The organism is Virgibacillus sp. 6R (assembly GCF_001895305.1).
GTDB classification, from domain to species: Bacteria; Bacillota; Bacilli; order Bacillales; family Amphibacillaceae; genus Virgibacillus; species Virgibacillus pantothenticus.
The window spans coordinates 1,614,801-1,845,486 of the sequence record NZ_CP017762.1 but is presented as its reverse complement, the minus strand read 5'-3'; the positions used below and the strand labels follow the sequence as shown (position 1 = coordinate 1,845,486).

General features: G+C 36.3%; 205 protein-coding genes, 6 pseudogenes and 1 riboswitch (2 of these 212 only partly in view). Of the genes and pseudogenes, 142 read left to right on the top strand and 69 right to left on the bottom strand.

The window, feature by feature from the left end:
- From atpD to spoIID, 13 genes are all read left to right on the top strand, one after another.
- Window positions 1–1,314: the 3' portion of a F0F1 ATP synthase subunit beta gene (gene atpD / locus BKP57_RS08415; RefSeq protein ID WP_072741346.1), read on the top strand. The gene continues 96 nt to the left of window position 1, outside the view; 1,314 of the gene's 1,410 nt are visible here — the last part of the coding sequence; its start codon lies off the left edge, out of view; its stop codon occupies window positions 1,312–1,314.
- A 102-nt stretch (window positions 1,315–1,416) separates the two neighbouring features.
- On the top strand, window positions 1,417–1,812 hold the full coding sequence (locus tag BKP57_RS08410; RefSeq protein WP_050350976.1) for a F0F1 ATP synthase subunit epsilon: 396 nt from the start codon (window positions 1,417–1,419) through the stop codon (window positions 1,810–1,812).
- A 2,095-nt stretch (window positions 1,813–3,907) separates the two neighbouring features.
- A complete protein-coding gene (locus BKP57_RS08400) occupies window positions 3,908–4,138 on the top strand; it encodes a DUF1146 family protein (RefSeq protein WP_050350978.1) in 231 nt (76 codons plus the stop codon).
- A gap of 122 nt (window positions 4,139–4,260) precedes the next feature.
- Window positions 4,261–4,980 (top strand): YwmB family TATA-box binding protein, encoded by a 720-nt coding sequence (locus BKP57_RS08395; protein ID WP_050350979.1) that lies wholly within the window; start codon window positions 4,261–4,263, stop codon window positions 4,978–4,980.
- Between the two features lie 34 nt (window positions 4,981–5,014).
- A complete protein-coding gene (gene murA, locus BKP57_RS08390) occupies window positions 5,015–6,343 on the top strand; it encodes a UDP-N-acetylglucosamine 1-carboxyvinyltransferase (protein ID WP_050350980.1) in 1,329 nt (442 codons plus the stop codon).
- Window positions 6,344–6,546: 203 nt separating this feature from the next.
- Entirely contained in the window at window positions 6,547–7,371 is an 825-nt protein-coding gene (locus BKP57_RS08385) for a M55 family metallopeptidase (protein WP_050350981.1), read from the top strand.
- Window positions 7,372–7,381: 10 nt separating this feature from the next.
- Window positions 7,382–8,314 (top strand): ABC transporter permease, encoded by a 933-nt coding sequence (locus BKP57_RS08380; RefSeq protein ID WP_072741345.1) that lies wholly within the window; start codon window positions 7,382–7,384, stop codon window positions 8,312–8,314.
- The gene (locus BKP57_RS08375; protein WP_072741344.1) at window positions 8,314–9,279 is read left to right on the top strand and encodes an ABC transporter permease; all 966 of its coding nucleotides are present in this window, start codon (window positions 8,314–8,316) and stop codon (window positions 9,277–9,279) included. Before BKP57_RS08380 ends, BKP57_RS08375 begins: the two co-directional genes overlap by 1 nt.
- An 8-nt stretch (window positions 9,280–9,287) precedes the next feature.
- Window positions 9,288–10,292 carry an ABC transporter ATP-binding protein gene (locus BKP57_RS08370; RefSeq protein ID WP_050350984.1) on the top strand — a complete coding sequence of 335 codons (1,005 nt, stop codon included), beginning with the start codon at window positions 9,288–9,290 and terminating at the stop codon, window positions 10,290–10,292.
- 14 nt (window positions 10,293–10,306) lie between these two features.
- Window positions 10,307–11,938, top strand: coding sequence for a peptide ABC transporter substrate-binding protein (locus tag BKP57_RS08365; protein ID WP_072741343.1), 1,632 nt, complete (start codon window positions 10,307–10,309; stop codon window positions 11,936–11,938).
- Between the two features lie 69 nt (window positions 11,939–12,007).
- Complete coding sequence (locus BKP57_RS08360; RefSeq protein ID WP_232231365.1) at window positions 12,008–13,006, top strand: C40 family peptidase; 999 nt, start codon at window positions 12,008–12,010, stop codon at window positions 13,004–13,006.
- Window positions 12,960–13,919 carry an ABC transporter ATP-binding protein gene (locus tag BKP57_RS08355; RefSeq protein WP_050350987.1) on the top strand — a complete coding sequence of 320 codons (960 nt, stop codon included), beginning with the start codon at window positions 12,960–12,962 and terminating at the stop codon, window positions 13,917–13,919. Before BKP57_RS08360 ends, BKP57_RS08355 begins: the two co-directional genes overlap by 47 nt.
- Window positions 13,920–14,663: 744 nt before the next feature.
- Window positions 14,664–15,881, top strand: a complete 1,218-nt coding sequence (spoIID, locus tag BKP57_RS08350) for a stage II sporulation protein D (protein WP_128743324.1) — start codon at window positions 14,664–14,666, stop codon at window positions 15,879–15,881.
- Window positions 15,882–16,318: 437 nt separating this feature from the next.
- Here the strand turns inward: spoIID and BKP57_RS08345 are convergent.
- Window positions 16,319–17,415 (bottom strand): annotated as a pseudogene (locus tag BKP57_RS08345) (IS4 family transposase).
- Window positions 17,416–17,834: 419 nt separating this feature from the next.
- Here BKP57_RS08345 and BKP57_RS08340 point away from each other — a divergent pair.
- The 12 genes from BKP57_RS08340 to BKP57_RS08280 all read left to right on the top strand — a co-directional run bounded on the left by BKP57_RS08340 (window position 17,835) and on the right by BKP57_RS08280 (window position 31,878).
- Window positions 17,835–18,713: a stage II sporulation protein SpoIIQ gene (locus BKP57_RS08340; protein WP_072741342.1), complete on the top strand. Its 879-nt coding sequence runs from the start codon at window positions 17,835–17,837 to the stop codon at window positions 18,711–18,713.
- A gap of 605 nt (window positions 18,714–19,318) precedes the next feature.
- Window positions 19,319–19,606 (top strand): sporulation transcriptional regulator SpoIIID, encoded by a 288-nt coding sequence (spoIIID, locus tag BKP57_RS08335; RefSeq protein WP_050350989.1) that lies wholly within the window; start codon window positions 19,319–19,321, stop codon window positions 19,604–19,606.
- Window positions 19,607–20,184: 578 nt separating this feature from the next.
- Window positions 20,185–21,186 (top strand): rod shape-determining protein, encoded by a 1,002-nt coding sequence (locus BKP57_RS08330; RefSeq protein WP_050350990.1) that lies wholly within the window; start codon window positions 20,185–20,187, stop codon window positions 21,184–21,186.
- Window positions 21,187–21,219: 33 nt separating this feature from the next.
- Window positions 21,220–22,023, top strand: coding sequence for a flagellar hook-basal body protein (locus BKP57_RS08325; protein WP_072741341.1), 804 nt, complete (start codon window positions 21,220–21,222; stop codon window positions 22,021–22,023).
- Between the two features lie 15 nt (window positions 22,024–22,038).
- Complete coding sequence (locus BKP57_RS08320; protein ID WP_050350992.1) at window positions 22,039–22,866, top strand: flagellar hook-basal body protein; 828 nt, start codon at window positions 22,039–22,041, stop codon at window positions 22,864–22,866.
- Window positions 22,867–23,066: 200 nt separating this feature from the next.
- Window positions 23,067–23,420 carry a DNA-directed RNA polymerase subunit beta gene (locus BKP57_RS08315; RefSeq protein WP_232231364.1) on the top strand — a complete coding sequence of 118 codons (354 nt, stop codon included), beginning with the start codon at window positions 23,067–23,069 and terminating at the stop codon, window positions 23,418–23,420.
- Window positions 23,421–23,975: 555 nt separating this feature from the next.
- Window positions 23,976–24,395: a 3-hydroxyacyl-ACP dehydratase FabZ gene (fabZ, locus tag BKP57_RS08310; RefSeq protein WP_050350993.1), complete on the top strand. Its 420-nt coding sequence runs from the start codon at window positions 23,976–23,978 to the stop codon at window positions 24,393–24,395.
- A gap of 411 nt (window positions 24,396–24,806) precedes the next feature.
- Window positions 24,807–25,073, top strand: coding sequence for a hypothetical protein (locus BKP57_RS08300; protein WP_050350995.1), 267 nt, complete (start codon window positions 24,807–24,809; stop codon window positions 25,071–25,073).
- Window positions 25,074–25,570: 497 nt separating this feature from the next.
- The gene (locus tag BKP57_RS08295; protein ID WP_050350996.1) at window positions 25,571–26,086 is read left to right on the top strand and encodes a competence protein ComK; all 516 of its coding nucleotides are present in this window, start codon (window positions 25,571–25,573) and stop codon (window positions 26,084–26,086) included.
- Window positions 26,087–27,044: 958 nt separating this feature from the next.
- A complete protein-coding gene (locus tag BKP57_RS08290; RefSeq protein WP_050350997.1) occupies window positions 27,045–27,911 on the top strand; it encodes a TetR/AcrR family transcriptional regulator in 867 nt (288 codons plus the stop codon).
- Between the two features lie 31 nt (window positions 27,912–27,942).
- Window positions 27,943–28,800, top strand: a complete 858-nt coding sequence (locus BKP57_RS08285; RefSeq protein ID WP_050350998.1) for an efflux RND transporter periplasmic adaptor subunit — start codon at window positions 27,943–27,945, stop codon at window positions 28,798–28,800.
- Window positions 28,801–28,803: 3 nt separating this feature from the next.
- Window positions 28,804–31,878: an efflux RND transporter permease subunit gene (locus tag BKP57_RS08280; protein ID WP_072741339.1), complete on the top strand. Its 3,075-nt coding sequence runs from the start codon at window positions 28,804–28,806 to the stop codon at window positions 31,876–31,878.
- Window positions 31,879–32,195: 317 nt separating this feature from the next.
- Here BKP57_RS08280 and zwf read toward each other — a convergent pair whose 3' ends face one another.
- From zwf to BKP57_RS08255, 5 genes are all read right to left on the bottom strand, one after another.
- Window positions 32,196–33,683 (bottom strand): glucose-6-phosphate dehydrogenase, encoded by a 1,488-nt coding sequence (gene zwf / locus BKP57_RS08275; RefSeq protein ID WP_050351000.1) that lies wholly within the window; start codon window positions 33,681–33,683, stop codon window positions 32,196–32,198.
- A 50-nt stretch (window positions 33,684–33,733) separates the two neighbouring features.
- The gene (locus BKP57_RS08270) at window positions 33,734–34,177 is read right to left on the bottom strand and encodes a threonine/serine exporter family protein (protein WP_050351001.1); all 444 of its coding nucleotides are present in this window, start codon (window positions 34,175–34,177) and stop codon (window positions 33,734–33,736) included.
- Window positions 34,178–34,294: 117 nt separating this feature from the next.
- The gene (locus BKP57_RS08265; RefSeq protein ID WP_050351002.1) at window positions 34,295–35,044 is read right to left on the bottom strand and encodes a threonine/serine exporter family protein; all 750 of its coding nucleotides are present in this window, start codon (window positions 35,042–35,044) and stop codon (window positions 34,295–34,297) included.
- A 104-nt stretch (window positions 35,045–35,148) separates the two neighbouring features.
- Complete coding sequence (gene chbG, locus BKP57_RS08260; protein ID WP_072741338.1) at window positions 35,149–35,847, bottom strand: chitin disaccharide deacetylase; 699 nt, start codon at window positions 35,845–35,847, stop codon at window positions 35,149–35,151.
- A gap of 142 nt (window positions 35,848–35,989) precedes the next feature.
- Complete coding sequence (locus BKP57_RS08255) at window positions 35,990–36,727, bottom strand: GntR family transcriptional regulator (protein WP_050351004.1); 738 nt, start codon at window positions 36,725–36,727, stop codon at window positions 35,990–35,992.
- Between the two features lie 922 nt (window positions 36,728–37,649).
- Between BKP57_RS08255 and BKP57_RS08250 the strand changes: the two genes are divergently transcribed.
- From BKP57_RS08250 to BKP57_RS08225, 6 genes are all read left to right on the top strand, one after another.
- Window positions 37,650–38,951 (top strand): 6-phospho-beta-glucosidase, encoded by a 1,302-nt coding sequence (locus tag BKP57_RS08250; protein ID WP_072741337.1) that lies wholly within the window; start codon window positions 37,650–37,652, stop codon window positions 38,949–38,951.
- A 16-nt stretch (window positions 38,952–38,967) separates the two neighbouring features.
- Complete coding sequence (locus tag BKP57_RS08245; RefSeq protein WP_156875301.1) at window positions 38,968–40,260, top strand: PTS sugar transporter subunit IIC; 1,293 nt, start codon at window positions 38,968–38,970, stop codon at window positions 40,258–40,260.
- Window positions 40,260–40,595: a PTS lactose/cellobiose transporter subunit IIA gene (locus BKP57_RS08240; RefSeq protein ID WP_050351172.1), complete on the top strand. Its 336-nt coding sequence runs from the start codon at window positions 40,260–40,262 to the stop codon at window positions 40,593–40,595. Before BKP57_RS08245 ends, BKP57_RS08240 begins: the two co-directional genes overlap by 1 nt.
- Entirely contained in the window at window positions 40,592–40,897 is a 306-nt protein-coding gene (locus tag BKP57_RS08235) for a PTS sugar transporter subunit IIB (protein WP_050351006.1), read from the top strand. Before BKP57_RS08240 ends, BKP57_RS08235 begins: the two co-directional genes overlap by 4 nt.
- A 713-nt stretch (window positions 40,898–41,610) precedes the next feature.
- Window positions 41,611–43,149 carry a PTS transporter subunit EIIC gene (locus BKP57_RS08230; RefSeq protein ID WP_050351007.1) on the top strand — a complete coding sequence of 513 codons (1,539 nt, stop codon included), beginning with the start codon at window positions 41,611–41,613 and terminating at the stop codon, window positions 43,147–43,149.
- A 1-nt stretch (window position 43,150) separates the two neighbouring features.
- Window positions 43,151–43,846 carry an N-acetylmannosamine-6-phosphate 2-epimerase gene (locus BKP57_RS08225; protein ID WP_050351008.1) on the top strand — a complete coding sequence of 232 codons (696 nt, stop codon included), beginning with the start codon at window positions 43,151–43,153 and terminating at the stop codon, window positions 43,844–43,846.
- An 8-nt stretch (window positions 43,847–43,854) separates the two neighbouring features.
- Here BKP57_RS08225 and BKP57_RS08220 read toward each other — a convergent pair whose 3' ends face one another.
- The gene (locus BKP57_RS08220) at window positions 43,855–44,661 is read right to left on the bottom strand and encodes a MurR/RpiR family transcriptional regulator (protein WP_072741336.1); all 807 of its coding nucleotides are present in this window, start codon (window positions 44,659–44,661) and stop codon (window positions 43,855–43,857) included.
- A gap of 933 nt (window positions 44,662–45,594) precedes the next feature.
- Window positions 45,595–45,702, top strand: a riboswitch (TPP riboswitch).
- Window positions 45,703–46,199: 497 nt separating this feature from the next.
- Here BKP57_RS08220 and BKP57_RS08215 point away from each other — a divergent pair.
- The 3 genes from BKP57_RS08215 (at window position 46,200) to hprK (ending at window position 49,145) form a co-directional block, all read left to right on the top strand.
- On the top strand, window positions 46,200–47,018 hold the full coding sequence (locus BKP57_RS08215; RefSeq protein ID WP_050351010.1) for a lipoate--protein ligase family protein: 819 nt from the start codon (window positions 46,200–46,202) through the stop codon (window positions 47,016–47,018).
- Window positions 47,011–47,955: a lipoyl synthase gene (gene lipA, locus BKP57_RS08210; protein WP_050351011.1), complete on the top strand. Its 945-nt coding sequence runs from the start codon at window positions 47,011–47,013 to the stop codon at window positions 47,953–47,955. The genes BKP57_RS08215 and lipA overlap by 8 nt, the downstream gene beginning before the upstream one ends.
- Before the next feature lie 257 nt (window positions 47,956–48,212).
- Window positions 48,213–49,145 (top strand): HPr(Ser) kinase/phosphatase, encoded by a 933-nt coding sequence (gene hprK, locus BKP57_RS08205; RefSeq protein ID WP_050351173.1) that lies wholly within the window; start codon window positions 48,213–48,215, stop codon window positions 49,143–49,145.
- Between the two features lie 361 nt (window positions 49,146–49,506).
- Here the strand turns inward: hprK and BKP57_RS08200 are convergent, their stop codons facing one another.
- A complete protein-coding gene (locus tag BKP57_RS08200) occupies window positions 49,507–49,911 on the bottom strand; it encodes a hypothetical protein (RefSeq protein ID WP_072741335.1) in 405 nt (134 codons plus the stop codon).
- Between the two features lie 763 nt (window positions 49,912–50,674).
- Between BKP57_RS08200 and BKP57_RS08195 the strand changes: the two genes are divergently transcribed.
- From BKP57_RS08195 to BKP57_RS08140, 12 genes are all read left to right on the top strand, one after another.
- Complete coding sequence (locus tag BKP57_RS08195) at window positions 50,675–51,751, top strand: glycosyltransferase family 4 protein (RefSeq protein ID WP_050351013.1); 1,077 nt, start codon at window positions 50,675–50,677, stop codon at window positions 51,749–51,751.
- 104 nt (window positions 51,752–51,855) lie between these two features.
- Complete coding sequence (gndA, locus tag BKP57_RS08190; RefSeq protein WP_072741334.1) at window positions 51,856–53,265, top strand: NADP-dependent phosphogluconate dehydrogenase; 1,410 nt, start codon at window positions 51,856–51,858, stop codon at window positions 53,263–53,265.
- A gap of 908 nt (window positions 53,266–54,173) precedes the next feature.
- Window positions 54,174–57,959, top strand: a complete 3,786-nt coding sequence (locus tag BKP57_RS23225) for a S8 family serine peptidase (protein ID WP_072741333.1) — start codon at window positions 54,174–54,176, stop codon at window positions 57,957–57,959.
- Between the two features lie 189 nt (window positions 57,960–58,148).
- Window positions 58,149–58,928 (top strand): DUF1572 family protein, encoded by a 780-nt coding sequence (locus BKP57_RS08180; protein WP_311998092.1) that lies wholly within the window; start codon window positions 58,149–58,151, stop codon window positions 58,926–58,928.
- A 452-nt stretch (window positions 58,929–59,380) separates the two neighbouring features.
- On the top strand, window positions 59,381–60,844 hold the full coding sequence (locus tag BKP57_RS08175) for an APC family permease (RefSeq protein ID WP_072741332.1): 1,464 nt from the start codon (window positions 59,381–59,383) through the stop codon (window positions 60,842–60,844).
- A 392-nt stretch (window positions 60,845–61,236) separates the two neighbouring features.
- Window positions 61,237–61,968, top strand: coding sequence for a glycerophosphodiester phosphodiesterase (locus BKP57_RS08170; RefSeq protein ID WP_050351017.1), 732 nt, complete (start codon window positions 61,237–61,239; stop codon window positions 61,966–61,968).
- A 160-nt stretch (window positions 61,969–62,128) separates the two neighbouring features.
- Window positions 62,129–63,181, top strand: a complete 1,053-nt coding sequence (locus BKP57_RS08165; RefSeq protein ID WP_050351018.1) for a glycosyltransferase family 4 protein — start codon at window positions 62,129–62,131, stop codon at window positions 63,179–63,181.
- Between the two features lie 46 nt (window positions 63,182–63,227).
- Window positions 63,228–64,436: an acyltransferase gene (locus BKP57_RS08160; protein ID WP_082240889.1), complete on the top strand. Its 1,209-nt coding sequence runs from the start codon at window positions 63,228–63,230 to the stop codon at window positions 64,434–64,436.
- Window positions 64,414–65,133, top strand: coding sequence for a glycosyltransferase family 2 protein (locus BKP57_RS08155; RefSeq protein ID WP_280528725.1), 720 nt, complete (start codon window positions 64,414–64,416; stop codon window positions 65,131–65,133). The genes BKP57_RS08160 and BKP57_RS08155 overlap by 23 nt, the downstream gene beginning before the upstream one ends.
- A 7-nt stretch (window positions 65,134–65,140) precedes the next feature.
- A complete protein-coding gene (locus BKP57_RS08150) occupies window positions 65,141–65,512 on the top strand; it encodes a DUF2304 domain-containing protein (RefSeq protein ID WP_050351021.1) in 372 nt (123 codons plus the stop codon).
- Complete coding sequence (locus BKP57_RS08145; RefSeq protein WP_050351022.1) at window positions 65,509–65,850, top strand: EamA family transporter; 342 nt, start codon at window positions 65,509–65,511, stop codon at window positions 65,848–65,850. The genes BKP57_RS08150 and BKP57_RS08145 overlap by 4 nt, the downstream gene beginning before the upstream one ends.
- A gap of 3 nt (window positions 65,851–65,853) precedes the next feature.
- Window positions 65,854–67,221 (top strand): ArnT family glycosyltransferase, encoded by a 1,368-nt coding sequence (locus BKP57_RS08140; RefSeq protein ID WP_072741331.1) that lies wholly within the window; start codon window positions 65,854–65,856, stop codon window positions 67,219–67,221.
- On the opposite strand, the gene csaB is transcribed toward BKP57_RS08140, so the two are convergent.
- From csaB to tagD, 8 genes are all read right to left on the bottom strand, one after another.
- Window positions 67,218–68,318 (bottom strand): polysaccharide pyruvyl transferase CsaB, encoded by a 1,101-nt coding sequence (gene csaB / locus BKP57_RS08135; protein ID WP_072741330.1) that lies wholly within the window; start codon window positions 68,316–68,318, stop codon window positions 67,218–67,220. The genes BKP57_RS08140 and csaB overlap by 4 nt on opposite strands.
- Entirely contained in the window at window positions 68,318–70,180 is a 1,863-nt protein-coding gene (locus BKP57_RS08130; RefSeq protein WP_072741329.1) for a DUF5693 family protein, read from the bottom strand. Before BKP57_RS08130 ends, csaB begins: the two co-directional genes overlap by 1 nt.
- Complete coding sequence (locus BKP57_RS08125) at window positions 70,177–71,745, bottom strand: putative polysaccharide biosynthesis protein (RefSeq protein ID WP_050351026.1); 1,569 nt, start codon at window positions 71,743–71,745, stop codon at window positions 70,177–70,179. The genes BKP57_RS08130 and BKP57_RS08125 overlap by 4 nt, the downstream gene beginning before the upstream one ends.
- Window positions 71,738–72,475: a WecB/TagA/CpsF family glycosyltransferase gene (locus tag BKP57_RS08120; protein ID WP_072741328.1), complete on the bottom strand. Its 738-nt coding sequence runs from the start codon at window positions 72,473–72,475 to the stop codon at window positions 71,738–71,740. Before BKP57_RS08120 ends, BKP57_RS08125 begins: the two co-directional genes overlap by 8 nt.
- A 139-nt stretch (window positions 72,476–72,614) precedes the next feature.
- Entirely contained in the window at window positions 72,615–72,725 is a 111-nt protein-coding gene (locus tag BKP57_RS22510) for an SH3 domain-containing protein (protein ID WP_198035033.1), read from the bottom strand.
- A 9-nt stretch (window positions 72,726–72,734) separates the two neighbouring features.
- Window positions 72,735–74,621: an S-layer homology domain-containing protein gene (locus BKP57_RS08115; protein WP_072741327.1), complete on the bottom strand. Its 1,887-nt coding sequence runs from the start codon at window positions 74,619–74,621 to the stop codon at window positions 72,735–72,737.
- A 223-nt stretch (window positions 74,622–74,844) separates the two neighbouring features.
- Window positions 74,845–76,026, bottom strand: coding sequence for a CDP-glycerol glycerophosphotransferase family protein (locus tag BKP57_RS08110; protein WP_072741326.1), 1,182 nt, complete (start codon window positions 76,024–76,026; stop codon window positions 74,845–74,847).
- On the bottom strand, window positions 76,019–76,417 hold the full coding sequence (tagD, locus tag BKP57_RS08105; protein WP_050351031.1) for a glycerol-3-phosphate cytidylyltransferase: 399 nt from the start codon (window positions 76,415–76,417) through the stop codon (window positions 76,019–76,021). Before tagD ends, BKP57_RS08110 begins: the two co-directional genes overlap by 8 nt.
- A 1,139-nt stretch (window positions 76,418–77,556) precedes the next feature.
- Between tagD and galU the strand changes: the two genes are divergently transcribed.
- Together galU and BKP57_RS08095 are read left to right on the top strand one after the other, a co-directional pair.
- Window positions 77,557–78,456 (top strand): UTP--glucose-1-phosphate uridylyltransferase GalU, encoded by a 900-nt coding sequence (gene galU / locus BKP57_RS08100; RefSeq protein ID WP_050351032.1) that lies wholly within the window; start codon window positions 77,557–77,559, stop codon window positions 78,454–78,456.
- A gap of 904 nt (window positions 78,457–79,360) precedes the next feature.
- Window positions 79,361–82,492 (top strand): N-acetylglucosaminidase, encoded by a 3,132-nt coding sequence (locus tag BKP57_RS08095; RefSeq protein WP_156875300.1) that lies wholly within the window; start codon window positions 79,361–79,363, stop codon window positions 82,490–82,492.
- Between the two features lie 676 nt (window positions 82,493–83,168).
- Here BKP57_RS08095 and BKP57_RS08090 read toward each other — a convergent pair.
- Window positions 83,169–83,520 (bottom strand): annotated as a pseudogene (locus BKP57_RS08090) (transposase); the annotation flags it as partial.
- Window positions 83,521–83,707: 187 nt separating this feature from the next.
- On the opposite strand from BKP57_RS08090, the gene BKP57_RS23220 reads away from it, so the two are divergent.
- The 8 genes and pseudogenes from BKP57_RS23220 (at window position 83,708) to BKP57_RS22760 (ending at window position 97,549) form a co-directional block, all read left to right on the top strand.
- Window positions 83,708–84,997 carry an N-acetylmuramoyl-L-alanine amidase gene (locus BKP57_RS23220; protein ID WP_072741325.1) on the top strand — a complete coding sequence of 430 codons (1,290 nt, stop codon included), beginning with the start codon at window positions 83,708–83,710 and terminating at the stop codon, window positions 84,995–84,997.
- Between the two features lie 734 nt (window positions 84,998–85,731).
- Window positions 85,732–87,837 carry a CDP-glycerol glycerophosphotransferase family protein gene (locus BKP57_RS23215; protein WP_072741324.1) on the top strand — a complete coding sequence of 702 codons (2,106 nt, stop codon included), beginning with the start codon at window positions 85,732–85,734 and terminating at the stop codon, window positions 87,835–87,837.
- 73 nt (window positions 87,838–87,910) lie between these two features.
- Window positions 87,911–89,434, top strand: coding sequence for a glycosyltransferase (locus BKP57_RS08075; protein WP_050351038.1), 1,524 nt, complete (start codon window positions 87,911–87,913; stop codon window positions 89,432–89,434).
- Window positions 89,435–89,714: 280 nt separating this feature from the next.
- A complete protein-coding gene (locus tag BKP57_RS08070; RefSeq protein ID WP_050351039.1) occupies window positions 89,715–92,192 on the top strand; it encodes a CDP-glycerol glycerophosphotransferase family protein in 2,478 nt (825 codons plus the stop codon).
- Between the two features lie 3 nt (window positions 92,193–92,195).
- Window positions 92,196–95,069, top strand: a complete 2,874-nt coding sequence (locus tag BKP57_RS08065) for a CDP-glycerol glycerophosphotransferase family protein (protein WP_050351040.1) — start codon at window positions 92,196–92,198, stop codon at window positions 95,067–95,069.
- 309 nt (window positions 95,070–95,378) lie between these two features.
- Window positions 95,379–96,212, top strand: coding sequence for an ABC transporter permease (locus BKP57_RS08060; protein WP_306423687.1), 834 nt, complete (start codon window positions 95,379–95,381; stop codon window positions 96,210–96,212).
- Window positions 96,213–96,226: 14 nt separating this feature from the next.
- Window positions 96,227–96,985: pseudogene (gene tagH / locus BKP57_RS22765) on the top strand (teichoic acids export ABC transporter ATP-binding subunit TagH); the annotation flags it as partial.
- A 102-nt stretch (window positions 96,986–97,087) separates the two neighbouring features.
- Window positions 97,088–97,549: an SH3-like domain-containing protein gene (locus BKP57_RS22760; RefSeq protein ID WP_232231405.1), complete on the top strand. Its 462-nt coding sequence runs from the start codon at window positions 97,088–97,090 to the stop codon at window positions 97,547–97,549.
- A 356-nt stretch (window positions 97,550–97,905) separates the two neighbouring features.
- On the opposite strand, the gene BKP57_RS08050 is transcribed toward BKP57_RS22760, so the two are convergent.
- The 5 genes from BKP57_RS08050 to BKP57_RS08030 all read right to left on the bottom strand — a co-directional run bounded on the left by BKP57_RS08050 (window position 97,906) and on the right by BKP57_RS08030 (window position 103,477).
- Window positions 97,906–98,625, bottom strand: coding sequence for a glycerophosphodiester phosphodiesterase (locus BKP57_RS08050; protein ID WP_072741322.1), 720 nt, complete (start codon window positions 98,623–98,625; stop codon window positions 97,906–97,908).
- A 39-nt stretch (window positions 98,626–98,664) separates the two neighbouring features.
- Window positions 98,665–100,080, bottom strand: coding sequence for a lipopolysaccharide biosynthesis protein (locus BKP57_RS08045; RefSeq protein WP_072741321.1), 1,416 nt, complete (start codon window positions 100,078–100,080; stop codon window positions 98,665–98,667).
- Between the two features lie 14 nt (window positions 100,081–100,094).
- On the bottom strand, window positions 100,095–101,186 hold the full coding sequence (locus tag BKP57_RS08040) for a polysaccharide pyruvyl transferase family protein (protein ID WP_072741320.1): 1,092 nt from the start codon (window positions 101,184–101,186) through the stop codon (window positions 100,095–100,097).
- Window positions 101,187–101,250: 64 nt separating this feature from the next.
- Complete coding sequence (locus BKP57_RS08035; RefSeq protein WP_072741319.1) at window positions 101,251–102,285, bottom strand: glycosyltransferase family 2 protein; 1,035 nt, start codon at window positions 102,283–102,285, stop codon at window positions 101,251–101,253.
- A complete protein-coding gene (locus tag BKP57_RS08030; protein ID WP_232231404.1) occupies window positions 102,263–103,477 on the bottom strand; it encodes an O-antigen ligase family protein in 1,215 nt (404 codons plus the stop codon). The genes BKP57_RS08035 and BKP57_RS08030 overlap by 23 nt, the downstream gene beginning before the upstream one ends.
- A gap of 195 nt (window positions 103,478–103,672) precedes the next feature.
- Between BKP57_RS08030 and BKP57_RS08025 the strand changes: the two genes are divergently transcribed.
- Both BKP57_RS08025 and BKP57_RS08020 read left to right on the top strand, forming a co-directional pair.
- Window positions 103,673–104,773: a glycosyltransferase family 4 protein gene (locus tag BKP57_RS08025; protein WP_072741317.1), complete on the top strand. Its 1,101-nt coding sequence runs from the start codon at window positions 103,673–103,675 to the stop codon at window positions 104,771–104,773.
- 199 nt (window positions 104,774–104,972) lie between these two features.
- The gene (locus tag BKP57_RS08020) at window positions 104,973–106,028 is read left to right on the top strand and encodes a glycosyltransferase family 4 protein (protein ID WP_072741316.1); all 1,056 of its coding nucleotides are present in this window, start codon (window positions 104,973–104,975) and stop codon (window positions 106,026–106,028) included.
- A 189-nt stretch (window positions 106,029–106,217) separates the two neighbouring features.
- On the opposite strand, the gene BKP57_RS08015 is transcribed toward BKP57_RS08020, so the two are convergent.
- Both BKP57_RS08015 and BKP57_RS08005 read right to left on the bottom strand, forming a co-directional pair.
- On the bottom strand, window positions 106,218–107,207 hold the full coding sequence (locus BKP57_RS08015; RefSeq protein ID WP_050351049.1) for an LCP family protein: 990 nt from the start codon (window positions 107,205–107,207) through the stop codon (window positions 106,218–106,220).
- A gap of 580 nt (window positions 107,208–107,787) precedes the next feature.
- Window positions 107,788–108,795, bottom strand: coding sequence for an LCP family protein (locus tag BKP57_RS08005; RefSeq protein WP_072741315.1), 1,008 nt, complete (start codon window positions 108,793–108,795; stop codon window positions 107,788–107,790).
- Window positions 108,796–109,235: 440 nt separating this feature from the next.
- Here BKP57_RS08005 and BKP57_RS08000 point away from each other — a divergent pair, with 440 nt between their 5' ends.
- The 5 genes from BKP57_RS08000 (at window position 109,236) to BKP57_RS07980 (ending at window position 111,818) form a co-directional block, all read left to right on the top strand.
- Complete coding sequence (locus BKP57_RS08000) at window positions 109,236–109,460, top strand: DUF1659 domain-containing protein (protein WP_072741314.1); 225 nt, start codon at window positions 109,236–109,238, stop codon at window positions 109,458–109,460.
- A 34-nt stretch (window positions 109,461–109,494) separates the two neighbouring features.
- Window positions 109,495–109,710, top strand: coding sequence for a DUF2922 domain-containing protein (locus tag BKP57_RS07995; RefSeq protein ID WP_050351053.1), 216 nt, complete (start codon window positions 109,495–109,497; stop codon window positions 109,708–109,710).
- A gap of 365 nt (window positions 109,711–110,075) precedes the next feature.
- Entirely contained in the window at window positions 110,076–110,213 is a 138-nt protein-coding gene (locus tag BKP57_RS07990) for a YvrJ family protein (protein ID WP_072741313.1), read from the top strand.
- Window positions 110,214–110,502: 289 nt separating this feature from the next.
- Window positions 110,503–111,132: an NUDIX hydrolase gene (locus tag BKP57_RS07985; RefSeq protein WP_050351054.1), complete on the top strand. Its 630-nt coding sequence runs from the start codon at window positions 110,503–110,505 to the stop codon at window positions 111,130–111,132.
- A gap of 215 nt (window positions 111,133–111,347) precedes the next feature.
- Window positions 111,348–111,818: a UPF0158 family protein gene (locus tag BKP57_RS07980; RefSeq protein WP_072741312.1), complete on the top strand. Its 471-nt coding sequence runs from the start codon at window positions 111,348–111,350 to the stop codon at window positions 111,816–111,818.
- A gap of 236 nt (window positions 111,819–112,054) precedes the next feature.
- Here the strand turns inward: BKP57_RS07980 and BKP57_RS07975 are convergent, their stop codons facing one another.
- The 3 genes from BKP57_RS07975 to BKP57_RS07965 form a co-directional block, all read right to left on the bottom strand.
- Complete coding sequence (locus tag BKP57_RS07975) at window positions 112,055–113,092, bottom strand: aldose epimerase family protein (protein ID WP_050351056.1); 1,038 nt, start codon at window positions 113,090–113,092, stop codon at window positions 112,055–112,057.
- 15 nt (window positions 113,093–113,107) lie between these two features.
- Complete coding sequence (gene galT, locus BKP57_RS07970) at window positions 113,108–114,616, bottom strand: UDP-glucose--hexose-1-phosphate uridylyltransferase (RefSeq protein ID WP_156875299.1); 1,509 nt, start codon at window positions 114,614–114,616, stop codon at window positions 113,108–113,110.
- Window positions 114,617–114,693: 77 nt separating this feature from the next.
- Window positions 114,694–115,875 (bottom strand): galactokinase, encoded by a 1,182-nt coding sequence (locus BKP57_RS07965; protein WP_072741311.1) that lies wholly within the window; start codon window positions 115,873–115,875, stop codon window positions 114,694–114,696.
- Between the two features lie 282 nt (window positions 115,876–116,157).
- Between BKP57_RS07965 and BKP57_RS07960 the strand changes: the two genes are divergently transcribed.
- Together BKP57_RS07960 and BKP57_RS07955 are read left to right on the top strand one after the other, a co-directional pair.
- On the top strand, window positions 116,158–117,096 hold the full coding sequence (locus BKP57_RS07960; RefSeq protein WP_072741310.1) for a DMT family transporter: 939 nt from the start codon (window positions 116,158–116,160) through the stop codon (window positions 117,094–117,096).
- An 857-nt stretch (window positions 117,097–117,953) separates the two neighbouring features.
- Entirely contained in the window at window positions 117,954–119,138 is a 1,185-nt protein-coding gene (locus tag BKP57_RS07955; RefSeq protein ID WP_050351059.1) for an ROK family transcriptional regulator, read from the top strand.
- 614 nt (window positions 119,139–119,752) lie between these two features.
- Here BKP57_RS07955 and BKP57_RS07950 read toward each other — a convergent pair.
- From BKP57_RS07950 to BKP57_RS23115, 3 genes are all read right to left on the bottom strand, one after another.
- Window positions 119,753–120,184 carry a hypothetical protein gene (locus BKP57_RS07950; RefSeq protein WP_072741309.1) on the bottom strand — a complete coding sequence of 144 codons (432 nt, stop codon included), beginning with the start codon at window positions 120,182–120,184 and terminating at the stop codon, window positions 119,753–119,755.
- A 318-nt stretch (window positions 120,185–120,502) separates the two neighbouring features.
- Window positions 120,503–120,682 carry a cupredoxin domain-containing protein gene (locus tag BKP57_RS22755; protein WP_050351061.1) on the bottom strand — a complete coding sequence of 60 codons (180 nt, stop codon included), beginning with the start codon at window positions 120,680–120,682 and terminating at the stop codon, window positions 120,503–120,505.
- Between the two features lie 62 nt (window positions 120,683–120,744).
- On the bottom strand, window positions 120,745–120,873 hold the full coding sequence (locus BKP57_RS23115) for a hypothetical protein (RefSeq protein ID WP_257786703.1): 129 nt from the start codon (window positions 120,871–120,873) through the stop codon (window positions 120,745–120,747).
- Between the two features lie 791 nt (window positions 120,874–121,664).
- Between BKP57_RS23115 and BKP57_RS07935 the strand changes: the two genes are divergently transcribed.
- The 9 genes from BKP57_RS07935 to BKP57_RS07895 all read left to right on the top strand — a co-directional run bounded on the left by BKP57_RS07935 (window position 121,665) and on the right by BKP57_RS07895 (window position 129,725).
- Window positions 121,665–122,381, top strand: coding sequence for a GntR family transcriptional regulator (locus BKP57_RS07935; protein WP_232231363.1), 717 nt, complete (start codon window positions 121,665–121,667; stop codon window positions 122,379–122,381).
- A gap of 91 nt (window positions 122,382–122,472) precedes the next feature.
- The gene (locus BKP57_RS07930) at window positions 122,473–123,642 is read left to right on the top strand and encodes an SIS domain-containing protein (protein ID WP_050351062.1); all 1,170 of its coding nucleotides are present in this window, start codon (window positions 122,473–122,475) and stop codon (window positions 123,640–123,642) included.
- A gap of 236 nt (window positions 123,643–123,878) precedes the next feature.
- The gene (agaV, locus tag BKP57_RS07925) at window positions 123,879–124,385 is read left to right on the top strand and encodes a PTS N-acetylgalactosamine transporter subunit IIB (RefSeq protein WP_050351063.1); all 507 of its coding nucleotides are present in this window, start codon (window positions 123,879–123,881) and stop codon (window positions 124,383–124,385) included.
- Between the two features lie 19 nt (window positions 124,386–124,404).
- The gene (gene agaW / locus BKP57_RS07920) at window positions 124,405–125,172 is read left to right on the top strand and encodes a PTS N-acetylgalactosamine transporter subunit IIC (protein WP_050351064.1); all 768 of its coding nucleotides are present in this window, start codon (window positions 124,405–124,407) and stop codon (window positions 125,170–125,172) included.
- A complete protein-coding gene (locus tag BKP57_RS07915) occupies window positions 125,162–125,983 on the top strand; it encodes a PTS system mannose/fructose/sorbose family transporter subunit IID (protein WP_050351065.1) in 822 nt (273 codons plus the stop codon). The genes agaW and BKP57_RS07915 overlap by 11 nt, the downstream gene beginning before the upstream one ends.
- Before the next feature lie 46 nt (window positions 125,984–126,029).
- Window positions 126,030–126,446 carry a PTS sugar transporter subunit IIA gene (locus BKP57_RS07910; RefSeq protein WP_050351066.1) on the top strand — a complete coding sequence of 139 codons (417 nt, stop codon included), beginning with the start codon at window positions 126,030–126,032 and terminating at the stop codon, window positions 126,444–126,446.
- 53 nt (window positions 126,447–126,499) lie between these two features.
- Window positions 126,500–127,654: an N-acetylglucosamine-6-phosphate deacetylase gene (nagA, locus tag BKP57_RS07905; RefSeq protein WP_072741308.1), complete on the top strand. Its 1,155-nt coding sequence runs from the start codon at window positions 126,500–126,502 to the stop codon at window positions 127,652–127,654.
- Between the two features lie 10 nt (window positions 127,655–127,664).
- A complete protein-coding gene (locus tag BKP57_RS07900) occupies window positions 127,665–128,522 on the top strand; it encodes a tagatose-bisphosphate aldolase subunit GatY (protein ID WP_072741307.1) in 858 nt (285 codons plus the stop codon).
- A gap of 273 nt (window positions 128,523–128,795) precedes the next feature.
- Window positions 128,796–129,725 carry a hexose kinase gene (locus BKP57_RS07895; RefSeq protein ID WP_072741306.1) on the top strand — a complete coding sequence of 310 codons (930 nt, stop codon included), beginning with the start codon at window positions 128,796–128,798 and terminating at the stop codon, window positions 129,723–129,725.
- Between the two features lie 583 nt (window positions 129,726–130,308).
- Here BKP57_RS07895 and BKP57_RS07890 read toward each other — a convergent pair.
- Entirely contained in the window at window positions 130,309–130,620 is a 312-nt protein-coding gene (locus tag BKP57_RS07890; protein ID WP_072741305.1) for a helix-turn-helix domain-containing protein, read from the bottom strand.
- 12 nt (window positions 130,621–130,632) lie between these two features.
- Between BKP57_RS07890 and BKP57_RS07885 the strand changes: the two genes are divergently transcribed.
- The 8 genes from BKP57_RS07885 (at window position 130,633) to BKP57_RS07850 (ending at window position 139,058) form a co-directional block, all read left to right on the top strand.
- Window positions 130,633–130,851: a 6-phosphogluconolactonase gene (locus BKP57_RS07885; protein WP_072741304.1), complete on the top strand. Its 219-nt coding sequence runs from the start codon at window positions 130,633–130,635 to the stop codon at window positions 130,849–130,851.
- A 702-nt stretch (window positions 130,852–131,553) separates the two neighbouring features.
- Window positions 131,554–132,942, top strand: coding sequence for a group II intron reverse transcriptase/maturase (ltrA, locus tag BKP57_RS07880; protein WP_072740903.1), 1,389 nt, complete (start codon window positions 131,554–131,556; stop codon window positions 132,940–132,942).
- Window positions 132,943–133,194: 252 nt separating this feature from the next.
- Window positions 133,195–133,512, top strand: a complete 318-nt coding sequence (locus BKP57_RS07875; RefSeq protein ID WP_050351072.1) for a PTS sugar transporter subunit IIB — start codon at window positions 133,195–133,197, stop codon at window positions 133,510–133,512.
- A gap of 2 nt (window positions 133,513–133,514) precedes the next feature.
- Window positions 133,515–133,841: a PTS lactose/cellobiose transporter subunit IIA gene (locus tag BKP57_RS07870; protein WP_050351073.1), complete on the top strand. Its 327-nt coding sequence runs from the start codon at window positions 133,515–133,517 to the stop codon at window positions 133,839–133,841.
- A gap of 5 nt (window positions 133,842–133,846) precedes the next feature.
- Window positions 133,847–135,094 (top strand): PTS sugar transporter subunit IIC, encoded by a 1,248-nt coding sequence (locus BKP57_RS07865; RefSeq protein ID WP_072741303.1) that lies wholly within the window; start codon window positions 133,847–133,849, stop codon window positions 135,092–135,094.
- A complete protein-coding gene (locus tag BKP57_RS07860; RefSeq protein ID WP_072741302.1) occupies window positions 135,091–136,551 on the top strand; it encodes a glycoside hydrolase family 1 protein in 1,461 nt (486 codons plus the stop codon). The genes BKP57_RS07865 and BKP57_RS07860 overlap by 4 nt, the downstream gene beginning before the upstream one ends.
- Before the next feature lie 63 nt (window positions 136,552–136,614).
- Window positions 136,615–138,549, top strand: coding sequence for a BglG family transcription antiterminator (locus BKP57_RS07855; protein WP_072741301.1), 1,935 nt, complete (start codon window positions 136,615–136,617; stop codon window positions 138,547–138,549).
- A 347-nt stretch (window positions 138,550–138,896) separates the two neighbouring features.
- Window positions 138,897–139,058: a hypothetical protein gene (locus BKP57_RS07850; protein WP_156875298.1), complete on the top strand. Its 162-nt coding sequence runs from the start codon at window positions 138,897–138,899 to the stop codon at window positions 139,056–139,058.
- A gap of 165 nt (window positions 139,059–139,223) precedes the next feature.
- Here the strand turns inward: BKP57_RS07850 and BKP57_RS07845 are convergent.
- The 6 genes and pseudogenes from BKP57_RS07845 to BKP57_RS07825 form a co-directional block, all read right to left on the bottom strand.
- A pseudogene (locus BKP57_RS07845) lies at window positions 139,224–140,674 on the bottom strand (IS1182 family transposase).
- Window positions 140,622–140,903: a hypothetical protein gene (locus BKP57_RS21680; protein ID WP_083547222.1), complete on the bottom strand. Its 282-nt coding sequence runs from the start codon at window positions 140,901–140,903 to the stop codon at window positions 140,622–140,624. Before BKP57_RS21680 ends, BKP57_RS07845 begins: the two are co-directional and overlap by 53 nt.
- 634 nt (window positions 140,904–141,537) lie before the next feature.
- Window positions 141,538–141,990, bottom strand: a complete 453-nt coding sequence (locus BKP57_RS07840) for a hypothetical protein (RefSeq protein WP_050351078.1) — start codon at window positions 141,988–141,990, stop codon at window positions 141,538–141,540.
- Window positions 141,990–142,751 (bottom strand): MurR/RpiR family transcriptional regulator, encoded by a 762-nt coding sequence (locus BKP57_RS07835; protein WP_050351079.1) that lies wholly within the window; start codon window positions 142,749–142,751, stop codon window positions 141,990–141,992. The genes BKP57_RS07840 and BKP57_RS07835 overlap by 1 nt, the downstream gene beginning before the upstream one ends.
- Window positions 142,752–142,875: 124 nt before the next feature.
- Window positions 142,876–144,195, bottom strand: coding sequence for a 6-phospho-alpha-glucosidase (locus BKP57_RS07830; protein ID WP_213406736.1), 1,320 nt, complete (start codon window positions 144,193–144,195; stop codon window positions 142,876–142,878).
- The gene (locus BKP57_RS07825) at window positions 144,191–145,804 is read right to left on the bottom strand and encodes an alpha-glucoside-specific PTS transporter subunit IIBC (RefSeq protein WP_072741297.1); all 1,614 of its coding nucleotides are present in this window, start codon (window positions 145,802–145,804) and stop codon (window positions 144,191–144,193) included. Before BKP57_RS07825 ends, BKP57_RS07830 begins: the two co-directional genes overlap by 5 nt.
- A 307-nt stretch (window positions 145,805–146,111) precedes the next feature.
- Here BKP57_RS07825 and BKP57_RS07820 point away from each other — a divergent pair, with 307 nt between their 5' ends.
- The 4 genes from BKP57_RS07820 (at window position 146,112) to BKP57_RS07810 (ending at window position 148,254) form a co-directional block, all read left to right on the top strand.
- Window positions 146,112–146,501 (top strand): UPF0236 family transposase-like protein, encoded by a 390-nt coding sequence (locus BKP57_RS07820; protein ID WP_072741296.1) that lies wholly within the window; start codon window positions 146,112–146,114, stop codon window positions 146,499–146,501.
- A gap of 70 nt (window positions 146,502–146,571) precedes the next feature.
- Entirely contained in the window at window positions 146,572–147,276 is a 705-nt protein-coding gene (locus BKP57_RS07815) for a hypothetical protein (protein WP_050351083.1), read from the top strand.
- The gene (locus BKP57_RS22015; protein ID WP_156875297.1) at window positions 147,273–147,422 is read left to right on the top strand and encodes a hypothetical protein; all 150 of its coding nucleotides are present in this window, start codon (window positions 147,273–147,275) and stop codon (window positions 147,420–147,422) included. The genes BKP57_RS07815 and BKP57_RS22015 overlap by 4 nt, the downstream gene beginning before the upstream one ends.
- A 589-nt stretch (window positions 147,423–148,011) precedes the next feature.
- The gene (locus tag BKP57_RS07810; protein ID WP_083547221.1) at window positions 148,012–148,254 is read left to right on the top strand and encodes a hypothetical protein; all 243 of its coding nucleotides are present in this window, start codon (window positions 148,012–148,014) and stop codon (window positions 148,252–148,254) included.
- An 18-nt stretch (window positions 148,255–148,272) separates the two neighbouring features.
- Here BKP57_RS07810 and BKP57_RS07805 read toward each other — a convergent pair whose 3' ends face one another.
- Window positions 148,273–149,196: an AEC family transporter gene (locus BKP57_RS07805; protein WP_072741294.1), complete on the bottom strand. Its 924-nt coding sequence runs from the start codon at window positions 149,194–149,196 to the stop codon at window positions 148,273–148,275.
- A gap of 661 nt (window positions 149,197–149,857) precedes the next feature.
- Here BKP57_RS07805 and BKP57_RS07800 point away from each other — a divergent pair.
- Together BKP57_RS07800 and BKP57_RS07795 are read left to right on the top strand one after the other, a co-directional pair.
- A complete protein-coding gene (locus BKP57_RS07800; protein WP_373314185.1) occupies window positions 149,858–150,535 on the top strand; it encodes a class I SAM-dependent methyltransferase in 678 nt (225 codons plus the stop codon).
- Window positions 150,536–150,540: 5 nt separating this feature from the next.
- Complete coding sequence (locus BKP57_RS07795) at window positions 150,541–150,846, top strand: hypothetical protein (protein WP_050351085.1); 306 nt, start codon at window positions 150,541–150,543, stop codon at window positions 150,844–150,846.
- Between the two features lie 241 nt (window positions 150,847–151,087).
- Here the strand turns inward: BKP57_RS07795 and BKP57_RS07790 are convergent, their stop codons facing one another.
- Entirely contained in the window at window positions 151,088–151,537 is a 450-nt protein-coding gene (locus BKP57_RS07790) for an AraC family transcriptional regulator (RefSeq protein ID WP_072741293.1), read from the bottom strand.
- Between the two features lie 170 nt (window positions 151,538–151,707).
- Complete coding sequence (locus BKP57_RS07785) at window positions 151,708–152,589, bottom strand: NAD(P)-dependent oxidoreductase (protein WP_232231362.1); 882 nt, start codon at window positions 152,587–152,589, stop codon at window positions 151,708–151,710.
- Window positions 152,590–152,691: 102 nt separating this feature from the next.
- On the opposite strand from BKP57_RS07785, the gene BKP57_RS07780 reads away from it, so the two are divergent.
- On the top strand, window positions 152,692–153,147 hold the full coding sequence (locus BKP57_RS07780) for a GNAT family N-acetyltransferase (protein WP_072741292.1): 456 nt from the start codon (window positions 152,692–152,694) through the stop codon (window positions 153,145–153,147).
- A gap of 684 nt (window positions 153,148–153,831) precedes the next feature.
- On the opposite strand, the gene BKP57_RS22505 is transcribed toward BKP57_RS07780, so the two are convergent.
- The 4 genes from BKP57_RS22505 to BKP57_RS07760 all read right to left on the bottom strand — a co-directional run bounded on the left by BKP57_RS22505 (window position 153,832) and on the right by BKP57_RS07760 (window position 155,948).
- On the bottom strand, window positions 153,832–154,524 hold the full coding sequence (locus tag BKP57_RS22505) for an excalibur calcium-binding domain-containing protein (RefSeq protein ID WP_083547219.1): 693 nt from the start codon (window positions 154,522–154,524) through the stop codon (window positions 153,832–153,834).
- 101 nt (window positions 154,525–154,625) lie between these two features.
- Window positions 154,626–155,153, bottom strand: coding sequence for a DUF4352 domain-containing protein (locus BKP57_RS07770; RefSeq protein ID WP_072741291.1), 528 nt, complete (start codon window positions 155,151–155,153; stop codon window positions 154,626–154,628).
- Between the two features lie 20 nt (window positions 155,154–155,173).
- The gene (locus BKP57_RS07765) at window positions 155,174–155,518 is read right to left on the bottom strand and encodes a DUF4064 domain-containing protein (RefSeq protein WP_072741290.1); all 345 of its coding nucleotides are present in this window, start codon (window positions 155,516–155,518) and stop codon (window positions 155,174–155,176) included.
- A 58-nt stretch (window positions 155,519–155,576) separates the two neighbouring features.
- Entirely contained in the window at window positions 155,577–155,948 is a 372-nt protein-coding gene (locus tag BKP57_RS07760; RefSeq protein ID WP_072741289.1) for a helix-turn-helix domain-containing protein, read from the bottom strand.
- A gap of 367 nt (window positions 155,949–156,315) precedes the next feature.
- Between BKP57_RS07760 and BKP57_RS07755 the strand changes: the two genes are divergently transcribed.
- The 8 genes from BKP57_RS07755 (at window position 156,316) to BKP57_RS07725 (ending at window position 161,244) form a co-directional block, all read left to right on the top strand.
- Window positions 156,316–156,627 carry a hypothetical protein gene (locus tag BKP57_RS07755; protein WP_156875295.1) on the top strand — a complete coding sequence of 104 codons (312 nt, stop codon included), beginning with the start codon at window positions 156,316–156,318 and terminating at the stop codon, window positions 156,625–156,627.
- A gap of 226 nt (window positions 156,628–156,853) precedes the next feature.
- Window positions 156,854–157,054, top strand: a complete 201-nt coding sequence (locus BKP57_RS07750; RefSeq protein WP_072741287.1) for a terminase small subunit — start codon at window positions 156,854–156,856, stop codon at window positions 157,052–157,054.
- Between the two features lie 567 nt (window positions 157,055–157,621).
- Window positions 157,622–158,209, top strand: coding sequence for a pectinesterase family protein (locus BKP57_RS07745; protein ID WP_072741286.1), 588 nt, complete (start codon window positions 157,622–157,624; stop codon window positions 158,207–158,209).
- Window positions 158,210–158,299: 90 nt separating this feature from the next.
- On the top strand, window positions 158,300–158,467 hold the full coding sequence (locus BKP57_RS22000; protein WP_156875294.1) for a hypothetical protein: 168 nt from the start codon (window positions 158,300–158,302) through the stop codon (window positions 158,465–158,467).
- Window positions 158,468–158,570: 103 nt separating this feature from the next.
- On the top strand, window positions 158,571–159,797 hold the full coding sequence (locus BKP57_RS07740) for a phosphodiester glycosidase family protein (protein WP_072741285.1): 1,227 nt from the start codon (window positions 158,571–158,573) through the stop codon (window positions 159,795–159,797).
- A gap of 147 nt (window positions 159,798–159,944) precedes the next feature.
- Complete coding sequence (locus BKP57_RS07735) at window positions 159,945–160,091, top strand: phage holin (RefSeq protein WP_232231361.1); 147 nt, start codon at window positions 159,945–159,947, stop codon at window positions 160,089–160,091.
- Between the two features lie 258 nt (window positions 160,092–160,349).
- The gene (locus BKP57_RS22750; RefSeq protein WP_072741284.1) at window positions 160,350–160,715 is read left to right on the top strand and encodes a peptidoglycan recognition protein family protein; all 366 of its coding nucleotides are present in this window, start codon (window positions 160,350–160,352) and stop codon (window positions 160,713–160,715) included.
- A gap of 52 nt (window positions 160,716–160,767) precedes the next feature.
- The gene (locus BKP57_RS07725) at window positions 160,768–161,244 is read left to right on the top strand and encodes a hypothetical protein (RefSeq protein ID WP_072741283.1); all 477 of its coding nucleotides are present in this window, start codon (window positions 160,768–160,770) and stop codon (window positions 161,242–161,244) included.
- A 68-nt stretch (window positions 161,245–161,312) separates the two neighbouring features.
- Here BKP57_RS07725 and BKP57_RS07720 read toward each other — a convergent pair whose 3' ends face one another.
- From BKP57_RS07720 to BKP57_RS07710, 3 genes are all read right to left on the bottom strand, one after another.
- Entirely contained in the window at window positions 161,313–161,918 is a 606-nt protein-coding gene (locus BKP57_RS07720) for a right-handed parallel beta-helix repeat-containing protein (protein WP_072741282.1), read from the bottom strand.
- Window positions 161,896–162,249, bottom strand: a complete 354-nt coding sequence (locus tag BKP57_RS22500) for a hypothetical protein (RefSeq protein WP_072741281.1) — start codon at window positions 162,247–162,249, stop codon at window positions 161,896–161,898. The genes BKP57_RS07720 and BKP57_RS22500 overlap by 23 nt, the downstream gene beginning before the upstream one ends.
- Before the next feature lie 214 nt (window positions 162,250–162,463).
- The gene (locus tag BKP57_RS07710; protein WP_072741280.1) at window positions 162,464–162,877 is read right to left on the bottom strand and encodes a glycosyl hydrolase family 28-related protein; all 414 of its coding nucleotides are present in this window, start codon (window positions 162,875–162,877) and stop codon (window positions 162,464–162,466) included.
- Window positions 162,878–163,237: 360 nt separating this feature from the next.
- Here BKP57_RS07710 and BKP57_RS07705 point away from each other — a divergent pair.
- The 4 genes and pseudogenes from BKP57_RS07705 to BKP57_RS07690 form a co-directional block, all read left to right on the top strand.
- A pseudogene (locus BKP57_RS07705) lies at window positions 163,238–163,675 on the top strand (polymorphic toxin type 50 domain-containing protein); the annotation flags it as partial.
- Between the two features lie 14 nt (window positions 163,676–163,689).
- Window positions 163,690–164,019, top strand: coding sequence for a hypothetical protein (locus tag BKP57_RS07700; protein WP_072741279.1), 330 nt, complete (start codon window positions 163,690–163,692; stop codon window positions 164,017–164,019).
- 450 nt (window positions 164,020–164,469) lie between these two features.
- On the top strand, window positions 164,470–165,135 hold the full coding sequence (locus BKP57_RS07695; RefSeq protein WP_050351088.1) for a TraR/DksA C4-type zinc finger protein: 666 nt from the start codon (window positions 164,470–164,472) through the stop codon (window positions 165,133–165,135).
- Between the two features lie 360 nt (window positions 165,136–165,495).
- Window positions 165,496–165,699 carry a zinc ribbon domain-containing protein gene (locus BKP57_RS07690; RefSeq protein WP_050351089.1) on the top strand — a complete coding sequence of 68 codons (204 nt, stop codon included), beginning with the start codon at window positions 165,496–165,498 and terminating at the stop codon, window positions 165,697–165,699.
- Between the two features lie 44 nt (window positions 165,700–165,743).
- Here the strand turns inward: BKP57_RS07690 and BKP57_RS07685 are convergent, their stop codons facing one another.
- Both BKP57_RS07685 and BKP57_RS07680 read right to left on the bottom strand, forming a co-directional pair.
- Window positions 165,744–166,535 carry a zinc ribbon domain-containing protein gene (locus BKP57_RS07685; protein WP_257786702.1) on the bottom strand — a complete coding sequence of 264 codons (792 nt, stop codon included), beginning with the start codon at window positions 166,533–166,535 and terminating at the stop codon, window positions 165,744–165,746.
- A 399-nt stretch (window positions 166,536–166,934) separates the two neighbouring features.
- Window positions 166,935–168,287: a S1C family serine protease gene (locus BKP57_RS07680; protein WP_072741278.1), complete on the bottom strand. Its 1,353-nt coding sequence runs from the start codon at window positions 168,285–168,287 to the stop codon at window positions 166,935–166,937.
- A gap of 627 nt (window positions 168,288–168,914) precedes the next feature.
- Between BKP57_RS07680 and BKP57_RS07675 the strand changes: the two genes are divergently transcribed.
- The 5 genes from BKP57_RS07675 (at window position 168,915) to BKP57_RS07650 (ending at window position 176,578) form a co-directional block, all read left to right on the top strand.
- On the top strand, window positions 168,915–169,607 hold the full coding sequence (locus tag BKP57_RS07675; RefSeq protein ID WP_050351091.1) for a response regulator transcription factor: 693 nt from the start codon (window positions 168,915–168,917) through the stop codon (window positions 169,605–169,607).
- The gene (locus BKP57_RS07670) at window positions 169,604–170,935 is read left to right on the top strand and encodes a sensor histidine kinase (RefSeq protein ID WP_050351092.1); all 1,332 of its coding nucleotides are present in this window, start codon (window positions 169,604–169,606) and stop codon (window positions 170,933–170,935) included. Before BKP57_RS07675 ends, BKP57_RS07670 begins: the two co-directional genes overlap by 4 nt.
- 854 nt (window positions 170,936–171,789) lie before the next feature.
- Window positions 171,790–173,217: an SLC13 family permease gene (locus BKP57_RS07665; RefSeq protein WP_072741277.1), complete on the top strand. Its 1,428-nt coding sequence runs from the start codon at window positions 171,790–171,792 to the stop codon at window positions 173,215–173,217.
- Window positions 173,218–174,027: 810 nt separating this feature from the next.
- Window positions 174,028–175,851 carry a translational GTPase TypA gene (typA, locus tag BKP57_RS07655; protein WP_050351095.1) on the top strand — a complete coding sequence of 608 codons (1,824 nt, stop codon included), beginning with the start codon at window positions 174,028–174,030 and terminating at the stop codon, window positions 175,849–175,851.
- A 454-nt stretch (window positions 175,852–176,305) separates the two neighbouring features.
- Window positions 176,306–176,578, top strand: coding sequence for a YkvA family protein (locus tag BKP57_RS07650; RefSeq protein WP_050351096.1), 273 nt, complete (start codon window positions 176,306–176,308; stop codon window positions 176,576–176,578).
- Window positions 176,579–176,950: 372 nt separating this feature from the next.
- Here BKP57_RS07650 and BKP57_RS07645 read toward each other — a convergent pair whose 3' ends face one another.
- From BKP57_RS07645 to BKP57_RS21995, 4 genes are all read right to left on the bottom strand, one after another.
- Window positions 176,951–177,130: a hypothetical protein gene (locus BKP57_RS07645; RefSeq protein WP_072741276.1), complete on the bottom strand. Its 180-nt coding sequence runs from the start codon at window positions 177,128–177,130 to the stop codon at window positions 176,951–176,953.
- Between the two features lie 665 nt (window positions 177,131–177,795).
- Window positions 177,796–178,740 (bottom strand): ABC transporter permease, encoded by a 945-nt coding sequence (locus BKP57_RS07640; protein ID WP_306423712.1) that lies wholly within the window; start codon window positions 178,738–178,740, stop codon window positions 177,796–177,798.
- A gap of 1 nt (window position 178,741) precedes the next feature.
- Window positions 178,742–179,659: an ABC transporter ATP-binding protein gene (locus BKP57_RS07635; protein ID WP_050351099.1), complete on the bottom strand. Its 918-nt coding sequence runs from the start codon at window positions 179,657–179,659 to the stop codon at window positions 178,742–178,744.
- Window positions 179,660–179,777: 118 nt separating this feature from the next.
- Complete coding sequence (locus BKP57_RS21995; RefSeq protein ID WP_072741275.1) at window positions 179,778–179,936, bottom strand: YfhE family protein; 159 nt, start codon at window positions 179,934–179,936, stop codon at window positions 179,778–179,780.
- A gap of 269 nt (window positions 179,937–180,205) precedes the next feature.
- On the opposite strand from BKP57_RS21995, the gene BKP57_RS07625 reads away from it, so the two are divergent.
- Complete coding sequence (locus tag BKP57_RS07625) at window positions 180,206–181,345, top strand: CapA family protein (RefSeq protein WP_050351100.1); 1,140 nt, start codon at window positions 180,206–180,208, stop codon at window positions 181,343–181,345.
- Between the two features lie 243 nt (window positions 181,346–181,588).
- On the opposite strand, the gene BKP57_RS07620 is transcribed toward BKP57_RS07625, so the two are convergent.
- Both BKP57_RS07620 and BKP57_RS07615 read right to left on the bottom strand, forming a co-directional pair.
- Window positions 181,589–182,278, bottom strand: a complete 690-nt coding sequence (locus BKP57_RS07620; protein WP_050351101.1) for a DUF1129 family protein — start codon at window positions 182,276–182,278, stop codon at window positions 181,589–181,591.
- The gene (locus BKP57_RS07615) at window positions 182,275–182,610 is read right to left on the bottom strand and encodes a PadR family transcriptional regulator (RefSeq protein WP_050351102.1); all 336 of its coding nucleotides are present in this window, start codon (window positions 182,608–182,610) and stop codon (window positions 182,275–182,277) included. The genes BKP57_RS07620 and BKP57_RS07615 overlap by 4 nt, the downstream gene beginning before the upstream one ends.
- A gap of 315 nt (window positions 182,611–182,925) precedes the next feature.
- Here BKP57_RS07615 and BKP57_RS07610 point away from each other — a divergent pair, with 315 nt between their 5' ends.
- From BKP57_RS07610 to BKP57_RS07605, 3 genes are all read left to right on the top strand, one after another.
- Complete coding sequence (locus BKP57_RS07610) at window positions 182,926–183,738, top strand: DUF368 domain-containing protein (protein ID WP_050351103.1); 813 nt, start codon at window positions 182,926–182,928, stop codon at window positions 183,736–183,738.
- 70 nt (window positions 183,739–183,808) lie between these two features.
- Complete coding sequence (locus BKP57_RS22495) at window positions 183,809–183,964, top strand: hypothetical protein (protein ID WP_157858451.1); 156 nt, start codon at window positions 183,809–183,811, stop codon at window positions 183,962–183,964.
- Window positions 183,952–184,272 carry a thioredoxin family protein gene (locus tag BKP57_RS07605; RefSeq protein WP_050351104.1) on the top strand — a complete coding sequence of 107 codons (321 nt, stop codon included), beginning with the start codon at window positions 183,952–183,954 and terminating at the stop codon, window positions 184,270–184,272. Before BKP57_RS22495 ends, BKP57_RS07605 begins: the two co-directional genes overlap by 13 nt.
- Before the next feature lie 128 nt (window positions 184,273–184,400).
- On the opposite strand, the gene BKP57_RS07600 is transcribed toward BKP57_RS07605, so the two are convergent.
- The gene (locus BKP57_RS07600) at window positions 184,401–185,024 is read right to left on the bottom strand and encodes a VOC family protein (protein ID WP_050351105.1); all 624 of its coding nucleotides are present in this window, start codon (window positions 185,022–185,024) and stop codon (window positions 184,401–184,403) included.
- Window positions 185,025–185,152: 128 nt separating this feature from the next.
- Here BKP57_RS07600 and BKP57_RS07595 point away from each other — a divergent pair.
- From BKP57_RS07595 to BKP57_RS07575, 6 genes and pseudogenes are all read left to right on the top strand, one after another.
- Window positions 185,153–185,711: pseudogene (locus BKP57_RS07595) on the top strand (GNAT family N-acetyltransferase).
- Between the two features lie 153 nt (window positions 185,712–185,864).
- Entirely contained in the window at window positions 185,865–186,557 is a 693-nt protein-coding gene (locus tag BKP57_RS07590; RefSeq protein WP_050351106.1) for a response regulator transcription factor, read from the top strand.
- On the top strand, window positions 186,554–187,903 hold the full coding sequence (locus BKP57_RS07585) for a HAMP domain-containing histidine kinase (RefSeq protein WP_072741274.1): 1,350 nt from the start codon (window positions 186,554–186,556) through the stop codon (window positions 187,901–187,903). Before BKP57_RS07590 ends, BKP57_RS07585 begins: the two co-directional genes overlap by 4 nt.
- A gap of 1,034 nt (window positions 187,904–188,937) precedes the next feature.
- Window positions 188,938–189,540, top strand: coding sequence for a PepSY domain-containing protein (locus BKP57_RS07580; protein WP_050351108.1), 603 nt, complete (start codon window positions 188,938–188,940; stop codon window positions 189,538–189,540).
- Between the two features lie 136 nt (window positions 189,541–189,676).
- A complete protein-coding gene (locus BKP57_RS21990) occupies window positions 189,677–189,820 on the top strand; it encodes a hypothetical protein (RefSeq protein ID WP_156875292.1) in 144 nt (47 codons plus the stop codon).
- A 167-nt stretch (window positions 189,821–189,987) separates the two neighbouring features.
- Window positions 189,988–190,536, top strand: a complete 549-nt coding sequence (locus BKP57_RS07575) for a PepSY domain-containing protein (RefSeq protein ID WP_050351109.1) — start codon at window positions 189,988–189,990, stop codon at window positions 190,534–190,536.
- Window positions 190,537–191,049: 513 nt separating this feature from the next.
- On the opposite strand, the gene BKP57_RS07570 is transcribed toward BKP57_RS07575, so the two are convergent.
- The 5 genes from BKP57_RS07570 to BKP57_RS07550 all read right to left on the bottom strand — a co-directional run bounded on the left by BKP57_RS07570 (window position 191,050) and on the right by BKP57_RS07550 (window position 196,188).
- Entirely contained in the window at window positions 191,050–192,639 is a 1,590-nt protein-coding gene (locus BKP57_RS07570; RefSeq protein WP_072741273.1) for a bifunctional metallophosphatase/5'-nucleotidase, read from the bottom strand.
- Between the two features lie 61 nt (window positions 192,640–192,700).
- Window positions 192,701–193,501 (bottom strand): phosphonate ABC transporter, permease protein PhnE, encoded by an 801-nt coding sequence (phnE, locus tag BKP57_RS07565; protein ID WP_050351111.1) that lies wholly within the window; start codon window positions 193,499–193,501, stop codon window positions 192,701–192,703.
- Complete coding sequence (phnE, locus tag BKP57_RS07560; protein ID WP_373314186.1) at window positions 193,501–194,319, bottom strand: phosphonate ABC transporter, permease protein PhnE; 819 nt, start codon at window positions 194,317–194,319, stop codon at window positions 193,501–193,503. Before phnE (BKP57_RS07560) ends, phnE (BKP57_RS07565) begins: the two co-directional genes overlap by 1 nt.
- A complete protein-coding gene (gene phnC / locus BKP57_RS07555; RefSeq protein WP_050351113.1) occupies window positions 194,313–195,089 on the bottom strand; it encodes a phosphonate ABC transporter ATP-binding protein in 777 nt (258 codons plus the stop codon). The genes phnE (BKP57_RS07560) and phnC overlap by 7 nt, the downstream gene beginning before the upstream one ends.
- Window positions 195,090–195,249: 160 nt before the next feature.
- Window positions 195,250–196,188: a phosphate/phosphite/phosphonate ABC transporter substrate-binding protein gene (locus tag BKP57_RS07550; protein ID WP_050351114.1), complete on the bottom strand. Its 939-nt coding sequence runs from the start codon at window positions 196,186–196,188 to the stop codon at window positions 195,250–195,252.
- Window positions 196,189–196,735: 547 nt separating this feature from the next.
- Between BKP57_RS07550 and BKP57_RS07545 the strand changes: the two genes are divergently transcribed.
- From BKP57_RS07545 to BKP57_RS07515, 7 genes are all read left to right on the top strand, one after another.
- The gene (locus tag BKP57_RS07545) at window positions 196,736–197,629 is read left to right on the top strand and encodes a diacylglycerol/lipid kinase family protein (RefSeq protein WP_072741272.1); all 894 of its coding nucleotides are present in this window, start codon (window positions 196,736–196,738) and stop codon (window positions 197,627–197,629) included.
- A 169-nt stretch (window positions 197,630–197,798) separates the two neighbouring features.
- Complete coding sequence (locus BKP57_RS07540; RefSeq protein WP_050351116.1) at window positions 197,799–198,491, top strand: ABC transporter ATP-binding protein; 693 nt, start codon at window positions 197,799–197,801, stop codon at window positions 198,489–198,491.
- Complete coding sequence (locus BKP57_RS07535) at window positions 198,491–199,903, top strand: hypothetical protein (RefSeq protein ID WP_050351117.1); 1,413 nt, start codon at window positions 198,491–198,493, stop codon at window positions 199,901–199,903. The genes BKP57_RS07540 and BKP57_RS07535 overlap by 1 nt, the downstream gene beginning before the upstream one ends.
- A complete protein-coding gene (locus BKP57_RS07530; protein WP_050351118.1) occupies window positions 199,900–200,358 on the top strand; it encodes a MarR family winged helix-turn-helix transcriptional regulator in 459 nt (152 codons plus the stop codon). The genes BKP57_RS07535 and BKP57_RS07530 overlap by 4 nt, the downstream gene beginning before the upstream one ends.
- A 272-nt stretch (window positions 200,359–200,630) precedes the next feature.
- Window positions 200,631–200,948, top strand: coding sequence for a glutaredoxin family protein (locus BKP57_RS07525; RefSeq protein WP_072742393.1), 318 nt, complete (start codon window positions 200,631–200,633; stop codon window positions 200,946–200,948).
- 47 nt (window positions 200,949–200,995) lie between these two features.
- Window positions 200,996–201,466: a hypothetical protein gene (locus tag BKP57_RS07520; protein ID WP_072741271.1), complete on the top strand. Its 471-nt coding sequence runs from the start codon at window positions 200,996–200,998 to the stop codon at window positions 201,464–201,466.
- A 475-nt stretch (window positions 201,467–201,941) separates the two neighbouring features.
- Window positions 201,942–202,655 (top strand): alpha/beta hydrolase, encoded by a 714-nt coding sequence (locus tag BKP57_RS07515; protein ID WP_050351120.1) that lies wholly within the window; start codon window positions 201,942–201,944, stop codon window positions 202,653–202,655.
- Window positions 202,656–202,761: 106 nt separating this feature from the next.
- Here BKP57_RS07515 and BKP57_RS07510 read toward each other — a convergent pair whose 3' ends face one another.
- Together BKP57_RS07510 and BKP57_RS07505 are read right to left on the bottom strand one after the other, a co-directional pair.
- Window positions 202,762–203,622, bottom strand: coding sequence for a DegV family protein (locus BKP57_RS07510; RefSeq protein WP_050351121.1), 861 nt, complete (start codon window positions 203,620–203,622; stop codon window positions 202,762–202,764).
- 30 nt (window positions 203,623–203,652) lie between these two features.
- Window positions 203,653–204,567 (bottom strand): DMT family transporter, encoded by a 915-nt coding sequence (locus tag BKP57_RS07505; RefSeq protein ID WP_072741270.1) that lies wholly within the window; start codon window positions 204,565–204,567, stop codon window positions 203,653–203,655.
- A gap of 603 nt (window positions 204,568–205,170) precedes the next feature.
- Between BKP57_RS07505 and BKP57_RS07500 the strand changes: the two genes are divergently transcribed.
- The 3 genes from BKP57_RS07500 to BKP57_RS07490 all read left to right on the top strand — a co-directional run bounded on the left by BKP57_RS07500 (window position 205,171) and on the right by BKP57_RS07490 (window position 209,613).
- The gene (locus BKP57_RS07500) at window positions 205,171–206,634 is read left to right on the top strand and encodes a degradosome RNA helicase CshA (protein WP_050351123.1); all 1,464 of its coding nucleotides are present in this window, start codon (window positions 205,171–205,173) and stop codon (window positions 206,632–206,634) included.
- 1,070 nt (window positions 206,635–207,704) lie between these two features.
- Entirely contained in the window at window positions 207,705–208,184 is a 480-nt protein-coding gene (locus BKP57_RS07495) for a PH domain-containing protein (RefSeq protein ID WP_072741269.1), read from the top strand.
- Entirely contained in the window at window positions 208,177–209,613 is a 1,437-nt protein-coding gene (locus BKP57_RS07490) for a PH domain-containing protein (RefSeq protein ID WP_072741268.1), read from the top strand. Before BKP57_RS07495 ends, BKP57_RS07490 begins: the two co-directional genes overlap by 8 nt.
- Before the next feature lie 573 nt (window positions 209,614–210,186).
- Here the strand turns inward: BKP57_RS07490 and BKP57_RS07485 are convergent.
- Together BKP57_RS07485 and bla are read right to left on the bottom strand one after the other, a co-directional pair.
- Window positions 210,187–210,807, bottom strand: a complete 621-nt coding sequence (locus tag BKP57_RS07485) for an HAD family hydrolase (protein WP_232231359.1) — start codon at window positions 210,805–210,807, stop codon at window positions 210,187–210,189.
- A gap of 297 nt (window positions 210,808–211,104) precedes the next feature.
- Entirely contained in the window at window positions 211,105–212,043 is a 939-nt protein-coding gene (bla, locus tag BKP57_RS07480) for a class A beta-lactamase (RefSeq protein ID WP_232231357.1), read from the bottom strand.
- 375 nt (window positions 212,044–212,418) lie between these two features.
- On the opposite strand from bla, the gene BKP57_RS21985 reads away from it, so the two are divergent.
- Window positions 212,419–212,748: a hypothetical protein gene (locus BKP57_RS21985; protein WP_198035032.1), complete on the top strand. Its 330-nt coding sequence runs from the start codon at window positions 212,419–212,421 to the stop codon at window positions 212,746–212,748.
- A gap of 34 nt (window positions 212,749–212,782) precedes the next feature.
- Here BKP57_RS21985 and BKP57_RS07475 read toward each other — a convergent pair whose 3' ends face one another.
- Complete coding sequence (locus BKP57_RS07475) at window positions 212,783–213,733, bottom strand: LacI family DNA-binding transcriptional regulator (RefSeq protein ID WP_072741266.1); 951 nt, start codon at window positions 213,731–213,733, stop codon at window positions 212,783–212,785.
- A gap of 16 nt (window positions 213,734–213,749) precedes the next feature.
- Window positions 213,750–214,520, bottom strand: a complete 771-nt coding sequence (locus BKP57_RS07470; RefSeq protein WP_072741265.1) for a rhomboid family intramembrane serine protease — start codon at window positions 214,518–214,520, stop codon at window positions 213,750–213,752.
- A gap of 684 nt (window positions 214,521–215,204) precedes the next feature.
- Between BKP57_RS07470 and acpS the strand changes: the two genes are divergently transcribed.
- The 6 genes from acpS (at window position 215,205) to BKP57_RS07440 (ending at window position 221,222) form a co-directional block, all read left to right on the top strand.
- Window positions 215,205–215,567 carry a holo-ACP synthase gene (acpS, locus tag BKP57_RS07465; protein ID WP_050351130.1) on the top strand — a complete coding sequence of 121 codons (363 nt, stop codon included), beginning with the start codon at window positions 215,205–215,207 and terminating at the stop codon, window positions 215,565–215,567.
- Between the two features lie 188 nt (window positions 215,568–215,755).
- Window positions 215,756–217,276, top strand: coding sequence for a bifunctional ADP-dependent NAD(P)H-hydrate dehydratase/NAD(P)H-hydrate epimerase (locus BKP57_RS07460; protein WP_072741264.1), 1,521 nt, complete (start codon window positions 215,756–215,758; stop codon window positions 217,274–217,276).
- Between the two features lie 165 nt (window positions 217,277–217,441).
- Window positions 217,442–218,464, top strand: a complete 1,023-nt coding sequence (locus BKP57_RS07455; protein WP_072741263.1) for a LolA family protein — start codon at window positions 217,442–217,444, stop codon at window positions 218,462–218,464.
- A gap of 592 nt (window positions 218,465–219,056) precedes the next feature.
- A complete protein-coding gene (gene alr / locus BKP57_RS07450) occupies window positions 219,057–220,175 on the top strand; it encodes an alanine racemase (RefSeq protein WP_232231356.1) in 1,119 nt (372 codons plus the stop codon).
- A 398-nt stretch (window positions 220,176–220,573) separates the two neighbouring features.
- Complete coding sequence (locus BKP57_RS07445; protein WP_077298901.1) at window positions 220,574–220,858, top strand: CopG family ribbon-helix-helix protein; 285 nt, start codon at window positions 220,574–220,576, stop codon at window positions 220,856–220,858.
- A gap of 4 nt (window positions 220,859–220,862) precedes the next feature.
- Window positions 220,863–221,222 (top strand): type II toxin-antitoxin system PemK/MazF family toxin, encoded by a 360-nt coding sequence (locus BKP57_RS07440; protein WP_050351134.1) that lies wholly within the window; start codon window positions 220,863–220,865, stop codon window positions 221,220–221,222.
- A gap of 146 nt (window positions 221,223–221,368) precedes the next feature.
- Here the strand turns inward: BKP57_RS07440 and BKP57_RS22745 are convergent, their stop codons facing one another.
- Entirely contained in the window at window positions 221,369–221,551 is a 183-nt protein-coding gene (locus tag BKP57_RS22745; RefSeq protein ID WP_072741262.1) for a hypothetical protein, read from the bottom strand.
- Between the two features lie 915 nt (window positions 221,552–222,466).
- On the opposite strand from BKP57_RS22745, the gene BKP57_RS07430 reads away from it, so the two are divergent.
- The 8 genes from BKP57_RS07430 to BKP57_RS07395 all read left to right on the top strand — a co-directional run bounded on the left by BKP57_RS07430 (window position 222,467) and on the right by BKP57_RS07395 (window position 227,826).
- Window positions 222,467–223,336 carry an RsbT co-antagonist protein RsbRA gene (locus tag BKP57_RS07430; RefSeq protein WP_072741261.1) on the top strand — a complete coding sequence of 290 codons (870 nt, stop codon included), beginning with the start codon at window positions 222,467–222,469 and terminating at the stop codon, window positions 223,334–223,336.
- A 5-nt stretch (window positions 223,337–223,341) separates the two neighbouring features.
- Window positions 223,342–223,698, top strand: a complete 357-nt coding sequence (locus tag BKP57_RS07425; protein WP_050351137.1) for an STAS domain-containing protein — start codon at window positions 223,342–223,344, stop codon at window positions 223,696–223,698.
- Window positions 223,699–223,701: 3 nt separating this feature from the next.
- A complete protein-coding gene (locus BKP57_RS07420) occupies window positions 223,702–224,103 on the top strand; it encodes an anti-sigma regulatory factor (RefSeq protein ID WP_050351138.1) in 402 nt (133 codons plus the stop codon).
- A 181-nt stretch (window positions 224,104–224,284) separates the two neighbouring features.
- Complete coding sequence (locus BKP57_RS07415; protein WP_050351139.1) at window positions 224,285–225,298, top strand: PP2C family protein-serine/threonine phosphatase; 1,014 nt, start codon at window positions 224,285–224,287, stop codon at window positions 225,296–225,298.
- A gap of 351 nt (window positions 225,299–225,649) precedes the next feature.
- Window positions 225,650–225,985 (top strand): STAS domain-containing protein, encoded by a 336-nt coding sequence (locus BKP57_RS07410; RefSeq protein WP_050351140.1) that lies wholly within the window; start codon window positions 225,650–225,652, stop codon window positions 225,983–225,985.
- On the top strand, window positions 225,985–226,467 hold the full coding sequence (gene rsbW, locus BKP57_RS07405; RefSeq protein ID WP_050351141.1) for an anti-sigma B factor RsbW: 483 nt from the start codon (window positions 225,985–225,987) through the stop codon (window positions 226,465–226,467). Before BKP57_RS07410 ends, rsbW begins: the two co-directional genes overlap by 1 nt.
- Entirely contained in the window at window positions 226,439–227,230 is a 792-nt protein-coding gene (sigB, locus tag BKP57_RS07400) for an RNA polymerase sigma factor SigB (RefSeq protein ID WP_050351142.1), read from the top strand. The genes rsbW and sigB overlap by 29 nt, the downstream gene beginning before the upstream one ends.
- Window positions 227,231–227,232: 2 nt before the next feature.
- A complete protein-coding gene (locus tag BKP57_RS07395; RefSeq protein ID WP_050351143.1) occupies window positions 227,233–227,826 on the top strand; it encodes a SpoIIE family protein phosphatase in 594 nt (197 codons plus the stop codon).
- Between the two features lie 221 nt (window positions 227,827–228,047).
- Here BKP57_RS07395 and BKP57_RS22740 read toward each other — a convergent pair whose 3' ends face one another.
- A complete protein-coding gene (locus BKP57_RS22740) occupies window positions 228,048–228,263 on the bottom strand; it encodes a GNAT family N-acetyltransferase (protein WP_232231355.1) in 216 nt (71 codons plus the stop codon).
- Between the two features lie 487 nt (window positions 228,264–228,750).
- On the opposite strand from BKP57_RS22740, the gene BKP57_RS07385 reads away from it, so the two are divergent.
- A protein-coding gene (locus BKP57_RS07385; protein ID WP_399479090.1) for a Tex family protein crosses the window boundary here: on the top strand, window positions 228,751–230,686 show its 5' portion. 233 nt of this gene lie beyond the right edge of the window; the window shows 1,936 of its 2,169 coding nt (coding positions 1–1,936); the start codon lies at window positions 228,751–228,753; its stop codon lies beyond the right edge, outside the window.

The window sequence follows — 230,686 nt, the reverse complement described above, 5'->3', positions numbered from 1 at the left end:
AAAATAGCTGATGACTCAGCTGATACAGCCAAAGAGCTTACCTTAGAAGTTGCGCTTCATTTAGGTGATAATAGCGTTCGTACCATTGCCATGTCATCAACAGATGGTTTAAGACGTGGATTAGAAGTTGAGGATAAAGGAAGTCCGATTTCGGTTCCAGTTGGCGATGTAACATTGGGTAGAGTATTTAATGTACTTGGAGACAATATTGATTTGGATGAACCTTTGGGAGCAGATGTACGTCGCGACCCAATTCATCGACAGTCACCAGATTTTGAAGATCTAACAACGGAAACAGAAATTTTGGAAACAGGGATTAAAGTAGTAGACTTATTAGCGCCTTATGTAAAAGGTGGTAAAATTGGTCTGTTTGGTGGAGCCGGTGTTGGAAAAACAGTACTTATTCAAGAACTGATCAATAATATAGCCCAAGAACATGGAGGTATTTCTGTGTTTGCGGGTGTTGGTGAACGTACACGTGAAGGAAACGACCTTTATTATGAAATGAAAGATTCTGGAGTTATTGCAAAAACAGCTATGGTATTTGGGCAAATGAACGAACCGCCTGGGGCTCGTATGCGTGTTGCGCTAACTGGATTAACCATGGCAGAATACTTCCGTGATGAACAGGGGCAAGACGTATTGTTATTTATCGACAATATCTTCCGTTTTACCCAAGCAGGATCTGAGGTATCTGCTTTGTTAGGACGTATGCCTTCTGCCGTTGGTTACCAACCGACGTTGGCAACAGAAATGGGACAATTGCAGGAACGTATTACATCTACGAAAAAAGGTTCTGTTACATCGATACAGGCCATTTATGTACCAGCAGATGACTATACAGACCCTGCACCAGCAACAACATTTGCCCACTTAGATGCTACAACTAACCTTGACCGTGGTTTATCGGAACAAGGGATATATCCTGCGGTAGACCCGCTTGCATCAACTTCACGTGCATTAGACCCTGAGGTTGTTGGACAAGAGCATTATGAAGTAGCTGTCGAAGTACAAAAAACATTGCAACGTTACCGTGAATTACAAGATATTATTGCGATTTTAGGAATGGATGAATTAAGCGATGAAGATAAGCTCGTTGTAGCGCGAGCACGTCGGATTCAGTTCTTCCTATCACAAAACTTCCACGTTGCGGAACAATTTACAGGCCAAAAAGGTTCTTATGTACCTGTAGAAGAGACTGTAAAAGGATTTAAGGAAATTCTTGATGGGAAGCATGATGATCTACCAGAAGACGCCTTCCGTTTAGTAGGTCGCATTGAGGAAGTAGTAGAAAAAGCAAAAGGCATGGAATAAGAGACATGAAAGGAATCAGATAATCAAACTTGATCATTTGGAACGGTTAATGAATTCAATGATTCATTGACCGCCTTCATGTCAAGTTAAGGAGGGGTTGCTTTGAAAACACTAACTGTGAGTGTTGTTACTCCTGACGGTCCAGTATTAGAAGATGATTATGAGATGGTTAGTTGTAAAGCCGAAAGTGGAGAGTTAGGTATTTTACCTGGGCATATACCTTTAGTTGCGCCATTGTCGATTAATGCGGTACGTTTGAAACGTGAAAACCATGTAGACAAATTAGCGGTTAATGGCGGCTTTATGGAAGTTCGTCCAGATAAAGTGACCATTTTAGCGCAATCAGCGGAAAAACCATCAGACATTGATATTGATCGAGCTCAACGAGCAAAAGAGCGAGCTGAACGCCGTCTCCAATCAAAACAAGATGATATTGATACGTTAAGAGCGGAATTAGCTCTTCGTAGAGCTATAAATCGACTAAGTGTCAGCAGTTAATCGAAAAATCTCTTATAACAAATAGTTATAGGAGATTTTTTGTCGTTAGGTAAATGATCATATTCTCTAGCCGTGCATACATGATTGTAAAAGTGATACATGTCCACTAGTTTTAGCGTTCAAGTAGATGTAAGCCTCCAAGTTCTTCCTGTGGCAAGATATCGGCTCAAATTTAAAGGCAGGGCGCAGAGTGTCCGATGAAATCCAATATAAACCTTAGTTTATTCGTTTTGAAAAATAGGAGGAATGCTAATTTATGGTTCAATTTATATTTTAAACTTTTCGGCTATGTTTGGTATTAAATGGAAATTAGCCGAAGTTCACAACTTTTTCGCCGAAGTTCACAATTTACCAACATATTAACAGCGTAGTTCAGCAAGAAGTTTTTCAAATACAATAAATTATCTAGTTAGAAGAAAAGTCTATCGGAGAAATAATCAAGGAATAATACCCGTATAGGACTATCAAAATTTGCAAAGCATTTTTCTCGGTTGTAATATGACGTAAAACTCTACTTCAAGATTAAAATAGGAGAGATACAGCATGACATTCCATCCTTATGGTGAGTGACTCCTGATGCTAAGCAGTCAAGTACCCTTTAGTTGATGAGCGAATTTGTGGCTGGAGTGGCAGAGTATGTCCGATTGAAGAGCGACTTTTTGATTGAAGCGGACGAATACTTGGATTGATTGGCGACTTCTGATGCTAAGCGGATAAAACCCCCGATTGATCAACAACTTTATCAGTAATATGGGCTCTACATTTCCATTTCGTTAAATTTAGGGCAGGATGTTTAAATCGTAGTGGCGCTGTAACAGGACAAGGAAAGCTATGTCAGCGACGCATCGAACGCCGAACTAGGGTGCTTCTCTTTCAAGCCACCTGATGACCTCTAGCTTTGAACTGTTTGCTCCATACAGGAAGACCTATGTAATGTTTCACTTTAATTTTTCTTCAAATCTTCCGTTTTTATGTTGCGAATAGAACAAATTCCCTTTTGTTCGTATATAAAGAACAATTTTCCCAAGGAGATTTTAAAAAGATTTTGTATTACTTTTAGTGTTTAATGATGAGATTTAATAAAGCTTGATAGAGGATAAAACGATCATCTTAATATAATGCAAACAACATTAGCAACTTTGATATTGGAAATTTATTCCTAAATAATAACCATCTATCCCGTATGTAAGGTGGTCTAAGCCTCCCGCTTTAGGAGTTGGATAATCTGTACTGCAACAAGTCTAAGTGGGAGATACCAGCACCTAATTGCCCTATTTCGTAAGTGGCTTTTAGGTCATACCATTCTGATACTAACATTCATGAGGAATAAATGAAGCCCCCGCTGATTGAAGATTTACTTTATACTTTTGGAAGTCTTATAAAAGTAAACTAAATCACATTATATGTCTTAGAAAATGTCGATATTTCCCGGGAAATGCAATAGATTTGTCTAATTTGGATATGAAGAAAAAATTAACCAACAGATAAATTTATTTCACGAGCAGAGTAAATAAACCTTATCTTCTACTTCAGCTAGTGTATATTAAGGTGAGTTGATCCATTTGTAAGTAACATGTCAGCTTCTATTCAGAGACCTTTTGATGACATACTCTTGTGTAAAAATCAGTCGAATATGGGAAAGATACAGACCGAAGTTTTACTTTAATTGTCCAAGGCATGTGCCACTCTGTTTTTTTGTCTGAAGTACTGCACTTTGTAGTTAAGAATGGACAATTTTTTGTTATTTAGGATCGGATAGTTTTGCCACACCCCTTCTTTTGAATTGACTTTTTTTCTTATCCATGGCAAAGTATCTATTAGTGCTATTGAAAAAATTATTGAATCAGATGGATATCTGCTTGAATAACAGTAAAGAAATATTGCTGCTGTTAAAGGAGATGGACATGTATGGAAGTAAAACGATTGCTCAGCAAGTAAGGAAACGCTGTGTCACTGTTAAAGTACTTTTTGAATGTCTTTTTTACACAAAGTATAAGATTTTTTTGGTTTATAGTATAAGAAAAACAAAGGCTTCCGCCATAAGACTTGGCGACAAGCCAAGTTTTTCTAATAGCAATTTATAAAGGTGGTTCGTATGTTTTCACTAGGCCAACAGGCGATAATTAGTCTTATCTCACATCTTTTATTTATATACTTGACTTGGAGATTGATGATGACCATTAACTTTGAGCCAATAATCAAAAAAGGAAGAGCGAAAGAAGCGCAAATATTAATTTTGTTTTTAACCATTGTGATTGGAACAGGTGTCAGTCGCTTCTTTTTGGAAGTGCTACAGTGGTCCAGAGATTTAAATCATTTATTTTAATTTCCTGATCTGAATACTTGTATATTGGGGAATAAAAAGACTGTCAGCATTTGTATGGTATGCTTTTGTATCTCCCAGTTCATACTATTATTAAGAAATAGTTGGATATGGGGGATTTTATTGTGAAAAAGTCTATTATTCTAGCAATTTTATGTATGTTTGTAGCAAATAATATTGGAATGGATCCAAGTGAAGAAAGCAGAAATGAACTGATGGATCTAGCTCAATTTATGATGACTGAAAATGCACCAATACAAGAATGGCAAACAACATGGAAAGAATCCATTTCTCCTGAAAGAAAAGATGCATTAGTGAAAATGTTGAGTCGTAAATACGAAAAAAGTGTGACAAAAGACGAAAAGAAGGTTAAAATTTCTTTTAAAAACCGCCATATATCTAAGGGAATAAACGTATTATTTAATGTAGTCATTCCGCGTCACGGAAACGCTTCTGCAGAATTTATTGCCGTAATAAGCGGGAATGGTTGGAATTCCAATACGGAAGAAAATTATACTCTCATAAACCAAAGCTTTATGAACAAGTATTTCACAAATTCTGTAAGGAGATTTGCTTGTCTGACGACTAGAGGAAATGATATAATTAATGGTGATTATTTTTTAACCAAATTGACAAATTATTTTCAAGTAGAACAAATACAGACACAATTCGATACAGTAGAACAATCTACACATAAAAAAATTATTTACGGGTATACACCATTATGGAAACAACGTATTTCCATCGAAGATGCACCTATGAATATACAAATTGCAGTCGAAGAAAACGGATCGGACAATCCTACATACATGATAGGAACACCTATCCTAATAAATGAATATTAATATAATGAAATTGGATCTGAAGGAGATTTGAAATATGGAAAAAATCATCGTAAGAGGCGGACACCAATTGAAAGGCACTGTGAAAGTGGAAGGTGCTAAAAATGCTGTGCTCCCTGTCATTGCCGCTAGTCTTATTGCAAGTGAAGGAAAAAGTGTCATTAAAGATGTTCCTGAACTGGCTGATGTATATACAATAAATCAAGTACTAAAAAATATGAATGCAGATGTACATTTTGAAAACAACACAGTAACGGTAGATGCTTCAAATCACTTAACGACAGAGGCACCGTTTGAATATGTAAGAAAAATGCGTGCTTCTGTTCTCGTAATCGGACCTTTGTTAGCACGTTACGGGCATGCAAAAGTTGCCATGCCAGGTGGCTGTGCAATTGGTTCCAGACCAATTGATTTGCATTTAAAAGGTTTTGAAGCAATGGGTGCTGAAACTCATGTTGGGAATGGCTTTGTTGAACTTAATGTCAACAAGCGTCTTAAAGGTGCAAAAATTTATTTAGATATGCCAAGTGTTGGGGCGACTGAAAATATTATGATGGCAGCAGCACTAGCAGAAGGAAAAACAATTATAGAAAATTGTGCCAAAGAACCAGAAATTGTTGATTTGGCAAATTACCTCAATAAGATGGGTGCCAAAATAGTTGGTGCGGGAACGGAAACGATCCGTATTGAAGGCGTTGAAAAATTGCGCGGCGTGGAACATTCAATTATACCTGATCGTGTAGAAGCTGGTACGTTTATGGTGGCTGCGGCAATTACACAAGGAAATGTATTGATTGAAAATGCAGTTTCAGAACACTTGCGCTCCGTAATTTCCAAACTGGAAGAAATGAATGTTATTGTGAAGGAAGAAGCTAATGGAATACGAGTTATTGGTCCTAAACAGTTAAAAGCAACCGACATAAAAACATTACCTCACCCTGGGTTTCCTACAGATATGCAATCACAAATGATGGCGTTAATGCTAGTTGCTCAAGGTACAAGTGTCATTACGGAAACCGTGTTTGAAAACCGCTTTATGCATGTGGAAGAGTTTCGTCGTATGAATGCTAAGATGAAAATTGAAGGCCATAGTGTGATTATGGAAGGACCTAGCGATCTTCAAGGAGCAGAAGTAGCAGCGACAGATTTGCGTGCAGCAGCAGCACTTGTATTAGCTGGATTGGCAGCGGAAGGTGTAACCCGAGTAACGGAGTTAAAGCACCTTGATCGTGGGTATGTGAACTTTGCCGGAAAATTGGCAGCTCTAGGTGCAGATGTGGAAAGGGTAGATGAAAAGGGGAATGCTGTATCGCCTCTTATCCAAGTGGAGCCAATCCATCATTCAATAGCAGCAGAGCTTTCATAATCTGCTAGTAATAAGTATGTAGGATGCATTCATTCATATTTCGAATAGAAGTCGTGTGAAAAACAGATGAAGGCTTTTTTCAAATCATCTGTTTTTTTGTATGTCATAATTGCTGTGAAGTTTATTCTTTAAATTCCGACTTTTCATTTTAGTATATTTATGGTAAAATTTAAGAAAATTTTAACCCTAAGGAGAAAGAAAAAATGAAATTATATTTATCCGTAGATATGGAAGGAATCACTGGCTTACCAGATGAAACATTTGTCAAAGCAAATATGCATAATTATGAACGATCAAGAAAAATCATGACTGAAGAGACAAATGTAGTCATTCGTAATGCATTGGATAATGGCTGCACAGGGATTTTAGTTAATGACAGCCATTCGAAGATGAATAACATACTTATTGAAGACCTACATCCAGATGCACAGCTTATTACTGGTGAGGTAAAACCATTTTCAATGATGCATGGACTAGATAATACGTTTGATGGAGCCATGTTTATTGGGTACCACGCACGCGCTGGCAAATTTGGCGTGATGTCTCATACAATGATTCAAGCAGTAAGAACGATGTATATAAACGATCAAGAAATTGGTGAAATGGGATTGAATGCCTATCTCGCAGGGTATTATGGTGTCCCGGTAATAGCCGTTACTGGCGATGACCAGGCAGCAAAAGAAGCGGAAGCACTTATCCCAAACGTGAAAACGGCAGCTGTAAAAGAGACGATATCAAGATCGTCTGTCAAAAGTTTAACACCTAAAAAAGCGGCGAAACTTTTAACAGAAAAGATAACGGAAGCAATACAGCAGCGTGATAGTATCTCACCACTAATTCCACCAAGTAACCCGATTTTGCGAGTGGAGTTTGCCAATTATGGGCAAGCAGAATGGGCTAATCTAATGCCTGGTACAGAGATAGAAACAGGAACTACAATTGTGAGGTTTCAGGCGCAAGATATGCTAGAAGCATATCAGGCAATGCTTGTGATGACAGAACTGGCAATGATAACTAAATTTTCGTAGGAGGAGGCATATGCTACGTTATGTAGGAAAGCGCTTACTTATGATGCTGCTGACACTATGGGTGATTGTTTCACTAACTTTTGTTTTAATGGTTACGATACCAGGATCTCCATTTAATAGTGAACGTGGAACGAATGAAGCCGTTCAGGCAAATTTGGAAGCGCATTACAATTTGGATGAGCCTTATATTGTGCAATATGTTCTATACTTGAAATCTATTGCTACTTTCGATTTTGGTCCATCCATCAAACAACCATCGCAAACGGTAAATGATATGCTCGGACGGGGCTTTCCCATCTCTTTTGAACTTGGAATAATTACGATAATTGTCGCTGTTATATCTGGTGTGACTTTAGGTATCTTTGCGGCATTAAAGCATAATCAAATAATTGACTACTTAGCAATGGGCTTTGCTGTATTAGGTATTTCGATTCCAAACTTTGTGTTAGCTACCCTGCTTATTCAGCAATTGGCGGTAAATCTAGAATGGTTTCCAGTGGCAAGGTGGTTAAGTCCAACACATATGATTTTACCAGTTACCGCACTTGCTACTGGGCCTATGGCTATTATTGCTAGATTGACGAGATCGACAATGCTGGAAGTTTTAACGCAAGACTATATAAAAATGGCACGTGCTAAAGGGTTAGTACCATGGAAAATTATTTGTAAACATGCTTTAAAAAACGCGTTAATGCCTGTAGTTACGATTATGGGCACACTGCTAGCAGGAATTTTAACTGGTACGTTTGTAATCGAGAAAATATTCGCTGTACCGGGGATGGGAAAATATTTTGTAGAAAGTATTAATCAACGTGACTATCCTGTCATTATGGGAACAACGGTATTTTACAGTGCATTTTTAATTATCATGTTATTCCTTGTTGATATTGCATACGGCATACTAGACCCGCGTATAAAGTTCCATAAGAAAGGCGGGAAGTAATGAAAACAAAATGGGTGGATCAAGCAAGGCAAGAACCTGTTCAAGCTTCCGAGGTACCAGATGCATGGTTTGCGTGGAAAGAGCAGGATAAATCTGCATTAGAAGCTGTATCAAGACCATCTTTATCGTATTGGAAGGATGCTTGGAGAAGGTTAATTCAAAATAAACTGGCAATGACGGGATTCGTGTTTTTAGTGTTACTTGCTATTTTTGCAATATTTGCACCGATTCTTTCTCCTTATGAAGTTAATAAACAAGATTTACCAAACCAGTATCAGCCACCTTCTCAAGAACATTGGTTTGGAACAGATAATGGTGGTAGAGATGTTTTTACTCGTACCTGGTATGGAGCGCGAATTTCCTTGTTTGTTGGATTAATGGCAGCTTTAATTGATTTTACGATTGGCATTATATATGGCGGTTTATCAGGGTATAAAGGTGGACGAACTGATCATATTATGATGCGCATTATTGAAGTATTATATGGGCTTCCATATTTGCTAGTCGTTATTTTATTACTAGTCGTGCTTGGTCCGAGCTTAAGTACCATTATTCTTGCTCTAACCGTTACAGGATGGGTCGGAATGGCGCGAATTGTGCGCGGGCAAGTTCTACAAATTAAAAATTATGAATTTGTACTTGCCTCCAAATCATTCGGCGCAAAAACATCACGCATCATCCGGAAAAACTTATTGCCAAATACGATGGGTCCGATTATTGTGCAAATGACGTTAACCGTTCCTAGTGCTATCTTTGCGGAAGCATTTTTAAGCTTTCTTGGACTTGGCATTCAGGCTCCATTTGCTAGCTGGGGTGTGATGGCAAATGATTCCTTAGGCTCAATCCTGTCTGGGCATTGGTGGACATTGTTTTTTCCAGCATTCTTCATTTCTTTTACGATGTTTGCATTTAATGTATTAGGGGATGGGCTTCAGGATGCACTTGATCCGAAGCTGCGAAAGTAGGTGGACAGATGGAGACATTACTTGAAGTTAAAGACTTACACGTAACTTTTTCAACCTATGGTGGAACTGTCAAAGCTGTTCGAGGTGTTTATTTTCACTTGAATAAAGGAGAAACGCTAGCAATTGTAGGTGAATCAGGCTGTGGAAAGAGTGTGACCTCGCAAGCAATTATGCGGCTGATTCCAGAGCCGCCAGGAAAAATTATCAAGGGCGAGGTGATTTTTAAAGGTAAGGATTTAGCAAGCTATACCGAAAAGCAGATGCGCTCTATACGTGGTGTGGACATATCGATGATCTTTCAGGATCCAATGACAGCTCTAAATCCGACACTCACCATCGGCACACAACTTATGGAAGGCTTGCGAGAGCATCAGGCTGTTAGCGCAGAAGAGGCAAAAATAAAAGCTTTAGAAATGATGCATTTAGTCGGTATACCGAATCCTAAGGAACGCTTAAAGCAATACCCGCACCAATTCAGCGGTGGTATGCGGCAACGGATTGTTATCGCAATGGCATTAATTTGCGAGCCTGAATTACTGATTGCTGATGAGCCTACAACAGCATTAGATGTGACCATACAAGCGCAAATCCTTGAATTATTTGGTCATATTCAAGCAACGACAGGGGTGTCGATTATCCTTATCACACATGACTTAGGTGTCGTAGCTAAAATAGCAGATCGGATCGCTGTCATGTACGCTGGAAAAATCATCGAAACGGGAACGAAATATGACATATTTTATGATGCGCAGCACCCCTATACGAAAGGTCTGTTAAAATCGGTTCCCCGGCTTGATTTAAAGGAGGAAAGATTAACACCAATTGACGGTACGCCACCAGATTTATTCTCACCACCACGAGGATGTCCGTTTACACCGAGATGTCCATTGGCGATGGAGGTGTGTGATAAAGTTTACCCCGTGACGACTGAGCGCAGCAGATCACATCAAGTAGATTGCTGGTTACAGGACGAACGGGCGCAACAACTTTTGGCTCGTACAGCCAACCAATAAAAGGGGGAGAGTCGATGAAGAAGGGCTTGCTTTACTTAATGGGAGTCTTGGTATTTCTTGTTTTAGCTGCTTGTACAGCGAAAGAAAGTGCTGGTACAGAAGAGGAAAATGGAGCAGCAAATGAGAAGAAAGCGGAAGGGGAGAAGATCCTTCAGCTGAATAATGGGGAAGAGCCAACGTCTTTTGATCCAGCAATAGGGTTTGATAATGTTTCTTGGAACGCATTAAATAATTTGATGGAAGGGCTGACTCGACTAGGAGAAGACCATACACCGCAGCCAGCAGTTGCCGAGGAATGGGAAGTTTCCGAGGATGGAACAACATATACGTTTCAGTTACGTGAAGATGCTAATTGGTCCAATGGCGATCCGGTCGTAGCAGAAGATTTTATTTATGCTTGGGAGCGATTGTTAAATCCTGAAACAGGTTCATCAGCTGGATTTCTCGGTTACTTTATTAAAGGCGGAGAAGCTTTTAATAGTGGGGAAGGATCTGCAGACGATTTAGGAATAACAGCAGTGGATGAAAAGACACTTAAAGTAGAATTGGAAAACCCAACAGGATTCTTCTTACATGTATTAACAAATCCAGCTTTTTTTCCAGTAAATCATAAAGTAGCAGAAGAAAACCCAGAGTGGCATGCTGAAGCAGAGTCATTTGTTGCAAATGGACCGTTTAAGCTGGAATCCTGGGAACATGATAATGAGATGATGTTTACGAAAAATGAAGAATACTGGGATGTGGATAATGTACGCTTAGACGGCGTCCATTGGGTGATGGTCAATGATATTAATACGGAATATCAAATGTTTGAACGAGGAGAGTTAGATTCAGCCGAAATCCCTGCAGAATTATCCGATCAGGTAATAGATGGTGATAATGTGCAGATTGTTGATCAAGGTGGGTTAGAGTTTTATCGATTTAATGTTACCGAGGAGCCATTTCAAAATGCAAAGATAAGAAAGGCGTTCGCTTTAGCTGTTGATCAGGAAAATATCGCTGAATATGTCGTGAAAAATAAGGTGAAGCCTGCTCATGGGTTTGTCTCTCCAGGGTTTACCAATCCTAGTGGAGAAGACTTCCGTGATGTTAATGGAGAGATCGTTTCATTTGACCCAGAGGAAGCAAAGAAGCTATTGGAGGAAGGGATGCAGGAAGAAGGGTATGAGGAGCTTCCGAAAGTAACATTGTCCTATAATACGGAAAATGTTAATAAAGATGTAGCTGAAACAATTCAAGGGATGCTCAGTGAAAATATTGAGGTAGATGTGGAACTTGAAAACACGGAATGGAATGTTTTTTTAGAAGACCAAAAGGCTTTGAAGCACCAATTGTCCAGAAGTTCTTTTTTATATGATTATGCGGATCCAGTTAATTTCTTAGAGAGTTTTATTACAGGCTCTTATATGAATCGCACTGGCTGGTCAAATGAAACCTATGATGAATTAATAGTTAATGCAAAATCAGAAGCAGATGAAGCAAAGCGTTGGGAGTATATGTACGAAGCTGAAAAAATGCTTGCTGAGGAAATGCCGCTATTTCCAATTCGATATTATAATCAGGTAGAAGTATTACAAGAAGGAGTTACGAACATACTGCGTCATCCAGTAGGGTACCTTGATTTAAAGCATGCGGATAAACAATAACAGCATGAAGGGGACTTCGATAATATCATTTGATAGAGTCCCCTTTTGAAAAAAATGGGAGGGTAAATGGTGACTGAACAAACGTTTGATCAAACAGAGCGAGAGATTTATGTTGCCAGTGTTTCCGTAGCTACTGTATGGACAGATCCATCATCTGCTAGAGCGATAGATGAGCTTGCAATTAGCAACCCAGCTAACGTGGATGAATGGGTGAACCAACTAGATGATACACAAAAACTTGCGTTATGTGACGAAAATCGAATTCAAACGCAATTACTTTATGGAGAACGGGTCATGGTAACGAAGCGAACCGGAGATTGGGCTCACATTGTTATACCTTCCCAACCATCCCGTAAAGATAACAGAGGTTATCCGGGTTGGGTACCTGCTTGTCAAATAAAGAAAATGAATATCGCAGACTGGCAACAGCCAGTAAAAGCAGTAATTCGATCCTCATTCGCTTGGTTAACCTTTGACCATCAAGCCGCAATAAGTTTAAGTTATTTAACTATTTTACCAGTGAAAGCACATCATGAAGATGCGGTTACTGTCATTACACCACATGGTATTGGATATGTAGATACAAATGATGTCGAGCTATTTTCTAACATAGATGGTGTTCGATATGGGAATGGAGAAGCAATTGTAGCGGTTGCCAAAAAATATGTAGGTCTGGAATATTTCTGGGGCGGGATGAGTACTTTAGGCTTTGATTGCTCTGGTCTAGCCTATGCTGCCCATAAAGCAAATGGGTACCAGATTGCTAGAGATGCAGGGGATCAAGCGACTGCCGGAATAGAAGTTCCATTAGAGAAGCTTCGACCTGGTGATTTACTTTTCTTCGCCTATGAAGAGGGAAAGGGGCGAATACACCATGTTGGAATTTATAGTGGAGACGGAACAATGTTACATGCCCCACAAACCGGAAAAGGAATTGAAAAAATAAGCATTGCAAATACAATCTATGAAACAGAGTTATGTACTGCTAGGCGCTATTGGCGGGAAGGGGGCACGGTACAAAATGGCGAAAGTAATCCTCGAAGTGAATCGTCTGCAGAAGTTTTTTGAGATTAGCAGAAATCAAACGCTACAGGCAGTCAACGATGTATCATTTCAGATAAGTCAAGGTGAGACCTTCGGGTTAGTTGGAGAGTCTGGCTGTGGTAAATCCACTATCGGACGAACAATTCTTGGATTATATGATAAAACCGCTGGTGAAGTTCTTTATGATGGCAAGGACATCCATGCTTTAAAAGAAAATGAAAAATTCCAGCTACACCGGAAGATGCAGATGATTTTTCAAGACCCTTATGCGTCATTAAATCCGCGCTCTACAGTGCAAGAGATTATTTCTGAACCAATGGAAGTGCATCACATTTATCGCCACAAACAGGAGATAAAAGAACGTGTGTATCAATTATTAGAAGAAGTTGGGCTGCAGCGAGAGCATGCTAATCGATATCCGCATGAATTCAGTGGCGGTCAACGCCAACGGATTGGCATTGCTAGGGCACTCGCTTTAGAACCTGATTTTATTATTGCAGATGAGCCTATATCGGCATTGGATGTTTCCGTACAGGCTCAAGTCGTGAATTTGTTGAAAGAAATTCAAAGTGAAAAAGGGTTAACGTTTTTATTTATTGCCCACGATTTATCCATGGTGAAACAGATTTCTGATCGGATTGGAGTGATGTATTTAGGAAATTTAGTTGAACTTACTCAAGCAGACGTGTTGTATGAAAGTCCGCTCCATCCTTATACGAAGGCACTACTATCTGCGATTCCGATTCCGGATCCAGTAGTGGAAGAAAAGAGGGAACGGATTATATTGCAAGGAGAATTACCAAGTCCCATTAGCCCACCGAGCGGGTGTGTGTTTCGGACGAGGTGTCCAAGGGCAATGAATATTTGTGAACAACAAAAACCATCATTCCGAGAAATAGAGCCGGAACATTATGTTGCTTGTCATCTTTATCAATGATGAAGATAGCAAGCAACTTCGGCAAAACCGTGTATACTTAACATGATAAGGGGTTGAAGTATGTTTATTTAGGTAAAAACAGAATTACCCAATAATTACAGATGATGCATATCCCCGTTCTGGATATATACTTCGCGCACTTAGGGTAGCTAGTGAGCTTCATCACGCTAACGCACTGCACTTGCGGGGTCTAACCGTTGCCCTTCCTTTCGTAGGAGTCTTTCCGCAGCAATTTAGTATATCATTCGCCTTTGGAGTTAATAGCATCATTATGTCCCAACCTCATTGCATCTTTCTCTTCCTGTGAGGTGATTGCCCTCGCTTGGCATCCTTGTTGTGTTACGCTTTCTTTTATCCCGCATATAAAGGCTGTAGACTCCCGTTTTAGGAGTTGGATAATCTGTACAGCAACAAGCCTAAGTAAGATAACAGCTACCTAAATGCCCTATTTTGTAAGAGGCCTTTAGGTCATACCTATGGAACTAACAAGCTTGTGGGAGATGAACGAAAACCTCCACGGCTTGAAGATTCTCTTTATAAAAGACGATTGCCTACCCCCTCTTTTTCCCCTCTGGTCAAATTCAAAAGTTTGCTTCCTCCAATCATTACATTACCTAACACTATTATATTGTAAATTTTAACAATACATTGTCCTCGCCTAATTTTTGGTTCTATTTTAAAAAACTCATGTATATATATCTTAATAGGACTGCTAGATTAAAATCATGTTGAAGGGGGTAGGCAATGAAACCTAGCAAATATTCAAAGAAAAGCGGATCTAAAGAGTGGAAGAAACGAAACGCACTATTGATGAAAAAAGTAAAAGCCAAGCAGCAAAATTCTATGCAGCAAAAACAATTAGTAAGACAGCCGCTAGCAAATAAAAAACAATGGCTTGCGCCCAAAAAACCTTATTATTTACAAAAAAAGTCAAGGCAGCTGCTGTGGAAAGTTCCTTCTGCCATTTTGTTAGTTTGCTTAATCACGATTATCCTTGTGGTCCCAACATTAATTGTTGTTCCCTATAGTAAGGGTGACGAAAAGGCGGCGAAAGCTCCACCAACAGCACATCGTGACAAAGCTCCTAAGCAAGATATCGAGTTAGGTAATTCCCCTTTCTCTGTGTCTGTTATGCGCTCCGGAGTAAACAAAGTGGAAGGTATCCCCTTAGAAGAGTATGTAGTTGGTGTTGTAGCTTCTGAAATGCCGGCAGATTTTGAACCAGAAGCATTAAAAGCACAGTCACTTGCTGCAAGAACATATATCGTTAACCAAAAGCTGCATGGCGGATCTGCCAAGAAAGATTCCGATGTCACGGATACGGTCCAGCATCAAGTATATAAGGACGAAGGACAATTACAAAAGCAGTGGGGAAGTGATTTCGATTGGAAAATGAAAAAGGTGAAAGAAGCGGTTTCGGAAACAAAAGGAGAAGTATTAACATATAAAGACGCACCAATTACCCCTGCTTTTTTCTCTACTAGTAATGGATATACGGAGAATTCTGAGGACTACTGGGAAAATAAGCTGCCATATTTACGTAGTGTGAAAAGTCCCTGGGATGAAGAATCACCTAAGTTTTTAGATCAAAAGACGTTTTCATTACAGCAATTGGAGGAAACATTAGAGGTGGACTTACCGAATCAATTTCCGCTTCCTGTTAATATAACCCGAACAGACAGCAATCGTGTGGAAGAACTTCAATTAGCAAAGCATGCTTTCTCTGGCAGAAAAATTAGAGAAAAGCTAGAATTGCGCTCCAGTGATTTTACTATCGAACAAAAAAACAACCACTTTATCTTTACAACGAAAGGGTTTGGTCATGGGATAGGAATGAGTCAATACGGGGCAAATGGTATGGCGAAAGAAGGAAAAACCTATCAAGATATTGTTCAATATTATTATCAGGATGTAAAAATAAGCACGATCAATGATACAGCCCCAACTCTCGTCGCAAAATAGGCGAGGTTTTTTTATTCCGAACGTAAGGCGCCGCAAAACTCTAACTGTCCACTTATGTTAAATTAGGGGGATATTGAGAAACAATGGTTTTTAATAGGTTACTTCGCATGATTAGTAGTAAAATCTACCTTCTATCCTACGAAGTAAACTTTAGGAAGATAAGTTTAAGACCCAACTGCAAATCAAATGTTCAATTTAGTTAGAGTCGTTTTAGATTACTGTACTTAACCATCAGGGAAGGTACAGAACATGCAATTGGTGGAAAATTGACTTTATTTTTATAGTACAAATCACTAGCGTCGCATAAATGTTAAATGAATATTCGGATTATATTCTTAGATATAAAATGAAAAAAGTTAAAATACCAAAGTGAAGGTAGTAAACATCCATTTTTTTTACTATAGCTAGTGGCTAGTGCAACAGTTTCTTTAAAAGCTTTACGGAACGCTCTTTCCTTTGATTTTTCGAATCCAAATATAGGATGGTTTCCATAACGCTGCCTTTAAATAACGACTAATTTGTAAATAACTTCGCTCACTATTTGTGTTCAGTTGAGCCAGTACATTCAGACAATATACGATCATCGCAAGATACACTTGATTTTGGACTGTTTGTTCACTAAAACCGTAAAATTTTTTGATACTCAAATGTTGCTTCATCCATTTGAAAAAAAGCTCAATTGCCCATCTTGATTTATAAATCTCAGCAATTTCATCAGCGTCTAAGTCAAATCGGTTCGTCAACAAGCTAAGTTCATTTCCTTTTGTATCCAATAATTTCAATCTGCGAAATACATTTTCTGAACGATTTTGTGTGGTTCCAATGACAACCATTTCATCTGACACTACGTTTGAATTTACTTGTAGTGGAAAGGTTTCAAATACTCGTACTACAGCGTTCTTTCGCAGACGAGAAACAAAGAAATAACCCTCATCTGTCATACGATCGAAACGTTCATAATCTAAGTAACCACGATCAAAAACGTACATGCATGCTTTGTCATCAACCAAAACTTAATCGCATTTGTGATGACCGCTTGATCCGGATAAGAAAGGCCTTTTTCCATAAATACGAGTCGTAAATGATGTTTGACACCTGACTTTGTTTTGCGAACCCATTTATGGTTCGTTAAATTAAGTGGTAATGTACTAGAATCAATGATTTTTAATGGTGTTGTTATTCTTCTACGATTTTGGAAATCTGTTTTCTTATGGATATCAGAGACTAAATCCAGAAAAATCGTTTGAAAAAAAGCAGTCGGAACGTGATTCAATCTTCTTCCTAATTGTGAGAAACTGATGGAATCTAACTCTGTAGCCTGTTGTAGTTCATCCGAGAAAACAGCATCGCTAAGCGCTCGTAAGCTTTCCGTTTCATGAAGTTGAGCATACAGAAGCAATGACATAAATGAATCCATATGTAGCTTTTTAGTATAGTGATTTAGTTGATACTTTTTCACCTGTTCATTAAATAATGTTTGATTTATAGGTGATAACCATTGTTTAAATGATGTTTTTCGTGTAGACTTATCCATGGTGTTTGTCCTTTATATTGGATTTGGATAGGTTACTACCGCCAACCATTATAAAGGATTTTTTTATGGAAACAAAGTGTTTAAGAAAATTCTGTATTTTATATCGCATATGAATATTTTAATGCGACACTAGTGAGTACAAATGACAAACAAACACGTAAACAAGCTTCTATCATCAAGCTTTTCTTCACATAAAGTAGTTGGGTAATGTCTTTCGATTCTATTAAAGCGATATGTTGGATGCTCCCTAATATTTGCAGGGCTAAGCTGTGTATCTTCCATTTTAGACAAGTATTGAAAACGAATCTTCTTAATTTCCCCTTATTTTGCGAAAAAATACGGTAAAATCCAAAATATTTTTTGATAGATGTATATAAATTCCTTTTTCTGATCAGAATGATTGTTGAGGTGATGATCTTATGAAAGAGGAAAACAAAGGAACTTCAAAAAATAAGTGGAGTCGGATTTTTCGTAAAAAATGGTTCTTCCCAGCTGTCTATTTAACGATTGCCGCTGTATTGTTATCTGTTGTTGTTTGGTATCAAAACATAGACAATCAAGTACCTGATGCTCAAGAAGAAACAGATGAATTTATTCCAGCAGAGCATGGAGAAAGAGCTGAACCTGTGTTAGAACAACAGGAAACGATACAAATGCCTGTTACAAACCCAGAAGAAGCAGAAATCGTAACTAAATTTTATGATTACAATGCTGAACAAGAAGAGCAAGAACAAGCATTGGTTTTGTACAACAATAAATATTATGAAAGTGATGGAGTGAATATTGCTTCTGCGAGTGGCGAATCATTTGATGTTGTCGCAGCTTTAAGTGGTGAGGTTACAGAAGTGAAAGAAGATCCATTACTTGGAAATGTTGTTGTATTGGCCCATGAAGACGATGTAACCACCTATTATGCAAGCCTTGAAGAAGTAAATGTCAAACCAGGATCTGAAGTAAAGCAAGGTGACACATTAGGGATAGCAGGAAAGAGTGTATTCGCTAAAGACAGTGGAACCCATGTTTACTTTGAGTTACGCAAGAACGATAACGAGGTTAATCCAGAAGCGTACTTCAATCAACCAGTAAGTAGTTTGAGCAAAGTAACAGAGGAAAAATCTGAAGATGTAGATGCACAAAAAGAAGCGGAACAGTCTGAAAATGATGAAGCTGAAGGAGAGCAAGGAGACGAGCCTTCTTCTGAGGAAGCTGAAGATGCGAACGAAAAATCAGATAAAGAATCAGATGAAGTAGATAATCCAGATGCAACAGAAGAAATGGACCCAGAATTAAACAGTTAATGGATACGTCTGCTTATTGCTTCAGCAAGCAGGAGCGCCTTTGATGATCCAATCAAAGGCGTTTTCTATGTTTCTAGGTAAGCTTTAGTTGCTCCATTTTTATCCCGCTGTAAGACTCCAACTTCAGGAGTTGGATAATCTGTACACAAACAAGTCTAAGTAGGAGATAGCAGCACCTAAATGTCCGGTTCAAAAGCCTTAGTTCATACCATTACGGTACTAACAATCCGTAATGGATGAATGAAAAACCCCACGGATTGAAGTTTCAGTTTATCTTAGTTTTTTAGAATTGGCTTGTCTAGTGTGCACAAGGTGGTTTTTTAAGCATAATCCTTCTCCCATCATAATAAACTTATACAAACCAATAAAACAGAAGTGTCTGAGGTGAAGAGCATATGGGGATGTTAATCAGTCTGACAAACGTAGCTATTTTACTTTTTACAGGTTTAAAATACAGAATTTTTAATCTTTTTATTGATGGCAAGATTATACGTCTACATAAAATTTCAACAGGATAGGAGCCCTAACTTTCATTCAAACCAAATTATAAAACACCTGTCTCAAACGATCACCTCAGAAATATACAACTCAGGGAGGCGAACGGTGTGCATGATTACATCAAAGAACGAACAATCAGGATAGGAAATTATCTGGTGGAGACAAAAAAAACAGTTCGCGTTATAGCGAAGGAATTTGGTGTTTCTAAAAGTACAGTTCATAAAGATCTAACGGAAAGATTACCAGAAATAAATCCGGAATTAGCAAGCGAGGTAAAAAAAATCCTTGAACATCATAAGGCAATTAGACATTTGCGAGGGGGCGAAGCAACAAGGAAGAAATATAAAGTGGATGCAGAATCAGCAAAAAAAAGAGAAGTGAAGCCAGTAGGATAAGCATATCATTCCTCTTCTAGGAAAAGTATATACAGGATCGAAACGATATATGTAAGTAGCTGTTGTTCAGTGGAGGGGAAAAAATCACTTCCACTGAATTTGTTTTTTTATAAAGAGTATGCAGCATTTAGGTGGGTTCAAAGATAATCTTAATATAAGATTAAAGGAATTTTAGGTGAATGTTTTCCTTTCTTATAAAAATGGTGAATTTGCTAAAGCTTTCATTACATGAATAGTTCCTGCTCTGGCACTTTTTTCTTAGGGAAGTAAGGTATCAACTGATTACTGGATTTATATGGAAATTAGCCGAAGTTCACATTTCAAGCTAGCTGCCTTATTTTTTACAATGTCGGTATAGAGGGTGAATCCGATTTTTTCGATTTTAATGTGGGACGTCTCGTTAAAAGGCAATGACGCATGTAATTTTGCAAGTAATGCCTATTCTGATATAGTATCCGACGTTTTTTTACAAAATTTAAATAAACTGCAGTTAAAAGTAGATAATTGTGTTAAAATAGTATATTAGAAGCAGTATGGACAAAATAAGATATAGTATGTAATTAGGAGGATATTAGCCCATGTTTTCAAGGGATATAGGAATCGATCTTGGGACAGCCAATGTCTTAATTCATCTTAAGGGAAAAGGGATTGTGTTGAATGAGCCGTCAGTGGTTGCTATGGATCGGAATACAGGAAAAGTGTTGGAAGTTGGCGAGGAAGCAAGGAAAATGGTAGGTCGGACACCTGGAAATATTGAAGCTATTCGACCATTAAAGAATGGCGTAATTGCCGATTTTGATGTTACGGAAGCGATGCTCAAACATTTCATTAATAAGATTAATGTAAAGGGCTTGCTATCAAAACCAAGAATTTTGATATGCTGTCCGACAAATATTACCAAAGTGGAGCAAAAAGCCATTAAAGAAGCTGCCGAAAAATCAGGTGGGAAAAAGATTTATTTAGAAGAAGAACCTAAAGTAGCTGCTATCGGTGCAGGAATGGAAATATTCCAGCCGAGTGGGAATATGGTCGTTGATATCGGTGGTGGTACAACAGATGTTGCTGTACTATCCATGGGGGATATTGTAACGTCTGAGTCCATCAAAATGGCCGGTGACAATTTTGATAGTGAAATTCTTCAATACATAAAGAAGAAATATAAACTGTTGATCGGTGAGCGAACGGCAGAGGAAATAAAAATTAATGTCGCTACCGTATTTCAAGGCGCGCGTAATGAAGAAATGGAAATTAGAGGGCGTGATATGGTCTCTGGTTTGCCGCGAACTATTAAAGTAAACTCCAAAGAAATTGAAGAAGCATTGCGTGAGTCTGTCTATCTTATTGTACAAGCAGCAAAATCCGTCTTAGAACGTACACCTCCAGAGCTTTCTGCAGACATTATTGATCGAGGTGTTATATTAACTGGAGGCGGCGCATTAATTCATGGCGTTGATGAGTTATTGGCAGAAGAATTAAAGGTTCCTGTATTTATTGCGGAAGAGCCAATGAATTGTGTAGCTAAGGGAACCGGTATCATGTTGGAAAATATCGACAAAGTAGATCGGAAAAAAGTTATTTAAGTTTTCTAGATACGAGAAAGGGAGGTAACGCCAGTGTTAAGGGGCTTTTACACAGCTGCTAACGGTATGATTGCGCAACAACGGCAGCAGGAGGCTTTTGCTAATAATATTTCCAATGCTAATACCCCCGGTTATAAAGCAGATCAAACAACTTTGCGCGCTTTTCCTGAAATGTTGATGAATCAAATGGCAGGAAAAGAGCTTCCTATACAAAATAAAACAAATGTACCTATTCAACAGCCGATCGGTTCTTTAAATACGGGAGTGTACGTACAGGAAATGATTCCGAATTTTAACCAGGGAGACATCCAAGAAACAGGGATTCCCACTGACTTTGCACTAGTGCAACGCAATTTGCCTGATGAAACTGGAGCATTGTTTTTTACGGTGCAAAATGAAGCTGGAGATGTCCGATATACACGAAATGGAAACTTTACAGTAGACGGTGCGGGCTTTTTAGTGACGAATGAAGGATATTATGTTTTAGATGTGAATGGAGAACCTATTGCAACGAATGATAAGGATTTTACGGTGACCAATGATGGTCTATTGCAGACTGCTAATGGGGCGATTCCATTAGGGTTTGCCTATGCAGCTGATGCAAATACAATGGTAAAAGAAGGAAATGATTTGTACACTGGAGATGTGGAAGCTGTGCCAGCGGATGCAACGTTTTCTGTAAAACAGGGTTTTTTGGAGAGATCTAACGTAGATACTTTACAAGCAATGACACAAATGATGGAATCTTACCGACTATTTGAAACAAATCAACGAGTGTTAAAGGCGTATGATCAAAGTATGGAAAAAGCAGTTAGTGAAATAGGACGTTTAGTCTAAAGGGGAGAGAATAGCATGTCACGAGCAATGATTCAGGCTGCAGTAACAATGAATCAACTGCAACAAAAATTGGATGTCATAGGTAATAACATGGCTAATAGCCAAACAACCGGCTATAAAAGCAGACAGGCTAATTTTTCCTCGCTGCTTTTTCAACAGATGGATAATTTGTCGCATCCTGCGAATACAGCCGGAAGACAGACTCCAGATGGTATACGAATCGGATCTGGAGCAAGATTAGGATCGATCAATGCGAATTTGCAATTAGGTTCGTTACGTGAGACAGATCGCAGCTTGGATACAGCTTTGTTAGAAATGAACCATTTTTTCCAAATTGAAGCAACAGACAACGGAGTAACAGAAACACGTTATACTCGAGATGGAGCATTTTATTTGAGTCCTGTTAATAATAATCAACAAGTGATGCTCGTTGATCGAGATGGAAATCCAGTACTAGGCGTAGATGGCCCCATTCGTATAGCTTCTGGTTTTGATGACATTTCTGTGCAGCCAAATGGACAAATACTTGTCAAGCGAGGCGACGAAACGGAAACCGTCGGTACACTTGCTATTGTTGAGGCTTTACGTCCAGATTTGCTTGAAGCTGTCGGAGAAAATGCATTCCGTTTACCTAATATAGCAAATACAGAGGCAGCATTTGCTGATGTAATCCAGCCAGCAGCTGGAAATCAGATACTCCAAAGTGGTACCTTGGAAGCGTCTAATGTGAATATGTCCAAGGAAATGTCTGACTTAATTATGAGTCAACGTGCTTACCAGTTTAATGCAAGAACCATTTCTATGAGCGATCAAATGTCTGGCCTGATTAACCAGATGCGCTAGGTTTTAATCCTTGATGTAAGGTGTTGTAAGCTCCTCACTTAAGAACTAAAGACAAATACAAAAAGTCTAAGTGGGAGGATACAACACCTACATCTTCGTTCGTTTAAGGGTTATACCCTTGCATTACTAACAGTCAGTATGGGAAAAAGAACTCTGCAGATTCACTTTATATTTAAGGTAAACAGTAAGGAGAAACAAATATGTCCATTCAACCACAAGATCCAACTTTCAAAGGCAAATATAATTCATTTATGAAAGCATGGAAACAACGATGGCAAGAAAAGCATCAAGAAGCTAAACATCATAATGAGCCAAATGGGCAGAATAGGGTCAAGCAACGAAGTAAGCAAACGGAAAATAAAAAAAATAGACGCCCAAGAGTGCGCATTTTTCCAATTTGGCTGCGTATTATTGTTACTTTACTACTTTGTATCATTGCCTTAGTTGTTGGATTAATGATTGGCTATGGAGTCATTGGAGATGGAGTGCCAACAGATGTCTTAAAGACAGAAACGTGGCAGCATATTATTGATATTGTTACGAAACCAAATTAAGCAAGCACCTAGTCTTATAGCGGCTCAGGTGTTTTTTTACCAGATAAGCAAGTATAAAATGATGTGCTTGGGGATAACGAAATAACCGAATAGCCACGTCCGGCGCATGAGCCCAGCAACTAGGCGACTTTAGAAATGCGCCCTACGATAAGGCCTCATCGGTTCGTCGCTAAGGGGAAGGTCGACTAAAAACGGGCTTGCCGCTCAGGCGTCGGCATACCCCTGTTTTTAGTGGCATGATTCCTTTATCTTTAGTTGATTCGTTCCATTGTTATGTTGCTAAACGGGCGCTTGCGCCTTTGTTCCACTATAGGAAAGTATAAGATTTTTTTGGTTTATAGTATAAGAAAAACAAAGGCTTCCGCCATAAGAATTGGCGACAAGCCAAGTTTTTCTAACCTACTGAAGGAGCTTAATTCTATTGGATGTGGACAAATTATCGTCAAGCCTGTATTCCAGGGGTTAAGGCAACTTTTCAAAACTGAAATTTCTGGTTGAGCTTTTAGATAAATGTTGCAATAGAATTAAAATTAAACAAGAAAAGAGGTTTTTCATATGAATATTGAACAAATTAAAGAGATTATTCCACACCGCTATCCATTTTTACTAGTAGATCGAGTAACAGAAGTAGAAGAAGGAAAGCGTGTTGCTGGTTTGAAAAATGTAACAGCGAATGAACCTTTTTTTCAAGGGCATTTCCCTGAGTATGCTGTGATGCCGGGTGTGCTTATTGTTGAGGCTTTGGCACAGCTGGGGGCAATTGCCATGCTGGGAAAAGAAGAAAATCGTGGAAAGATCGGTTTTTTAGCAGGAATAGACAATTGTCGATTCAAACGCCAAGTCCGCCCGGGAGACCAATTGCAAATGGAAGTGGAAATTCTTCGATTAAAAGGACCAATCGGAAAAGGGAAAGCAGTTGCTACTGTAGATGGAGAGTTGGCTTGTGAAGCTGAAATTATGTTTGCCATAAAATAACGGCTCATTTAATCTGAATGTAAGCGGGAGATAACCGCAGCTCCATTCCTGATTCGTTAGCATTGGGTGGGATATTGATTGCAGTAGGTATAACAACAGGACAAGGAAAACTCGGAAGCGACGCATCGCACGCAGAAAAAGCATTCTTCTTTTTTAAGGATGGATAAGCTATGTCAGCAAAACAAGGCATCCATAAAAAGCTGTTTTTCTTTTTCCATGACGTCTGGGCACTAGCCTTCACTCCGCTAATTCGTGTATGCAAACTCCTATTGGATGAAATTTCACTATATAGGTCCATTTTTTAAAAATATTATGTGAGGAATAATTAGCTGAAAATGGATAAAAAAGAGTATGACTTCTTCTAAGTTGGTTAAGCTAAAAAACGAACCAATTAAAAAGGAGGAAATACACATGAAATCAAAGCTTCTCGTGAAACTTGGCGCTTCCGCCATTGCTTTATCACTCATTGCGGCTTGTGGCACAGATGATAATCAAGACCCTGCAGAAGATGACGCTCCGATGCAGGAACAGGAAAATAATAACGATCAGCCTGCTGATGATAATGGTGGAGCGAACGAAAACGACCAAGAACTACAGGATGAAGACAACGGTAATACAAATGGTAATGGCGATATGATGGAAGATCAAGACAAGAAAAACGAAGAAGGAAATCAATAATATTGCTTGAGTTTGTGTTTAATACAGAGGGGAATAGCACAGATATCGACGCCACCTAAGTCAACGTGCTCTTGCTGTCTAGTTGTCGATACTAGCATGCTCTGAGTACCGACTTGATTGTGGTTGCAAAGAAAAGATAGCATCTGGATTCTGAAGTCGCTAAGGTAAGGGTTGAACGATGATGAATCCGGTGTTTCCCCTTAACAGATTTGAGCAATATTATAGTGCAAATAGTTTTTTTACTTATAAGAGCAGAACACAGTTCCTAAAGGGTGTGTTCTGCTTTTTATATGCTTGCTTGTATTATGTTTAAAAACTTAGCCTATGATTTAAGCTTCTTTCAATTGTAAATTGGTTGTACCTAATTCAAGCTGTCAAACCAGAGACAAAATGGATGTGAGATAGTAAGATATAGAATATAAAGAAATTTCTTTTTTTGTATTGAAAATGAATCAGGTTGAAAAGAGAAATGTATTTTTAAAAAGAGGAGGATTATTTTGAAACATCGAATTACGTCATTATATATCATATCACCACATACTAAAGCGATACGCTGGAGTGAGCATAACTATTATCGTTCTCATATTTTGGAAGCAGATATGACGGAGACAATGTCTTTGCACAAACCAGAGCAAATCATTGATAATAGTTGTTTAATATATGGATCTACACTAGAGGGGAGAAGAATAGCTGTAAAGGACGTATTAGGCTCATCCAGTAAGCTTCCAATTCCTGTGATCCCAGAAAAAGGCGTTTTTATGATGCCAACTGCATCTATAAAAAATAAAAATAATGTATGGCTTGCTTATCACCATATATATGGTTTTGAAAGGAATGATAAGGGCACTTATGTTGTTTTTTACGACGGTTCTGAACTTCAGTTAGATATATCTTTAAACACTTTTGATTTGCAGTATAAGCGGACAAGTCAGTTAATTGTACATATGAACCGTGCTTTTCTGTTTGGACAATCTAAATTGCCTATACCTAAATCACTTCTAAAGCGATATTAATGAGCCAATATGGAAAAAGATGAAGCTGTAGCATGTTCACAAACAATAAAGGGATATACCACATGATGGAGAATGACACCTCGAATTTCCTCTTAGCTTCTATTTACTTTTATGTAGATAAACAATACGCGCCTTGCCCAATCACCTTCTAGCAAAGTGTATATGGCGATCGAAAATTGTGAATTGTGTTTTCCACAAAACCCAATTGGATTTATCCCGTACTATAAGGTGCTGTAAGACTCCCACTTCAGGAGTTGAATGTCTATACTCTAACAAGTCTAAGTGTGGGAGATAACAGCACCTAAATACCCTATCTCGTAAGCGGACTTTAGGTTATACCATTACGGTACGAACAACCCGTGGGGGATGAAGGCCCCTCATTGATTGAGAATTCACCTTATATGGAGAGGCGGTTATAGTACCCCTAGTAGGGATGAGAAATCCTTTCCTTCCGCCGCTCCGCACTCTTTCGCAAAGAAATCATGCCCGCAGAAGCCTTATGCTAATCCTACGCGGTAATTTTGTGAGTTCCCATAGCTCAAAATTTGTTGCGAAATGTCTGAAATTTCAATCGCGAAATATAGCTAAGTTCCCCTTTTCTATGAATTGTATATTTAACACAACGTTTTAGGTGCAAAAGAGAGGGGAACTGATAAGAAGCCGACCAAGCTATTCTTTTATACCGTTTTCTGTATTTTTATTAGTATTTGTGGGTTAGCAGAAATTTTTTCTGTCTAAAAGGTGAAGAAAAGACAATTTTTTAAGTTGATATTTAGCCTATATGCTGTTATTATATGAACATTCCTTTTTGACTGACCGGTAAGTCAATTAAGATTTAGTTTCAATCAATTGTACCATGTTATATCTTTTGAGAAAAAAGCTTTTTTTGTGACAAATCAGCCTAAATAAATGAAACATTTACATGGGGCAGTACGTAATTAGGAAATAGGTGAAGCTTATGCTTGAAAAGAAAAGGAAATTAGTAGAAATCGGTATAAAATTAATTGCTCAAAAGGGTTATCACAATACTTCTATTCAGGAAATTGCCAATAAAGCAGGTGTTTCTAAAGGGTCTTTTTACAGCTATTTTCCGTCGAAAAAAGCATTTATGAAAACGACGATGAAAGAGTTTCATAGGTTTATGATGGAAGAGCTGGCGCAAGTCAAAACAGATGATGATGCGAGTGCTCGTTTTGCAAAGCAAATAACAATATTAATGAACTACATGGAACAACATAAAGAGTTTATTACGATTTATCTTAGAAGTAATATGCTGATTGAAGAGGAGTTTGATAAACAAATACGTGAATTTAGGCTAGACTATATCCATTGGTTAAGAGAGAACTTGGAGAGTATCTATGGTGAACAACTACAGGAATTTGTGATGGATGCTATTATTCAATCAGCAGGTTTAATACATAGTTACTTTCATTGGCTTATCATGGAAGATGTTGAATTTGACCTAGAGCAAGCTGGGCAAATTATGGTTAGACGTTTGCATGATTTAATAGCAGGAATGGTAAAAGCAGAGACACCCCCACTTGTCGATGCTATGCAGCTCCAAGAAATATACAGTAGGAATAATGCTAGCAAACAAAGCAAGCAAGAGGCAATTAAAAGCCTAAAAGAAAAAATATCAGCGCTAAAAGTGCCGCAGATGAGGAAAGAACGATTATATGAAGTGTTACAATTATTGCAAAATGAAATAGCTGAAAATAATAATATACTTGTCATACAAGGGTTACTTGCGCATTTTACTGCCCATGATATGTTAATAGAAGATGTAAACAGAATCGCGGAAGTACTAGATATTGAATTATTATGACATCTTGACAGTAAAGAGAGGAGTAACACAGGTGAAGAAAATTTTACTTTTTGCAGCAGTTATAGTTATGATTTTTTTGTTAGCTGCGTGCAATCAGGAAGAAGAGAATAAAGAAGAAAATAAAGAGCGGGTAACTCCTGTAGAAACGGAAGAAGTAAAAGAAGGTTCTATTGAGATTGAAAAGAGTCTTTATGGTAGAACAAAGCCGTCTGCTGCCAGTCCAGTTGTATTACAGGGTCCAAGTAAAATCGATCAGTTAGAGGTTAGTAATGGGGAACAAGTCAAGGAAGGGGATGTGATTGCAACAATCTCTTCACAAGCGGGTAAGCAAAGTATCCGAGCGCCTAAGGGTGGAAAGCTTGTTCAGTTAACAGCAAATGAGGGCGAGATGGTATCTGCCGAAGAGCCATTGGCTGTCGTTGCCGATTTAAATCCTTTAGCCATTGAATTCACCGTAACAGCAAATGATCGTAACCTAATGAATAAAGAAGATGAGTTCCCTGTTAACATAGATGAAATGGAATTTACAGCAACGGTTACTTCTATTGGAACCGTACCAAATGATACTGGACTTTATCCGATTCAGGCTGAGGTTAGTAATAAAGAAACGGAATTATTACCAGGCATGATAGCACAGTTATTGGTGCCAGAAACAAGAATTAAAGATACTATTATCGTTCCAACCGCTGCTGTAGAAGAGCAAGGCGGTGAATCGTTTATCTATGTAGTAAAAGATAATAAGGCAAAACGCGTTGACGTTACAGTGCAGGAATCTCAATCAGAGGAAACAGCCATTGAGGGAGAGGTCAAAGCTGGCGATAAAGTGATTGTAAAAGGACAACTGTCTTTAAAGGATGGTAGTCAGGTTAAAGTTGCGAAAGGGGAGTAAATCTTGAAGTTAATCAAAACATCAGTCAAACGTCCAGTAGGCGTTATTATGATTGTTCTAGCTATACTAGCTCTCGGTGCCGTTTCATTACGAAGCCTAACAGTTGATCTCTTTCCAAAGATTGATCTCCCAGTAGCAGTTGTAGCAACATCATATCAAGATGCAGCGCCACAAGAAGTAGAAAATTTAATTAGTCGTCCAATTGAATCAGCTGTTAGTACTGTAGAAGGGATAGAAACGGTTCAATCGCAATCACAATCAGGATCTTCCCTTGTTGTACTTATGTTTAATAACGGAACGGATTTAGACCAAGCTTTATTGGATGTAAGAGAAAGTGTTGACCAGGTGAAGGATCTTTTACCTAGTCAAGCGGGTGATCCGAATATTATGCGTTTTAACCCGGACCAACTGCCGGTTATGTGGGTTGGTTTAACCGGAGAAAACGCAGCATCTTTAACAAAGACAGCCGACGAACAAGTTGTCCCATTTTTAGAACGACAAGGTGGAGTAGGGTCTGTTAATGTAGAAGGTGGAAAAGAAAGAGAAATTCAATTAATTTTAGATGAAGCTAAGTTACAGCAATATGGTGCCACAGCGCAAACGATCATGCAATCGTTAACGAGTACAAATCAGTCCGCTTCGGTAGGAACGGTTGAGAAAGGTGACAAGGACCTTCAGCTTCGCGTAACTGGTGAATTTGAATCAATCGACGATATTAAACAAACGATTGTTCAAACCGAATCGGGGGCAACGGTACATGTTGATGACTTAGCTGAAGTGAAAGATGATTTTAAGGAACAATCTGGAATGACACTCGTCAATGGAAAGCCTTCTGTCGTCTTATCCATTTTAAAAAAGACCGATAGTAATACTGTAGAAGTAGCAACAAATATAGAAGATAGTTTACAAGAAATAAAACAAGATTTACCTTCAGATGTTAATTTGGATATCATTATTGACACATCTGATTTTATTCAGATGTCTATTGATTCAGTTGTGCAGAATATTCTTATCGGTGGGGCTATTTCGATATTTATCCTGCTCCTATTTCTGAAAAGTATCCGAGCAACCATTGTTATTGGATTGTCCATACCAATTGCGATTATAACAACGTTTATTTTAATGTATTTCACAGGTGAAACATTAAATATTTTAACATTAGGCGGTTTAGCACTTGGTTTAGGAATGATGGTCGATAGTTCGATTGTCATACTCGAACATATTTATTCCTACAGGCAACGTGGGTATAGTCTAAAGGATGCGGCTATAAAAGGGGCTAGTGAGTTAGCACCTGCAGTAATTGCTTCTACAACAACGACATTAGTCGTATTTTTACCGATTATTTATGTAGAAGGAATTGCTTCGGATATGTTTACCCCTTTAGCATTAGCAGTTTCTTTTTCGCTTATTACTTCATTAGTAGTAGCCATCACTTTAGTGCCGATGCTTTCTTCCAAGTTATTGCAAAAAGCGATGCAAGATGGAGGAAAACGTTATTGGTTTGATCGCTTTTTGGGTTGGTTAAATACAAAGTATCAAAAAGCTTTGAAATGGGTGCTCGGTCATCGGAAAACAACAGTATTTGTAACGATTGTAGCGATTGTGGGGAGCTTAGCTTTAACCCCGTTTATTGGAGCGGAATTTATTCCATCTGCCGATCAAGGACAGTTGGAAATCCGAGTAGAAACAGACCCTGGAAGTTCTCTGAAGCATACGGAAGAAATTGTAGAACAGGTGAATAAGGAGTTAGAGCCTTTTGAATCTTTGATCGAAACGAATTATGTAAGTGTTGGTGGCGGTGATATGGTTGCTGGCAGCAGCGGCAGTGGAAATCAAGCTGTTTATACAATGCAGCTCATCCCCTCTACTGAACGAGAAAAAACAACGATTCAAGTCGTTCAAGAAATAGATGACAAATTACAGGGGATCGCAGGTGCTGAAATCACGGTAAATTCCATGGACTCCGGTATGAATATGGGGGACCCGATACAAGTCCAATTAAATGGACCAGAACATGAAGTATTGAGAGATATCTCTGAACAGGTTGTACGAGAAATCGAGCAGATAGACGGTATTTATAATCCAGAGACATCAGCTTCTGAAGGTGTCCCACAAATGAATATTGAAGTGAATCAGGAGCAAGCTGCGATGTATGGGTTAAATCAGGAACAAGTACTGGGACAGATTCAAATGCAATTTACGGGTCAAGTAGCTACGCAGTTTAGAGAAAATGGACAGGAAATGGATGTTACATTGATGTACCCAGAAGAGCAGCGTAGCAAGATAGAGGATTTGCATGACATGAAAATCCAAACCCCTCAAGGAGCGACGATCTCATTAGATGAGTTAGCTGAATTTAAACAAATGAGCGGACCTGTGAGCTTGCAAAGAGAAAATCAGCAACCGCAAATGAATGTGTCCAGTCAAATTGTCGATCGCGACTTAGGGACCATCACGCAAGATGTAGAGAAAACGTTGGCTGGCATGGAACTCCCTGAAGGCTACAACTATGAAATCGGCGGTCAAGCACAGGATATGACGGAATCATTTACAGAGTTAGCGATTGCATTAGTGTTTTCGATTTTCCTTGTATATGCAGTCATGGCTGTCCAATTTGAAAACTTTTTATTTCCGCTTATCGTTATGTTTGCTATGCCGACAACAGTTATTGGAGTAATGCTCGGGCTATTTATCGTCGGGATACCACTAAGCATTCCAGCCTTTATCGGAATCATTATGCTGGCAGGGATCGTTGTAAATAACTCGATTGTACTAGTGGATTATATTAACCTCCTGCGGCGAAAAGGAATGGAACGTTATGCGGCAATATTGGAAGCTGGACCAAGCAGACTGCGTCCAATATTAATGACGACACTAACGACTATATTAGCCATGATACCTTTAGCAATGGCGCTCGGGGAAGGAGCTGAAATGCAGCAACCACTCGCTGTAACGATCATTTTTGGTCTAGGTATATCCAGTATCTTTACACTTTTGTTAATCCCAGTTATTTACACATTATTTGATGATCTAACTGCTAAAATGGCTAAACGTAATAACAAGAAAAAAGATGCATAAAAATAGAGACGAAAAAGGTTCCTTGCCACTGATAGCAGGGAACCTTTTTAAAAGAATAAGAAAGTATAAACTTAGGTGCTTATGGATAACGAAATAACCGAATAGCAACGTCTGGCGCATGAGTCCAGCATCGATGCGACTTTAGAAATGCGCCCTACGATAAGGCCTCATCGGTTCGTCTCTAAGAGGAAGGCCGACTAAAAACGGGCTTGCCGCCCGATGTCGACATACCCCTGTTTTTAGTGGCATGATTCCTTTATCTTTAGTTGATTCGTTCCATTCGCTACGTTGCTAAACGGGCGCCCCGCGCCTTTGTTTTAGTCTGTTACTGGCCACCAGTGAAATCCGTCTTTTTCTAATAAGCGATCTGCTGCCTCTGGTCCCATGGAGCCGGCAGTGTAATTGGGAAATAGTGGTTCTGTTTCTGACCACGCATCTAAAACGGCGTCAACAAACTTCCAAGAATAAGCTACCTCATCCCAATGGGTGAAGTTAGTTGTATCACCGATAATACAATCGTAAATGAGCTTTTCATACGCTTCGGGTGTATTTATTCCATCTACACCGTTGTTTGTATAAGATAATTCAATTGGTTGAGCGATAGAGCCTACACCAGCTTTTTTAGCGTTTAAATGAAGCGTGATTCCTTCGTCCGGCTGGATATTAATTACCAGCAAGTTAGGATGTCTTTCTGATTCATCCTTATAATATAGGTTCATTGGTATATCTCTAAACTCAACCACAATTTTAATTGATTTTTCTTTCATCTTTTTACCTGTTCGGATGTAAAAAGGGACCCCTGCCCAGCGATAGTTATCAATCATTACTTTTCCAGCAACGTATGTTTCCGTAGTAGAATCTTTCAATTCTGGAGCTTCTTCCCGGTACCCTTTCCCTAAACGACCAGGACCGTATTGTCCGCGTACAAAATAATTCTCGACTTCTGTTGGTTCAACAAGACGAAGAGCTCGCAATACTTTCACTTTTTCTGAACGTATTTCATCAGGTGTAAGTTTAATTGGTGGCTCCATTGCTAACAGTGCGACCATTTGCAGCATATGGTTTTGCACCATATCTCTTGTTGCTCCCGATCGGTCATAATAGCGAGCACGTTCCTCGACACCTAACTTTTCACTGGAAGTAACCTGGATATTTGAAATAAATCGGTTATTCCACAAATGCTCAAATATACCATTTGCAAACCGGATCACTTCAATATTTTGGACCATCTCTTTCCCTAAATAATGGTCAATTCGATATATTTGATCCTCATTGAAGGCTAACCGAATTTGATTATTTAACTCTTTTGCAGAGGCGAGGTCGTGTCCAAATGGTTTTTCAATGACTAATCTGGTCCAACCAGCACTCTCTTTTAAACCATTTTGTTCGAGTTGGTTAGCGATGGTTCCAAAATATTCTGGAGCCATAGCCAAGTAAAAAACGCGGTTTCCGTTAGTTTGGTATTGACCTTCTAACTGATCTAGCAATCCATCTAAATGCGTATAGGAAGAATTATCTGTCACATCAAAAGACTGATAATAAAAATGAGCAGCAAATGATTCTAAGTCGTCCTCATTGTGTGCTTGCGATTCGTTTATTGATTCACAAACTTTTTCTCGAAATATATCATTCGTCCAGGGGCGACGAGCAAGACCAACAACTGCGAAATCCTCACCAATTTTTCCATTTTGATAAAGGCGATAAATGGAAGGGAATAACTTTCTTTTTGATAAATCCCCTGTTGCTCCAAAGATGACAATAACGACGTTTGGTTTATCTACAGTTTTCAATAGAACCCTCTCCATTTTCTGTTTAGTAACACAACTATCATATAAGGTTAAAAAGTGAAAAGCAACTATTCAAGACGCAGCCATGCGAAAGTTTTTTTCAGCAATTGATTAACAACTTCCGAAAACATTAAACCTATAGCTATTGCTCCAGCAAGCAGCATCACCTTTGCTGAAAGTTGTACAGCTAGAAAATAGTCATCTTCGACAAATTTTCTCATCGCATCGTATGCTAATCCACCAGGTACGAGCGGAATAATGCCAGAGACATTAAAAATAATAATGGGCGTTTTAAATATTTTGGCACAAATCTGACTAAGAATGGCAACAAGCATGGAACCAAAAATGGTTGCCGGAACAACATCCAATCCTTGCTCAACCAAGATATAATAAACAACCCATCCGAACATCCCAACCATGCCGCATTGAATAAGTGCATGTCGTGGGGCATTGAAAATAATGCCAAAACCAGCAGCCGCGATATAGCTTGTAATAAGTTGAGCAAGTAACATGATGATCAACTCCCTATGCTTAGATAATCGAAAACAAGAAATCATAGGTGGAATTCTCATGACCTATTGATTGAGCCATTCTTTCTTCTACACGCTACTAATTATTTCGTATAGAGATCAATGTGGTAAAAAAGCGAAAAGTACAGCAACGCCAGCTCCAATTGCAATTGCTGTTAATGTAGCTTCTACACCCTTTGATATGCCAGCTATTAAATGACCTGCCATTAAATCCCGAACGGCATTTGTTATATGCAGGCCTGGAACAAGCGGCATTACAGCGCCAATGATGATTTTATCCATATGTTGCCCAAATTCAGCGTTAATACTAATCACGGCGATAACAGCAATCAAAAATGAGGCTACAAATTCGGCAATGAAACGTATTTCTAGTAATTTATCAAATCCAATCATTGCTGCGTATCCTCCTGCTCCAGCAATGCAGGAAGGAGCAAAGTCTGCCCAAGAACCACCAAACATGATAGCGAAACTACCACTAGCCAGCGCTGAGGCAATAAGCTGTAGCCAAAATGGAAATGTTTCACTGTTATGCTGTATACCTTTTAAAAGTAGAAGAGCTTCTTTAGCATCTAATGATTGTGCTGTAATTTGTCTGGAAATGCTATTTACATCAGCGATTTTTTGTAAATCATTAGAACGATTGGAAATTCTCCTAAAATAAGAAGCTTCTCCTTCCGTAGAAAATTGAATACCTGTAGGCGTAGCATAGCTTTCCGCATTTTCAAGCCCAAGTGAAGCAGCAATTCGGTTCATTGTATCTTCTACTCGGTATGTTTCTGCGCCACTCTCCAGCATAATTTTACCTGCAAGCAAACAAACTTTGGCCACGGATCCAGGTTGAGCACTCATCCTTTATTCCTCCATTTTAATATTTTTTGATCCGAAGTAAAAGATAATCTAGTTTCTCTTTCGTATAATTGTTCGACCACAAGCCTAGTGAAAGGGAGATTACCTCAAAGCTTTTCTGCCCATTCAGGCAATACGAAAGAGCAAAGCAGCTCTAATTCCTTTTCTCGCTTAGCTGTATACGAACTAACTTGATGTAAATCGCGATCGACGAAACCGGGATGTGTCATCACCTCAACACTTGTTGCTGACAGTTTCTCCAGTTGTGAAAAGAGATTATCATCTACCCCTGAATCATAAAAATCGAGCCAGATTTGCTCGGTTAATAGCAGGTCGCGCTCATTTTGTAAAGTCTCGGTATAGCGAACAGGAACGTGATACCTATTAGCTAATTCTATAATAACTGGTTTCAATGGTTCCCAACCATGGACATGATGGTGGCTATCAATATGATGAAGCGGTAGTCCTGTAGCTAAAAAAGCTTCTATTTGCGCCTGCCACTCGTTTTTAATTGCTTGTAAGTCTTCTGCTTTAAGTTCCTTTTCTTCTTTTGTGTACTTAAAAAACCCGTTTGAGTCAGTTAATATCGCTGCTTCGTTCGTTAGTGGTTTGCCCCATGTTAAAACGAGATGGATTCCTATTTGTAAAGACGAATGTTTTTTTGCTTCAGATATCGCATATTCTACAGCATTTCCGTTCATCATTAAGGTAGTAGATTGAACAACACCGTCTGTATGGGCTTTAAGAATCCCATCCGTGATACCTTTTGTTAAGCCAAAATCGTCTGCATTAATTAAAATTTTCATGTTAAGCGCCTCCATAAATTTAATAATAGATAGAATGTGGTATGATGTATTATCCATATTCAGCTACAATGCTCATTTCCTCTGTCGAAGTAGTCTTAGACTTCGCCACTAGTTGCTAGTAAAAGACGCTAGCGATTTTTGATTATGTGGACGTGTTTTCCTTTGGATAATTTCGCTCAATCACAAAATTGGTTTTATCTCCTCTAAAGTAAGCTCGTGAATATTCCACTTTTTCTTGATTTTCATTTTCTGCAATGGTTTCGATATGAAAACAAGGAGCATTTAACTCGCAATCCAAGTGCTTTGAACAGATTTCATCTGCAAGTGTTATTTCGATATGCTCCATTGTTTTAGCAATATGCACGTCAAAATCAGTTTTTAACGAGGCGTAAAGTGATGAAGCCGCTTGTTCCTTTGTGATCCCTGGTGCAACATCCCAAGGGATAAAAGCGATCTCATATTGGGTTGGTTCATTGTTTGCTTTGCGAATTCTTTCAATACGTTGAATGGGATCTTTGGACGAGACTTCTAATTGTTGACTTAAAAATTCGTTTGCTGGAATAACCGTGATGGAAAGAACAAAAATCTCTGCTTCTTTACCTTGAACAGCTACTTGATCGCTATACCGTTTCACTGTTTGAGTCAAGGTTTGTTTTAGCTTCTGGTCTGCTACAAAGGTGCCCCTTCCTTGATGACGTTCCAAATATCCTTCAAGTGTTAATTGATTTAATGCAGTTCTAACGGTGGTACGGCTTACATTGAAATCTTTACATAGCTCTAATTCTGTTGGGATTTTGTCCCCCGGTTTATATTTCTTCGCTTTGATTTGGTTTAGTAATTCTTCCTTAATAAAAGCATGCAAGGATCGGTTTTTCTCCATTTTGCTCTCCTCTCTACTTCATAATTAGTTCTCCGTTATAGGTTTTCTTCACTAACTTATGACAAGGAAATTATATATCATCAGGTCGTCGTAAAAATACAATAATTGGATTAGTTTGTTAAACACCACTTTAATCATTGACTCCATACGTTAGTCGTTTAAAAAAGGATTTTAGGTCACTTTTGACGATTCCGTAGTATAGTTTGTTATAACCATTTGTAGCATTTGTTTTATTCCGTATATATAAGGTGTGTAAGACTCCCACTTCAGGAGTTGGATAATCGTACAGCAACAAGTCTAAGGGGGGAGATAACAGCACCTAAATATCCGATTCGTTCCTTTAACAATCCGTGGGGGATGAATAAAAACCCCCACGGATTGAAAATTCACTTTATCCAGCATGTAACTAGCAGTTAGACTTACCACCATCCTATGAGGTGTGACCTTGGTGGATAATCGGCTGGTAGCTTTGCAAGCCAATGTCCAATTCTGTTCAGAGGTCTTCATGTCATATTCATGCGATACTAACGTTCCATATGGATAAAGAAAATCACCACTAATAGACTTTTCACTCTTTTGAATCGAAATAGTTGCGCTTTTATAAGTTGTCAGTTGCAGATTGCCACTGCAATTAAAATGAACAGAAGACAGCTCCAGATTTTGTACTGCTGCGATATGGAATTATGCGTTCTCATATGTACGACGCGTTGCATAAATGCGCTAATTACAAATAAGAGTGATGTTAGTCAAAGTTTACAAGATTATCTATTTAAATACAACTTATTCGTATAAATGTTATTACAAATAACAAATAAAATAAAATGTATTTACATTTATTTATTTGTATGATACATTTTAATTGATTTAATAGAATTTTATACATCTATGAGCAGTGAACACTACAGCAAAGGAGATAAACCAAATGACAATCAAATTAGTCGTAATTGGTGGTGGTTCCAGCTATACACCAGAGATTATTGAGGGGATTATTTTGCGCCATCGTTCATTTCCTGTTACAGAAATTGTCTTAGTTGATATTGAAGAAGGTAATCAAAAGCTTGAAATCGTTGGTCAGTTAGCAAAACGGATGATTGAAAAATCTAACAAACCAATAAAATTATCATGGACATTGGATAGAAAGGAGGCATTAAAACAGGCTGATTTTGTCTCAACGCAAATAAGAGTAGGTGGATTAACAGCAAGATCAAAAGACGAGCGTATTCCTCTGCAACATGGGTATATTGGTCAAGAGACAAATGGTGCTGGGGGAATATTTAAAGCATTACGCACGATACCGGTTTTATTAGAGTTGGCTCGAGATGTTCACGAAATCTGTCCACAGGCATGGGTGATAAATTTTACAAATCCTGCCGGTATTGTAACAGAAGCATTGTTAAAGCATTCACCGCATAAAAAAGTAATTGGAGTGTGTAATATTCCTTATAATATGCGTTATTCGACTGCAGAAATTTTAAATACGAAACCTAAGAACGTGATGATTGAATTTATTGGCTTAAATCATTACGTATTCGGTCGAAAAGTATTCGTTAATGGTGTCGACTATACAAGTGAAGTACTAACAAAAGTGAGTCAGGGATTAGATTATTCACCAGCCAATATTGTAAACCTTGGTTGGTCGAAAACGTTTATTGAAGCAACCTCATTGCTGCCAAATCCATATCACCAATATTATTTTCAAACCGCAGCGGTGCTAAAGAAGGATAAGCAGGCACTAGAAGAAAATGGGACACGTGCAGAAGTCGTACGAAGACTGGAAAAATCTTTATTCGAACTATATAAAAATCCGGATCTTTGTGATAAACCAAAAGAGTTAGAAGAAAGAGGCGGGGCTTTTTATAGTGATGTAGCATGCAGCTTGATGGATTCAATTTATAATAATAAAGCAGATATCCAGACGGTTAACACATTAAATAAAGGCGCTATCCCTGAATTGCCGGAAGATTCGGTGATTGAGGTGAACAGTGTTATTACGAAAAATGGACCACAGCCAATTACAGTTGGGGCTTTACCAAACAGTGTGAAAGGTCATATTTATCAAATGAAGGCATTTGAGGAATTAGTGATCCGTGCAAGTATAACCGGTCATTATAAAGATGCCTACCTGGCAATGGTTATGAATCCATTGATAGGTGATGAAGTTGGCAGCAAGACATTACTAGATGCGTTATTAGAAGCACATAAAGATTACTTACCACAATTTTAATTATGGGGGTATAGAAATGAATAGTAAAGCAATGCAAAAATTCATTGAAATTGCTGGGCGGATTGGGTCACAACGTCATCTTGTTGCTGTACGTGATGGATTTGTAGCTATCATGCCACTGATTATTGTCGGGTCGCTAGCGATTCTAATTAATAACTTTCCTCCGTTTGGGGCGTTTAATTTTGTTGAATGGATGAATGGGATTTTTGGTGAAGGAAACTGGCAGGCAGTGGGGGGAAGTATTTGGAATGGAACATTTGCCATTTTAGGTCTTTTAGTTACCTTTTCCATTGCGTATAATTTAGCTAAGTCCTATGAGGTTGATGGCCTTGCCGCTGGTTTAATAGCAGGTGCTGGATTTATTATGCTGGTGCCTGTCACTAGTGATGGCGGGTTAGACATGGGATGGCTTGGAACACAAGGATTGTTTGTGGGAATCATATTAGCTTTAGTGGTCACGGAGTTGTTTCGAACATTAATTACATCCAAGATGACGATTAAGATGCCAGAGGGCGTGCCTGACGGTGTAACTAGATCTTTTGAAGCACTAATCCCCGCTGTACTCATTTTAATTTTAGTTGGATTTTTCCAAGCCATGATGACTGTATTTGCTGAGAAGAGTATTTTTGAAGTAATCTTTAACATGATTCAAGAGCCATTGCAAGGCTTAGGAAATACATTGCCTGCTGCTATGCTTGTTTCCTTTTTAAATCATTTGCTTTGGTTCTTCGGATTACATGGTACGAATATTATCGGCTCTGTAATTGAACCCGTTTATTTGCCATTAATTGAAGAAAACCTTAATCTGTTTAAGAGTGGTATGTCGGCATTTGAAGTACCTAACATTGTTACAAAACCATTTTTAGATTCATTCGTTTTTATAGGAGGTTCTGGAACTACGATTGCTTTGTTAATTGCTGTCTTTGTCGTTATTCGCAGAGAGAAGAACCATCCTTATCGACAAGTAGCTAAGTTATCTGCTCCAGCAGGATTATTTAATATTAACGAGCCAGTGATTTTTGGTTTACCAATCGTGTTAAATCCAGTGATGTTAATTCCATTTATTTTAGTCCCTGTAACGCTTACCATTACGTCTTATATAGCTATTGCAACAGGGTTAGTACCTAGGACAGTTGCAATCTTGCCATGGACAACACCACCTATCCTAAGTGGCTATCTCGTAACGGGAGGAAGCTTTAGAGGAGTTGTGTTACAATTATTTAATTTAGCGCTTGCTATTGTTATGTATATACCGTTTGTTATGGCGGGAGCAAGAATGTTAAAAAGAAATGAGGGAAAAGCAAAATGATGGTAAAGGAAGAATTACAACAGCTTTCGTTTTCTATTATTCTTCACGCAGGTAATGCTCGATCGCTTTCTATGGAAGCGATATCAAAAGCAAAGGCGTACCAATTTGAGCAAGCACGTACGATGATCGAAGAAGCGGAAGAGGCATTTAGAGAAGCGCATCATATACAAACGAAACTGCTGCAGCAAGAGGCAGAAGGAAAACATACGGACGTATCCGTCATTCTGATTCATGCTCAAGATCATTTGATGACAGCGCTAACAGTGAAAGACTTGGCTGTTGAAATAATTGAACTATATGAAAAAATGGAAACAATAGAGGGGGAGAAGCAGTGAAAATTATCCTTGTTTGTTCAGCTGGCATGTCCACGTCTATGCTCGTTAAAAAAATGAAAGAAACAGCGGATAGCCGTAATCTAGAAGTAGATATTCGTGCTATTGCAGAAACACAACTGAAAAATGAAATGGAAGACCTTCAAGTCGTGCTAATTGGTCCTCAAGTTCGTTATTTAGAAAAGAAAATAAAAGCTCAGCTTGAACCAAAAGGCGTAGCCGTAGACGTTATTGATCAAATGGCATATGGCATGATCCAAGGTGATAAAGTATTAGATCAGGCACTTTCCTTAGCGAAGAAATAGCATATAGAAATGAATAGAAGCATGTATATCTATCTCATGAGTTTGTCCCAAGTCTGTCATAGATTTGGGTTTTTTTATTGTATAGGAACCTATAAAATGAGGTGCTTGTGGATAACGAAATAACCGAAGCCACGTCCGGCGCATGAGCCCAGCAACGATGCGACTTTAGAAATCGCCCTACGATAAGGCCTCATCGGTTCGTCTCTAAGAGGAAGGCCGACTAAACAGGGGCTTGCCGCTCAGGCGCCGGCATACCCCTGTTTTTAGTGGCATGATTCCTTTATCTTTAGTTGATTCGTTCCATTCGCTACGTTGCTACGGGCGCCCCGAGCTTTTGTTCCACTATAGTAAAGTATAAGATTTTTTTGGTTTATAGTATAAGAAAAACAAAGGCTTGGCGACAAGCCAAGTTTTTCTAAAGGAACCTTCTACAATCGCTTTGAAGGCTATAATATTGCGCATTACTCACTTCGCTATGGGAGCTTGTCGGGAGGTTGACTGAAACAAGAAACTCAGAATTTCATCACTATTTAGCACTTGATTAAAATAGTTATCTATTTTATAATGTTTTTGTAAATGATTTTCATTTTGATTTAATCAGTGTAAATAATTCATGTTTGTTAGATGAATTTTTAAATTCCTCTTTTGTGTAGGCGCTTACGGATGAGGGCGGTAATGAAAATCGTACACTGTTGAAGAGATGGGGTGTTGAAATGAAAAAAGTGTTATTTGAGCAAGCGCAAAGGTTTGGAAAGTCGTTTATGCTGCCAATTGCAGTGTTGCCTGCGGCAGGTCTGCTACTAGGAATAGGTGGAGCCTTTAGTAACCCTGCAACGATCGAAGCATACACTTTCCTGGATCAGAAATGGTTACAGGCGATCTTTACCATAATGAGTTCAGCAGGCAATATTGTTTTTGCAAATTTGGCTTTAATTTTTGCTGTAGGGGTTGCAATCGGATTAGCAAGAAATGATAAAGGTACAGCAGGTTTGGCGGCAGTGTTAGGATATTTAGTAATGAATGCCACGATTAATGCGATGTTGACTATTACTGGTGAGTTGGCCGAAAGTAATTTAGCCGAAGTTGGTCAAGGAACAATATTAGGTATTCAAACTTTAGAGACAGGTGTTTTTGGTGGTGTTATTTTAGGTTTACTTACTTATTTCCTCCATCAACGTTATAACAATGTGGAACTTCCAAAGTTTTTAGGGTTTTTTGGAGGTTCACGATTTATTCCGATTGTTACAGCATTTATGTCCATTATATTAGGAGTTATTTTATATTATGTTTGGCCCATTATTCAAACAGGCATTTTCTCTCTTGGCGGGTTAGTAGAAGCAACTGGTTATTTGGGGACTTTCTTGTATGGTTTTATTTTAAGACTACTTGGTCCATTTGGCTTACATCATATTTTTTATATCCCTTTTTGGACGACAAGTCTTGGCGGCTCTATGATTGTTGATGGCACTTTAATTGAAGGAACACAAAGGATCTTTTTTGCTCAATTAGCGCAACCTGATGTAGAACAATTTTATATCGGAACTGCTCGGTTTATGGCTGGCAGACATATTACGATGATGTTTGGACTACTTGGCGCTTGTTTGGCTATTTATCAAATGGCTATACCAAAAAACAAAAAGATAGTATTGGGATTAATGTTATCAGCAGGTTTAACGTCTTTTTTAACAGGTATTACAGAACCAATTGAATTTTCCTTTTTATTTGTTGCGCCAATCCTTTACGTTATCCATGCTCTATTTGATGGTTTAGCGTTCATGTTAGCGCATATGTTTGAGGTTACGATAGGACAAACTTTCTCAGGCGGATTTATTGATTTTATGCTCTTTGGTGTCTTGCAAGGCGTAGAAAAGACAAATTGGATATGGGTGCCAGTCATTGGTGTATTCTGGTTTTTCTTATACTACTTCACGTTCCGATTTGCAATAGCTAAGTTCCATTTAAAAACACCTGGTCGTCAGGATGAAGATATGGAAATACAAATGTTTACCCCAGAAGAACAAGCTCTCGCTATTATAAATGGCCTTGGTGGTAAAGCTAATATTAAAGATGTTGATAACTGTGCTACGCGTTTAAGAGTAAGTGTATTTGACCAAGAACGCGTTCAAAAGGATGCACTTATGAAAACAGGTGCAAAAGGAGTAGTGGCCAAGGGAAACGGGATTCAAGTGATATACGGACCAGAGGTAACGACGATTAAAAATAATGTTGAGAAGACAATGGGAGAGTTGTAATATGTATTTAAAACAACTAGAAAAACAACTGATTGTATCTTGCCAAGCGTTGGAGCATGAACCGTTACATTCCTCAGAAATGATGGCAAAAATGGCTCTAGCAGCGGTTCAGGGTGGTGCAAAAGGAATTAGAGCTAATTCTGTAGCCGATATAAAAGCAATTAAAAACCAAGTAAATGTTCCGATAATCGGATTAATGAAGCAAGATTACGAGGATAGTGATGTTTACATTACGCCTACAAAAAAAGAAGTGAAAGCTTTGTTAGAGGTAGGTACAGATATTATTGCCATGGATGCAACCATGCGAAAGCGCCCAGGGGATGAAACGTTAGAAGGCATTATTACATTTATCAAGTCACAATCAAATACGGAAATAATGGCAGATATTTCTACTGTAGAGGAAGCAAAACATGCAGAAGAGTTAGGCTTTGATTGTGTATCGACAACTTTAGTAGGTTACACACAGGAAACAGAAGGACAGCACATTGCAACGAACAATTTTAAACTGTTACATGAGATACGATCAGCAGTATCCATCCCAGTCATTGCAGAAGGGAAAATTAGTACGCCACAAACTGCTTTTAAAGCTCTTGAGAATGGTGCGTATTTTGTGGTAGTAGGCAGCGCAATTACTAGACCGCAATTAATTACCAAAACATTTGTAGATGAGGTTCAAAAATATAGCGCCAACAATTAAGTTGGTTGCTATATTTTTTTATATTCTTCTAATTTAGACAGTGTCTGGTTATAATTCGTACTCGCCTCTTCATTGGTTAATAGCATCATACTAATTATGTCTAAACAAATTAAAATAGATAACTGACTGTTCATAAAACCTTTTGTTTGATAGTGCTGTACACTTGCGGTATACAGGATAATATCTGACTGTTTTGCTAAACTGGTTTCAGAAAAATTGGTAACGGTGACGACCCTCGCTCCCTTTGATTTGGCTAGTTGTACGCTATCAATCACTTCTTTTGTCTGTCCAGAAGATGATATGGCAATAACGACATCGTTTTTTGTAAGAATAGAGGCATTAATAACCATAGCATGTGAATCTGTATGCGTATCTACACTATACCCCATTCTGCTTAATCTTATTTTAAGTTCTTCAGCGGACAAACCAGAGCTACCAATACCATAGATATGAATTCGATTAGCGTTTTGTATCCAGTTGGAAACAAGTTCATAATCATTAACAGTTGCTACAGAGTGTGTTGATTTAATCACAGAGTTATAAACTTGCGCAACCTTTTCTATTGCTTCATTAGACTCAATAGTTTCCTCGACTGCATCACGTAATAATATTTTAAATTCTACAAAGTTACTTACCCCAATTTTTTTACAAAAACGCGTAATTGTAGCTACAGAAACACTTATTTTACTAGCTAATTCTTTTATATGTATATTTAATAAATGTTGTCTATTATTTATTACATAATCAGCAACTTTTTTTTCGGTTTTACTTAATGTTTGGTATTTTAATAGCACCTCATCAAGGATAGAATTCATTCTTGGTCACCTCCATAAGTAGTATATAATCTAAAAGAACAATGAATTCGAGTTGCTCGCTTCTCGAATGGAATATATGTAGAAGAGACAGTGAGTTATCTGTAATTAAAGAATGGGCGAAGCAACACAATTTTCATCTCACCTTTGAACACCCTATAAACGATATTATATAAGAGAGAGTTAATAATTGCTAATTCAGCACGACAAACGCTTCGACTTGATGGTGAAAATAGGATGTAAGTACGTATACATTCTAAACTATAGCTAATAAAAACAATTGTCCTCTGATATTTTAGAAGGGTTTTTATTTCACTATAGGAAAGCATAAGATTTTTTTGGTTTATAGTTTGAAAGAACTTAAAAATTGATTTTAAATAAAAAAGTGCATAACAAAATAAGCCTATATATAAGGCGTAAAATTAAAAATATTATAAAAATAGTAGTAATCTAAAGTTTCTTAAATTATTAATTCCTCAGCAGTTAGGATAAATATTCCTTATATCAACACATCCCCACCGAATTTTATAGTGGATAAAGCAGACATTGACTGTTTGCCACGTAATAAACTGGAATTGTTTATACAAGGATTAGTTTCCGTGCTCATTGGCACACTTATTTGTACTTAAAAATGACAAACGGCACATCTTAGTATGCGGGCAGCAAAGTAAAGAACTGCACCACTCAACTCCCCGTGCTCTGTAGTGTATCTGCCTACTCAATTATATTTTATCAACTTTTTCGGGGGTGGAAGAATTACTTTTATTCATTTTTGTGCCCTGAGCATAGCGAAAGGCATGATACTTAGTATAAGAAAAACAAAGGCTTCCGCCATAAGACTTGGCGACAAGCCAAGTTTTTCTAACAATAAATTTTTCTTTACAATTTCCACCATTATTGCTAATCTAGACTTAGTTCATCAATAAATTAGAATCTTTTTAACACTAGGGGAGCTAGATGGTTAGCTGAGAGAAACGTGTGTCGTTTTGACCCTTTGTACCCGAACAGGATAATGCCTGCGTGGGAAAGTGTAGTCATAGCTGACTGCATTTCACGTGAATGGAATGCAGTTTTTTTATCTTTCTATCCATTATGTCCGTTACCCATGATGGGAGTTGCTTTGTTTAGCTTTGGCACTCATGCTACGTAGTTAGATCTTCTTTATAAGATCGGTCTTCATATTGCCATGTGTCCTTTTCGCATTATAAAGTTTGGTATCTCGTTAGACGGGCGCTTACGTTTTGAATGTAGATAATTTCACTGTGACTGCTACATAACACACACCAATTTCTTCGCAAAGGTTGTCCAACTATTTTAGAAATAGTTGTATAAAGCTCAACTCTTCTAAACCATTCCAAATATCCCTTTTAGCCATTCTAATTCTTGTTAGATTCCTTTATTCTGTATAATTTGTAATTAATTTCTTTTTTTAATTATTTTTTGTACAATGAATAGGAGGGAAAAATTCCCAATTACGATGATTGGGGAGATATAGTATACCTACCACAGACTGAATTTTCACTAACTGGAGGCGGTTGTAAATGAAAGAACAATGGGGATTTTTAGAAAACGTACCTCATGACGCTGCAATTAATATGGCCTTAGATGAAGCACTGTTACAGTGGCATTATGAAGAAAAAATACCTCCAACATTACGTTTTTATCAATGGAGGAAACCTACTCTTTCCATTGGACATTTTCAAAAATTGGAGGGGAGAATTGATTTAGAAGGCGTTCAGAAGCACCAATGCCAATTGGTTCGGAGAATGACTGGAGGAAGTGCTGTGCTGCATGACGATGAATTAACTTATAGCATTGTTATTTCCGAATCGCACCCGTCTGTAGCTTCGTCAATTCGCCAAGCCTATTATGATTTATCCAAAGGAATTCTGGAAGGATATAACCATTTAGGAATAAAAGCAAGTTATGCTGAATCGGTATCTAAGGAGCGAAGCAATATTTGTTTTGAGCGCCCAGCATTTTATGAAATGGTCGTGGATGGTAAAAAACTTTCAGGAAATGCACAGACGAGGAAAAAAGGAGTACTCCTTCAGCACGGATCGATCCCTATATCGATGAATGTAGATATGCTGTTCGATATGTTTATTTTTCCAAATGAAAAAATAAAAATGAGAAAGAAGCAAGCTTTTTGGAACAAAGCTACAACCATAAACCGGATTTTACAGAAAAATATTTCGTATGACACCGTGAAAGCAGCTTTTAAAAAAGGTTTTTCAGAAGGTCTCGAAATTGAACTGAAAGAATTTTCATTAACAAAAAGCCAGTGGAATGAAGTGTATCGGTTAGCTGAAAAAAAATATGCTAATTTACCATTAGAAGGAGCGGTTTCTCATGTCTAAAAATACAACACCCCTAAGAAAACCTGCATGGTTAAAAACGAAAATCAATACGAATCAGTCGTATCGTGGTTTAAAGAAGTTAATGCGGGAGAATCGTCTCAATACAGTGTGCGAGGAAGCTCGTTGTCCTAATATCCACGAATGTTGGAGCGAGAGAAAGACAGCAACCTTTATGATTTTAGGTGATACATGTACAAGGGGATGCCGCTTTTGTGCTGTAAAGACAGGATTACCAAATGAATTGGATTGGGGAGAACCAGAACGCGTAGCTGATTCAGTTGCAATCATGGGACTAAAGCATGTTGTCGTGACAGCTGTTGCTCGTGACGATTTAAATGATGGAGGGGCAGCTGTTTTTGCAGAAACTGTTCGGGCGATTAGACGTAAAAATCCAGGCTGTACGATTGAGATTCTGCCTTCTGATATGAAAGGGGATTATGAAAGCTTACATACGTTAATGGATAGCGAGCCAGATATTTTTAATCATAATATTGAAACAGTAAGGCGGCTAACAAAACGGGTTCGGGCTAGGGCAATGTATGATCGTTCTCTCCAGCTTTTGCAGCGGGTAAAAGAAATCAAGCCAAATACGCCGACGAAATCAAGTATAATGGTTGGTTTGGGAGAAGAAAAAGAGGAAATTATTCAAGCAATGGATGACTTGTTAGCTCACCAAGTAGATATAATGACAATTGGTCAATATTTGCAACCGACGAAAAAGCATTTACAAGTTGAACGCTATTATCATCCCGATGAATTTGAAGAATTAAAGAAAATAGCTCTGGAAAAAGGGTTTAAGCATTGTGAAGCAGGGCCTTTAGTCCGTTCTTCTTACCATGCTGATGAGCAGGTGAGCAAGACTTCTGCACAACGGAGAATTGATTATATGAAAGGATATGAGAGTCAAGAAAAAAAGCAAGTTGATTTCCAATTCTAAGAAGCGATATGAGTTAGGATCATGGGAAAATATGGTTTTGTTCGAAAAAGTCCTCTTTAAAGCAAGAGGGCTTTTCGTCTTTTTGTCATGTCTAATGATGCTGCAGGCTTTGATTTAAAATAATAAAACAACTAACGGTATTAGTACAATTTAACAATAAGTGTTCTTCATGTACATTAGTAATCCGTGTGGAACCCTTTCATGTTTCTGTTCGTATATAATGATATACTGGGATATAGAAATGGAGCGTATTCATGATGAAATCCATCACCGTAAAGCAATTAGCAAAACAATTCAATTTAGAAATTTTGGCAGGAAATGATGAATTAGAGCGTTTAATAACGAAGCCACGAACACATCGCCCTGGGCTGGAATTTATCGGTTTTTTTGATTTTTTCCCAATGGAGCATGTTCAGGTGTTAGGGAAAAAGGAGATCGCCTATTTACATCAATTAACCCATGATGAAAGAAGGTCGCGAATTGGCAATATCGTGAAATACCATCCGCCTTGTTTTATTGTAACCTCCGAACAAGAAGGATTGATGTATTTAACTCAATTTTGTAATGAAGAGGGTATTCCACTACTTCGTACAAAAGAGCCTACATCCACTTTTATTGAAAAATATGATGCTTATATGATCAAGTCATTAGCACCGGAAACAGCAATTCATGCTGTTTGTGTTAACATTTTTGGGCTTGGAATACTCATTCGTGGAAAATCAGGGATTGGAAAAAGTGAAATTGCCCACACGTTGATAGGTAGAGGGCATCGATTAGTGGCGGACGATATCGTTGTTTTAAAAAAACTCGGTCCGGATACTTTATTAGGAACACATAATGAAACGAATAAAGAGTTTCTCGCTTTACGAAGTGTCGGTTTACTAAATGTCGTTCGTTTGTATGGAAGGAAGGCGTTTCAAGAAGAAACACGTATCGCATTGGATATTCATTTAACAGAATGGGAAAAAGATGCTTTAAACAATGAATTGGAACTTGAAACAAAGACGAATGATTATATGGGGGTTACTATACCTACAATAGAAATTCAATTGCAACCAGGACGCGATGTCGTCGGCTTAATTGAAGCTGCGGCAAATAACTGGTATTTAAAACAACAAGGCTATAGTGCAGCAGAAGAATTTATTCAACGTCTAGAATCAGATATGGAAAATAAGGGGAAAACTAATTAAATGATAGTTCTAAATGGGGTTGGGACAAAAGCAAATACGATATAGCAATAGCCGAACGATCCATTTATCCCGCTTATAAGGTTAGACTCCGACTTCAAGTACGACAAGTGAAGCAGTAGATATTAGCGCCTAAATACTCGATTCGTTTAGTGGTCTTTAGGTCATACCATTATGGTACTAACAATAAGTAGGGGATAAAAGAACCCCCTACTTATTGGGTCTACTTTATTGTTCGTTTTTTGAATCAGCAGCGCTGGTTTGGTTATATCCCAGTCTTTACATAAGTTATAGTTATGTATGGTAAGCCCACATTTGGAGCTAAAAGCAGCTGTTTACACTTTATCCGTGTAGGTCTAGGTAATTAAGGCAGCATCATAAATAATGCTACGATGGAAATAATAGGGATCGCGAGTACTAGGAATGTACTAATTAAAGAAAATTGTGTGACCATAGCTTTAGCTTCCTCCGGCACATCTACTTTTTTCTGTAAAAAAATAAAGAACACCGCAAAGATAACAAGAAATAATAGAATGATTGCCGGTGTGTATAGCTCTGAAACTTCAGTTACGCTTTCCATCTGAGAAAAGCCGTAAACAATCAATAGTATTGGAAGACCTTCGCTTATTGCTACACCAATCATCATATTGTTTTGAACTCTTGCTTGTAGACTAGGGTCTTGTTTTAACTTTTCCACATTTATTTTAAAGAGTGCTAAAATGGGGATCATTGCTAGAGCAGCTGCTGCAACAAATACATACGGGCTCATGGAAACAACCTCCTTCCTTAAAATTGGTGAAAATGGCTATGTCTATTGTCGCTTGTCCGGTTAAAGCTGGATTGATTTTAAAAGATAAGAAACCAGCATGGCTCGCCAAGAGCGCAAGCCACCATCTATGATGAAAAACTTTGCTTTATAATGTTTAGATTCTTGAAAGACTACCTAAAATAAATAAGTTATATAATGGTAAATAGCGTTTTTTTCATACAAAAGTATAAACTTAAGTGCTTGGGGATAACGAAATAACCGACTAGCCACGTCCGGCTCCATCGCTCAGCAACTAGGCGACTTTAGAAATGCGCCCTACGATAAGGCCTCATCGGTTCGTGGTAAAGAGGAAGGCCGACTAAAAACGGGCTTGCCGCTCAGGCGTCGGCATACCCCTGTTTTTAGGGGCATGATTCCTAAATCTTTAGTTGATTCGTTCCATTCGCTACGTTGCTAAACGGGCGCCCCTCGTCTTTGTTCATTTTATTTGCTACATTGTATGAAATGATAATCTCCAACAGGTTTATTCTGTTTTTCTTAATGCCTATTGGACAAAGCCTTGAGCTACTTACCTTGCAATAAGTTAAATCGTAACATCCAGATAAGTTTCACTATCCTAATGCTAACTTTTAAAATTAGCCTATCATGTTTGACGATTCTGTACAATAAAATTTGCTAAAAACTGCTAGGATTCGATATAATTTAAGTCGATTATTATAATTCAAACTAAGAGGAACACAGCTAAGAATATTAGGAGAATAATATGATAAATTATGTGGATTTAATTATAGCCTTTGGGATTGCAGTTATTACTTCTTTTTTGCTGACATATCCCGTAAAGAGATTAGCTATCTTTATCGGTGCCGTTGACTTCCCCAATTATCGCAAAATACATACGAAAGTAACGCCTCGGCTTGGAGGCTTAGCCATTTTTTTTGGTATGGTTGCAGGGTTAGTATATTTACAACCAAGCCACCCGCATTTAGCTGAAATTGCTGCTGGAGCAGTTGTTATTATTATAACCGGTGCTCTAGATGATCGTTTCAGCATTCAGCCAGTTGTTAAATTAACAGGACAATTGATCGCAGCTTCGTTTTTGGTTTCTTCTGGGCTGATTATTGAAAAATTGACGCTTCCGCTCTTTGGCACCGTTGAATTGGGATTTGCAAGTGTACTAATTACGGTTCTCTGGGTGGTCGGGATTACCAATGCAATTAATTTAATTGATGGACTAGATGGTTTAGCAACTGGGGTAACAACGATTGCTTTAATCAGTATTTGTGTCATGGCTTTTATTGATATGCAAATCATAGTCGCTTATTTATGTATCGTGTTAATTGGCAGCAATCTCGGTTTTTTATATCACAATTTTTACCCTGCCAAAATTTATATGGGTGATACAGGCTCCAATTTTTTAGGCTATATGATTGCGGTAGTTTCCATGCTTGGTTTATTTAAAAATGTTGCTTTGTTTAGCTTTGTTATTCCAATTATTGTCTTGGCTGTGCCAATATTTGACACACTGTTTGCCATTGCAAGAAGAGCATATAATAAAGAGAATATTATGATGCCTGATAATAAGCATATTCATTATCAACTTTTACAAGCAGGGTATAGTCATCGTAAAACAGTATTAATCATATACGGGTTTAGTGGATTGTTTGGCATCATGGCGGTGCTGTTTTCCAATGCAAGTATAACAGTCGCCTTTATCATTACGATCATTGTGCTTATTCTGCTCCATTTGTTTGCCGAAATGGCTGGAATAGTGATGGGAGGGAAGCGACCGGTTTTACGTATGCTTCGCCTGCTCATTACCAAGCGAAAAAGAGATCAATAAACATAATCAATCGTCAAAATGTGAAAAGTTTATTATAATAAAAGAAGTTGTACCATTATCATTGAACATGATGTAAGAACCTGGAAGGGAATGACCTACAAAACATGGAAAAACAACAAATTGGTGTTATCGGTTTAGCAGTAATGGGGAAAAACTTAGCATTAAATATTGAAAGCCGTGGCTATTCGGTTACCGTTTATAACCGTTCTGGCGATAAAACAGATGCTTTTTTGGACAATGAAGCAAAAGGAAAACAATTTAAAGGTACTAAAACAATCGAGGAATTTGTGGAATCACTGGAAAAACCACGAAAAATATTATTAATGGTAAAAGCTGGTGCTCCAACAGATGCGACCATTGAATCGCTTCTTCCATATTTGGAGAAAGGCGATATTTTAATTGATGGTGGTAATACGCTTTATGAAGATACGATACGTCGTAATAAGGCCCTTGAAAAATCAGGCATACATTTTATCGGCACAGGTGTATCAGGTGGAGAAGAGGGAGCGTTAAAGGGACCTTCCATTATGCCAGGAGGTCAAAAAGAAGCGCATGAGCTAGTAGCGCCAATTTTTGAAGCTATTGCAGCCAAAGTAGATGGAGCTGCTTGTACAACATATATTGGACCAGATGGCGCAGGGCATTATGTAAAAATGGTGCACAACGGTATTGAATATGGAGATATGCAGCTTATAGCAGAAGCGTACTTTATTTTAAAGCATGTGCTTGGAATGGAAGCAGACGAGTTGCATGAAGTATTTGCAGATTGGAATAAAGGCGAATTAGACAGTTATCTTATCGAGATCACAGCAGATATTTTCACCAAAAAAGATGAAGAAACTGGAAAACCATTAGTTGACGTTATTCTAGATACGGCAGGACAAAAAGGAACTGGAAAGTGGACAAGTAAAAACGCTCTTGATTTAGGTGTACCTCTTCCATTAATTACCGAGTCCGTATTTGCACGTTTTATTTCTGCCATGAAGGATGAGCGCGTACGCGCAAGTGAAGAGCTGCATGGTCCAGAGAAAAAGGAATTTACTGGCGATAAAAAAGAGCTTATTGAAGCGGTAAGAAAAGCACTATATATGAGTAAAATTTGTTCCTATGCTCAAGGGTTCGCACAAATGCGTGCGCAATCAGAAGAGAATGATTGGAATTTGAATTACGGTGAGATTGCGATGATCTGGCGCGGGGGATGTATTATTCGTGCACAATTCCTGCAAAAGATTAAAGATGCATACGAAAGAACACCGGATTTAGCTAATTTACTGCTTGATCCATATTTTAAAGAAATCGTAGAAAACTACCAAGACGCCCTGCGTGAAGTCGTCGCTATTGCAATTAAGCATGGAATTGCTGTACCAGCTTTTTCAAGTGCCATTGCTTATTATGACAGTTATCGTTCCGCTGATTTACCAGCAAACCTGGTACAAGCACAGCGTGATTACTTCGGTGCGCACACGTACCAACGAAAAGACAAAGAAGGCGTCTTTCACACAAACTGGTTTTAATGATTATTTTGATTAAAAAACCCCTCTACCACTTTGTTTGAGGGGTTTTTAGTGTGTTGTGTTAACAATTAAATTAGACCGCAACTATCCTTGCACTTAAATTATCATTTTGCCATGAAAAATAGTTTGAAAGTAGGTTAGCGAAATTTGACGAAAACTACTGCAAATGTCCTATTTTAACGGAGGGTTGCTTTTTATCCCGTATATAAGGTGCTGTACGACTCCCACTTCAGGAGTTGGATAAATCTGTACTGCAACAAGTCTAAGTGGGAGATAACAGCACCTAAATGCCCTGTTTCGTAAGCGGCCTTTAGGTCATACCATTACGGTACTAACAATCAGTAGAGGATGAATGAAAACCCCCACTGATTGAAGATTCACTTTATAGATTAGATGTCGTTTGTCATTTTATTTCCTAGGTTTTATTTTCTAATACTAGTAGGGAAAAAGGACTAACTGTGCGAACTACAGCGCATTTTTATTTTAAAAAACATATCATGCTTCTCCATCTTAATTGTGTCTATCCTTGAAATATCGCAGGAAAATCAAATATTTCTAAAAAAACATCAATTATATCACGAAAAATCTATCTTATGATTTTGTTCAGCACGTTGATATCTAGTCCATAAGTCTGGTGAAAAACTGTAGTTATTTGTCGAAAAGGACAAATCTTCTCTATTTGAATACAGGACTATTTACACTTCCTATATATTACCAACTTTAATATGATTTAATATATCAGAATATTTAGATTGAAATAGAAAGGGTGATTTTTCTGATGATACGGATCTAAAAAACAGTCATTATGACATATTATGTAGCCTTTTTGAACCTATGTTCCCTTCCTAATATTCTATCGTTCATAATGTTGTTCAAAAATTAACATTTTAATCCAAGGGGGAAATTGTATGAAGCTAAGATTGACCATTAAACGCTCTTTTATTATGTTATTTGTATTTTTACTTATGTTTAGCAGTTTTTCCACGGTGCATGCAGTGAAGCAATTACCTCAGATGAAAAATCAGCCAGACCTTACATCAGAAAAATTAAAAGAAACGAGTAATCCTAATAAAAAGGTCCGAGTCATTGTAGAAGTGGAAGATAAACCAGCAATAGAAATAGCAATAAAAAAAGGCATAATGTTTAAGCAAATGCCGAAAAATGAAAAGAAAAAATTGGAAAACGGCGCCAAGAAAAAACAAAAGTCGGTAAAAGAAGAAATGAAGCAGAAAAAAGTCGATGCAACCTATTACGAGGAATTTACAACGGTTGTCAATGGCTTTAGTGCAGAAGTGAAGCAAGGTGATCTGGAAAAAATTAAAGAAATGAATAACGTAAAAAAGGTTCATACCGTAAATGAGTACAAACGCCCAATTGCTATACCGGATATGAAATATAGTAAAGAATTAGTAGAAGCACAGCAGGCTTGGAGAGAATATGACTTTAAGGGGGAAGGGATGGTTGTTGGTATTATTGATACCGGGATTGACCCAACTCACCAGGATATGATGTTATCTGATGAACAAACTGCTGAACTAACAGAAGATGAAGTGGAACAGATCGTCGATAACGAATCGCTTCCGGGAAAATTTTATACAGAAAAAATCCCATATGGCTACAATTATATGGATAACAATGGTGAAATACGAGAAATACATGCTGGAGCAAACTATCACGGTATGCATGTTGCAGGTACTGTTGCAGCAAATGGAAATGAAGAGAGTAGCGGTGTTGTTGGGGTTGCTCCAGAAGCACAGCTGCTTGCATTGAAAGTGTTTGGAAATGACCCAGAAATGCAGTCTACTTTTGGCGATATTTATGTGAAAGCAATTGATGATGCGATTAAGCTAGGCGCAGACGCTTTAAATATGAGCTTAGGTTCGCCAGCTGGCTATGTCAATGATGATGCACCTGAGCAACAAGCTGTTTCTCGTGCTGTCGAAAATGGGGTACTTATGTCCATTTCTGCCGGTAATAATGCTTTATTTGGTGATGGATTTGCTTATCCTGATGCGGCTAATCCGGATTATGGTGTAGCAGGATCACCAGGTGTCTCTTCTGATTCACTCCAGGTTGCTTCATTTGAAAATACATTTATGGAAGTAGATAAGTTAACCTATACCATTGACGATCAAAAAGAGTCAGCAGCCTTTTTATCAGCAGGCAATACAAGTCCTGATGCCGATGGCACTTCCTTCCCTGTATTCGATGCTGGGCTTGGGTATCCTGAAGACTTTGAAGGAAAAGATCCAGAAGGAAAATATGCATTAATCCAACGTGGCGAATTGGCTTTTACGGATAAAGCGTTAAATGCACAAGCTGCCGGTGCTGCTGGCGTTATTATTTATAATAATACGGATGGGATTATCAGCATGGCTACCTCCGCTGAGATCACCATTCCGCAGTTATTTATGTTAAAAAGTGATGGCGATAAACTTGCAGCAGCATTAGCAGAAGAGAAGCCAGTGAATATCGTATTTTCCGGTGAAACGACCACGATTGACAACCCGGACGCTGGGAAAATGAGTGCATTCACTTCTTGGGGGCTTACGCCAAATCTTGACTTCAAGCCAGAAATAACCGCCCCGGGAGGGCAAATCTATTCTACATTAAACGATAATCAATACGGTTTAATGAGCGGAACATCGATGGCTGCACCGCATGTAGCTGGAGGTGGGGCGCTAGTTTTACAGCGTGTCGATGAGGAGTTTGGTTATGAGCAGGCAGACCGGATTCAGTTTGCCAAAAACGTCATAATGAATACGGCAGACCAAATACAGTTTGAAGAGGAACCAGTTTCTCCACGGCGTCAAGGCTCCGGTATCATGCAGCTTCATGCAGCACTAACTACGCCAGTTGTAGTTACAGAATCGAAAACAAAGGAAGCAAAAGTTGCACTAAAAGAGATTTCTGAGAACCGGGTTTCTTTTGAATTAACTGCAGAAAATTTCCAAGATACGGCTGTGAGTTATGATGTAACAGCAACTGCTCAAACGGATACAGCTGCAAATAGCAATGAAAATTTCGTTACGGCACCAAATCTTTTACCGTCTAACGATCTAGGAGACATTGTAACAATTAATGGGAAAGAACAGGCAACGATAGAAGTGCCTGCAAATGGGAAGACTACCTTTACCGTAACCGTTGATGTAAGCTCTGTTGATAACCAATTATCGGAAGTATTTACAAGTGGGTACTGGTTAGAAGGGTTTGTTAGGTTAACAGATCGAACAGACTCACATCCACAGTTAACTGTTCCTTATGTAGGCTTTAAAGGGAAATGGGACAAAGCATCGATTTTTGATCAACCAGTATGGGAAGAGGATTCATTTTATGGTATGACAGGGGTGGTCACTTCTACCGGTAAAGATGAAAATGGAGACATGCAGTATAACTATTTAGGAGAAGATTTAGCCACTGGAGAGATCGATCCTGAAAAAATTGCCTTTTCTCCGAATGATGATGGCATAAAAGATGATGCTCTGCCAATATTGTCATTTTTAAGAAATGCAAAAGAAGCGCGGTTTACCGTACTAGATGAACAAGGGAAAAAAATTCGTACCATCCGTTTAGAGTCAGGAATTAGAAAAGATTATTATGATTCCGGAAATGGAACCTATTATTCTATTTCTTCCGACAGAGTTTGGGATGGCAAGATTAAAGGAAAACCTGCTCCAGAAGGAAACTATTATTTACAGGCAGAAGCAAAAATCGATTATAAAGGCGCAGAATGGCAAACGTTGCAACTCCCAATAATTTTGGATACAACAGCTCCCAAAGTAGAAGCAACGTATAGCTTTGATGATGAAAAGCTTACGGTTTCAGCACAAGATGCTAAAAAAGGAAGTGGTGTTGCTTCTTGGGAGGTTTTTGTAAATAAGGAGCCTGTGCTGGAAGAGCCTTATGTGAATGGCGAAAAAGAGCATCCTTTATCGGATATAGATCCTGACGCAACGATAACGGTACGAGTACAGGATTATGCAGGAAATGAAACAGAGGTCAAAGCAGAGATGCAGGAGCCAGATAAAACTGCACCTGATTTACGCTTAATTACTCCAGAGAATCTAGGAGTGGATAATCAGCGAGAAGTTGTTTTCTCTGGTTATGTAACGGATAAATCTGGTGTGAAAGAAGTAACTATAGATGGCAAAAAAGCAACACTGGAGTTTAATAAAGAAAACAAACGCTATGAATTTTCCTTATCTGTTAAGCACAAAAAGGACGGATACTATTTCAAACATATGAAAGCAGTGGACAATCTTGGGAATGAAACGGAAATAGGACGCCGTTATTTTGTCGATACGAAGGAAGCAAAATTAAATATTAAAGGGAAAAAGAAAACAAAAGAAGATACGCTTACAGTAAAAGCGAAAGTGCGTGATAATTTTGATGATATAAACGTATTTGTTGATGGGGACCATGTTTATAAACACGAGCTTTCTGAACCTTACGGAAAAAATAGCTTCAACGAGCAAATAGAAGTAGAACTTGAATTAGAAGACGGAAAAAATGAATTTGAGTTTAAAGTCGTTGATTTAGCAGGGCATGAAACAGTTAAAACATATACTGTCACGAAACATGAGGATAGCAAAGAAGATGAAGGTGAAGAAGGGAATGAATTTGAGAATTTCTTCTCCTATCTGTTTTCAAAACTATGGATCATGTTCGGTAAGCTGTGGACGGTGTTTGGTTAAATGATATGGTGAGGACTCGGTGCTCTTTGGAGAGCCGGGTCTTTTTGATTTTATAGGAACCTATAAAATTAGGTGCTTGCGGCGTCATGGTTTGTATAAGAAAACATTCTCGGTCAAATAAACTGCCTTCGTTATGTGAAAAAATGATAGATGAAATTTATAAAACGATTTTTCTATTTGGAGATTGCAATGGATGATGCTTTTATTTGTATATTAATTGCGAAAAGTAGTAATTTATCGCAGTTAACTGGCTATAAGATCCCGAATTCAAGAATTCGAGGAAAAGACGAGAATTATAAGTGGGTGATCAACAGCAGTAAAAGTCCGATTCATTCAACTAACAATCCATGGGGGGTGAAGAAAACCCCACGGGAAGTCTCATTGTATAAAGTTTTAGCTAATCTTATATATGAAAAGGGAGAGAATGCATTTATGGAATTGGGGAATATATATTTGCAGGTAATTAAACGAAGGTTTGCGCAAATAAAGGAACAGGGAGATGGCACTTTTGAGCAGCTGGATGAAACAGATATACATTGGACATTTAATGAGGCTTCCAATAGTATTGCAGTAATTGTTAAGCATATGAGAGGCAATATGCTGTCAAGGTGGACAAACTTTTTAACGACGGATGGAGAAAAAAGTAATCGCCATCGTGATCAGGAATTTATAAATACGATTCAATCGAAACAAGAATTGCTTACTGTATGGAACGAGGGTTGGTCCGTGTTATTTGACGCATTGGAGCAAATATCAGCAGAAGATTTGCGAAAACATGTAAAGATACGAGAGCAGCCAATTCTGGTGCTAGAAGCTGTTGAAAGACAGCTTGCTCATTATGCTTCGCATGTTGGACAAATTGTATATATTGGGAAACAGCTGAAAGGTAACGAGTGGAAAAGCTTAAGCATTCCTAAAGGGAATTCAGCAGAATATTTACAGCAAATGAAGCAAAGATACGGTAAATAGTTGCTTTTAGTCTCTTTGAGAGGAAAAATTTACAGAATCAATCCGCTATTATTTTACCTGTAACTGGCAGTAACCCTTCCCTTCCACCTACGATGCGAAATCAGCAAAAAAGTAGAGAAAATCCAATCGCAAGTCAAATGCCTCATTTTGTCAGTGGTCTTTGAGTAAACCCATGTGGAAACTAATAATCAGTGGGAACAAAATATTCCACTGATTGAAGCTTCATTGGATAAATCGACCCCAAACAGGTTTAACCTATGCATAAAACAGGAATAGCAAAGAATACCGTTTATTTCATATAGCTGTGCATTTTGTATGATGAGGATGATAGAAAACGAGACTAAGCTATTTTAACACAATGGTAGCTTGTACAATAATCGTACAATGTACCAGCATTTTACAAGTAAGCATAATGGTAGGTTAATTTGATTTGAAAAGGGAGATCCGGTTTCATGGAGGAAAGAACGACACTAAAAAAATCTTTAAAGGCGCATTGGGTTTGGGCAATTGCTTTAGGTTCATCGATTGGTTGGGGGGCTTTTGTTCAACCTACAACATGGATGGCAACAGCAGGGCCTATGGGAGTTATTATTGGCTTAGCAATTGGTGCATTATTAATGATGGTAATTGCTGTGAGCTACGGGTTTTTAATTAAGAGTTTTCCAGTAACAGGTGGAGAATTTGCTTATGCATTTATTAGCTTGGGGCGCAAGCATGCATTTATTAGTGGTTGGTTTTTAACATTAGGATATATATGTATTGTCGCGTTAAATGCATCTGCTTTTGCTTTAATGCTTAAATTTGTTTTTCCTACACTTATTGAAAACTTCCCGCTCTATCAAATTGCTGGCTGGGATGTGTATGGAATGGAAATAATTATCGCATCCATCGCTTTAGGAGCATTTGGTTACTTTAATATCCGAGGAACAGGAATATCCGGACGTATGCAATTTATTTTTTGTAGCGTAATGATTGGAAGTATATTAATTATTACATGGATGGTCGGTGCTCAACCAGGGTCTGGCCTTGCAAATGTACAACCATATTTTCCATCCGACACGACTGCTTGGGCAGCGATTATCTCGATTGTAGCAATTGCTCCTTGGGCTTATGTCGGTTTTGATAATGTACCGCAAGCAGCTGAAGAATTTCATTTTTCTTCCAAAAAAGCATTTTCCTTAATTATTCTAGCAATCTTTTTTGCAGCAGTTTTATACAGCCTTATGATTTTAGCCACTGCTATGACACAGCCGTGGGAAGGTTTAGTAGCTGAAAGCAACGTATGGGGAGCAGGTGCCGCGATACAAGAATTACTCGGTACAATCGGTTTAGCACTTTTAGTAACTGCATTGACCATGGGTGTATTTACAGGGTTAAACGGTTTTATTATTTCTTCCAGTCGCTTATTATTTGCGATGTCACGAGCAAAGATATTGCCAGTATCATTTTCAAAACTTCATCCTAAATATAAAACCCCTTATATTGGGATCATTTTTACGGTCGTTATATCTGCGTTTGCACCATGGTTCGGCAGAGAAGCATTATTATGGGTAGTAGACATGTCTTCTGTTGGTGTAACCATTGCTTATTTTTATACATGTTATACAGCATTTACGTTGTTTAAAACAAAAAAAACAGCTTCATTTGATCGGAAAAAGCATATCGTATCGCCATTTAAAAAAATTATTTCAGGGGTCGGAATGTTTGCTAGTTTAATTTTCTTAGCATTACTGTTAATTCCTGGTTCACCAGCTTTTCTAGGACTCCAATCACAAATTGCTTTGGCAGTCTGGATTATGTTGGGGGTTGGCTTTTATTTTGTTAAACGCGAAGAATTTAATAAAATTCCGAAAGAAGAGTTAAATTATTTGATCTTGGGATCGAAAAAAATTGAAGCGAAAAACTGGAATTTATAAAATGCTAGAGAACTATTAAAATGTATCTTTTATTAAAAACTTAATAAAATTATGCTGTATCTAAAAGATGATTTCTGTATTGAACAGGAGTCATCTTTTTTAGATCTGATTGAGACATATATCACATATTTGTTTAATTTCGTTCATGAAAGTGAAGAAATATTACTTCGATAAGGAAAGATATGTTTAGAAATAAACAATGAACTTTGTCTTATATTCTAAGTGTATTTTCATAATGTTATGATTGAATATCTATTTCTAATTAAAAGTATTAATGAAAAATCTTAAAAATTTACAAATTCTTTACTTTTATCTAATATGCACTCAATATTCAATATCTATAATAGAACTAATCTAAAAATACATTCTTTAAATGAAAAGGAGAGTTATTTATGTCTATTAGAGGGATAGGACACAGGGGATATCCGGCTAAGTATCCAGAAAATACAATGTCTTCCTTTCATGCCGCTATTGAACTAGGTTTTACTCATATAGAGTTGGACGTTCACTTAAGCAAAGATGGTATTCCCGTTGTCATGCATGATTATAAAATAGACCGAATGACAAATGGAAGCGGAGAAATTAAAAACTATAATTTGGATGAACTGAAACAGTTCAAAATACATGAAAAAGAAACTATTCCAACATTAGAAGAGGTACTTTACCTAGCAAAAAATAAAGTTACTGTTTCCATTGAAATGAAGAATACTAAACTATACGATTCATTAGAAGAGAATGTATTTCAAGTAATACAACAAATGGAGATGCTTGATCAAGTTTACGTTATTTCATTTAATCATCATTCCCTTATGAAACTAAGAAGTCTATCTAAAGATATTAAAATAGGCCCCCTCGTAAATAAAATGAAACGCTCTCATTTCAGGCTTATTAATAAGCTAAATGCCGAGTATCTAGCGGTAAAACATGATGGAATAAGAGATAAATATGTTAAAAGGTTTGATGAGCTAGGTGTTCAGGTAGTTGCTTGGACAGTAAATAGTATTGAGCAAATGCAACGTTTTAACAAATATCCATCTATACTTATTACAACTGATGAATTGGAAAGGTACAAAAACTTTAAAAGCAGTAATGATATAACCGAATTTAACAAAGCTATCGTTTAAAAATAGAAAGTAATCATCTTTATCTTTCACACAGTTGCAAGTTATTAAGACGCGGTCATTTATTAAAGAAATAACAAGATGACAGCGTTGTTCTTCTGCAACTAAATATTTTTTCTGAACAGACAAGAGAGATAGAGTTAGTGTATGCAGGAGGATTCCTATGATTTATAGCGCGATTATTATATGTTTTGTTGCAGCAGTAATTTTAACACCCCTGGTTAAAAGTATAGCAATTAAAATTGGAGCAACAGATAAACCGAATTACAGAAAAGTGCATGAAAAAATAATGCCGAGATTAGGTGGACTCGCTATCTATGTCAGTTTTTTAATTGGATTTTTAGTGTTTTTACCAAACACGATTCATTACTTGCCTATTATGATAGGTGCAACAATAATTGTGTTTGTTGGAATTTTAGATGATTTATTTCAAAAATCGGCTAAATTCAAATTTATTATGCAATTAGTAGCTGCTACCATACCAGTTATTGGAGGATTCAAGATAGACTTTATAACGATACCATTTGCTGATCGAATTGAATTTGGTTTTCTTGCCATACCAATAACAATTCTTTGGATTGTTGCTATTACAAATGCAATTAATTTAATTGATGGATTAGATGGACTAGCAGCCGGGATTGCAGCTATTGCTTTCTTAACAATATCCGGCTTAGCAGTTTCTATGGGGAATATACCAATTGCATTAATTTCTTTTATGATGCTTGGTAGTACACTTGGATTTCTTATATTTAATTTCTACCCAGCAAAAATATTTATGGGTGACACCGGGTCCTTATTTTTGGGGTATATGATTAGTGTCATTGCAGTTACTGGTTTATTTAAAAATGTAGCTTTATTTTCGCTTTTAGTGCCTATCATTATTTTAGCAATTCCAATTTTAGATACTTTATTTGCGATTATTCGTCGTATTATACACAAAAAACCAATATCTGCACCAGATAAATCACATTTACATCATTGTATTCTCAAATTGGGATATACGCATAAGCAAACCGTCATATTAATTTATGGAATGAGCTCGCTATTTAGCTTAGCCGGCATCATGCTAAATCGTTCAGAAATGTGGAGTTCAATTATTATTCTCTTTTTAATACTGATAATAGTAGAGTTATTAGTTGAATTGACAGGAATAATCAGTGAGAGCTATCGCCCTTTATTAAAATGGTTAAAGCTAGAAAGAGTTAAATCAAGATAGGAAATTAAACAAGTTAGTAATTATTACTAAGCTTAATGACATAGATATGGTGATAGTAATGAATAATTTAAAGAAAAAATCATTAGATGAGATACAAATAGCAAGGGCTTTTGCTATTTTTGCTGTTTTAATTGTCCACTCTTCTTCAAGCGGAGTAACAAATATAGAACCAGATTCCATACTTTTTCCAATATACAATTTTTTTAATATTGCTGGGAAGTTAGGTACTCCTACGTTTATCATGCTCAGTAGTTTTGTATTGTTTTACAATTATTTTCCGAGAGAGGTAAATAGGGGATTAATAAAACGCTTCTATGTAAAACGACTGAAGTTTATTATAATTCCTTATGTTATATTCTCACTACTTTACTTTGTTATTAAAATGTATGTTTATTATGATTATCCAAACATATCATATGCAATTAACCGATTTTTGCTTTTACTAGCTTTAGGAAAAGCACATACACATTTGTATTTTGTGTTTATCAGTGTGCAATTTTATTTGTTATTTCCGCTATTGCTAGTGGTTTTTAAGAAGTCCCTTTTTTTAAGGAAATACGCTATTATTATTGGTTTAATTGTCCAGTGGATATGGGTTTTGCTAAATGATGCTTATTTCCATATTCCATGGAAAGGCTCAGTATCTTTATCTTATCTGTCCTTCTACTTTATTGGTGCATATCTTGGAATTTATTATACAGACTTAAAAAATAAATTTAAACAGCCATTTTTTAAAGATCGAATCATTATTCCTTTAAGCATTGGGTACGGTGTCATATTAATACTTTATACAGGATATATGTACTTGGTAAGAACTAATGTATTTCCAGCTATATCAGAGAATCTACCTTATCTTGTGGCAAGTTATTTAGGGGAATTCACTTGGGCAACTTATGCGCTATTTGCAGGTTTATTATTATTTTATTTAGCGCATATTACAAATAAAACCTTTAGTCCAAAAACAAAACTGTTTTTTATGGAAATTGGTGCAACTTCCTTTGGGATTTATTTAATCCACCCATTATTTTTAATGATTTTTAGACAATTTGTAAGTAGTGGATCACCAATCGTATATCATAGCTGGCAAGTAATTACATTTTTCCTTGTTACTTTTTTAAGCTGGTTTGTAGTACGACTTATTTTCCGAATAACTTCTTACTATTGGTTCATTTTTGGGAAGATGGAACAACCTCATCTGCTCTTTAAAAAAATTAAGAAGGAGGATGATGATCGTGTGCTTAGAAAGTATTCCTAAAACACTCATTATAGTACCTGCCTATAATGAACAAGATACTATTGGAAAGACTTTATCTAGCTTAGTGGAGCTAAAAGAGGAAATACGAAATTTAGAGATATGTGTTGTGAATGATGGCTCAACAGACCGGACAAAGGATATTGTGAGTACATTTGATGTAGTTCAACTAGATCTTTCACAGAATTTAGGAATTGGTGGGGCAGTCCAGACTGGTTACAAATATGCCTATAACCAAGGATTTGACATAGCAGTACAGTTTGATGCAGATGGACAGCATAAAACGAGTGATTTATTTGATTTAATCACACCAATTATAAATGATGAGGAAGATATGGTTATTGGTTCAAGATTTTTGCACAGAACAGATTATAAAGGAAGTAAACTAAGAAGAATAGGGATTTATTACTTTTATGTAATTTTAAAGTTATTAACTAAAAAAAGCTATACTGACCCAACTTCGGGATATCGCGCTATAAACCGTCATGTTATTGAATTGTTTGCTAATGATTATCCGAAAGATTATCCAGAGCCTGAGGTGCTGATGCATTTAAGCAGAAAAAAGATGCGAATAAAAGAAGTTACAGCCAATATGCAGGGACGACAAGGTGGTGAGTCTTCAATTACACCTTGGAAAAGCATTTATTATATGGGAAAAGTAACGTTGTCCATATTAATGCAATCAATTGTTAAGGAGTAATGAATTGATGGATATTACCATATTTAGCTTCATTATCGTATGTATTTTTTTTGTAATAGTGATTGAAGCGGTGAGGAGAGGTATTTTTGAAACGAAAGACTCCCTTATTTGGATTTTTACATGTATTGTTTTAGGGGTATTAAGTCTGTCTCCGGGTTTATTAAACTTTCTAGCAAAGTTCTTAGGCATTGTCTATGCACCTAGTTTACTTTTCTTATTTGGCTTACTATGTACGATAATTATGATTTTTGATCTAACGAAACGAATATCCAAATTAAATAACAAAGTCATTCTATTAACCCAGGAGCTTTCTTTATTAAAGCAGGACTACCAAAAACATTTAAATAAAACAAGTAAACAGAGGAAAGAAAACGCATGAATTACATATTGTTAGTTATCAATATATTATTATTAGTAAGCGGGCAGATGCTTTGGAAAGCGGGCATGGTTCAAATAGGGGCAATTAATCTGGATAGTATTTTACAAGTTGTGAAGTCTCCTTATATTATTGGAGGTGGCATTATCTATGTGTTTGCAACAGGCTTATGGCTCTATATTCTTTCAAGGATGCCATTTAGTATTGCATATCCTTTTCAGAGCTTAGCGTATGTGATCGGAGTAGTAATTGGGTATTTTATTTTTAAAGAAATCGTTACCCCTACGCAATGGACGGGAGCGGTAATTATTGTGATTGGAGTATATTTAATTGCGAGGTAATCTATGGAGCATTTAACTATTTTACAAAAATTATTTAAACGGGCACCTATATACTTACTTGGGATTATTTTGATATTTAGCCTAATTTTACATATTGTTTTTTTTATTAAACATCCTGGTGAAAATTTCATTAAACCAAGCGATCAGAAAATTCAAGCACAACTAGATGATGGAGAAATTAGCGAACGTATTGCAATGCTAAAAGAACATACTTGGAAGTATGGAAGTAGAGATGCTTATTTGTATACACAAATGGCTAATCAGATTATTGAAGATGGTATTTATGGTTACAATACAGATAAAGAAAGTAATGCATTTGTTACACCTGGTCACCCTATGATATTAGTGTTACTTTTTCAGTTAGCCAATTTATTTAACATAGAGCAAATGACAATGGTAAAAATCTTCAACATGTTGTTAAACATAGCAACCATTGCACTTATTTATTTAATTGGAACAAAAATTTTTAAAAACAAGTGGATAGGTCTTGTTGCTTCTGGATTTTATGCGACTTACTTCACTCCACTTCATTATTTTAGAACTGCATTAACCGAGATACCTGGTATATTCTTTTTTTGCTTAGCGATTTATTTATTTTTACTAGCATTGGAGTCTAACAAGAAACTCATTCATTTTTTCTTTGCTGTTGTCTTTTGTTATGGAGTGATGATTCGGCCTGTAATTGCCCCATTGGTTTTAATTGCATTTGTTGTTTTGTTCATAAAATATCGCCAGCATTTAAAAATGTGGCTTTTAATAACTAGTATTTGGGCAATTGGGGCTGCTATCGTCATTGCTCCATGGGTAATTAGAAACTTTATTATGTTTAATGAATTCATTCTATTATCTACGCATTCAGGTAATAGTTGGTTTGCTGGAAGTAATCCATTTAATATATATGATTTTTCCGACTATTGGAAAGAACAGCGGGAATTGGGAATGGAGAGTAAGGAGTATGCCATTATGAAAATAAAAGAGGGATTTGAAAATAATTTTGGTCTTTGGTTTTCTTGGTTTACAATTGGTAAAACCTATGAACTATTTAAAATCCCAGATGCCATTTATTATTATAACTCGTATAGCTTTGCTGGACCTATAAAGACAATGCATCATTATTTAGTAAATCTTGCGTTTATTACAGCGATTATATCACTGTTTTCACGTAAAAAAGAGGCGATTGCAGTAACAGCAGTCTTAATCATGTATATCGGATTATCCAATTTGTTTTTAACTATTCCTCGTTACGGTTTTTTTATTATACCCATTATGTGTGTATTAAATGGGTATGCTATTATAACAATAGTGACAAAGGTAGTACATATAATCAGAAATCAAAAAAACAAGTTATATACAAATGCGAACAAAGCTTAACAGCTTTGTTCGCATTTTATTTGTTTATGAAATGTGCTAAGAGCTAGTTCTGGTGTTTGTTGGGCTAAGTGCTGATATATTGTCATTTTTTCTTTTAATTCTTCCCTAATAAACTCCTCGTTTACAAGGGATGTACAAACTAATTGATATAAACGCTCATGATCCCAATCACTTTTTTCGACATGACCAGCTAGCGGTTGATTAACAAGTGAAGCAAAAGCATCTATTTTGGGGTCATATGAGATAGCTATGAATGGTGTATAATTGATTGCTGAAAATATGAGCGAATGGAGACGCATACCAATAAGCAGTTTAGATTCTCCTATAAGAGCTATCTTCGATTGTAGGGAATCATCAACTGGTGAAATATAGCTTTGCTCATTCATTAGGCTTGCTGTTTCTTTTGATTTACGTTCATCCTGTTCACCATGCATGGGAACAAAAACAACTGCATATCCATTTTGAACAACTCGATCTAAACATAATGCGATTTCTTTAGTAAATGGATGATCCGTAGACCAGTCTCTTACACTTATTGTTACGAACTTTTGGTTGAAAGTCTGAGTTATAGTCCATTGATGGGTATAGGAACTGGCATCTAATCCTACTACTGGATCTGGAACAATGGAAATTTCTTGTTTGATGCCAATTTCACTCAGCAGTTGCCGGGAAGCTTTATCTCGTACCGTAATTTGTTCAACTTGATTTAAAGCGTGCTTAACAATCCATTTATTTAAAGCCGATTTGATCGGCCCCATTCCCTGGGCGTAAACAAAAACGGGTTTACGAAAGAATTTAGCCATCTTTATAATCCCTGCGTAATAAGGAATAGTAAGCATACCAGTTTTGTCTTGTAACAAGCTTCCACCACCACTTATTAAACCATCCGTATTCTTTAGTGCTTCAATAACTTGCCAAAATTTTCTCCGATGTACGGCATTAACATGATACGTTTTTTTTGTCTTCTCAGGGTTATTGGATAATACATTAATTTCGACCTGAGGATCAATCATTCGTAGTTGCTCAATAATAGCAAATAGTATGGCTTCATCACCTACATTGTCAAAACCATAATAGCCAGACAGTACAATACGCATTATCGCCACCCCTTTATCATGTATTTAGTGACAATCGGTGCGCATTTTTTATATAAGAAAATAAGCAAAAGACCAATAAGATATCCAAAGGCTATACTATAAACCGTTCGTAATAATGATATGTGTAACGGAATATGAAGATGGGTAAATGTATTCATCACGGATAAAAATCCAATGGTTCCAGGAATAAGCAATAGTTTTCCTATTAATCGATTACTACCAATGACATAAATTGCTAATAGGAAAAATGGAAAGCCAATTAGAAACTCTTTTGTTCTAGGCCGTACATATAGCAAATCTTCTAGTGCGCTGCGTAAAATTAACTCTATACCACTTACAGTTGCATTATTACCAGTACGTGTAATATAGTAAATACCAATTGCACCAATGATAAGGAAAATAATTAGATGCCAGTATTTTACCGGAACATTTAATAATTTTAAAGCTTCTCTCCAGAGTAAAAAAACGGCGACGAATATGATTGGAATTACATAAACGAGCTTGACTCCTCTAAATACTTCAAACCCAGTGATAAATGGATTTCCATTTAACAAGCCAATAACAATCATTATTCCAATAAAAGTTATTCCGAGCGCTTTAAAATATTGGACTGTGATATCCCTAATGTTATTATTTGTGCTTCGCATTGTAGATAACATCGCACAGATTGGCGCTAAAATAGCTATCATTAATGCAAAACCTTGTAATAAAAAGAGTTTTTGGGTTAATAAGTAAGCCAGCGCTAAAATTGACATAAAGATAGTTGAAATAAAGATCCATTTGTTATTCTTCAACAAAGTAGAGCCTAATCCAGTAAATAGAATGCCTGCAGCAAATAAAAGTATCTGCAACCAAGTAGGAGTTTTTATTTCAGAGAACGGTGTCGGTGTTCCTTGCGTATAATCACTTGCTAATTTATCATGGACGCTTTCCACAAATGCAGTTGCATTTTTTAAACTATCTTCAGGTTTACCCGTTTGTAAGTGAAAGAAGATTGACCGTATATTACGTTCTTTCACAGCTCTTACTGCTTGATCAACATTTTCGGGCAAACTCTTATTGTCTAAATGTAGACTGTGCAATCTGATGATATTGTAATCTGTATTACGAGCAACTGTCTGTAAACCTTTTTGGAGGTTAAATTCTATAAAATAAAACTGGAAGCCATTTTTTGTAAGTGAATTTGTCCAATTCTCTACCTTTGTCATGTTAGGGTAGCCAATAAGTTCCTGACCTGAAAATAGTATTTTATTTGACCCTGACTTCTTCATTTCAATGAGCTGACTAACTGTACTTTGATTGAATGGTTGATCTTCGTTGCCGATTCGAAAGATATAGTCCAAGCCATTTGCTTTTACTTGTTCAATGGTTTCTTTATTAAAAGCAAAGTTTGTTGATAATAAACCTGGCTTTTTTTTAATGAAGTAAAATGTCTGATCGCCAATTGTAGTGGTTGATGGTTGCAGGTTTTGCTCAATTAGCTGTTTGTAATTTGCTTCTTCTGGTTGAGTAATGTAATACCCTTCTTCAGCTGTGTTAATTTTCGAAGCGTTTTTGCTGAATAGTAGAGCCTTCCTTAGCTCTTGTTCACTATAGATAGAAATAAGTTTATGTTCTTCCATCCATTTTAATGATATTTGGTTTATACTAACAGTATTCAATCCGGCTTTTTTTAAAGTGGCCAGTATATCGTCTGTATTTAAATTTTCCGTTTCGGTAGCAAGTTGTTCAATTTCATGATAAGGAACAACAATTTCGTATGTATTGTTATTTGTTTCCTTTTCCCATCGGTCCATAATCCCAGGAATGGTAATTGCTATTAAAATTAGCAAGGCAACCCAAAACCATCTCAGTTTAATCATTTATTGGCTCTTCCTTTCTGTTGTCTATATGGAGTATATTGTAATATTTCAAACACATTAATTACTTTCATTAAAAGTAATAGTGCAATATATATCCCTACTCCAACTACAATAGCTATAGTTAGATAAACTAATGCTTGGATTCTTGTCCAGTCAGCAACGGATATAAATAACGTTGGTGCTCCAATAACCACTGCCATAAATAGAGAAGCAAGATTAATTTTTACAATCATTTTTTTCATGAGCCTAAATGGTTGGTGTTTATAAATATACCAAGTGTTAATGATAAATAAAATGATATATACCACTAATGTTGATACGGCTGCCCCAGCTAAACCAAGAAGTTGGATTAAATAAATATTTGTTGCAGCTTTAATAAAAACACCAATAACTACAATCATTGCAGCTTGTTTGGCTAAGTTCAATCCTTGTAGAATTCCAGTGCTTAAAATAGTTAATGAGGTAAATACAGAACTACATCCAATAATAGCCAGTATCCAATTTCCTTCTAAGTCAGTAAATAAAGCTAAGTTCATAGGTAAAGTTAGTGCCAGTAAGCCTGCAGCTGCTGGCCAAGAAAGAATATGTGTAACTCGATATGTTTTTTCTGTTATTGCTCGGACTTGGGTTGTATCTCCTTCTGATAGCTTGGATGTAATCAGAGGTATTAATGGTAAAACAACCGATGTTGAAAAAACAGTTGCCATTTGTACAACAGAAAGTCCACGTCCATAAATTCCGTAGAGATAATTAATATTTGTTTCTGAAGTTCCAATATTTCTTAAACCATATGGTATCGTAATGGAGTCGATAAAATTAATTAAAGCCATAGTAATTGTTCCTATAGCTATTGGTATAGATAGTTTTAAAATATGTTTACTCCGTGAAGTAAAGCTATGGAACGTGTATTTTCTAGATAGTGTTTGCTTGAATGAAGAACGAATATATTTTGCTTTTAAGTAGACAAGTGATATAAATGCGCCTACTACAGAGCCAATCATGACACCACCTGCCACAACTTCATCTGAAAATTTTTGCTGCACAAGGTAGTACGCAATAAGTAAGATTAACCCAACACGGACAAACTGTTCCATCACCTGAGAGATAGCTGTCGGTTTCATATCTTCAAATCCTTGGAAGTAACCTCTATAAACAGCCATATACGGTGCGATTAATAGAGTCGCAGCTACGATAATTAAAGCAAGTCTTGTGGACTGTCCCCCTAAAATTTCTGCAATAGTTGAGGAAAAACCGTAAATAACCAGAAAACTGCTAAGTCCAAAAAGAAAGGCAAGAATGCTTGCAGTTACGTATATTTCCTTTATTTGACTAAATTGGTTTTGGGCACGAGCATCTGCAATAAGCTTTGAAATGGCAATAGGAATACCTGCTACTGATAGCGTTAGCGCCACCATATATACAGGATATACCAGACTGAAGATTCCTAATACATGATCACCTGCTATATTTTGTAGTGGGATACGAAATATACTTCCTAATATCTTAGATAATAACGTAGCAGTGGTTAATAATAATGTACTTTTGACAAAGCTGGAGCTACTCATGGGTTTTTCCCTTTAGCTTCTGTTTCATTATAAGGATAGCAAATTCTGGTAACGCAAGCATTCTTTTCCATCTACTCGGCTGCTTTAATAATCGATAAAACCATTCTAAATTTAATTTTTGAAAAATAACTGGAGCCCGCTTAACTGTTCCAGCTATACCGTCAAACGAACCACCGACACCTATAAATACACCTTGGTTGAATTTAGACAGGTTGTTAGCTATCCAATTTTCTTGTCTCGGACACCCTAGTGCAACAAACGTAATATCAGGCTGTAGTTTTGCAATCGAATCTGCTACTTCGTTCGATTTCCAGTTGAAATATCCATCTTGTGCCCCGACGATTTTTATGTTGGGGTATTGTTGTTCAATTTTTTTCACAGTTTTTTGCAACGTATCATTTTGCGCACCGAGTAAGAATATACGATAATGTTTTTTATTTGCTATTTCTAATAAATGGATCATCGTGTCAAAACCAGTAACGCGTTCTGGCAAAGGTTGTTTTAACAATGAAGCTGCTTTTACAACCCCAATCCCATCAGCTACCACATATGTAGCACGTTGTACATGTTGCATAAATTGAGTGTCTTTTCTTGCTTTCATAACAACCTCGGGATTTGCTGTAATAACAAAAGTTTTCTCACCTCGCTGAATTCGCTGGTCTAATAAATCAACAAAAGATTGTTGGTTAGTATGAAGAAAGGGAATTCCCATTATTGTAACGTGCTTCATGTTTTTCTCAAAACTCCTTTAAATGGGGTAAAGCATTATTTGCCCTATTCGATGAGACTATCTTGCTTTTGAATGTATGCAAGGTTAATCCAACCATACCCATTTTTAAAATAAATTTTAATCCAGTTTCCTTTTATGATCAATTCTCCTGATTATTGATAGCTGCTCTTATATAATTATGTGCTTGTAGTTTACCAATAATTTCTCCATCTAAATTAGGCTCTGTTCTTACGTTTAAATTCGATTCCATACTTGTTACTTAAAAAAGGTTGTTAAAAGCAACGTAATCCTTGGAAATCCAACCTTTATCTTGTTTATCTGAAACAAAGTACCAGTTTGGATTTTCATCTAATATGTAAACATAGATGTCGCTTGCTAATTGTTTAATGATGTTATCAGAATTTTCAGTTGATGGTTCTTTTCTTAAACGAACCCCATCGCTAGTGGTTATCGCGAGTAGATCTTGCATATCATCTGATTTGTTTGGGATATATTGGTCATCAGAAGGTGGAGCAGTGAACTTATCCGAAACACGGATTCGGGCATTTTCTTTTTGTAAGTAATTTCCTGAAACCCAACCTATTATCCCATTCACTTTGATTTTATACCACCCGCCATTGTCACCAATAATAGTAACGGTTATATTTTTTCCTAAAGTCCTAATAATATTAAATGAGGTTGTTGGACCAGTTCTAAGATTTACACTTGCTGTTGTTTTGGCTGTTTTACCTTTATATTTAGGATCAACATGATAAGCTTTGTCACCAGTAGGTAAAGGTGAAGCGTTTGGTTGTTGTTTAAAGGTAGGAACATCAAATTTTAAGATATAGTAGTCTAATAAGCTGTAAATCTCATGAATTCTCTTTGTTTGCAAGACGGCCCATTGTACATGTGTAGCGTACTGGGGGTATCCTGGGCTATTAGGATTCCACCTCATTTTATATAGTGTATCTTGTCCGCTATTTATGTAATTATTAGCGATATCTCTAGCTCCACCTATAATCGCTGCAGCTGGAGTAAACCACCGTCGATTAAAAGCATATTTTGCTCCACCTTGAAGTGGGTTATTATCTACTGCTCCATATCCATACATGTTGTATACGATATGGCTAGCTTTATTTTTATGGACGATATCTCCATACTTATCTACTGGTACACCAGTTGCAAGTTTTGATGTTCCGTTTCCGGTTTCATGAAGTGCGTGAGCCATTAAATACACTTCGTTTACACCATATTTATTCCCTGCTTGAATAAAAGAATTTGCCTGACCAGATAAATTTCCTTTGTTATGAAGTACTTTTCTATTAATTTCATTTGAATTCAAACTTGCATTTTCTGATAGCTTAAGAAACTGTAAATAATCACTAGATTCTTTGGAAAAATTATTAGGATTTGCATAATACTCTACAAGTGATCGACTAGCAATATATTTACCAGCACCATCCACTTTTGGAGTTTTTGTTACTTGTATGTCTATCATATCTTTAAATGAGTAGTTATAGTTAGTGTGGCTAACGTTTATTTTAGGTTCATCGATTAGCTTTAACATTCTATTTAACATAGCAGACATTTCTCCGCGTGTCGTTCTATCTAATGGGGCAAAATATAATCCCTGACTATTTTTTTTACCGCCAATTATTTTTAAGTCGACCATTTCTTGTACAGCACCATAAAACATCGGGTTTATTTTGTTCTTATCATAGAATGGAAGAGGAGCTTTTTCCGCTTGTACGCCTTTTAAATCTAATGCCCGTTTCATCATAGCAGCTATTTCTTGGCGAGAAATATGCTTGTTCGGTCTAAAAACATTATTTGGGTAACCGCCAATAATTTTATTGCTAGTAGCGGTGGTAATTGCAGAATAATACCAAGCGTTTTCTTTCACATCAGAAAACGACTGATTGGTTGAACTAGGAGATAAATTTAACGCTCGCACTAAAAATACAGTAAATTCAACTCGAGTAATGGGACGATCTGGTCGATATGTTCCATCTGTATATCCATTCATTATTCCTCTTTCAATAAGTGATAGCATACTTTTTTCAAAATAGTGTCCGTGAATATCTGATTGAGCATAAGCAGATTGAGGTAGTACAAGTACGAATACAATAAATACTAAGAATAAATGACGAAATATTTTTTTCATGTGTTGTTAAAGCTCCTTTATAAATGAGCAATCAGTTAGTTAAACTAGAAGTCTAAATGCTGTAACAACACAATACTAGTATATTTTAACTTGAATTTCAGTAGTATTTACAGATAATTAATATTTTTTACGTAAACTTAACAGTACCTGGTGTAAAAGTATGATATTCTAATTATAAGATCAACGAGCAATAAAAAAACATCCCTTATAACTGTCCGGGATGCTAAATAATAGCTTTTTCTCTTTCCTTTAATTCTGTATCTGTTAAATACTTTGCCAAATTCATACTAGATTTACCGTTTGAATATTCGTTCCATTGTTTTGCAAACTCTTTGATTTTACCGTAGTTAAATTTATTTTCTTTAATTGTAAGAATAATAGCTTCTGTTGAAGCTACTACTGGCCCCGGCATTTGCTGTTCATAATCATCAATTAAGCCACTTGTGAGACGGTATTCTTCCATATCGTATGCATAAAAGATCATCGGCTTTTCGAGCAGTGCGTATTCAAATGGAATGGAAGAGTAATCTGTAATCAATATGTCTGTAATCAATAATAGTTGATTTGTATCATAGAACTCCGATACATCGTATACAAAATCTTGATAAGCCTCACTAATATCATACGTAACTGCAGGGTGTGGTTTGATTAGTAGTACATAATCCTCTGACAGTTCTTGATATAGCTTTCCGATATCTAATTGCAATTGATAATGAGATAGTTGATCGTTTCGAAATGTTGGAGCATATAATATAATCTGTTTATTATTTATTATAGGGTGTTTCTTGACCATTTGATTATAGATACTTTCCTTCATTGAATGGTCAAACAATACATCTGATCGTGGAATTCCTTTACGAAGAATACGATCATCTGTCAGTCCAAAGCTTTCTTTAAATGTTTCCGCCATTCGTTCTGAACCAACAACGGTATAATGAAAAGTGTTATAAACTTGTTGAAAACGTTCATTCGCTTTCTTTGATCTAAATTTATTGGTTGGATCTTTTAACCCAAACTGTTTGATAGCTCCGCCAGCATGCCAAAGTTGAATACAAGTTACGCCTTGCTTGAATGATGTAGCTGCCAAAAAACCATAATAATTGTCTATTAAAATAGTTTTTGCAGTGGCAAGATGGTAGATTGATTTAATATAAGCAATTGGGTGCTTTAAAGTAAACGGAATAATGGTTGCTTTTAAATTATGAAATAGATATTTACACGAGCTACTTTTTAGAATAACCACTTCTTCATCAGATAACTTGGATAATGCTTTAGTGGTATAAAATATATTATCGCCGAACGTTGCAACACAGACTGTTTTCGTTTTTAATGTAAACAGTTTAAAGAAATTAAAGAGTATACGAAATACAAAAAGATATATACTTATTGCAATTTCTTTAACCATTATTCGCCATGTTTAGGTCTGTTTTGATTTTTGTTGTGGAAATACCTACTGTTCTTGGTAAGTAAATGACCTTGCAGTAATCTTTTAAAAAGTCAAATTTACCTTCCCAGTCATCTCCCATCACAAAAACATCAATATCGTGTTTTTTAACATCTTCTATCTTTTGCTCCCATGTATACTCAGGTATAACTTCATCTACGTATCTAATAGCCTCAAGAATTGCTTTTCTTTGTTCAAATGTATAATAAGCTTTTTTCCCCTTTAGAGCATTGAACTCATCTGCAGAAATTGCCACTATTAAATAATCCCCATACTCCTTTGCACGACGCAGTAAATTTATATGCCCCATGTGTAGTAAATCAAATGTACCGTAAGTGATTACTTTTTTCATGTTAAAACCTCCGAATAGTGTTGATTATATTATACTATATTTCATTTACTTTGCGTTTACAATTTCTTAACAATAAACTTAAACTTTATTATATAATAGATATCAAGCATTGGAAACCTATGTATTTCCCCATGAATCATCTTACTACTGAATTAATCGGAGCACTAGCACAAAAGCTAGACATTAAAGAAGGGTTTTCGCGGCACTTTAAAAAAGCTGCCAATTAGTGTTTAACTATGTGAACGAAAAGAAGTCCATTCTGCAAATTCTCACAAATTCTTTTATGGTCGCGCCTTTAAAAGATTACGGTAAACTAAAACCTTCGTATTCCTAGATCGAAATGGCAAGTTTCACCACCAAACATTATATCATATAGACGTTCGAATAGCACCATGGTAACAATTGCTATCCGTCTATATAAAAATGTTAGGAAGGATGAGATAGCTCATCTGATTAAACTAATGTAAGGTACATACTATTCTAAACAAACCGAATCCATTAAATTAATTTTAGATGTGTAAACGTTCCGTCAATAAAAGCTGGAAAAACATCTGTTTTTTTACTGCGACCCATCCGAACTGCTATACGCCGGCAAGTGGCTTAGATTTCATTGCGCCAGCAGAATCCTCTAAAGCATTTAACATAAAATAAACTATGTCAAACGAAAAGAGAAAATTCCAATGTGAAAAGTTTCTTCGTAACGCTGTTTTATAAGGCTGAATTAATAGTCCTGTTTGAACACTAGGGGATAATGCTAAAAATCCGCCATCCTTGGCCTTAGTTTCGAAATATGTAGGCGCATTCTCTTCACGGGTTAGAAAATAAAAACCTTCATAGGTTTTACTTTCACACCCTGTGGATCAAGACGACGCTCTTGCCCTCGCTCTTAGGATTTTCTATGCCTAACGCAACGGATCATGAAGTAGAGGTATATGTTAAGGGACAAACGACTACTTTGTTCTAAGGGGGCTTTATTAAGGAATTTTGTGACCATTCCTGCATTTACTCAAAACGTATTTTTGGACATTCAGGATTGTAATTTATAATGATCTTAATGTAAAATAATTTATTGGATTTTGTAGAAAACACTATATGTTAAAATAAAATCAAATACATTTTAAAATGGAGGAGAGTTTAGTATGAAAATAAAAAAGGCTATTATACCTGCTGCAGGATTGGGGACAAGGTTTTTACCTGCCACCAAAGCTATGCCTAAGGAAATGTTACCTATTGTCGATAAACCAACAATTCAATATATAATTGAAGAGGCTGTTGCTTCAGGTATAGAGGATATTATTATAGTAACTGGAAAAGGAAAGAGGGCAATTGAGGATCATTTTGATAGAGCCCCTGAATTAGAACAAAACTTAATAAATAAGGAAAAATTCGATTTACTTGAAAAAGTTCAATATTCCTCAAAATTAGCGAATATACACTACATTCGACAAAGGGATCCGAAAGGGCTAGGACATGCTGTATGGTGTGCTAGACACTTTGTTGGAAACGAGCCTTTTGCAGTATTACTAGGAGATGACATAGTACAAAGTAAGGAGCCCTGTTTAAAACAATTAATTAACCAATTTGAGCAAAAAAACTCCTCCATATTAGGAGTTCAACAAGTTCCTAAAAATGAAACAAATCGTTATGGGATTGTAGATTATACATCTTCTGAAGGCATGTTATACCAGGTAAAAGAGTTAATTGAGAAGCCAGATAACGATAAAGCACCTTCAAATTTAGCAATTATGGGTAGGTATATATTGACACCTGAAATTTTTGAGTACTTAGAAAGCCAAGAAGTAGGAGCTGGGGGAGAAGTTCAGCTGACTGATGCTATTCAAAAATTAAATAAAACACAACCGGTTTATGCTTTGGATTTTGAAGGCAAAAGATATGATGTAGGGGAGAAATTAGGTTTTGTAAAAACTACAATAGAATTTGCTTTGCAGCATGAAGAATTAAAATTAGACATTTTGAAATTTCTTCATGAAATATTAGAAACAAAGTTGATATCTCATACTACTACAATTAGCAAATAGGAAAAATCGAGCCGAATTACGAATGTATAAATTATAGTTTATTATTCTTACTATATTAACGGGTCATATATTTTTTAAGTTAGATAATATATATGTACATGGATTTCAATAATATGCACAAATTATTTTATGGTTCTATATTGAATGTGGTGGCCCTTATTGGAAAAAGGGTAAGATAGTTAGATAAAAAAATACACTCTTCCCTCTCTTTTAATAAATTTGAGTTGCTGGACAAAAGGTAATAGAGAGGGAAAAGAGCGCAAGATCATTTTATTGTAGTTAATGGGATTAAAGATAAAATGGATTTATCGAAATCTTTTAAGCAGGCTGTATAAAAACGTGTAGGAAATCCATTTATAAGTTAGGTGAGGATGAGAAGGAAAAGGTGCAACTGCTCCTTCCAACAGATCCTCGCTTAGAAGAGGCATATGAATTAAAGAATAAGCTAGATACATGATTTAAAGAGAGTAGCTCAACTATAGTACAAAGTAGGCTGGGAAACCTGTATAGAAGCTATGAATAATTCGAATTTAGAAATATTTCAGCGTGTGAAGGGGACATAGCAAAGGAATCTTACATTTGTGTTTATGTATCCATTCAAGAAATGGTTACATGGAGAGAGAGTTGATAACACATAAAACGTAATTCAATTGGGATTAAAAGCTTTGAGCGAATGAAAAAATTATGGCAGCAAGAGGTTAAAAATATCATGTGGGGTTTAAAAGAGATGGTGGAGATTTTCAACCTGAATTTGACAGAGAACCTTATTTATTTATCATCCTTTCTAAAATGAAAACCTTTAAAATTCCTTCAATAAGTGTTTTTAAATAAACTACCTTTTATTTTTCCTAATTGCGACCGATATTAATTATGATAGAGTTTTCATATTAATTAGGAGGTTAAAATGAGAAAGAGTGCTATTTTAGTAGTTTTTATGCTGATTGTTCAGCTGTTTTCTACGTTAACTGTATTGGCAGATTCAAATAAAAAGGGAGGCGATTATAACCAACTTTCAGAAGAAGAGGTTTTTCCTAATGAAGCTGATGAAGCTATAAATAAAGATGAAAGCCCTAAACCAAAGATTGAAAACAAATCAAATTTGGATACAGAAGGACACTCAAATTACGGTACAGAGAATAATTTAGAGGTTGAGGATAAAGAAGCAGAGAATGAAAGTGTACCAAATTCTAGTATCAAAGATAAAGCTACAGAGAAGAATACTGAGCAAGGTGTTCAGGAAAATCAAGATAATGGCAATGAAATAAAGAAGGAAGAAGTACTCGAATCGAGAACACTTACTTCTCAAACGATAAATGAATCGAATACAAGCCTTTTAGGTCATATAAAAAAAGGAACCAAGATCTATAAAACAATAGGAGATACTGCAACGAGTTTTAGTTCAGATAAGTACTTAAATAAAGTCTATTACATTAAGAAACAGGCGAAAATGGGAGATCAACTCTATTATCTAGTAAGTACGGAGCCAAGTAGTACTAGAGGTATAATAGGTTGGCTAAAAGCTAAAGATTTAAGGACGCATATCCATAAAGGTATTGATAAAAAAAATAAACTTCTTTATGTAAAAGGAACCGGCAGTGCCTATAGCAAGGCTTGGGGAGGTCCTAAAGATTTAGTGTATGCCGATTTGGCAGGACAAAAAGGAAAAATATTTAAAGTGAATAAGACAGAAAAGGTAGGAAACAACACGTGGTATCGAGGCAACCTAAATGGAAAAGAAGTTTTCATTCATTCAAGTTATCTAGCAGGAGTTGAAGAATCGAATACAGGCCTTTTAGGTCATATAAAAAAAGGAACCAAGATCTATAAAACAATAGGAGATACTGCAACGAGTTTTAGTTCAGATAAGTACTTAAATAAAGTCTATTACATTAAGAAACAGGCGAAAATGGGAGATCAACTCTATTATCTAATAAGTACGGAGCCAAGTAGTACTAGAGGTATAATAGGTTGGCTAAAAGCTAAAGATTTAAGGACGCATATCCATAAAGGTATTGATAAAAAAAATAAATTTCTTTATGTAAAAGGAACTGGCAGTGCCTATAGCAAGGCTTGGGGAGGTCCTAAAGATTTAGTGTATGCCGATTTGGCAGGACAAAAAGGAAAAATATTTAAAGTGAATAAGACAGAAAAGGTAGGAAACAACACGTGGTATCGAGGCAACCTAAATGGGAAAGAAGTTTTCATTCATTCAAGTTATCTAGCAGGAGTTGAAGAATCGAATACAAGCCTTTTAGGTCATATAAAAAAAGGAACCAAGATCTATAAAACAATAGGAGATACTGCAACGAGTTTTAGTTCAGATAAGTACTTAAATAAAGTCTATTACATTAAGAAACAGGCTAAAATGGGAGAACAACTCTATTATCTAATAAGTACGGAGCCAAGTAGTACTAGAGGTATAATAGGTTGGCTAAAAGCTAAAGATTTAAGGACGCATATCCATAAAGGTATTGATAAAAAAAATAAATTTCTTTATGTAAAAGGAACCGGCAGTGCCTATAGCAAGGCATGGGGAGGACCTAAAGATTTAGTGTATGCCGATTTGGCAGGACAAAAGGGAAAAATATTTAAAGTGAATAAGACAGAAAAGGTAGGAAACAACACGTGGTATCGAGGCGACCTAAATGGGAAAGAAGTTTTCATTCATTCAAGTTATCTAGCAGGAGTTGAAGAATCGAATACAAGCCTTTTAGGTCATATAAAAAAAGGAACCAAGATCTATAAAACAATAGGAGATACTGCAACGAGTTTTAGTTCAGATAAGTACTTAAATAAAGTCTATTACATTAAGAAACAGGCGAAAATGGGAGATCAACTCTATTATCTAATAAGTACGGAGCCAAGTAGTACTAGAGGTATAATAGGTTGGCTAAAAGCTAAAGATTTAAGGACGCATATCCATAAAGGTATTGATAAAAAAAATAAACTTCTTTATTTAAAAGGAACCGGCAGTGCCTATAGCAAGGCATGGGGAGGTCCTAAAGATTTAGTGTATGCCGATTTGGCAGGACAAAAGGGAAAAATATTTAAAGTGAATAAGACAGAAAAGGTAGGAAACAACACGTGGTATCGAGGCGACCTAAATGGGAAAGAAGTTTTCATTCACCAAGCATATTTAAATGAATCGAAAAAGACAGTTTATAACCTATCTCTTTTAGAAGCATTGAAAATCCAAATGAGCTCTGGCCCCAAAACTGATAAAAGATACGACACCTATGTTTCTAAACAGTATATAGATAAAGCCAATAGAGTTAGTGCAAATCTCCTAAATGTACGAGGAGGCCCCTCGACAAGTTTTTGGGTAGTTGGTCAATTAAAAAAGGGAGATAAGGTTACTATCTTAGGCGAAAAAAATGGATGGTATAAAATAGATTATACCGTAATGTGGGTAAACCCTAGTGCGCAGGATGTTTTATATTATCTTGATCCAAGCAATTTTTTAAATGATGAAAAGCAGAAATTTCAATTTGTTGATTTAACTAAGACGACGGGTTCATCTGCTGCTCAGTTATATAGAGTAATTAATAACCATTTAAAAGGCAAAGGGATCCTTGAAAATCAAGCACAAGCATTTATTGATGCTGGGGCAAAGCACGGAATAAATGAGTTATACTTAGTAGCCCATACAATACTAGAAACTGGAAATGGGAAGTCCACTTTAGCCAAAGGAGTCCAATATAAAGGTGTAAAAGTTTACAATATGTACGGTATTGGAGCGATTGACTCTTGTCCTATCACCTGTGGTGCGAAAAGAGCTTATGAAGAGGGGTGGACAACACCATATAAAGCAATTGTTGGGGGAGCAAAGTTTGCAGCAGATAAATATATTTTCGCTGGTCAAAACACTTTATATACAATTAGATGGAACCCTTTAGCAATGGATAGCTTAGGTAAAGCTTACCACCAATACGCATCAGATATTGGATGGGCTTCTAAACAGGTAAACACTATGTATAATCTTTATCAACAATTAGATTCTTACACTTTGAAGTATGACATACCAGTATATAGATAATTATTTGCTGTCTGAAGTAAAAATTAAGTTTTAGTCTCAAAGATTAATTAAATTGGCAAGAACTTAAAAGTAGCTATATACTAGGTTAAATTTCTTCAAGCGGTTGCCCTTTTTATTTTCTATCATAATAGAAAGCACCTTTACTAGTAGGTAGTGTAATTTTAATTAATTCCACTACCCGTCAAGGTGCCCTTCTCTTATCCCGCATGTAAAGTGCCGTAAAACTACCAATTTAAAAGCCCTAAGTGGAGAAAACGACACCTAAATACCCGATTCAAGGTCTTAGGGTTATACCCTTGTGGTACTAACATTAAGTAGGGGGATGGAAGAAAACACCTACTTAATGAAGTTTCACTTTAGACCTCTTAATAAGATAAAGAGACTATAATTTTTACTAAGAAGTATTTTTTGATCCTGTGAAAGCTAAATATCTGAGGTATATATTTTTTTAGTAGATATATCCAATTTCCAAAGTTAAATGTTCCATAGAGCTTTTAGTTTACCATTATTCTCTCTTAAAAATCATTTAAGCACAGTGGTAAATAGTCAAGAGTAAAATCATCACAAATTGGAAATTATTTTAGCTTTGTATCGTAAAAGGGTATACCAAAGAAGTCTCATAACATTTCCAAAAAAATGGGTGTGAGAATATCAACGAATGAAAGGTGAATGATGCTTAATGCTCTCTCCTTTCAGGTGCAGTATATAATTGATTGGTTTTGAGTAGCGAAAAACCAATCGTACTAGTTTTCTTGCGGTTAAGACGAGTGCTCTTTTATGTTGGTGCTTGTTTGCTTCATTGTATTCCTTTTGATAGAACTTTATATTCACTGTCACATCGGTGAATGGAGTCTGCAGCTTGAACCAAATAATAACGTAAATATTTGGTCCCTGGTTTCATCTGCTACATATTCCCCTGATTGATATTGATTCCATACGAGCCCTGCATATTTGGCTAAGGCATGGTGGTCCTTGAAACGCTTGATATCGCCTATTTCGGCAATTAAGCCAGCTGCATAGAGTCCTCCGGGCAGGTCTGAAAGTCTATTAAAAAATGACAGTAGTGAAATGGAGCTTCCCCTATCCTCCGCTATTCACCTATTTTGTTTTTTTGAGTATCTTTAATAAATTACAAGTAAACTCACTGCGTAATAATCAAGGATTAAACTTATAAGCTAAGATTGTCGCGCAATATATTATACAAGGAGGGGTATTTTGAAAAAGGGATTTACAATTTTCTTCATTTTTTTGCTGATTTTTTCTCCTTCGGTACTACAGGCAGAAGAAAAAATTGAAGAATACAACGAATTAGGAATTAAAAAAGGTACAAAAGTTTATGGGGAAGATATAAGCGAACTATCAGAAAAAGAACTTCAGTATGTGCCAAAGGGTTGGAGAGATGGAAATGTGGAAGAGTCTGAGCACCCACATCCAGAGAAAATAGATAGAAACCATTCTTTTTTAATGAGGTCCATTTTTCCTGATGTTAATACATATATCAAAAATATGAAGTCTCCAAGTGTACAATCTGCACATAAGAGTATGTTTGAAAAGTTTAATTACAGGAATGGTTACGGTGCTGTTGAAGGTGTAGTTGCTCATGAAACAGCTAACGATAATTCTACAATTTTTGGAGAAATTTCCTATATGACACGAAATCATGAAAATGCCTTTGTCCATGCTTTTGTAGATCATGAAAGAGTAATTCAAATTCATCCTTTAGATTATGGTGCTTGGGGTGGAGGTAGATATGCTAATGAACGGTTTGTTCATGTAGAGTTAGTCAGGACTGGTAATTTCGATCAATTTGCAAGGTCAATTAACAATTACGCTAGTTATATTGCTAATATCCTATATGATTATAATTTAGGAGTAACAAGTGCTGAAGAAACTGGTAAAGGGTCATTATGGTCACATAAAGCTGTGAGCAATCATTTAGGGGGTACTACACACGTAGATCCTCATGGTTACTTTGCGAGATATGGATATAATTGGAACCAATTTGTGAGTTTGATAAGACAAAAACATGATGCTATAGTAAATAGTAAAAAAGCAAATACTAGTAAGCTTGCTCATATTAAGTCTGCCCAAGTTAAAATCTATAGGACTCCAACAAATCTTAATAAATATTCAAAAGCAGGTTCAAAAAATTTAAATAAAGCTTTTTATGTGAAGGCTGAAGCCAAAGTTGGCGGTACCAATTATTATTTACTTAGTAATAATCCAAGTAGTAAGACTGGTACAATTGGGTGGGTTGAATCTAATAGTGTAAACGCCCATAATCACAAAGGAGTAGATAAGAAACATAAAACCCTCTACGTGAAAGGGACTGGAAAAGCTTATAGTAAAGCCTGGGGAGGACCAAGGGATTTAGTGTATGATCTTTCCACGAAGAAGATGAAGGAATTTAAAGTAGATAAGACAGAGACTGTAGGTAAAAACACATGGTATAGAGGGGTACTTGATGGAAAGACAGTGTTTATTCACTCAAGTTATGTTAAGTAAAAGTAAGAGAGAGCCGATATTCGGCTCTCTTTCATTATCAAGGCTATCTCTAGTCTGCTTGATTAAGATTTAACTAAAAAGGAAAAGTCGAAGTTTTTTCTGCATAGCGTAAAGGTATTTTCTCTTTAATATTGAATAACAGACTGTTGTACACTACATACTTGTTAATCTTTAACCCTTAATATCTCTATGATAGAATTGAATAGGCTACACTTAACTGGACAGAAAGATCAGGATCAAGTAAGCTGAAACAAAACTGTAGTATTTAACAAACTAATAGAGAACTTTACGCGGAGAGGCAGATATGCTAACCTCATTGACAAGCTAAGTTTCTTTTGTCCGCTTGATCTTTGGCGTCAAGTTGTTAAATATATACTACATTTGTTTAATTACTTAAAGACTCAAAGCGAGGTGCCATTTATATTCTGTTTTAATAATTTTGAAAGTTGCTTCTGCTGGCTTTATAAGGGCATCTTTTCCTACATAATGACCATTGGATCAGAAATATGTCTAATGCTTCATTAATCGTCCTAAACTTAGCCCCTGTATACGTTGATACTAAGTCATTCTCTTTCATAATTTTTTAATACGTCGTCTTGGCAATCATTCCTTGTTCTTTAGCTCGTGCTTAATTTTACGGGTACCATAGTTTTGGCATTTTTATAAAAAAATAGCCATGATTTTAGCTGTTCATTTATATTGTTCCATGCAAGAAAGGAGAAATATATTTTAATATGAAGTCAAATTTTGTTTCAAATAAAATTAAAAATATTAAACTTGAAAATAATGACTATACAATTCAGATACCAATAAAAGAACAGTATACGAAGTCATTAGAGAAAAGTTCTGTAGTTTTAAAATCACGTGATAAACAAGAGGCGATAGATTTAAACTTTAACTACCTAAATTCTACAGAATGTTATCGTATATATAAGGTCACTATTCCCTTTAACACTTTAAAAAATAAATTATTTAAAAAGAACATTTGGGATATGTATATAGTTCAGGAAAATAGTGAAATAGAAGCCAAACATATTAGAATTAAAAGTGATTGTTACAATATTCATTTTCTTTCTACTACAGTACCTACTCAAGAGAAAATGTTCTATCCTTATGTTACAAATCAAGGAGGTTTATCTTTCAAAGTAAATGATTACGCAATGATATCAGAGGTTGAATCAGTTAAGATATCGAAAAAAAATATAATTTTTTATGGCTATTTTAATTTTCCTCCTTTTTATAGAAATAACCAATATAAAGTTAACAAGGTTACGCTTTGGGTGGTTGACAGTTTGACGAATAAAGAGACAGAAGTTCCTATAGAATTGTTTCAGCGAGGGGACTTACTACCGGATCAACATTTGGATGAGAATATAATGTTTGGGTTTAAAGGTAAACTAAATTTAAAAAGTTATTTAACCGATAATAAGAGACTAAGATTTTTTTTAAAAGTTTGTTTTAAAAAAGCTGATGGTTTGCTTGAAGAATATGAATCCAGAATAAAATTAACATGTTTTAGCTATGAAAAATTAAGTTCAATTATTTTTAATAAGTATAAAAAGTATAAAATTTATGTAAGACAGAGTAAAAAGTCTAAAGCTTTCACAGTTCAAATTCTCCACTTCAATTTAAAAAAAGTGATTATAGAAAAAGTCAGATATAAATGGTTGAAAGTTCGAAGGGGAAATAAATTGAAAAGACTATATAAAGTAGCCTTTAAAATACTAGGAAAACTACCAGTAAGGAAAAATTTAATTGTATTTGAGAGTTTTTTAGGGAAACAGTATAGTGATAGTCCAAGAGCTATATATGAATATATGCTAGAAAATAATTTGAATGATCGAATGTATTGGAGTTTTGACAGAAGGCATATTAATTATTTTAAAGATAGGGAAATAAGAGCTGTTAGAAGGTTTTCAATAAAGTGGTTATTTCTTATGGCTAGAGCAAATTATTGGATCAGTAATAGTAGACTACCATTATGGTTACCAAAACCATCTCATACAATTTATGTCCAAACCTGGCATGGAACTCCTTTAAAAAAGTTGGCCGCAGATATGGAACAAGTACAAATGCCAGGTACTAACACCAAGAAATATAAGAAAAATTTTTTAAAAGAGGCTAGTAAATGGGACTATTTAGTATCACCTAATAACTATTCTACTCAAATCTTTAAGAGAGCATTTGGCTTTAAAGGGACTATGATTGAATCGGGTTATCCTAGGAATGATGTTTTGGTTAAATCAAATAATAAAGAGAATATAACAGAAATAAAGAAAAAAATAAAGATTCCAACACACAAAAAAGTGATTTTATACGCGCCAACATGGAGAGATAATCAGTTTTACGAAAAAGGTAAATATAAATTTAATCTGAAAATGGATATAGATAAATTAAGAAAAGAATTGCAGAATGACTATATTATTATTTTAAGATTACATTATCTCGTTGCAGAAAACTTGGATTTAAGAGGATATGAAGGCTTTATATACGACTTATCTAAATATGAAGATATTAGAGAATTGTATTTAGTATCGGATATATTAATTACTGATTATTCTTCAGTGTTTTTTGATTATGCAAATTTAAAAAGACCAATGATCTTTTATGTATACGATATTGAGGACTACAGGGATAATCTAAGAGGTTTTTATTTCGATTTTGAAAAAAAAGCCCCAGGCCCTTTAGTGAAGTCTACTGATGGAATATTGGAAGAGATAAACAAAATAAACAAGGTTGGTTTTGTTCCATCTGCTAACTTTCGAGAATTTTATAAGAAGTTTTGCTATTTAGAAGACGGAAAAGCTACTGAACGAGTAGTAAAAAATTTTTTTTACTAATGTCTTAACTCCTAAATAAAACTGTTTTGTTAGTAAGAATACAAAAATAAATAAAGAAAGAAAGGATAATTTTATGTTTAAATCCAAAAAAGGACTGTATATAATGACAACCTCTTTACCCCTAACTTATGGTGGAAGAACTAGATCTTTACTCCAAAGAAGTAGGATCTTGACAGAAAATGGCTGTGGTATAGATGATATTACTTTAATAACTACTAATTATAACCCTGATTATGAATACGTATATAAACAATATCGTAACAAGGCAGTTGTTAATGAGAATACTGACTTCTTAAATATGTACAATGATTTAAGATGGGATGACAGTGTGAATATTAGAAATAATTACCGAGAATACCTTCACAAAGAGCTTGGAGATCAATATTTTGCTGTACCTAAAAAAGGAAATGAGCATAAAACGGTATTTTATAAGAATGGTGTACCGATACTTCATACTTCATACAATACTAAAACAAATCGAATGGGTCACATTGAAGTATATTCAAATCAACATTCCCATCCGGCTAAGAGGATATATATAGATAAAAATGGTAATCTCCATAGGATTAGATATTTTAAAGATAAAACTAAAGATAATGTTATTAGAGATGTTTTTGTTGATAGGAAATTTAATGCTTATTTAACTAAGGAATATATATATACTAATGAAACTTTGAAATTAGATCGAATTATACTATTTAAGAAAGATAATAGCTCTGAAGTATTTTTAAACGAAAAAGAACTTATAAAATATTGGTTCGAGGGCTTTTTAGTAGATGGAGATACAGTTATCAACGATGTAAGACATTTAGATAGACCATTATTAAATGTAAACAAGAATATAAAAAGAATTTTTCAAATGCATGGACCGCATTTGTCTAAACCTAATAATTTAGATTCTGAAACGAAAAACAGCTTTAGATACCTTTTTGAAAACATATCGGAAGATCAAGATGTTATTATTTCATTAACAAATGGTCAAAGGGAAAATATTATTAAAAAATATCCCCATCTTGCAAATAGAATATATGTAATCCCTCATTGTATTAGTGGTAAAGTTAATATTAATGAAAAGATGATTGATCGCAATAAAATTTGCGTTGTTTCAAGATTAGTGGAATTAAAACGAATTGATCATGCGATTAAAGCATTCAATAGTGTATTAAAAGATAGACCTAATATAAAACTTGAAATATATGGAGAAGGTGAAGAGGAAGAATCCTTGAAGAGATTAGTAGCTGAGTTAGGAATTCAGGATTCCGTAAAATTTAAAGGTTTTACAAAAAATCCACAAAAGATATATGAATCATCCTCATTATTTCTAATGACTAGTAAACTAGAAGGGTTTGGTCTGACTGTTTTAGAGAGCATTTTTCATGGATGTCCGGTAGTTAGTTATGATATTACCTGGGGCCCATCCGAAATTATTAATGATAATAATGGAATTTTAGTTGAGAATGGAGATATAAACGGTTTAAAAAATGCTATGGTTACTTTACTTGATTCTCCCCCAAAAAGAAAGAAAGTGGCGAAATTAGATGAGAAATTTACACAAAAGCATTTTGTAAAAAGTTGGAAAGAAATATTAAGGAAGTGAGTAAAAAATCAGATATTTGGAGTGAGTAGAAAGTATGCTCAGATAAGTTTAGATTTGCTGTCAAAAGTTTGCGCATTAAGCTGTAATCTTGATAATGCTGGTATTAAGTAAATCAATCTCAATATTAAAGCTATTACTAGGAATAGACTTTATGCTTACATTAAACTAATTAATATAATATGATATAATCAATGTTATACGTAATTTTTCATATTATATTAATTTAGTAGAATTACGTTAGAACTTTTAACCAAAAAATGTTTAAATAGGGGAATTTTTTATGACTAAGATAGATGAACATAAAAAGAGAAAAAGTTATTCAGAGCATGGAGTGCTGTTGGGGAAAATAGAAGTGAAAAAAGTTTCCTATGAAGGAAACGAATTAATAATTGATACAAGATCAAACATGAATAAAGAATTCGAATTATATTTATACAATGAAGAAAGTAAAGTTTATAGTAAAGTTAAATATAACTTTCATGGTGGTCAAATTATAATAGATATAAATTATTCTTTTAAGATTAATAAACAGTTAGAAGGTAAATGGTCTTTTTGTGTTAAAAGTAAATTTGAATCTTATACCTTATTAGAGTCATTTAAAATAAATAATTTTGAAAAACAAAATATCCCCATTGCAGATTTAGGGATTAACCATAACCTTTATTGTGGAATCTACATTGATAGTAAAGGTGTTCTTTACTATTGTCAATTTCCTGAATTGCTATATAAGGAATCTACTAGAAATGAAATTTTAGAGAAAATAGATATTAATAATATTAATATAAAAAATAAGTCCTTTAGCTTTCATTTAGTTGAAGATAAATTTAATAACTATGATCTAATTAATGTAGTTTTGGTGGCTAGAAAACAAAAAAAAGCTAGAATGGTTCTAGGTACTATAAAAAAAGGGAATGAAATTAAATGTACTTTACCTGAAATGGAATTTCAAAATGGACGGTATAATTTTTTCCTTGAAGTAGTATGTGGATCATATTATGTTAAAGCAAGGCTGCATACGAACCAAAATAAATGTGATTTGGGCTATTTTGATCTAGAAAATGATAACTCAGTATTAGTCTATAAAACTGCCAAAAATAACTTATCATTGGTAAAAGGTAAAATTTACAATGTCTTTAGAGAAAAATCAAATGCAAAAATAACTTTAACTAAAATAAAAAGAACTTGGAGAAAACGCTATAAACTAAGTCTTCATGTTGATTCAGATAACAAACTAAAGATCAACAAAATACTTATTAAGTTAAGAAGTAGCGATAACTTCAAAGTTATGGAGGCTTCAAACCTTACTATAAAAATTCAAAATGGAAACAATCGAAAAGTTGAAGGCCAATTTATTCCAGATTGGGAAAAATACCGCCCTCTTTATTGGGATGTTATGTTAGAAGTAACAGACGAGCAAGGGTACACAGGTTGTATGAGGGTTAATAAAGCGTCATATATTGTTAAAAAAGTTTTGAAAGAAGATTATTTTAGGCAATCAATAGTTAATAAAGATAAAATAATATATCCATATCTTACTCTAAATAAAAGCGTATCCTTTATGATGAGAGAAAAAGATTCGTATGAGAATGTTAGAAACAAAATTAAGGAAAAGGTTGCTTATTATATTTTTAAGTTGCTCAAAGGGTACCCTTACAAGAATAAAGAAGTGTGGTTAGGTTTTGAAAAGTTCTCAAGAACAGCTCAAGATAATGGTTATGCTTTCTTCGATTTTGTTGAAAAAAATAATCTTCATAAAGACTTTTATTATATAATTGATAGTAGGTCACCTGACTATGAGCGAATTAAGGCTATAAATAAAAACATTGTTGAATTTATGTCCTTTAAATATTTTTACCTTATTTATGTTGCGAAGTTACTTATTTCATCTGAGACAAAAAGGCATGCTTATAATATAAGAGTGAGAACTGGGAGGGTGGCTAATTGTTTACAAACAAAGCGTAGTATTTTTTTACAGCATGGAGTCACAGGTCTAAAGAAATCAGATGTATTTAAAAAAAGTAAGGGGAGAGGTAACTTCGATTTAGTAGTTGCTACTTCAGATAAAGAGAAGGAAATAATAATAGAGAACTGGAAATATTCGGAGCAAGAAGTGATTGTTACTGGTTTTTCTCGATGGGATTTATTAGAAGATAGATCACATAAGCTGGAACAAAAAAAGATATTTGTTATGCCTACATGGAGATCATGGATGGAGGGAATGACTAAAGAGGAATTTGTACGATCAGACTATTATCATAACTACCTTTCATTTTTAACATCAATTAGATTAAGGGAAATTTTGCAAGAATACAATTTAAATTTAGTATTCTTTTTACATCCCAAATTTAAAGAGTATATACATGAATTTTCAGTCTCTGACCATAATATTTATCTTAAAAGTTTCTTAGATATTAAAGTTAATGAAGAATTAATGGAGTCTTCTATCTTAATAAGTGATTATTCATCAATTACATGGGATATGTTTTATATGAATAAACCAGTGATATTTTTTCAGTTTGATCATGAGAAATATAATGACTTAGAAGGTAGTTATTTGGATATGGATAGAGAGTTATTTGGGGAACGTGCAGAAAATCCTGATGAATTAATCCAAATATTATATAATTATATTACAAATGATTTCAAAGTAACACCGGCTTATCAAAGTAAAAGAAGAAAGTATTTTAAATATATTGATCATGATAATTCAAAAAGAATCTTTAACGAAATAAATAAACGATTAAATATGGGTGATTAATAAATGCATTACTTTAGGATAGTTAACAAGAAGAATAGCACAAATTTTTTAATCTCTAAGACATTATCTGTTCAAGTAGCTAAAATCAAACTAGATAACAGGGATATAAGATATCATTTTAAAAATGAAAATTCACACTTAACAGAAATTGTATTTGAAGACAATTTGAATATCTTTCCTGCTAATACATTTTTGGCTCTTGAGTTTTTTGATAAAACGGGTAGTAAAATATGCGTGAAATTAGATCAATACGGGAACTTTCCTGTTAATCTAAACCAAGAACGGTTTGCAATATTTTCACAAGTAGAAAATGAGTTGCATATTGCAATTAAATTTATTGATTTTAGAGCACTTATATTACAAATGCAAAGCTATTCACCTATTGTAAATAAAGTGTATTTGGAAAATAGTGATGATCACATTAAGATTTCCTTAAGTAATGTGGAAAAATATGATTATAAGAATATTATATTAACAATTAATAGAGATAGCAGTTTAAACGCCCATATAATTCCTGTCTTAGTTAAAGATGACCATGTACTTATATCAAAGAAAGATTTATCGACAAAATACAATATCCACTTACTATTGGCAATCAATTCCAATGTATTTAAACTCTCATTAAATAATTTAATCCAAATTACTGCAATGGAATTAGAGGAAATAAAATCCTATGATCATTTTATTGAAGTAAAAGAAAATGATTTAATGGGACTAAACATAAATAATTTTTTTCAACCACAAATTGAAGATTCTTATGCATATATTGAAGGTCTAGATATTAAGAATAATATTCTTGTTTTAAACGTCGAAGATAAAGAATGGTTTTTGGACTTAGAGAATCCTATTTTAATTTTGCAAGAGGCAGAATCTAAAACTTACTTTGCAATTAGAGGAGAAACTAGATCTTCTTTTCTATATTTTAATTTCAAAAATTTTCTAGATTATATTCCTACAAGTAAAGAGGTTTGGAATATATACTTAATGGCTAAAGGCAATAAAATATTTTTAAAACTAAATAATAAAAAAGAGAAAGTTAGAAACGATTTATTTTACATTTTAAACCAAGATAACTTTCCTTCACTTTCAACATATAATTTATATAGTGCCTTTTTATTTAATCAAAGTAAGGATTTAGTTGTAAAAAAGGATAAGGTTTCAAATCTAATAAAAAGTAATTATAAAATCAAAACATCGGTTAAACAATTTATTATGCATGGAAGTAGAATCCGAATGAAGATTCAATTATATTCACCAAATGTAAATTTCGCAGAGCCCACAGGTGTATATTTAGTACACAGAAACAAAGATAATTTTAATAAAATTGCTGTTGGGATAAAAGATTTACAAAGTAACAGGAATTTTATAACCATTGAATGTAAAGTAGATTTAAAGAAAGAGAATCTCTTCCCTTTATACTGGGACATTTATGTAGGAATTGACGTTAATAATAAGGAAGAATTAATTAAAGTAACAAATGTCGCGTCTAACGTCTTAAATAAAATAGATTCTAGAGTCTCTAAATATCAATTGAAATTAAATAAAGATTATATTGTTTATCCTTATATTACTATAAATAAGGATCTGGCTTTCACCTTTAGGGAAAAAGAATACTTTGAAAATAGGTATTACATTTTAAAGGAAAATTTAGCGTTTATAATATTTAATCTTTTTAAAAATTATTTTTCAAAAAGAGAAATTTGGATTGGATATGAAAAGTTAGCAATGTCTGCACATGATAGTGGGTATTACTTTTTTGATTATGTATATAAGAATAAAAAGCATAAAGACTTTTATTACGTTATTAGAAAAGACTCTCCTGAACTCAATAATTTAAAAGACAAAAAGGATAAACTATTGTATTTTATGTCTTTTAAATATTTCATTTATATGTTTGCTGCAGACTTGCTAATATCTTCGGATACTAAAAGAAATAGCTATAATCTTAAACAAAAAAAGAGCAAACTTGGTAAAGCACTTACTAATAAACAACTAATTTATTTACAACATGGTGTTAATGGATTAAAAGCAGTTCCAGACTTTTATAAAAAGAGAGGAGTTTTTGATTTAGTTATAGCTCCTTCTGAATACGAAAGGAAAATGATAATTGAACACTGGGGCTATGATGAATCTGAGGTTGTTACAACTGGATTAGCAAGATGGGATGTTCTAAAGGATAGAACAAAAGAAATAAATTATAAGCAGATTTTTGTTATGCCTACGTGGAGAACTTGGATGGAGGGTATGAGTAAACAGGATTTTATGGAAAGTCAATACTACAAGTACTATAATGCTTTTCTTTCTTCCGATAGATTAAATGAGGTTCTTAGAGATAATAATGTTAAAATTAAATTTTTTCTTCATCCAAAGTTCAAGGACTATATTGATTCATTTGAAATTAACTCTCCTAACATTGAAAAATTTGGTTTTTTAGAAGTTCCATTAGACGAAATGATTATGAAAAGTTCTATGATGATTTCAGACTATTCAAGTGTAATCTGGGAAATGTTTTATTTGAAAAAACCATGTCTTTTTTATCATTTTGATGTCGATAAATATCTTCAATATGAGGGCAGTTATATGGATTTTGACAATGATTTATTTGGCGATGTAGCTTATGATCCAAATGAGTTAATAAGCTTAATAGAATACTATATTTCTCATGATTTTAAAGAAAAGGAAAATTACGGAAAAATGAGGAATGAGTATTTTACTTATATGGATAATCAGAACTCTAAAAGAATATTTGAAGCTATTGAAAATAAGAAAAAAGAGCTGTATAAGCGTAGAAAAATTAACGAGATAAAAATAACTCATATTATACCGTTTGATATAAGAAGAAAAATATTAAATGCTATAGCTAGAATTCTTTATTAAGGTTAGTAATTAGTTTGATCCACTAAAATAAAATTGACAGCTATTGCAGTAATAGAGTGGTATGAATTTTCTTAATAGGTGAGGTAAGAAGGGAAATGTTTAATTTCAGAGCTGTTTACTATTCTTAAAAGATTTCATATCATATTCTGAAAAAGTATAGGAAGCCCCGATCTTTTATAGGTAGGGGCTGTTTGACGCTTGCATACCTGCAAATGGCATTATATAGTAATCAAGTAAATCCGTTGAGATTTAAAAGTAATACTTGTATAATTTAATATCAGAGTAAGTGAGTATTCTAGGCGAAAGGATATGAAGATGAAATCTGCGTTAAATGTTATTAAAGAGCAAATAGAAAACTTTTACCTTATTAGAAGGCTTTCTATATATGAATTAAAAAACAAAAATAAAAACAACTATTTAGGGATATTTTGGGAAATTTTAAATCCTTCAATTCAGATCCTTATATATTGGTTCGTTTTCTCAGCTTTGAGGAGTAAAAAGCCCATAGAAATGATAGATGGACAAAAAATTGAATTTTTTAGTTGGCTTTTAGCAGCTTTCTTTCTATGGATTTTCTTCTACCAAGGAATTATACAAGGCTCTAAGTCGATTTATACTAGACTTAGAATGCTTTCAAAAATGAACTTTCCAATTAGTATTATCCCAGGATACGTTATTTTTTCACAGTTTTATGTTCATATTATGATGTTAGTTATTGCAATTGTAATATTAAATATGAACGGGTACTATATCTCAGCTTATTACTTACAATTAATTTACTACTTAATAGCAACTTTAGCTCTAATTTTTTCTATATCGCTTATAACGTCGACATTATCAACAATTATTCGCGATATCCATATGCTATTGAATTCAACATTAAGAATGCTATTGTATTTATCAGGTGTTTTATGGCCATTAGCTATTCTTGGAAAACAATTTCCAGGGATAAAGGTGTTATTACAACTTAATCCGTTGTATTATTTAGTTGAAGGTTATCGTGCTGCATTATTTAGTACAGAATGGCATTTTATTGCGGAGTGGCAGTACAGTATAATATTTTGGATAATAGTAATACTGTTATTCCTGTTAGGTTCAACTTTACACGTTAAATTCCGTAGACATTTTATAGATTATTTATAAAGGTTTGTGATGATATGGAAAAAGCGATAGTTGCAAAAAATATTAAGAAGAAATATAAATTATATAGTAGTTCTAAAGAACGTTTGTTAGACTTGCTGACGCCTAAAAGTTATGGGGAAGACTTTTATGCTCTTAATGGAGTTGATTTTGAAGCAGAAAAAGGAGATATTATTGGATTTGTTGGAGTAAATGGTTCTGGTAAATCCACCTTATCGAATATCTTAGCTGGCATTGTCCCAGAAACTTCTGGTTATATAGAGATTGCAGGAGAAGTTGCATTAATAGCAGTTTCTGCAGGTTTGAAAAATGATTTGACAGGAAGAGATAATATTGAACTAAAGTTACTAATGCTTGGTTTTAATAAAAATGAAATAAAAAAACTTGAACCAGAGATCATTGAGTTCGCTGAAATAGAAGATTTTATAGATCAGCCAGTAAAGTCATATTCAAGTGGGATGAAATCAAGACTTGGTTTTGCAATTTCAGTTAAAGTTGATCCTGATATTTTAATTATTGACGAGGCTCTATCTGTTGGCGATAAAGCCTTTGCTGAAAAAAGCTTAAATAAAATGAAGGAGTTTAAAAAACAAGGCAAAACAATGATTTTTGTAAGTCACTCTATTGGCCAAATGAAGCAATTTTGCGAAAAAATATTATGGCTCGAATATGGAAAAGTAAAAGCTTTCGGTTCGGTAAAGGAAGTAATTCCAAAGTATCAAGCTTTTTTGGATAAATGGAAAAAAATGTCCAAAACGGAGAAAGAAGAGTATAAACTATATAGAATAGATCCTTTAGAAAGAGATATTAATGACATAAATTTAAATCAAGCTATTATTGACGAACATCACCCCTTTGAGAATAGAGATAATTTTATTGTGCAACCAACGTCTAAAATAGGACATATTAATGATAACAAATCTTTTATTTATTCGAGTTTGTTTCCAGAAAGTAATGCAAAATCATCTGAGACTTATAAAAATTCAGTATACTATATAAAAAGAGAAGCAAAATTTAATAATAGAATTTTTTATTTACTTAGTAATAAACCAAGTGGTAAAAGTGGGGTCATAGGGTGGATGAATGCGAATGATGTTAATAGTAAATGTGAAATATTAATTGATGCTGATGAAAAACAATTTTATATTAAAGGTACAGGTAAAGCTTTTAATCGTCCTTGGGGGGGTAAGAAAAATATAATATATGACAACCTTAAGAATTTCAAAGGTGACCAATTTCTAGTGAGTAAAACTGTCAAAATAGGGAAAAACTTATGGTATAAAGGATTGTTAGGTGAAAATAAAGTATGGATACACCAGAGTTATTTGGGAGAAGTATAATAATTTTGGATAAGTGGCAAATGCAAGAGTTAATTTATAATTGTACTATATGAATTTAGGGTGATTAATCATCCATTATATTTGTTTTGCTTTAAGGTTTATAAAAACGACTTGTTGTATTTGCTAGAAGAAAATTTAAAATATAATATTTTTTGTTGTTGTATAAAATGTTAGAAACTTGAGCTGGAATGTGAGTACGATAAATTAGCCAAGAACCAGTAATAAAAACTCTTGGCTAATTTAAACAGTCGCTGACGATAGATTACACTATATAAAAGCAAAACGTATTATTTATTATTGTGCAGTAATCCACAGAATACGAATAGTCCTTTAAAAGAATTTTAAAATTTGTTTTTCTATTCGTGTGAAAATATTTCAGGATTGTTCGAAAACACACCGTCTACTCCATAAGCGACTAATTCATTAAACCGCTCTTTTTTGTTTACCGTAAACGGGTATACTTGATACCCCTTGTTATGGCAATGTTCGATTAATTGCCTGTCTGTATAGACGTTATTTGGGTGAATACTAGCGATGTTTAACCCGCTTTTTGTTGCATAGTCCCAAGGATTGAGTATTCGATAGTAAAAGAGCATACCTAAAGGTAAGGTTGGCGCTATTTCCTGCACGTTTTTTAAAGCAACATGATCAAAAGAAGAAATAAGTATATTTTCAAAGCGATTATATTTAGACAGGCAATGAATGAGTTGCTCTTCAATTCCTTTATAAATAACTGGAATATTCTTAATTTCAATATTTAAGAGAATATTTTTTGGGCAAAGCTCTAAAACTTCATCTAGGGTTGGAACGGTGATCCCAGTATAATTTTCATTAAAAGAAGATCCGATGTCGATTTGTTTTAATTCACTTAATGTAAGGTCAGTAATACGTTTATTTGTCCATGGATTAAACCGATTTAATTTGTGGTCATGACAAACTACGAGATAATTATCTTTGGTCAGTTGAATATCAAATTCAATAGCTTTTGCACCATGAGCAATTGCTTTTTGAAAAGCAGGTAATGTATTTTCAGGTGCTTCTGTTAGTGAACCTCTATGTGCAAAATTTAATGTCATTAATGCTGATGCTCCTTTCAAATTTAATGGTATATTGCATTAGTTTCTTAACCTACGCCGCAATTTAAAAAGTACGGTTTTTTGTATCCATTTAAATATCTGTCTATTATACATAAAAAAAAGGAATATTGCTAATCCGCTAGGTACCCATAATTCTTTTTGACTGAAAAAATAAGGTGCAAGTAAAGCAACTAATGTTAATGGAAATAAAATAACCATATCTACTCGATTTAGTTTGATGTTGAAATAAGGCTTGCTAGCACGAATTCGAACAATCCAGGTGATTATGAAGGCGATTAATGTAGACCAAGCGGCAGCATACAAGCCGATAAACGGAATCAATAAAATATGTACGCCGATATTTACAACTGCACCGAGGATGGACGTAACTAGAATTATCTTTGTTCTTTTGGCTCCATGAAAGCCGGCACTCCAGAACAACGAGAAAGCACTGAACATCGTACCTACTAATAGTAGCCCAGTGTATTGCCAAGCTATAAAAAATTTTTCAGAGATAAAAATAGAAAAAATAGGTTTTGTTAAGAGCGCAATACAAATTACAGATGTAACAAGCAAACGAAAAAAATGCTGGAAGACAACAGTATAATACTCATCCTTAGCAGCTTTGTTAAATTGGAGAATAGCACTGTCTTTCCATGCTAAGTTAAACACAGAATGGATCATTACGAGAATAGCAGGTATTTGATTTGCTACCGCATATAAACCATTATATTCTATTCCCAGATAGCCTACAATAATATAGCGATCTGAAGCATTCATGATCCACCAGCTAATTGCACCAGGAATAATAGGTAATGCATATTTTAAAAGGGACTTAATCAGCGGTTTCGAGTAATGTCGGGTTGACAAAAATCGGTGGAATCGCATAATCATCCAAGCTGTTATAATTGATACTAAATTAGCAAGAATAGAAGCATAGAAAAATGCTTCTATTCGCAGTTGTAAACTGTATAAAAATAATAAGATGATTGATATATGTATGATCGTTTGTAGCAGTCCCAGTGAAGCGAATAAGAAATTGAATCCTAAACCTCTAGCACATTGCTGTAAATAGCTATTTACGATAATTACTTGAATGAGTACTAATGTTAAATATCCATACGGAATAGGGGAAAAAGCTAACCATAACAATGCAAGAATAGTGAATAAGATTAGATTTCGCGCTAAAGCTAATGTGCCGCTAGTAATAATCGTTATTTGTTGTTGAGTGTCTTTTTCAACAATTAACCAACGATAAACGGCTGATGTTAATTCAAGGCTGATAAATGGCGCTAATAGACTAGAAGTAGTAAGGATTAAATCCCAAGTTCCATATTCCTCTGTTGTGAAATAATGTGTATAAACAGGTAGCATTAAAAAAACGAGAGCTTTTGATCCAAAGGTAGTAATGCTATACAACAGGGTGTCTTTCACTAGTTTTTTTTCTTTGGTCATGAATTAATCATCCTTCAATTCTCTGTTTCTAAATAAGTATCTAACTTAATAAATTGTTCCTTTGCCTTCATGATTTTCTCCGTTACATCTATCCTATTACTGCTCATGCTTTGATAAACAGTCTCAGCTTCTAATGTTTCTAACTCATGAAATTGAGTGTAATTACCTTGGAAATTAACATCCTTTATCATATTTGTCATTTTACTGCTGTACACGATTGGAAAAACGGATTTTTGATATAACCACCCTAAAATCATAGCATGAAATCTGGTAGCAACAACAAAAGTGCAAGAGGAAATTAACTTTAGGGCCTTTTCTAAGTTGTTTTTGTAGTAAAATGTATGAATGTGATTTATATAGTGTTTAGAGACAGGAGCGAGAATATGCTTAATTGCTTCATGATCTTGCTCGTATTCACAAAAAGACATTAGCGTAACATCATATCCTTCTTTTAAAAAATGGAGAGTTATTTCTCGTATTTTATTGTAATAAATTTCATCATAACCCTGTAACGACTTTCTAATAGAAGGTTTAATTACAGAAATAATCACGGATTGGTTAGCTTTGTTTAAACAAATAGGTTCCAATTGGAAAATCATATCTGTAGCCAGTCTAACGTTAGGCAACTCTTTAAATAACGAATAGGAGTAATGGTCCCGAAAGCAAATATCGGTTAAATGGAAAAATATTTTATAGTATGCGTGTAGAAAGCTTTGTTCGTAGAAAGGACCAAAATTAGCTCCTAAAATAAAAAAAGGTATCTTCATTTTGGACATAGCTTGGACATTTTTATACTCTTCTTTCCAATAATCGTGTTGAATAAATAATGATCCTCCAGCATAAATTTGCAAATGACATTTTCGTGCCAGGTAGGAATAGAAAAGCTTCTTTTTGTTAAACGTTGTTGCAATTAATTTACTACCACGGAAAAGAAGAGAATCGGAGTTAATAATTTTTAAGTTATTTAAGTTGGAAAAAGTCTTACGATATCCTTTTGGGGCTAATAATAGAAAATTCGTATTTGGATAACGTTCACAGATAGTTTTAATAAATAAATCATCCCCTAAATTATAGTGAGTGTATGCGTAGAGCATGACATTCTTCATATTTTATCACCTTTTCCGTTAATAATGGCTTGCTCTATATATTAGCTGAAGTAACACCTTTCGACTAAGTGAAAAATTTGTGTGAATGACGCTTCAAAAAAGATTTGACGTAAAAAAATATATACAGACTATATGTTGATTTAAGCTTAATGAGTAATTTAACTAACTGTTTTTGTAATGAGCCTGTAAAATGTATTAGCTCTTCATTTGTGTTAATTAAATGAAGTATGGTTTTCATTTCGTTCACTTTTTCAATTCGTGGCATACGATTTTCTTTGTGAAAAAGATTTGTATATGCATTGATCACACTACTAGCATAAATTTCTCCAAGATCGCGTTTGTTTTTATAGGTTAATCCTCCCATTTCTTCTAAAAAAGACTGTACTTTATTTAATAAGAATTGTTGCTCTTTAAAGTAGTTTTTACGGTAAGCGCGAGATAAAGAATGAACATTTGCGTTAACATATTTGTATAGTGAGTCATGAAGTATATAAATTCGTTTACAATATTGAAGGTAATGTAAATTAAATAATAGATCTTCTCCAAAAGATATGTTTTTTTTAAACTTGATGTTGTGCTGATTGATTATGTCTAATCGATATAGCTTATTGCAGGGAGAAGGAATGATAATTTGTTTATATAAATCACCAAAATAATGAAGAAATGAAGTTTTGGTATACATCCCCTTAATAGAAGGAGTATATAATTTTTTTTTATGTGTAGCTATTGACTCATATCCACATATGACAAGGTCATTAATTGGCGAAGAATTAACAGCCTCCACTAGTTTTTTAGTCATATCGCTATCAATATAATCATCAGCATCAACAAACTGAAGAAACGCTCCTTTTGCTTTCTTTATTCCTATATTTCTTGCGCAGGATACACCTGCATTTTTTTGGTGAATTACATGAATATTATTATATAATGCAGCCAGACTATTACATATTTCCGTGCTTTTATCTGTTGATCCATCATTAACCAAAATGATTTCAGTTGAATGATACGATTGGCTTAATATGCTCTTGATACAGCGCTTCAAGGAATGCTCTGCATTATAGACGGGAATGACAAAACTAACTAGTTTGTGTTTGTTCATTTTTATGACCCCCTATAAGCATTAATGGAATGGAGAGATAGGTCATGGCAGAAGGTGCGAACAGTACATGACCTGCCAAAAAAGCTATTCCGACAGAAAGACCTACTATGGTAAATAACAGCAAATATTTAATTTCAAAGTAAGGTTTCTTAAAGATCAAATGCTTTACTAAGAAGATTAGAGGAAGCATTGCAAATAGACTTCCTATAATTCCCAAACTGAAAAAAAGATCAAAGAAATCCATCTCAATTAACTTTGGTTCGTTTTGATAATCCCCAGCATACCCTAGACCAAAAATTTTTCTTAATATATGTGCATGTAAATAATCTTTTTTTATCTCTGCAAAGTAAATATCTCTAGAACTGAGAATTTTTTGTGAGAGGAGCTCATATGTAGATAAAGCTTCTAACTCTGAGTTTGCTTTTAATTCATTTTGAGTTGGAGAGACGTGATTCTCTGGCGGTGAGTTATTTCCAATAGAAGTATAGGGAATAAAGCATGCAAATAAAAAGATGATCATAATAAAAGCTATTGCATGCCAATCTCTCCATATCTTTAATCGTAGCTTCCACAAAATATAGGCGATAGTAATGCTAATGAGCACTAAGCCGCCTATAAAAGCTGTCTTTGTACCAATCATAGGTAGCATGCTTAAAATGATAATATAAGCAAACCAATGGGCAAGCTGTTTTTTTTGAATAAGCTGAATGCTCATTACTCCAAATAGAATTAGGGTTATGGCACTTAATTCGTTTGCAGAGAAAAACCAACCCGAATAACCAGAAGTATCGTATCTATAACTGTTTATACTTGTATTAGTAAGAACTGCCATCCAGTAAGTGCACCCAACGATGTAGCTAGTAATAGTTGTAGCGGTATATAAAGTACGGGTGTTTACGCAGTTTCTTTCATTTACATAGAGAACGGCAAAAATAATGACTAAAAAATAACTAACCTTTAAATAAAAATTCAACTCCCAGATCCAATTAAAGTGAGACTTTAAAAGTAAGTTTATAATAAAACTAACTAATACTCCTGAAAATGCCATTATCATAAGGGTGAAATTTTTCTTCTTGTTTTTATGGGAAAAACAAATGAAGAGAGTAATAAATAAAACAGACATAAATAATGTTCGAAGTAGAGATCCTACTGATATTGGAAATGATAAAGTGAATGTTGTTAGTATGTCCATGATTGGCTGAATAACAATGAATACGAGTATAAATTTATTCACTGTATTAGTTGATTTATCCATAATAGTTCCCCTATGTTGTAATCTTTACCTTAAATTATTGACACCTTTTAATTTTCTATTCACGAAGAATAATAAAATCCTATGCTCATGGTTATATTAATTTACTAATAATAACGGAGAGTAGGTAAGCGAATGAAAGTACTACATTTAAACGCAGGTAGTGAAACTGGTGGGGGGATGTATCATATTTTGGGGTTAATGAAAGAATTTAAAGATAAACAATTTATACTCGGTGTTATGGAACAGGGAGAACTTTTGCAACGTGCAAAACAATTAGGAATTAAAACGGTTCATTTTTCAAGTAGTTCTAAACTTAGTATTCCATTAATTAAAAAAATGATTTCATTTATAAAACAGGAAAAAATTACTTGTATCCACTCACATGGTCCTCGAGCAAATGTGTATACAAGTATATTGAAGAAAATGTTGCCTTTTCAGTGGGTCGTAACTATCCATAGTGATCCATTTCTAGATTTCATGGAAAAAGGTACCTACGGAAAATTATTAAGTAGGATAAATATGAATGCTGTTAAGAATGCAAATAAATTAATAGCTATTTCACAACCTTTTAAAGACTGTCTTATTGATGCGGGAATTGATGAAAATAAAATAATAACCACTTTAAATGGTATTGATTTTAAACAAAGAGTGAAAAACATTTATAAAAAACGCGACTTTGGAATTAATGCGGATGAGTTTATTTTTTTAATGGTAGCCAGGTTGGAAAAAGTTAAAGGTCATCAATTTGCTATAAAAGCTTTTTCGGAAATTTTAAAGAGAAATAGTAAATGTCATCTTATGCTTGCTGGAGATGGTAGATTATATAATCAATTGAAAAAAATGGTATTTGAATTAGGAATAGAAAAAAATGTACACTTTTTAGGTTATAGAAAAGATGTACAGCACTTATATAAAATAGCAGATGTGACTTTACTAACTTCCTTAAGCGAAAGTTTCCCCCTTGTCCTATTAGAATCTGCTAAAGCAAAAACCCCAGTCATTTCGTCAGACGTTGGGGAAGTAAATAAACTTATTGTAAATAATGGAGTCGGTTGGATTGTAAAACCGGCTAACACAATGGAAATAATTGCTGCAATGAAAGATGCATTATTTTTTCACAAACAAGGAAAATTATCGTTAATTGGTGAAAAGCTGTATCAGCATGCTTCAAAAAAATTTACATTGGAGATTTTTGCCGAAAACATTTATAATGTATATCGAGGTCTAAATTGAATGTATGTTTAAGTTTTGCTATATGATTTGTCATTGATATGAGGTTCTTTCACTTAGCTTTAAAGTTAAAAGGGGGATATGATAACTCTTATTGAAAAGCGACACTAGTGGAAGCGTATTCAATTTGATCGGACTAGCTTTTGCCAATCTAGTGTCTTCAATGGCATAGATGTTTCTTAGGGAAAATGAGGTGAACGAAATGCTTAAAATAGCTCTGTTAGCCTTATCAACTTTGCTATTTTCTTTGTTAGTAACTCCAATCGTAATTAAGTTCTCCAAGTTATTAAATGTCACTGATAAACCAAATAACCGAAAAGTTCATAAAGCACCAATCCCTACTTTAGGAGGAGTGGCTATCTTTATTAGCTTTTTGCTTGGTTTAATGATTTTACAACCAGATAGTAATTACCATGCAGTTATTCTTATTGGAGCTGTGTTGATAGTTATGTTAGGAGTTTTCGATGACATTAAATCTCTTTCACCGAAAATTAAATTTTTAGTTCAAGTAGGAATAGCCTTCCTCGTCGTTTTTAAAGGAGGGTTACAAGTTGAATATATTAACTTTCCGTTTGGGGGGCAAATTGAGTTTGGTGTCATGAGTTCAGTAATAACCGTATTTTGGATTGTAGGTATTACCAACGCAATCAATCTTATCGATGGTCTAGATGGCCTTGCTGCGGGTGTTTCGGCAATCGCTTTGTTTACAATGGCAGGAATGGCTATCATTATGGGTGATGTATATGTTACAACGATGGCTCTATTGCTTTTCTTTAGTACAATTGGGTTTCTGAAATACAATTTTTTTCCTGCGAAAATTTTCATGGGTGATACAGGCGCTTTGTTTTTGGGGTATATGATTTCTGTATTGGCACTTTTAGGATTTAAAAATGTAACGTTTATTTCTTTTGTTATTCCTATATTTATTTTGGCAGTGCCCATTTCAGATACACTTATCGCAATTATTCGCAGGTATGTTAATAATCAGCCACTCGCAAGTCCAGATAGTTCCCATTTACATCATAAGTTGCTGAAGATGGGTTTTTCACATAAACATACGGTATTAGTTATTTATACGCTAAGTATAATGTTTAGTTTGGCTGCTATTTTTTTCTCTATGACAACTGTATGGGGTTCTATAGTTATTTTTACTATCTCAATTCTCGCATTGCAAATACTCATTGAAAACCTGGAATTAATTAATAGTAGCTATAAACCACTAACTAACCTTTTAAAGGCGATTAGACATAAGTTATAAATATTAACTGACTAAATAGGTACTAATCCGGCTATTTCGTCCTTCATAGAAATTATTGGAGATTAAGTCTAACTAAACAGCATAGCACTATTTACTATTATTGGTATAATCGCTCCATTTTTACAACAAACACCCCAAAGGAAGTTTTCATACTAACTTCTTTTGGGGTGTGAAATTTGTCGCTTTAGTTCAGTTTGTAGTAGTTATATCCAAGTGCCGTTTTAGTTTGTTTTGTGTTTCTAAAAGAGCTTCCTGATCGAGCTGCCAATAATAGGAACCATTTGGCTGATAATCATGCCCTTCTAGGGTTAGTGTCTCAAAATCTAAATTTTTACCTTTAGTACCATAGGCAATGAAACTTTTCATTTCACTAAAAGTCATATTTGTAGTCATGTTACTGCCAACAGCTTCTAACACATCGTCGTATTTTAAAATGGAATCTAAGGATATAGCTTTGCTAATTACTGCTTTAATTATTTCCTGTTGTCTTTTTCCGCGTTCTATATCGTTATCTAATTTTCTTGTTCTGGCTAAAGCAAGAGCTTCTTCACCATTTAATTCTTGTTCACCAGGAAGCAAGTGTATTGCATTAGCCTGATCTTTGGAATTTTGTTCTTTCAACTCATAAGGTACATCAACAGTGATACCATCAACAGCATTAACGACATCAATAAATGCTTCAAAATTGACCTTTACATAATAATCAATGGGAATATCTAGGAGGTTTTCAACTGTATCCCTTGTAGCTTGGGTACCACCAAAAGCATGTGCATGATTGATTTTAGTTTCATATCCAACCTCAGGAATATAAACATAAGTATCACGTGGAATACTTACTAATTTCACACTCTTGTCATCCTTATTCAGGGTAGCAACCATCAAAGTATCTGTTCTTGCGTTGTCTGCGTTGTTGCGAATATCACTGGAATCTATTCCCATAATTAGTACTGATACATTATCTACAGCAGGATCAACTTTAGCTTCTCTCAGATCTGATTTTTCCATGCCATCATCTTCATATGATTCAGAAAGAACACTACCCGCTTTTGTATATAAGTATGAAGCATAAACTGCAATAGCAACAAAAGCAAGGATCAACGGAACAAGTATCAAATATGCTCTTTTCTTCAGTTTTCTTTTCCTTCGTACTACTACTCTTCTATGATTTTTATTATCCATTACAGGACCATCCTTAAAATAAAGTGAATTTATATTAATTCTAGTTATAATCAATGTATATATTTGTCGAAAAACTTAAAGATATCTACAAGACTAAGTATAATTTTACTATGAATATGTATATTCGTAAATGAAAATCTTATTACAGCCTTGAGAATGCCTAGTGGAGATGGGAAAAGGTTGCTGTTGACGAAGAAATATAACAAATGCTATTCATGTTATAGATGTTCCATTTTATATACAACATTGATTTTTCAGCAAAATCACTTATATTCTTGGTTAAATAATCTACAAAATGTTTTTAATCCAATGGTTATTGTGATAAAAGATGACATTAAAATACGACAAGTGATTGAGGCAGATGAGGTAAAGGTAATTGAAAGCTTATATTTATGAAAACCTCTTTAGTTTTTCTATTAGCGCAAGTTATACAGAGGGCGCACTCTGCATTATTTACGAGGTCCAATAGAATTAAAAGAGGTTAAAAAGCATTTCATTGTTAAACAAATCAAATTTTAAAATAATAATTGTCATACTCTTATTAAATCGAGTATAGACCCTATTCATCCATACTGTCGAATTAATTTTGCCATGCACTTGATACAGGAAGATCCAAATGCTCTCGCAACGTATTTTCAATCTCACTTCTGCTCTGTTCATCTACCTGATAGTACCAAATTCCATCTTGCATCTTACTGCCTTGCCCATCGATATTAATTGTGTTTATGGCTAAGTCCGTATTTAGTCCGTAGCTCATAAAGCTCTTCATTTCATTGAAGGTCAGGTCTGTACTCATGTTATCTCCCACTGCATTAATGAGTTCATCAAGTTTTAGGATGGAAGAGGCAGAAGCAGTTTCTTTAAAAATGGTTTTAATAATTTCTTGTTGCCGTTTCCCTCTTTCAAAATCACTATCGTATTTTCTGGTCCGTGCTAAAGCTAAAGCTTCTTCACCGTTTAAATTTTGATAGCCTGGCATTAATTGAATGGCATTTTGATTATCATTTGAATCAAGCTCATTTATTTCAAAAGGTACATCATATTGAATTCCACCAATTGTGTCTACAATTTCAATAAAGGCTTCAAAATTTAACCGAACATAGTAATCAACTGGAACATTTAAAAAATTTTCTACAGTATCGATGGTTTTTCTGGGGCCTCCATAGGCGTGCGCATGATTAATTTTTGTATACCCGTAATCCGGAACGTTGACATAAGAATCTCTCGGGATGCTTAATATGTTTACATCTTTTTTCTGTTTATTAAAGGTTGCAAGCATTAATGCATCGGATCTGCTGTTGCCTTCATTACGTGCCTCACTATCATCTACCCCAATAACAAGTACAGAGACATTGTCATCTACGGGGGTGACTGATTCATCTCTTAAAGCGGATTTCCCCCCATCTCTTTCAAATTTTTCATAAGATTTATTGGCGGCTTCTTGGGCTGTTTTATAGACATGGGCACCGTAGGAAACGGTTGCTACTAATAAAAGACTTAAGGGAATAATTAAAAAAAACAAAAGTTTCTTCTTATTTCTTTTTTTTCGTGTTTTTACTCGAAATATATTTTCACGGTTTTTCGACATAATTACACCTCATTATACATACTACTTTTCATTTTACTACTATATGTAGCTGACGTAAATTACATTTAGATTACATTATTGTAAGATAAATAACTCTTAACCAATAATGATGAAATTATTTATCCCGTATATAAGGTGCTGTAAGACTCCCACTTCAGTAGGTGGATAATATAATCTGTATAGCAACAAGTCTAGGTAGGAGATAACAGCACCTAAATACCCTATTTCGTAAGAGACTTTTAGGTCATACCATTACAGTACTAACAACGGGAGGATGAATGAAAAACCTCACTGATTGAAGATTCACTTTATAATAATCTCCTGCTTTTTACATTATTTTATTAAATAGTATTTAAAATATCCGTCTTGTTAGAAATTTAAGTTCATTTTGCCACCTATCTGTTCTCTACATCGAATTTAGATGTGAAGGAGGTGATCCCATGGCAAATTCAACGCTAACCGATTCGTCGTTACGATTAGAGTTTGGTAAAGGCACGGAGCAAGGCTCAGAAAAACAACTTATAACATCGAAAAGCTTCCATAATGTGAAAACAACTGCAACATCTGACCAGTTATATGCAATTGCTCAAGCGGTTGCCAGTTTACAGAAACTTCCACTGTTGACAATCCAACGTAAAGATAGCTCGAAAATTGTCGAGGCATAGTGGGAAATTAAATGGAAGGGAGGGGGGTAAAGACATGAAAAAACTAGAATTAAAATTTACGAACCAAGAAGGGAAAATAGTCACTTATTCCATGGATCAGCCAGTGGAGCCAGCTGATGCTGCAGCTATTAATGCAGCAATGGACGAAATTATCGTGCAGAATGCTTTCACCTCTAATGGTGGAGAGTTAGTCGCAAAATCGAGCGCAAGAATCGTAGAAAGAATGGTCGAAGAGATTGAAATGCAGTAATACTAGTATAGAGATGACCAGTAGCGTTGCTACTGGTCAATTGTATGATGACTTCAGTGCGTTGGGCTTGTGGAAGCTGCTAAATAATTGCAAAGAAAGTGTATAAGCAGAAAGGTATGAGGGACTCATTCATTCAAATTGGTTATACGAGCAAAGCTTCCCGGTGATAAGGGCTTTTTCATTTTAAGGCTGATGCATCCCCTATAAATAAAAGGGTAAGCGGACTAAGAAACGCCTTATTTAAAGCATGCGATGCTTTCAAATGTTTGTTTAACATGAGCATCAGTTACTTTAGGCAATTTAAATGTAACATTTGCTCGATCGACTATAAGTGACAATTTAAATGATAAAAGGAGGCGTAGCATATGGATACGTGGATTTCGTTTATAACAGAGGTAGGATTCCCTGTTGCGGTAACATTTTATCTGCTTCACCGTATTGAAGGAAAGTTGAATGTTTTAATTGCATCCATTTATGAATTGCCTGATAAAATGAAACAATAAGGGGAGAGAATCTGCATCGCTTATTTTATAGAGTAATAAAGTATCCCATGAACTTCTATATATTTACTCATTTCCCGGGAAATATCGACATATCCATTAAAGTCTGTATTTAAAAAGTTGATAAAAAGAAACAATAAATTTAAACGGGCCTATATCTTAAGAAGGGGGTTGGTGTTGAATTATAAAAATATCTTTATATCATAATATTACAAAAATCCGTGTTTATTTCATCTTCATGATAGAGTGATATATAATGAAGATAGGTGGGTAGCATGTTGGGGGTGAAAGAATGAAAACATCAGAAATTATTAGTCGGTTACAAAATCGACGACCGACTATTTTAGGACGGGAGAATTTTCGCGAATTTGGTATTCTCATTCCGATGATAGAGATAGAAGATGAAACCCATTTGCTTTTTGAAGTTCGTTCAAAGCATATGCGCAGTCAACCGGGAGATATTTGTTTTCCAGGTGGAAGAGTGGATGAAAGCGACAAAAGTGAATTGCATTGTGCATTGCGTGAAACCTCGGAAGAACTGGGCGTAAACCAAGAAAACATTCGTAACATTATCCCTTTGGACTATATTGTATCTGATTTCGGAAGAATTATCTTTCCGTTTACGGGTACCCTTCATAACCCTGAGAAAATTGTCCCTAATCCTGCAGAAGTCGAAGAAGTATTCCAGGTCCCATTGCGTTTTTTTCTGGAGACAAAACCAAAAGTGTATCAGGTGAATTTTAAAGTTATACCAGAACAGGATTTTCCTTATGAGGATATACAAGGTGGAAGAGCTTATGATTGGAATGCTCGGGAAATGAGTGAACTGTTCTATTATTATCAAGATAAAGTAATTTGGGGATTAACCGCAAAAATTATAGCCCATTTTGTAGCTTTGTTGCAAGAAAAGAAAAAAAATTAACGTCGTTATTTATCCCATATATAAGGTACTGTAAGACTCCCACTTTAGGAGTTGGGTATCTTTGTATTGCAACAAGTTTAAGTGGGAGATAGCAACTCCCAAATACCTATTTCGTAAGTGGCTTTTAGGTCATCCACTTGGTTACTAACAATCATTGGGGGATGAATGAAAGCCCCACTGATTGAAGATTCACTTTAAAAAAGGAGGAGAATAAAATGTCAAAAATTGTAAAGTTATCGGTCTTAATTGATGCGTTGGATTTTCATTTAGATGAATCGTTAGTATTTTTGAACAAGGAAACGGGAGAAATTGTTCATGTTTTGAAACACTACTTACCTATGGTTGAGGATGGAGAAGATGGTCGTAATTTATTGCCTTGGGAAAAAGAAGTATTCAAGATTGCGGAAGATATCGTAGATCATGAGGAAAATTATGTAGAGATTAATACTCAATTTGAAGTAGATGATTATGACATCATGGAAGATTTTTGTCTTGCCGTAAAAAATTCTCAAGTTCAAGAGCAATTATTGAGTGCAATTCGTGGTAAAGGAGCATTTCGCAGGTTTAAAGATAAAATAGAATTTTTTGATATAGAAGAGGAATGGTATGATTACCGTTATCATCGCTTAAAGGAAATTGCAATAAATTTTTGTGAAAAAAACGAAATAGATTATGTTAATCAATAATTAAATGTTTCCACAATACTTCCAGAAGAAAACGGTGATGCTAAGCAGGTATAGAATACAGAAAACAGCTTAGATGTTTCCGTAGTAAATCAGTTTCTTTTATTTTATAGCAAAAAGCAACTATTTATAACAAGTATTCAGGCCAATTACGCATGGGCACTCCCAAGCATAATTGGTCTGTTTTGCGTAAAATTAGTAGTTTTAGTAATTGGAATTGCGGCAGTTCATTTACAAATTCATCCTCCAAGCCCAAAGCAAAAAGCTGTTCTTTGCTGATATGCTTCTCCGGGTGCTAAAATAATGCTTGGCAAATGTTTATGTTCAAGTGAAGCTGGTGTACCCTGTGTTTCTATACATACTCCTTGATATCGTAGAAAGGTTGTTGGCGTGTGCTCGTTTTTTTCATGTAGATAATTGCCTGTGTATAATACCATTCCTGGTTGAGTGGTTTTTACAGTGAGCGTTCTCCCCGTTTCTTTATCATATAAACATACTTGCTCATCTTTTCCTTTGTCGAAACAAAAATAGTGATCATATCCTTTGCCAACAATGATATTCTGTTCAAGCTTTGCGTAAATACCGTCATTGAATTGCCGACCTAATTGAAAATCAAAAGGAGTATGTGTGGTTGCAAATTGTTTACCTGTTGGAATCAGTGCTTTGTTTACCTCCAAGCAAGTACTACTGGCGATTTTAGCGTAATGTTGTTTAATCGTCTGTTTCTTGCTTCCTCGTAAGTTAAAATAGCTATGATTCGTCAAGGTGATTGGAGTCGTTTTATCTGTAATCGCAGCATAGTCTATGATAAACTCATTATCATTTGTTAGAATATAGGTGACCGTTACAGCTACATTTCCTGGGTAGCCATTATCCCCATCAGGACTTGTATGGGTAAGAATAGCACGGATATCATTTTCTGTTTGTTCTGTAGAAACATGCCACCGCACATGACTGAAACCATTTATTCCACCATGTAAGTGATGATGCCCTTCATTTGCAGTGACCTGATAGGGCGTTCCATTTATTGAAAAAGAAGCGTTAGCTATTCTGCCAGCGACTCTCCCTATTAAAGCTCCCATATAGAATGGATTGGATTCGTATTCTTCATAGCTATTGTAATGTAATACGACATTATCCATATAGCCATGTTTATCAGGTACGATAATTTCAGTAATCGCTCCACCATAGTCGAGAAAACTAACTCGCATATTTTGGTCATTAATTAGTGTTCGTAATTTCCATTTGTCAAGAACGGTCTGTTCTATTATCTCCATCTGCTATTCACTCCGTTACTTATTAAGTTTTTCAATAAACAGTTGGAATGCTAACATTCCAGTCTCTGTTTGTTTGAAAACACCAGCATCTTCTAAAGCGCTAATAAATTTTTTCCCCACTTCATCCCGAATGATCGTATCAACATGCTCCTGTATTTGAGAATAATGATAAGAATTTTTTATTTCATTTGCCCAGTCATGGTGATAGTCAGCTAGATGATCTACACCCTTTAATAAGAACTGTTTTACTTCATGTAGCTCTGTTTCTAATCTTGCTGGCAAAACCGCAAGACCCATCACTTCAATTAGCCCAATATTTTCCTTTTTAATATGTTGTACATCCATATGGGGATGGAAAATCCCTGTTGGGTAGTCGGTTGTTGTGCGATTATTTCTCAATACGAGATCTAATTCAAACATATCTTTTCGCATCCGCGCTATCGGCGTAATCGTGTTATGGGGCACATTATCTGTAAAGGAAATAATTCCTACAGCATCATCCGTATAGTTCTTCCAAACGTTTAAAATATGTGTTGCAGTTTGAATAAGCTCATTTTTTTGTTCACTGCGTAAACGGATTACAGATAATGGCCATTTTAAAATCGACGCTTCGACACTAGGGAATCCATTGATTGCAAATGAAAAGGCTGGATGTGCATTGGTCATGGGAAAAGGATGTCTGCCAGCTTGATAATGGTCATGGCTTAAAATCGAACCACCAACAATGGGCAAATCAGCATTAGAACCAATGAAATAATGCGGGAATTTTTCTACAAATGCTAGCAATCTAGCGAATGTATCGCTTTCAATTTTCATTTCTCGATGTTCTTTAGATAATAATATACTATGCTCATTGTAATAAACATACGGTGAGTACTGCAGATACCAGCTTTCGTCTAATAAAGGAACATGAATGACGCGATGATTCGCTCTCGCTGGGTATCCTGTGCGTCCTACGTAGCCTTCATTTTCTCTACATAAGACACACTTTGGGTAATTTGTCGTTTGCTTCAATTCCAGCTCTCGTTTTATTTGTTCAGGGTCTTTTTCTGGTTTTGATAAATTAATCGTTATTTCTATATCTCCGTACGCTGACTTCGCTGTAAAATAGATATTCTTCTGACTGCGTTTTACTTGAATATAATTGGAATGATTACTTAATTGATAAAAATAGTCTGTGGCTGCTTTAGGTGACTCTGCATATTTTTCATAAAATTTATCATGTATCGTTGAAGGCTTATCCATAAAGCAATTCATGATTTTAGCTGCAAATATTTCTTTGTCATCGAAGACATCTTCAATAATTTGTCGCTCCATTGCCCACGCAATGATTTGTTCTAACAGATTAGGAATCGTATCATCCGCTGAAAGGTAATCACCGCTATCGATCTGATCCGGGATATATTCAAGTTTTAATAACGACATAATTTGATTTTGTACATAGACGGTGTCCAGCTGTTCCATTAACTTTTTGTTTGTAGCCTGTTGGATAAGCTTTTCCAACAGCACATAAATGTTCGGCATGTTAGTTCTTCCTTTCCAAAGAGTGAACAAGCTCAAAATATAATGACTTTTTTCAGATAAACATCAAAAGGTTGTTATTATTTATGAGCTTCGACCAGTGATCTGGCTCCATCAACAATGGCTGCTGTATAGAAAGAAGCGTCATAACCAATGGATCGCTTGTAGATATCATTCACATTTTCTTTAAATGCTGCTACCTTTTCTTTAGCAACAATGGCGATAGCACAGCCTCCAAACCCTGCTCCCGTCATCCGAGCACCAAGTACGCCTTGCTGTTTCCAAGCAGCGTGTACGATCGTGTCCAATTCTTTTCCAGTTACTTCATAATCCTGTTGCAATGATTGGTGGGATTCATTCATAAGCTTGCCAAATGCCGATAAGTTTCCGTTCTTTAGCTCATTACTGGCTTGCAACGTTCGCTCATTTTCTGAAATAACATGTTTTGCTCGTTTTCGTATAGTGGAATTTTTTATGACATGTTGATAAGCGTTAAATTGCTCTAATGATACATCGCTTAGACTTTTAATTGGCAACACAGTTTGTAATGTTTCTAAAGCTGTTTTACATTCATTGAATCGTTCATTGTATTTTGATTCAGCTAATGTGCGCTGCTTATTGGAGTGGATGATAACGATTTCAAAACCATGCAGATGAATAGGGACATATTCGTAATCATTTGTTTTGCAGTTTAAAAGGATGGCGTGCTCTTGTCTTCCTAAACCAATGGCAAATTGATCCATAATCCCGCTGTTCACACCAATGTACTGATTTTCCACTTGTTGCCCCAGTTTTATTAAGGAGAGACGTGGTAGGGTGAATGAAAACAGCTCTTCCATTAAAATTCCTGTTACTAATTCAATGGAAGCAGAGGATGATAAGCCTGCTTGATTAGGGATATTTCCATAAAAGAGAATGTCAGCCCCTGTTTGGATCGGATAAGTCCTATTTTTAATCGCCTCAATCATACCTTTTGGATAGTTTGCCCAGCTATCCTCTTCCTGAAATGATAAGTCGCTTAGGTCGCATTCGATGATTCCTGTTTCAGGAAAGTTCAGAGAAAAAAGGCGCAATGTATGATCTGTCCTTTTTACACCAAACGCATAGGTTCCATAGGAGATCGTCGCTGGTAAAACATAGCCGCCATTGTAATCCGTATGTTCTCCAATTAAGTTAATTCTCCCTGGTGCAAAGCAGATAGAAGGTTCAGCTAAATTATTAAACATAGTTTTAAATTTCGATTGTAAATCTTTCATGTTCATTTTGTATCCTCCTTGAATGTGGCTTTTGGTCATATTGATTATCTTTTAACTTAATTAAATTAATTAATTAAGTTAACTGTACAATAAAACAATAAATTTGACAAGAGCTTACTTACATTTCATTATAAGATACTGTATCTATGTTATTCTTTATCTATAATACTAAAGACGGAAAATAGTTTTTGTATCGCTAATTTTAAAAAATAAAGTTATGAAAACTGCTAGAATAGATTGGGAAAAATTATCATATTGTAAATAGCGATTTATTAGGAGCTGAATTTTGTGAATCAAGTTTTTGAGAAAAAGTGGGTTGTTGTGAGTATCGCTATTTTTTGTTCGATTTTATGGGGAAGTGCATTCCCTGTCTTGAAAGTAAGCTATGCCGAGCTGCAAATGGCAGCAGATGATACCATTGCGAAAATTGTGTTTGCGGGGATGCGTTTTTTACTGGCAGGTTTAATGATCTTAATTGGTCTTTTATTTGTAGATCGAAAACGATTAGTTGTTACCAAACGGCAAATGTTATTTTTAACAATATTTGGTATCATTCAAACAGGATTGCAATATTTCTTTTTTTATAATGGTTTAGCGAATGTTTCAGGTATGCAGGGAGCTATATTGGTTTCTAGTGGTACGTTTTTTACGGTTGTATTAGCACATTTTTTCTATAGTAATGATCGGATGAACGGGAAAAAAAGAGTTGGATTAGGAGCTGGTTTTGCAGGAATTATTGTAGCCAATTGGGGGCAAGAGTTACAGCTTAGCTTCCAATTTACTGGGGAAGGATATATGATTTTAGCAGCATTAACGGGTGCGATCGGAACGATAATGGCAAAGGAATTAGCTGTTGGCATCCATCCATTTGCTATAACAGGCTGGCAATTAACGATTGGAGCTAGTCTCATGTTAATCTTTGGTGTCCCACAATTGGAAAGTAATGCGATGATTTTTACACCTTTAGGGTTTGGTTTATTCGTTTACTCTGCAGTATTATCTGCAGCTGCATTTGCTTTGTGGTATTCCATATTAAAATATAATAAAGCAGGTGAGATCAGCATGTATAAATTTATCACTCCTGTTTCTGGGGCCATTTTATCAGCAATCTTTATACCAGCCGAGAAGCTGAATCTGTACATTATTGGTGCTTTGGGGTTAGTTGCTGTTGGCATCATTGCTGTGAATTATAAAGGAAAAGGTACTGCTAAAGAAAAGCTGACATAATAGTAGAAATTGTGTTTAAACAGTAAAACGGCAAACGTAGAGCACCTATTTCTGCAATAAAAATATTCTGTTATTTGTTTAGTTTTTATATGAATTAATGGAAATGGCTGTTGACGACTTGGTATTTGCCAAGTCTTCTCTTTTTAAATTTTTATCCCGCATATAAGGTACTGTAAGACTCCTACTTCAAGAATTGGCGAATCCATACTACAACAAGTCTAAGTGGGAGATGACAGCACCTAAATGCCCGATTCGTTTATCTAACAATCAGTGGGGGATGAAAGAAAACCACCACTGATTGAAGATTCACTTTATCGAATGGTATAATAATGTACAATAACGTATAAAAAGTCTGATAAAATATGACAACGTTATTCTGTAACTTTAGCTTCCCTATTTTCTTTGTCCTGCATGTAACTGTAGTAAGACCTTTTCTTCTATCTTGAGAGATGCCGATCAGGAGGATAAGGTAAAAGATTCAACTGCAAGTCAAATGTCTAATCCTGTTAGAGACCTTTAGATTATTCCGATGCAGTACTAACAAATAGTGTGGATAAAAAACCTCATAAATTGAAGTTTCACTTTATCCCGTTTATAAGGCGCTGTAAGACCATCACTTCAAGAGGTGATAATCTGTACTGCTACAAGTCTAAGTGAGAGATAACAGCACCTAAATACCCTATTTCGTAAGAGACCATTAGGGTCATACCATTACGGTAGCAACAATCAGTGGGGGATGAAAGAAAACACCCACTGATTGAAGATTCACTTTATTTAAATAAAGGATCATTCATACTAAGCATCACGCTTACTTACCATTTTTTTAATTGATATTTAATAAGTTTTTGGAGGTTGCTATGCAACGGGGAACATTTCAGCTGATGAAATCAGTGAATAAATCAATCATTTTAAATAAAATTAGAACGTGCGAGCCTATTTCGCGAGCGCAAATTGCCAAGGAGACGGAACTGACTCCGCCGACAGTCAGTAGCATTGTTAAAGAATTATTAAAGCAGAATATGGTTTATGAAAGCGATAGTGGACAATCAATGGGCGGACGGAGACCAACTATGCTGCAGATTAATAAAACAGCTTTCTATCTTGTTGGGGTAGATGCGGGTCCTGAAAAGGTAGAAACCATTGTTGCTGATTTAGGGGGTAAAATTACAGAACGGGTTTCATTTACATTGGAATCGCCAATCTCTAACGTCTCCTTTTTGGACGCTATTAAGCAAAGTATCTATCAGGTTTTACAAAACGCTTCGATTCAAATTGACGATACAATGGGGATTGGTGTAGCTATGCATGGGGTTGTAGAGGTGACAACAGGTACATCTTTGTATGCTCCAAATTTGCAGTTAACTAATGTACCGATTAAAGAAGAATTAGAAAAGGAGTTTCATGTTACGACGAAAGTGGAGAATGACGCTCGAGCGATGGCCTTAGGCGAGGCGTGGTTTGGTGGTCATGGAGAATTGGGTAGTATGGTAGCTGTTAATTTAGGGCGTGGTGTGGGTGCTGGAATTGTAACGGATGGAAAACTGTTTCATGGGGCAGAAGATATTGCTGGTGAGATAGGTCATATGACGATTGATATCAATGGAGATGTCTGCGAATGCGGGAATCGTGGTTGCTTACAAACGTTTGCTACAGGTTCAGCAATCGCAAAACGAGCACACCAAAAATTAGCTGAACAAGGAGATGAAAATGCTTTTAAACTGACAGGGGAAAGCGTTTTCGAACTAGCAAAAGCAGGAAATTCGCTATACATAGATGTTTTGAAAGAAACAGGTTTTATAATCGGTGTTGGTTTAACCAATGTCATTCATATCGTAAACCCTGAGAAAATCGTATTAGGTGGAGGAGTTATGAATAGTGAGGAGTTCCTTTTGCCTGTCATTCGGAAGACGATAAAAAATAATGCTCTAACAGAGAGAGCAAAAAAAACGGAAGTAACGGTAACCAAGCTTGGTAAGGATGCAACGGTATTAGGCGCTGTGGCCTTATTATTCGTGGAAATATTTGATTCGGTATTGGGATAGATTTATCCTGTATATAAGGTGCTGTAAAATTCAAGCTTCAAGAACTGGAGAATCCATTCTACAAGTCTAAGTAGAAATATAGCACCTAGATGCTCTGTTTCGTAAGAGGCCTTTAGGTCATACCGTTACGGTACCAATATTAGTGGGGTATGAATGAAAACTTCATTTTATTTGCGGAAGTTTTTTAGAGAAATAGTGACATAGCTGCAAATGAAGGTAAAAATTGTCTGAGCTCCTTGCTGCTTCTTCATATAGTTGTGGACTAAAGTGAGAAAGTTGTCCACCGCAAAGTCGTGCATCAAAGTGAGAAAGCTGTGTATCAAAGCGGAAAAGCCGTGCGAGAGTTGCATGCTCGATTACATCCTTGGTAGTCATAGTTTAAATTCACACTTACACGATTTGTGTAAAAAAGAGATCGATATCCTTAAATGGTGATAGAACAGAAGATATAAAAAACCCCATTGATAAAAACTATTACATCAAAAGGGGAATAAAGTTTGAATTTAAAACTAATTAACGAGGCATTAAGCGAAGAAAGGAATGGGGATTATTAAAAGTTTTTTTGCAGAGATCTAAGTGGAATTTTTCGAAAAAAATATAGAAGAGTGTGGTGCTTATTCCATGCCAGCTTTTTTTAGTTGATATATTTCTTTTTTATTTGTCCACACATCGTCTCGCAGTACAGAAAAGTTCAAATGCATGTTACTTAATTCTTTCTTTACATAGCCAAATTCCTTCGCATTTTCTACGCGCATTCCGTCTATTTCTGCTTTTAAATATTCTTGCCCAGAACGAAGTGCAGTAAGAATGTCTTTATGCTCATCAAGTCTCTGCTCAATAGTTGTGATTCTCTGCCCCTGTTCATCAAGTTTTTGCTCTTGCTGATTAAATCTTGTTTCCAGAGAATCAAATCTTTGCTCTAGAGTATTAAATCTTTGCTCTAGAGAATCAAATCTTTTTTCTAGCGAGCCTATTTTATCTCCTTGCTCTTTCACGTCTTTAGAGATTTGCTCTAGCATGCTAATAATTTTTTCTTCCATTTGCATTTGTCTAAATTCCTCCTTTCCGCAATATAATATGATTATACCATAATCAAATAAAATTTGTAGAATCAAAAAGGACAAGAAATTGGAGTAAATACAGCCTATTTTTTATTTGCTCACATGTAAGGGAACGAGCAACTTTTTTATTAAAGAGTAGAAAAATAGAGTGTGGTTCAAAAACTAGCTGGTGGATTATTACTTATGAGCGGTATTTTGGATACACACTCATTTATTGGGGAATAGATGATGAAAAACGCGTTTAAAGACAATAAAACGCTTGTATCGTAATTGAACAAGCGTTTTTGTTTTGCATGATATAGATTACTGTACAATAAGAGTTGATTTCATACTAGCGTGTCCTTCACCACATGGTATATTGCAGTAGATTGTATATTCTCCCGGTTCACTAGGTGTGAATGTTACTTCTCCATCACCTTGTATGGACACATCAAGTTCATCAATTCTAATTCCGTGCTGTCCTTCTTCTTTTGATAGCTTCATCGTAACTTTTTCTCCTGCTGTTACATTATATTCCTCTTGCTCAAATTTTGTTACAGATATGTCTAATTGTGTAGCGTTGCTTGGTACAGAGTTGGACCATTTCCCTTTGCTTCTTCTGCTCCATCGCTTCCACATGCAGCTAGGACTGCAAGCAATAAAATGGTCAAGGAAAGTAACCATCGTTTTTTCAAAACAAAATCCCCAGTGGATGACGACAGGAAATCTCCACTTATTGGAAATTCACTTTAGGTAAGCACAGAAGATCTCATTTTAAAGCAAAGAGGGGTAACATGAGTGACAATAAGTTGTTAAAAACGTAAGGTATTATGTAACTGAATTAGTCCAAGAAAAGGGTTAGATAAGTCCATTGGATTTATTTTTAAAAATGCAAAAGATTACTCTTAAGCAAGTTAATGATTGGAGGAGAAGACGTATTCCATATTTGGAAAAAGCCATTACCGGAAAATCTATCTAAACTTCAATTCACCTTGCAATCGCTTAGACAGTTCGCTCAAGAATAAGATGTAAAACCTTCTAAAACGATATATAAATCTTGGGAAAAAGGAATGAGAAAGAATTTACGCTTTTCTAAATCAGGGAGCGAATATGTTGAGCAATTGTATGCAACGCGCTATGTGAAAAGATAGCGATTTCACCATTGTAAGGTGTGCCTTCATTCCCACCACGTAAGCTTTAACCAGAAAGCGGTGAATCCGGACAAGGGAAACTGCGCACAGATACATGTACGTAGCAAAAACGTTCTCTTTTTAAGGATAAGGAAAACACGTCAAAGGCATTGCGCATGCTGAAAAGATCTTCTTTTTCAAGGGGCACCTGTGTTCTTTGTCATTGAGATCTTATTTTACTTGAGAAAAAACTTCACTTTATATTTTTTATAAAACCCTTTACATAAAATAAAATATATTTTATACTTAAATCGATAACTGGTTATAACCACGTGCAAAGGAGGCATGACATAAACTTGGACAAAAACAGTAAAGTGCCTTTGTATTTACAGCTTATGGAGGAAATAATTCATAAAATCGAAAATAAAACCTATGAAGAACATGACAAACTTCCATCTGAACGTGAACTTTGTGATATGTACAAGCTAAGTAGAATCACTGTTAGACAAGCGCTTCAAGAATTAGAAAGAGAAGGGTATATTTACAAACTGCATGGAAAAGGAACTTTTGTCGCAGCAGCCTCGATTGAACAAAACTTAGTCAAACTTTATAGTTTTACAGAAGAAATGAAAAAAATGGGAAAAACACCGATGACGAAGGTTTTATCCTTTAAAGAAATTGTTATTGAAGCTAGACTTGCTAACAAAATGGATTTAGAACCACTGGACGAAGTGTATGAGGTGGTTCGTTTACGACTTGCAGATGACCAGCCACTTATGTATGAAACATCTTATTTACCAAAAAAGTTGTTTCCACATTTAACGAAAGAAAAATTAATAGAAAAGCCTATGTATGATGTGTTTTTACAGGATTACCAGGTTCACGTTACAAAGGCAGTGGAAAGATTCTCTGCAACGCAATTGCGTGAAACGGAAGCTAGCTATTTAAATTCCCCAATACAGCAACCAGCAATGTTAATTAAGCGATTTGCTTATCATCATGATCAGTTAATTGAGTATACCGTTAGTATAGCGCGCGGTGATAAATTTGACTATACAGTAGAACTGACATAAAAATAACTCTATTGAGAATAGAACTTAATAGAGTTTTTCATAACATAACTGGTAATGACAACATAACCAGATTGATTGAGGAGGAGAAACAATGTTTCATTTATCTAAGCAAGAATTACAAAAAGGATTGGCAGGTCACACGGCACAAGAAATTTATCAGCAACCGGAAGTATGGAAGGAATCATTGTCTATTTTTGAGGAAAGAAAGGAGGAAATCTATAACTTTTTAAACTCCATATATATCAAGCACGAGAAGGTGCGGGTGATTTTAACTGGTGCTGGAACGTCAGCTTTTGCTGGTGACATATTAGTTCCCGAATTGCAGAAGCAAGATCAAGGAAATATTCAATTTGAAGCGATTGCAACTACAGATATTGTTTCTAATCCGACCAATTATCTCTTTAAGGATACTCCAACGATTCTTGTGTCATTTGCAAGGTCAGGAAATAGTCCAGAAAGTTTAGCTGCGGTTAAACTTGCAACAGATATCATCGATCATTTTTATCAAGTAAATATTACATGTAACCCACAAGGTAAGTTGGTAATAAATACAAAAAATAATGAGAACAGCCTAACGATTCTTACTCCTGAGAAGGCGCATGATCAAGGATTTGCGATGACAAGCAGCTTTACGAGCATGATGGTCATTTGTTATTTAGTTTTTTCAAAAGATGCAACTGCAAATGAGAAGCTACAAACTGTGATTGCGAATGGGGAACGCTTGGTTGAAGATCTTGTGAGCGCAATCGAAGAGGTGTTAAGTCATGATATGGAACGGATTGTTTATTTAGGGTCTGGTTCATTAGGGCAGTTTGCACATGAAGCCGCTTTAAAAATGCTCGAGCTATCTGCTGGTAAAGTAGTTGCTGTTCATGAGTCATCATTAGGATTTCGACATGGTCCTAAATCCATATTAAATGACAAATCGATTGTTGTACTGTTTATGTCTCAGGATGCCTATACAAGAAAATATGACATGGATATGTTAAAAGAGTTGTCTGGGGAACCAAAGGATATCAAAACAGTAGTACTTACAGAAACTGCTGATGAAGAAATAAAAAAATATGCAAACTGGGCAGTTGTTGTTAACAGCAGTAAGCAATTACTAGGTAACGATTTCTATTTATCTTTACTATACGCGTTATTTGTACAAACCTTAGCACTTAAAAAGTCAATTCAGTTAGGCATTACGCCAGATAATCCAAGTCCAGACGGTTCAGTAAATCGCGTGGTTCAAGGTGTAACGATTTATCCTATATAACTAGAGTAAAACCTTTTGACATCAAGGTGGAAGTTGGGAAGGAATAAATAGAGATTTTAATTGCATGTAATAGCTCATTCTATTTAGGGGTCACTTTTAGATCACCCCCTTTTGTTACTAACAATCAGTAGAGATAAAGGAAAAAATTTATTGATTAAAAGATTAATTTTATGCTGTGGACTGTGGAATAGGGCTAATGGCAAGGCTATTAATCCTATTCCAGACAAATAGAAAGGATGAAAAAAATGACAACCAAACCAAATATTTTACTAACAAGAATTGATAACCGTTTAATACATGGACAAGTAGGAGTCACTTGGGTCAATCATTTAGGAGCAAATTTAGTAGTAGTAGCCAATGATAAGGTTTCCCAAGATGAAGTACAGCAGAGCTTAATGGATATGGTACTACCTGACGTTATTCAAGCGAGATATTTTTCTATCCAAAAAACAATTGATATTATTCATAAAGCTTCTCCAAAACAAAAGATATTTTTAGTTGTTAAAGATGTTCATGACGCACTTGCTTTAAAGCAAGGAGGGGTACCAATAGATCATATAAACGTAGGCAATATGCATTATGAGGAAGGTAAGAAACAAATTTCTTCTACAGTATCTGTTGATGATAAAGATATTGAGGCTTTTAAAAAGTTAGCTGACATGGGAGTAACTCTTGATGTAAGAGGAGTTCCAAATGAAAAAGGACAGGATATAAGGGCTCTTATTAAAGAATTCCCAATTTAGGTTAAAGGAGGAGCTAAATATGGTAATGGAAGCAATTTTAATTGCTATTTGGGCTGGTATTATTGGAATTGATTTATATGTAGGTTTAACTCATATGCACCGTCCTGTTGTTACTGGTCTAGTAGTTGGTTTGATTTTAGGTGATGTAACAACTGGATTAATCGTCGGAGGTACTTTGGAACTAATTTGGATGGGAATGGTTCCGCTTGCAGGGGCTCAACCTCCAAACGTAGTTATTGGTGGTGTTATTGGAACAGCATTTGGAGTTATAGCAGGTCAAGATCCACAAGTTGCAGTAGGTGTAGCAATACCTTTTGCAGTTGCGGTCCAAGGTTTAATCACATTATTCTTTACAATATTTGCACCAGTCATGCATAAAGCTGATCAGTATGCTTTAGATGCAAATACGAAAGGGATAGAAAGGATAAATTATTTAGGAATTGCAATTTTATTCTCATTTAATGCCCTTATCGCATTCTTACCAATATACTTTGGTGCTGAGCAAGCTGCAGCCTTTGTTGAAACCGTACCCCAATGGATTATTGATGGTCTATCTATAGCTGGTGGGATTATGCCTGCTATAGGTTTTGCAATGCTACTCCGGATTATGATGAAAGTGGAGTATATTATGTTCTTTATCGTAGGGTTTATACTTGCGGCATATTTAGAATTACCGATTTTAGCGATCGCATTAATTGGTTTAGCGATAGCCTTATATGATTTTTATCAAAATAAAAACAAACAAGGTCCTACGCCTAAAGAGGAGGAGATTGCTGATGGCATCTAGTAGTTATCATTATGAAGATACAGCTTCTGCTCAAGACTTGCAACCAAAGGAAATGAGAAAGTTAGCATGGAGATCCTTATTATTACAAGCATCTTTTAATTATGAACGTATGCAAGCTGCTGGTTGGCTTTATTCTATCTTACCAGGGTTAAAAGCCATTCACAAAAATAAAAAAGATTTAAGTAAATCGATGAAAGACCATATGGAATTTTTTAATACGCATCCTTTTCTGGTTACATTTATTATGGGTATCATTTTAGCGATGGAACAAAAAAAGGAAGATAGAGAAGCCATCCGTGGAATTAAAGTTGCAACGATGGGGCCTTTGGGCGGTATTGGGGATGCGTTATTTTATCTTACATTACTACCAATTACAGCAAGTATTGGTGCTTCTTTAGCTGTAAATGGTAATATTTTTGGTCCGTTTGTATTTCTAATCTTGTTCAATATCATTCATTTTGGTGTCAGGTTTGGTTTAATGAACTATGGCTACAAAACAGGGGTTAAAGCTATTGCAAAATTAAAAGAAGGCACACAGCATGTTTCCCGTGCAGCATCTATTGTTGGATTAACAGTAGTTGGAGGATTAATAGCAACATATGTTTCTTTTAAAATTAATTATACTTGGACACAAGGTGAATCTGAATTAAATGTTCAAACAGATATATTAGACCAAATCATGCCGGCCCTTCTCCCGTTAGCTTATACGCTATTAGTTTATTGGTTGCTTAAAAAAGGACGTTCCCCCCTCACTTTAATTGGATTAACAGTTGTTGTTGGACTTTTAGGTTCGTATTTTGGAGTAATGTAATTATTTAAAAATAGATTAATTTCAAAAGTTGGGAAGGGTGTAAATAATGATTGGTATTGTAATAACTGGACATGGATCTTACCCATTTGGAATGTATGAGTCTATTCGTTTGATTGCTGGAGATGTAGAAGGATTAAAAACTATCCCCTTTCAAGAAGACCAAGAACAATTAGAGAGGGCATTAATAGAAGCAATAGAACAGGTAGATACTGGAAGTGGTGTCGTTTGCTTTGCAGATTTAGCTGGCGGGACACCTTTTAATATAAGTTCTAAAATTGCGGTGAAAAAAGATAATGTAAGGGTGATTGGTGGAACAAACTCACCAATGTTACTAAGTAGTTTATTTCAAAGAGAACAGAGTTTAGACGAGTTTGTAAATCATGCACTGAATGAAGGGAAAATGAATATTAAGCCATTTGAAATAGTAAAAAAGGAAAAAGAAGAAAATTCAGATGGTATTTAAATATAAAAAGTCAAACTATCCAATTCGTATCCAATTTAAAGGAAGTGTACGGGATGCAATATTATATAAAAGCAGATCAATTTTTATTAGAAGATAGGCTGGAAGGTCCTGGTTATCTTGCAATTGACAATGGACGTTTTGGGGAATGGAAAGCTTCCATTTCTACTCAGGGAAAAATAGTTGACTGGAGTGGTTATACAATTGCTCCGGGTTTATTTGACACACATATTCATGGAGTCAATGGCTACGACATCATGGATGGAACGACAGAAGCAGTTCAGGAAATTTCGGCCGCATTAGTAGCTTTGGGCGTTACGCGTTTTTTGCCAACGACGTTAACCTCTTCTGCGAAAAGCTTGGAGCAATCGATTGCTGCTATTGTGGAAGCAACGGAAGAAGGTCTTTCTGGAGCTCAATCGGAAGGGATTTATTTAGAAGGACCGTTTTTCACAGAAAAATATAAAGGAGCACAAAACCCTAAATACTTCTGTGATCCCGACCTGAAATTATTTGAAAGATGGCAACAGCTTGCCAATGGTACCATTGTAAAAATTGCTCTTGCACCAGAAAGAGTGGGGGCGATGGAATTTATTTCTGCATTAAAGAACGCTAATGTCAACATAAGCATTGGTCATAGCAATGCTGATTATGATTGCTGTGAAAAGGCTATTCATGAAGGGGCAAATATATTTGTTCATTTATTCAATGGAATGTCTGGATTTCATCATCGGAATCCGGGAGTGGCTGGAGCAGCTTTAATGTCGAATGCTTTTGTTGAGTTAATTTGCGATGGTCACCATGTGCATCCTGATGTCGCTGCTTTTACATGGAGAACTAAAGGAGATCGTGTTGTTTTAATAACAGATTGTATGCGGGCGGGGCTCATGCCAGATGGAAATTATCAGCTAGGTGAGTTCCCTGTTGTGATGCAAGATGGCATTGCAAGGATGGAAACAGGCTCCTTAGCTGGAAGCACATTAGTACTGAAGGAAGCGATTAAAAATGTAAGTCAGTGGACGCATCGTTCTTGGGAGGAAGCATGGCATCTGGCGAGTTTAAGCCCAGCTCGAAGCTTAGGGCGTGATCAAGTCATTGGGAGTATACGTCCAGGAAAATGCGCAGATTATGTTGTCATGAACAAACAACTCACCATTCAAGCTACTGCGGTAAATGGTGAAGTGAAATATCAATTAAACAACAGGAAATGAGGGACGTATCATGGGATATGTACAAAACACAAAAGAAATGCTTATAAAAGCTAGAAAAGAAGGCTATGCCGTACCAGCTTTTAATATTCATAATCTAGAAACCATCCAGGCGGTTGTAGACACAGCAGCAGAGATGAGGTCACCTGTTATACTGGCAGCGACGCCTGGCACCATGAAGTATGCAGGTAGAGCGTATGTGCAAGCTATCGCTGAAGTAGCAGCAAAGCATTACGATATCTCGATCGCTTTGCATTTGGATCATCATGAAACATATGAATCAATCGTTGAATCACTTGAACTCGGAACAAAGTCTGTCATGATTGATGGCTCGCACCATACGTTCGAAGAAAATATTGCGATTACAAAGAAAGTAGCGGATAAAGCACATGCCTATGGAGCAACGGTTGAGGGTGAACTAGGCAAATTGGTCGGGCAAGAAGATGATTTAGTAGTTGAAGCAAAAGATGCAGCTTATACTGATCCAGATACCGTCGTAGAGTTTGTGGAAAGAACGGGAGTTGACTCATTGGCTGTCGCGATTGGAACAGGACATGGTTTATATGAAGCAGAGCCTGCTCTTGATTTTGATCGACTTGAAAAAATAAAAAACTTAACGGATATCCCAATTGTGCTTCACGGAGCCTCTGGAATATCAAAAGCCGATGTTCAGAAATGTATTGTGTTAGGTTGTGCTAAAGTAAATATTTCTACGGAACTTAAGATTCCATTTTCTGAAGGACTTCGTCAACACTTAATCGAGCACCCGAATGAAACAGATCCGAGAAAATATATGGCTCCAGCTAAGGAAAAGATGAAAGCTGCAGTGAAAGAGAAAATAGAAATTTGTATGAGCGCTGGAAAAGCATAGAGGTATATATGAATTAGGTAAGAGAATCATGCTCTTGTCTCATTCATGTAAATGGATAGGTTAGTCGCGCGGGCATACCCCTGTTTTTAGTGGCATGATTCCTTTATCTCCATTGATTCGTTCCATTCGCTACGTTGCTAAACGGGCTTGCGCCTTTGTTCTACTTCAATCACAGTGGAGGATGAAATAACCCCCACTGATTGAAGTAGCATTTTCAGGGGGAGTAAGAATACATCAGATTAGAGCACATTGCAGACAAGGAGGAGCAGACCTTTGATTTTTACGATTACGTTAAATCCTTCAGTAGATATTCAATATCGAGTGGCAGATTTTAAAGAAAATACCGTGAATCGAGTGGCTGATGTGAGTAAAACTGCTGGTGGAAAAGGACTCAATGTTGCAAGGGTTATCCGTCAGCTTGATGAACCGGTTGCTGCTTCTGGCTTACTAGGCGGAAGTTTAGGTGATTTTATTAGCAAAGAACTGAAGCGGTTAGATATTCAAAATGATTTTATGGCTATCGAGGGAGATACCCGAAATTGTATCGCTATCATTCATGACGGAAAACAGACGGAGATTTTAGAAAGTGGACCGGTGATTCAGGAAAAGGAAGCAAACGGATTTTTAACAACGTTTCGGGAGCTAGCCGAACAAGCGAATTGGATCACTGTTTCCGGAAGTTTACCAAAAGGTTTACCTGATGATTACTATCAGGAGATGCTAGCCATTGCAAAAGAAGTTGGTACACCAGTTTTATTAGATACAAAGGGTGACTTACTCGCACGAGCATTGCAAAGTGAGACACCACCTTATCTTATGAAACCAAATCAAGATGAGTTAGCTGATTTACTCGGAAAAGAACCCATTTGTATAGAAGATATTAAAGCAGCTGTTCAGTCTCCATTGTTCGCTGGCGTTGAATGGGTAGTTGTGACATTAGGAGAGCTAGGTGCAGTTGTAAAACATAAGGACAAGGCATACCGCGTACAATCTCCGAAAATAAACGCTGTTAACCCAGTTGGTTCTGGTGATTCTGTTATTGCCGGCTTTGCAACGGGGCTAGCTCGCCAGCTTGGTGGGGAGAAACTAATGAAATTCGGTTTGACGATGGGGGTATTAAACGCTATGGAAGAACAAACTGGCTATATTGATACCTCTAAAATAGTTTGGTGTATGGAACAGATGGAAGTAATGGAAATTTGATAATTTACTTCTTTTTAAAAATGATAGTATGTGATCCATTTTATCGTAGTCAAAATATGTAGACCTGCGGGAGCAATGCAAGCTGAAGAAACCCAGGAAAAATTGACCTTTTCTATCCGTGGAAGCTGATGATACCTACGGAAAGTGAAGTATTTTGCCATAGCGATGATAAGATTTTTTTTTAAAAAAAATACAAACAAGCGAACTATTATACATTGCCCCTGTCAAGTAGATGGTTAAAATAGTGAAAAATGATTTAAATGGCTTTAGCTCTCCATTTCATGGGGCTAAAGCCATTTAATCTATCTTGGATTTCTATCATTATTGTATGGAAGAGCGTTAAAATAAAGCTAACAATTAACCTTACTGTTCCAGAATACCACTTAATTTAACTTCGTAGAATTTTTATCCCGTATATGAGGTGCTGTAAGACTCCCTCTTCAGGAGTTGGATCATCTGTACTGCAACAAGTCTAAGTGAGAGTGCCCTATTTCGATACGCCTTTAAGTCATACCATTACGGTACTAACAAGCCGCGGGGGATGAATGAAAGCCCTCATTGAAGACCTTCACTTTATGACAAATTAAAGAGCGGTGTTGATTTGTTTTTTTCGAAATTGGCTCGGCGTAATGCCAATTTCTTTCTTGAATTTTCTAGTGAAATTAGCAACATCATAATAGCCTACTCGCTTAACGATTTCTTTGATAGATATGGAGGTATCTAATAAGAGGCGTTGGCATTCTTTCATTCTCATCCCCAAAATAATTTGCGTAAATGTGTATCCTGTTTGTTCTTTAATGAAGCGGCTAGTATAGGGTACAGATAAATTGGAATAATCTACCAGTTTTTTTAGACTCAAATTAGGGTTAGTAAACTCTTTTTGCAAATAGTCCATTAACTGACAGAAATGATAACTCTGGGATTCACAGAAATCCTGAAAGCGGAAAAAGTTATTCTGCTTGTCTCCGGAAAACGTAAAAGTGAAGCAGTGAAAAACCTGCTTGAAGGAGAAATTTCTACAGATTGTCCGGCAACTGCGCTAAGAGATAAGGATAATGTAATTGTTATTATTGATGAAGAAGCAGCTTCTTTGCTGGATGAAGAGACGAAAAATAATATTATTTAAACTGAAACAGGCTGGGACAAAACTAAAACAGCTGATTAATAAACGAACAATAAATCGTACTTGTATATACGCAAGTTTTTAGTGTAGTCAAAATATGTAGACTCCTGCGGGAATAGCTCGAGCTGAAGATCCCGCGGGAAAGCGATCTTTGCTTTCCGAGGAAGCTGAGACCTTGCCCGCGGAAAGCGAAATATGTTGACGTAGCGATGATAGGAATTTTTTAAACTCAAACAAACCGAACAATTATAAATGAATTGTTCGGTTTTTGCGTGCGCCCTGCATGGGCGAAAACTTGGTGGTGAAAGTCCACTACAGGCTTGGCAGTAGGAACTGTTAGCGGAAGGCAAGGTGGCTATCGTGAGGTAGTGGCTGAAGGAAGCTGGACGCAAACTCCTGAACTGACGAACAGAAATTAGATAGAAGGCTGAATTAGGTCGGATAAATCTGCGCAACAAGATAAAGTCCAATACTGCCCGAAACCTATACAGTAAATCTAACAGTTACATGGGAGGAAAGTTTTCGCTCTTACCGGGGGAGGTCTTGTGAGGGTGCAGTGGGAGTTGAATGATAACGAATCAGCACAACCAAAGCGGGGACGTTTTGGTGAATCACAAGAAGTCAGCAGAGGTCATAGTAATGTTAACTGACGAAACATGAAGGACCGAACAATAGAAATTTTGAAAGCTCTAGGAGGTGTGGAAGGTGCGACAACTGCAGAAAACAGGAGAATCTGGCTATCGGCAGAGAGATAGTGTGGAACATGAAGGGTATGTCGAAGCGCATAGTACTTTTCATGGTGAACAGAACAATCAAAATGGTGTATCCAATCTGTTTGAAAGAATCCTATCAAGGAACAACTTAAATCAAGCTTACCTTCAAGTAGTCAGAAATAAGGGAGCAGCAGGGATCGACGGTATGACGTACGACCAGCTACTTCCATACTTGAAGGAACACAAGGAGGAACTATTAACCCAGTTACGTCAAGGAAAGTATAAACCGCAACCCGTTCTGCGGGTTGAAATTCCGAAACCAGATGGTGGAAAGAGGAAACTGGGGATTCCCACAGTCATCGATCGAATGCTTCAACAAGCTATCAACCAAGTGTTACAACCGATATTTGAACCAACGTTCTCCGATAATAGTTTTGGGTTTCGTCCAAAACGTAGTGCGCATCATGCCATCATACGGGCGAAATCGTACTACGAACAAGGGTACAAATATGTAGTGGACTTGGATATGAAATCCTACTTCGATACGGTAAATCATGACAAACTCATGTACTTCGTGGAAAAACAGATATCTGATAAGCGAGTGCTTCACTTGATAAGACGATACTTATTAAGTGGAATTATGATTAACGGTATCTTCGAAAAATCAGAACAAGGAACGCCGCAAGGCGGAAACCTATCTCCGTTACTCAGTAATATCTATTTAAATGAACTAGACCAACTATTGGAAAAGCGTGGTCATCGATTCGTTCGTTACGCAGATGATTGTAATATCTATGTGAAAAGTAGAAGAGCAGGATATCGAGTAATGGATAACATTACTACCTTTCTTGAGAGAGATTTGAGTCTAACCGTTAACCGAGAAAAGAGTGCGGTTGGAAGCCCTTTGAAACGGAAGTTTCTTGGCTTCTGTCTATTAGCCACGAAGAATGGGGTTAAAATTCGTCCTCATAACAAAGCGAAAGTGACCGTTCAAGAGAAACTCAAGCGAATCACCAAACGCAATCGTGGGCGGAATCTTGAAGTGATTCTAAAAGAAATCCAGCAACTTATGACAGGGTGGATAAATTACTATGGCATAGGGGAAATGAAAGGATTCATGAAGAATCTAAATGGATGGTTGAAGCGACGAATTAGACAATATATTTGGAAACAGTGGAAAAATCCACGTACGAAAAGAAAGAATCTAATTCATTTAGGCATCGATAAACGTAAAGCTTATGAATGGTCGAATACAAGAAAAGGTTACTGGACTATATCAAGTAGCTATGTACTCCATCGTTCATTGACAGATAAAGAACTGGCGTCGAGAGGATATAAAGATATCGCTCTTCAATACCAGTTCGTACACTCAAACTATTGAACCGCCGTATACGGAACCGTACGTACGGTGGTGTGAGAGGGGCGAAAAGTTATTTAGCTTTTCCCTCTACTCGATTATTTAGTATTTGCTTATGTCCCAGCCTCTTGTTTTTTTCTGAAGTGTTGAACAATGGTTGTACATTCTCCTGATGTCGGGTTTTAAACGTCCTTCCTAATACGAGGAAATAGATTTAAATGTAATCGCTTCCTTTAGTTGCTAAACTTGAATTATAAAAGAAAGGGGAAGTTGATTATGGCTAAAAAAGTATTATTAATTTGTGGTGCAGGGGCATCTTCAGGATTTATGGCTGCGGCAGCAAGAAAAGCTGCAAAGAAAGAGAAAGCCGATATTGAATTCAAAGCGAAAAGTGAATCAGAGGTGCATAACTACTTAAATGAAATCGACTTATTACTAGTAGCACCACATTTAAAATATATGGTGGAAGAAGTGCAGGGAGCCTGTAAGGAAGCGGGTGTCAAAGCAGGTATTATTCCGCAGCGTGTTTATGGTGCTCTAGACGGCAAAGGGCTTGTCAAAGTAGCAAAAGATTATCTTGAAGGTGGTGAGTAATTATGGAAGAAGTAACGAAAGACGAATTAGTATCCATTTCCATGCAGGTCATTCTTCATGCCGGTAATGCACGTGAACTGGTATTTCAAGCGGTAAATAAAGCTTCGGAAGCTGATTTTGAGGAAGCAAATCAATTAATCAAACAAGCGAATGACGAAGTGGGAACTGCTCATCAGGCGCAGACAAATATGCTGCAAAAAGAAGCGGAAGGAATTGATATTCCTTATTCACCATTGTTTGGTCATGCGCAGGATACCTTAATGACCGTGAAGACAGAAATAAATATGATGCAGGAAATGATTAAACTCTATAAAGAACTGAAGGGGTGAAACAAATGGAACGTTTTACAGCTTGGATGACGGACAGTTTTTCACCAAAGGTTAATAAAATTGCGAAGAATCCGTGGGTTGCGGCCATTCAGGACTCCATTTTAGCTGCCATGCCAATGGTATTTATCGGGTCCTTTGCAACGATTCTATCGATTGTAAAAGATTTTTGGGAAGGATTTCCCGATTTCTCGATGATCAGCTCTTTTTCTTTCGGATTATTTTCTCTGTTTTTAGCTTATCTTATTCCGGAAGCTATCATGAAGCGCAAAGGGCATGCAGAGGTTTCGAAGCAGGCTGGGCTTGCTGGTATTGCCTTTTTCCTCTTACTCGTATTTCCGCAGTTTACAGCGGAGGGTATGATTCAATTTGATTTTAATACGCTGGGAACTGGCGGCATGATTGCGGCGCTTGTTTCCGGGATATTCGTAGGATTTATTATGAACCTGTTTTCCAAATGGAAATTCATCGGTGAGGATTCGGCGATTCCCGATTTTGTTGCTGTCTGGTTCAATACGTTAATTCCAATTATCGTGATTTTATTAATTGGATGGCTATTTACTTTCCAATTAGAAATCAGCTTATACAGTTTGGTTAATTCTATCTTTTTACCATTAGTTAATCTGGGTCAAAGCTTTTGGGGATTTGTGATTATCTTCTTTATCGGCTTTGCCTTTCTATACACCTTTGGGATTTCAACATGGGTTATTTATCCTGTTCAATCAGCTATTGCATTGCCGGCTATTGCAGAAAACCAGGCTAATTTTGCTGCTGGTCAGGAAGTAACGAATATTTTCACGGCTGAAGCTGGACAATTATTTTTGATCGGCGGGGGCGGAGCTACTTTGGCTCTATGTATTATGCTTGCCTTTATGGCTAAGTCACAGCGGTTAAAAATGATTGGGAAAGCATCGCTTATTCCATCTATTTTCAATATTAATGAACCGATTGTATTCGGTGCGCCAGTTGCGTTTAATCCGGTTTTGATGATTCCAATGTGGATTAATGGACTGGTAGGTCCGATATTGACCTGGATTGTTTTGAAGGTTGGTCTGGTTCCAATTCCACATGAACCGTTCCAGCTCTGGTATTTACCTGGTCCAATTTTAAACTGGCTTGTCACAGCATCAATTACGGGATTGATTTATTTCTTTGTCATTTTCGCAGCTTCATGGGTTATTTACTATCCATTTTTCAAAATTTACGATAAACAAGCTGTAGAGCAAGATAAAGAATTATTAGAGGAAGGGGAATGATTGAATTGAGAAAAAATAACTACGCAAGCTTTCCGAAAGATTTTCTGTGGGGAGGTGCAATTGCTGCCAGCCAGGCAGATGGTGCGTATCAGGCTGATGGCAAAAAACTAAACAGCTCGGATATACAGCCTTATTTAAAAGGAAAATCAAATGATGAAATTCAACGCTTGGAAAAGCTGGGAATGACTTTAGAAGAAGTAAAGAAAAATATAGCGGATACCGAGCAGTATTTTCCTAAACGTTTTGGAATTGATTTCTATCATACGTATGAAACAGATCTGGAGCTCTTAGCAGAGATGGGATTTAAAACCTTCCGTACGTCGATAGATTGGGCAAGAGTATTTCCAAATGGAGATGAGAAAGAGCCAAACGAAGCAGCACTTGCTCATTATGGCAAAATGATTGATAAAATGAAGTCTTTAGGTATCGAACCTATCATCACGATGCTTCACTATGAAACTCCGATTCATATCACATTGGAATATGGAGGCTGGACCAACAAAGCCGTAATTGACATGTTTGAACGTTATGGAAAAGTATTATTAGATCACTTCGGAGATCGGGTGAAATATTGGATTGTTATTAATCAGGTCAATATGGTGCAGATTGAGCCATTCCTTTCGCTTGGCGTATGCAGTGATCAATATGAACGTAAGGAAGAAGCGGAATATCAGGGCGTATACAATCAATTGGTAGCTTCAGCGAAGATTCGGAAATACGCAAAAACATTGCCGTATAATTTGCAAATTGGCACGATGGTAGCTGACTGTACAGTTTATCCATATTCCTGCAAGCCAGATGATATTATTCTTGCTATGGAGCATAACCGTATGCAGTATTTCTTTACGGATGTGCAATTCCGGGGCAGTATTCCAGTTTATGCAGAAAGTTACTTTGCAGAAAATGATATTCATTTGGATATCACAGATGAAGAGCGGGCATTACTAAAAGAAAACACAATGGATTATCTCGGTATTTCCTATTATTTTTCACAAATGGTGGATGCAGAAAAGAATGTGAACAAAGCAGATTCTATTACGCCGAATCCACATTTAGATGCGAATCCATGGGGCTGGAATGTTGATCCGCAAGGCTTATATAATTCGCTTTCCCAATATTGGGACCGTTATGAAAAACCAATTGTTATCGCTGAAAATGGTTTTGGCATGTATGATGAGTTAGTAGACGGTAAAGTTCATGATGACTATCGCATCGCCTATTTAGGAGATCATATTGAACAGGTTGGACGTGCCATTCAAAACGGGGCAGATGTTATCGGCTATTGTGCATGGGGCCCCATTGATATCGTCAGCTGTTCTTCCCAGCAAATGTCCAAACGTTACGGTTTTATCTACGTTGATCTGGATGATAAAGGAAACGGAACAGGAAAACGAATCAAAAAGGATAGCTTTGATTGGTACAAACAGGTTATTGCAACAAATGGTGCTGAAATATAAGCAGTAATAGAAAAAGGGGTGGCAGGCACTCCTTTTTCTGTATTCTGTATAAGGAATGATTTTATGAACAATATAGAAATACTCTTAGACTATTTAAGAAAACAGGCAGGAGAACATTATGTATCTTCCAGAACATTGGCAGAGGCTTTAAATGTAAGTGATCGTACGGTCCGGAATTATGTGAAAGCAATCAATGAAAAGCATCCGAATCTGATTGAATCCAGTAGATCAGGCTATCGCATCGGAGAAGAAGAAAACAGGCAGGTTCATAAAGATACGAACAGTACCAGTCATGCAAAGAGCAGACGTTTTTATATATTGAGGCGCCTGATTAAAAGATCTGAACGCGGATTGGATTTATTTGATTTAGCAGATACGTTATATGTTTCTGATGCAACGATAAGGTCGGATATGGCTCAGCTTAATCAACTGGTAAACAAGCATGGGTTGCAGATCACCCAGCATCATCATCGGTATTTGTTAAAAGGGAATGAAAAGAGCCGCAGAAAGTTAATGATTGATTTAATTGATTATTCGAAGCCGACCAGTACCTCTTTAGAAGAAGAAATTCAGATGTTTTTAGGAGATATATCCTTGCAGGCATTGATGAAATTGAGTAAAGAAAGCTTTGAAAAATATCATGTACACCCGAATACGTATTTTTTCAAAAATTTTATTCTGCATTTAGCGATAGCTGTAGATCGTGCTTCAGACAATGAACAATTGGAGAAAAGCTCCTATCATGTTGAGAATCGGACTGCTGTCAGCTTTCAAGCAGTGGAAGAAATAGCGGAGCGGCTGTATGAAAATCATCAGATTCGTCTTTCTCAAGCAGATAAAGACGAACTCTCTATCTTATTTGTCGGCCAATCCAACCTGGATAAAACGCTAGTAAATAACTATACCAGTAATGATGTTTCCAGAGCTTTGGATCATGCTATCCAGGAAATAAGCGATGTTTATATGGTGGATTTTGATAATGATTCCTTTAGAAATCGCCTGCTTATCCATATTCAGAATCTCTATAACCGCTTATTGAAAAATAAATATACAAGGAATTTAAGCGTTTTAAATATACGTATCAAGTATCCGATTATCTTTGATATCGCTGTCTATCTGGCATCTGTCTTATCCAATGATCTGGATGTGGAAATCAATGATGATGAGATTGCCTTTCTCGCGCTGCATATCGGCTCTTATCTAAATAGCAGGCCGGAGGAAGATCAAAAAATAAAAACGATTATTATTACCCCTGCTTATCTGTCGCAGCAATCAGATATTCAACAGGTTATTGAAAGAAATTTTGAGGATGATTTGGAAGTGGCCGGAGTCTATGAGGATGTCAGTGAAATAAATGAGCTTCTTTCTCCTGAGTTCGTTATTACCACACAGGATGTTAATCAAGTAGAGAACGCTTTTGCCACGATTCATGCAGAAATCGTAAGTATACATGAATTTATAACGAAGCATGATATCACATTAATCCGGAGAAAAATCGAAGAAATCAAGCATCACAAATATGTCCGCTTTATAAAAAAGAAAATTCCGGAGCTTATCAAAGAGGAATTTTTAATCCATTTTCATGAAACGTTATCTAAGAAACAAATCATGGAGACAATTGCAGATGTATTTCAGCGACATAACTATGTACCGGCGGATTATCTTGAGAAATTAAATCAGCGGGAAAAGATTTCCGCTACTTCTTATCCAAGCGGGGTAGCTATTCCGCATACCATGAAATACGAAGCAGATAAGACAGGTTTAATCATTTTGATACCGGAAGCACCTGTCGATTGGGACAGTAATGAAGTAAAATTAATTATCGGAATGGCGGTAAATAAACAGGACACGCATACATTTAATCAAATTTTCCCACGTATTATTGAACTGGTTGCAGAATCCTATCATGTGAATTACCTGGCTGGAGCGAAAAACCGGGAAGTATTTATTGACCGGCTGATTGAGTTAATGGGAGCTGGGGGATATTTTTTGGAGTAGATTATATATATAAATAAATTGGAAAAAATGTGGTTTAGATATTATAAAAGACAAATTGAAGATTATAAAATATATCAAATAAAAGATTCAAATGGTGAGATAATATACCTTATTAGCGTGGTAATTAAAATGAAAAATGAATTGTTTAGCTTAATTTAAGGTCATAGTATCTCGTAAAATCTTTGATATATACTAAAGATTTTACAAACCGATCAAAATTAATTTCTATGACATTCACTATAGATATAAACATTATGTAGGGGCTTCTGGTGACAATACGGAAGATATGCGGGATGCAATAAAATTAATAGAAGAGAAAAAAGTAAATGAACAAAAGATTGTATCCCATGTATTGGGACACGCATAAGGATATGCCTATTAAATCATTAGATGAAATCATGAAAGATACAAGTGATCCACTTCATGAGATTGTGAAAAAATATGATGGTCTCTGGTCGAAAGAAGCGGAAGATTATGTATTGGCAAATCAGAAGGAGATTCAAGTGTAGTTAAAGAAAGAATATAAAAAATAACACAGTGTGAGCAGAGGCCACTGAAAATCTTATGATTTCTTAGTGGAAGTCAATTTTGTTATAAAATAAGGCGACTCTAATTTCAAATTTTGAAATGGAAGTCGTCTTTTTACTGATTTATGGATTCTATTTTGCTTATTTTTAACCCATTAGTTTCAATATTCGTTTTAGATTTACAGTGAATATTGCCATGGCTCCTTGCATTTCCATGCCAATTAGACCCGAGGATTTTGAAACATCATACCCGTGTCTATGTTTTAATTCACTATTTTTCGCTTCCATTTTATAGCGTTCTTTGGATTTTTCTTTAAAATAATTCGTTTCTTGGAACTTCGCCTGTTCACTATGTTCATCCCATTTGATGCTTACGGAATAACTCTTGCTTTTAGCTTCAGGTTTGTAACAGCCTTCTCTGAACGGACAAACTTTACATTTTTCCACGTCAAAATAATAGGTATCTGTTTGGTTCTTAGCGACTCCTTTCTTTCCTTGACGTGCTTTCCGAATCGCCATATGTCCAGCTTTACAAACATACATTCCTGGCATCTTTATTAAATTCAAACTCATCTTCTTTTTTACGATAACCTTGTGTAATGGCTGGGTTTAATTTCGCTACTAAATCCATGTCATTTTTATGGGTGTATTCTATATTTCCTTTCTCCGAATAAGCTGTATCTCCAATAATTGTTTCTACTTTTATGCGGCTTTCATACTTTTTTCAATTAGTGTTTCTAGTTGTTTTCCATCATTTTTTTCACCGGTTGTAACCGTAGCTGCCGTGATGATACGTTCCTCACTCATCGCTATGTGTGTTTTATACCCGAAAAAAGCGGTATTTACCGTTTTGTGACCAATTCTTGCATCTTCATCTTCAGAAATTCGTAAGTGTTCGATATCATCATTTACAGTTTCCTTTAACAGGTTCAGTTTCTCTTTTACTTTCGGATATCCGGAAATTGTTTCCTCACTTTCAATTACATCCATTAGCATTTGACAGTATTTGATTTCATCTTCCAACTCATTCGTTGTCGATTTGGATGGGAATTTTTTCTTCATGGTTGCATCAATCTCATAAATCGATTTGCGAAGTTTCTTGGAGCGATCCATCAGTATTTCTTTTGGTGATTTTTGATTATAACGTGCTTTCGTATGGCTGGCATCAACAATGATAGAATTGCTTTTTATAATTTCCTTTTCTATGGCAATTTCTACGGTTTTATGGATCAACATATCTAATAAATTTACGTCTTTTAACCGTAATTTACGAAACTTGGTTAACGAACTAGCCTTAATAACGGATTCCTCTGGAGCCATGCCAAGGAAATATTTAAAAGACATATCATATTTAGAACATTCTACAATATCTACATCTGACAAATCAAAGATGGTTTTAAGGAGTAAATATTTAAACATACGAATTGGATTAATTGCATTCCGACCATTCGTATACAGTATTTATCACTTAATTCATCGTACACAAAAGAAAAGTCCACCAATTCATTAAGTCTTCGTAAGAAATTATCCTTTGGAACAACTAAATCATAAATTTCTGAATATGGACTTAACATCAACGACTCTTGTTTTTGAATCATTACTTTTTAATTCTGGACTTGTAACATTAAGCGATTGAATCGAAATCGCATTATCATTTATTTCCAATACGCGGATGCTTTGATCGTCTGGAACAGCATTGGCTTGAACAAATGAACAGTTATCTATCGTTTCAATAGAATCTTTATGATTATGGCCATTTATGTAAATACCATATTCTTTTTTTGTACGTAAAACGTCAAGAATTGGTATCTCGGGCTGGATGGACAACTACGGGAAATTAGAATTTGCTGTTGTATCGTAAACTGGATGATGAGCAAAGAAATAATGGTGAGTTTTTCCTCGCTTTCAGCAATTTCAGCCTCCAGCCATTGTAATTGTTTATTGCTTAGGTAACCACTATAATCTTCGTGATCATGGTCTCGGGCAGTTTCTAGGGAAATGATGTTTACTAGATCTGTTACAATTGAGATATTTTGTTCGCTGTTAGAAATATTTAGAACTGCATCTCTTGAGACACCATATAGGTCAAGGTTTCCAAATGTGTGAATAAAAGGTTTATCGTAATGGCGAATATCTCATAAACCTCTCGTAATTCGTCTTCCTTGCCAAAGTTAGTCAAGTCACCAATGGAAACATAGTAATCAGCATTTATTTAAAAAAGGTATTTAGAAATTTAGCATAAAATGCATCCCTGGATTCTTTTACTTTCTCATTGTGACCAATCATAGATGGATAATGTAAATCTCCAATAAAAGCAATTCTCAACTGTATCCTCTCCTTATTGTTATTACTTTCATTATGCCAGTGAAATATTAACGGAGAATGGAGAGAGTGAGTGTTAAGAATCGTTAAAATAAATCGCAAAGCATAGTACTACATCCTTTTTAAATATTATTTTTATTTAAAGTGAAACAATCGTCAACCTAAGCAAAATACCCCCACAAAAAATAGTGAAAACAAGCAGAAAGATAGCCGCTATTTTCTCAAAAGTGTTCAATGAATCTGCAGTGCCAACAGACTGTAGCTTCCGTTTTGTCATGAAAACAATAATAGCCATCAGTATATTACCGACAACAACTTGTGAAGCAAGCATATAATTCAGTAACTTATCTGCTTTGCCTTTTTTAAATCTATGTTCTTTTGGTATGGAGTTCAACAGATGGCCCCAAAATGGATTGATTAAACTGATCATTAATAAGATCGTAAATACCGGATCTTCGTTAAAAAAAGCTTGAAATCCTTTACCGCTGGTCTGAACAATTAAAACTAAATAAATGATATACATGATTGGCAAAATGATGGTTAAAGAAAGTGTTGCTGTATACCATTTTGTAAGATTGTGCTGTGCTTCCACTATGCTTTCCCCTTTTTCAATGAATAATCTAAATAACCCCGATAAAGCAAGTCCAGAATAGAAAATAATCCAATAAACGATCGATGCTCAAACCCGTAAAACCTTCCTAGTTTGGTTGATTCGAAGTATATGTTGTAGGTACAGAGCTCAGCAAGTTTATTATTGCGAAGGCTTGTAATAGATAGTGTTGGAATGCCTAAGATAGATAGCTGTTTGATTGTATCCATTTGATGGGTTAAATCTCCGCTTAATGAAATAATAATAACCAGGTCCCGTTTATTCATACGGGAAAGGATAACATCAAATTCACGCTCAGCTGGAATAATAAATAGTTGTTTGTCACAAGACATCAGATTCCGGGCCAATTCTTCCAGGACGTTTTTTTGTCCCCATCCAGTTGCAAATCCATACAACGTATCTGCAGAATAGATTTGTTCATAGATAGGATCCGTTTGAATGTTATGGAACATTTTCCGGCTTTTTTCAAATTCATTTAATTGAATTTCAAACAAATCCGTATTCGGTTGATTATCAGTTATTTCCAGTTCTGACTTTAAGCTGTATTTAAATTCACTATATCCACTGAACCCAAGCTTTTGGGTCATTCGTAATATAGAAGATTTAGACATTGCGCATGTTTTGGCAAGCTCTAAAATGCTCATCTGGCTGCATTCTTCTATATGATGGAGGACATAGTTTAATGTATCTATATCGCTTTCAGATAACTTATCAAAATGTTTATTTATTAAATCCTTAATCAAAATGAAAGACCTCCTGCTGTTTCATAATATTATCTATTATAGAACAGAAGCTTTCTTTAGAAAAAGTAAAATCAGGCTAATGCCAAGATTATATAGAATTGGCATTAGCCTGGGGAGCAATTAATTAATGCAATTCTGGCCAAAATTCCTTATTTGCTTCAATCAATTCGTCTAGAATTTGTTTGGCTACTTCGGCGTTGGGTACTGTTTTGGAAACTGTAAGAGCCTGCCACAATTTCTGATAAGATTTTTCAATATATGCTTCAACTACTAACTTTTCAACCGATACCTGCTGCTCCATTAACCCTTTCTGGAATTGTGGAATATTACCTTGTGCAAGCGGTTCATAACCGTTGGAACCAACCAGGCAAGGAACTTCTACCATGGCTGTTTCATCGAAGTTATTGATTGCGCCTTTATTTTCTACGATTAATAGCATTCTTTCGTGAGTGTTATATGCAATGGCACGAGCGAGATCTACAATATAAGAAGCATGATCACCAGCTTTTAAGGTAGTTCCCTCTGAAGTACCAGCCTCTACAATGCGATTACATTCGGAAAAGACGTTCTTTTCTCTGCCTTCCATAACCATATTGGCACGGGTGTGATTTTTATCAGAATGCGCTACTTCCTGATCTCCATACAAATAATATTTCAAATACGTGTTTGGCAACGTCTCTGAATCCAATGCTTGTACATCTTTTGCCGCCTGAAATGTGTGCTGCCAGCTTGTATCACTGTGTTGCCCTACATCATAGCCGTGCTCTTTAACGTATTCAATAATGCGCGGTTTTAAATCATTGCCGTCTTTATCACGAATGTCTGTCCACCAGCCAAAGTGGTTCAGGCCATAGTATCTGACGTCCATTTCTTTTCGTGATTCCAAGCCAATCACTTTTGCCATTCTGCTCTCAATGCCAATTGGCATGTCGCAAATATTAAGGATTTTAGAGTTTGGACGTAATCTTCTGGTTGCTTCTGCGACGATTGCTGCCGGGTTGGAATAGTTCAGCATCCAGGCTTCTGGTGAATATTTTTCCATATAATCTAAGATTTCCAGAACGCCGGTGATGGAACGCATACCATAGGCAATCCCGCCGGGGCCACATGTCTCTTGGCCAACAACGTTATATTTTAATGGGATTTTTTCATCTTTTTCACGCATGGCATATTTACCAACCCGGATATGTGCCATGACAAAATCAATATCTGAAAATCCTTCCTCCGGGTCAGTTGTTGCTGTAAAACTTACTTCCGGCGCCATTTCTTTAACAATGATTTCACAAGCATCTGCTACAATGTTTTGGCGTTCTTTATCATTATCATATAATTTTAATTGACGCAGCGGGAACTTATCCATGTTATTTAACAATAACATGACAATTCCTGGCGTATAAGTACTTCCCCCACCTGCTATAGTTACGGAAAATTTTTTCATTCTAATCTCTCCCTTTTTCTTCATGGTTTCTTAGTAAATCAAATTGCTCTCTAACCTGTGGCACCGATAAGCCTACAATGACTTGGAAAGCTGTCCCGTTTCGAACAACACCATGTGCTCCACCAGATTGGAAGGCGCTGTCAGCCTGTACCTTTTCAACATCTTTTACACTGACACGCAGTCTGGTTGCGCAGTTTGCAGCAGAAGCGATATTTTCACTGCCTCCGAAGGCCTTTAAGAAAGTCTGCGCTTGGTCGGTATATTGATTAGCTCCCTCTATAGCAACGTAATTTGTTTCTTTTTCACTTGCTTTTTTCGCTTTATAATCTTTTTTTAAATATAATTTTGCTTCTTCGTCGACTGCTTCTCTGCCTGGTGTTTTTAAATTAAATTTGTTAATCAGGAAGCGGAAGACTAGGAAATAAATTAATGTAAAACTTAATCCGACTGCAAATTGTATAAGATAGGTATCCCAGTGATTATTAAATAAAGGTATCCAGTTCTTAGACATCATTGATAATGCACCACCACCAAAGTCTCCAACTACTCCGAGAGCATACATGGTGGTTGACATGGTTGCTGCAATCAAAGCGTGCACAACAAATAGAACAGGAGCCAGGAATAGGAATGTAAACTCTAAAGGTTCCGTAATACCGGCCAATACTGCAGTTAATGTAATTGGGATAAGTAATGCTGCTACCTTTTTGCGGTTTTCTTTTCTGGCAGTGTAATAGAATGCCAATGCAATTCCAGGGGCTGCGAATACTTTTGAGTTACCATGAAGTGCGAAACCGCCTTCAGGAAATAGTGTTTTTAATGGCTCTGTAGATTGGGCAAATACAACCATATTTTCTGCCCACACTCTTTGCAGGCCGCCTTCAACAATTGCTGGACCAAAGTTAAATGGGACATAAACAAAATGATGCAGTCCTGTCGGGATTAAAAGCCTCTCAAGGAAAATATAGATCCAGACACCGAATGTACCAGAAGTTGCCATAAATCCTTGCAAAGAGGCAATGCCACTTTGTACGATTGGCCATAACCATGAAGTCAATACTGCAAATGGTATCATGACAAAGAACCCAAGTATAACGATGTAGGCAGAACCTTGGAAAATACCTAACCAGTCTGGCAATTTTTTCTCAAAGTATCTATCATGCAGCCACACAACAATTAAAGCAACGAGTATAGCTCCTAAAATATTGGTATCCAACGTCTTGATACCTGCAATCATTTTTAGCCCGCTATCACCACCGACTTCCTGCGAGAAATCAACACCGAATGTTAGACCGAATTGTTGCAGCAGCATTGATACAAAGTAATTAAAAGTTAAGTAAATAACTAAAGCTTCCATGGCAGCCCTTCCACTTGCTTTTTTGGCAAGGCCAATAGAAAGACCGATAAGAAAAAGTAGTTCCATTTGATTGAATATCGTCCAGGCCCCTTCTTCTAAAACGGACCAGATACTATACCAAAGTGTGCCTTCTGATGCGATATCTCCAACGATTAATGGATTTTTCATGATGATTGTAAAGGCGACTGATATACCCGCAAAAGCAAATAATGAAACCGGGGTAAACATTGCTCCGCCAAAACGCTGAAGTTTTTCCATCATAATCCGTAACACCTCTCTTTTCTTACAATTTATAATTTCACTAAACATAAGGAAATTATTGCATGCTGATGAAGCGGTTTCAATAGGATGGACTGTTTTTGGTATATTAGTCAGGGATAGGGAAGATTCCCGTGATCGAGGGAAAATTCCCAAAGAGATTTAATTTGTTAGAGTAAAATGTTTATGGGAAAACATGAGGTCAGCAAGCGGAGCGCGATAGTTGTTTTAAGGCATTTTTAATGAAAAAAGAACCTTCTTTTGTATAGTTAAGTTTCCTACAACAACAACTATAGAAAGAGGTCCTCAAATGAAAGGTATCATATCTACGCTAACAATGAAAGAATTAGAGAAAATTACATACCGTGCTTTGCAGGAAAGTTTTTTCCAGGTGATGGCACAGACTCTTAAAGAATTAGATGAGGCGATTGCTTCAGGAAGAGATAAAAAAAGGTTTTATCTAAAGCGAACTCTCAAGTTTGAATCTGTTTTTGGTCAGGTGGAACTGAAAAGAAATTATTATCGAGATATAGAAACTGGAAAGTACGTTTATTTATTGGATCAATATTTGGCTTTTGACGGTACAAAAGGTATGAGTCCAGTGGTGCAGGATTTAGCTATTGAACTGGCTGTGACAGGCGTTTCCTATAGACAGGCTGGTAAAGCAATGGAGAAGCTTTTGGGCTACCCCGTAATCTAAACGTCAACGACTTTTAAATACTGAAGTAGTTCCAGAAGAATCCGTATCACTAGAAAATGATGTTGTGTTTGTGGAGGTTGATGGACTTTATACAAAAAGTCAGGAGAAAAAGAAAAAAGGAAGGGAAATAAAGATTGCTAGTGTGCACCAGGGCTGGGAAATGAATGCCAAAAGGGCTAATAATCAGATCGCGACGGAGGCTGTAAAAAAAGCCGATCGAGTGATTGCACCTTCAACAGAAGCAGAGAAGTTTTTGACTGCAAAGGAGATGTATGTTTACTTCGATTTAGCTGCATATCCTTTTTTTCAAAAGCTACAACAAATTATCGAGGCAGATGTTAAGAAAAAAGGTGTTTTACGCTTGCACCGTGCAATGAAACAGCAAGCATTTTTCTCAGTTTGTAAAGAAGATATCTTAGTTTTTACCTATCTTTTTGGAGAAGTGTGTAACTTACATGTGAAGCACAGTAACTACTTTAAACAGGCACACACTATTATTATGGTGCAATTCACCACTGGAGCCATTGCTCACTTGGAATATACTACAACCAATTATGAGAAGTTGACGTTTGATTGGAGTGGAGACAGGATGATTGCAGAATTTGATAGCAATGAGATGGCACCAATAAAAACGACCGCTTCTCTAGATTCTTCCGTATCCCTTTACCATACGATTGATACTGTTCTTAGTTCTTGTAAGCAGTTAAATAGTACACTACAAAATAAAATGAATAACTTGGAAAATCAATTAAAGAAAGCAGGTTGGAGTCTATGAAGATAGGTATAATGAGTATGGCTCATATGCATGCACATAGTTATATAAAAGCGTTAAAAGCAATTCCTAATGTAGAAGTGGCTGGTATTTTTGATGACAATCAACAGAGGGGCAGTGAGATAGGAACTAGTATTAGACTTCAATAAAGCGTAGGGTGAGTGTGGAACGAAGAACTGTATAAAGCCTACAAGTTGCAATTTCATGAATGACTATTCAAGAAGGACATTTTGATTTCTAAGCATAAGAAAAAAACTTTATAGGCGCGTTTAGGAAAGATTGTTGTTTAGGGAAAAATTACATATCTGATAACAATTAGATTCAATCACTCATTTTATCTTCAGGAAACCAGGGCAGAAATGTTTTTTTACCTGGTTTTTTAGCCTGGATAGGCCTAATTTGTTGTAAAGTGACTGTAATAGTACACTATTAGGATGGAATTCTAACATTTTTTAACTTACAAATGTGTGGTCTAACTCCACCGTCTTTAGACGGTATCCGCTTTTAGCCGAAAGTTAATTTTGGTTGTCAAAAAGTCCGTAGGTACAAGAAATCTATCTTTTAATAATGTAAACTCTTGTTAAATATCCTGTTATTGTAATGGAAAGTAGTTATAAATGTAGAGAATAGTATGTTGCTTATTTTAAAAGAATGAGCTGGGTGCTATTTACGGATACTAATTTTTTATAAATATCAAACTAACTTTAAAGGGAGGATCCTTCATTATTTTCAGATATAATGTGGGGTAGCTTAGGGATTATACTAATTACCGCCGTATTTCTTACAATTAGAAAAAGAAAACGGGCTGGAGTCACGGGATTTAAAAGTGCACTTACACCGATTTGTTTCTTTTTGATAGCATTTGCGAATATATTGGCATATTTCTTTGGATTTATGGGGTTACTTAGCTGGTTGATTAGTGTTCTTCTGTTTATTTTAGCTGCACATTTTACAAAATTTTTACCAGTAGCGACGAACTAAGCCCTCTTTGATTTATGGTTAAAATAACAGACGTGAGAAATAAATAACAGCTGTTACAGTAATGGTACTAAATACAGTGGAAAATAAAACAATTTGTGCTGCAAAGGTTGGGTGATTATTGTATTCTTGTGCAATATCGGAGCTGTTTACTGCTGTTGGCATCGCGGATGCAATAAATAGAGCTTGTGCTACAAGTCCGTCCATTTGCAGTAAAAATATAATACCTAGAGCGACAAGCGGGCCGAGAACGAGGCGGAGAGCTAAGCTTACATAAACGGTTGGCAAAACTGCGCTCAGACGAAGCTGGGCTACTTGAGCACCCAAAGTGAGTAAGGCCATGGCAACCATTGCATCAGCAATATAATTAGCCGGAACCCATACAAAAGAGGGAATGGAAACTTCCGTAATATTTAACAAGATACCCGCTAACATGGCATATAGCACAGGCATTTTAAAATAGCTTAAGAGTGCTCGTAGTTTGCCGATTTGAATCGACTGTAATGAAAAAATGCCATAAGAAAATAGTAGGATATTTTGAAAAGTCAAGATAATAACTTGAATGGACATGGCCAATGGATCACTTTTAAAAACTAAATCGTTCACAGGAACACCATAATTACCAGAATTAAAGAAAAGGATGCTGTTGGAAAAGGTAGTTGCTTTCCCTTTATCAAAACCGATAAGACGTGTGGTAATTGTTGCTATTATATAGAGTATGACAATTAATAAAATAAAAAACACTAAAATTTGCAGTAAAAGCTGACCTGAAAAAGTTGTATCATACAGTTTAACAAAAATAAACCCAGGTACAAGAAAATAAATATTGAGTCTTGCAAGCGTTTGTAAATCAAGGTCAAATTTCCGTTGCAAGAAAAAGCCTATCCCCATAATCATAAAAACAGGTAAGATAACATCTTTTAATATAATTAGAAATTCTTCCAAACCCTTTCTCCTTTCATTGCCTAATATAATTCATAGATACTCAATTACGACATATTTCCTTTAATTAAAATCAATAAAACGGTTTTTTCCATTTCATATGTACATGACACTCTATTTCCCAAATTCAAATAAAGCGGTAAAGTGAAACTTCATTCAGTAGGTTTTTACTAGCAACTCGGACTGAATGTCTAGTAGCACAAGAATACGACCTAAAGGCCCTTGAACGAATGGCTTTAGGTGCTGTTAACTCCTACTTTGACTTGTTTTATATTATCTCCCACTTTTGACATCAGGACCTTACATGCGGGGTAAGTAGATATTAGTGGCTTTGCTTGGTTTGGATTAAAAATATCTCCTCGCTTTCCTTTCTTTTTAAGGGTGTAAAGATTTCTATGTATAGAAAGAAAAATAATTTTGTAGTGATAAAACAATCCATTTACAGGCTTGAAATTAACCGTATTTCCTCGATTGTAAGCAATTATTGCACTGGAAACAGTCGTTGTCAACTTCTCATGGAAATTTATATCAAGTTATACTTCAAAGGATATTTATAATCATTCATCATGCTTGTCTACTAAAAAGTGAATGATAAGACTGTAAAATTACCCAGAGAAAGTGCATAATGGAATCAACAGAAATGGGTGATGGGGGAGGAATTACAATGAGTTTCAATTGGAGCGAGGAAGCGGAAAAGCAATGGGATGAGCGGGCAGATTCTTGGAATGAACGCAGTAAAAACATGTGGGAGTCAGGCAGTAGGAGTGGCATTATCCCTTTTCTAACCCAATATATGAGTCAAGATCATCATATACTGGACATTGGTTGTGGTGACGGATATGGGGCTTTTAAATTATATGAGCAAGGTTATCAAGTGACGGCGCTGGATATTTCCTCTGTAATGGTTCAATATGCAAAGCAGCAGCTTCCTAATGGTATAATTGTTATGCAAGGAGATGCACAACAACTTCCATTTTCTACTGATACATTTGAGGCAGTAATGGCAATTAATGTTTTAGAATGGACAGAAAAACCTAAGCAGACCTTACAAGAATGGAAGCGAGTAGTAAAAGCAGGTGGCTATTTATGTGTAGGGGTTTTAGGACCTACTGCTGGTCCGCGTGTAAATAGCTATCCACGTTTACATGGAAAAACAGTGATTTGTAATACGATGATGCCTTGGGAATTTCAACAGTTATGTTTAGAGTTGAATTTACAGTATGTGGATGGATATGGTGTGCTTAAGCAAGGTGTAACCAAAGACATGTATGAGCGTTTACCGCTTGAATTACAACAATCCGTATCTTTTTCATGGATATTTATGTTAAGAAATGGTGGTTGAGCTTTATGAATGACAAAGATAAAATAATCATTGATAATTACCAGCAAAATGAAAAAATGATGATTCTTGTATTTGCTCAGTGGTGTGTAAACAATGACTTAGACCCGTTAGAGGTTTATTACAAAGCATATCCCCATCAGCAGCAAAACAAGGTTCTTGAAGAAATGACGGAGCAGACAGTAGCAAAAGAGGAAGCCGATTTTATTGCAACAGAAACGGTTCTTCAAGCGCTACAGTTATTTGGTAACGACGATTTAGCGTTTACCGTACAAGAGGAAGCAGAGAATTTTATAAAAAGATCACATAAATAGACGATGCTTTCAAGTAAGAAGTTATCTGTACGGATAACTTCTTACTTTTTAGTGTTGATAAAAACTGCTTAAGAAGCGCATTCTTTTATCTCGTATATAAGACGCTGTAAGACTCCCACTTCAGGAGTTTGGATAACCTGTACAGCAACAAGCCTAAGTGGGAGATAACAGCACCTAAATGCCCGATCCGTTCATCTAACAATCAGTGGGGGATGAATGAAAACCCCCACTGATTGAAGAATCACTTTATGGGCACACATATTTCGCAATGAGGATTACTAAACATATCACCAGTATATCTTTCCAAAATGGGTCTGTTTTCTATTTGATATCCCTTAACCTTTAAGTCTGGAAAAATCGTCGTGTACGCTGTTGCAATATCTGCAGCTGTATGTTTGATTTCGTAAACAACGTATTTCCCGCCAGAAAGTTTACGTTCGTTAATGGAATCGTCCATTATTTGGTATTCATCAGAGATTACAATACAAGCATCAAATCGACAGTTTTCAGGTGAAGTTATGTCTGGGTTATCCTGAGGAATAGCAAAAATAGTCGCCGATAGAAGGAGTTTCTTTTCAGCAGCCCATTTTTTTAACCTTTCCATTACTTTGACGTTTTCAGGACCATATGGACCAGTTCGTCGCATAAAAGCAATGCGCAAACTGGGAATAATTTCAATTTTTGATTTCATTCATGTTCCTTCTTTCTCTCTTTTTTGTGGTACATTTCAATCGTAGCATGCTTTAAAATGAATTACCGTATATTTTTTAAAATTTTTAAAAAATAGGTAATCAAAAAAGAAGAGGAACACATAATATCATGTATTATCCCTTCTCATTTGAAATGCTTTTCGTTCCTCAACTATTGCTGTGTAGAAATCAATTTTATTAATGCTTGCGTGCCACTGTCAGCTTCTCCGTTTGCTTCGAGCTCTTGGTAAAGCCTTAACGATAACGCTAATCCTGGTGTGGAAAGACCAAGCTCTTCAGCTGATTCCAATGCAATTTTCATATCTTTAATAAAATGTTTGACGTAAAATCCAGGAGCGTAGTCTCCTTTTATCATACGTGGTGCCAGATTGGAAAGAGACCAACTGCCTGCTGCTCCAGCGGTGATACTATCTAGAACTCGTTCAGGGTCAAGACCTGTCTTTTTGGCATAGGCAATGGCTTCACAGACACCAATCATATTTGAAGCAATCGTGATTTGGTTCGCTAATTTCGTATGTTGCCCAGCACCAGCTTCCCCCTGTAAAATGATGTTATCTCCCATTGTTTGAAATAATTCGAGCACATCATGAAATGCTTGCTCCTGACCACCAACCATAATTGTCAGCTTGCCATTTTTTGCACCAATATCTCCACCAGAAACAGGCGCATCTAATGCAAGGCAGCCTTTCTTTTCAGCTTCTTTCGCTATTTGTATTGCTAGCTTAGGCTTAGATGTCGTCATATCAATAAAGTAAGACCCTTTGGAAGCATTTTTTAAAATGCCTTGATCACTGAAATAAACTTCTTCCACATCACTTGGGTACCCAACCATCGTAATAATGACGGTACATTTTTTTGCTAAATCAGCAATAGAATCTTCCCAATCTGCGCCAGCGCTAATTAAAGCTTCGGCTTTTTGTTTTGTTCGTGTATAAATGGACACGCTATAGCCTGCATGCATGATTCGCTTTGCCATACTGGATCCCATGACGCCAGTTCCTATGAATCCAATTCGAGCATCTTTTGTAAGCAAATAACATTCTCCTCTCTTGAACTTATATATTATGTTCATTCGACAAAAGAAGAGAAAGTCCTGTTATACTAAACAAAAAAGAAATGGAGGAGGTGGGGTTATATGGAATGGCTACATAAATCGTTCCATGAACTGCATCAAATGGAAATATACGCACTATTCAAAGCAAGAGTAGATGTGTTTGTTGTTGAACAGCAATGTGCTTATCCAGAAGTAGATGAATTCGATTTGCAGGCTACACATATTTGGTTGCATGATAATCAAAAAATGGTAGCATATGCTCGGATTCTTCCTGCTAATAGTAAATATCAAGAAGTATCTATTGGGCGAGTGTTGGTAACGAATAATTATCGGGGAAAAGGATATGGAAAGCAATTAATGAAACAAGCTATCCATTATGCAGCTAACCATTTTAAAAGTAATATCAAAATTCAAGCCCAACAGTATTTATCAGCGTTTTACGAATCATTTGGTTTCAAGCAAATTTCACCTGCTTATTTAGAAGATGGAATTTGGCATATTGACATGATTTGGGATAAAATGGACTATAAACGTTGATATATCAGTGTTTATAGTCTCCGATTTATGAAATTCATACGAAAAAACAACAAAAAGTCACATTTATTTTTAAAACATAATTTTTTGAAGTAATTCATCGAATTTCCATCTTATTTTTTCGGAGGCGTTTTCTTTCATTTTTTTAGTGACGTGCGTTTATATTTCTAATGTTGTTTTCGGTTCATTGTGTCCGACTCGGTACATGATTGTTGGCAAGTCCGCTTCTGCCTCTTCAACATACTTATATGTGTATGTCTAAAAATATGTGATGTTGCATGTCGTTCTATTTTAGCTAATTGCAAAATACGCTTAATTCGGTTATTTACATAGCAACGGGGGTGAAAATTACTGCTTACCAACATACCATAAGCAAGTTGAGCAAATTCTTGCCATTGTTCTTCTTTCGTTAGAAGTTAATAAAAATAATTTGTCATTGTTGTGTCGAACGACTCACTTTTGAATTCCCAATACTGCACTGGAATTTTTAGTGCTCTAGAGATATTTATAATACTTAATTGATAAGAATGTTTGATATTAATGCTTAAAAGTATCTTCAATAAAATCTTCTTTCTTGAATAATAGTACTTAGTAAACCACTATAGCAAACGTACGTTCTGTTTAAGGGTGTAAGGAATGGTGCGTTTTAAACGCACCAAATTTTAAGTAACGGATAAAAAATAACTCTTACTCACAACCTATTCCATCACCATCTCTATCTAAGTGCCTACCATAACCTGGATCGCCTTCTCTTACTGGAGCAGCTCCTGCTTGTCTAGCTGCATCACAGTTTTCGTAGTAGGTACCAGAGCCTGATGAACTCGCGCTACTCGAACTAGAGCTTGCCCCTGAACTGCTATTGTGATTGGAAGGGCTACTGGAGCTTGAAACGGTTGCCTTTGCTTTTGATAATTCCCCTTCTAAGTTGTCAACTTTAGCTTCTAACTTAGAGTTATCTTCCTTTAAAGTTGATACTTTATCCTCTAGTGTTTCTTTTTCAGAATTAAAGTCTGATTCTTTTTCTTCAAGAGTAGCTATTTTATCTTCATATCCGGTTATTTCATCTGAAGTTTTTTCGAGATTAGTTTCAAGCTCTTTAATCTCTTCTTGAAGACTGCTATTTTCTTCTTTATAATTTTCATTATGGCTTTTCAATTCTTTATTATCTTCCAAAGCAGTATTTAGTTTCCCTTGATAAGTTGTATCTAAGAAAACGCTAGAGATGGAAAGTAATAGGAAACCGCTAAATAAAGCTGGATAGAAAATTTTTTTAGAGATTACTTTTTCTTTGTCTTTTCTTTTTTTCATCAAATGAATAATAAGATAAATAATTGCAAAAGTGAATGTAAAAAAACCCATGAGCATGAAGAAATTGGCCATTGTTATCCCCTTTTTTCGATATAAAGATAGGTGCTGTAATAGGAATAGATCCCCGATAATAAAAAGGAAGGTGCACAGAATCTGTACACCCTAAAATGGTGTTATTCACTTAATTTATCAGCTGGAATTTTCCAAATTGCTTTACCAGACTTAAACGGATCAGAAAAATGTAGTTCATAGCTATCTGATTTAGCTACATCAAACGGGATTTCTCCTCTAAGTTTTCCGCCTGCTTCAACATTACCATCAAACTGTGCTTTAGTACCTTCTGTCAAAATGGTAGTTGAGTAAGAATAACCATCAGCATCTTTTAATTCTACGTTCATTATTGAAGACATTACTTGTTCTTTTTCAGTGTTATTTTCTGCTGTTAGGTTTACTACAATAAACTGATCTTCCTGCGGTTCATCAAATTCCCCGCCAGGCTCAATTCTTGCTTCGTTTAATGTAATTTTCATACCATCAAACTCAACTGTCTCACCAATAGCTAGCTCCTGCGTTTCCGATTTTTCTTTGCTAGATTTTTCCGTTTTATCATCTGCATCTGCTTTTTTAACTTCAGCTTCCTCGCATGCTACTAAGATAAAAGATAATAATAATGCAAAAGAAAGTAAGATAAACTTTTTCATAAAAAAAACCCCCCTTAGAATTATGCAGCCATTTTATTTTCTTTATCTTTTTTTATAAGAGCCATTAGTCCTGCAATGCCAATCAATACTGCTGAAATAGCGTAGAATAAAGAGATACTTATTAGGCCACCTATTGCTGATATTAATAGCAGTACGCCCCCGACTTTAGCCTTAGATTTGACTACAACGGAACCCACTATGGCTAATGCAGAGAATAAAAAGGCTGCCCATCCTAAGCCAGTAACATCACTTGAACCAGTTTCATTTAAAGCAGCATCTACTCCACCAATGAATAATGCTAAGATCGCTCCAATAAAACCAAAAATCCCCCCAATTAGACCTAGAACAAATTCAGTAGTTCTCATAAAAATTTCCCCCTTTTAAGATTTTTGAATTTATGTAATCTATGAATTCACATAGAGATTACCTATTATTAAATTCCTTAACTGTTTCCCATATCTTTTTCAATCGACGTAAGTCTTCCTTATTATTTTTAGGAAGTTCTCTATACCAACGCTCAAGTTCGGGGTCATTGCGAAAAGCTTCGGAATCTTCTTCATCATTAGCTTCATCAATGTAACCTGCTAACCTTAATAATTTTATATAAGGATAATTGTAAGCTTTTGAAATTAAACGCAAAGTATCTGGAGAAGGGTTAACGTTCCTTCCCGATCTTTTATCAAAACCTTTTTCAATGGTATCTAGATATGTATGGCTAATACCAATTCGTTTACTGGCTTCTCTTAATGATTCGTTACCTCTTAGCTCTTTTATCAATTTCCCAATATCAGACATTTTTTTCACTCCTGTAATACCTACTTTACAATATGTAATCAAAAAAAGAAATGTAATCTTTGTAAATCATTCTATACATAACTGTTACACAAGTATTACATTACGCATAGGAAGTATTAAACTTGAATAACGGGTTAAAGGAGGTACGAGTGGTAGTTGTTTTTACCTGAACTAGCAAGAAGAACTCGAGGTCCTCGACAAACTATCACGAATATAGAATTTCAAAGACATCTGGATTTCTTATGTTGTCTGTAGCAAAGGCTTTAAATAAAAATTCGAGGGGTGAAAGAGGTTATACTATGCAAATATCTCAGAAGTGCCACTTCTCACATGATTTGTTGAATGAAAATTCAGCATGATAAAATGGTTGGCAGGACGAGATGGTGAAACACGCTATGCTCATAGGATAAAATATACCTCAACAATAATACTTAGATTGCAGTTCCGTTATTATATGCTTGATGATAAGGAAATAAAGGAATTTGCTAAATTACAAACAAAAAATGTATTTAGAATAGGAAAAGCGCTTACAGCGGTGCTTTTTTCTAGTGAGCTAGGCATAGTGACTATCCAGGTGTGGTGGGTGAAAGTCCATTGTGTGGGTACTCATCAACCAAGACGCAAGGTACTTGTCGTGAGGAAAGGGTTGAAAGAAGCGAGTATCAAAACCTTGGCTTGACGAACAGTGAAATCTGATACCCAGAGTGGAGGTGTATGTAGTACCTAACTGGAACAAAATAAGGGAAGGATGGGAAAAGCAAAGATAGCTTTAAAAGGCCTTGCTGCTAAACGTGATGTAAAGCTAGATAACACTAAGCAGAAAAAGCCGTGAGAAGTGGAATAGGGATCCAAGGAAAAAGGATGCAACCAAAACTGAAAAGGTGGCGTCCCGTAAAAAGAGGTGGATGAAACTAAAAAGAAAGAACAATAAGAGCCTATTGTTGAAGGTGTTGAACTCACTGATAACAAAGGCTTTTAAATCATTCAATGATGCTCAAACAGCTATAAAAGCAGGTTATGTTTGTGCTCATGTAGTTGGGAGTCGATTGCTAGAAAAGGCTAAGGCAGCCAGTGAGATCAGAAAAATTAAAGGGGGGATGCAGTAAGGCGTATTTATAGATACCATGGGTGTGTTAAACAAATAACATTAAGATTGATTTTGTGGATATAATGGTTTAAGCCATGTTTGGTAAAAAGTAAGTTCCTTTCATTGGTATGCATGGTTCTGTTACTTAACGAGAAAGGCAACCCAATCATTAACGAAGGTGATATTAAAGACATAGACGAATTTCAAAAGTCTATAAAGGAATTTTGTAAAACATTGATGGTGGTGACAGCCAAGCTTTTCTAACAATCGCTGAGGAAGCTGAAGTAAATTGGAAAGGGCAAGAAGCAAACATCAGGAATGATTGAGTATTAAATAAATGGTACAAGGTTTAACGACAGTAAGGTCGTATTGATTGGGCAATTTATGAGTATGGACAGAAGGTCTAAGTGGTTATGTGCCTGTATGTATGCAGGATTTTTTGCAATCAACTCGTATGGAAGTACTGGCTGGCCTAGTGAAGTAAAAGGTAGCGGGGAGATTAAGTACAATTGGCACTGAATAGGAGTTCCTATATTTTTCGGGTAGAGTTCAAAGAAATAAAAGTTAAAAGGAGTGTTAGCTTAGAATGTCAATAATAACAGTAGGTCCAAATAAACAGTTTCAAACTATACAAGATGCGGTGGATTCAATACCATCTGTGATGGAAGAAGATGTATTTATTAATATAGATGCAGGTAACTATAAAGAAATTGTGGACATCAAAAATAAGCATGGTTATGCAATTATTTTACGTAATGTAGGTGAACAAGTGAATTTACAACAAATTAAATGCTTTGATGTATCTGGTTTAGTAAGAGTGTCTGGGGCAAGATTTGTATGGTCTGATCAAATAGAAAATTCAAGAGGTGTCATTCATTTTAGCAGAACAAGTTACGGTGCTATCGAAGACTGCACCTTTGAGGGGAAAACAAGAAAACAGAATAGACCAACATGTGTTTGGGATGGTTCGAATGGAAGTATAGCTAATTGTTATTTCCATAATCAACATTTGTGTATTTATTCTTTAAATAATGCATCCATCGCAGTTAGAGAAAATGATCATTCTAGCACAGATAGTAAAGACTATTTAGTCTCATCAGCTGCATTAATTTTTGATATACCAAAACAATCATTAGGCAAGAAAAGAGAGATTAATGCGGGAAGAATCTTTTAAGTAATAGTAAGGTAAGTTTAATACAACAACATTAACAGCATCTCAAAACGACGAGGTGCCTTTAAGAGTATTGAAGGGGAGTGAATATGAGTGGGCAATGGTATACAAACATTACGTACTGAAATGCAAGAAACGAGAAATGTCATTAGAAAGTACAATGGACTGCGTGAAGAATTGGGAATGGTCAAAGAAAAGGTAGAACGAATAAAAATGAAAACTGAAGGAAGAAAGTCAGTTGGAGAAGCTATCCGCCTATAGGGCTGGTGGCTTTTTGTTTGGTTACTTTAATTGTATGATTTAGTCAGCAACATTGAAGATAGTAAACCAACAGATTAATCAAAAAATAAAAAGGGTGAGGTAATTGTCAAATAATATTAATCAAGAAAATTACAAAATGAATGCAGGCATATTTTATAATGAGGTAACAATAGAGAGGTTAACAGACAGAGACACAAATACCACGTATTTTATTACAAAAATTCCAAAGAACGATTCCCAAGGGAGGCAAATAACTTTAAAGCGGGGGTTTAGTTATAATGATTTTGATAACACAAATTTGGAAACACCGCGTTCGTTTGCAGCAAGAAACGCTGCAACGTTTGTTGCCAATTGCTCAACCTATAGCACTACCACACGTAGAGTAGTTGGGACTAGCATATATAAAGGAAAAATTCAACAAGAACGAAAAAAAGAAAAATTTAATTATATTTTAGCAATTTCTGATGATAATACCTTAAGGGCTTATCCACCTTCAACAAATGCTAAAACAATTTTAAATGATGGTTTTAATAATGCATTAACATCTTTTATACCGATGATTCAGAATGGAACGAAAGTGGACAACTCTATATTAACTTCAAGAGATATTTTTACTAAGAGGCATCCTAGGCAGGCTATAGCCCAAGATTCTTCTGGAAATATTTATTTTTTAACTTCGGAAGGTCGTAGAGCTGGAGAAAAAGGGTTAACTGTTTACGATTTAGTTCGAATTTTTTTATCTATGGGTATGGATTTTGCCTTTATGTTAGATGGGGGTGGTAGTGCTCAAACTGTCTATCATGGTTCTACGGTTAACCGAGTTTCTGATGGGTATGGGAAAGATGAAAGAACAATGTTAGATTTTTTATACGTTGGAAAAGACCAACCTGATAATTCAATAAATGAAGCGCTTCGACCTCTTGGGATTATCAATAAGATGAAATCAGATGAATTAGCGGAGTTTGAATATCACCCAGATAATCACGAAAGGCTAAAACCATATTTAATTAATGGCTGGAAGGATTTCGGGACTTCTGGTTCGGGAGTTAGTCGGGCGTGGCACATGCCGAATAATACAATATACTTTATAGGGTCAATTAAGGGCGGCGATCCAAACAAACCATTTATGGAACTCCCTGATCATATGAGACCTATGTTTTCTTTGCATTTTCTAGTACCTGGAAATAAACCTGGGGAAATATATAAAGTCATTGTTCAATCAAATGGCGAGTTACAAATGTATTATTGGAGTGACGAGTCTAAAGGAGATGCTGGTTACATTAGATTAGATGGTATATATATACCTGTTTGGCCTCCTAATGCCCAATAAACTACTTTTACACAAAAAAGAAATTTATTAAGCGGCTAGACCAAACGGGCAAGTCGTTTTTTAATGTTCAATTTTAAGGAGGGATTATTTTGAAAATCAACTGGAAGGCTAAGAGCGAAAAAGAAACCATTATTAGTATCTGCCAAATTGTGGCAGGGTGGTTTTGATTACAATCTTGCTGCTGATTTGATTAATACAGAAGCAACAAAGTTTATTAACGCTATGTTTGGTGTGCTGGTTATTTTAGGTATTGTCAACGACCCTACTACAAAAGGGTTAAGTGATAGTATCTAAGCTAGACATCATAAAAAAATGAGAGGGGATGTAAAGTAATTGCTGGACATGTAGATATACTCAAATTTGTAGACTTTAGAAATAAGGTTAAAAGACATCCGATCCGGAAGTTTCCTGCATTATCTCTTAAAGGTAAAACAACAATTGCTATCCACCACAGCCTTACCAAGCAAGGTCTTGGTGGTTCCAACGCCGAAGGTTACGCAAGGTTTCATGTTGATAGCCTTGGATGGCCAAGCATTGGTTATAATTATGTAATTGAACCAGGATGGTACAGTTAAATTTTGTAATGACATTGAATTGAATACCTACCATGTTGGAGACCATAACAATTATGCTGTTGGTATTTGTTTAACAGGTGATTTTCGCTATGAGAAACCAACTAAAGCCCAAGAAGAAAGTTTGCGTAATCTAATCAAAGCATTGCAGGAAAAATATCCACACTTAAAGTACATTAAAGGGCATAATGAATTTTCGGGCTATGAATGGAAACAGTGCCCAGAGTTCGATTATAAAGCTGTTCTTGGTAAAAGTGTTGGCGGTTCTGTAGCTAAACCAAAGCCGAGCAAACCATCTAAAACAATCAACGTTGGTGATAAAGTATATTTGCAAATCGGTATCTAAATACACTACTGGCTAGACAATCCCATCTCAATTTAAGGATAAGAACTATACAGTGCAACAAATTAAAAGCGATCGGGTTTTGCTTAAAGAGTTATATTCTTGGGTTAAAAAGAGTGATGTTGGCGGCAAGTCCAATTCACCTAGTAGCAAAAGTTCAAACAAATCAATCGAAGCTGGCAGCAAGGTGTATCTTACCAAGTCAGCCAAAAAATACGCAACTGGTGAAAATATACCGCCTAGCATAAAGGGGAAATCCTACATTGTCCAACAAGTGAAAGGTAATAAGATTCTTCTCAAAGAAATTTATTCATGGGTACACAAATCCGATGTAGGTGGCTCTGGTAAATCTACCGCATCCAACAAGCCAAAATCCAAATCATTTTCTGTTGGTCAAAAAGTAACGGTCAAAAAATCAGCAAGCAAATTTGCAACAGGTGAGTCTATTGCTGATTTTGTTAAAGGCAACTCTTACAAAGTTAAACAGGTAAAAAAGATCGTGTGCTACTTGATGGAATTATGTCTTGGGTGAGTAAATCAGATGTGTATTAATACTAAAAAAGGCCTACTCCTTTATGGGGGTAGGCTGAATAAACTATTTTATTGTAAATCACTTCCATCATTTAAACCTTTTACACCGCTTGTTGATAATCCTGAAAAGTTATTTCCTGCACGAACAATATCTGAACCGCTTGTAATTGATAAAGCAAAGTTTGCAACATAATCTGAACCAAGGTTCCTACATGTGTTTCCTGTTATACTAACCCTCTTATCATTATTTGTAAGCCTGATATGAGCATAGAGAGAAGAATCTTTTCTACCATTTACTCCGCCGATGGTATTTCCTATAATTGTGCATGTATCAATTTTTGTTACATAGATACCGCTATTTCCGATCTTTTTGATGTTGTTATTACTTATTGTTAAGTATGCTGATCCCCCAGAAACTTCAATACCTTGTGCTCCAACAGAGTCAATAACATTTCCAGTAACAGTTACGCTCCAAACATTTCTGCAAGCAATACCCGATTTTTTAGCTCCATATACTCTATTCCCACTTACTGTACTTTCTTGAGTGTAATTAAGAAGGATGGCATCGTTTATAGAGTGGGAAGGTACTAAAGTAATAACATTTCCAGTTATTGTTATGCCTTTAGCTTTTCCCGTGTTTTCTCCGTATATTTCAATTGCACGACCATTGTTCATACCCCCCCTCCAAAATGTTACCAGAAATAACTTCATTTTCTACTATTTGAGATTTTCCTGTTTGAAAACCATTTTCATCTTCAGTATGACTATTCAGTGGATTATACACTATATTTGTTCTCCAATTTATTCCTGCTCCACAGTAGATAAGTTTATTGTTTGTAATAGAAACATTTTTCCAAGCATATGCTCTGAAATCAAAGCTTAACGAGTTCTCTACCACGTTATTTTCTATGTTAATATTTTCGTGATAAACTCCAATGGTGGAAGTGTGTGAACCTATGGCTCTAGGGATGTGGTTCGAACCTTCTGTTTTACTATCAGAAAACAAGCAATTTTTAGTCCAGACATTTTTGCAGGGAGTTTCATCCTCTTTGCCTGTTTGGTTACCCCTCTTTTACTTAAATCTAGTTGTATAGATTCATTTAATGTAGATTCCTCAACATGACCTAGAAACCTACATTTTGTGATGAGAATATCTTTTGAAGCATTCAATTCAATGTGATGTGAATTTGCCACGTCTAAAAAGGTTGCCTTTTCTATCGTTAAGTTAGATCATGACCGAAGTAAAATATTGAAACTTTACTTTTTTGGTTAATGCCGTTTCCATTCCAGATACCTCTATATATTGAAATATTTCTATTCCCGTTATACCTAGTAAATTTAGAAGGTGGGTATTCTAATTGTGTGTTTTTATATCCGTTAATTAATAAGTAACCTGGTTGATCTCGTATAATCTGAGCGTTGGTATCTGCAAAAATTGTAGTATTACTAAAAATCACCAACTCTTCAGTTATCCAATAAGTTCCAGTAGGGATATAAACTTGTATGGCAGCTGAATTTTGAGCAACATCTAAAATTTGTTTGAAAATTAAAGTATCATCAATAATTCCATCCCCTTTTGCTCTTTCTAATTTTACATTTAATACGGTCGATTTGTTTTCATTATTAAATACCAAAAAATCACTCCTTTCATATCAGGAACAAACGTTCTGTTATATAAGGGTTATTGATTTTTATCAAACTCAACTAATTGAACTAGAATTATTTTCCACAAAAAAACAAAACATTAAGTAATTTAGACAGTAAAGGTCTTAGGCTATAAAAAAAGTGAGAAAGTCGAGGGAGCCCGAAAAGCTGGGAGGAAGATTTCGAGTATGTAAAAGAAGTGGGAGGAAAATGGGCAAAGGAAGCATTTGATTTTCTAATTTGAGATGATGTGAAACAGTTATAGATCCAAGAGCATCTAAGCAAGAGAAAGAAATAGCGATAGCTTCTCTTATGTCTCACGGAAAACCTTTCAAGCTGATGAAAGCTGACGAAGGTCGTTTAAACTTGCGAATAAAGGTAAACGTACAGCGAAGAAAGTTAAGAATACGGAGAATACAGTACCTTCTTATGGAAAGAAATCAGTACCTGTAGGACCTTATCGTGAAGTAAATGGATTTCCGGTTAAAGTAAAGCCAGGAGCTCAGGAGAAGCATATTCCTAATACTCCAAACTATAAACAAGAATTAGTAAATGGAAAAAATAAGAGTATCTTCTATGGGCATAATAAAACAGCACAGGAACTGCTCGATAAGTTTGCGGGGAAGGGAACTTCGATTAACAAAAATAAAGAAAGAGTAGAATTTGATCAAGTAATAGGGAAGTATTATGATATGGACACTGGCAAATACACAAATACTACTAGAGGAATGATACATTATAGTAAGAGTGGCGCTCATATTGTACCTTCAGAACCACTTAGAAAGTAAAAAGGAGGATATATATGGGATATGATCCTTTAATAGATGCATTAAAAAATAATGGTGGTGAACTAATAATAGAATGGGAGAGTGGATTAAAAATTCTTGGTGAACCGGATACACTTTTCGAGACAGATAATGGTCTAGAAGATGATGATGAGAATTATACAGAGTATCATGCGGTTGCATTTCAAGTTAATCGTATTTTATCACATCCTTCTACTAATGAAGGTAGTATATATAATTGGTTAAGACAAGAGAAAAGTTCAATGGTTGAAATCTCTCTCTACGATAATCCGCCAAGTGCAGTTTATTTAACTGACGGGCAATGTGTGTGGAAAAGAGATAGCTAAAATAATAACGTAGTTAACATAAACAGTTTGATCGGTCACACCCTTTCAAGGATGTTATTTTGTTAAAAACAACTAGTGAAAATAATAAGAAAAATAATAGTGGTGCATTATTGACGTGTGAATAAAACAATCCTCTAATTTTTAAATGTTGTGTTGCATTTAAAAATTAGGTAAAAACTTAATTAGAACATTTGTTCATGTCAAATTGTGACTTTTTTTAAAATGTCACCGGAATGTAACGGTAAAAAATAAAAAAACGAAAATAAGCGAAACATACTATATATATAAATCCCCAAAAACGTGCTATATATACAGAAAAACAATGAGAAGAAACAAAGGAAACATCTATTTTCTTATTGACATGATTTGGGAACATAAATAAAGCATGTCACTCCCTTTTTTTGCGCATAGTATAAATAAAATGAACGAACTCAAAAAGAGGGTGTAAAGATGATTAATGAGCAGCAATTAGCAGCATGTAAAAATGCTTTACAAAATCGACAATCCGAACTTATTTCTCATGTTCAGGACCATTTAGGTTTAACATTAGAATCCATGCAACAATCTACTGGGGAATTATCCAACTATGACAATCATCCAGCAGATACAGCTTCAGAGTTATTTGAAAGGGGAAAGGACGTTGCACTTAATGAGCATGCCGAAAAGGAGTTAGAGGATATCAATAAAGCACTGCATGCGATTGCAGAGGGAACTTATGGGATTTGCAGGGAATGTGGAAGAGATATCCCTTATGAGCGACTTGAAGCGATGCCAACTGCAGACCGTTGTATAGAGCATGCAAAAAGTAATTCTTTTAATCATCCACGTACAATGGAAGAAGAAGTATATAGTCCGAATATAAATCCAGATGAAGTATCAGATGAAACACAGGTGGGATATGACGCAGAGGACGCGTGGCAGGAAGTAAGCCGTTATGGGACATCTGAAACCCCTTCTGATTTTTATGGAGATAAAGCAAGTTATAACAAAATGTATCCCAATAGTGATGAAGCAGTTGGTTATGTAGAGGATGTAGAAGGTTACCTAGGAGCATCCGCGGATGGAAAATATACAGAGCCCATTACAGATCAGCAAACAGATCATGATGACATATAATGCTTTGAGAAGTCTTTCGGTTACTAGTGAATGGCGGGCACAGTTCAAATTCACTGCCGAGAGATTTTTTACAATTTGACTATATTTTTTAGACATTACGAGTTATTATAATAATGTTATCTTCATTTTATCCTCCATTAAAATAGCAGTAAAATATGCCCTTCCAGACTACGAAGTCCAACCCATGAGAATAAGTGAGGGATCGACCATAAGGTAAATGCCTGATTTCTGTTCAGAGCCTTAGGTCATATTTTTGAGGTACTAACAAAAAGTAGTGTGGTGAATGAGAAAACCTTTAGTTTCACTTTATGAAACCATATTTCTGTTAGAACGTATTTAATGAATGAATGAGGTGATATTTTGGAACAAAAAGGTTGTTTAAAATGCGGAAGTACGAATGCAGACCAAAAAGAAGTAGCCATGACTGGAACAGGACTATCAAAAATGTTTGATGTTCAGAGCAATCATTTTTTAGTGGTTTACTGTAAAGATTGCGGCTATTCTGAGTTTTATAACAAAAATAGCTCTAAAGGGAGCAATATTTTCGATTTGTTTTTCGGTTAAGCGCAGAAGCGCCTGGATTACAAAAGTAACCGGCGCTTTCTATGCTAAAAACCTTGAAAGAAGTTTTCCATTAAATTTCCAAATATGCTCCCAAGCATATTTTGCAAAATGATAGTGGCTAATACAAAAGAAACAATATAAAAGCCGATTAACACATAAATTCTGTCGTAACCTTTTTTCTCGTGTTGTTGCTCAAGCAGGATAAAAGATGGAATAAATATGACAGGACCAAGTAAACTAATAAAAGTAAGCACACTGGAAAAAGGGATTCTAATTAATGTAAGTACTATTCCAATTAAAAACGTAATGATAAAAGGAATAGTATATGCTCCCACTTTCGTTACGGTATTTTTCCATGAAATATGTTGCCCGGTTAATTTTGTACTAAAATAAGTTAGTATCGTCATAAAAGCATAGACTAAAAGGTGTTGTATAAATGGGATAATAAATCCATCTAAAAAACTGATGCTTACAAAAAAGCTACCAAACTGAAGTGTTACAAGATAAAAGCTTAATGTGATAGTAAGTGATAATAGAACAATGGATATAATGGCAGGTATAAAATCTTGCTGTGTTACAAATCGTGCGTTGTGTGGAGATTTCAAATAAGTCATAAAAAAGCTTGCAAAATGTTTTGCTTCTGCGTTTATGGTTGATGAAAAATCTCTTTTATTTGTTGCAGTATTGAGTTGACTTTCACCTTCTTCTTCAACTGTTGCTGCTTGTTCTGGATAAAGATGTGCACCGCAATTGGTACAATACTTACCTTCTTTTGATTCTTGTTCACAGTTAGGACAAAGCATTGGTATCCTCCTATCGTTTGGATTTTTCAGCAAAACTTTCCACCCAGATATGATTTTAAGAGATAAAATATGCAAAGGGAAGTGTCGTCGAAGATAAAAATACAGAATTCCAAATTCCTTTGAGTGAAGTAGCAATATCTTCAACAACAAAAATCACCTAGTTTTAAAGCTGTCAAACTGTTTAGCCCTTGCTACAAGCCTCTTACGCTTAAGGTTAAAGGAAAAGTTTGCTAAATCATTCTCCTATTCACTATACCATTTTGACATCATATTGGAAAATCCCTGTTTAAATTGTAAAATAAAGAAAATCAAACTATAAATGGCATTAGACAGGGTATTTACAGACCGTTTAATGCGTGAGTCACAGGAATAAACAATAAAATGCGCATATAGCAAAGGTTTATTTCACCTAGCTCTATGCGCATTCTTTGATTATTCTTCGTTCGCATTCTTATTTACTGGCTCTTTCGCTTCTAGAGTTAATTTAGTTGTTTCTTTTTTACCGCCGCGGTAATATTCGATATTTACTTCTTCGCCGACAGAAGCATCCGAATACAGAAACTTACGTAACTCTAAAATAGAGGTTACTTCATGGTCATTAATTTTTGTGATGACATCAAACTGCTGTAAACCAGCTTTATCAGCAGGTGATCCTTCTTCTACATTCGCTATCACCATTCCTCCTTTAACATCTTCAGGTAATGGAATTTCTGCTCTGTATTGAGGCGGAACTTGTTCAATGGCTGCAGTACTAATACCAATTAGTGGACGTTCGATCTCCCCATTCTTTTCTAACTGTTCAACAATTGGCAGTGCAGCGTCTACAGGTATAGCAAAGCCGATACCTTCAACTTCCTGACGTGCAATTTTCATGGAGTTAATTCCTACAACGGCACCTTTTTCATTTACAAGTGCACCGCCACTGTTTCCAGGGTTAATCGCGGCATCGGTTTGGATAACTTCTGTGACCCAATCTGCCTGCCTATCCCCATTTGTATCTATCGGTACAGACCGATCTAGTCCGCTAATTACGCCTTTCGTCACTGTGTTAGCAAATTCCATTCCAAGCGGGTTCCCAATCGCCATCACATTTTCACCAACTTTTAAATCACTGGAAGATCCCATGTTGGCAACAGTGGTGATCGCATCTCCGTCAATTTCTAATACTGCTAAATCCGTTAATTCATCGGTTCCCAAGACTTTCGCATTTAGGCGTTTCTCAGAATAATTTAAGGCAACTTCTACTTCTTCCGCACCTTCTACTACATGGTGGTTTGTAATTACATAAGCCTTACCATTCTCTTTTTTATAGATAATTCCAGATCCAGTACCTGCTTCTTGGCTTTCCGTCCAAATACTCTGTTGTTGCATATTTATTACACCAACAACGGCTTTTGAAGTTTCTTCAATATTTGTAGCAACATCTGCATCTTCAGAAGTGAGGGTTTTAACTACTTCTGCGGCTTGTTTATCTTCTCCTGCTGAAGCAGATCCATTTCCATTTCCTTGATTAATCGGGATGATATTTGTAAACATTAATACTGCAATTATGAGAACGGCAACAACTCCACCCGATATTCCACCTAGAAAAAAATGGAGCATAGATTTATTGCTTGATTTATTATTGGCTGGAGTATTTTCATCGTGGTTGCTATAGTGATTCTGATGTATCAGTTCTTCGTTGCTTTGCTGATTAAAATCTTGATTTTGATTGGACTCTTGTGATCTATTGGATATTGTATATCCTGGCTGCTGATTATGATGTTCATTATTTTTATCATCCATTTCCATCACCCTTTATGACAGATTTTAATGACAGGCTACAAACAAACATCATTAGAGCGTCGAGGGGAGTCAGGGGGGACGCTCAAAGATGTCTGTTTGTAGCCTGGTATGCTAAATGGTCCCTTCATAAAGATGTAAATACGTAAATGAAGTTCCCATCATTACTTATAGTATACCCATTTCTTTGGGGAATCATTTGGTACAATTGTGGAAAAAATGTGTAAAGTATTATCTAATTTTATGTTTTTAGAAAGTGCAAATGTATATTCATGATACATCGCTTCATTGTCTTATTTAATTTAGCCAAAAATATAATTCTCGTATTGGTATACCCTTAAAAACAATAAATGAATCGTAAATATTCTATAAGTAGGGTTGTAATACGTTAAACGAATTAAACCACGATAAAGTAGAGTTTTGATACTCAGAAGGGCAATGGGATATGTGCTTGATAAACGCATCATTTTTATAATTTTTTTCAGGTTGTTTTATCTGAGGTTGCATACTAGTGTTACAATAACAGTGAATAGTTGAATTTGTGATTGGTGAGCAGAAATGTAATAGATCTAAATAATCGTTTATTTATGTGAAAATAGTAGTAAAGAAATAAGAGAAAAGGTGATTAAAATGAATCATCATATTGGAATAGTTGAAGACGATCCAAATATACGTAATATTGTATCTGCCTATTTAAAAAAAGAAGGATTTACGGTCACATTACTGGAATCTGCTGAAGAAGCATGGGAACTTTGGAAAACAGAACCTCCAGCCATGTGGATATTAGATATTATGCTTCCGGGAATGGACGGCTATGAGTTTTGTAAAAAGATTCGTATGGAAAGTGAAGTACCGATTATTATTATTTCAGCGAAGGATGAAGAAATTGACAAAATTCTTGGACTTGAGCTCGGGGGAGATGATTATTTAACTAAACCATTTAGTCCAAGAGAGCTAGTTGCTAGGGTAAAAAGATTATTTAAGCGATCCAGTATAAGTTTGGCGAATACTGAAGTAAATGATACTAGAGTGACTGTTGATGAATTGACGATTGATAAAGAAGAACGTCGTATTTTCTTTCGGGGGGAAGAATATGAAGTGACAACGAAAGAATTTGATATGTTACTTATTTTAGTGGAAAATGTGAATCGCGCCTTTTCAAGGGAGGAGCTATTAATTAAAATCTGGGGAGACAATTACTTCGGAAGCGATCGGGCGGTGGACGACCTCGTTAAACGAATTCGTAAAAAACTTCCTCATTTGCCTTTAGAAACAGTGTGGGGATATGGCTACCGGCTTCGAAATGAAGGAGAAGTTACATGAAGCTACAATCGCAATTAAATGCCGCTTTTACAGCTTTGCTATTCGTTATTATGGCTGTTACCGGGTATGTCATCTATTCCCTCATCTTGGATTTGCTCATCCAAGATGAACAGCGGCAGTTAAAACAAAAGGGTGATTTAATCGTTGATGTGTTAAATGATCAATATGAAAGTACAAGCGTAAGTAACTTAAATAAATTGTTAGAAGATCAAGGTTTACAAATGTTTATTTATGACAGAAATCAGCATGTAGCTGCATCGCCGACCCTTCCTGACAGTGTCGTTTCCGGTTTTTTTAAGAAAAATGATTTTGCCGATGCGGATAAAACATTATGGGAGTATAATGGTGCCAAGTTTGTCACTTCAAGGATTATTTTTACTCCTGAGAGTACAGGCGTTGAACTTATTCTTTTAACACCTTTAAGTGATTTAGAATTAGTCCAGCAAAGTTTTATCTTTCGCCTATTAATTGTGTTTTTCATAGGCGGTGCGATCGCGATTATTCTAAGTTATTTTTTAACTCGCAAGCTAGTGACCCCACTTTCGCAGCTGAAAAAGCAGTTAAAAAAGATAGAGAAACGGCAATTTCGTTCCATTAAGCGAATTAAAGCGACAGGTGAAATAAAGGAAGTGGAACAAAGTGTCTATGATATGGCGCAAGAGTTGGAAAGATATATTAACTCGCAACAAACCTTTTTTCAAAATGCCAGCCATGAGTTAAAGACCCCCCTTATGACAATTCAAGGTTATGCAGAGGGGATACGAGACCATATTTTTGATGCTAAAGAGGAAGAAAAAGGTCTTGACGTGATGGTGACAGAAGTAAAACGCTTGAAAAAAATTATTAACGAAATGATACTATTAGCTAAGTTAGATAGTGAACCAGACGTCTATACACCTGAAAAGATCCAGTTAAAACAAGTGATGGAGCAGGTAGTGGACCGGGCTCTCCCGATAGTAAATGAAAAGGGGATTGAGCTAAAGCATACGATACAAGGTTCCCCGGAAATAGTAGCAGATGGAGAAAAAATGCTACGAGCATTATTAAATTTAACATTTAATGCGATTCGCCATGCTCATGCAACAGTTCATTTCGATATTAAGAAAGAAAATAAAAAAATTCTCATCGTCATAGAAGATGATGGGGAAGGAGTATCTGAAAACTTAATTCCACATATTTTTCACCGGTTTGTAAAAGGGAAAGGTGGAGAAACAGGACTGGGGCTTGCAATTGCAAGAGCAATTATTGAACAGTCCAATGGAAAAATTTCTGTTCACCGGTCGAAATTAGGTGGAGCAAGGTTTGAAATTGTATTTACTCTAAAGTGATTATCCAAACTTATTTTTCGTTATTACTCTTTAGTTTTAAGGTTGTGAAAAGGCGAGAAAAAAGTGTAAGTTGACCCAAGAAACCCAATTCAAGAATCGATATTCATCAAAACGGTCTGAGTGGGAGAAAGAAGCATCTACATCGCCGATTAGATAGGACTGTAGGATGTGTGATCTCGGAAGACTTAACATGCAGGCAAAACATTCTTTCTTTTTCAAGGAACTTAAAGTTTTGTCCTTTGTTTTACTTCAATCAGTAGGAGATGGAAGGGAACTCCTACTGATTGAGTTCCATTTTTTTATTGTATAGGAACCTATAAAATGAGGTACTTGTGGATAACGAAATAACCAACTAGTCACGTCCGGCGCATGAGCCCAGCAACGATGCGACTTTAGAAATGCGCCCTACGATAAGGCCTCATCGGTTCGTCGCTAAGAGGAAGGCCGACGACTAAAAACGGGCTTGCCGCCCAGACGTCGGCATAACCCTGTTTTTAGTGGCATGATTCCTTTATCTCTTGATTCGTTCCATTCACTACGTTGCTAAACGAGCACTTGCGCCTTTGTTCTTTGGTCTTCTTTTCTATATTTTAAAAAAGAGTTTAGACAGGCTATAATTTCCCAGTTTGCATTTAATATCCATGTTTTTAGTTTTATTGACAGAATATGAGTCTATTGATAGTATATTGAATTATCGGAAATGATAGCGTTTTCTTTTTGGTCTCTTAGTTAGAAATCACATATAATGACGAATGATAATTTGAAAGGGTTTTATAGTGCCTGCTAATTGACAAATTATCGTAATCTTCAATTCTACTACTAATATTAAACATCAGAAAGAGGGTGAAATAGCTGTGAAGAAACGTCAATTTCTAGGGCTTATCCTTGGTCCGATTTTATTTGTAATCTTGTTTTTTTTACCCAATTTAACCGGGCTTGATGATTCTCCAAGGGCTGTCCTAGCAGTTACTGCATGGGTAGCATGCTGGTGGATAACAGAAGCAATTCCAATACCGGCAACATCTTTGCTTCCTATTTTTTTATTACCTATCACAGGTGGAGCAGAAGAAAAAACAGCTACCATGGCTTACGGCAACCCAATCGTTTTTATGTATATGGGTGGCTTTACAATTGCGCTTGCCATTGAAAAATGGAATCTCCATAAGCGAATTGCTATGACCATTATTTCCATGGTGGGTACAAGCAGTCAACGTATTATTCTAGGTGTATTGCTTGCCACAGCTCTTTTATCCATGTGGATTTCGAATGCGGCAACAGCTCTTATGATGTTACCAATCGCTTTAGCGTTAATAACAGAAGTAAAAGAAAATAACCTGCTTGATGAGAAATCATTGCATCATTTTGCAAAAGGCTTATTATTAACTGTAGCGTATGCTGCGTCCATTGGAGGACTAGCTACCCTAATTGGATCTGTACCAAATGCAGTTTTTGCCGGTGTTGCATCTAGTGTTCTCGATCAGCAAGTTACATTTACAGACTGGTTTTTATTTGGTTTTCCTCTTACGATTATTTTATTAGCAGCTTTATATTTTTATATAACTCGTATTCAATTCAAAGTAAACCAAACTGGAAATATCTCAGATGACTTTGCTAAGCAACAACTTAGAAAGCTTGGTCCCATGTCTTATGAGGAAAAAGCAGTGTTATTTATTTTTACGATTACCGGGGCGCTATGGATATCTTCTGGATTTCTACCAGAAGGCTTGCGCTTATCTGATACAAGTATTTCTATTATTGGAGCAACTGCTATGTTTTTATTGCCGAGCAAAAAAGAGACCGGGGGATTAATGCAATGGAAGGATATGAAAGATCTTCCTTGGGGACTGCTCCTTCTATTTGGTGGTGGGCTTTCGCTAGCAGCTGCTTTTGAAGAATCTGGTTTAACAGAATGGTTTGGAACATTGCTAAGTGCATTAGAATCACTTCCTTATCTACTTATACTAATAGTACTTGCTGCGATCGTACTATTTATGACCGAGATCATGTCAAATACAGCCGTATCAAATATGTTAATACCAATTAGTATTGGGCTTGCAATTGGCATCGGTGTTGATCCGTATGGTATTATGGCGGTCGTAGCTCTGTCGGCTTCTTGTGCATTCATGCTACCAATCTCTACACCTCCAAATGCAGCAGTGTTCAGTTCCGAATACTTAACAATAGATGACATGGTTAAAGCAGGTTTTTGGATGAACATTTTTGCAATTTTGGTAATAGTGGTATTTGTTTACTTCTGGCAGCCGATTGTATTAACCTTTTAACAAAACTAAATTATAGATTACTTGTTTCGTATTCGAGCACCAAAATAAAGCATAAGAAATAAGTGAAACATCAACTGGTGGATAGCATCGATTACGAGTAATCTTTGAGCTTGCATACCAAACCTTATAGTTTAATTCCTTTAAAAAATCGGCGAACCATTAATGTGGTTCTCCGATTTTTTCTAAATGTTTGCCTAGTAAGATGATGCTATCGAAAAAATAAACCATTGGCTATCATCTTAAATAAAGCATTTATGTATCTTCTGGGATCAAAATTTTACTTTATATGCACATCCATGTTATAATTGAATAGTTTTTCTAATGTGCTAGAAAGATGTTGTCGAACAAAAAAATGTATTCAGCATTAGAAAAACTTGGCTTGTCGCCAAGTCTTATGGCAGAAGCCTTTGTTTTTCTTATACTATAAACCAGAAAAATCTTATACTTTCCTATAGTGTAAAGAAAGGCTATCTTCAAGTATAAGTGGATGTTCAAAAAGTCTGGCGAAAATAAACGAATTCCAAGAAGTCTGGATGCTTGCTCCATGCTGAACAATTTTTTGTTGCAGGGTCCACCTTGAATTTATTCTTTTCCCTTGCTTTTTGGACGGTCACTATACGTGAGGTGAGACGCTTGCTTGAAAAGGAAAGCTTAGCAAACAGCCAAGAGTTTTCTCCTGCAAGAAAACAGCAATCTCAAACCGATAAATATGATATCCAAGATTCTGTTATTTAACAATTAGTAGGGATAAAGAAAGCTTGACGGATTGAAGTTTAATCTTATTATCCCTTAAAATAGAGGAGCGTACGTATGCAATTAAGAGAAGATATTCGCAACATTGCTATCATAGCCCATGTCGATCATGGGAAAACAACGTTAGTAGACCAAATGTTAAAGTATTCCGGAACGTTTCGTGAAAATGAACATGTTCATGAACGAGCGATGGATTCCGGAGATATTGAACGAGAACGAGGGATTACGATACTGGCTAAAAATACAGCCATTAAATATAAAGACACAGCCATTAATATTTTGGACACACCAGGCCACGCGGATTTCGGTGGAGAAGTGGAACGAATTATGAAAATGGTGGATGGGGTAGCGTTAGTAGTCGATGCTTATGAAGGGACGATGCCACAAACACGTTTTGTACTAAAAAAAGCCCTTGAACAGAAATTAACCCCAATGGTCGTTTTAAATAAAATTGACCGCCCGAATGCAAGACCAACTGAAGTAGTAGATGAAGTATTAGATTTATTCATAGAATTAGGAGCAGATGATGAGCAGTTGGAATTTCCGGTTGTCTATGCTTCCGCTTTAAACGGAACTTCTGGATACAAAGCTAACGAGCAGGAAGAAACGATGGATCCTGTGTTTCAGACGATACTCGAACATATTCCTGCACCAATCGATAACAGGGAAGAACCATTGCAATTCCAAATTACGTTATTAGATTACAATGACTATGTAGGCAGAATCGGTATTGGCAGAGTAGTACGGGGTACGATGAAAGTTGGCCAGCAGGTTGTTATTTTGAAAAAAGATGGAACACAAAAGTCATTCCGTATTACGAAACTGTTTGGATTTATCGGTTTAAAACGAATTGAAATTCAAGAAGCTGTATCTGGTGATGTAGTGGCTGTTGCTGGGTTAGAAGATATTAATGTAGGAGAAACGGTCTGTCCTCAAGATCATCCAGAAAGTCTTCCATGGTTACGGATTGATGAACCCACACTGCAAATGACGTTCCTTGTAAATAATAGTCCGTTTGCAGGTAAAGAAGGAAAGTTTGTTACCGCTAGAAAAATTGAAGAACGCTTGCTGAAGCAATTGGAAACAGATGTTAGTCTTCGCGTTGACCCGACTGATTCACCTGATGCATGGATTGTTTCTGGGCGAGGGGAGCTGCATTTATCGATTCTGATTGAGAATATGCGCCGAGAAGGCTTTGAATTGCAGTTATCGAAACCACAAGTCATTATAAAAGAAATAGATGGTGTAAAATGTGAACCAGTAGAAAGGGTTCAAGTAGATGTTCCGGAAGAATATACAGGTGCCATTATGGAATCGCTTGGTTCAAGAAAAGGCGAAATGCTGGATATGGCAAATCAAGGAAATGGACAAGTACGCTTAGAGTTTAAAGTTCCATCTCGTGGATTGTTGGGATATGCTACCGAATTTATGTCGCAAACACGTGGCTATGGTATCTTGAACCATACCTTTGAAGGATACGAGCCGGTAATTAAAGGTCAGGTTGGCGGAAGAAGAGAAGGGGTACTTGTTGCTCTAGAAAATGGGAAGACGTCGACCTACGGGATTATGCAATTGGAAGATCGCGGCGTTATCTTTGTTACACCTGGAACAGAAGTGTATGCGGGTATGATTGTAGGCGAACATAATCGTGATAATGATCTTACGGTAAACATTACAAAAGAAAAGCATTTAACAAATGTTCGCTCTGCAACGAAAGATCAAACAATAACAATCCGTAAATCGCGTAATATGTCTTTGGAAGAGGCATTACAATATTTAAATGAAGATGAGTATTGCGAAGTAACACCCGAATCTATTCGCTTACGTAAAAAAATTCTTAATAAGAATGAACGCGAAAAAGCAGCGAAAAGAAATAAATAAATGGTTATAAAAAATCATTTTTCTGGAATAGATACATGTAAAAAACACCGAAAAAAGAACCCTTTCTTCGGTGTTTTTTTACAAAAATACAAAAGTATAAATTTAGGCGCTTAAAAAGGGTGGAGTTACCTGCGTCTTCTCCATTTCGTTATCTATGAGGTAAGGGGATTTGAGCTAAAACTAAAATAGCTCGGATTGACATTTCGAATAAAGGTATGAGTTTCTTTTGCTCATAAATAATTGAAACATATTTTGTTTATACTTGTAGGTTTATCCTGTATATAAGGTTCTCTGGGGAGATAACAGCACCTAAATACCCTATTTCGTAAGCTGCTTTTAAGTCATCCCATTATGTTACTAACAATCAGTGGTGGATGAATGAAAACCCTATTGATTGAAGATTTACTTTATGGATACAGAACAGTAAGATGCTATAAAGAAGGGGGTTAAGATAATGAAGAGATTATGGAAACGCGTCCGTTTTTTGTTTACGTTCCACCGATCAATTCCTTTCTTTAAGGATTTTTTTACTTCGAAAGATGTAGCCAACACTAAAAAACTTTTCTTTGTATTGCTGATATTAGGATATTTTATTTTTCCATTTGATATGATTCCAGATGTTATATTAGGGTTCGGGTTAATTGATGATGTGTCGATTGCCGTTTTTCTGTTACAATGGATGGTTAAAATGGCGCCAGAAGCAATTAAGGAAAAATATTCATTCTAGAATAGTTGCACATTTCTTGTAATCGATTCATTGACAAAAAAGCAGACTTCTTCATATAAACGTCTGCTTTTTTGACTGGTTTGAAAATTATAAAATTCTCATTAACACATTCACTATATTCATCTCTTGTTTGTATACTAGTAAGTGAGTGAGTGTTTGAATTTTTCTTCTTTATCCCGTACATTAAGTTGCTGTAAGACTCCCACTTCAGGAGTTGGATTGCACTACAGCCTAAGTCTAAGTGGGAGATAACAGCATCTAAAATGCTCTACTTCTTAACAGGCCTTTAGGTTATACCATTTCGGTATAACAATTGGTGGTGGATGAATGAAAAACCCCACTGATTGAAGATTCACTTTATGATATGCTGTATTATTCGTGGCTTTCTTCATCATCGTTAGGTATGTATTTTGTAGAATAGGCAGCACATATAAGAAAAATAAACGAAAGCCCCCACGAAACAACACCACTCCACTGCGTGTTTGTTCTTAAACCAACTACTAATATAACTGCACTTAAGCCAATAAATAATACTGTTAAGTAACGCTTCACGAACAACACCTCGAATGCAAACTTCAGTCTATTTTATCCCGTATATAAGTTTTATAAGGTCTTCCATTTAAGAATGGAAACAAACCTAAGTGGGATATAAGCGAGCATCTAAACGCTCCATTCGTCCAGTTTAGGTCATCCCATTACGGTAATAACAACAGCGGGGATAAAAGCCCCCTCTCACCTGATTGAAGAATTCATTTTATACTAGTTATGTATGTGGAACTAGGAATTAATCCCTCCATCCTTCTTGAGTAGGAAGAAAAGTGCTACTGCAACGCTAATCTCATGAATATCTGGTCCCTTAAACATCCATTATAATAGATACTTAGCAAAAATAGCATTTATATGTATATTGTAGCACGGAAAAATCGACAATGAATAGGGGGACAAGCCAGTATAGTGCTGCAAGATGCGAATTTGATTGTATCCATGTTGAATACGAAAGTGTTTAATAACAAGAATATGAGATCTAAATAACTGGTTCGAAGATGCAAACTAGCGTTGGTAAGATTCAATTATGCATAGTTGAGAGAAGAAAGCTTCTCTTGAGGAACATTTTTAACCATTAATAAAATATTCATTGAAGCCATAAATAATCCCATATCATTGATATGGGATTATAAATTTGTCTCAAATTATCTAGCACAATTATTTAATTAGGATTATTGACCAGCAACGTCGCGCTTTGTGAAAACAATCCATGACAATAACATGAAAATGGCGTAATATACAACTAATACAGTTATAGAAAAGCCCATCGTATTATCTTCAAGCATTAGAAAGTTTCCATCCATATATTGACTTAAGTCCGTGTGAGCGAACAAAATATATTTAGCCCATTCTTTATCAGCAAAGAATGTAACAATAGAGCTACCGCCCATCATTAGGAAGATAGCAATACCAATTGCTAATGAACTATTACGGAAGACAGCAGAGATCATAAACGCAAACGTAGCCATCATTACAAGGTTCACAAGTTTGAAACCAAAGCTAGTAAATACATTAGCTACTAGTGATACAGTTTTAAAACCATCTTCTCCTTCCACAACAATAGAAGGGTTCAAGTCGCCAATACCAAAGAAGATTGCTCCAAAAATCCACATTAAAACGAGTGTAAATATGGCTGTATAAAGGGCGAATAGTAAGACGGTAATATATTTGGATAATAAGATGCCACTTCTGCTAATTGGACGAATTAATAATAATTTAATCGTACCCCATCTGAACTCATTGGCAACTATTCCTGCTGCAATAATAATGGTTAATAAACTAACAATTGATAGAAAATTTATGTTTTCTTCAACAAAAGTCCAAGCTGTATAAGGGGCAGGTTGAATATCATTTTCCAAGTAATAATTATTTTTGGCAATAAGGGAATTGTTGTAGTCTTCAAAACCTTCCACTTCTTCCATTTCTTTCTGCAGTTCTTTATTTTCTTCTTCCAATACTTGGCGCCAATCGTCACCTTGGTAGTCCTTCTTTAGACCATCAAAGCTATTGGTTAAAAGAGCATTACCAAATATAAGCACGGCTAAGATAATATACATGATCCATGTTGATTTACGAATAAAGATTTTCCCTTGTTCATTTTGAATTAGTTTTAACATTCTACTCAATCGTATTCTCTCCAATCAGTTCAAAGAATTGATCTTCTAGTGTACCTTTTGCAACATTGACTTGATAAATCTGACATTCATTTTCTACTAATTTTTTAATAATTTCCGGAACTTGCTCTTTTTTACAGCGGAAAGATAAATTACCATCAAGCTCAACGGATTCCAGCTGGAAATCTTCATTTAAGATTTTCATTGCCTTATCCATTGGTATAACCTCAGCATGGTGAATTACTTCTTCTTCTTTTGTTTCTTCACCGACGTTTTGAATTTTAATGATTTCTCCGTTTTTAATTACGCCAATTCGGTCACACATTTGTTCAATCTCAGAAAGCAAGTGACTGGAGATGATAATAGCAACATTTTCTTCTTTTGCTAGCTTCCGAATATGGTCGCGAATTTCGCGAATTCCAGCTGGGTCTAATCCGTTTGTTGGTTCGTCTAATATTAATACAGATGGATTATGTAAGAGTGCCTGAGCAATTCCAAGCCGTTGACGCATTCCTAATGAATATCTTCCAACCTTTTCATTAATTGCTTTTTCAAGACCAATGAGCTTGACGACTTCATGTATTCGTTCTGTTGTTACTCCTGGCATCATCCGGGCGTAGTGTTTTAAGTTTTGCCAACCAGTTAAAAACGGGTACATTTCTGGGTTTTCGACAATGGCGCCAACTTCGCGCACAGCATGTTTAAAATTGCTTTTAATGCTGTTTCCCTGGATAATGACATCTCCTTCTGTTATGCTCATTAATCCAACCATCATACGGATGGTGGTCGTTTTACCAGCCCCATTTGGCCCAATAAATCCAAACACTTCTCCTTTAGGGATGGAAAAGGACAAGCCTTTAATAATTTCTTTTTTGCCAATTTTCTTTTTTAAATTGACTAATTCCATTGCAGCTGAAGACATTATGTAACCTCCAATTAAATTGATTAATAGTACTACGGTAGAAGTGACAAATTTGTTTCAAAAAACCCCCAATTTGCTCAAAAAGTAGTTGAACAAATTGGGGAACATGTAAAAAAGTTTAATTTTTTAGGTCAGGATTATTGTATTTTGCTTCTTTTACGCGTGGCTGCCGATATCCGCCAGCGATGTCAGCTTGTTTGAAGTCTTTGCCATAGTGGATTTCTTGCGCATCTGTCAGCTGTTTGTTTTTAGTTGGTTGATACTGCGTTTTTCGCATGTAAAAAATCCTTTCTTTAGATGTTGTTCAAAAATAGACATAGCGTCTTTGTTTTATTCATGTATCTAAGCTGTTGTTCAGCTCCTAGGGGGTCTTTTTTGAACTTATATATAGCCATTCCCTCTTACGAAAAAAATCAAACATGAAAAGATAATATGCGTTATAATGTGGTAAGAATGTAAGCTGAGCCTTAACGGTGATCACGTTATAATCAAACTTTTGAAGAGAAAAATATAAACAGCTAGAGTTATGCAAAAGGAGCAGAAGAAATGAACCGACATTTTATTGCAGTTATATGTATCATCTTGATCGGCTTTAGTATGCTTGTAGGGTGTAGTAATAATTCGACAAAAGAACCAAAACGGCATGAGGTAAGAGAAACAACTGTAGATGAAAAAGAACCCCCTAAACAGGAAATCACCATTGCTGCAATTGGAGATATGCTTATTCATAGCCAAGTTTATGAAGATGCAAAAACAGAAACTGGTTATAATTTTACTCCAATGCTTAAAGAAGTGAAACCGTATTTGGAGGAAGCAACGGTTACAGTTGCAAACCAGGAAACGATGATAGGGGGAGAGGAGCTGGGCTTGTCCTCGTATCCAGCCTTCAACAGCCCATTCGCTGTAGGTGACGCTTTAAAAGCTGCTGGAGTTGATGTAGTAACGATAGCGAACAACCATACGCTTGATAGAGGAGAAAAAGCTATTCAACGAGCAATAGAGCATTGGGAACAGATTGATATGATGTATACAGGAGCTTATAAAAACGAAGCAGACCAAGCTACTTTGCGAGTTTATCGAACTAAGGAAGGCATTGATGTAGCATTTCTTGCATACACATATGGAACGAATGGAATCCCTGTTCCTGAAGGGAAGCCCTATTTAGTAAATTTAATAAACAAGGAGCGGATGGCTACAGAAATAAAAAAAGCGAAACAGCAAGCAGATGTTGTCATTCTTAATTTGCATTTTGGCACTGAATATCAAATGTTACCAAATAAGGAACAAAAGGATTTAGCGCAATTTGCGGCTGATCAAGGTGTTCATGCAGTAATCGGACATCATCCACATGTGCTGCAACCTGTAGCATGGGTAAAAGGGAAAAAAGGGAATCGGACCTTTGTTGCTTATTCTTTAGGAAACTTCTTATCAGGTCAAGATGAACTCTATCGACGATTTGGCGGTATATTGAAGTTTACCATAACGAAAAATGAGAATGAAGAAATCAAACTTGAGAAGCCAGCATTTTTGCCGACATTTGTTAAATATAAGAATGAAGCCGATTATCAAGTCATTCCATTAAAAAATATAACCAATAATGATTTAAATGGTGCGAAAAACTATTATAAAGAGATAACAGCGCATATGAAGAAATGGTTGCCAGAATTAGAGATTATGGAACCGTAAACGGAAGGGGATAAGAGACCAGCTTATTTCACGATTAAAGGACGCTCAGTCTTTCTTCGTAAGATAAGAAAGCATAGAATGAGGTGCTTGATAATAACGAAATAACCGAATAGCCACGTTCGGCGCAAGCGCCAGCAACGTTGCGACTTTAGAAATGCGCCCTCCAATAAGTCAGCATCGGTCATGTCGAAAGGAGCTGCTAGGTCACATAGCAGCTCCTTTTCATTTCAAAGAGAAAATAACTTACCCGTGTTGTTCTTTTCTTTTTATCAGATAAGCAATAAAATAAAAAATAAGAGAAAAGCCAATAAATACAGCTGTTGGAATCTGCATTACCGGTCCAAATCTTGGTGTGAATCGCATAATAACAACAAATAATGTAATAAACGCTGACAATCCGAGCCAAGCTTGGATAAATTCGATCCACTTATTGGTCTGTTTTCCGGCAAACGTGGATCGTTTTAACCACCAGAAGACGGTTTTAATAAATAGATAGAGGATAATGAGATAGCATACCAACATTACAAATATGGATGCTGGATAAAATGAACTTACTGCTGCTCCAATCTGAAAGAAATAATACATTGTTAAGCCAATAATTCCATAGATAAGGCTCAAAAAACCGATTGTCTGGAAAGAAATTTGAGCTACGAACAATAAACGGGGCTTTTGTTTTTCTTTCGGGAGTTCTTGAATGAGCTCCTCGCAATACGCTTTTGGGTTCGACCCAAAAATATCGGTTGCATTTTTACCTTCTGACTGTGCTTGCAGTAAATGTTCTAATAGTTCCAAAAGCAGTTCCTCTGTCTGTTGTTCTGACTTATTACTAGCCGAACGGATATAAATAAGCATGTTTTCATAATAAGCCAAATTTGCTTCATTTAAATGTGTACGCTTTTCGTTATTTAATTCAATTAGTGCACTTGCATTCATACATCATAACCTCCTTGGTTGACAATTTTATCAACGGGATTTTTGATTGCGTCCCATTGTAAATAAAATTCCTTTAGCGCTTCGTTTCCGTCTTCGGTTAATTGGTAATATTTTCGTTTTGGTCCAGATTCTGATTTCTTCATTTCACCGATAATTAATTTTTCCTTTTGTAATCGCAACAGGATAGGATAAATGGAACCCTCACTAATGTTTTCCAGACCATATTCCTTTAAAATAACGGAAATTTCATAACCGTATGTAGGTTGTTGCTGAATGATGGATAAAATACATCCTTCTAAAATCCCTTTTAACATTTGACTACGCAAAGACATAATCTTAACCTACCTTGTATAACATGATAGTGAATTTTAAATTAGCTACCTTGTTATACAAAGTAGCTTATACAAATACTTTACAATTTTTTTCTATAAAACACAAGCATTTTTTGGTATGATAATTTTATCCGTGTTTACATGAACGAGTAATTTTTAAAAATAAACTAGTAGCATATGCGTTAGGCAAAACGAATAGGTTTTTTACCGGATAAATGTGAAGTAGATTGTAATACGAAAAGGTTTATATACTGCTTGCTTGCACTTGCGAGTTTAGTAGAAAAATTGATGAAGTATGAAAGGTGATAAAACAACATGGAATGGAAAAATATTTATAGAGGTATGCTAATGGGAGCAAGTGATGTGATCCCGGGTGTAAGCGGGGGGACCATTGCAGTATTATTAGGTATATATGACCGATTAATTGCAGCGATAAATGGATTTTTAAGCAAGGATTGGAAGAAACAACTAGGCTTTTTAGTCCCATTGGGAATAGGCGTTGTTATTGCAATATTGTTATTGAGTCATGCAATTGAATGGTTATTTGCACATTATCCTGGACCAACGCAGTTCTTTTTTTTAGGGTTAATTATTGGGATATTGCCTTATTTGTTTTATAAAGCAAATGCTAGAAAAACATTTAAAGCAAATCATATTTTGTTATTAGTGATAGGGATGGTTCTCGTTGGCTCCATGTTATTTTTAAATGAAGGAGAGCCAAAAGTGATTACCGAAATGGACATGTCCACTTATTTATTGCTGTTTGGTTCAGGGGTTATTGCTAGTGCCGCTATGATATTGCCAGGCATTAGCGGTTCATTTTTGCTACTTATTATTGGCGTTTATCCTACCGTTATTAGTGCCGTTAGTAATTTTCGCTTAGATGTTATAGCTGTTACCGGAGTAGGTATTGTTATTGGGCTTGTATTCATGAGTAAAGTCGTTAATTTCTTTTTAACCCGTTATACAACAGCTACATTAGCGATAATTATTGGGATGGTTATTGGTTCCATTTTTGTCGTGTTCCCAGGCTGGCCTGCCTCATTTAATCTAGGCTTACTTAGTATTGCGGCTTTTGCTGCTGGACTTGCTGCTGCTTACATATTAGGAAGGGTTGAATATGTCTAAAAGCGTAAGCAGATAATAAGACAAATGTGACAAGAATCGCTACAATAAAGGGAAACTTCATCTAATTAGAATGTTAGTATCGCAAGAGTATGATAGAAAGACCTTTGAAGAATTGGGTATGGGAGTAGTGTTAACTCCCTTTAGGTCTAAGCGGGAGATTTATCATGGTACATTAGGTGCGGGAAAAACATTGGTTATGGAAGGAGAAAGAGCATGGAACGTCTAACAACAGAAGCAGCTTTTCATGAAGCAATCAAAAGTGACAAACCTGTAATTATTAAATTTTTTGCTGATTGGTGTCCAGATTGCAAGCGATTGGACATGTTTATTGGCGACATTGTGGATGAATTTAAACAATATCAATGGTATGAAATCAACAGCGATGAAGTAAAAGGAATTGCAGAAAAATATGATGTCATGGGAATTCCAAGTATACTCCTATTTCAAAATGGGGAGAAAATAGCACATCAGCATAGTGCTTATACGAAAACGCCGGAATCTGTCAGTGAATTTCTTCATCAACAACTAGGCTAATCAAAGTGGAGGCTATTGCAAATGGACAATAGCCTCTTTTTTAATCTGTGTAGTGATAAAATGCTCTAATTGAAGAAAAGAGTTTTTCTTTGTTGATTGGATGAATAAGTAGCAGAATTTAACATTTATTAACGTAACGCAAAAGATAACGTGCTATGTTCATTTAAAAGCAATTCTGTATTGGCTAACGTTAATGTTGGTTCAGCCGCAAGTTTATAATGAGAAGAAATGAGATGTACGGGTAAGTTTGTCTTTACTTGGGCAATGATTTGGCTATTTATAAATGATTTATTCTTTGCTACATGATACCCTTCTCCCCACTCGATAAGGAACGGAAGCGGGCGCTTCCCCTGAGGAAACAACATTTTCCAAGTCAGGTTACTGCCATCAGGTCTGTGCCGTTTTCCCGGTATAGGTCCTATAGCTGGGATAGAGGCTTGTTCGAAATACTGAATGAGCTGTTCCATGTGGCTGGTGCGGAATGCAAATTGTATAGGACCTTCTTCACCTGCACGGAGCGACTGAACGAGCTGGTGGATTAGTGGATTACTGGCTTCATTCGCTATTTCCTCATCAAAGATACCGAGCCACTCCACATAGCAATCATTAGAAAAATAAGCTAGGTGATTAAACGTCCCCCAATTTTTATGCTTTCCTCCTGAAATAGTCTGTACGTTATGTTGAAGGGAAAATTGCTTTGCTGCTTCTTGAGGATCTTTGGCTGCGATAACAATATGATCTAATGCGAGCATGAAAATACCTCCTCTTGATTACCAGATTGGCGTTACAAGCGTTGCCGTTGCATTTCTTATTAGGTCATTGAATATTCTCTATAACTAAGTATAATAGAAAAAAATATACCATAAAAGGAGGAGTAGCCGTGGGCTATCCAGTATTAAAGGAATTCCCACATGAAATTCATACAAAAAAGGTTACTGATTCGTTTACCACTTCCAGGGGATGGAAAAGCTGTTCATGAAGCTATTCAGTTGAGACAATCAGAACTAAAACAATGGCTTCCCTTTGCTCAAAACGAACAAACATTAGAAGAAACGGAAGCAAACGTTCGCGAAGCACAGATTCAATTTCTACAAAAAGAAGATTTGCGCTTTCATATATTTGATAAACATACCAAAGCTTTTCTCGGCTGCACAGGGTTGCATCGTATTAATTGGAAAGGACCCAAATTTGAAATTGAATACTGGGTGGATACAAGACAGCAAGGAAAAGGAATTATTTCCGAGGCAGTAGAAGCTCTGACCAAATTTGCTTTGGAGGAATTGGGAGCGAAGCGCGTAGAAATACGCTGTGATGAAGAGAATTATCGTAGTCGGGCAATTCCTAAAAAATTAGGCTTCGAATTAGAAGGTATTCATTACCATGATTCCAGAAGCGTAGACGGGCTGAGCTTACGTAATACTTGTGTGATGCTAAATTAAATTATTAGCAGACGATTTGGCTATCCTTTGATATGTTAAAAGAAAGAATAATCATTAGAAGAATTTTGTTCTATGTAAAAAGGGTGGGTGTACTGAGCGTAAAAGTCGCGCATCGAAGCGAGAACATTGGAATAATGAAAAGCAGGTGTAAAAATGGAAAAGCCACGTATATTAATTGTTGAAGATGAAAAAAAGTTAAGTAGGGTTCTACAATTAGAATTGGAGTATGAAAATTACGCAACGGAAGTAGCTTTTGATGGGAAAGAAGCTTTAACACAAATAGAACAAAATGAATGGGACTTAGTATTGCTTGATATTATGCTACCAGAATTAAGTGGTTTGGAAGTATTGCGCAGAGTGAGAAGGTCAGATGAAACGACCCCGATCTTGCTATTGACCGCCAGGGATCAAGTGCATGATAAAGTCAGTGGTCTGGATCTCGGAGCAAATGATTATATTACCAAACCATTTCAGATTGAGGAATTATTAGCGCGGATTCGCGTACATTTACGTAATCCGATTAAAAAGCAAGTAGAAGATGAGAATATTGGCATTGGCGACTTATATGTACACGTAAAAAGCAGAGAAGTGAAGCGAGGAGAGAAACAAATCGAGTTAACACCACGAGAATTTGATTTGCTAGTCTGCTTATTAAAGAATAAAAATATTGTATTGACCCGTGAGAAACTAATTGAACAAGTGTGGGGCTTTGATTATTATGGAGATACGAATGTAGTAGATGTTTACATCCGTTACTTACGGCAAAAAATAGATAAGGGATACGAACGAGCGTATATCCGAACCGTTCGTGGTGTAGGCTATACGATAAAGGATTTGGACACATGAAACTAAGGACAAAAATCCAACTATTTTCCGGCATATTTATGCTCATTCTTACTTTAATCATAAATACAGCTATTTATATGTTATTTTATAAAGTATCTGCAGATGGACAGTTACAGGATCTGGCTGATCAAACAGAGCGTTTAGTGAAAGTCATGAATGATCAACCAGATGTTATTTCCAACGAGTTATTTCGATCTTTTTCACCACCTGAAGGAATGATAAGGGTGGTAGATCAAGATGGTACTATATTTTTTTCTGCCCAACAAGCGGCCCAATACGATATTCCACTTGAATTTAGTTCCAACGAATCCCAAAATGTCATCCAACAGGATAGTGAACCAGCTGTTGCTGTTATATCGAAGCCGATTATATGGGGGGCAGGTGAGCGAGCAGGGGAAGTTGTGACGATCCAAGTTTCCAATCAAGTAACAAATTTGGATAGTACGATGAAAACTTTATTTACCGTACTTTTGATTGCAACCATTTTTATGTTAGTGCCCATTATTATCGGTGGAAATGTGTTGAGTCGTTTTTTATTAAATCCAATAAAATCATTAATTCAAACGATGCGGGAAAATATGAAAGAAGCCAATTGGAAAAAGATTCATGTTCAGAATCGGTCCAAAGATGAACTATTTGAAATGGAAAAGACATTTAATGAAATGATGGATCATTTAAAAGATAACTTTGAGAGACAAGAGACGTTTGTATCAGACGCTTCCCATGAATTAAAGACACCTATTTCGATTGTGAAAAGTTATGCACAGCTTTTGGAACGAAGAGGGATTGATAATCCACATCTTGTTAAAGAGTCGATTGAAGCAATTCATTCCGAAGCAGATCGAATGGGAAAATTAGTTGAACAAATGTTGGCTTTAGCAAAAAACAAACATCATGCTTTGATGGAACAGGTGGATATAGTTGCTTTAATAGAAGAAACAGTAACGACGTTCCAAAGAGCGTATACAAGAGAGATTATATTTACTAACCATGCAGTGGATGCTGTGATCCTTTCAGGAAATCGAGATCAGTTGGAGCAGGTTATTTATATTTTGATTGACAATGCATTGAAATATAGCGAAGAGCGCGTTGAAGTTGACTTTGATGTGTGGGATAAGCTAGCAATAATAAAGGTTCGTGATTATGGTGCTGGTATACCAGAGTCAGAACAGGCGCGGATTTTTGATCGATTTTACCGTGTCGATAAGGCAAGAAGTCGAGATACTGGTGGAACAGGGTTAGGTTTATCTATCGCTAAGGCAATTGTAAAAGAACATCAAGGTGAACTCACAGTTCAGAGTACAGTTGGAGAGGGATCAACGTTTACCGTAAAATTTCCCATTTAAAAGCGTGACTCACAAAGAATTAATAAACACTTAACGCCCATCGGAGGAAATGGAAAGTAATATTAGCGATTTTTTCAAGAATTAATGGTGGAAAGTTCTAACTAGCTTCTATATGAGAGGTTTAAAAAATACAGAAGCAATGTCAATTATCGAGTTGTGCTCATTTGTTTTTCTATAAAATCTATGTTAGTGCATGTTCAAAAGAGGGTAAAAAGTATCGAGGTTGGATATGATCGCGGGCGTCCTTGAAAAAGAAAAAAACACTTTTCCTTACGTACGATGTATTGCTGGCGGAGCCTTCCATGTCCTGTTGCAACGTCGACACTAGCGCGTCTGGGGCGACTGAGTTCGGCGGCGAAGTTTCAAGTAGCGGGCTTGTGCGTGTTACTGACTACGCTCGTCACAGGACAAGGGCGGTTTTTAGTAGAAGATCCTATGTGCAAAACTAATACAGGAGCATTATTGAAGCTTCCACGAAACACATTCTTACGCAGGAAAAGGGGGAACCCCTTTTCCATAAGATAAGAAAGCATAAAATGAGGTGCTTGTGGATAACGAAATAACTGAATAGCCACGTCCAGCGCATGAGCCCAGCAACGATGCGACTTTAGAAATGCGCTCTACGATAAGGCATCATCGATTCGTCACAAAGAGGAAGGCCGACTAAAAACGGGCTTGCCGCTCAGGCGTCGGCATACCCCTGTTTTTAGTGGCATGATTCCTTTATCTTTAGTTGATTCGTTCCATTCGCTACGTTGCTAAACGGGTGCTTGCGCCTTTGTTCCACTATAGGAAAGTATAAGATTTTTTTGGTTTATAGTATAAGAAAAACAAAGGCTTCCGCCATAAGACTTGGCGACAAGCCAAGTTTTTCTAAAGGAACGTAGAAACGAGTCAACGAAGAAATTTGATGTGTGGCGTTTTTAGTGCACTCTTTGAAGAACTAACTACTCTTAGCGAATTCTAATGTAACTAACAGGATATTCTCAGCTTCATGAAGTATCTTAAAGTAAAATGGGAAGGGAGGGTTGGCTGTGAGCAAGAAAAAGCTTTGGATTTTAACAGCAAGTGTCGTAGCCCTAGCATTCATTGGTTTTGGTGTTTTTTACTTTGGAGGTACAGCTTCAAAAGCCGCCATTACTAAAGTTGAGGCTGAAAAAATTATCTCAAGCCAATACCCTGGAACAATAGATGGAGATATCCAAAAGGACCAAAACGACAACAACTATATAGCCAGTATAGAACATCAAGGAACGCAGTATGAGATAAAGATTCATGGAAAAACGGGAGATGTTATAGAATTAAAAGAGCTCTCTTCAGTGAATAAAGAAGATCAGCATGTGTCTGAAAAGCAAGGAAAAGAAGATGCAAAAGGAACGGATAACAAGGAATCGCCTCGTACTTCAAAAGAAAATTCAAAAAAGAACGCGGAAAAAAAAGTGGTGATCAACGAAGAAAAGGCAACAGAATTGGCTTTAGAGAAATTTGCCGGATCTCTTGATGAATTGGAACTAGATGAAGATGATGGCAGGTTGGTGTATGAAGTGAAAATTGTAAATGGAGAAGATGAAGCCGAAATAACCATTGATGCTTTTACAGGTGAAATATTGTTTACAGAGATTGAGCGAGAAGACTAACTTAGAATAAAACTAAATGCCCAAATTTCTACAAAAAAATTAACTACGAAAATCATAACTAATCTGCATGCTGATATGCTCTCCTTAAGATAGACAGGTAAAAAATAAAAATCTGTTCACCTTAAGGGGAGTTTTTATGTCTAATCGATCTTCTATTGAATTTAAACTGAAAGTAAACAATGCTTATAAGCAGGAAAATTTATACTTTGAGGGAATTATGTTCAAACAGTATGTGTTTAGAAACGAGCATGTGCAATATCAAGTAACTTTCATTCACTAATAGTATTTGACCAAGCTAGAGCAAATTCTGCAGTGTATGCAAGTCCTTAACATGAGTTTACTATCCATGATATAGGAGTTTTCTCAGCAAATTCTCATCTTGTTCACAAGGATCTCTTATTCCTTATGGTTATGATAGAACTAACAACAAACAAGGAGTGAAGGGAAATGAATAAAAAGAAATTAGGAATTATCATTGGAACAATTGCAGGTGCAGCAATCTTAGGTTCTGGAGTTTATTATTCTAATGCAGATGAGGCGAATCCGAAACTAGATGGTGATAAAATCAAGAGTATGGTGCAAGAACAGTATGAGGGACAGATTACTGAATTCGAATTAGACACAGATCTAAACAAAGCGGTATATGAAGTCGAAGTGCAAAATAAAACAACGGAATATGATTTAACACTTGATGGCGATACAGGTGAAGTCTTAAAAGAAAACAAAAAGGAAATCAAGCAAACTGATAACAACAATGATGATATAGAACAAGTAAATGTTGCAAAAGAAGAACTTATTTCTATGGAAGAAGCAAAAAATATCGCTAAAAAGCAATTTAAAGGAGAAGTTATCAGTATTGAGTTAGATGAAGACGACAATCAATTCGTTTATGAATTAGAGCTTAGGAATGGACAGAAAGAAGCGGAATTTGAGATTCATGCCAAAAACGGAGATATTCTTAAGCAAGAAATTGAAACGGAAAATGATGATGACTAAAAAGTTTGAACGTTCTATGACTCATTTGCAGAAAATGTGCTAACATTATTACTCAAATTGGTCTACTCAATAGAAGTGTTGCTGCAGCTTTAAAATAACCTAACAGAAACCCAAGCAAATGGTGCTTGGGTTTTGCTGAAAAATAAGAAACCAGCAGGCTCGGGTATTTCGAGCCACCATCTATACATGAAAAAACCTTTTTATAATGTTTAGATTCTTAAAATACTGTCTAAATAAATGAGTTAGATAAGTTAAATAGAGTTGCTTTTTCATACAAAAGTAGAAAATGAGGTGCTTGTGGATAACGAAATAACCGAATAGCCACGTCCAGCTCCATATCAACCACTGAAGGCGTGACATCCAGAAAAAGCGCTTTTCTTTTTCAAGGAGAATGAAAGCTAAAGCTACATCAGGGCGCATCGCATGCAGAAAAACGTTTTTTCAAGGGGGCGTGAGATGCTAGCTTTTTATCAGCAGGAGGTGGAGCAAAACTCCTGCTGATGAAGTTTCACATTATTCTGCGATCACCTTGAAGTTTTTGGTTACAGTTGCCTCGATAGTTGAATATCTTTCAAAACACTCTCTGATCAACTCCACAGCATCCTTTTGAATTTCTTTGACAACAGGTTTATTTTGAAACATCGTATAATCCCCTCCGCCATTAGCTCTGTAGTTATTTAACACGACATGATATTTGCCTTCTTTAGAAATGGGTTGTCCGTGGTAGCGTAATTCTTTCACTCTTTCTCCAATCGGTTTGGCCACATTGATCGTGTATGTAATCCCTTCCCACATATCATAGTTATAGTGCTGTGGTTTCGGCTTTTCAAACGCAGGATTAACCATAATGGAGCCAGACTCATCTAGTGTGAAATAAGCAGCACTTTTTTCTAATGCTGCTTTTATATCCTTGCCTTGCAATTCCAAAACGACCAATGTATTTGGATACATATAATTTGCTACGACATCTCGCATCGTAACGGTTGATGTAAATCCTTTGGAAGTATTGTTTAACAGTGCAGTAACAGAAATATCTGCGCCACTTGCTTCCATTTGTACTTTTTGAATGAATTCAATAAAAGGGTGCTTGTCGATACGGACTTGAAATGGATCATCAATTGTCATCTCGCCTTTAATATACCCTATCGGCTGATCGAGCCATTGTTGGGTTGATGTTTCAAGCTTCTCAGTCATATGTAAAATATCTGCATCAGGTGATGTATGTTCTAATGACTGCAAATGCGCTTGTTTATTGGTAACTTCCCAACCGTGTGTGCTTTTCGTAAATTGAACATCTACCTTACCGTAAAAGGATCCATTATTTCCTGACTGGATTACCAAAACATCATTTATTTTCCCGGTAAGCTCACGATGCTGGTGACCGGTCAGTAGCACATCAATTCCGTCGATTTGGCACATTGCATGACCTTGATTTTCTCCCGTAATTGCTTCTGTGGCTTCACCTGTTTCGATATCACGTTCAAATCCACCATGATAGGATACAACGACTAAATCGGGTTTCTCATTTTGACGCACATAGGGTACCAAGGATTGTACCGTTTCGAATGCGTCGTTAAAGCGTATACCCGAAATATGCTCTGGAGATTCCCAATTCGGTATGTAATGTGTAGTGACTCCTATAATCGCAACTTTAATGCCACCCTGAATCGTTTTTATAAGATATGGAGGACCGTATTTGGGTTCATTTGTTTCCACATCAATCACGTTTGCGGCGAGCCAAGGGAAATTCGATTGCTCGATAGCAGCTTGTAAAATAGTTTTCCCATAGTTGAATTCATGATTTCCGATGACACCAGCATCAATCCCTATGTGATTCATTGCCTGTATCATTGGGTTGATGTCCGTAGTAGCACGCTGCTTTACGTAATATGTCATTAGGGGTGTGCCTTGAATAAGGTCTCCATTATCAAGAACAATTACATTATTACTCGTGCTACGAATTTGTTTGACAGCAGTTGCATATCGTGCTAGTCCGCTTGCTGCTTCTTCATTTGTTCCATAGTTAATAGGCATAATATGTCCATGAATATCACTTGTATAAACAATTGTTAAATGAACCGGCTTGTTTTCCAATGTAAGCATCCTTTCTATGTCTAAATAGGGAAGAGTCCCACAAATCAGTCTGTGGGACTTTGAAAAATCTCTATACAATTTTGCGCCGAATACGCGCGGAGATAAAATCAATAATTGTAACAACAATAATAATCGCTAATAGAATTAATCCCATTTCATTCCAATTTCTGTTGCTGGAAGCAAAAATAATCATTGTTCCGATACCACCAGCTCCGACGATACCCAAAATGGATGAAGCTCTAATATCGACTTCGAAACGATAGATCGCGTAGGAGAGGAATTCCGGAATGATTTGTGGCATAACACCATAAAAAAGGATTTGAATTTTATTAGCTCCATTAGCTTCCATTGCTTCGATTACTTTCATATCAATTGATTCAATAACTTCTGAGTAAAGTTTCCCAAGCATGCCGGTTGAACCAATAGCGATTGCCAGGACTCCAGCAAATGCATTCGGTCCAACTGCTACAACGAATAATATCGCTAGAATAATGTCAGGGAAAGCACGTACTGCAGACAAGATCCATTTTCCGATAGCAGTTAATATTTTGCTTCTTGTCATGTTTTGTGCAGCTAAAAACCCAAGTGGGATAGCTAAAATAGCTGCCATTAAGGAACCTGCAAAAGCAATGAGTACTGTTTCCCATATTTTTAAAGCTACTTCGCTTGTTGCAGTCCAATCCGGATTGAATAACTTTGGAATGACTCGATCGAAGTTGTTTGCCATCCGCTCAAAAGCTCTACCCCAATCAATTTCAATACCAAGAAATGTCCAAATATAAATAGCTGCGATCACTAAGAAGATCAAAATCCGTTTTATTTTTTTAAAGGTAGATTTCGGCTGTTTAGGAGGTGAAGAGTAGGTAGACATTAGATTAGAGCCTCCCTTAGTTTATTACTTATGAATTCAATCACAATGACTACAATAAAGATCAAAATAATAATCGCCATTGCGTTTGGATAATTATAAAAACCTAATTGCTGATCGAGAACTAATCCAATACCACCGGCACCCACTAAACCTAAAACGACAGAAGCCCGGATGTTAATTTCAAATACATAGAGCACAAAGGAAGTGAATTGTGGTAAAACTTGCGGAATGAGTCCAAAATAAATGACTTGAAAAATATTCCCGCCTGAAGCACGCATTGCTTCTAATGGGTTCATATCGACTGCCTCAATCGTTTCACTAATTAGTTTAGCTAAAATCCCTAAGGAAAAAATAAATAATGCTAAAATACCTGGTAAAAGACCCACACCAAATAAGCCAACGAATATAACAGCAAGTACTAAATCTGGAATCGTACGCAAGATATTTAACAACGTTCTCGTAATCAAATATAGTGGTTTAAATGTGGTTATATTTTGGGCTGATAATAAAGCTAAAGGAACTGTCAATATGGCTGCCAACGTAGTAGCAATAACCGCCATTTGAATAGTTTGCGCCATTGCTCCCCAAACCTTTGGGATAACTTCCAAGTTCGGAGGGAAGAATTTTTCGATAACGGTATACATATTAGCTAGAGCATCACCGAACCCTCCAACCATTTCCCGCTGTGTCCAAACCATACTGAATAAATAAAAACCGAGCACAATAAAGAAAATAATGGTAATTTGCAGTTTTGTCTTTGTGGGATAAATGGAAGGCGTTTTTCTTAAAGCTTCCGGCTTTGTTTGTTTGGTCACGATTCTTTCGCCCCCCCACGTAAGTCATCCTCACGTATGGCACGTCCATAAATTTCTTCAAAGGTTTTCTCTGTCACATCGGACACAGGACCATCAAATACGATTTCTCCTGCACGCATACCGATAATGCGATCTGCATATTCCATAGCCATATCAATAAAGTGAAGGTTCACGATCGTTGTAATATTGTCTTCTTTATTGATTTTCTTTAAATACGTCATTACTTGATGGGAAGTAGGCGGGTCTAAAGAAGCAACAGGCTCGTCCGCTAAAATATATTTTGGCTGCTGTGTAAGCACACGTGCAATGCTTACTCGCTGTTGTTGTCCACCACTTAATTCATCTGCGCGGTTATATATTTTCTCACCAATATTAACACGTTGTAAACTTTCATAGGCTAAGCCAATATCCTCTTTTTTATATAAGTTTAATATGGAACGCAGTGTCCCTGTATGTCCTAAGCGTCCAGCTAACACATTTTTAAGAACGTTGGTTCGTTTAACTAAGTTGTAATTTTGGAAAATCATCCCAATTCTAGTTCGGAGTTTTCTTAGATCGCTGCCTTTGTAATCAAGAATATTTTCATTGTCTATCGATAAACTGCCACTCGTAGGTGTAACAAGCCGATTAATACTACGAATAAATGTGGACTTTCCAGCACCGGAGAGGCCCACGATCACAACAAATTCACCGTCATTAATCGTTACATTAATGTTTTTTAAACCTTCCGTTCCATTTGGGTATACGAGCCCAATGTTTTTAAATTCAATCATTTTATGTATTGCCCCCATCATAGAAATAGACTGCTTTAAACGTGGAAAAAAGGGAGAGTATGAGTCTCCCCTTCAAAAAGCAAGGAAAATGGCGTAACATGTCTTTGGTTCTTTTCATTTCTTATTGACCGTGCCTTAAACCAATCTTATGAATGATAACTTATAGTTCAATATCATCTTTGAATTTTTGATATGTTTCTTTAACAATCTCATATTCTTCGTCTGAGGCTTCGTCGATAGAATCCCAATTATATACTTCATTCATGATTTTAATCATTTCTTTATCGTCATTAAAGGATAGGAAGGCTTCCTTAATTTTTGTCACTAATTCTTCATCCAGTTCTTTTGTTACAGAAATCGTATCATTCGGAATTTCATCTGTATATTCAATGACTTTTAATTTATCCATTACATCTGGATATTCTTTTTCCAGCTCTGTACGAACATCATCAAAAGTGGTTGCTACATCCGCATCTCCTTCATATACAGAAATAGCTGCATTATCGTGTGCGCCTGCTGCAATCGTGTTGCTGAAGAAATCAGATTCTAATTCTGTACCAGAATCATAGCCAAATTCTTGCATCATTTGATATGCAGGGAAAAGGTAACCAGAAGTAGAGCCTTTGTCCGCATACGTCCACACTTTACCTTCTAAGTCTTTTAAAGATTCAATACCGGAATCTGCACGTACGACGTATTGTGCTTTGTATGTACCAGAACCATGACGAACAGACTTAAGAATAACATTGACATCGTATTGTTCGTTAGCAAGTACGTAACCAAAAGCAGGGATAAATCCAATCTGTACTTGATTCGACCCCATTGCTTCTACAAGTGCATTATAGTTAGTCATAACTTTACCTTGAACTTTGATCCCTAACTCCTCACCTAAGCGATCTGCTAATGGCTTTACTGTATCTGCGATGGTGTCAGAATCTTGGGAAGGAACAAAACCCATAACTAACGTATCTGGTGTTTTTCCTTTTTCCCCACTATCGCCACTTGTTTTATCTTTCCCTTCTGAATCATCCGATTTGCCACAGGCAACAAGCACAAGTGCTAAGACAAGGACGATAAAAAGACTGTACCACTTCTTCATTTTGACCCTCCTAAAAAATATCCATAAATTTAAAAAAGCTTACATGTTTATTAAATACTATTTGTGTGAAAATATCTAGATGAAATTTATATTGTTTACGTTAATTTAATAAAAAATAGGTTTATGTCTTAAAGAAGTTTTTTGAATGCTCCTTAAAGATTGAATGAAAGGAAAAAGCTGTGAATTTTAGCAGAATCCTATAAATGAATGAGCATCGAATTGGGATGAATGCTTCACCTGTATGACTCCTTTTTCGGTGCAGTAACGTTTTTTAATGAACTGGTAGGGGAATACTAGTAGAGAAGTATCCTATCAGTTGTGGCATTTAGGAGAACATTTAGTTGGAGAGATGTATGATTATGGTAATGGGCAGTAGAATCCGAAATGTTGTCACGGTAAACGCCCCTGCAAGTCAGATCCAAGGTTTAAGAAACACACGTAACCCGCCTGTTCCTATATGAACATTAGTTTTTAATAACGAGCGTAAGTCTCAAAAGAGGTTTTATATAGAAATGGAAAATTACACGAAACGAATGGAGGAAGTTGGATGAGCAAGTACGATGAAGCATTGTTTCTATATAATGGTAATGCTGATCACGAGGAGATGCAAAGGAAATTAATGTATGCAATTCCAAAATTATCTTTGGCCATTAAACAGTTGCACATTGTTCAAACGGAATCCATTGAAGAAGTCAAAAAAGTTTGTATACGTTATGCTGCAAAAGTCGACTTGCTGCTTATATTAGGTGGAGATGGTACAGTTCATGCTTGTATTAATGCAATTTCTCCATTAAAAAAGCGGCCCATTGTCGGTATATTACCTGGAGGGACATGTAATGATTTTAGCAGAGTACTAAATATACCGCAGCAACTAGAGAAAGCTGCCGCTGCAATTGTAGAAGGACATGTTGTTGATATAGATGTAGGGAAAGCGGATGATAGATATTTTCTTAACTTTTGGGGAATCGGATTAATTGCGGAAACCTCGCAAAATATTGATCCCAACCAAAAGAAATACCTCGGCGTCCTCAGTTATTTTATGAGCACTTTAAAAACCATTACGCAAGCTAAAAGCTTTTCTTATGCGATAACAACCGACGAGCAAACTGTCCAAGGTGAAGCAGTAATGATTGTTGTGTTAAACGGAAGATACTTAGGAACGCAAGAGCTTCCAATTTCAAGTTTACAGCCTGATGACGGGAAATTAGATGTGCTGATTGTAAAAAATTCAAATCTTGCTTTCTTCCGCGAGTTATTTTCTATGGACCACCCAGATACAAAGTTAAAGGAGCTTAATGAAATGATGTATATACAAACAGATCGTTTACGTGTAACGACAGATGATCGAAAGGAAGCCGACATGGATGGAGAAATTGTTTCTGGTACGCCAACTGAAGTGGAGTTGCTCCCAAAGCATTTACAAATGATACGAGCAAAATAATTTGTCACATAAGAACGATCCGATCCAAACTGCACCCCGAAAGGTAGATTTCACTCTATTTTTTAGGGTGCGTCCTATTTTCAATGAAGAAAATGGTACCTTTTTGAATCCTTTTGCTGCCCATTTTCGTACAATGAAATAAGGAAGTGCTGTAAAGGGAGGATTTCTGTTGAAAACGTTAGAAGTTGTTGAACTTTCGGTAGAGCTGGATCAGAATGTGCTGATTGACCACGCCTCATTTACGCTAGACGAGGGAACAATAACTGCATTGGTGGGGCATAATGGTGCAGGAAAGTCAACGTTATTGAAAGCGATCGTTGGCATGATTCAAAAGGAGCAAGGGAAAATTATTATTAATGAAATGTTCCATCAAGATGAGGATATTCTAACATTTAAACTCTTGCTCTCTTATTTGCCGGAAGAACCGATGCTGCTGACAGAATTAACTGTGATGCAACATTTCCAGCTCTATGGGATGAGTTATGAACTGGCTACAAACGAATTAAATCAACGGATTGAACGGATGGTAAAAGGATTTGAATTGACAGATAAGCTGGATGAATATCCCGAATCGTTGTCAAAAGGAATGAGGCAAAAAGTACAAACCATTTGTGCATTACTTCCTGACACTCCGTTATTACTTATTGATGAACCCTTCATGGGCCTTGATATTTACGCAATTGATTATTTTGAACAATTAATGAAAGAAAAAGTAGCTAGCGGGACGACGGTTCTTGTCACGACACATCAGCTCGACCGTATGAAGGGAATGGCAGATAACTATATTATGCTGCAACAAGGGAAAATACATAGCCAAGGGCCGATTGATCAATTTGTTACGATTGATAGGAGAACGAAATAATGATACGTCGCCCATCCTTGTTAAAGAGTTACTTTTTCATACGAGTCAATCGCTTTAAAAAGAAGCGGAAATTAAATAAAATGGCTTCCCAATTGATTTTTGATAAAACAACCTCTATTTATCTTGGGCTTTTACTCGCTTATACGTTTGCAAGTATATTTATTTTTAGTGATACAATGAAGTTGTATGGTAATTATTTTGTTTTTTTAGAACAGCATGCAGAAGAAGTTCTAGGTTTCTTGGCTGTTGCTTTACCGGTTCGTTATATATTTAACTCATTTCGAGAACCAGGCGTCTTATATTCTACCGCTGAGTATAAATTAGCCTTTCTGCCATACAGGAGAGGGAATATTTGGTTATTGACGTTAATGGAAAGATGGCTGAAGAAGCTGCTTATTTATAGCTTAATCGGAGCTATCGCAGTTCTGTTAACACCATTTCGCTCGCAACTTGTATTTACCTTTGTAGCTGTCTTCATCCTTTTTGATATTATCATGGCTATTCCACAGTGGAAGCTATTTCAACAACGATTCATTGTAAAAATAGGTGTTTTTTTCTTAGCTGTAGCTGGGATCGGTCTCTTTAGCCTTGTACAGGAAGCTAGATTAATAGCAGCACTTATTGTTGGTTGTATTGGATTAGTGAACTTGTTTCTTCTTCCGCATTTGTTTTCACAAATCAATTGGTCTAAAGTAACGGAAATTAATGACTACACCATTTGGCGTATGCCATTAATGGGTTTCGCCTCGAAAACAAAGTTCAAGCGTCCGAAAAGGTATGCTATGTTTCAAAATAGCAAGCAGAATAAAAAGCCATTTACAACAAATGCGCAGATATATGATCGGATATGGAAGTTGTATTTTGTGAAGCAACATGCGTTGATTTTTCAGTCGCTTGGAACATTACTTATACTAGTTACAGTCCTTCTATTTATGCCTGAATGGTTATTTTCTGTTGGTGCAGCTATTATGGTATATGTTTATACATCGCTTACAGCTAGTTTTTATGCAGATCGTTTTAGCAATGATATGATTGAAATATTACCTTGGTCGTTGAAAAATTATACTAGTCATTTTTTAAAATTTACACGGATAGGTATGTTGCTTTTATTTGTCCCTGTCATCATTTTTTATTTTATGCATCCAAGCTGGTGGATACCGCTCCATATTTTGTTGTTTTGGACGGCTTATCGTTTGATAAGAGAAATAAAGATGATGAAGACAATACAGTGGATGACAAGAAAAAAGGTTTCTTTACAACTGGAAGAGACAATGGGAACGATCGCTATTATATGTTTAGCTCTTAGTGGGATCTATCCTTTTCTAACGATAAGTTCACTCGTGCTTTGGTTTATTTTGTATAGACGAAATAGCAAAACGTCATCTTTTTATGATAAGGAGAGGGTAACTTGACAAAAGATCGTTCGTTAAAGGAAAAACAAAACAATAGCTCGCTTAAATTATTTGTTGTATTATCGAAAGCTTATCGAAGTTTAATGGAACAAGTGGAGGATGACATTCAGCAACGAGGATTGAATTTAACGGATTTTGCAGTTATGGAGCTGCTTTATCATAAAGGACCTCATCCATTAAAAGCGATAGGTGAAAAAATATTATTAACAAGTGGAAGTATTACGTATGTTGTAAACAAGTTAGAAAATAGACGTTATATTACACGTATACCGAATCAGAATGATCGTCGGGTTACTTTCGCGGAAATTACGGAAAAAGGGGAGAAGTTATTAGAGCATATTTTCCCTGGTCATTGGTCGCGAATTGAAGAGATTACAAGTGGATTAGATGAGGTTGAAAAACAAATTGCAATTGATTTGTTGCGGAAACTCGGTACAGCAAATCAGGTGAAATGAATGAAAATATTTTATAATGGAACCTATTCTCTATTGGGTGCTTTTCCTATGCAGCTTGTAACCCTAGTCAAAAAAGGCGGAATGGAAAATGAACCTGTAAGAGGGCAGTATTTGCGGTCTTTTTAAATGTACCTATCAAGAAAAGTAGAATATGTCAAAATCATGACAGACTGTATTCTTTTTGTCATGAATTTGGCATATTTTTGTTTGGACATGTTTGTAGAGGGGAATATAAGAGTGTGAAGTTAAAAGTCCTGAAAGGGGTTTTTACAATGAAAGAACCTAAGGTGCTTGTTTATATAAGCAATAATAGTAAAGAATGTGAAAATGTAATACAATTTTTACAAGAATGGCATATTACGTATCAAACCAAAAATGTCAATGAACAACGTGCAAATATGAAAGAACTACAAAACTTAGGGATATATGGTACACCAGCTATATTTGTGGATGGTGAAAAAGAGCCAATTCTAGGCTTTCAAAAAAATAAATTAAAATATTATCTTGGTTTAGCTGATAAATCTATGACTTATTACAGTTCATTGTTTGATGGCTATGAACACAAAAGCGATAACAATCACAGGTTTTAGAAAAGTAGCATAAGCTGTAAAAAAAGGTGCAGAAGGTGTGAGATTCCATGTATCATCGACCTTATTTTGATTATACGGCACATTATGATCGTCCTAACCATCTAGATGTAACGCAAATGGGAGTACAGGGAAATTTTCAACCCAATAACTTTTTCTATTATCAATCTCCTTACCAAATTTTTGCAAAGCCGGAACAGCCAACGAGTTGGCCTGGAACCAATGTTCAATCTTCCAATATGCAGCAACAGGGCTTTAATGCGCAGGCCCCACATCCAAATATGGAACAGGGCTTTAACGCGCAAGCCGCACATCCAAATATGCAACAGGGCTTTAATGCGCAAACCGCACAGCCATATATGGAGCAAAATTTAAATATGCAAGCGAATCAACCAGCTGGACCTGGGCAATCATTTGACTTGGATAAGATGTTGTCAACAGTCGGACAATTGGCTAATACGTATCATCAAGTTTCCCCTATTGTTAAACAATTTGGCTCATTCATTAAAGCATTTAGATGAAAAAGCTGATGGACGTTATCGTCGGCTTTTTTATTGTATAGGAACCTATAAAATGAGGTGCTTGTGGATAATGAAATAACCGAATAGCCACGTCTGGCGCATGAGCCCAGCAACGATGCGACTTTAGAAATGCGCCCTACGATAAGTCATATCGGTTCGTCGCTAAGAGGAAGGCCGACTAAAACCGGGCTTGCCGCCCATCGTCGGCATACCCCTGTTTTTAGTGGCATGATTCCTTTATCTCCGTTGATTCGTTCCATTCGCTACGTTGCTAAACGGGCGCCCCGAGCCTTTGTTCCACTATAGGAAAGTCAAGATTTTTTGGTTTATAGTATAAGAGAAACAAAGGCTTCCGCCATAAAGATTAGGCGGTAAGCCAAGTTTTTCTAATGTTCAAGAAAAATTTCCATAATAAGTATGGCATTTTTTCTGTAAGAATCGGGAAAACAAAGAGTGGATAGAAAGGAGAAATGAGATGGTAGCCTGTTTAATTATTCATGGATATACGGGAGGACCTTATGAAGTAGAACCGTTGGCAGATTACTTAAAAGACCACACAGATTGGCGTATAACTGTCCCGACTTTGCCTGGACATGGTCGGAAATTAAATTTGCAACATGTTTCTCACGACGAATGGCTGGAGGCTGCAGAACAGACACTGCTGCAGTTGAAAGAAAGGTATGAGACTGTCTACCTCATTGGTTTTTCAATGGGAGGTATGATCGCGGCATATTTGGCTGCCAAGTACCAGGTAGAGAAGCTTGTGCTTTTAGCAACCTCTGGTAAATACTTATCGTTTAAGCAGATTGGAATAGACATAGGTGGATTTATTACAGATGCTGTCAAAGGAAAATTAGGAGAAAACAAATTGTTCAGACATTATAAAAGAAAGTTTGGTACAGTCCCTTTTCGAGCAAACATTGAATTTCTTAAGTTAGTACGATTTACAAGGAGATATTTAAATAAAATCCATTCTCCTGTATTAATTGCCCAAGGTCAGCAAGATGGAATGGTGCCATATAAAACAGCGTATTATTTAAATAAAGAAATTACATCTGAACAGAAAGAAGTTGTATTTTTTGAACGGTCTAAACATTTAATCTGTTTAGGAGAGGACAAGGATGCACTAAATCAAATTGTACATGCTTTTCTGGATAGACCAAAAGTGGATACATTGACATATAAATAAAGAGTCTGGACAAATGAGGCGTACCAGACTCTTTTGCTTTCTTTGATATAGCAGAAACAACTCTAGATAAAGGCTTGGCTCATATTCAGCTCATATGCTCAACGGATTACTTAGAATGCTTAAAAAAAGAAATAACGAGTGCACCTTCCCCACCATACGTAGAGATTAAAGGACCAGTGTCCATAATCAGCGCATCCTTAAAAGGATATTTCTCACGTATTTCACTGAGCACCTTTTTAGCACGTTCTTCTGCATTACAATGTGATAAAGAGATTACTTTATCTTCTACGTTCTTTGTAAGTTCACCGATTTGGTCGATAAAGCGCCGGATGGATTTTTTGTCACCTCTTACTTTTTCGGTAACTTCGATTGCTCCATCTCTACTTGCTCGCATGAGCAGTTTAATGTTTAATGTTTTGGCAATTTTCCCCTTCACTTTATCCAGTCGTCCACCTTGAATAAGGTTTTCCAACGTTTTTAAAACGAATAAAGTTGCCGTTTGCTCCGCTCTTCCCTCAAGGTGATTCACTAATTGTGTAAAGGTATAGTTTGCTTCTATTTTTGAGATAGCTTCATGTAGCAAAAGAGCAATTCCACAGGAAGCAGTTTTTGTATTGATGACAGCAATAGTACGCTTTGGCTCTTCATCTAAAAGCAATTGCATGCCGGCAACTGCGTTCTCATAGGTGCTGCTTAACCCTTTCGTTAAACTGAGCATTAGGATTGGAACTTCTTTATCAATTTGTTTGTAAGCCGAGTAAAAATCATGCGGACTTGGTGCCGATGATCTTGGCAGTTCATTTGTTTCAGCAATTTTTTTATAAAAGGATGGTAAATCTAAATCCACGCCACTTTTATATTGACCATCGCTAAAATGTAAATAAAGTGGTACTTGAATGATATCAGCCTTCTTCCTTAAACGTTCAGGAATATCCGCTCCACCATCCGTCATAAGTTGAATGTTCATAAGTTCACCCTTCCCTCCATCTTCTCTGTTTTAATCATGCTGCTTCTTTTTGGAAATTGTTAAAGTAGTTTTACGATTGGTGCTTAATACAAACAAAAATAATCCAAATAATACAATGGTCCCTCCCAGCAGCTGGGAAGCTGTAACAGTCTCATGTAAAATAATGTATGCTAAAAATGAAGCGCCTATTGGCTCAAAAACAATCCCCATCGAGATGGTAGAAGTACTTAACCATTTTAAAGCCCAATTAAATAATGTGTGACCAAAAAAAGTTGGGATAATCGCCAATGCAATAAAAATCCACCAATGATCAGCCGGATAGCCAACAAAAGAATTCCCAATGATTAAGTTATATAGGATCAATGTGATGGAGCTTACGCCATACACGACGAATGTATAGGTCATTAAAGAGAGGTTCCGGCGTACTCGTTGACCGAGTAGGAAATAACCTGTTACGGTTATTGCCCCGAGTAATGCTAAAATATCTCCGAACAGGGCCATGCCGCTTATTTGAAAATCTCCCCAACTAATGATCACACTACCAATTAAAGCAATCAGCATACTAATAATTGCTCCATAAGAAAAGCGTTCCTTAAAGAAAATATATGTTCCTAGGAAAGCGAAAATTGGTTGGAGCGTTACCAAGACTACAGAGCTTGCTACCGATGTGTAATTCAATGATTCAAACCATAATATAAAATGAAAAGCTAAAAATATCCCTGCGAGAATGGATAATATCCAATCTTTTTGATCAATTTTTTTTATTTCATGGCGGTATTTTGCCAGTATTATTGGAACCATCAGAAGTACAGCAAATAAAAGACGGTAATTTGCGATCATTGCAGCTGGTGCTTGATCCGCTAATTTAACAAATACTGCTGAAGTAGAAATAGAAATAACACCAATTCCTACCGCGATGTATGGGTTAAATGGAGGAAGTCGCATTCAAACCCTCCTTGCTTCATTTTAAGTTTGATTATTTCGTTGTGTACATCCCATATATTTTATCATGGTATGGATAAAAAATCATTTATCTAATTAGTATCCTTGGTAAAAATATGTTATGATATTCTTTGCATGAGATCACGTGAGGCCTCTTACCATTTCGGTGAAGCCTTTTTGTACTTTAGGTGGGATAGAAACACATTCTATAGTGGGATGTGTGTTCAAAAAACATGGGAAAACAGCTAATGTTTTTAATGATTTTTGGACAAACTATAAAAAATGTGAATTGAAAAAATATAGTGGTGTTTAAAGAGCAGGAGACGGATGAAAATTGGTTAAGTGCATAACCTAATGCTGTAGTCCCCAACAAGCACGCCAAATCATAGACGGTGCAATAGAAGAACGTAAGTACGTGATTGATTTTTGAACCGCTAAAATAAGCTGAAGATCACACGGTGTGTCACATCGACGAGACTTTTTGAACACTCCTCTTATATTTCCGTTAATAATCTGTGACTATAATTATGAGCAGGACTAAAGTATATAGAAGCGACCAAGGCCTCTTACAATAAAATTTTTAACATTAAAGGAGTAGAGGAATAGGTGACAACATTTAAAGAACTGGGTATCTCCAATCCAATTATGAAAGCATTAGAAAGAATGGGGTTTGAAGAAGCAACGCCGATTCAAGCCGAGACCATTCCAGTTGCCTTAGAAGGCAATGATGTAATTGGACAAGCACAAACAGGAACAGGAAAAACGGCTGCTTTTGGTATTCCAATGATTGAAAAGCTAGATCCAAAAGCACGTAAAATTCAAGGTCTCGTTGTTGCTCCAACGAGGGAGTTAGCGATCCAAGTAGCTGAAGAATTAAATCGACTTGGGAAAATAAAAAAGGTTCGTGCATTTGCGGTTTATGGCGGACAGCATATGGAACGACAAATTCGTTCATTGAAAGATGGTCCGCAAATTGTTGTAGCGACACCAGGAAGGTTATTAGACCATATGCGCAGGAAAACAATTCGCACGAATCATATTCAGACAACCGTTTTAGACGAAGCGGATGAAATGTTAAATATGGGCTTCATCGATGATATCCGCGAGATTCTTAAGGCGATTCCAGAAGAGAGACAGACGCTGTTATTCTCAGCAACGATGCCTAAGGAAATTCGTGATATTGCCACTAATTTAATGAACAATCCGAAAGAGATTAAGATTAAAGCAAAGGAAATGACGGTTGAAAATATTGATCAATATTTTATTGAAATACCAGAGAAATTTAAATTTGATACGTTAAATAACCATTTGGATATTCATTCTCCGGATTTAGCAATCGTTTTTAGCCGTACTAAAAAGCGTGTAGATGAAATCACAGAAGGCTTACAAGCTAGAGGTTATCGAGCAGAAGGAATTCATGGTGATTTAACGCAAGGAAAACGGATGTCGGTATTGAATAAGTTTAAAAATGGCCGAGTGGATGTACTAGTTGCAACAGATGTTGCAGCGAGAGGGTTGGATATTTCCGGAGTTACACATGTGTATAATTTTGACATCCCACAGGATCCGGAAAGCTATGTGCATCGGATCGGAAGAACAGGACGTGCTGGTCGTACAGGGGAAGCAATCTCCTTTATAACCCCAAGGGAATTGGCTCATTTACAATTAATTGAAAAAGTCACGAAAAGTAAGATGAAACGATTAACACCACCTACAAATCGTGATGCGCGAAAAGGACAACAGCAAGTGACGATCAGCAAAATTATGGAAACGATCGAATCAAAAGATTTAAATGCTTATCACCAAGCGGCAAATCAATTATTGGAAGATCATGATTCGGTTTCTGTTATTTCTGCTGCTCTGAAGCTATTGACGAAAGAACGGAAGGATACGCCTGTAAAAATTTCTTCTGTTGCGCCAGTTAGCGTGAAAAAAGCGAATAATGTAAAAGACAATCGCCGTTCGAATAATAAACGTTTTTATGGAAAACGTGGCCAGAACAATCGCGGAGGGCAAAGCGGTCGTAATCGAAAGGGCAATTTCCAAAAACGTAGAAACCGTGATAATTAATAGCTGAAAGTGAAAAAAGCTTCTTTATATAAGGATATAAGGAGCTTTTTTTGTTGTATAGGAAACGATAAAATTAGGTGCTTGTAGATAACGAAATAACCGACTAGCCACGTCTGGCGCATGAGCCAAGCAACGATGCGCCTTTAGAAATGAGCCCTACGATAAGTCATCATCGGTCCGTCTCTAAGAGGAAGGCCGACTTAAAACGGGCTTGCCGCCCATACGTCGGCATACCCCAGTTTTAGTGGCATGATTCCTTTATCTTTAGTTGATTCGTTCCATTCGCTACGTTGCTAAACGGGCGCCCTGCGCCTTTGTTCCACTATAGGAAAGTATAAGATTTTTTTGTTTATAGTATAAGAAAAACAAAGGCTTCCGCCATAAGACTTGGCGACAAGCCAAGTTTTTCTAATATCCAAAAACAATATCTATTTTACATATGGTATGGATAGTAGCTTGTCTAACGTATTTGTTGTGGAAAGCTGGCTGGCGTTCTTTAGGGGCAGTATGTATGGCGTTAAACAAAGCCGTACGTATTTATCCCGTATATAAGGTGCTGTAAGACTCCCACTTCAGGAGTTGAATAATCTGTGTACTAACAAGTCTAAGTGAAGTGGGGGATAACAGCACCTAAATGTTCTGTTTCGTAAGAGGCTTTTTGGTCATACCCTTGGGCTGCTAACAATTAGTGGGCGAAGAATGCCCCCACTGATTGAAGGTTCACTTTATTTCATGAAGCTTGTATGCACGCAAATTTGGATGCAAAACAACGCTTCATTTGCGGTAATCCTATATTTTATAAAGTAAAACATCATTTATCTATCTCTTAAGGATTGAACGTTAGTTTGCAAGGTTAATTTTTGGTACCGTCATATTCCTTATACTGATGTGTATTGCTTCCTAACTCAGTTAAGCACCTTACATTCGGGATAAATTTACATCGAGTTAAAAATCAGGGAAAAAGATCTAGTTTTAGAAACTTTTTTGTATGAGATAACGTATAAATAGGCAGGATTGTCAGCTTATAAAAATTGACAGTCAAAGTAAATGTGATAGAAAGGGGAGATTCGATGCGACAACCTCCAAAGCAGGAAATTGACAAAGATGCGATAAAAGTATGGAAAATAACGGCAGCCATTTATAATGGCATATTGTGTTTACTTGCGATCGGGGCGTTCATCATTAGCATTATTTTTGAATGGCCTCTTTGGTATAGTATTGCAGCTATAGTCATTTCGGTTATTTTAGCGTATGTCTTTATATTTATCCTTCCAAAGCTTCGTTGGCGGCGATGGAGATATGAATTATTTGAACAGGAAATCTATATCCAATACGGTATTTTAATCATGTCAAGGACGCTTATCCCTATGGTGCGTGTGCAGCATGTTGATACGCAGCAGGGACCACTCTTAAAACGGTATGATTTAGCAACTGTAACCATATCGACTGCGGCAACAACACATGAAATTCCTGCATTAAATGAAGCAGATGCCTCTTTATTACGAGACCGTATTTCCGAGCTTGCAAGGGTGGATGAAGAAGATGTCTAAACCAAAGCGAATGCATCCAATAGTTATTTTTTTCCAGGTCATTCGATCACTTAGAGAAACCATTTTACCGTTTATTGCAGCGATTATTGCTACTCCTAAGGCGTATTTCTTTTATGTAATAATTGGTCTTATCGTAGTTGCATTATTATTTGCGATTTTTAGCACGCTCTCTTGGCTACGATTTACTTATGAGGTAACAAGTGAAGAATTACGGATTGAATCGGGAATATTTATCCGCAAGAAAAGGTATATTTCCAAAAGTCGTATTCAGTCGATTGATATATCTGCAAACCTATTGCATCAGCTGTTTAAATTGGCTAAGGTGCAAGTTGAAACAGCGGGGTCCGGTGCTGAGGGAACATTAACAGCAATAAAGTTATCGGAAGCAGAAGCTTTGCGGAGAGAGTTACAAGGATATCAAAATATTCTTGCAGATGCAGAAGCCGAAGAAGCGGCTGAACAACAACGAACCGTTCCTAGTTATCAAATATCCAAAAAGCGACTGTTTTTTGCAGGAACAACGTCAGGAAGTATTGGTGTATTAGCAGGACTAATTACCTTTTTAGTCTCGGAAATGGAACAATTTATACCGAACCGTTATTATGACAATATGGTAGAGTGGATAGTTGAGCTAAGTATAGCGTTTTTAATTATTGTTATTATTATTGTCTTATTATTATTGTGGGTATTAGGGATTGCTGGAACGATGATTAAGTATTGGAACTTTAGAATTGAAAGACATGAAAATGAATTATTTATCACTCGTGGTCTGTTAGAAAAAAAACAAACAACAATTCCTTTAAGTCGAATTCAGGGGATAGGTATTAAAGAAAGCATTATTCGTCAACCTTTTGGCTATGCTACGGTGTTCGCAGAAGTTGCAGCTGGTAGTGTAGAGGAATCAAATGAATTTTCCTCTACTTTATTTCCAATGCTGAAAAAAGAGGAAGTAGAAGATTTTTTAGCAACCATACTGCCATCTCATGCTCAGCTGAGTGAGAAATGGAATACGGTCCCAAGAAGAGCCTTAACGTACTATTTGCTTCGAGCATTCATCCCTGTAAGTTTAATTAGTGTTCCCGTATTTATTTTCTTTCCTAGTTTTATGTGGGCGATAGTGGTTCTGCTGTTCTTTGGTCTATTTATAGGCTATTTGAGTTATCGAGATACTGGGTTTCAACTTGATAAGCACCGAATGCTGCTGCAGTATCGAAAAGTGAGTAAAATAAAAATGATTGTTTTTCATAAGCGAATTCAAGCAATGGAGAAAAAGCAGCATGTCTTGCATCGAAAACAAAATTTAGCAACGATTGAAGTGTCTATACTTGGTACGAATAGTACAGGAACACATTACCGGTTAAAAGAGTTGGAAGAAGTCGATGCTGATAAAATAGCTGATTGGTATTCACACTGGAAACGCGCAGAGTAGGAAAGGGATCGCGTATATAAGTGCTCTAAGACTCCTACTTCAGAAGTTGGATAATTCTGTACTGCAACAAGACTAAGTAGGAGATAACAGCACCTAAACGCTCTATTTCGTAAGCGGTCTTTAGGTCATGCCATTACGGTACTAAGAATCAGTCAGGGGTGAATGAAAACCCTGCTGATTGAAGATTCATTTTATCAGGAAAAACAGAAATAAATGGTAACTAAAAAGCTTACAAATGAAACTGAAGTTAAAAGTATTCCAATAGGTTAAAAGAGACAGAAGCAAAGCTAAAACAGCTGATTATAAAAACGAACATCAACCATCCATTGTGTATATACGCAAGTTTTTAGCGTAGTTAAAATGTGTAGACTCCTGCGGGTACAGTACGAGCTGAAGATCCCGAAAGAAAGCGATGTTTTCTTTTCTGTGGAAGCTAAGGAGACCTGCGGAAAGCGAAGCACTTTGACATAGCGATGTTAGGAGTTTTTTTCATACAAACAAGCCGGACAATCCATTTATAATTGTTCGGCTTGTGCTATATAGTATTTTCTTATGTTTCAACCTCTTTTTACATTATCTACTTGCTAACGGTAATATATCAAAGGGAGTTTCGAAAATATAACGTGCCGATGTATAATTAGCGGTTGATGCGACTCCCCAAGCAGCTAGCCCAAAATCTACTCCTGCCGCTGCTGCACAGTGCATATCATAAATGGAATCACCAATGTAAATGGCATTCTCTTTTTCGCAAGCTAATAATTGCAGTGCCAAATTTAATGGATCAGGATTAGGTTTATGCTTTTCTGTATCGTCTGCGCACACGACAGCTTGAAAATGATGGGCAATATCTAATTGATAAAATCCAGCTTGCATTTCTTTTTGGTTTTGTGAAGTAACAATCGCTGTTTTAGGTAATTGAGAAATAGTATCTATTACACCGTTAAATAATGGCACGTCACTCATGAAAGGCTTTTGTTTTTCCAACCAAGTTTCTAACGTCGTAGGAATATCAGCAATATTTAGTATTTCAAGCGTACGTAAGCCTGGGATACCTACAGAAAAACGAAGCTCATCTATTGTTTTGTTAATCCCGTTTTCATATAAGGCGGCTTGTAATGCTTCAAGTCCAATTCTTTCCGAGTCAATAATCGTGCCATCTAAATCAAATATAAAAGTCGAATACAATTTTTTCATCCCCTCTAATTATGATTAATTGTAGTGTAGAGGATGAAATGCATTTCAGGTCAACAGTGAAGTACTCACCACTTACTTCTTACGGCTTCTTAAAGTGGGGCTTCTTGGGTAATTACCACTTTTTAATAGTACTAAGCTAATCCTATTATCCCAAGAGTTTACATTGGCAGTCGCTAATAAGCATGTGCTTCTTTTTTGATGTCCGTGCAGAGTTATAATCTCAATTACGATTTAGTCCGCAAGCACATGGATAGGTACGTACGAACAATACGCTTTCTCTAAATTAAAAAATAATGATCACTTGATAATACGCATTACTTCCTCGGTAGCTTTTGCAATAAGTTCATCATTCCCTTCAGCATCTTCTTCATCCCGGCTAGAAAGAACAGCAAGAATAATCGGATCTTCATTTGGTGGCCAAATAATAGCTATGTCATTACGTGTTCCATAGGATGCAGCCCCTGATTTATCACCAACTTCCCACCCTTCCGGTACTCCTGCTCGAATTAAATTGTCTCCTGTTGTATTTCGTTTAAGCCAATTTACTAATAGATCCTGTTTTTGCTTCGTTAGTACGTCTCCCATTGTGAAAGTTTGAAGGCTTGTTGCGAGTGCTTTCGGTGTGCTTGTGTCCCTTGTTTCTCCAGGTTTTACCTTATTTAATTCAGGCTCAATTCTTTCCGGTTTTGTCACATCGTCCCCAATGTCGCGAAGTGCTTGTTTAAAACCTGCAGGTCCACCGATCCGTTTCAGTATGTAATTAGCGGCAGTATTATCACTATAACGCATGGAAGCATCACTAAGTTCATTCCATGTCATCAGTTTATTCACATGTTTTTCAGTAATTGGATTATAGTTTACAAGATCGTCTTCTTTGATTAAAACAGTTTCTTCTAATTGGTTTACATTCATCTTTTGCAGCAGTACACCCACAGCAAGTACTTTATGAGTGGAAGCATAAGCAAACCGATTTTCTGCCCGATAAGATACAGTCTTCCCAGTACCAGTATCCATAGCATATATACCAAGTTTTGCATCATATTCTTTCTCTAATAGACGGAAAGCCTCTTTTTCAATCGATGGTGTTGACTCTCCGCTATATACATTATTAGCTGGTTTCGCCTCCATTTTTGCACAACCAACAAGCGCAAGAAAAATAAAAAATAAAGCTCCAATAATTTTCGTATGATGTAGCATTTTTATCAAAACCTTTCCGTTTTTAACTTTTATAGTCATATTGCAAAATGAGATTTATTACTTTTTTGCAAATCCAATAAGTGACTACATATGTAATCTAATATTACATATGTAGTCCTCGCTGTCAAATAAAATGGCAGCTCATCATTTATCCTGTATATAAGGTGCTGTAAGACTACCACGCCAAGAGTGGAAAAGATACATAGAAGTATAAGTGGTAGATAACGTCACCTAAATTCTCGTTCGTTCGAGGCAGGCAGAATGTTAATCACAGGAGGCGGTGCAAACATTAGAAAAACTTGGCTTGTCGCCAAGTTTTATGGCGGAAGCCTTTGTTTTTCTTATACTATAAACCAAAAAATCTTGACTTTCCTATAGTGGAACAAAGGCGCGGGGCGTCCGTTTAGCAACCGAATGGAACAAATCCACGGAGATAAAGGAATCATGCCACTAAAACAGAGGTATGCCGACGTCATGGCGGCAAGCCCGTTTTTAGTCGGCCTTTCTCTTAGCGACGAACCGATGATACTTATCGTAGGGCGCATTTCTAAAGTCGCATCATTGCTGGGCTCATGTGCCAGACGTGGCTATTCGGTTATTTTCTTTTCCACTAGCGCCTCATTTTATACTTTCTTACATTCGGACAAAAAACTGGGAATCAGTACCTTACATAGAAAAAGTGTTTTTTCAAGGACAACCGCGATCTTAGACTTTGATCTACTATTTCAAGTGGGGGAAAGATAACCGCTACTGATTAGAGATTTCACTTTATACGTGCTCATGTAGAGGACCGTTGGATTATTTCATAAGGGATTTCTATTTTATCTAATGTTCGGTTTACAGCAAGCTCAAAGGCCTGCGCTCCTAAAGCTGAAAGTCGGTGGTTAACTGTTGTAATTCCTAAGGCTTCTCCAATTGGTTGATTTTCTTGCCCTACAATTGCAACCTCTTCAGGAATTTGCAGTTTGTTATACTGACAATATTGGAAAATTCCCCCTGCTACTTCATCGCCATTAGCGTAGATTGCTGTAGGTCGGTTCTTTTGATTCAAAAGTATTTCTGCAGCTTTGTAACCATCTTCTAAGCAAAAGCAATTTCCAATGTGAAATTTTTGATACATTTCTCCAATAACGTTCTGATAAGCGTTGATTGTCTGTTTTGTACTTATACTTTCATTCCCCCTTGCCGTCGTAAAGGCAATTCTTTGATGCCCTTTCTGTTTCAGCATTTGAAATACTTCTAAGTATGAGGCGAAACGGTCTACATAAGCACAACCTATTTCCTCTCTTTCCGTGTATTCACAAGAAATAATTGTTCCGTATTGTGTAAAGGGGATAATTTTGTCCCAATGATTTGCTTTTGACGTTATGATGAGAGCATCTAATTGTTTGCTTTTCAGCATAGCCAAATATTCCAGTTCTCTTTTTTTATTATACTTAGAAGGAAGTACAGTTACCGAAAAATCTAACTCACTGGATTTGTTTAGAATACCATGAAGCATTTGATCAAATGCTTGATTATTGTTATAGGGGATAATAACACCTATTCTTTTTGTTTCCCCACGTATTAAATCAATAGCGTTATTGTTAGGTGTATAATTAAGCTCTTTGATAATCTGTTTCACCTTTAATCTTTTCTCTTCTGAAACATACTTATAATTATTTAATACTCTTGAAACCGTTGAAACAGAGACACCGGCTAATTTTGCTATATCATGAATGTTCGTCATTACTATGCTCCTTATATTAAAATAGGCGGCTAAATAAGCCAAGCAAAACTAGAACTCCTAAAATAATCCACCAAATATTTTTATTGAAGGAGCGTGGGAGACGTTTTTTGTTCCAGCGGTTTGGGTCAAATTGGATATCATCATCATCTCTGTAACGGTTGCGTCTTGCAATGGCTGCCCACGGATTATAGCTATTTGCACCTGCTAAAATAACGGGTGCTATGATAAAACCGCCGAGGAAACCAAAAACATGGCCGGAAACATTGATGCCTGGATTGAAGAATGTCATGACTAGACCAATAATTAAAATAGTAGTAACCATTTGCGAACTAATTTGGTCAATAAGGTGTTTTCGAAATAACACCATAAAAATATAGATGCCGAACAATCCAAAGATTGCCCCTGATGCTCCTACATGGTTATAGTATAAATCTTCCACGAAATAAGTCCCTAGATTTCCGAATATGCCAGCAAAAAGGTAGCCAAGGATAAATTTGGTTCTCCCAAGCATTTGTTCTAAAGCAGGACCAAATAGAACAAGGGAGAAGGAGTTAAACAGTGCATGCATTAAATCAACATGGAGAAATATCGGGGAAATCAATCGCCAATATTCACCTTGCTCAACCCAATAATTACTTCCACTCCCTAACTGGTAAAGCCATATACCAAACGGTAATTGTAAAAGATTAATCACTAGCCATAAACCTAAGTGAACGATTACAAGCGTGGAAACGATTGGATAGGATTGCATAAATTCTTTGATACTTCTTTCATGTCTTATAAACATTTGGTTCCTCCATGGAATAGGTTTTTAAATTGCCTAACAAGGTGTATGATAGAATTAAGCTCACAGGAAGTTGGTTTTAACTAATTTGGTTGCTTTTCTATTTTTTAAGCATACACGTTTATAATTAATTTTATCCTACTAAATGCTATTTATAAAGTCGAATAAAAATGACAAATGAAGGTTTTTTGCAACGGTTTATACCAAGTAGTTGTATTTTACATTTAAGGGAATGATTCAAATCGTTAAACATAATCCTTTTATTGAGCTGTATACATGTGGCTCAGTAACCGAGTAGTAAGCATTTAAGCTTAGAAAGTAAGCTGTTTTGATCTTTATGAACGTTTATGAACATGAAAGAAGTGTTCAAAACGATGTTTGTAATCGTGACATCAACTAGTAGGTCGCAATTAACTATTTGTTTTATCCCAATAAGACTCCCCTTCAGGAGTTGGATAATCTGTACAGCAACAAGTCTAAGTGGAAGATAACCACTACCTAAATGCCCTATTTCGAAAGCGGCCTTTAGGTCACTATTACGGTGCTAACAAGCCGTGGGAGATACAATTAAAATCGCCACGGCTGGAAGATCCACTTTATAATGTACTTCAATCATAAGTATTGTAGCAACTGTTTTAAACATTTATTTTCCGTTAGTGATCTTATTGTTACGAAAAGGAGAAAGAGATGATTAAAGGAATTGGTATTGATATTATTGAACTGGAACGCATTAAACAGAGCATAAAGAACAATGGACGCTTTATAGAACGGATTTTAACGCCTGCAGAGAGAGAAGGTTATAGATTATTAACGAGTGACAAAAGGAAGGTAGAATATGTTGCTGGGAGATTTGCAGCAAAGGAAGCATTTGCTAAAGCTGCTGGTACTGGCATCGGTAAGCTCTCGTTTCAGGATATAGAAGTAACAAAACTGGAGAATGGATCTCCTGTGTTAAATGTAAAAGGATTTGAATCGGTTGCCATATTTGTATCGATCTCCCACGCAAAGCATTATGCTGTAGCCCAGGTTGTTCTAGAAGCACAATCATAGTTTTGGTACGGTCGAAAATAAGCAAGTAGACCTTTCATTTATTTCAAAGTTATTTTGTGGGAAATGGAAAAGCTTTTCATACAGAAAATGATGCTGCTTTTTAAATAGATATAGTACAAGAGATAATAACGAATGCATAATCACAAGGTTTGTCTCATATATTTTAGTGCGGGTAGGAGGGAACAAATTTGTTTATTGTCACCGCGAAAGAAATGTACGATATGGATCGTTTAGCAATGCAGGAAATTGGTTTGGATGGAAAATTGCTGATGGAAAATGCCGGACGAGCTGTTGCGTGGAAGGTAATGAGGAAGATTTCTCAGACGGATAAAATTTGTGTATTGGCAGGGGCAGGTAACAATGGTGGGGATGGATTTGTTATTGCACGTACGTTGCTGGATCATAACTATCATGTAGAGGTATTGCAAGTAGTTCCAAATGATAAAGTTACGGGCGATGCATATAATCACAAGCGTATTTATGAAAAATGTGGAGGTCAAGTTGTTCCGTATGAGACTGGATCTATCCAGATGGTTAAAGAAGCAGACGTACTCATTGATGCGATGATCGGTATTGGGATCAAAGGCGAAGTACGGGAACCATTTGCTTCACTTATTTCGCTTATCAATGCGGAACAAAGCTATGTCATTTCTGTAGATATTCCTTCAGGGGTACCAGCAGATGAAGGCGGAGAATCGTTTCACGCTGTACAAGCTGATTACACCATCATTATCGGTGCACCAAAGCAGAGTGTTTTTCTTCCTTACACTGCAAGCTATTATGGAGAATGGGAGGTTGTTTCTATTGGCTTGCCGACGTTTATTTTTAAGCGTCTTACAAGTAAGGGGATGTGGCAGCTAGAGGATGTGAAGAAGACTTTGCCAAAACGTCAGTTATTTGATCATAAGGGCAATCATGGTAGGGGATTGATTATTGGTGGCTGCAAGGAAATGCCCGGTGCTTTATCCATGTCTGTACAAGCAGCATTAAAGTCAGGAGCTGGTTTGATAATGGGTGCCAGTTCTCTACCTGTTATTCAGATGATTGCAGGAAATTGTGTCGAAGCTACGTACTCTGCTTTATCAGCGACAGACGGCTATCTCGATAACCATTCAGAGATAAATCTAGACTCTTATGATGCAATTGCTATTGGAATGGGGTTAGGTCGAAAAGAATGTACAAAAGACCTAGTAAAGTATGTAATAGAGAAAGCAACATGCCCCATTATTATCGATGGTGATGGTCTGTATCATTTATCTCAACTGTTGCCTCAAATAAATGAAAGAACGCACCCATCCGTTATTACTCCCCATCCTGGAGAAATGGCAATGCTATTGGGGGTCTCGGTTCGTGAGTTATTGAAGCAGCCATTTCAATATGCAAAGGAATTTGCCACAGCTTACCGTGTCTATGTAGTCTTGAAAGGAAGATACACGATTGTTACTTCCCCAGAGGGTGTGCAAATGGTAAACCCCACAGGCAATCCGGGGCTTGCTAAGGGGGGAAGTGGTGACGTCTTAACAGGAATTGCTTTGGCCATGGTGATGCAAAAGCAAAGCTTGTTACAAGCTTTAAGTAATGCCTGTTATATTCACGGTATGTCGGCAGATTTACTAGTACAGCATCAGCATTCTGAACATGATTTACTTGCAACCGATGTAATTAACGGAATAACTGATGTATATCGTACCATTTCGAGTAGTGGATGATATGGGTTCCCTTTGTTTTACGTTAGAAAAGGATAAAGATGAGCGCTATGTGGTGTAATCATCATGGATGTCCTAAGTATAAGTACAACGAGGCAGTCGCCTGCGTCTAAAGGCTTGGCGCTAGCTAAGTTTGCTTTAATTAACTGAGACAAGGGAGATATGTACATGAAGATGAAAATCAGTGGGTTACTTATGTTATTCGGCCTCGTAATCGTATTAGCTGCTTGTGGAGAAAAGACACAAGAGGATGTTGTTGCAGATTTAAAGGAAACAGTCGAGAAAATGGACGGCTATAGAGCGAAAGCAGAAATGAATATGAATACAGGTCAAGAGCAACAAACATTTCAAATCAATATTTGGCACAAAAAAGATGATATGTATCGCGTTGGATTATCGAATAAGTCGGATGAAAAAGGCAACCAAATTATTTTAAAAAATGACGATGGGGTATTTGTATTAACCCCAGCATTAAACAAAAGCTTTAAATTTCAGTCAGAATGGCCGCAAAACAGTAGTCAACCGTATCTGTATCAATCTTTAATTCAAGATATTGAGAAGGATAAGGAAGCAGAATTTGAGGTTACAGACTCGCATTATGTGTTCAAGACAAAAACGAATTATCAAAGCAATAACAACCTGCCTTATCAGGAAATTTATCTTGACAAAAAATCGTTACATCCCACTCAAGTAAAGGTGCTAGATAAAGATAAAAATGCTCTGGTCGATGTTAGCTTTTCTAGTTTTGATAGCAAAGCAAGCTTTAAAGATGATGATTTTTCGATGAAGAAAAACATGGGAAGTGAAGAGTCGGAAGAAGCTGAAGAAACAGCTGCTATAACTGAGGAGCAGGAAGCGCTCACGGTCTTTTACCCATCGTACATGGCAGGAGCAGAACTGACTGAAAAAAAAGAAACGTCAACAGAAACCGGCGATCGCGTTATTTTAACGTTTGAAGGGGAAAAGAATTTTACACTGGTTGAAGAAAAAGCACAAATACGGACGACCATGGCAACTCCTAATGAAGTAGAAGGCGAGATTGTAAATTTAGGATTTGCAGTAGGCGCAATAACAGATAATTCTATTGAGTGGACGCATAACGGGGTAGATTTTATGTTAGCAAGTGAGGAGTTGACGAAGGAGGAGCTCATTGAAGTTGCGAAATCTGTCCAAAGGAAAGAAGTTAAGTAATTTTCAGACAAGGGCCAAGCAGACTCTATCGTGGATGAGTCTGCTTTTTCATTGCACTATAGGAAAGTATAAGATTTTTTGGTTTATAGTATAAGAAAAACAAAGGCTTCCGCCATAAGACTTGACGACAAGCCAAGTTTTTCTAAAGAGATAAGAAAGTATAAATTTAGGCGCTTGGAGATAACGAAATAACCGAATAGCCACGTCCGGCTCTATCGCCCAGCAACGATGCGACTTTAGAAATGCGCTCTCCGATAAGTCCTCATCGGTTCGTCGCAAAGAGGAAGGCCGACTAAAAGCGGGCTTGCCGCTCAGGCATACCCCTGTTTTTAGTGGCATGATTCCTTTATCCCGTAAAAAGGCGTTGTAGACTCCCACTTCAAGAATGGAAGATGTGAGCTGAACAAGTCGAAGCGGGAGGTAACAGCATCTAAATCCCCGATTCGTTCCATTCGCTACGTTGCTAAACGGGGCGCTTGCGCCTTTGTTATTTGAACAAAAACGGAGCAAGCATTGACAGGGTATATACAACGAGAAATAATAGGAAGTATCAATTTTGCACAGACTATTTGGTATGAAAGGGGTAAGCAATTTGGAAATTCATCGAAATACATGGATAGAAATAGATTTGGATGCAGTTGCATATAATATAAAACAAATACAGAAAAAGCTTCCAAAAGAAACAAAAGTAATGGCAGTAGTAAAGGCAGACGGCTATGGGCACGGGAGTATCCAAGTTGCTAAAAAAGCTTTACAAGCTGGAGCAGATTATTTAGCAGTGGCATTATTAGAAGAGGCGATTAAGTTACGCGAGGCATCCATAACAGCCCCTATTCTTGTGTTAGGCTGGGTTCCGCCAGCATCAGCGATAGAAGCAGCAAAACATGGTATTACGCTAACCTTTTTTCAAAAAGACTGGCTGGAACAAGTAAATAGCTATTCATTTTCTAAGCCGCTTCATCTTCATTTAAAAGTGGATACCGGAATGGGCCGGATAGGCATAAGGACGAAAGAAGAGATGCAGGATATTTTACACGCATTAAACAAAAATCGCAGCATATATTTAACTGGGGTGTTTACTCATTTTGCAACAGCAGATGAACCTGAGTCGACGTATTTTGAGGAACAGCGAACTCGCTTTAAAAGACTCCTTTCCCGACTTAAAGAACAAGGTCTAGAAAATCTTGATGTTCACGTCGGTAACAGTGCTAGTGCCATACGTCTGCCGGAGGACATGTATGACTATGTTCGATTTGGGATTGCGATGTATGGATTATATCCTTCTCAAGCAGTAAAAGAAAAGGGGGAGATAGATTTAAAACAAGCTTTTTCTTTGCACAGTAAGCTCGCTCATGTAAAAAGATTACAACCAGGAGACTGTGTTAGCTACGGGTGTACGTATCAAGCAGAAACGGAAGAGTGGATTGGCACGCTTCCTATTGGTTATGGAGATGGTTGGTTAAGAAGGATGCAGGGCTTTTACGTACTAGTGAATGGAATACGGGTACCTATTGTCGGAAGAATTTGTATGGACCAAACGATGATCAGATTGGATCAAGCGTATCCAGTGGGGACTAAGGTGACGCTTATTGGTTGTCAAAACGATGCATGCATTTCAATGGATGAAGTGTCGGATTATGCTGAGACCATTAATTATGAGATTCCTTGTATATTGAATAACCGTGTTCCTCGTATTTATAAAGGGCAGTGAGCACAAAGTTATTTTGGAAATGGTTCGAATTGTATAGTGTATGTTCTAAAAGCGAGCAGCAAGATCTGTTAAAGCAGAAATGGCTGAAAAATGGCGCTTGCTGAGTTCTGGTGTTTTATTACAACGTTACTACTTGCATGTGACTTCCGGAGGTGACATTCGCAAAGCTGTTAACTTATCAGCGCAGACGAAATGAGGCTTTTTGAACAATCGCTAAAGATACTGTTGAATAAAGGCTTATTCTATTTGCTATACCACAATAAAGGTAATAATAAACGACAAAACAAGATATTTTTTGGGGAATTTTTAAGGAACCCTTTGCAAACAGGCGAATTCAATGATATTATAAAAATAACTTTTACAAAGTTCGTTCAACAGTTGGCGGAGGTGTGATGGTTTTGTCAGAAAGCTTGCAAGAAGTATTAGTTAAAATACCGAAAAACCTGTTAAATGAGGTGGATGGTCTGGTGAAGTATGAGAATAGTGATTTGAGTGATTTCATATGTCAGGCAACAAGGAACTATCTTCAGCATAAAAGAGATGAGCACTTTCAACAATTTCGCGAAACCATGGAAAAAGGTTATGCAGAAATGGGTCGTATTAATTTGACAATTGCTTCAGAAGCTTTTCAAGCTGAAGAGGAAGCAAAAAACACCTTGGAACGCTCTGTGATCGGGGTGTAACCATTTGATCGTACAAAGAGGCGAAGTGTATTTCGCTGACCTTTCCCCTGTTGTTGGATCAGAACAGGGAGGCATCCGCCCGGTATTGATCCTGCAAAATGATATCGGGAATCGTTTCAGTCCTACCGTTATTGTTGCTGCAATTACAGCGCAAATTCAAAAAGCAAAGCTCCCTACTCATGTGGAGATTGATGCAAAACGATATGGGTTTGACCGTGATTCCGTTATTTTGCTAGAGCAAATACGAACACTTGATAAACAACGGTTAACAGATAAAATTACAAAATTAGATAAAGAAATGATGAAAAAGATCAACCAGGCATTGGAAATCAGTTTAGGACTGAAGGATATGTATGATCAATGATAATCCTCTTGTGATATGACAAGAGGATTTTTTACAAGATAAGAAACCACTATAGCTCGCATTTCGAGTTACCATCTATTATGAAAATAAATTTTAAATCTAAATGAGGTATATACCGTATTCATTATGCGTTTTATGTCATAATTTTAGAACTGGATGTTTTGGAAAAGTAAAATGGTCAGTATTAGTGTTGATAAAGAACCCGCAGATACTAAAGTGATTATTTTTCGTCTATTGTCCTCTTTGGAAGATTTTATAAGCTCTCGAAACACCATAATCCATATAATAGTAGAAACTATAGCTACTATGTTAATGATATCTGTAGACATAATTGATTCCCCTTTCATTTATATTATAATCGGATTCACCGTTTAAGCTCCAGTCATTATAGCCTCTGTCACCCTATATACGAATTAGAAGAATTAAAAGTTTCATTTATTAAACCATCCTCGCTGTTTTGCTGCAATCCCTCTAAATCGTTGTAACTCCTTGAGTCAGCGGTGGTAATTATCGATATTATACAGGTAAAGTCCCTTCGTGCGAACTTTTCCTCAGGACAATAAAATCCATCTTGATTTTTGTACCTAGATTTTTGTTTGATAATAGTTCCTGTAAAGCGCCATGAAGTAAGAGAACCATAAATATTCTTTTCTCTGTTGGATTTGTTTTTGAATGGTTTTTAGGAACAGCCTTGCTCTCACGGTCATTATCAATTCTACCATTTGTTGTTTATCATTTTTTAAACAATTCCCCTAAGTGCTATTCAAAAAACAGGACTTGCTCTCGGCTCCTTTAAAGTAACGAAATCCAGCGAATTAAATTTTGTCTGCTATAAACCGATGCTGATACATCCGAGTGTCGAAGTTTCTGAGAAAATGGAGTTTTTAGCAGCAGTTTTGTACAGGAATGAAGATCTTCTTGGATTCATTATGTGGGTTGTTTTACATAAGACATAACGAGGAAATGCTTGAGTCTTTTTGGCGTATTTTGAACATCGCTTTAATGGAATATTATTTCATTCTGTTTTTGTTTCTGTGTTACAATAAATGTTGATATGTCTTGAATTTTGTAAGATTTCCTCGATGCGAGCGTGGTGACATCTTGTACTTTAAGGCTTTAGGAATACAGTAAGCAAGCTACTTAACGTTTAAGTATGCTTGACATATATGACATGAATGGGAGTCTTACACTTATAAATGATATGACTTAACGAGGTAGCAATCAAGTAAACTGGGGGTAATGAAATGGATGAGAAGTTAAAAAAAATTGCTATTGAAAACAGTGATTCTATTGTTCAGCTTTGGATGCAAGAAATTAATTCTTTAAAGCTAGATAATTATACAGCAAGTATTTCTGATGAGTTATTTGAAAGTACAAATCGCCAATTTGTTAATGTTATTTTTACAAGCCTTAAAAATGCTGGCTCGCCAAAAGCGGTTGAAGAATTTTCGGAAAAAATTATTAACCTCGGTTGGCCGTTGAGTTATATTACTGATGGCTTACAAGTATTTCGTAGGGTTACAATCGATTATATTTTGAGCCAATATGAACAGCTTGACCCAGCATTTATTTCCAATGTGTTGAAAAGTGTTGATACATGGGTGGAACCATTAATCCGACAACTCGTAAATGAGTATTCAGGAAGCTGGGAAAACACGGTATCATTACAACGAGTGGCGCTGCAAGAATTATCTGCTCCATTGATTCCTGTTATGGATGGGATTACGATTATGCCTTTAATTGGAACGGTGGATACAGATCGTGCCAAATTAATTATGGAAAATTTACTGGACGGTGCAATTAAACACAATTCAGAAGTTGTTTTGATCGACATTACTGGAGTTCCTGTCGTGGATACGATGGTGGCGCATCATATTATACAAGCAGCAGAAGCTGTTCGTTTAATCGGTGCAACATGTATTCTTGTTGGTATTCGACCGGAAATTGCCCAAACCATTGTTAACCTTGGGATTGATTTAAGCAAGTTTCCAACGAAAAGTTCCTTGAAGAAAGGGTTTCGTACAGCGCTCGAATTGACAGATCGCCAAATTGTTGATTTGGAAAATAGAGCAGATAGTATAGAGCAAATGATTCAATCGTTAAAAGGAGAGTGAACAGCGTGCGAATACCTATTTTAAAGCTTCACAATTACCTACTTATCTCCATACAAACAGAAATCGATGATCAAACAGCCATTCAATTTCAGGAAGACTTGTTAGATAAAATCCACAAAAATGGTTCTACAGGTGTAGTCATTGATTTAACTTCCGTCGACATCATTGACTCTTTTATTGCCAAAGTTCTAGGTGATGTTGTAACAATGTCAGATTTAATGGGGGCAAAGGTAGTTTTAACAGGAATTCAGCCTGCCGTAGCAGTTACGTTAATTGATTTAGGTATTCACCTGAAAAATGTACCGACTGCATTAAACTTAGAGCAAGGCCTTATTAAACTCTACCAGGATTTGGGGGAATAGCCAATGAAGCCTCAATCTTGCGTGAATATAAAAAAAGAATGGGATATAGTAGGTGCACGACAGCTAGGTAGAGATATTGCAAGGGAAATTGGTTTTGGCACTGTTGATCAGGCTAGAATCGCTACGACCATATCGGAACTAGCAAGAAATATTTATTTATATGCAGATCACGGGCAAATATGTTTTGAAGTCATTGATACGTTTGAGCAAAAAGGATTATGCATTATTGCCATAGATATTGGTCCTGGGATTGAAGATGTTGGACAAGTCTTAGAAGATGGTTATTCAACCTCCGGTGGGTTGGGTGCAGGTTTACCTGGTGTGAAGAGGCTAATGGATGAATTTGACCTTCAATCAGAAGTTGGTAAAGGGACTCGTGTAAAAGCGATCAAATGGCTAAGATAAAATTCATTTTATGCTACCGTTACAAAAATATAGGAATAACTGTGGGAATATAAGCGTTATAGCTTAATAGAAGAAATGCAACGGAGTGTAGTAGACGCATGTTTTGATTAATTTTATTATATCTAAGAGCTATTAACTGCTTCCCATTATCCAGTTGTCATGGAGAGTGAGGGGGAAAATAATGAGCGGTTTAATGAAATTAGATACAGAAGCTTATAAAGCATTAATGAAACGATACATTGAAACAAGAGATGAACAATCGCTATATGAAATTGAACAGGCTAGTAAAGCGTTTATTAAAAATAATGTTCTTCCTGATGAAATTGTAAATATGCATATTCAATCTCTCCAAGACTTGTACCCAAATTTAAGTGAAGACATTCAATATTCCATGAATTTTTTACTAGAAGCAATGATTGCCTATGGGATTGCTCATCAAGAGTATCAGCAGCTTAGAGAAAAGCAATCTGAATTAAAAGCGGAAATATCAGTTGCAGCTAGCATGCAAGAAACACTTCTGGAAACAAAGAAGCCGAATATTGAAGGTTTAGACATTGGAGTTATAAGTGTTCCTGCACACCAAATGAATGGCGACTACCATCATTTTGTGAAAGGAAGAGATGGATCATTAGGAATTGCGATGGCTGATGTGATTGGAAAGGGCATTCCCGCTGCCTTGTGCATGTCGATGATCAAATATGCCATGGATAGTTACCCTGAGGATGCAATGACGCCTAAAGCTATATTAGCAAATATGAATCGAGTCGTGGAAAGAAACGTTGATCCAAGTATGTTTATTACGATGTTTTATGCCCAATACCTCCCTTCTGACCATACACTTCGTTACGCTTCAGCCGGTCATGAACCAGGATTTTATTATAACTCTAGTCAGGACGTTTTTGTTGAATTGAAAACAAAAGGTCTTGTTTTAGGTGTTACACCGGATACTACTTATCCCCAGTATGAACTGAAAATAGAGCAGGGGGATATGGTGATTCTCCTAACCGACGGAGTTACAGAATGCAGGGATGGCGAACGCTTTATTGAGCGGGAAGAAGTATTAGATGTCATTAAGCAGAACGCCCATTTGCCTGCGCAGGTGATGGTTGATCAAACATTTAAATATTTTGAACGTTTACAGGACTTTGAACTGCGGGATGATTTTACATTACTTATTTTACGCAGAGAAGTTTAAGCATTTTCAGTAATGGGTATTAGTAAGTGTAATGTGGTCTTATTGAATACGCATCTAATACCTCGTGTGTTTATCCCGTATGTAAGGCGCTCTACGATTTTCACTTCAAGGTTGGAGGTGAAAACAAATAAGCCTAAGCGGGAGATAACAACATCTAAATAGGTCATACCCTTGTGGTACGAAACATTCAGTAGGAAATGGAGGCAAACTCTTCCTGAATGAAGTTTTATTTTACACTATAGGAAGTATAAGGTTTTTTGGTTTATAGTATAAGAAAAACAAAGGCTTCCGCCATAAGACTTAGCGACAAGCCAAATTTTTCTAATTATGTTGTGATTTAGGAGGGAAAGTATGAATCTAACGATTAATGTGGTGAATGAAGGACCAATGAAATCGGTTGTTTACTTGGTTGGAGAAATTGACGCTTATACTGCTCCAAATTTAAAAGAAGCATTAATTCCGCTTACGAGGCAAGAGGAGCATCATGTAGAAGTAGATTTAGCGGAGATAAATTATATGGACAGTACTGGTCTGGGCACATTTATTAGTGCATTAAAATCATCGAAAGAGTATAGCAGTAAGCTTACGCTTGTGAATATCCAAGACCGTGTGCTTCGGTTATTTAAAATCACCGGCTTAGATGAAATCATGGATTTACGTGCTTCGATTCGAGGTGGGAGCGAATAATGGAGAAATTTGATTTTATTGAACTGAAGGTTCCAGCTAAAGCAGAATATGTAGGAGTTGTAAGGTTAAGTATTTCAGGAATTGCCAACAGAATGGGCTTTTCTTATGAAGATATAGAAGATTTGAAAATAGCTATATCAGAAGCCATTACTAATACGGTGACCCATGCGTATGATGAGGATGAGGATGGTGAAGTCACCATTGGATTTGGTGTCTATGAAGATCGATTGGAAATCATGGTTGCAGATCATGGTGGAAGTTTCGACTTAAATGAAATAAAAGATGGGATTGGACCATACAAAGAGACCGAATCGATTGAAGAATTAAGAGAAGGGGGTTTTGGTCTGTTTTTAATTAATGCATTAATGGATAAAGTTCAAATCAATAATCATTACGGTGTCATTGTATTAATGACAAAGTATATACATGAACATGAAGCTGAGGTGGGCTTGGATGACGACCAAATCTCAACCACACAATAGCGGAAGAGATGAGGTTTACCAATTAATTGAATCATTGCAAAAAAAGCCTACTGATGAGCAGCTACAGGAACAACTTGTACTCAAATATAAAGATCTTGTAGAATCAATTGCACGTAAATACTCGAAAAATAGTGCAATTCATGAAGACCTTGTCCAAGTAGGTATGATCGGTTTACTTGCTGCAGTCCGCCGGTATGATTCAACGTTCGGTAAATCTTTTGAATCTTTTGCGATACCTACTATTATCGGTGAGATAAAAAGATTTATAAGAGATAAAACATGGAGTGTACATGTTCCTAGACGTATTAAAGAATTAGGTCCCAAAATAAAAAAAGCCGTCGATGTTTTAACGATGGAAAATCAATCTTCCCCCTCCATTAAACAGATAGCAGACTATTTGCAAGTGACGGAAGAAGATATCTTGGAAACAATGGAAATGGGGAAAAGTTATAAAGCACTTTCTGTAGATCGGAAAGTAGAGGCAGATTCCGATGGCAGCACAGTTGCTATATTAGATTTAGTTGGCAAAGAAGAAACGGGATATGAACAGACGGATCAGAGAATGCTTTTGGAAAAAATATTTCCGATATTGTCTGAACGTGAACAGAAAATCTTACAATATACCTATTTTGAAAATAAGAGCCAAAAGGAAACTGGTGAATTACTAGGCATATCGCAAATGCATGTTTCACGGTTGCAACGACGTTCATTGCGTAAATTGCGAGAAGCAATTCAGTCTGAGAATTCGGAGGTCTTTGATTAAAGATGGAACAAGTCCAGGTGTCTGTATTTCAACAAGCGAAAACAGGCAATTACTACTGTGGTGATAGCTTCTTTTATGAAGAGACAGACCGTGATTTTGTCTGCGCCATTGCGGATGGGTTAGGCAGTGGTGAATTGGCAAAAGAATCGTCTCAGGTTGTCATTGATATTATTAAGAGCAATATCCACGCAAGTATTGAAACAATTATCAAAAAATGCAATGAGCAGTTACAAGGAAAACGCGGTGTGGTCATCGGTATTCTCAAGCTTGATTTTCTAGCGTCGATGTATTCTTTTTCTTCCATCGGCAACATTGGCATTCTAACGATTACTGACAATAAGCAGAAAAAGCGTAATATCCCCAATGCTGGCTATTTAGCAGGCTACCATCGACCATTTAAAATTGTTCGTGAGAAGTTGCAGCCAAATATGATGTTTATTATGTTTTCTGACGGTGTAACTGATCGAGATTTATCGCAAAAATACTTAATGACGAAAAATGTACAAGAAATTACGGAAACATTTAAACATATATCAAATGTAAACAGAAGTGACGATACAACATTAATCGCCATGCACTATAAGGGGGCTGATTGAAAGCAAATCAGCCCTCCATGCTGGGGTGTGGATGTACATATATTAAAATGGCAGCTCATTTAATAGCGAGGGAGTAATGGTTTGTTGTTCCCAGTCTTTACGAATGATTGCATAAAGCGCAGTATCAGGAAATAGTTCCATCTGCGTTTTCCCAAGCACTTCTCAAGTAACCTTCTTTGACAAAATTGGATTTAAAGAAAGCTTTTCTCATCGCTATATTATCATGCTTCTATTCTGATCTTTTCTTCAAAGTTTGTAAATACATAATCCGCAATCCAATTAACTGCTTTTGTTCCGTACCCTTTTCCTCTCATATTGTTTGCGATTCGAACATCTAAGAGTATTGGAATGGTATCAGAAATATCTCCAATAATTATTAAACCAATCTTCGCCCCATTTTTTCCATCCAGAATGTTTCTTTGTCCTCTTCGAACCACCCATTATTGTAACTGATTATAACATCTGCTTCTGTGAAAGTGGATTTTACGTGAAAGCTCCAGTGATTCAAGGTATATAAAGCAATGAGTTCATCTTGTAAGATAAGCAAGTATAAAATGAGGTGCTTGGGGATAACGAAATAACCGACTAGCCACGTCCGGCGCATGAGCCCAGCAACTAGGCGATTTTAGAAATGCGCCCTACGATAAGTTCTCATCGGTTCGTTACCTCACCGTGATTCCTTTATCTCCGTTGATTCGTTCCATTCGCTACGTTGCTAAACGGGCGCCCCGCGCCTTTGTTCTTCCCCTGCTAGTTTTTTAAATTCCATTTTCATCACTCCTTTTTAATACAATTTAAAAATGTATAAATAGTTATTGTATTTAGGTTGATAGCACTCCCATTTCAATAAGCATGTCAGACCGATAGTGGGAAAGCAAGCTCTTTTTTGATAAAATAGACAACATGAGTAAAGGAGGAAAGCATGTGGCAAATGAAATCAATCAAGAATTAACGTTATGGGTATCGAAGGAAACAGAAGTAAAAGCACCCATTGTCAATAAAGTAATTGCTTTACTAGAAGATGGAAACACGGTCCCATTTATTGCTCGGTATCGAAAAGAAGCTACTGGTGGGTTAGATGAAGTACAAATTAAATCTGTTCAAGATAAATGGAAATATGCTGTTCATTTAGCAGAGAGAAAAGAAGAGGTGTTACGTAGTATTGCCGATCAAGGCAAGTTAACGGAGGAATTGCAACAGGAAATATTACAGGCTACGCAATTACAACGAGTTGAAGATTTATATCGTCCGTACAAGCAAAAACGTCGGACGAGAGCGACGATTGCCAAAGAAAAAGGGTTGGAACCGTTAGCTGAGCTTGTCTGGCAACAGGAAATCGTAGCGCTTGCTGATGAAGCAGCGAACTATATTTCTGAGGAAAATGAATTACATACCATAGAAGATGTGTTGGCAGGGGTAAATGACATTATTGCCGAGTGGATTGCTGAAGAACCAGCTTTTCGAGAGTATTTGCGTGATGAGACGATGAAACGAGGCACAATTGAGTCGGAAGTAAAAGATCGTGACAAAGATGATAAGCAAGTATATGAAATGTATTATACGTTCCATGAGCAAGTTCGTTCATTAGTACCTCACCGTATCCTTGCGCTTAATCGTGGGGAAAAAGAAGAGGTTCTGAAAGTATCTATTCAACCGCCGACTGAACGGATATTGGAGTTTTTACATCAAAAAATAGTACAGCGTTCTGCTAGTAAACAAGTTGCAGAATTGTTACAACATGCGATTGAAGACAGCTATAAACGTTTGATACAACCCTCGATTGAGCGGGAAATTCGTAGTAGTTTAACGGAAAAAGCGGAGCAGCAGGCAATTGAAGTGTTTTCCAAAAACCTAAAAAGTCTTTTATTGCAACCACCTTTAAAAGGAAAAACAATTCTTGGTGTAGATCCTGCTTTTCGTACAGGTTGTAAGCTGGCTGTAGTCGATGAAACAGGGAAAGTTCACCATGTTGGTGTAATGTATCCGACTGCACCGAAAAAAGATACGGCAGGCACGGAAAAAATAGTGCTGGAGTTGATGAAACAATACCCGATTGAATTAGTTGCCATTGGTAATGGAACAGCCTCCAGAGAAACAGAGCAATTTATTTCAGATGTTATTTATAAGCACCAACTGTCCATCCCATATATTATCGTGAACGAGGCTGGGGCTAGTGTGTATTCTGCATCTAAGCTTGCAAGAGAAGAGTTTCCTGATTTACAAGTAGAAGAACGAAGTGCCGTGTCCATAGCTCGTCGAGTGCAGGACCCATTAGCGGAATTAGTTAAAATCGATCCGAAATCGATTGGTGTAGGACAGTACCAGCATGATGTTAGTCAAAAAGCGCTAAATGAATCTTTATCCTTTGTCGTGGAAACAGCGGTTAACCAAGTTGGAGTAAATGTAAACACTGCTTCTTCTTCCCTTTTACAATATGTATCTGGTTTAAGTAAAACAGTTGCCAATAATATCGTAAAGCGGCGTGAAGAAGAAGGGAAGTTTACAAATCGAAAACAATTGAAAAAGATCCCTCGCCTAGGTGCTAAAACATACGAGCAGGGAATTGGGTTTTTGCGGATTATGGACGGAGATCATCCATTAGATCGAACGCCGATACACCCGGAAAGCTATAAGGTAACAGAACAGTTACTGCATATTATCGATTGTTCACTAGAAGATATCGGTTCAGATAAGTTGAAGAAAGCTGTACAATCGATTCATAACAGAGAAGTCGCCGAGCAATTAGAGATAGGTGAGCCGACACTTCATGATATTGTACAAGCATTAGTGAAGCCAGAGCGTGACCCACGTGACGACTTTCCACAACCGATTTTAAAGAAAAATGTTTTATCACTAGAAG

Coding starts and splice junctions, on each gene's coding strand:
- BKP57_RS07600 (WP_050351105.1), bottom strand. CDS start 185,024: ATGCTCGCATTAGATCATATTGTTATCGCAGCCAAAGATCCTCAAGAA.
- BKP57_RS07770 (WP_072741291.1), bottom strand. CDS start 155,153: ATGAAAAAGTTTATCTTACTTTCTTTTGCATTATTATTATCTTTTATC.
- BKP57_RS08035 (WP_072741319.1), bottom strand. CDS start 102,285: ATGAACAAACACAAACTAGTTAGTTTTGTCATTCCCGTCTATAATGCA.
- BKP57_RS07890 (WP_072741305.1), bottom strand. CDS start 130,620: ATGGACTATTTGCAAAAAGAGTTTACTAACCCTAATTTGAGTCTAAAA.
- BKP57_RS07525 (WP_072742393.1), top strand. CDS start 200,631: ATGAAAGAACCTAAGGTGCTTGTTTATATAAGCAATAATAGTAAAGAA.
- spoIID (WP_128743324.1), top strand. CDS start 14,664: ATGAAACCTAGCAAATATTCAAAGAAAAGCGGATCTAAAGAGTGGAAG.
- murA (WP_050350980.1), top strand. CDS start 5,015: ATGGAAAAAATCATCGTAAGAGGCGGACACCAATTGAAAGGCACTGTG.
- BKP57_RS07675 (WP_050351091.1), top strand. CDS start 168,915: ATGAATCATCATATTGGAATAGTTGAAGACGATCCAAATATACGTAAT.
- BKP57_RS08150 (WP_050351021.1), top strand. CDS start 65,141: ATGGATATTACCATATTTAGCTTCATTATCGTATGTATTTTTTTTGTA.
- agaW (WP_050351064.1), top strand. CDS start 124,405: ATGGTAATGGAAGCAATTTTAATTGCTATTTGGGCTGGTATTATTGGA.
- BKP57_RS22505 (WP_083547219.1), bottom strand. CDS start 154,524: ATGGCCAATTTCTTCATGCTCATGGGTTTTTTTACATTCACTTTTGCA.
- BKP57_RS07505 (WP_072741270.1), bottom strand. CDS start 204,567: ATGCGACTTCCTCCATTTAACCCATACATCGCGGTAGGAATTGGTGTT.
- BKP57_RS07475 (WP_072741266.1), bottom strand. CDS start 213,733: ATGACGAACATTCATGATATAGCAAAATTAGCCGGTGTCTCTGTTTCA.
- rsbW (WP_050351141.1), top strand. CDS start 225,985: ATGGAGAAATTTGATTTTATTGAACTGAAGGTTCCAGCTAAAGCAGAA.
- BKP57_RS07790 (WP_072741293.1), bottom strand. CDS start 151,537: ATGAAATCAAAAATTGAAATTATTCCCAGTTTGCGCATTGCTTTTATG.
- BKP57_RS07395 (WP_050351143.1), top strand. CDS start 227,233: ATGGAACAAGTCCAGGTGTCTGTATTTCAACAAGCGAAAACAGGCAAT.
- BKP57_RS08005 (WP_072741315.1), bottom strand. CDS start 108,795: ATGTCGAAAAACCGTGAAAATATATTTCGAGTAAAAACACGAAAAAAA.
- BKP57_RS08385 (WP_050350981.1), top strand. CDS start 6,547: ATGAAATTATATTTATCCGTAGATATGGAAGGAATCACTGGCTTACCA.
- BKP57_RS07640 (WP_306423712.1), bottom strand. CDS start 178,740: ATGTTAAAACTAATTCAAAATGAACAAGGGAAAATCTTTATTCGTAAA.
- BKP57_RS08115 (WP_072741327.1), bottom strand. CDS start 74,621: ATGAAAAAAATATTTCGTCATTTATTCTTAGTATTTATTGTATTCGTA.
- BKP57_RS08320 (WP_050350992.1), top strand. CDS start 22,039: ATGTCACGAGCAATGATTCAGGCTGCAGTAACAATGAATCAACTGCAA.
- BKP57_RS08050 (WP_072741322.1), bottom strand. CDS start 98,625: ATGACATTAAATTTTGCACATAGAGGTTCACTAACAGAAGCACCTGAA.
- BKP57_RS07955 (WP_050351059.1), top strand. CDS start 117,954: ATGCAACGGGGAACATTTCAGCTGATGAAATCAGTGAATAAATCAATC.
- BKP57_RS08145 (WP_050351022.1), top strand. CDS start 65,509: ATGAATTACATATTGTTAGTTATCAATATATTATTATTAGTAAGCGGG.
- BKP57_RS08330 (WP_050350990.1), top strand. CDS start 20,185: ATGTTTTCAAGGGATATAGGAATCGATCTTGGGACAGCCAATGTCTTA.
- BKP57_RS07635 (WP_050351099.1), bottom strand. CDS start 179,659: ATGTCTTCAGCTGCAATGGAATTAGTCAATTTAAAAAAGAAAATTGGC.
- BKP57_RS08370 (WP_050350984.1), top strand. CDS start 9,288: ATGGAGACATTACTTGAAGTTAAAGACTTACACGTAACTTTTTCAACC.
- BKP57_RS07910 (WP_050351066.1), top strand. CDS start 126,030: ATGATTGGTATTGTAATAACTGGACATGGATCTTACCCATTTGGAATG.
- BKP57_RS07570 (WP_072741273.1), bottom strand. CDS start 192,639: ATGCTTACATTGGAAAACAAGCCGGTTCATTTAACAATTGTTTATACA.
- chbG (WP_072741338.1), bottom strand. CDS start 35,847: ATGAAAATTTTAATTAATGCAGACGATTTTGGCTTAACAAAAGGTATC.
- BKP57_RS07900 (WP_072741307.1), top strand. CDS start 127,665: ATGGGATATGTACAAAACACAAAAGAAATGCTTATAAAAGCTAGAAAA.
- BKP57_RS07575 (WP_050351109.1), top strand. CDS start 189,988: ATGAATAAAAAGAAATTAGGAATTATCATTGGAACAATTGCAGGTGCA.
- BKP57_RS07625 (WP_050351100.1), top strand. CDS start 180,206: ATGAACCGACATTTTATTGCAGTTATATGTATCATCTTGATCGGCTTT.
- BKP57_RS07550 (WP_050351114.1), bottom strand. CDS start 196,188: ATGAAGAAGTGGTACAGTCTTTTTATCGTCCTTGTCTTAGCACTTGTG.
- BKP57_RS07430 (WP_072741261.1), top strand. CDS start 222,467: ATGGATGAGAAGTTAAAAAAAATTGCTATTGAAAACAGTGATTCTATT.
- BKP57_RS08195 (WP_050351013.1), top strand. CDS start 50,675: ATGATAAATTATGTGGATTTAATTATAGCCTTTGGGATTGCAGTTATT.
- BKP57_RS07605 (WP_050351104.1), top strand. CDS start 183,952: ATGGAACGTCTAACAACAGAAGCAGCTTTTCATGAAGCAATCAAAAGT.
- tagD (WP_050351031.1), bottom strand. CDS start 76,417: ATGAAAAAAGTAATCACTTACGGTACATTTGATTTACTACACATGGGG.
- BKP57_RS08070 (WP_050351039.1), top strand. CDS start 89,715: ATGACTAAGATAGATGAACATAAAAAGAGAAAAAGTTATTCAGAGCAT.
- BKP57_RS08030 (WP_232231404.1), bottom strand. CDS start 103,477: ATGGACATACTAACAACATTCACTTTATCATTTCCAATATCAGTAGGA.
- lipA (WP_050351011.1), top strand. CDS start 47,011: ATGTCTAAAAATACAACACCCCTAAGAAAACCTGCATGGTTAAAAACG.
- BKP57_RS07485 (WP_232231359.1), bottom strand. CDS start 210,807: ATGAAAAAATTGTATTCGACTTTTATATTTGATTTAGATGGCACGATT.
- BKP57_RS07870 (WP_050351073.1), top strand. CDS start 133,515: ATGGAAGAAGTAACGAAAGACGAATTAGTATCCATTTCCATGCAGGTC.
- BKP57_RS08140 (WP_072741331.1), top strand. CDS start 65,854: ATGGAGCATTTAACTATTTTACAAAAATTATTTAAACGGGCACCTATA.
- BKP57_RS08130 (WP_072741329.1), bottom strand. CDS start 70,180: ATGATTAAACTGAGATGGTTTTGGGTTGCCTTGCTAATTTTAATAGCA.
- BKP57_RS08380 (WP_072741345.1), top strand. CDS start 7,382: ATGCTACGTTATGTAGGAAAGCGCTTACTTATGATGCTGCTGACACTA.
- BKP57_RS07585 (WP_072741274.1), top strand. CDS start 186,554: ATGAAACTAAGGACAAAAATCCAACTATTTTCCGGCATATTTATGCTC.
- BKP57_RS07695 (WP_050351088.1), top strand. CDS start 164,470: ATGATTAATGAGCAGCAATTAGCAGCATGTAAAAATGCTTTACAAAAT.
- BKP57_RS08270 (WP_050351001.1), bottom strand. CDS start 34,177: ATGTTACTTGCTCAACTTATTACAAGCTATATCGCGGCTGCTGGTTTT.
- BKP57_RS08240 (WP_050351172.1), top strand. CDS start 40,260: ATGGTAAAGGAAGAATTACAACAGCTTTCGTTTTCTATTATTCTTCAC.
- BKP57_RS07990 (WP_072741313.1), top strand. CDS start 110,076: ATGGATACGTGGATTTCGTTTATAACAGAGGTAGGATTCCCTGTTGCG.
- BKP57_RS07420 (WP_050351138.1), top strand. CDS start 223,702: ATGAAGCCTCAATCTTGCGTGAATATAAAAAAAGAATGGGATATAGTA.
- BKP57_RS07950 (WP_072741309.1), bottom strand. CDS start 120,184: ATGCAAATGGAAGAAAAAATTATTAGCATGCTAGAGCAAATCTCTAAA.
- BKP57_RS07720 (WP_072741282.1), bottom strand. CDS start 161,918: ATGAACAATGGTCGTGCAATTGAAATATACGGAGAAAACACGGGAAAA.
- BKP57_RS21990 (WP_156875292.1), top strand. CDS start 189,677: ATGTCTAATCGATCTTCTATTGAATTTAAACTGAAAGTAAACAATGCT.
- BKP57_RS07930 (WP_050351062.1), top strand. CDS start 122,473: ATGTTTCATTTATCTAAGCAAGAATTACAAAAAGGATTGGCAGGTCAC.
- BKP57_RS08225 (WP_050351008.1), top strand. CDS start 43,151: ATGTATTTAAAACAACTAGAAAAACAACTGATTGTATCTTGCCAAGCG.
- BKP57_RS08160 (WP_082240889.1), top strand. CDS start 63,228: ATGGTGATAGTAATGAATAATTTAAAGAAAAAATCATTAGATGAGATA.
- BKP57_RS08375 (WP_072741344.1), top strand. CDS start 8,314: ATGAAAACAAAATGGGTGGATCAAGCAAGGCAAGAACCTGTTCAAGCT.
- typA (WP_050351095.1), top strand. CDS start 174,028: ATGCAATTAAGAGAAGATATTCGCAACATTGCTATCATAGCCCATGTC.
- BKP57_RS22510 (WP_198035033.1), bottom strand. CDS start 72,725: ATGGAATCGAATTTAAACGTAAGAACAGAGCCTAATTTAGATGGAGAA.
- BKP57_RS07680 (WP_072741278.1), bottom strand. CDS start 168,287: ATGGATGATAAAAATAATGAACATCATAATCAGCAGCCAGGATATACA.
- BKP57_RS07850 (WP_156875298.1), top strand. CDS start 138,897: ATGTATTGGGACACGCATAAGGATATGCCTATTAAATCATTAGATGAA.
- agaV (WP_050351063.1), top strand. CDS start 123,879: ATGAAAAAAATGACAACCAAACCAAATATTTTACTAACAAGAATTGAT.
- zwf (WP_050351000.1), bottom strand. CDS start 33,683: ATGGAGAGGGTTCTATTGAAAACTGTAGATAAACCAAACGTCGTTATT.
- BKP57_RS08075 (WP_050351038.1), top strand. CDS start 87,911: ATGTTTAAATCCAAAAAAGGACTGTATATAATGACAACCTCTTTACCC.
- BKP57_RS08020 (WP_072741316.1), top strand. CDS start 104,973: ATGCTTAAAATAGCTCTGTTAGCCTTATCAACTTTGCTATTTTCTTTG.
- BKP57_RS08355 (WP_050350987.1), top strand. CDS start 12,960: ATGGCGAAAGTAATCCTCGAAGTGAATCGTCTGCAGAAGTTTTTTGAG.
- BKP57_RS07410 (WP_050351140.1), top strand. CDS start 225,650: ATGAATCTAACGATTAATGTGGTGAATGAAGGACCAATGAAATCGGTT.
- BKP57_RS08165 (WP_050351018.1), top strand. CDS start 62,129: ATGATTTATAGCGCGATTATTATATGTTTTGTTGCAGCAGTAATTTTA.
- fabZ (WP_050350993.1), top strand. CDS start 23,976: ATGAATATTGAACAAATTAAAGAGATTATTCCACACCGCTATCCATTT.
- BKP57_RS22015 (WP_156875297.1), top strand. CDS start 147,273: ATGAAGATAGGTATAATGAGTATGGCTCATATGCATGCACATAGTTAT.
- BKP57_RS07470 (WP_072741265.1), bottom strand. CDS start 214,520: ATGTTTATAAGACATGAAAGAAGTATCAAAGAATTTATGCAATCCTAT.
- BKP57_RS07980 (WP_072741312.1), top strand. CDS start 111,348: ATGTCAAAAATTGTAAAGTTATCGGTCTTAATTGATGCGTTGGATTTT.
- BKP57_RS07855 (WP_072741301.1), top strand. CDS start 136,615: ATGAACAATATAGAAATACTCTTAGACTATTTAAGAAAACAGGCAGGA.
- BKP57_RS08215 (WP_050351010.1), top strand. CDS start 46,200: ATGAAAGAACAATGGGGATTTTTAGAAAACGTACCTCATGACGCTGCA.
- BKP57_RS08040 (WP_072741320.1), bottom strand. CDS start 101,186: ATGAAGAATGTCATGCTCTACGCATACACTCACTATAATTTAGGGGAT.
- gndA (WP_072741334.1), top strand. CDS start 51,856: ATGGAAAAACAACAAATTGGTGTTATCGGTTTAGCAGTAATGGGGAAA.
- galT (WP_156875299.1), bottom strand. CDS start 114,616: ATGCCGAACATTTATGTGCTGTTGGAAAAGCTTATCCAACAGGCTACA.
- BKP57_RS08200 (WP_072741335.1), bottom strand. CDS start 49,911: ATGAGCCCGTATGTATTTGTTGCAGCAGCTGCTCTAGCAATGATCCCC.
- BKP57_RS07590 (WP_050351106.1), top strand. CDS start 185,865: ATGGAAAAGCCACGTATATTAATTGTTGAAGATGAAAAAAAGTTAAGT.
- BKP57_RS07510 (WP_050351121.1), bottom strand. CDS start 203,622: ATGAACATTCAACTTATGACGGATGGTGGAGCGGATATTCCTGAACGT.
- nagA (WP_072741308.1), top strand. CDS start 126,500: ATGCAATATTATATAAAAGCAGATCAATTTTTATTAGAAGATAGGCTG.
- sigB (WP_050351142.1), top strand. CDS start 226,439: ATGACGACCAAATCTCAACCACACAATAGCGGAAGAGATGAGGTTTAC.
- phnE (WP_050351111.1), bottom strand. CDS start 193,501: ATGTCTACCTACTCTTCACCTCCTAAACAGCCGAAATCTACCTTTAAA.
- BKP57_RS07670 (WP_050351092.1), top strand. CDS start 169,604: ATGAAGCTACAATCGCAATTAAATGCCGCTTTTACAGCTTTGCTATTC.
- BKP57_RS07885 (WP_072741304.1), top strand. CDS start 130,633: ATGATAACTCTGGGATTCACAGAAATCCTGAAAGCGGAAAAAGTTATT.
- BKP57_RS07650 (WP_050351096.1), top strand. CDS start 176,306: ATGAAGAGATTATGGAAACGCGTCCGTTTTTTGTTTACGTTCCACCGA.
- BKP57_RS07620 (WP_050351101.1), bottom strand. CDS start 182,278: ATGAATGCAAGTGCACTAATTGAATTAAATAACGAAAAGCGTACACAT.
- BKP57_RS08230 (WP_050351007.1), top strand. CDS start 41,611: ATGAAAAAAGTGTTATTTGAGCAAGCGCAAAGGTTTGGAAAGTCGTTT.
- BKP57_RS07780 (WP_072741292.1), top strand. CDS start 152,692: ATGGAATGGCTACATAAATCGTTCCATGAACTGCATCAAATGGAAATA.
- BKP57_RS07975 (WP_050351056.1), bottom strand. CDS start 113,092: ATGGAGATAATAGAACAGACCGTTCTTGACAAATGGAAATTACGAACA.
- BKP57_RS08175 (WP_072741332.1), top strand. CDS start 59,381: ATGGAGGAAAGAACGACACTAAAAAAATCTTTAAAGGCGCATTGGGTT.
- BKP57_RS08120 (WP_072741328.1), bottom strand. CDS start 72,475: ATGAAGCACGTTACAATAATGGGAATTCCCTTTCTTCATACTAACCAA.
- BKP57_RS07860 (WP_072741302.1), top strand. CDS start 135,091: ATGATTGAATTGAGAAAAAATAACTACGCAAGCTTTCCGAAAGATTTT.
- csaB (WP_072741330.1), bottom strand. CDS start 68,318: ATGCGTATTGTACTGTCTGGCTATTATGGTTTTGACAATGTAGGTGAT.
- BKP57_RS07865 (WP_072741303.1), top strand. CDS start 133,847: ATGGAACGTTTTACAGCTTGGATGACGGACAGTTTTTCACCAAAGGTT.
- BKP57_RS07515 (WP_050351120.1), top strand. CDS start 201,942: ATGGTAGCCTGTTTAATTATTCATGGATATACGGGAGGACCTTATGAA.
- BKP57_RS07795 (WP_050351085.1), top strand. CDS start 150,541: ATGAATGACAAAGATAAAATAATCATTGATAATTACCAGCAAAATGAA.
- BKP57_RS07535 (WP_050351117.1), top strand. CDS start 198,491: ATGATACGTCGCCCATCCTTGTTAAAGAGTTACTTTTTCATACGAGTC.
- phnC (WP_050351113.1), bottom strand. CDS start 195,089: ATGATTGAATTTAAAAACATTGGGCTCGTATACCCAAATGGAACGGAA.
- BKP57_RS08340 (WP_072741342.1), top strand. CDS start 17,835: ATGAAAGAGGAAAACAAAGGAACTTCAAAAAATAAGTGGAGTCGGATT.
- BKP57_RS07820 (WP_072741296.1), top strand. CDS start 146,112: ATGAAAGGTATCATATCTACGCTAACAATGAAAGAATTAGAGAAAATT.
- BKP57_RS08315 (WP_232231364.1), top strand. CDS start 23,067: ATGTCCATTCAACCACAAGATCCAACTTTCAAAGGCAAATATAATTCA.
- BKP57_RS08065 (WP_050351040.1), top strand. CDS start 92,196: ATGCATTACTTTAGGATAGTTAACAAGAAGAATAGCACAAATTTTTTA.
- BKP57_RS07495 (WP_072741269.1), top strand. CDS start 207,705: ATGCGACAACCTCCAAAGCAGGAAATTGACAAAGATGCGATAAAAGTA.
- bla (WP_232231357.1), bottom strand. CDS start 212,043: ATGACTATAAAAGTTAAAAACGGAAAGGTTTTGATAAAAATGCTACAT.
- BKP57_RS08000 (WP_072741314.1), top strand. CDS start 109,236: ATGGCAAATTCAACGCTAACCGATTCGTCGTTACGATTAGAGTTTGGT.
- BKP57_RS07615 (WP_050351102.1), bottom strand. CDS start 182,610: ATGTCTTTGCGTAGTCAAATGTTAAAAGGGATTTTAGAAGGATGTATT.
- BKP57_RS07985 (WP_050351054.1), top strand. CDS start 110,503: ATGAAAACATCAGAAATTATTAGTCGGTTACAAAATCGACGACCGACT.
- acpS (WP_050351130.1), top strand. CDS start 215,205: ATGATTAAAGGAATTGGTATTGATATTATTGAACTGGAACGCATTAAA.
- BKP57_RS07800 (WP_373314185.1), top strand. CDS start 149,858: ATGAGTTTCAATTGGAGCGAGGAAGCGGAAAAGCAATGGGATGAGCGG.
- BKP57_RS08110 (WP_072741326.1), bottom strand. CDS start 76,026: ATGGTTAAAGAAATTGCAATAAGTATATATCTTTTTGTATTTCGTATA.
- galU (WP_050351032.1), top strand. CDS start 77,557: ATGAAAATAAAAAAGGCTATTATACCTGCTGCAGGATTGGGGACAAGG.
- BKP57_RS07490 (WP_072741268.1), top strand. CDS start 208,177: ATGTCTAAACCAAAGCGAATGCATCCAATAGTTATTTTTTTCCAGGTC.
- BKP57_RS08255 (WP_050351004.1), bottom strand. CDS start 36,727: ATGGAGAAAAACCGATCCTTGCATGCTTTTATTAAGGAAGAATTACTA.
- BKP57_RS08220 (WP_072741336.1), bottom strand. CDS start 44,661: ATGAATTCTATCCTTGATGAGGTGCTATTAAAATACCAAACATTAAGT.
- BKP57_RS22755 (WP_050351061.1), bottom strand. CDS start 120,682: ATGAAGCTATCAAAAGAAGAAGGACAGCACGGAATTAGAATTGATGAA.
- BKP57_RS08125 (WP_050351026.1), bottom strand. CDS start 71,745: ATGAGTAGCTCCAGCTTTGTCAAAAGTACATTATTATTAACCACTGCT.
- BKP57_RS07700 (WP_072741279.1), top strand. CDS start 163,690: ATGGGATATGATCCTTTAATAGATGCATTAAAAAATAATGGTGGTGAA.
- BKP57_RS08250 (WP_072741337.1), top strand. CDS start 37,650: ATGACAATCAAATTAGTCGTAATTGGTGGTGGTTCCAGCTATACACCA.
- BKP57_RS08365 (WP_072741343.1), top strand. CDS start 10,307: ATGAAGAAGGGCTTGCTTTACTTAATGGGAGTCTTGGTATTTCTTGTT.
- BKP57_RS22745 (WP_072741262.1), bottom strand. CDS start 221,551: ATGTCTACAGATATCATTAACATAGTAGCTATAGTTTCTACTATTATA.
- BKP57_RS08300 (WP_050350995.1), top strand. CDS start 24,807: ATGAAATCAAAGCTTCTCGTGAAACTTGGCGCTTCCGCCATTGCTTTA.
- BKP57_RS08060 (WP_306423687.1), top strand. CDS start 95,379: ATGAAGATGAAATCTGCGTTAAATGTTATTAAAGAGCAAATAGAAAAC.
- BKP57_RS21995 (WP_072741275.1), bottom strand. CDS start 179,936: ATGCGAAAAACGCAGTATCAACCAACTAAAAACAAACAGCTGACAGAT.
- BKP57_RS07810 (WP_083547221.1), top strand. CDS start 148,012: ATGTGGGGTAGCTTAGGGATTATACTAATTACCGCCGTATTTCTTACA.
- BKP57_RS08170 (WP_050351017.1), top strand. CDS start 61,237: ATGTCTATTAGAGGGATAGGACACAGGGGATATCCGGCTAAGTATCCA.
- BKP57_RS23225 (WP_072741333.1), top strand. CDS start 54,174: ATGAAGCTAAGATTGACCATTAAACGCTCTTTTATTATGTTATTTGTA.
- BKP57_RS08045 (WP_072741321.1), bottom strand. CDS start 100,080: ATGACCAAAGAAAAAAAACTAGTGAAAGACACCCTGTTGTATAGCATT.
- BKP57_RS08245 (WP_156875301.1), top strand. CDS start 38,968: ATGAATAGTAAAGCAATGCAAAAATTCATTGAAATTGCTGGGCGGATT.
- BKP57_RS07995 (WP_050351053.1), top strand. CDS start 109,495: ATGAAAAAACTAGAATTAAAATTTACGAACCAAGAAGGGAAAATAGTC.
- BKP57_RS08180 (WP_311998092.1), top strand. CDS start 58,149: ATGGATGATGCTTTTATTTGTATATTAATTGCGAAAAGTAGTAATTTA.
- BKP57_RS22495 (WP_157858451.1), top strand. CDS start 183,809: ATGTTAGTATCGCAAGAGTATGATAGAAAGACCTTTGAAGAATTGGGT.
- BKP57_RS08290 (WP_050350997.1), top strand. CDS start 27,045: ATGCTTGAAAAGAAAAGGAAATTAGTAGAAATCGGTATAAAATTAATT.
- BKP57_RS21985 (WP_198035032.1), top strand. CDS start 212,419: ATGGAACAAATCCACGGAGATAAAGGAATCATGCCACTAAAACAGAGG.
- BKP57_RS08015 (WP_050351049.1), bottom strand. CDS start 107,207: ATGGATAATAAAAATCATAGAAGAGTAGTAGTACGAAGGAAAAGAAAA.
- BKP57_RS07415 (WP_050351139.1), top strand. CDS start 224,285: ATGAGCGGTTTAATGAAATTAGATACAGAAGCTTATAAAGCATTAATG.
- BKP57_RS07610 (WP_050351103.1), top strand. CDS start 182,926: ATGGAATGGAAAAATATTTATAGAGGTATGCTAATGGGAGCAAGTGAT.
- BKP57_RS07455 (WP_072741263.1), top strand. CDS start 217,442: ATGAAGATGAAAATCAGTGGGTTACTTATGTTATTCGGCCTCGTAATC.
- BKP57_RS07965 (WP_072741311.1), bottom strand. CDS start 115,875: ATGAACATGAAAGATTTACAATCGAAATTTAAAACTATGTTTAATAAT.
- BKP57_RS07745 (WP_072741286.1), top strand. CDS start 157,622: ATGTCAATAATAACAGTAGGTCCAAATAAACAGTTTCAAACTATACAA.
- BKP57_RS07760 (WP_072741289.1), bottom strand. CDS start 155,948: ATGTCTGATATTGGGAAATTGATAAAAGAGCTAAGAGGTAACGAATCA.
- BKP57_RS07545 (WP_072741272.1), top strand. CDS start 196,736: ATGAGCAAGTACGATGAAGCATTGTTTCTATATAATGGTAATGCTGAT.
- BKP57_RS08400 (WP_050350978.1), top strand. CDS start 3,908: ATGTTTTCACTAGGCCAACAGGCGATAATTAGTCTTATCTCACATCTT.
- BKP57_RS08265 (WP_050351002.1), bottom strand. CDS start 35,044: ATGAGTGCTCAACCTGGATCCGTGGCCAAAGTTTGTTTGCTTGCAGGT.
- BKP57_RS07875 (WP_050351072.1), top strand. CDS start 133,195: ATGGCTAAAAAAGTATTATTAATTTGTGGTGCAGGGGCATCTTCAGGA.
- hprK (WP_050351173.1), top strand. CDS start 48,213: ATGAAATCCATCACCGTAAAGCAATTAGCAAAACAATTCAATTTAGAA.
- BKP57_RS07825 (WP_072741297.1), bottom strand. CDS start 145,804: ATGATGGAAAAACTTCAGCGTTTTGGCGGAGCAATGTTTACCCCGGTT.
- BKP57_RS23215 (WP_072741324.1), top strand. CDS start 85,732: ATGAAGTCAAATTTTGTTTCAAATAAAATTAAAAATATTAAACTTGAA.
- BKP57_RS08025 (WP_072741317.1), top strand. CDS start 103,673: ATGAAAGTACTACATTTAAACGCAGGTAGTGAAACTGGTGGGGGGATG.
- BKP57_RS07915 (WP_050351065.1), top strand. CDS start 125,162: ATGGCATCTAGTAGTTATCATTATGAAGATACAGCTTCTGCTCAAGAC.
- BKP57_RS08095 (WP_156875300.1), top strand. CDS start 79,361: ATGAGAAAGAGTGCTATTTTAGTAGTTTTTATGCTGATTGTTCAGCTG.
- BKP57_RS07765 (WP_072741290.1), bottom strand. CDS start 155,518: ATGAGAACTACTGAATTTGTTCTAGGTCTAATTGGGGGGATTTTTGGT.
- BKP57_RS07520 (WP_072741271.1), top strand. CDS start 200,996: ATGTATCATCGACCTTATTTTGATTATACGGCACATTATGATCGTCCT.
- BKP57_RS07750 (WP_072741287.1), top strand. CDS start 156,854: ATGAAACTAAAAAGAAAGAACAATAAGAGCCTATTGTTGAAGGTGTTG.